Source organism: Amycolatopsis sp. cmx-11-51 (assembly GCF_047608665.1).
In the GTDB taxonomy this organism is placed as follows: Bacteria; Actinomycetota; Actinomycetes; order Mycobacteriales; family Pseudonocardiaceae; genus Amycolatopsis.
In genome coordinates, this window is record NZ_JADNQO010000001.1 from 170,409 (window position 1) to 394,928 (window position 224,520).

General features: G+C 68.3%; 231 protein-coding genes and 3 pseudogenes (2 of these 234 running past the window's edge). 120 read left to right on the plus strand and 114 right to left on the minus strand.

The window, feature by feature from the left end:
• On the plus strand, positions 1-242 hold the final stretch of the coding sequence (locus tag ACM6LU_RS00765) for a hypothetical protein (RefSeq protein WP_414935624.1). The gene continues 403 nt to the left of window position 1, outside the view; the window shows 242 of its 645 coding nt (coding positions 404-645); its start codon lies off the left edge, out of view; it ends in the stop codon at positions 240-242.
• A gap of 9 nt (positions 243-251) precedes the next feature.
• Here the strand turns inward: ACM6LU_RS00765 and ACM6LU_RS00770 are convergent, their stop codons facing one another.
• Together ACM6LU_RS00770 and sigE are read right to left on the minus strand one after the other, a co-directional pair.
• The gene (locus ACM6LU_RS00770; protein WP_414935625.1) at positions 252-929 is read right to left on the minus strand and encodes an anti-sigma factor family protein; all 678 of its coding nucleotides are present in this window, start codon (positions 927-929) and stop codon (positions 252-254) included.
• Positions 926-1,546 carry an RNA polymerase sigma factor SigE gene (gene sigE / locus ACM6LU_RS00775; protein WP_414935626.1) on the minus strand — a complete coding sequence of 207 codons (621 nt, stop codon included), beginning with the start codon at positions 1,544-1,546 and terminating at the stop codon, positions 926-928. The genes ACM6LU_RS00770 and sigE overlap by 4 nt, the downstream gene beginning before the upstream one ends.
• Positions 1,547-1,726: 180 nt before the next feature.
• Between sigE and ACM6LU_RS00780 the strand changes: the two genes are divergently transcribed.
• On the plus strand, positions 1,727-2,377 hold the full coding sequence (locus ACM6LU_RS00780; protein WP_414935627.1) for an O-methyltransferase: 651 nt from the start codon (positions 1,727-1,729) through the stop codon (positions 2,375-2,377).
• A 13-nt stretch (positions 2,378-2,390) separates the two neighbouring features.
• Here the strand turns inward: ACM6LU_RS00780 and ACM6LU_RS00785 are convergent, their stop codons facing one another.
• Positions 2,391-3,650: an MFS transporter gene (locus tag ACM6LU_RS00785; RefSeq protein WP_414937045.1), complete on the minus strand. Its 1,260-nt coding sequence runs from the start codon at positions 3,648-3,650 to the stop codon at positions 2,391-2,393.
• A 105-nt stretch (positions 3,651-3,755) separates the two neighbouring features.
• Here ACM6LU_RS00785 and ACM6LU_RS00790 point away from each other — a divergent pair, with 105 nt between their 5' ends.
• Positions 3,756-4,640, plus strand: coding sequence for a LysR family transcriptional regulator (locus ACM6LU_RS00790; protein WP_414935628.1), 885 nt, complete (start codon positions 3,756-3,758; stop codon positions 4,638-4,640).
• 97 nt (positions 4,641-4,737) lie between these two features.
• Here ACM6LU_RS00790 and ACM6LU_RS00795 read toward each other — a convergent pair whose 3' ends face one another.
• Positions 4,738-6,213 (minus strand): leucyl aminopeptidase family protein, encoded by a 1,476-nt coding sequence (locus tag ACM6LU_RS00795; RefSeq protein ID WP_414935629.1) that lies wholly within the window; start codon positions 6,211-6,213, stop codon positions 4,738-4,740.
• A 90-nt stretch (positions 6,214-6,303) separates the two neighbouring features.
• On the minus strand, positions 6,304-6,471 hold the full coding sequence (locus ACM6LU_RS00800; protein WP_005155393.1) for a DUF3117 domain-containing protein: 168 nt from the start codon (positions 6,469-6,471) through the stop codon (positions 6,304-6,306).
• 195 nt (positions 6,472-6,666) lie between these two features.
• Between ACM6LU_RS00800 and ACM6LU_RS00805 the strand changes: the two genes are divergently transcribed.
• Positions 6,667-7,461 carry an enoyl-CoA hydratase-related protein gene (locus ACM6LU_RS00805; RefSeq protein ID WP_414935630.1) on the plus strand — a complete coding sequence of 265 codons (795 nt, stop codon included), beginning with the start codon at positions 6,667-6,669 and terminating at the stop codon, positions 7,459-7,461.
• A 119-nt stretch (positions 7,462-7,580) separates the two neighbouring features.
• Positions 7,581-8,063, plus strand: coding sequence for a hypothetical protein (locus tag ACM6LU_RS00810; RefSeq protein WP_414935631.1), 483 nt, complete (start codon positions 7,581-7,583; stop codon positions 8,061-8,063).
• A 165-nt stretch (positions 8,064-8,228) separates the two neighbouring features.
• Here the strand turns inward: ACM6LU_RS00810 and ACM6LU_RS00815 are convergent, their stop codons facing one another.
• From ACM6LU_RS00815 to ACM6LU_RS00840, 6 genes are read right to left on the minus strand one after another with little or no spacing between them, the layout of a single operon-like run.
• Positions 8,229-8,798 carry a DNA-3-methyladenine glycosylase I gene (locus ACM6LU_RS00815; protein ID WP_414935632.1) on the minus strand — a complete coding sequence of 190 codons (570 nt, stop codon included), beginning with the start codon at positions 8,796-8,798 and terminating at the stop codon, positions 8,229-8,231.
• Positions 8,791-9,240 carry an SRPBCC family protein gene (locus tag ACM6LU_RS00820; protein WP_414935633.1) on the minus strand — a complete coding sequence of 150 codons (450 nt, stop codon included), beginning with the start codon at positions 9,238-9,240 and terminating at the stop codon, positions 8,791-8,793. The genes ACM6LU_RS00815 and ACM6LU_RS00820 overlap by 8 nt, the downstream gene beginning before the upstream one ends.
• Positions 9,237-9,539, minus strand: coding sequence for a DivIVA domain-containing protein (locus ACM6LU_RS00825; RefSeq protein ID WP_414935634.1), 303 nt, complete (start codon positions 9,537-9,539; stop codon positions 9,237-9,239). The genes ACM6LU_RS00820 and ACM6LU_RS00825 overlap by 4 nt, the downstream gene beginning before the upstream one ends.
• Complete coding sequence (locus ACM6LU_RS00830) at positions 9,536-10,207, minus strand: permease prefix domain 1-containing protein (RefSeq protein ID WP_414935635.1); 672 nt, start codon at positions 10,205-10,207, stop codon at positions 9,536-9,538. The genes ACM6LU_RS00825 and ACM6LU_RS00830 overlap by 4 nt, the downstream gene beginning before the upstream one ends.
• Positions 10,208-10,235: 28 nt before the next feature.
• Positions 10,236-10,910, minus strand: coding sequence for a permease prefix domain 1-containing protein (locus tag ACM6LU_RS00835; RefSeq protein WP_414935636.1), 675 nt, complete (start codon positions 10,908-10,910; stop codon positions 10,236-10,238).
• Positions 10,907-11,233, minus strand: a complete 327-nt coding sequence (locus ACM6LU_RS00840; protein WP_005155407.1) for a helix-turn-helix transcriptional regulator — start codon at positions 11,231-11,233, stop codon at positions 10,907-10,909. The genes ACM6LU_RS00835 and ACM6LU_RS00840 overlap by 4 nt, the downstream gene beginning before the upstream one ends.
• A gap of 140 nt (positions 11,234-11,373) precedes the next feature.
• Between ACM6LU_RS00840 and ACM6LU_RS00845 the strand changes: the two genes are divergently transcribed.
• From ACM6LU_RS00845 to cydC, 4 genes are read left to right on the plus strand one after another with little or no spacing between them, the layout of a single operon-like run.
• Positions 11,374-12,552, plus strand: coding sequence for a cytochrome ubiquinol oxidase subunit I (locus ACM6LU_RS00845; RefSeq protein ID WP_414935637.1), 1,179 nt, complete (start codon positions 11,374-11,376; stop codon positions 12,550-12,552).
• A 2-nt stretch (positions 12,553-12,554) separates the two neighbouring features.
• Entirely contained in the window at positions 12,555-13,547 is a 993-nt protein-coding gene (locus ACM6LU_RS00850; RefSeq protein ID WP_414935638.1) for a cytochrome d ubiquinol oxidase subunit II, read from the plus strand.
• Between the two features lie 9 nt (positions 13,548-13,556).
• Positions 13,557-15,116 carry a thiol reductant ABC exporter subunit CydD gene (gene cydD / locus ACM6LU_RS00855; protein ID WP_414935639.1) on the plus strand — a complete coding sequence of 520 codons (1,560 nt, stop codon included), beginning with the start codon at positions 13,557-13,559 and terminating at the stop codon, positions 15,114-15,116.
• A gap of 38 nt (positions 15,117-15,154) precedes the next feature.
• Positions 15,155-16,666: a thiol reductant ABC exporter subunit CydC gene (cydC, locus tag ACM6LU_RS00860; RefSeq protein WP_414935640.1), complete on the plus strand. Its 1,512-nt coding sequence runs from the start codon at positions 15,155-15,157 to the stop codon at positions 16,664-16,666.
• On the opposite strand, the gene ACM6LU_RS00865 is transcribed toward cydC, so the two are convergent.
• Positions 16,652-17,557, minus strand: coding sequence for a glucosyl-3-phosphoglycerate synthase (locus ACM6LU_RS00865; RefSeq protein ID WP_414935641.1), 906 nt, complete (start codon positions 17,555-17,557; stop codon positions 16,652-16,654). The two genes, cydC and ACM6LU_RS00865, sit on opposite strands and share 15 nt — an antisense overlap.
• Positions 17,558-17,608: 51 nt before the next feature.
• On the opposite strand from ACM6LU_RS00865, the gene ACM6LU_RS00870 reads away from it, so the two are divergent.
• Positions 17,609-18,283, plus strand: coding sequence for a lysophospholipid acyltransferase family protein (locus ACM6LU_RS00870; RefSeq protein WP_414935642.1), 675 nt, complete (start codon positions 17,609-17,611; stop codon positions 18,281-18,283).
• A 405-nt stretch (positions 18,284-18,688) separates the two neighbouring features.
• On the opposite strand, the gene ACM6LU_RS00875 is transcribed toward ACM6LU_RS00870, so the two are convergent.
• The 3 genes from ACM6LU_RS00875 to ACM6LU_RS00885 form a co-directional block, all read right to left on the minus strand.
• The gene (locus ACM6LU_RS00875) at positions 18,689-19,267 is read right to left on the minus strand and encodes a TIGR00730 family Rossman fold protein (RefSeq protein ID WP_414937046.1); all 579 of its coding nucleotides are present in this window, start codon (positions 19,265-19,267) and stop codon (positions 18,689-18,691) included.
• On the minus strand, positions 19,267-20,058 hold the full coding sequence (locus tag ACM6LU_RS00880) for a TIGR00730 family Rossman fold protein (protein WP_414935643.1): 792 nt from the start codon (positions 20,056-20,058) through the stop codon (positions 19,267-19,269). The genes ACM6LU_RS00875 and ACM6LU_RS00880 overlap by 1 nt, the downstream gene beginning before the upstream one ends.
• 111 nt (positions 20,059-20,169) lie before the next feature.
• Positions 20,170-22,032: a glycoside hydrolase family 9 protein gene (locus tag ACM6LU_RS00885; protein ID WP_414935644.1), complete on the minus strand. Its 1,863-nt coding sequence runs from the start codon at positions 22,030-22,032 to the stop codon at positions 20,170-20,172.
• A gap of 276 nt (positions 22,033-22,308) precedes the next feature.
• On the opposite strand from ACM6LU_RS00885, the gene ACM6LU_RS00890 reads away from it, so the two are divergent.
• From ACM6LU_RS00890 to ACM6LU_RS00915, 6 genes are all read left to right on the plus strand, one after another.
• A complete protein-coding gene (locus tag ACM6LU_RS00890; RefSeq protein ID WP_414935645.1) occupies positions 22,309-23,631 on the plus strand; it encodes a tetratricopeptide repeat protein in 1,323 nt (440 codons plus the stop codon).
• A 279-nt stretch (positions 23,632-23,910) separates the two neighbouring features.
• Positions 23,911-26,175, plus strand: a complete 2,265-nt coding sequence (locus tag ACM6LU_RS00895) for a M4 family metallopeptidase (RefSeq protein WP_414935646.1) — start codon at positions 23,911-23,913, stop codon at positions 26,173-26,175.
• A 90-nt stretch (positions 26,176-26,265) separates the two neighbouring features.
• The gene (locus tag ACM6LU_RS00900; protein ID WP_414935648.1) at positions 26,266-27,852 is read left to right on the plus strand and encodes a M20/M25/M40 family metallo-hydrolase; all 1,587 of its coding nucleotides are present in this window, start codon (positions 26,266-26,268) and stop codon (positions 27,850-27,852) included.
• A gap of 205 nt (positions 27,853-28,057) precedes the next feature.
• Entirely contained in the window at positions 28,058-29,113 is a 1,056-nt protein-coding gene (locus ACM6LU_RS00905; RefSeq protein WP_414935649.1) for a chitinase, read from the plus strand.
• A gap of 142 nt (positions 29,114-29,255) precedes the next feature.
• A complete protein-coding gene (locus ACM6LU_RS00910; protein WP_414935650.1) occupies positions 29,256-30,509 on the plus strand; it encodes a helix-turn-helix domain-containing protein in 1,254 nt (417 codons plus the stop codon).
• Positions 30,506-31,396 carry an aminoglycoside phosphotransferase family protein gene (locus tag ACM6LU_RS00915; RefSeq protein WP_414935651.1) on the plus strand — a complete coding sequence of 297 codons (891 nt, stop codon included), beginning with the start codon at positions 30,506-30,508 and terminating at the stop codon, positions 31,394-31,396. The genes ACM6LU_RS00910 and ACM6LU_RS00915 overlap by 4 nt, the downstream gene beginning before the upstream one ends.
• Here the strand turns inward: ACM6LU_RS00915 and dapE are convergent.
• A complete protein-coding gene (gene dapE / locus ACM6LU_RS00920; protein ID WP_414935652.1) occupies positions 31,389-32,462 on the minus strand; it encodes a succinyl-diaminopimelate desuccinylase in 1,074 nt (357 codons plus the stop codon). The genes ACM6LU_RS00915 and dapE overlap by 8 nt on opposite strands.
• A gap of 48 nt (positions 32,463-32,510) precedes the next feature.
• Here dapE and ACM6LU_RS00925 point away from each other — a divergent pair, with 48 nt between their 5' ends.
• From ACM6LU_RS00925 to ACM6LU_RS00935, 3 genes are all read left to right on the plus strand, one after another.
• Positions 32,511-32,900: a hypothetical protein gene (locus tag ACM6LU_RS00925; RefSeq protein ID WP_414935653.1), complete on the plus strand. Its 390-nt coding sequence runs from the start codon at positions 32,511-32,513 to the stop codon at positions 32,898-32,900.
• 28 nt (positions 32,901-32,928) lie between these two features.
• Positions 32,929-33,915 carry a 2,3,4,5-tetrahydropyridine-2,6-dicarboxylate N-succinyltransferase gene (gene dapD, locus ACM6LU_RS00930; protein ID WP_414935654.1) on the plus strand — a complete coding sequence of 329 codons (987 nt, stop codon included), beginning with the start codon at positions 32,929-32,931 and terminating at the stop codon, positions 33,913-33,915.
• Positions 33,916-34,496: 581 nt separating this feature from the next.
• The gene (locus ACM6LU_RS00935) at positions 34,497-35,468 is read left to right on the plus strand and encodes a CHAD domain-containing protein (RefSeq protein WP_414935655.1); all 972 of its coding nucleotides are present in this window, start codon (positions 34,497-34,499) and stop codon (positions 35,466-35,468) included.
• Here the strand turns inward: ACM6LU_RS00935 and ACM6LU_RS00940 are convergent.
• From ACM6LU_RS00940 to ACM6LU_RS00955, 4 genes are all read right to left on the minus strand, one after another.
• Positions 35,444-35,671: a hypothetical protein gene (locus ACM6LU_RS00940; protein WP_414935656.1), complete on the minus strand. Its 228-nt coding sequence runs from the start codon at positions 35,669-35,671 to the stop codon at positions 35,444-35,446. The genes ACM6LU_RS00935 and ACM6LU_RS00940 overlap by 25 nt on opposite strands.
• 260 nt (positions 35,672-35,931) lie before the next feature.
• Positions 35,932-37,023 (minus strand): succinyldiaminopimelate transaminase, encoded by a 1,092-nt coding sequence (dapC, locus tag ACM6LU_RS00945; protein WP_414935657.1) that lies wholly within the window; start codon positions 37,021-37,023, stop codon positions 35,932-35,934.
• On the minus strand, positions 37,020-37,340 hold the full coding sequence (gene fdxA, locus ACM6LU_RS00950) for a ferredoxin (protein ID WP_007031860.1): 321 nt from the start codon (positions 37,338-37,340) through the stop codon (positions 37,020-37,022). Before fdxA ends, dapC begins: the two co-directional genes overlap by 4 nt.
• Positions 37,341-37,451: 111 nt before the next feature.
• Complete coding sequence (locus tag ACM6LU_RS00955; RefSeq protein WP_076163259.1) at positions 37,452-37,646, minus strand: hypothetical protein; 195 nt, start codon at positions 37,644-37,646, stop codon at positions 37,452-37,454.
• Between the two features lie 53 nt (positions 37,647-37,699).
• Between ACM6LU_RS00955 and ACM6LU_RS00960 the strand changes: the two genes are divergently transcribed.
• The 7 genes from ACM6LU_RS00960 to ACM6LU_RS00990 all read left to right on the plus strand — a co-directional run bounded on the left by ACM6LU_RS00960 (position 37,700) and on the right by ACM6LU_RS00990 (position 42,812).
• Entirely contained in the window at positions 37,700-38,434 is a 735-nt protein-coding gene (locus ACM6LU_RS00960; RefSeq protein ID WP_414937047.1) for a GNAT family N-acetyltransferase, read from the plus strand.
• Positions 38,431-39,429: a 2-phospho-L-lactate transferase gene (cofD, locus tag ACM6LU_RS00965; RefSeq protein ID WP_414935658.1), complete on the plus strand. Its 999-nt coding sequence runs from the start codon at positions 38,431-38,433 to the stop codon at positions 39,427-39,429. The genes ACM6LU_RS00960 and cofD overlap by 4 nt, the downstream gene beginning before the upstream one ends.
• Positions 39,365-40,759, plus strand: a complete 1,395-nt coding sequence (locus ACM6LU_RS00970) for a coenzyme F420-0:L-glutamate ligase (RefSeq protein WP_414935659.1) — start codon at positions 39,365-39,367, stop codon at positions 40,757-40,759. Before cofD ends, ACM6LU_RS00970 begins: the two co-directional genes overlap by 65 nt.
• Entirely contained in the window at positions 40,756-41,301 is a 546-nt protein-coding gene (locus ACM6LU_RS00975) for an NUDIX hydrolase (RefSeq protein WP_414935660.1), read from the plus strand. The genes ACM6LU_RS00970 and ACM6LU_RS00975 overlap by 4 nt, the downstream gene beginning before the upstream one ends.
• A gap of 28 nt (positions 41,302-41,329) precedes the next feature.
• Entirely contained in the window at positions 41,330-42,025 is a 696-nt protein-coding gene (locus ACM6LU_RS00980; RefSeq protein WP_414935661.1) for a hypothetical protein, read from the plus strand.
• A gap of 136 nt (positions 42,026-42,161) precedes the next feature.
• A complete protein-coding gene (locus ACM6LU_RS00985; protein ID WP_414935662.1) occupies positions 42,162-42,512 on the plus strand; it encodes a GntR family transcriptional regulator in 351 nt (116 codons plus the stop codon).
• A gap of 123 nt (positions 42,513-42,635) precedes the next feature.
• The gene (locus tag ACM6LU_RS00990) at positions 42,636-42,812 is read left to right on the plus strand and encodes a hypothetical protein (protein ID WP_414935663.1); all 177 of its coding nucleotides are present in this window, start codon (positions 42,636-42,638) and stop codon (positions 42,810-42,812) included.
• Between the two features lie 101 nt (positions 42,813-42,913).
• On the opposite strand, the gene ACM6LU_RS00995 is transcribed toward ACM6LU_RS00990, so the two are convergent.
• Positions 42,914-43,810 (minus strand): DNA-3-methyladenine glycosylase family protein, encoded by an 897-nt coding sequence (locus tag ACM6LU_RS00995; protein ID WP_414935664.1) that lies wholly within the window; start codon positions 43,808-43,810, stop codon positions 42,914-42,916.
• A gap of 74 nt (positions 43,811-43,884) precedes the next feature.
• On the opposite strand from ACM6LU_RS00995, the gene ACM6LU_RS01000 reads away from it, so the two are divergent.
• Together ACM6LU_RS01000 and ACM6LU_RS01005 are read left to right on the plus strand one after the other, a co-directional pair.
• Positions 43,885-44,337 carry an adenylyltransferase/cytidyltransferase family protein gene (locus ACM6LU_RS01000; RefSeq protein WP_414935665.1) on the plus strand — a complete coding sequence of 151 codons (453 nt, stop codon included), beginning with the start codon at positions 43,885-43,887 and terminating at the stop codon, positions 44,335-44,337.
• Between the two features lie 211 nt (positions 44,338-44,548).
• Complete coding sequence (locus ACM6LU_RS01005; RefSeq protein ID WP_414935666.1) at positions 44,549-44,983, plus strand: hypothetical protein; 435 nt, start codon at positions 44,549-44,551, stop codon at positions 44,981-44,983.
• Here ACM6LU_RS01005 and ACM6LU_RS01010 read toward each other — a convergent pair.
• Both ACM6LU_RS01010 and ACM6LU_RS01015 read right to left on the minus strand, forming a co-directional pair.
• Positions 44,980-45,210, minus strand: coding sequence for a hypothetical protein (locus tag ACM6LU_RS01010; RefSeq protein ID WP_414935667.1), 231 nt, complete (start codon positions 45,208-45,210; stop codon positions 44,980-44,982). The two genes, ACM6LU_RS01005 and ACM6LU_RS01010, sit on opposite strands and share 4 nt — an antisense overlap.
• 138 nt (positions 45,211-45,348) lie before the next feature.
• On the minus strand, positions 45,349-46,212 hold the full coding sequence (locus tag ACM6LU_RS01015) for a glycosyltransferase family 2 protein (protein WP_414935668.1): 864 nt from the start codon (positions 46,210-46,212) through the stop codon (positions 45,349-45,351).
• Positions 46,213-46,345: 133 nt separating this feature from the next.
• On the opposite strand from ACM6LU_RS01015, the gene ACM6LU_RS01020 reads away from it, so the two are divergent.
• Positions 46,346-46,600 carry a hypothetical protein gene (locus ACM6LU_RS01020; protein ID WP_414935669.1) on the plus strand — a complete coding sequence of 85 codons (255 nt, stop codon included), beginning with the start codon at positions 46,346-46,348 and terminating at the stop codon, positions 46,598-46,600.
• Between the two features lie 86 nt (positions 46,601-46,686).
• Here ACM6LU_RS01020 and ACM6LU_RS01025 read toward each other — a convergent pair whose 3' ends face one another.
• Together ACM6LU_RS01025 and ACM6LU_RS01030 are read right to left on the minus strand one after the other, a co-directional pair.
• The gene (locus ACM6LU_RS01025; RefSeq protein ID WP_414937048.1) at positions 46,687-47,823 is read right to left on the minus strand and encodes a glycosyltransferase family 4 protein; all 1,137 of its coding nucleotides are present in this window, start codon (positions 47,821-47,823) and stop codon (positions 46,687-46,689) included.
• Between the two features lie 67 nt (positions 47,824-47,890).
• Positions 47,891-48,949: a glycosyltransferase family 4 protein gene (locus ACM6LU_RS01030; protein WP_414935670.1), complete on the minus strand. Its 1,059-nt coding sequence runs from the start codon at positions 48,947-48,949 to the stop codon at positions 47,891-47,893.
• Positions 48,950-48,968: 19 nt separating this feature from the next.
• Between ACM6LU_RS01030 and ACM6LU_RS01035 the strand changes: the two genes are divergently transcribed.
• The 3 genes from ACM6LU_RS01035 to ACM6LU_RS01045 all read left to right on the plus strand — a co-directional run bounded on the left by ACM6LU_RS01035 (position 48,969) and on the right by ACM6LU_RS01045 (position 53,651).
• On the plus strand, positions 48,969-49,907 hold the full coding sequence (locus ACM6LU_RS01035) for a glycosyltransferase family 2 protein (RefSeq protein ID WP_414935671.1): 939 nt from the start codon (positions 48,969-48,971) through the stop codon (positions 49,905-49,907).
• 149 nt (positions 49,908-50,056) lie between these two features.
• Positions 50,057-52,570 (plus strand): glycosyltransferase, encoded by a 2,514-nt coding sequence (locus ACM6LU_RS01040; protein WP_414935672.1) that lies wholly within the window; start codon positions 50,057-50,059, stop codon positions 52,568-52,570.
• Positions 52,563-53,651: a glycosyltransferase family 4 protein gene (locus ACM6LU_RS01045; RefSeq protein ID WP_414935673.1), complete on the plus strand. Its 1,089-nt coding sequence runs from the start codon at positions 52,563-52,565 to the stop codon at positions 53,649-53,651. Before ACM6LU_RS01040 ends, ACM6LU_RS01045 begins: the two co-directional genes overlap by 8 nt.
• Positions 53,652-53,726: 75 nt before the next feature.
• Here the strand turns inward: ACM6LU_RS01045 and rfbD are convergent, their stop codons facing one another.
• A complete protein-coding gene (gene rfbD / locus ACM6LU_RS01050; RefSeq protein WP_414935674.1) occupies positions 53,727-54,617 on the minus strand; it encodes a dTDP-4-dehydrorhamnose reductase in 891 nt (296 codons plus the stop codon).
• A complete protein-coding gene (gene rfbB, locus ACM6LU_RS01055) occupies positions 54,604-55,587 on the minus strand; it encodes a dTDP-glucose 4,6-dehydratase (RefSeq protein WP_414935675.1) in 984 nt (327 codons plus the stop codon). Before rfbB ends, rfbD begins: the two co-directional genes overlap by 14 nt.
• Before the next feature lie 149 nt (positions 55,588-55,736).
• Here rfbB and ACM6LU_RS01060 point away from each other — a divergent pair, with 149 nt between their 5' ends.
• The 3 genes from ACM6LU_RS01060 to ACM6LU_RS01070 all read left to right on the plus strand — a co-directional run bounded on the left by ACM6LU_RS01060 (position 55,737) and on the right by ACM6LU_RS01070 (position 59,401).
• Positions 55,737-57,278, plus strand: coding sequence for an LCP family protein (locus ACM6LU_RS01060; RefSeq protein ID WP_414935676.1), 1,542 nt, complete (start codon positions 55,737-55,739; stop codon positions 57,276-57,278).
• A gap of 89 nt (positions 57,279-57,367) precedes the next feature.
• On the plus strand, positions 57,368-58,684 hold the full coding sequence (locus ACM6LU_RS01065) for an LCP family protein (RefSeq protein WP_414935677.1): 1,317 nt from the start codon (positions 57,368-57,370) through the stop codon (positions 58,682-58,684).
• A gap of 9 nt (positions 58,685-58,693) precedes the next feature.
• Complete coding sequence (locus ACM6LU_RS01070; RefSeq protein ID WP_414935678.1) at positions 58,694-59,401, plus strand: TIGR03089 family protein; 708 nt, start codon at positions 58,694-58,696, stop codon at positions 59,399-59,401.
• A 72-nt stretch (positions 59,402-59,473) separates the two neighbouring features.
• Here the strand turns inward: ACM6LU_RS01070 and ACM6LU_RS01075 are convergent, their stop codons facing one another.
• The gene (locus tag ACM6LU_RS01075) at positions 59,474-59,899 is read right to left on the minus strand and encodes a DoxX family protein (RefSeq protein ID WP_414935679.1); all 426 of its coding nucleotides are present in this window, start codon (positions 59,897-59,899) and stop codon (positions 59,474-59,476) included.
• Between the two features lie 569 nt (positions 59,900-60,468).
• On the minus strand, positions 60,469-61,641 hold the full coding sequence (locus tag ACM6LU_RS01080) for an acyl-CoA dehydrogenase family protein (protein ID WP_414935680.1): 1,173 nt from the start codon (positions 61,639-61,641) through the stop codon (positions 60,469-60,471).
• A 104-nt stretch (positions 61,642-61,745) separates the two neighbouring features.
• On the opposite strand from ACM6LU_RS01080, the gene ACM6LU_RS01085 reads away from it, so the two are divergent.
• On the plus strand, positions 61,746-63,395 hold the full coding sequence (locus ACM6LU_RS01085; protein WP_414935681.1) for a class I adenylate-forming enzyme family protein: 1,650 nt from the start codon (positions 61,746-61,748) through the stop codon (positions 63,393-63,395).
• A 72-nt stretch (positions 63,396-63,467) separates the two neighbouring features.
• Here ACM6LU_RS01085 and purE read toward each other — a convergent pair whose 3' ends face one another.
• The 5 genes from purE to ACM6LU_RS01110 all read right to left on the minus strand — a co-directional run bounded on the left by purE (position 63,468) and on the right by ACM6LU_RS01110 (position 68,680).
• Positions 63,468-63,965: a 5-(carboxyamino)imidazole ribonucleotide mutase gene (gene purE, locus ACM6LU_RS01090; RefSeq protein ID WP_414935682.1), complete on the minus strand. Its 498-nt coding sequence runs from the start codon at positions 63,963-63,965 to the stop codon at positions 63,468-63,470.
• A 9-nt stretch (positions 63,966-63,974) separates the two neighbouring features.
• On the minus strand, positions 63,975-65,159 hold the full coding sequence (locus ACM6LU_RS01095) for a 5-(carboxyamino)imidazole ribonucleotide synthase (RefSeq protein ID WP_414935683.1): 1,185 nt from the start codon (positions 65,157-65,159) through the stop codon (positions 63,975-63,977).
• Positions 65,160-65,172: 13 nt separating this feature from the next.
• Positions 65,173-66,393, minus strand: a complete 1,221-nt coding sequence (locus tag ACM6LU_RS01100; protein WP_414935684.1) for a glycosyltransferase 87 family protein — start codon at positions 66,391-66,393, stop codon at positions 65,173-65,175.
• Positions 66,368-67,726 carry a glycosyltransferase 87 family protein gene (locus ACM6LU_RS01105; RefSeq protein ID WP_414935685.1) on the minus strand — a complete coding sequence of 453 codons (1,359 nt, stop codon included), beginning with the start codon at positions 67,724-67,726 and terminating at the stop codon, positions 66,368-66,370. The genes ACM6LU_RS01100 and ACM6LU_RS01105 overlap by 26 nt, the downstream gene beginning before the upstream one ends.
• An 81-nt stretch (positions 67,727-67,807) precedes the next feature.
• The gene (locus tag ACM6LU_RS01110; RefSeq protein ID WP_414935686.1) at positions 67,808-68,680 is read right to left on the minus strand and encodes a GGDEF domain-containing protein; all 873 of its coding nucleotides are present in this window, start codon (positions 68,678-68,680) and stop codon (positions 67,808-67,810) included.
• 308 nt (positions 68,681-68,988) lie between these two features.
• On the opposite strand from ACM6LU_RS01110, the gene ACM6LU_RS01115 reads away from it, so the two are divergent.
• The 8 genes from ACM6LU_RS01115 to ACM6LU_RS01150 all read left to right on the plus strand — a co-directional run bounded on the left by ACM6LU_RS01115 (position 68,989) and on the right by ACM6LU_RS01150 (position 77,254).
• Positions 68,989-71,265: a sigma-70 family RNA polymerase sigma factor gene (locus ACM6LU_RS01115; protein WP_414935687.1), complete on the plus strand. Its 2,277-nt coding sequence runs from the start codon at positions 68,989-68,991 to the stop codon at positions 71,263-71,265.
• A gap of 10 nt (positions 71,266-71,275) precedes the next feature.
• Positions 71,276-71,776: a GtrA family protein gene (locus ACM6LU_RS01120; RefSeq protein ID WP_414935688.1), complete on the plus strand. Its 501-nt coding sequence runs from the start codon at positions 71,276-71,278 to the stop codon at positions 71,774-71,776.
• A 200-nt stretch (positions 71,777-71,976) separates the two neighbouring features.
• The gene (locus ACM6LU_RS01125; RefSeq protein ID WP_414935689.1) at positions 71,977-72,513 is read left to right on the plus strand and encodes a GtrA family protein; all 537 of its coding nucleotides are present in this window, start codon (positions 71,977-71,979) and stop codon (positions 72,511-72,513) included.
• Positions 72,514-72,750: 237 nt separating this feature from the next.
• Positions 72,751-74,109 carry an MDR family MFS transporter gene (locus tag ACM6LU_RS01130; RefSeq protein ID WP_414935690.1) on the plus strand — a complete coding sequence of 453 codons (1,359 nt, stop codon included), beginning with the start codon at positions 72,751-72,753 and terminating at the stop codon, positions 74,107-74,109.
• Positions 74,110-74,120: 11 nt separating this feature from the next.
• Entirely contained in the window at positions 74,121-74,957 is an 837-nt protein-coding gene (locus tag ACM6LU_RS01135; RefSeq protein ID WP_414935691.1) for an NAD(P)H-binding protein, read from the plus strand.
• Between the two features lie 469 nt (positions 74,958-75,426).
• Complete coding sequence (locus ACM6LU_RS01140) at positions 75,427-76,074, plus strand: response regulator (protein WP_414935692.1); 648 nt, start codon at positions 75,427-75,429, stop codon at positions 76,072-76,074.
• A gap of 130 nt (positions 76,075-76,204) precedes the next feature.
• Positions 76,205-76,837: a response regulator transcription factor gene (locus tag ACM6LU_RS01145; protein WP_414935693.1), complete on the plus strand. Its 633-nt coding sequence runs from the start codon at positions 76,205-76,207 to the stop codon at positions 76,835-76,837.
• Positions 76,838-76,840: 3 nt separating this feature from the next.
• Positions 76,841-77,254 (plus strand): hypothetical protein, encoded by a 414-nt coding sequence (locus ACM6LU_RS01150; RefSeq protein WP_414935694.1) that lies wholly within the window; start codon positions 76,841-76,843, stop codon positions 77,252-77,254.
• On the opposite strand, the gene ACM6LU_RS01155 is transcribed toward ACM6LU_RS01150, so the two are convergent.
• From ACM6LU_RS01155 to ACM6LU_RS01165, 3 genes are all read right to left on the minus strand, one after another.
• On the minus strand, positions 77,232-77,744 hold the full coding sequence (locus ACM6LU_RS01155) for a hypothetical protein (protein WP_414935695.1): 513 nt from the start codon (positions 77,742-77,744) through the stop codon (positions 77,232-77,234). The two genes, ACM6LU_RS01150 and ACM6LU_RS01155, sit on opposite strands and share 23 nt — an antisense overlap.
• Before the next feature lie 63 nt (positions 77,745-77,807).
• Positions 77,808-79,091 carry an ATP-binding protein gene (locus tag ACM6LU_RS01160; protein ID WP_414935696.1) on the minus strand — a complete coding sequence of 428 codons (1,284 nt, stop codon included), beginning with the start codon at positions 79,089-79,091 and terminating at the stop codon, positions 77,808-77,810.
• A gap of 1 nt (position 79,092) precedes the next feature.
• Complete coding sequence (locus tag ACM6LU_RS01165; protein WP_414937049.1) at positions 79,093-79,797, minus strand: response regulator transcription factor; 705 nt, start codon at positions 79,795-79,797, stop codon at positions 79,093-79,095.
• A gap of 42 nt (positions 79,798-79,839) precedes the next feature.
• Here ACM6LU_RS01165 and hisN point away from each other — a divergent pair, with 42 nt between their 5' ends.
• A complete protein-coding gene (hisN, locus tag ACM6LU_RS01170) occupies positions 79,840-80,625 on the plus strand; it encodes a histidinol-phosphatase (RefSeq protein WP_414935697.1) in 786 nt (261 codons plus the stop codon).
• A 1-nt stretch (position 80,626) separates the two neighbouring features.
• On the opposite strand, the gene ACM6LU_RS01175 is transcribed toward hisN, so the two are convergent.
• The 5 genes from ACM6LU_RS01175 to ACM6LU_RS01195 form a co-directional block, all read right to left on the minus strand.
• Positions 80,627-80,911 (minus strand): hypothetical protein, encoded by a 285-nt coding sequence (locus ACM6LU_RS01175; protein WP_414935698.1) that lies wholly within the window; start codon positions 80,909-80,911, stop codon positions 80,627-80,629.
• Positions 80,908-81,738 (minus strand): TNT domain-containing protein, encoded by an 831-nt coding sequence (locus tag ACM6LU_RS01180; protein ID WP_414935699.1) that lies wholly within the window; start codon positions 81,736-81,738, stop codon positions 80,908-80,910. Before ACM6LU_RS01180 ends, ACM6LU_RS01175 begins: the two co-directional genes overlap by 4 nt.
• A 159-nt stretch (positions 81,739-81,897) precedes the next feature.
• The gene (locus ACM6LU_RS01185; protein WP_414935700.1) at positions 81,898-82,830 is read right to left on the minus strand and encodes a hydroxymethylglutaryl-CoA lyase; all 933 of its coding nucleotides are present in this window, start codon (positions 82,828-82,830) and stop codon (positions 81,898-81,900) included.
• Complete coding sequence (locus ACM6LU_RS01190; RefSeq protein WP_414935701.1) at positions 82,830-83,414, minus strand: PH domain-containing protein; 585 nt, start codon at positions 83,412-83,414, stop codon at positions 82,830-82,832. Before ACM6LU_RS01190 ends, ACM6LU_RS01185 begins: the two co-directional genes overlap by 1 nt.
• A gap of 97 nt (positions 83,415-83,511) precedes the next feature.
• On the minus strand, positions 83,512-84,336 hold the full coding sequence (locus ACM6LU_RS01195) for a biotin--[acetyl-CoA-carboxylase] ligase (RefSeq protein WP_414935702.1): 825 nt from the start codon (positions 84,334-84,336) through the stop codon (positions 83,512-83,514).
• An 80-nt stretch (positions 84,337-84,416) separates the two neighbouring features.
• On the opposite strand from ACM6LU_RS01195, the gene ACM6LU_RS01200 reads away from it, so the two are divergent.
• Positions 84,417-85,541 carry a C40 family peptidase gene (locus ACM6LU_RS01200; RefSeq protein ID WP_414935703.1) on the plus strand — a complete coding sequence of 375 codons (1,125 nt, stop codon included), beginning with the start codon at positions 84,417-84,419 and terminating at the stop codon, positions 85,539-85,541.
• Here the strand turns inward: ACM6LU_RS01200 and ACM6LU_RS01205 are convergent.
• From ACM6LU_RS01205 to ACM6LU_RS01220, 4 genes are read right to left on the minus strand one after another with little or no spacing between them, the layout of a single operon-like run.
• Positions 85,538-86,104, minus strand: coding sequence for a histidine phosphatase family protein (locus ACM6LU_RS01205; protein ID WP_414935704.1), 567 nt, complete (start codon positions 86,102-86,104; stop codon positions 85,538-85,540). The genes ACM6LU_RS01200 and ACM6LU_RS01205 overlap by 4 nt on opposite strands.
• Positions 86,083-86,409, minus strand: a complete 327-nt coding sequence (locus ACM6LU_RS01210; RefSeq protein ID WP_414937134.1) for an alpha/beta fold hydrolase — start codon at positions 86,407-86,409, stop codon at positions 86,083-86,085. Before ACM6LU_RS01210 ends, ACM6LU_RS01205 begins: the two co-directional genes overlap by 22 nt.
• Positions 86,313-86,750, minus strand: coding sequence for an alpha/beta fold hydrolase (locus ACM6LU_RS01215; protein ID WP_414935705.1), 438 nt, complete (start codon positions 86,748-86,750; stop codon positions 86,313-86,315). Before ACM6LU_RS01215 ends, ACM6LU_RS01210 begins: the two co-directional genes overlap by 97 nt.
• Positions 86,751-86,755: 5 nt before the next feature.
• Positions 86,756-86,911 (minus strand): hypothetical protein, encoded by a 156-nt coding sequence (locus ACM6LU_RS01220; protein WP_414935706.1) that lies wholly within the window; start codon positions 86,909-86,911, stop codon positions 86,756-86,758.
• Between the two features lie 60 nt (positions 86,912-86,971).
• Between ACM6LU_RS01220 and ACM6LU_RS01225 the strand changes: the two genes are divergently transcribed.
• The 6 genes from ACM6LU_RS01225 (at position 86,972) to ACM6LU_RS01250 (ending at position 90,870) form a co-directional block, all read left to right on the plus strand.
• Positions 86,972-87,622: a class I SAM-dependent methyltransferase gene (locus ACM6LU_RS01225; protein WP_414935707.1), complete on the plus strand. Its 651-nt coding sequence runs from the start codon at positions 86,972-86,974 to the stop codon at positions 87,620-87,622.
• 27 nt (positions 87,623-87,649) lie between these two features.
• Complete coding sequence (locus ACM6LU_RS01230) at positions 87,650-88,045, plus strand: nitroreductase/quinone reductase family protein (protein ID WP_414935708.1); 396 nt, start codon at positions 87,650-87,652, stop codon at positions 88,043-88,045.
• Between the two features lie 87 nt (positions 88,046-88,132).
• Positions 88,133-88,528: a MerR family transcriptional regulator gene (locus ACM6LU_RS01235; RefSeq protein ID WP_414935709.1), complete on the plus strand. Its 396-nt coding sequence runs from the start codon at positions 88,133-88,135 to the stop codon at positions 88,526-88,528.
• Positions 88,529-88,867, plus strand: coding sequence for a thioredoxin (trxA, locus tag ACM6LU_RS01240; protein WP_414935710.1), 339 nt, complete (start codon positions 88,529-88,531; stop codon positions 88,865-88,867).
• An 878-nt stretch (positions 88,868-89,745) separates the two neighbouring features.
• A complete protein-coding gene (locus ACM6LU_RS01245; RefSeq protein ID WP_414935711.1) occupies positions 89,746-90,369 on the plus strand; it encodes a LysE/ArgO family amino acid transporter in 624 nt (207 codons plus the stop codon).
• 66 nt (positions 90,370-90,435) lie between these two features.
• Entirely contained in the window at positions 90,436-90,870 is a 435-nt protein-coding gene (locus ACM6LU_RS01250) for a VOC family protein (RefSeq protein WP_414935712.1), read from the plus strand.
• Here ACM6LU_RS01250 and ACM6LU_RS01255 read toward each other — a convergent pair.
• The 5 genes from ACM6LU_RS01255 to ACM6LU_RS01275 form a co-directional block, all read right to left on the minus strand.
• Entirely contained in the window at positions 90,867-92,621 is a 1,755-nt protein-coding gene (locus tag ACM6LU_RS01255) for a prolyl oligopeptidase family serine peptidase (RefSeq protein ID WP_414935713.1), read from the minus strand. The genes ACM6LU_RS01250 and ACM6LU_RS01255 overlap by 4 nt on opposite strands.
• A gap of 19 nt (positions 92,622-92,640) precedes the next feature.
• Positions 92,641-93,078, minus strand: a complete 438-nt coding sequence (locus tag ACM6LU_RS01260; protein WP_414935714.1) for an SRPBCC family protein — start codon at positions 93,076-93,078, stop codon at positions 92,641-92,643.
• Positions 93,075-93,392, minus strand: a complete 318-nt coding sequence (locus ACM6LU_RS01265; protein ID WP_414937050.1) for an ArsR/SmtB family transcription factor — start codon at positions 93,390-93,392, stop codon at positions 93,075-93,077. Before ACM6LU_RS01265 ends, ACM6LU_RS01260 begins: the two co-directional genes overlap by 4 nt.
• 66 nt (positions 93,393-93,458) lie before the next feature.
• Positions 93,459-94,157 (minus strand): lysoplasmalogenase family protein, encoded by a 699-nt coding sequence (locus ACM6LU_RS01270; protein ID WP_414935715.1) that lies wholly within the window; start codon positions 94,155-94,157, stop codon positions 93,459-93,461.
• A 60-nt stretch (positions 94,158-94,217) separates the two neighbouring features.
• Entirely contained in the window at positions 94,218-95,228 is a 1,011-nt protein-coding gene (locus tag ACM6LU_RS01275) for a GlxA family transcriptional regulator (RefSeq protein WP_414937051.1), read from the minus strand.
• Between the two features lie 43 nt (positions 95,229-95,271).
• Between ACM6LU_RS01275 and ACM6LU_RS01280 the strand changes: the two genes are divergently transcribed.
• A complete protein-coding gene (locus ACM6LU_RS01280) occupies positions 95,272-96,051 on the plus strand; it encodes an NAD(P)H-dependent oxidoreductase (RefSeq protein WP_414935716.1) in 780 nt (259 codons plus the stop codon).
• Positions 96,052-96,054: 3 nt separating this feature from the next.
• Here ACM6LU_RS01280 and ACM6LU_RS01285 read toward each other — a convergent pair whose 3' ends face one another.
• Positions 96,055-96,624, minus strand: coding sequence for a flavodoxin family protein (locus ACM6LU_RS01285; RefSeq protein ID WP_414935717.1), 570 nt, complete (start codon positions 96,622-96,624; stop codon positions 96,055-96,057).
• A 97-nt stretch (positions 96,625-96,721) separates the two neighbouring features.
• Here ACM6LU_RS01285 and ACM6LU_RS01290 point away from each other — a divergent pair, with 97 nt between their 5' ends.
• The 9 genes from ACM6LU_RS01290 to ACM6LU_RS01330 all read left to right on the plus strand — a co-directional run bounded on the left by ACM6LU_RS01290 (position 96,722) and on the right by ACM6LU_RS01330 (position 103,489).
• Positions 96,722-97,138, plus strand: coding sequence for a MarR family winged helix-turn-helix transcriptional regulator (locus ACM6LU_RS01290; RefSeq protein ID WP_414935718.1), 417 nt, complete (start codon positions 96,722-96,724; stop codon positions 97,136-97,138).
• Between the two features lie 52 nt (positions 97,139-97,190).
• Positions 97,191-98,018: an SRPBCC family protein gene (locus tag ACM6LU_RS01295; RefSeq protein ID WP_414935719.1), complete on the plus strand. Its 828-nt coding sequence runs from the start codon at positions 97,191-97,193 to the stop codon at positions 98,016-98,018.
• Positions 98,019-98,086: 68 nt separating this feature from the next.
• A complete protein-coding gene (locus tag ACM6LU_RS01300) occupies positions 98,087-99,238 on the plus strand; it encodes a sensor histidine kinase (RefSeq protein ID WP_414935720.1) in 1,152 nt (383 codons plus the stop codon).
• Positions 99,235-99,897, plus strand: a complete 663-nt coding sequence (locus ACM6LU_RS01305; RefSeq protein ID WP_414935721.1) for a response regulator — start codon at positions 99,235-99,237, stop codon at positions 99,895-99,897. The genes ACM6LU_RS01300 and ACM6LU_RS01305 overlap by 4 nt, the downstream gene beginning before the upstream one ends.
• Positions 99,898-99,955: 58 nt before the next feature.
• A complete protein-coding gene (locus ACM6LU_RS01310; protein WP_414935722.1) occupies positions 99,956-101,593 on the plus strand; it encodes an acyl-CoA carboxylase subunit beta in 1,638 nt (545 codons plus the stop codon).
• Complete coding sequence (locus ACM6LU_RS01315; protein WP_414935723.1) at positions 101,590-101,808, plus strand: acyl-CoA carboxylase subunit epsilon; 219 nt, start codon at positions 101,590-101,592, stop codon at positions 101,806-101,808. Before ACM6LU_RS01310 ends, ACM6LU_RS01315 begins: the two co-directional genes overlap by 4 nt.
• A gap of 114 nt (positions 101,809-101,922) precedes the next feature.
• On the plus strand, positions 101,923-102,756 hold the full coding sequence (locus ACM6LU_RS01320; protein ID WP_414935724.1) for a helix-turn-helix domain-containing protein: 834 nt from the start codon (positions 101,923-101,925) through the stop codon (positions 102,754-102,756).
• Positions 102,757-102,965: 209 nt separating this feature from the next.
• Positions 102,966-103,172: a DUF397 domain-containing protein gene (locus ACM6LU_RS01325; protein WP_414935725.1), complete on the plus strand. Its 207-nt coding sequence runs from the start codon at positions 102,966-102,968 to the stop codon at positions 103,170-103,172.
• On the plus strand, positions 103,169-103,489 hold the full coding sequence (locus ACM6LU_RS01330) for a hypothetical protein (RefSeq protein WP_414935726.1): 321 nt from the start codon (positions 103,169-103,171) through the stop codon (positions 103,487-103,489). The genes ACM6LU_RS01325 and ACM6LU_RS01330 overlap by 4 nt, the downstream gene beginning before the upstream one ends.
• 6 nt (positions 103,490-103,495) lie before the next feature.
• On the opposite strand, the gene ACM6LU_RS01335 is transcribed toward ACM6LU_RS01330, so the two are convergent.
• Positions 103,496-104,875: a serine hydrolase domain-containing protein gene (locus ACM6LU_RS01335; RefSeq protein WP_414935727.1), complete on the minus strand. Its 1,380-nt coding sequence runs from the start codon at positions 104,873-104,875 to the stop codon at positions 103,496-103,498.
• Between the two features lie 160 nt (positions 104,876-105,035).
• Here ACM6LU_RS01335 and ACM6LU_RS01340 point away from each other — a divergent pair, with 160 nt between their 5' ends.
• Both ACM6LU_RS01340 and ACM6LU_RS01345 read left to right on the plus strand, forming a co-directional pair.
• Positions 105,036-105,662: a PadR family transcriptional regulator gene (locus ACM6LU_RS01340; protein ID WP_414935728.1), complete on the plus strand. Its 627-nt coding sequence runs from the start codon at positions 105,036-105,038 to the stop codon at positions 105,660-105,662.
• A complete protein-coding gene (locus ACM6LU_RS01345) occupies positions 105,643-107,274 on the plus strand; it encodes a DHA2 family efflux MFS transporter permease subunit (protein WP_414935729.1) in 1,632 nt (543 codons plus the stop codon). The genes ACM6LU_RS01340 and ACM6LU_RS01345 overlap by 20 nt, the downstream gene beginning before the upstream one ends.
• A gap of 152 nt (positions 107,275-107,426) precedes the next feature.
• Here the strand turns inward: ACM6LU_RS01345 and ACM6LU_RS01350 are convergent.
• Positions 107,427-107,840, minus strand: a pseudogene (locus ACM6LU_RS01350) (glycoside hydrolase family 3 C-terminal domain-containing protein); the annotation flags it as partial.
• Between the two features lie 199 nt (positions 107,841-108,039).
• On the opposite strand from ACM6LU_RS01350, the gene ACM6LU_RS01355 reads away from it, so the two are divergent.
• Together ACM6LU_RS01355 and ACM6LU_RS01360 are read left to right on the plus strand one after the other, a co-directional pair.
• On the plus strand, positions 108,040-108,678 hold the full coding sequence (locus ACM6LU_RS01355) for a Maf family protein (protein ID WP_414935730.1): 639 nt from the start codon (positions 108,040-108,042) through the stop codon (positions 108,676-108,678).
• Positions 108,679-108,778: 100 nt separating this feature from the next.
• Positions 108,779-110,143 carry a dicarboxylate/amino acid:cation symporter gene (locus ACM6LU_RS01360; RefSeq protein WP_414935731.1) on the plus strand — a complete coding sequence of 455 codons (1,365 nt, stop codon included), beginning with the start codon at positions 108,779-108,781 and terminating at the stop codon, positions 110,141-110,143.
• 266 nt (positions 110,144-110,409) lie between these two features.
• Here the strand turns inward: ACM6LU_RS01360 and ACM6LU_RS01365 are convergent, their stop codons facing one another.
• On the minus strand, positions 110,410-111,126 hold the full coding sequence (locus ACM6LU_RS01365) for a hypothetical protein (protein ID WP_414935733.1): 717 nt from the start codon (positions 111,124-111,126) through the stop codon (positions 110,410-110,412).
• A 50-nt stretch (positions 111,127-111,176) separates the two neighbouring features.
• Between ACM6LU_RS01365 and ACM6LU_RS01370 the strand changes: the two genes are divergently transcribed.
• The 5 genes from ACM6LU_RS01370 to ACM6LU_RS01390 all read left to right on the plus strand — a co-directional run bounded on the left by ACM6LU_RS01370 (position 111,177) and on the right by ACM6LU_RS01390 (position 114,923).
• Positions 111,177-111,461: an SAV_915 family protein gene (locus ACM6LU_RS01370; protein ID WP_414935734.1), complete on the plus strand. Its 285-nt coding sequence runs from the start codon at positions 111,177-111,179 to the stop codon at positions 111,459-111,461.
• 192 nt (positions 111,462-111,653) lie between these two features.
• A complete protein-coding gene (locus tag ACM6LU_RS01375; protein WP_414935735.1) occupies positions 111,654-113,444 on the plus strand; it encodes an acetyl/propionyl/methylcrotonyl-CoA carboxylase subunit alpha in 1,791 nt (596 codons plus the stop codon).
• A 46-nt stretch (positions 113,445-113,490) separates the two neighbouring features.
• Complete coding sequence (locus ACM6LU_RS01380; protein ID WP_414935736.1) at positions 113,491-113,955, plus strand: DUF1707 SHOCT-like domain-containing protein; 465 nt, start codon at positions 113,491-113,493, stop codon at positions 113,953-113,955.
• Between the two features lie 41 nt (positions 113,956-113,996).
• The gene (locus ACM6LU_RS01385) at positions 113,997-114,371 is read left to right on the plus strand and encodes a DUF1707 SHOCT-like domain-containing protein (RefSeq protein ID WP_414937052.1); all 375 of its coding nucleotides are present in this window, start codon (positions 113,997-113,999) and stop codon (positions 114,369-114,371) included.
• A gap of 21 nt (positions 114,372-114,392) precedes the next feature.
• Positions 114,393-114,923, plus strand: coding sequence for a GNAT family N-acetyltransferase (locus ACM6LU_RS01390; protein WP_414935737.1), 531 nt, complete (start codon positions 114,393-114,395; stop codon positions 114,921-114,923).
• Between the two features lie 76 nt (positions 114,924-114,999).
• On the opposite strand, the gene ACM6LU_RS01395 is transcribed toward ACM6LU_RS01390, so the two are convergent.
• Both ACM6LU_RS01395 and ACM6LU_RS01400 read right to left on the minus strand, forming a co-directional pair.
• A complete protein-coding gene (locus tag ACM6LU_RS01395; RefSeq protein WP_414935738.1) occupies positions 115,000-116,463 on the minus strand; it encodes a benzaldehyde dehydrogenase in 1,464 nt (487 codons plus the stop codon).
• Positions 116,464-116,530: 67 nt separating this feature from the next.
• A complete protein-coding gene (locus tag ACM6LU_RS01400; protein WP_414935740.1) occupies positions 116,531-118,270 on the minus strand; it encodes a glycerol-3-phosphate dehydrogenase/oxidase in 1,740 nt (579 codons plus the stop codon).
• A gap of 249 nt (positions 118,271-118,519) precedes the next feature.
• Between ACM6LU_RS01400 and ACM6LU_RS01405 the strand changes: the two genes are divergently transcribed.
• Complete coding sequence (locus ACM6LU_RS01405) at positions 118,520-119,275, plus strand: MIP/aquaporin family protein (protein WP_414935741.1); 756 nt, start codon at positions 118,520-118,522, stop codon at positions 119,273-119,275.
• Between the two features lie 13 nt (positions 119,276-119,288).
• On the plus strand, positions 119,289-120,803 hold the full coding sequence (gene glpK / locus ACM6LU_RS01410; RefSeq protein ID WP_414935742.1) for a glycerol kinase GlpK: 1,515 nt from the start codon (positions 119,289-119,291) through the stop codon (positions 120,801-120,803).
• 60 nt (positions 120,804-120,863) lie between these two features.
• Here the strand turns inward: glpK and ACM6LU_RS01415 are convergent, their stop codons facing one another.
• From ACM6LU_RS01415 to ACM6LU_RS01430, 4 genes are all read right to left on the minus strand, one after another.
• A complete protein-coding gene (locus ACM6LU_RS01415; protein ID WP_414935743.1) occupies positions 120,864-121,280 on the minus strand; it encodes a hypothetical protein in 417 nt (138 codons plus the stop codon).
• Positions 121,281-121,404: 124 nt separating this feature from the next.
• Positions 121,405-122,058: a class F sortase gene (locus ACM6LU_RS01420; protein ID WP_414935744.1), complete on the minus strand. Its 654-nt coding sequence runs from the start codon at positions 122,056-122,058 to the stop codon at positions 121,405-121,407.
• 442 nt (positions 122,059-122,500) lie between these two features.
• Positions 122,501-122,965: a hypothetical protein gene (locus tag ACM6LU_RS01425; RefSeq protein ID WP_414935745.1), complete on the minus strand. Its 465-nt coding sequence runs from the start codon at positions 122,963-122,965 to the stop codon at positions 122,501-122,503.
• 81 nt (positions 122,966-123,046) lie between these two features.
• Entirely contained in the window at positions 123,047-124,450 is a 1,404-nt protein-coding gene (locus tag ACM6LU_RS01430) for an NAD(P)H-quinone dehydrogenase (RefSeq protein ID WP_414935746.1), read from the minus strand.
• Between the two features lie 127 nt (positions 124,451-124,577).
• Here ACM6LU_RS01430 and ACM6LU_RS01435 point away from each other — a divergent pair, with 127 nt between their 5' ends.
• Entirely contained in the window at positions 124,578-125,030 is a 453-nt protein-coding gene (locus ACM6LU_RS01435) for a gamma-glutamylcyclotransferase (protein ID WP_414935747.1), read from the plus strand.
• A 42-nt stretch (positions 125,031-125,072) separates the two neighbouring features.
• Here the strand turns inward: ACM6LU_RS01435 and ACM6LU_RS01440 are convergent, their stop codons facing one another.
• The 6 genes from ACM6LU_RS01440 to ACM6LU_RS01465 form a co-directional block, all read right to left on the minus strand.
• Positions 125,073-125,897 carry an endonuclease domain-containing protein gene (locus ACM6LU_RS01440; protein WP_414935748.1) on the minus strand — a complete coding sequence of 275 codons (825 nt, stop codon included), beginning with the start codon at positions 125,895-125,897 and terminating at the stop codon, positions 125,073-125,075.
• A gap of 247 nt (positions 125,898-126,144) precedes the next feature.
• Positions 126,145-127,443, minus strand: a complete 1,299-nt coding sequence (locus ACM6LU_RS01445; protein WP_414935749.1) for an amidohydrolase — start codon at positions 127,441-127,443, stop codon at positions 126,145-126,147.
• Between the two features lie 239 nt (positions 127,444-127,682).
• Positions 127,683-127,982 carry a hypothetical protein gene (locus ACM6LU_RS01450; protein ID WP_414935750.1) on the minus strand — a complete coding sequence of 100 codons (300 nt, stop codon included), beginning with the start codon at positions 127,980-127,982 and terminating at the stop codon, positions 127,683-127,685.
• An 87-nt stretch (positions 127,983-128,069) separates the two neighbouring features.
• Positions 128,070-129,068: a methylmalonyl Co-A mutase-associated GTPase MeaB gene (gene meaB, locus ACM6LU_RS01455; protein WP_414935751.1), complete on the minus strand. Its 999-nt coding sequence runs from the start codon at positions 129,066-129,068 to the stop codon at positions 128,070-128,072.
• Between the two features lie 3 nt (positions 129,069-129,071).
• Positions 129,072-131,240, minus strand: coding sequence for a methylmalonyl-CoA mutase (gene scpA / locus ACM6LU_RS01460; protein ID WP_414935752.1), 2,169 nt, complete (start codon positions 131,238-131,240; stop codon positions 129,072-129,074).
• Positions 131,240-133,120 carry a methylmalonyl-CoA mutase family protein gene (locus ACM6LU_RS01465; RefSeq protein WP_414935753.1) on the minus strand — a complete coding sequence of 627 codons (1,881 nt, stop codon included), beginning with the start codon at positions 133,118-133,120 and terminating at the stop codon, positions 131,240-131,242. Before ACM6LU_RS01465 ends, scpA begins: the two co-directional genes overlap by 1 nt.
• Before the next feature lie 127 nt (positions 133,121-133,247).
• On the opposite strand from ACM6LU_RS01465, the gene ACM6LU_RS01470 reads away from it, so the two are divergent.
• Positions 133,248-135,095, plus strand: coding sequence for a serine/threonine-protein kinase (locus ACM6LU_RS01470; RefSeq protein WP_414935754.1), 1,848 nt, complete (start codon positions 133,248-133,250; stop codon positions 135,093-135,095).
• 98 nt (positions 135,096-135,193) lie between these two features.
• Here the strand turns inward: ACM6LU_RS01470 and ACM6LU_RS01475 are convergent, their stop codons facing one another.
• Positions 135,194-135,835: a MerR family transcriptional regulator gene (locus tag ACM6LU_RS01475; protein WP_414935755.1), complete on the minus strand. Its 642-nt coding sequence runs from the start codon at positions 135,833-135,835 to the stop codon at positions 135,194-135,196.
• 120 nt (positions 135,836-135,955) lie between these two features.
• Here ACM6LU_RS01475 and ACM6LU_RS01480 point away from each other — a divergent pair, with 120 nt between their 5' ends.
• The 11 genes from ACM6LU_RS01480 (at position 135,956) to hisS (ending at position 146,132) form a co-directional block, all read left to right on the plus strand.
• On the plus strand, positions 135,956-136,930 hold the full coding sequence (locus ACM6LU_RS01480) for a hypothetical protein (RefSeq protein ID WP_414935756.1): 975 nt from the start codon (positions 135,956-135,958) through the stop codon (positions 136,928-136,930).
• Positions 136,927-137,358 carry an ABA4-like family protein gene (locus ACM6LU_RS01485; RefSeq protein WP_414935757.1) on the plus strand — a complete coding sequence of 144 codons (432 nt, stop codon included), beginning with the start codon at positions 136,927-136,929 and terminating at the stop codon, positions 137,356-137,358. The genes ACM6LU_RS01480 and ACM6LU_RS01485 overlap by 4 nt, the downstream gene beginning before the upstream one ends.
• Positions 137,351-138,136: a purine-nucleoside phosphorylase gene (locus ACM6LU_RS01490; RefSeq protein ID WP_414935758.1), complete on the plus strand. Its 786-nt coding sequence runs from the start codon at positions 137,351-137,353 to the stop codon at positions 138,134-138,136. Before ACM6LU_RS01485 ends, ACM6LU_RS01490 begins: the two co-directional genes overlap by 8 nt.
• 491 nt (positions 138,137-138,627) lie before the next feature.
• A complete protein-coding gene (locus tag ACM6LU_RS01495; protein ID WP_414935759.1) occupies positions 138,628-140,265 on the plus strand; it encodes a phospho-sugar mutase in 1,638 nt (545 codons plus the stop codon).
• A 4-nt stretch (positions 140,266-140,269) separates the two neighbouring features.
• Positions 140,270-140,722, plus strand: coding sequence for a flavodoxin family protein (locus ACM6LU_RS01500; protein WP_414935760.1), 453 nt, complete (start codon positions 140,270-140,272; stop codon positions 140,720-140,722).
• Positions 140,723-141,113: 391 nt separating this feature from the next.
• Entirely contained in the window at positions 141,114-141,506 is a 393-nt protein-coding gene (locus tag ACM6LU_RS01505) for a helix-turn-helix domain-containing protein (protein WP_414935761.1), read from the plus strand.
• Positions 141,503-142,024: a hypothetical protein gene (locus tag ACM6LU_RS01510; RefSeq protein WP_414935762.1), complete on the plus strand. Its 522-nt coding sequence runs from the start codon at positions 141,503-141,505 to the stop codon at positions 142,022-142,024. Before ACM6LU_RS01505 ends, ACM6LU_RS01510 begins: the two co-directional genes overlap by 4 nt.
• On the plus strand, positions 142,021-143,154 hold the full coding sequence (locus ACM6LU_RS01515) for an MAB_1171c family putative transporter (RefSeq protein ID WP_414937053.1): 1,134 nt from the start codon (positions 142,021-142,023) through the stop codon (positions 143,152-143,154). Before ACM6LU_RS01510 ends, ACM6LU_RS01515 begins: the two co-directional genes overlap by 4 nt.
• Positions 143,151-144,335, plus strand: a complete 1,185-nt coding sequence (locus ACM6LU_RS01520; RefSeq protein WP_414935763.1) for an amidohydrolase family protein — start codon at positions 143,151-143,153, stop codon at positions 144,333-144,335. Before ACM6LU_RS01515 ends, ACM6LU_RS01520 begins: the two co-directional genes overlap by 4 nt.
• Positions 144,336-144,419: 84 nt before the next feature.
• Complete coding sequence (locus tag ACM6LU_RS01525) at positions 144,420-144,809, plus strand: hypothetical protein (protein ID WP_414935764.1); 390 nt, start codon at positions 144,420-144,422, stop codon at positions 144,807-144,809.
• Between the two features lie 36 nt (positions 144,810-144,845).
• Positions 144,846-146,132, plus strand: a complete 1,287-nt coding sequence (gene hisS / locus ACM6LU_RS01530; protein ID WP_414935765.1) for a histidine--tRNA ligase — start codon at positions 144,846-144,848, stop codon at positions 146,130-146,132.
• Between the two features lie 48 nt (positions 146,133-146,180).
• Here the strand turns inward: hisS and ACM6LU_RS01535 are convergent, their stop codons facing one another.
• The 3 genes from ACM6LU_RS01535 to ACM6LU_RS01545 are packed head-to-tail and all read right to left on the minus strand — an operon-like array spanning position 146,181 to position 148,589.
• Positions 146,181-147,182: an aldo/keto reductase gene (locus tag ACM6LU_RS01535; RefSeq protein ID WP_414935766.1), complete on the minus strand. Its 1,002-nt coding sequence runs from the start codon at positions 147,180-147,182 to the stop codon at positions 146,181-146,183.
• A gap of 25 nt (positions 147,183-147,207) precedes the next feature.
• Positions 147,208-148,191, minus strand: coding sequence for an aldo/keto reductase (locus ACM6LU_RS01540; RefSeq protein WP_414935767.1), 984 nt, complete (start codon positions 148,189-148,191; stop codon positions 147,208-147,210).
• Positions 148,188-148,589 (minus strand): MerR family transcriptional regulator, encoded by a 402-nt coding sequence (locus tag ACM6LU_RS01545; RefSeq protein WP_414935768.1) that lies wholly within the window; start codon positions 148,587-148,589, stop codon positions 148,188-148,190. The genes ACM6LU_RS01540 and ACM6LU_RS01545 overlap by 4 nt, the downstream gene beginning before the upstream one ends.
• An 84-nt stretch (positions 148,590-148,673) precedes the next feature.
• Between ACM6LU_RS01545 and ACM6LU_RS01550 the strand changes: the two genes are divergently transcribed.
• Positions 148,674-149,267, plus strand: coding sequence for a TetR/AcrR family transcriptional regulator (locus tag ACM6LU_RS01550; protein WP_414935769.1), 594 nt, complete (start codon positions 148,674-148,676; stop codon positions 149,265-149,267).
• A gap of 395 nt (positions 149,268-149,662) precedes the next feature.
• Here ACM6LU_RS01550 and upp read toward each other — a convergent pair whose 3' ends face one another.
• Entirely contained in the window at positions 149,663-150,286 is a 624-nt protein-coding gene (upp, locus tag ACM6LU_RS01555; RefSeq protein WP_414935770.1) for a uracil phosphoribosyltransferase, read from the minus strand.
• Between the two features lie 18 nt (positions 150,287-150,304).
• Entirely contained in the window at positions 150,305-150,748 is a 444-nt protein-coding gene (locus ACM6LU_RS01560; protein WP_414935771.1) for a protein tyrosine phosphatase, read from the minus strand.
• Between the two features lie 105 nt (positions 150,749-150,853).
• Here ACM6LU_RS01560 and ACM6LU_RS01565 point away from each other — a divergent pair, with 105 nt between their 5' ends.
• Genes ACM6LU_RS01565 through ACM6LU_RS01585 form a run of 5 tightly spaced genes read left to right on the plus strand, consistent with a single transcriptional unit; the run spans position 150,854 to position 155,932 of the window.
• Positions 150,854-151,462 carry a DUF1707 SHOCT-like domain-containing protein gene (locus tag ACM6LU_RS01565; RefSeq protein ID WP_414937054.1) on the plus strand — a complete coding sequence of 203 codons (609 nt, stop codon included), beginning with the start codon at positions 150,854-150,856 and terminating at the stop codon, positions 151,460-151,462.
• 22 nt (positions 151,463-151,484) lie between these two features.
• Positions 151,485-152,642: a serine hydrolase domain-containing protein gene (locus ACM6LU_RS01570; protein ID WP_414935772.1), complete on the plus strand. Its 1,158-nt coding sequence runs from the start codon at positions 151,485-151,487 to the stop codon at positions 152,640-152,642.
• Positions 152,643-152,661: 19 nt separating this feature from the next.
• Positions 152,662-153,636, plus strand: a complete 975-nt coding sequence (deoC, locus tag ACM6LU_RS01575) for a deoxyribose-phosphate aldolase (RefSeq protein WP_414935773.1) — start codon at positions 152,662-152,664, stop codon at positions 153,634-153,636.
• Between the two features lie 3 nt (positions 153,637-153,639).
• Positions 153,640-155,073 (plus strand): aldehyde dehydrogenase family protein, encoded by a 1,434-nt coding sequence (locus ACM6LU_RS01580; protein ID WP_414935774.1) that lies wholly within the window; start codon positions 153,640-153,642, stop codon positions 155,071-155,073.
• Positions 155,066-155,932, plus strand: coding sequence for an aldehyde dehydrogenase family protein (locus ACM6LU_RS01585; protein ID WP_414935775.1), 867 nt, complete (start codon positions 155,066-155,068; stop codon positions 155,930-155,932). The genes ACM6LU_RS01580 and ACM6LU_RS01585 overlap by 8 nt, the downstream gene beginning before the upstream one ends.
• Before the next feature lie 113 nt (positions 155,933-156,045).
• Here the strand turns inward: ACM6LU_RS01585 and ACM6LU_RS01590 are convergent, their stop codons facing one another.
• Positions 156,046-156,684, minus strand: a complete 639-nt coding sequence (locus tag ACM6LU_RS01590; RefSeq protein ID WP_414935776.1) for a TetR/AcrR family transcriptional regulator — start codon at positions 156,682-156,684, stop codon at positions 156,046-156,048.
• Between the two features lie 218 nt (positions 156,685-156,902).
• On the opposite strand from ACM6LU_RS01590, the gene ACM6LU_RS01595 reads away from it, so the two are divergent.
• Both ACM6LU_RS01595 and ACM6LU_RS01600 read left to right on the plus strand, forming a co-directional pair.
• The gene (locus ACM6LU_RS01595; RefSeq protein ID WP_414935777.1) at positions 156,903-158,117 is read left to right on the plus strand and encodes a cytochrome P450; all 1,215 of its coding nucleotides are present in this window, start codon (positions 156,903-156,905) and stop codon (positions 158,115-158,117) included.
• 8 nt (positions 158,118-158,125) lie between these two features.
• A complete protein-coding gene (locus ACM6LU_RS01600) occupies positions 158,126-158,317 on the plus strand; it encodes a ferredoxin (protein ID WP_414935778.1) in 192 nt (63 codons plus the stop codon).
• Positions 158,318-158,408: 91 nt separating this feature from the next.
• On the opposite strand, the gene ACM6LU_RS01605 is transcribed toward ACM6LU_RS01600, so the two are convergent.
• From ACM6LU_RS01605 to ACM6LU_RS01620, 4 genes are read right to left on the minus strand one after another with little or no spacing between them, the layout of a single operon-like run.
• Positions 158,409-159,224 carry a carbohydrate ABC transporter permease gene (locus tag ACM6LU_RS01605; RefSeq protein ID WP_414935779.1) on the minus strand — a complete coding sequence of 272 codons (816 nt, stop codon included), beginning with the start codon at positions 159,222-159,224 and terminating at the stop codon, positions 158,409-158,411.
• Positions 159,221-160,156, minus strand: coding sequence for a carbohydrate ABC transporter permease (locus ACM6LU_RS01610; protein WP_414935780.1), 936 nt, complete (start codon positions 160,154-160,156; stop codon positions 159,221-159,223). The genes ACM6LU_RS01605 and ACM6LU_RS01610 overlap by 4 nt, the downstream gene beginning before the upstream one ends.
• Positions 160,156-161,496: an ABC transporter substrate-binding protein gene (locus tag ACM6LU_RS01615; RefSeq protein WP_414935781.1), complete on the minus strand. Its 1,341-nt coding sequence runs from the start codon at positions 161,494-161,496 to the stop codon at positions 160,156-160,158. The genes ACM6LU_RS01610 and ACM6LU_RS01615 overlap by 1 nt, the downstream gene beginning before the upstream one ends.
• A complete protein-coding gene (locus tag ACM6LU_RS01620) occupies positions 161,489-162,493 on the minus strand; it encodes a zinc-dependent alcohol dehydrogenase family protein (RefSeq protein WP_414935782.1) in 1,005 nt (334 codons plus the stop codon). The genes ACM6LU_RS01615 and ACM6LU_RS01620 overlap by 8 nt, the downstream gene beginning before the upstream one ends.
• Before the next feature lie 129 nt (positions 162,494-162,622).
• Here ACM6LU_RS01620 and ACM6LU_RS01625 point away from each other — a divergent pair, with 129 nt between their 5' ends.
• Complete coding sequence (locus ACM6LU_RS01625) at positions 162,623-163,609, plus strand: sugar-binding transcriptional regulator (RefSeq protein ID WP_414935783.1); 987 nt, start codon at positions 162,623-162,625, stop codon at positions 163,607-163,609.
• A 32-nt stretch (positions 163,610-163,641) separates the two neighbouring features.
• Here ACM6LU_RS01625 and ACM6LU_RS01630 read toward each other — a convergent pair whose 3' ends face one another.
• Positions 163,642-164,001: a winged helix-turn-helix transcriptional regulator gene (locus ACM6LU_RS01630; protein WP_414935784.1), complete on the minus strand. Its 360-nt coding sequence runs from the start codon at positions 163,999-164,001 to the stop codon at positions 163,642-163,644.
• Between the two features lie 59 nt (positions 164,002-164,060).
• Here ACM6LU_RS01630 and ACM6LU_RS01635 point away from each other — a divergent pair, with 59 nt between their 5' ends.
• Both ACM6LU_RS01635 and ACM6LU_RS01640 read left to right on the plus strand, forming a co-directional pair.
• On the plus strand, positions 164,061-164,669 hold the full coding sequence (locus ACM6LU_RS01635; RefSeq protein WP_414937055.1) for an NADPH-dependent F420 reductase: 609 nt from the start codon (positions 164,061-164,063) through the stop codon (positions 164,667-164,669).
• Positions 164,670-164,723: 54 nt separating this feature from the next.
• Entirely contained in the window at positions 164,724-165,377 is a 654-nt protein-coding gene (locus ACM6LU_RS01640) for a DUF2269 family protein (RefSeq protein WP_414935785.1), read from the plus strand.
• A gap of 74 nt (positions 165,378-165,451) precedes the next feature.
• Here the strand turns inward: ACM6LU_RS01640 and ACM6LU_RS01645 are convergent, their stop codons facing one another.
• Positions 165,452-167,956: a DEAD/DEAH box helicase gene (locus tag ACM6LU_RS01645; RefSeq protein ID WP_414935786.1), complete on the minus strand. Its 2,505-nt coding sequence runs from the start codon at positions 167,954-167,956 to the stop codon at positions 165,452-165,454.
• Between the two features lie 153 nt (positions 167,957-168,109).
• Here ACM6LU_RS01645 and ACM6LU_RS01650 point away from each other — a divergent pair, with 153 nt between their 5' ends.
• Positions 168,110-169,366 carry a primosomal protein gene (locus ACM6LU_RS01650; RefSeq protein ID WP_414935787.1) on the plus strand — a complete coding sequence of 419 codons (1,257 nt, stop codon included), beginning with the start codon at positions 168,110-168,112 and terminating at the stop codon, positions 169,364-169,366.
• 85 nt (positions 169,367-169,451) lie between these two features.
• Here ACM6LU_RS01650 and ACM6LU_RS01655 read toward each other — a convergent pair whose 3' ends face one another.
• Complete coding sequence (locus ACM6LU_RS01655; RefSeq protein WP_414935788.1) at positions 169,452-170,660, minus strand: MFS transporter; 1,209 nt, start codon at positions 170,658-170,660, stop codon at positions 169,452-169,454.
• Between the two features lie 56 nt (positions 170,661-170,716).
• Entirely contained in the window at positions 170,717-171,826 is a 1,110-nt protein-coding gene (locus ACM6LU_RS01660; RefSeq protein WP_414935789.1) for an adenosine deaminase, read from the minus strand.
• A 210-nt stretch (positions 171,827-172,036) separates the two neighbouring features.
• Between ACM6LU_RS01660 and ACM6LU_RS01665 the strand changes: the two genes are divergently transcribed.
• Positions 172,037-173,125 carry a PA containing protein gene (locus ACM6LU_RS01665; protein ID WP_414935790.1) on the plus strand — a complete coding sequence of 363 codons (1,089 nt, stop codon included), beginning with the start codon at positions 172,037-172,039 and terminating at the stop codon, positions 173,123-173,125.
• Positions 173,126-173,319: 194 nt separating this feature from the next.
• Here ACM6LU_RS01665 and ACM6LU_RS01670 read toward each other — a convergent pair whose 3' ends face one another.
• From ACM6LU_RS01670 to ACM6LU_RS01700, 7 genes are all read right to left on the minus strand, one after another.
• The gene (locus ACM6LU_RS01670) at positions 173,320-174,603 is read right to left on the minus strand and encodes a thymidine phosphorylase (protein WP_414935791.1); all 1,284 of its coding nucleotides are present in this window, start codon (positions 174,601-174,603) and stop codon (positions 173,320-173,322) included.
• Positions 174,600-174,998 (minus strand): cytidine deaminase, encoded by a 399-nt coding sequence (locus tag ACM6LU_RS01675; protein ID WP_414935792.1) that lies wholly within the window; start codon positions 174,996-174,998, stop codon positions 174,600-174,602. The genes ACM6LU_RS01670 and ACM6LU_RS01675 overlap by 4 nt, the downstream gene beginning before the upstream one ends.
• A gap of 1 nt (position 174,999) precedes the next feature.
• A complete protein-coding gene (locus ACM6LU_RS01680) occupies positions 175,000-176,274 on the minus strand; it encodes an ABC transporter permease (protein WP_414935793.1) in 1,275 nt (424 codons plus the stop codon).
• On the minus strand, positions 176,271-177,359 hold the full coding sequence (locus ACM6LU_RS01685; protein WP_414935794.1) for an ABC transporter permease: 1,089 nt from the start codon (positions 177,357-177,359) through the stop codon (positions 176,271-176,273). The genes ACM6LU_RS01680 and ACM6LU_RS01685 overlap by 4 nt, the downstream gene beginning before the upstream one ends.
• 166 nt (positions 177,360-177,525) lie before the next feature.
• On the minus strand, positions 177,526-179,100 hold the full coding sequence (locus ACM6LU_RS01690; RefSeq protein WP_414935795.1) for an ABC transporter ATP-binding protein: 1,575 nt from the start codon (positions 179,098-179,100) through the stop codon (positions 177,526-177,528).
• A gap of 80 nt (positions 179,101-179,180) precedes the next feature.
• Complete coding sequence (locus ACM6LU_RS01695) at positions 179,181-180,317, minus strand: BMP family lipoprotein (protein WP_414935796.1); 1,137 nt, start codon at positions 180,315-180,317, stop codon at positions 179,181-179,183.
• Between the two features lie 474 nt (positions 180,318-180,791).
• Positions 180,792-181,550 (minus strand): Tat pathway signal sequence domain protein, encoded by a 759-nt coding sequence (locus ACM6LU_RS01700; protein WP_414935797.1) that lies wholly within the window; start codon positions 181,548-181,550, stop codon positions 180,792-180,794.
• Positions 181,551-181,771: 221 nt separating this feature from the next.
• Here ACM6LU_RS01700 and ACM6LU_RS01705 point away from each other — a divergent pair, with 221 nt between their 5' ends.
• From ACM6LU_RS01705 to ACM6LU_RS01730, 6 genes are all read left to right on the plus strand, one after another.
• Positions 181,772-182,026, plus strand: coding sequence for a hypothetical protein (locus ACM6LU_RS01705; RefSeq protein WP_414935798.1), 255 nt, complete (start codon positions 181,772-181,774; stop codon positions 182,024-182,026).
• Positions 182,027-182,800: 774 nt separating this feature from the next.
• Positions 182,801-183,244 carry a succinate dehydrogenase, cytochrome b556 subunit gene (gene sdhC, locus ACM6LU_RS01710; RefSeq protein ID WP_414935799.1) on the plus strand — a complete coding sequence of 148 codons (444 nt, stop codon included), beginning with the start codon at positions 182,801-182,803 and terminating at the stop codon, positions 183,242-183,244.
• A 2-nt stretch (positions 183,245-183,246) separates the two neighbouring features.
• A complete protein-coding gene (locus ACM6LU_RS01715; protein WP_005165555.1) occupies positions 183,247-183,660 on the plus strand; it encodes a succinate dehydrogenase hydrophobic membrane anchor subunit in 414 nt (137 codons plus the stop codon).
• 29 nt (positions 183,661-183,689) lie between these two features.
• Entirely contained in the window at positions 183,690-185,444 is a 1,755-nt protein-coding gene (sdhA, locus tag ACM6LU_RS01720; protein WP_414935800.1) for a succinate dehydrogenase flavoprotein subunit, read from the plus strand.
• Entirely contained in the window at positions 185,444-186,214 is a 771-nt protein-coding gene (locus ACM6LU_RS01725; protein WP_414935801.1) for a succinate dehydrogenase iron-sulfur subunit, read from the plus strand. The genes sdhA and ACM6LU_RS01725 overlap by 1 nt, the downstream gene beginning before the upstream one ends.
• Positions 186,215-186,388: 174 nt before the next feature.
• The gene (locus ACM6LU_RS01730) at positions 186,389-187,357 is read left to right on the plus strand and encodes a hypothetical protein (protein ID WP_414935802.1); all 969 of its coding nucleotides are present in this window, start codon (positions 186,389-186,391) and stop codon (positions 187,355-187,357) included.
• A gap of 49 nt (positions 187,358-187,406) precedes the next feature.
• Here the strand turns inward: ACM6LU_RS01730 and ACM6LU_RS01735 are convergent, their stop codons facing one another.
• The 3 genes from ACM6LU_RS01735 to ACM6LU_RS01745 form a co-directional block, all read right to left on the minus strand.
• Positions 187,407-188,153, minus strand: a complete 747-nt coding sequence (locus ACM6LU_RS01735) for a M14 family zinc carboxypeptidase (RefSeq protein ID WP_414935803.1) — start codon at positions 188,151-188,153, stop codon at positions 187,407-187,409.
• Positions 188,154-188,268: 115 nt separating this feature from the next.
• Positions 188,269-189,681 carry a S8 family peptidase gene (locus ACM6LU_RS01740; RefSeq protein WP_414935804.1) on the minus strand — a complete coding sequence of 471 codons (1,413 nt, stop codon included), beginning with the start codon at positions 189,679-189,681 and terminating at the stop codon, positions 188,269-188,271.
• 83 nt (positions 189,682-189,764) lie between these two features.
• Positions 189,765-190,019, minus strand: coding sequence for an SCO4848 family membrane protein (locus tag ACM6LU_RS01745; RefSeq protein WP_414935805.1), 255 nt, complete (start codon positions 190,017-190,019; stop codon positions 189,765-189,767).
• A 43-nt stretch (positions 190,020-190,062) separates the two neighbouring features.
• On the opposite strand from ACM6LU_RS01745, the gene ACM6LU_RS01750 reads away from it, so the two are divergent.
• Positions 190,063-191,301 (plus strand): D-alanyl-D-alanine carboxypeptidase family protein, encoded by a 1,239-nt coding sequence (locus ACM6LU_RS01750; protein ID WP_414935806.1) that lies wholly within the window; start codon positions 190,063-190,065, stop codon positions 191,299-191,301.
• 124 nt (positions 191,302-191,425) lie between these two features.
• On the opposite strand, the gene ACM6LU_RS01755 is transcribed toward ACM6LU_RS01750, so the two are convergent.
• Together ACM6LU_RS01755 and trpS are read right to left on the minus strand one after the other, a co-directional pair.
• Entirely contained in the window at positions 191,426-192,448 is a 1,023-nt protein-coding gene (locus tag ACM6LU_RS01755; protein ID WP_414935807.1) for a YhjD/YihY/BrkB family envelope integrity protein, read from the minus strand.
• Between the two features lie 41 nt (positions 192,449-192,489).
• Positions 192,490-193,509 carry a tryptophan--tRNA ligase gene (gene trpS, locus ACM6LU_RS01760; protein WP_414935808.1) on the minus strand — a complete coding sequence of 340 codons (1,020 nt, stop codon included), beginning with the start codon at positions 193,507-193,509 and terminating at the stop codon, positions 192,490-192,492.
• A 163-nt stretch (positions 193,510-193,672) separates the two neighbouring features.
• Here trpS and ACM6LU_RS01765 point away from each other — a divergent pair, with 163 nt between their 5' ends.
• Positions 193,673-194,419 carry a S1 family peptidase gene (locus tag ACM6LU_RS01765; protein ID WP_414935809.1) on the plus strand — a complete coding sequence of 249 codons (747 nt, stop codon included), beginning with the start codon at positions 193,673-193,675 and terminating at the stop codon, positions 194,417-194,419.
• Between the two features lie 607 nt (positions 194,420-195,026).
• Here ACM6LU_RS01765 and ACM6LU_RS01770 read toward each other — a convergent pair.
• Positions 195,027-195,359 (minus strand): hypothetical protein, encoded by a 333-nt coding sequence (locus tag ACM6LU_RS01770; protein ID WP_414937056.1) that lies wholly within the window; start codon positions 195,357-195,359, stop codon positions 195,027-195,029.
• A gap of 397 nt (positions 195,360-195,756) precedes the next feature.
• On the opposite strand from ACM6LU_RS01770, the gene ACM6LU_RS01775 reads away from it, so the two are divergent.
• Positions 195,757-196,635, plus strand: a complete 879-nt coding sequence (locus tag ACM6LU_RS01775) for a glycoside hydrolase family 19 protein (protein ID WP_414935810.1) — start codon at positions 195,757-195,759, stop codon at positions 196,633-196,635.
• Between the two features lie 58 nt (positions 196,636-196,693).
• Here the strand turns inward: ACM6LU_RS01775 and ACM6LU_RS01780 are convergent, their stop codons facing one another.
• Entirely contained in the window at positions 196,694-197,191 is a 498-nt protein-coding gene (locus tag ACM6LU_RS01780; protein ID WP_414935811.1) for a MarR family winged helix-turn-helix transcriptional regulator, read from the minus strand.
• A 96-nt stretch (positions 197,192-197,287) separates the two neighbouring features.
• On the opposite strand from ACM6LU_RS01780, the pseudogene ACM6LU_RS01785 reads away from it, so the two are divergent.
• Positions 197,288-197,626, plus strand: a pseudogene (locus tag ACM6LU_RS01785) (cupin domain-containing protein); the annotation flags it as partial.
• On the opposite strand, the gene ACM6LU_RS01790 reads toward ACM6LU_RS01785, so the two are convergent.
• The 4 genes from ACM6LU_RS01790 to ACM6LU_RS01805 form a co-directional block, all read right to left on the minus strand.
• Complete coding sequence (locus ACM6LU_RS01790) at positions 197,620-198,462, minus strand: hypothetical protein (RefSeq protein ID WP_414935812.1); 843 nt, start codon at positions 198,460-198,462, stop codon at positions 197,620-197,622. The pseudogene ACM6LU_RS01785 and the gene ACM6LU_RS01790 overlap by 7 nt on opposite strands.
• 11 nt (positions 198,463-198,473) lie before the next feature.
• Entirely contained in the window at positions 198,474-199,271 is a 798-nt protein-coding gene (locus ACM6LU_RS01795; RefSeq protein ID WP_414935813.1) for an exodeoxyribonuclease III, read from the minus strand.
• 146 nt (positions 199,272-199,417) lie between these two features.
• Positions 199,418-199,723: an SH3 domain-containing protein gene (locus ACM6LU_RS01800; RefSeq protein WP_414935814.1), complete on the minus strand. Its 306-nt coding sequence runs from the start codon at positions 199,721-199,723 to the stop codon at positions 199,418-199,420.
• A gap of 205 nt (positions 199,724-199,928) precedes the next feature.
• Positions 199,929-201,152 carry an NADP-dependent isocitrate dehydrogenase gene (locus ACM6LU_RS01805; protein WP_414935815.1) on the minus strand — a complete coding sequence of 408 codons (1,224 nt, stop codon included), beginning with the start codon at positions 201,150-201,152 and terminating at the stop codon, positions 199,929-199,931.
• A 327-nt stretch (positions 201,153-201,479) separates the two neighbouring features.
• Here ACM6LU_RS01805 and ACM6LU_RS01810 point away from each other — a divergent pair, with 327 nt between their 5' ends.
• The 3 genes from ACM6LU_RS01810 to ACM6LU_RS01820 all read left to right on the plus strand — a co-directional run bounded on the left by ACM6LU_RS01810 (position 201,480) and on the right by ACM6LU_RS01820 (position 203,594).
• Positions 201,480-201,911: a hypothetical protein gene (locus tag ACM6LU_RS01810; protein ID WP_414935816.1), complete on the plus strand. Its 432-nt coding sequence runs from the start codon at positions 201,480-201,482 to the stop codon at positions 201,909-201,911.
• A gap of 75 nt (positions 201,912-201,986) precedes the next feature.
• Positions 201,987-202,577, plus strand: coding sequence for a hypothetical protein (locus ACM6LU_RS01815; protein WP_414935817.1), 591 nt, complete (start codon positions 201,987-201,989; stop codon positions 202,575-202,577).
• 21 nt (positions 202,578-202,598) lie between these two features.
• Entirely contained in the window at positions 202,599-203,594 is a 996-nt protein-coding gene (locus ACM6LU_RS01820) for a DUF2203 family protein (RefSeq protein ID WP_414935818.1), read from the plus strand.
• An 88-nt stretch (positions 203,595-203,682) separates the two neighbouring features.
• Here ACM6LU_RS01820 and ACM6LU_RS01825 read toward each other — a convergent pair whose 3' ends face one another.
• Entirely contained in the window at positions 203,683-204,117 is a 435-nt protein-coding gene (locus tag ACM6LU_RS01825; RefSeq protein ID WP_414935819.1) for an Lrp/AsnC family transcriptional regulator, read from the minus strand.
• A gap of 115 nt (positions 204,118-204,232) precedes the next feature.
• Here ACM6LU_RS01825 and ACM6LU_RS01830 point away from each other — a divergent pair, with 115 nt between their 5' ends.
• Entirely contained in the window at positions 204,233-205,096 is an 864-nt protein-coding gene (locus ACM6LU_RS01830; RefSeq protein WP_414935820.1) for a reductase, read from the plus strand.
• Between the two features lie 2 nt (positions 205,097-205,098).
• Positions 205,099-205,926: an aldo/keto reductase gene (locus tag ACM6LU_RS01835; protein ID WP_414935821.1), complete on the plus strand. Its 828-nt coding sequence runs from the start codon at positions 205,099-205,101 to the stop codon at positions 205,924-205,926.
• Here the strand turns inward: ACM6LU_RS01835 and ACM6LU_RS01840 are convergent, their stop codons facing one another.
• Complete coding sequence (locus tag ACM6LU_RS01840; RefSeq protein WP_414935822.1) at positions 205,927-206,541, minus strand: LysE/ArgO family amino acid transporter; 615 nt, start codon at positions 206,539-206,541, stop codon at positions 205,927-205,929.
• 66 nt (positions 206,542-206,607) lie between these two features.
• Here ACM6LU_RS01840 and ACM6LU_RS01845 point away from each other — a divergent pair, with 66 nt between their 5' ends.
• Together ACM6LU_RS01845 and ACM6LU_RS01850 are read left to right on the plus strand one after the other, a co-directional pair.
• The gene (locus tag ACM6LU_RS01845; protein ID WP_414935823.1) at positions 206,608-207,486 is read left to right on the plus strand and encodes a LysR family transcriptional regulator ArgP; all 879 of its coding nucleotides are present in this window, start codon (positions 206,608-206,610) and stop codon (positions 207,484-207,486) included.
• Positions 207,487-207,524: 38 nt separating this feature from the next.
• Positions 207,525-208,112, plus strand: coding sequence for an HhH-GPD-type base excision DNA repair protein (locus tag ACM6LU_RS01850; protein ID WP_414935824.1), 588 nt, complete (start codon positions 207,525-207,527; stop codon positions 208,110-208,112).
• Here ACM6LU_RS01850 and ACM6LU_RS01855 read toward each other — a convergent pair whose 3' ends face one another.
• Together ACM6LU_RS01855 and ACM6LU_RS01860 are read right to left on the minus strand one after the other, a co-directional pair.
• Entirely contained in the window at positions 208,113-208,679 is a 567-nt protein-coding gene (locus ACM6LU_RS01855; protein WP_414935825.1) for a GNAT family N-acetyltransferase, read from the minus strand.
• A 71-nt stretch (positions 208,680-208,750) separates the two neighbouring features.
• The gene (locus ACM6LU_RS01860) at positions 208,751-209,395 is read right to left on the minus strand and encodes a spermidine synthase (RefSeq protein WP_414935826.1); all 645 of its coding nucleotides are present in this window, start codon (positions 209,393-209,395) and stop codon (positions 208,751-208,753) included.
• Positions 209,396-209,510: 115 nt separating this feature from the next.
• Between ACM6LU_RS01860 and ACM6LU_RS01865 the strand changes: the two genes are divergently transcribed.
• From ACM6LU_RS01865 to ACM6LU_RS01875, 3 genes and pseudogenes are all read left to right on the plus strand, one after another.
• On the plus strand, positions 209,511-209,699 hold the full coding sequence (locus ACM6LU_RS01865) for a DUF1918 domain-containing protein (protein ID WP_414935827.1): 189 nt from the start codon (positions 209,511-209,513) through the stop codon (positions 209,697-209,699).
• A 219-nt stretch (positions 209,700-209,918) separates the two neighbouring features.
• Positions 209,919-210,241 (plus strand): annotated as a pseudogene (locus ACM6LU_RS01870) (helix-turn-helix domain-containing protein).
• A gap of 195 nt (positions 210,242-210,436) precedes the next feature.
• Positions 210,437-211,609: an MFS transporter gene (locus ACM6LU_RS01875; RefSeq protein WP_414935828.1), complete on the plus strand. Its 1,173-nt coding sequence runs from the start codon at positions 210,437-210,439 to the stop codon at positions 211,607-211,609.
• A 3-nt stretch (positions 211,610-211,612) separates the two neighbouring features.
• On the opposite strand, the gene ACM6LU_RS01880 is transcribed toward ACM6LU_RS01875, so the two are convergent.
• A complete protein-coding gene (locus ACM6LU_RS01880; protein WP_414935829.1) occupies positions 211,613-211,912 on the minus strand; it encodes a DUF3017 domain-containing protein in 300 nt (99 codons plus the stop codon).
• A 153-nt stretch (positions 211,913-212,065) separates the two neighbouring features.
• Here ACM6LU_RS01880 and ACM6LU_RS01885 point away from each other — a divergent pair, with 153 nt between their 5' ends.
• Entirely contained in the window at positions 212,066-214,750 is a 2,685-nt protein-coding gene (locus ACM6LU_RS01885) for a TNT domain-containing protein (protein WP_414935830.1), read from the plus strand.
• A 247-nt stretch (positions 214,751-214,997) separates the two neighbouring features.
• Here the strand turns inward: ACM6LU_RS01885 and ACM6LU_RS01890 are convergent, their stop codons facing one another.
• From ACM6LU_RS01890 to ACM6LU_RS01930, 9 genes are all read right to left on the minus strand, one after another.
• Complete coding sequence (locus ACM6LU_RS01890) at positions 214,998-215,585, minus strand: pentapeptide repeat-containing protein (RefSeq protein WP_414935831.1); 588 nt, start codon at positions 215,583-215,585, stop codon at positions 214,998-215,000.
• Between the two features lie 22 nt (positions 215,586-215,607).
• Entirely contained in the window at positions 215,608-216,675 is a 1,068-nt protein-coding gene (locus tag ACM6LU_RS01895; protein ID WP_414935832.1) for a reverse transcriptase family protein, read from the minus strand.
• Positions 216,676-216,814: 139 nt separating this feature from the next.
• The gene (locus ACM6LU_RS01900) at positions 216,815-217,297 is read right to left on the minus strand and encodes a VOC family protein (protein WP_414935833.1); all 483 of its coding nucleotides are present in this window, start codon (positions 217,295-217,297) and stop codon (positions 216,815-216,817) included.
• A gap of 68 nt (positions 217,298-217,365) precedes the next feature.
• Positions 217,366-217,815, minus strand: coding sequence for a hemerythrin domain-containing protein (locus ACM6LU_RS01905; protein WP_414935834.1), 450 nt, complete (start codon positions 217,813-217,815; stop codon positions 217,366-217,368).
• A gap of 167 nt (positions 217,816-217,982) precedes the next feature.
• Positions 217,983-221,336, minus strand: coding sequence for an error-prone DNA polymerase (locus ACM6LU_RS01910; RefSeq protein ID WP_414935835.1), 3,354 nt, complete (start codon positions 221,334-221,336; stop codon positions 217,983-217,985).
• Positions 221,337-221,339: 3 nt separating this feature from the next.
• Positions 221,340-221,492, minus strand: a complete 153-nt coding sequence (locus ACM6LU_RS01915; RefSeq protein ID WP_414935836.1) for a hypothetical protein — start codon at positions 221,490-221,492, stop codon at positions 221,340-221,342.
• Between the two features lie 2 nt (positions 221,493-221,494).
• Positions 221,495-223,096 carry a DNA polymerase Y family protein gene (locus ACM6LU_RS01920; protein ID WP_414937057.1) on the minus strand — a complete coding sequence of 534 codons (1,602 nt, stop codon included), beginning with the start codon at positions 223,094-223,096 and terminating at the stop codon, positions 221,495-221,497.
• Between the two features lie 14 nt (positions 223,097-223,110).
• Complete coding sequence (locus ACM6LU_RS01925) at positions 223,111-223,815, minus strand: hypothetical protein (protein ID WP_414935837.1); 705 nt, start codon at positions 223,813-223,815, stop codon at positions 223,111-223,113.
• A gap of 607 nt (positions 223,816-224,422) precedes the next feature.
• A protein-coding gene (locus ACM6LU_RS01930) for a VOC family protein (protein WP_414935838.1) crosses the window boundary here: on the minus strand, positions 224,423-224,520 show its 3' portion. 352 nt of this gene lie beyond the right edge of the window; 98 of the gene's 450 nt are visible here — the last part of the coding sequence; the start codon falls outside the window, past its right edge — the gene reads right to left on this strand; its stop codon occupies positions 224,423-224,425.

A 224,520-nucleotide genomic window follows, 5' to 3' on the forward strand; every position in this document is an offset into this window, starting at 1 on the left:
ACGGCGTCGCCTTGTGCCTGGCGATCAACGCCAAGATCGGGTTGTGTTTCGACGACATCGAGACCAAGACCCCGCCGCCGCTGAAGGACTGCGGCTCGGCGCGGCTGCGGATCAGCGAGGTCTTCCCGCGGATGAGCGTGGTGAACAGCCCGTGCGCCGAGGGCACGGCGGAGGTCATTTCCTACGCCAGCTACGGGACTTCGAACTTCAAGAGCGCGACGATCTGCTTCGTCAAACCCTGACGAAGCAAATCAGCGAGCCGACACGGGCATGGGCGCGGTCGACGTGCTCGGGCTCGGCGTGGGGCTGCGCGGCGGTTCCGGCTTGGCACCGCCGCCCAGCTGCGCGGGCAGCAGACCGGCGTTGACACCCTGCGGGGGTACGAGAGCGGGGCTCGGCTGGTCATCCACGCCCTCACCCGAGGTCGCGACCAGGGCCAGGGCGCTCAGCACTAGACCCGAAACGACGACGCCGGCGCCCTGCGCGTACTTCCGCCGGGCGAGTCCGAACTTTCCACCACCCAAAACATTCGGGGACTGACCCAGTGGCGCCGATGAGCCCAACGGGGCTGTCCCGCCCAGCACTCCGGTGTCTCGAAGGCCGGCGACCCTGTCGGGTCGCTGGATGGCCACCAGCTGACCGTCGGCGGTCATCGCCAGGTTGTCCGGCGCGCCGGGGAGTTCGGTGTTCTGCGGGATGGAGCACAGGCTGGCCAGGAAACCCGCCGACATCGACGGGGCGCCCGCCTGCTTCACGGCGGTGACGGCCTGCCGTTGCGCCGCGACCTCGGCCGCGCACGACTGGCAATGGGCGATATGCGCCGATGCCCTGTCCTGGGCGCCGAGACTCAGCTCGCCGTCCACGAAGGCGACGATGGCGTCCGGAAGCAGATGCGACTCGGGGAGTCCCCAGCCTCGCGGTGCGGTCATACCCCCACCTTCGCAGACTCCTGCGCCGCGGCGCGACGACGCTCCAAAGAAGCGCGCAGCGCCTGGCGACCGCGGTGTATCCGGCTGCGCACGGTGCCGAGCTTGACACCGAGGGTGGCGCCGATCTCCTCGTACGAGAGGCCTTCGACGTCGCACAGCACGACCGCGGCACGGAACTCGGGCGGCAACTCGTCGAGCGCGGCCTGCAGGTCCGGGTCGAGATGGGTGTCCGAGTAGACCTGCTCGGGGCTCGGGTCGTCACCGACGATGCGGTCGGTGTCCTCGGGCAGGCCTTCCATCCGCACGCGTGAGCGGCGGCGGGCCATGTCGAGGAAGAGGTTCGTGGTGATGCGGTGCAGCCAGCCTTCGAAGGTGCCGGGCTTGTAGGACGCGAGGGAGCGGAAGACCCGGATGAAGGTCTCCTGCGTCAGGTCCTCGGCGTCGTGGGCGTTACCGGTCAGACGGTACGCCAGCCGGTACACGCGGTCGGCGTGTTCGCGCACGACCTCGTCCCAAGACGGCGGCGTCCACGCGGCCTCGTCCACGGTCACCGGTGTGACCTGGTCCACGTGCTGATCCTGCATCGTTTCCTGCATCGGGGAAGTAGGCACCTCCATCAGCGTCTTCTCCCTAACTACTCCACCCAACGCGGGCGATGTGCACGGTGTTCCCGTTGTCGAGACCCAGTCTCTCCGGCCTGCTTATGTTTCTAGTGAGACTGGACTGAGAGGAGGCTGAGAAGTTCGGTAGCAGGGAGTCTTCGCTGTTTTGTCCACAGGCAGCGCTAACCTCCGCGTGTGAATTCCGGGACGCATGCGGGCTCGCCGGCCGCGGCCGCCGACGCCGACCTCGTCGACGGGTACCTCCCCGACGACGAGGTACTGGCCACGGCGCGGGCGCGGTCGGCCGATCTGGGGTGCGGTCCGCTGAGCGCGGGCGCCGGCGCGACGCTGCGTTTCCTGGCCACGACGCTGCGCGCGAAGGCCGTCGTCGAGGTCGGGACCGGAGCGGGCGTGAGCGGGTTGTGCCTGCTCAGGGGCATGGTCGACGACGGGATCCTGACCTCGATCGACATCGAACCCGAGTACCACCGGGCGGCGAGGTCGGCGTTCCGGGAGGCGGGTTATCCGCCGGGACGGACCCGGCTGATCATGGGCCGCGCGCTCGACGTCCTGCCCCGGCTCACCCCCGGTGGCTACGATCTGGTGTTCGTCGATTCGGCGCCGATCGAGTACCCGAGTTGCTACGAGAAGGCCGTCGCGCTGCTCCGGCCCGGCGGGATACTGGCGTTTCACAACGTCTCGGGGGCCAGGGTGACCGATCCCTCACGGCGCGATCCGGACACCCTCGCGCTGCGCGAGGTCGCGCGGGCCTTCCGCGAGGACGAACGGCTGGTCCCGGCCCTGTTGCCCGTCGGCGGCGGGCTGCTGGTCGCCGCCATCGCGTAGCAAGGGACCTTTGCTATCGCCGGGAGCTGATGGGGACTTTCCCCGCATCTGACGCGGTGAAGGACGCTTTCCCTGCATGCGACGCAGGGAAAGTCCCCTTCGGCCGCGTTGGCACGGCCACTGCCGCCGCCGCGAGGGCGAGCCAGGCGGCGGTGAGCGCGATCAGCCAGGTCCAGCCCGCGTGCCCGTAGACGGTCGCACCGACGGCGCCGCCGATACTGCTGCCGAGGTAGTACGAAAGCGTGTACAGCCCGCCCACCTGGCCCCGGGCGTTCTCGGGCGCCTCCGCGGCGGCCCAGCCGTTGGCGACGGCGTGGGCGGCGAAGAACGCGCCCGTCAGCACGACGAACCCGACGATGACCAGCGGAAGCGAATCGGGCAGCGTCAGCGCGGCCCCGGCGATCGTGAGCAGCAACGCGCCGGAGAGCGATCGGCGACGTCCGAACCGGCCGACGAGTTTGCCCGCGGTCGCCGACGAGACCGAGCCCATCGCGTAGGCGAGGAAGACCAGCGACGCGATCGCGGGCGAGAGGTCCAGCGGCTCGCCGGTCAGGCGGAATCCGGCGGCGTTGTACAGCGCGACGAACGAGCCCATCGCCAGCAGCGCGACCGCGTACTGAACCAGGAGGATCGGCTTCCGAACGGCGGCGCCGAGGCCCGCGAGGACCGCCCGCCCCTGTTCACGCAGCCCCTCTGAACTGCGACGATCCGCCGAAGTGGTAGCAAAGGTCCCTTGCTCCCCCGGCGGCAGGGTCAGCACCGTGACCACCGCGCAGACCAGCCCCATCACCGCGACGACGAGCAGCGCACCGTGGTAGCCGAACGGACCGGCGGTGAACCCGGCCGCGAGCCTGCCGACCATGCCGCCGACGGTGTTCCCGGCGATCATCGCGCCCACCGCCGCCGCGAGCCCGGCCTTGCCGAGCCGTTCCGCGAGGTAGGCCGCGGCCACTCCGGGGAACCCCGCGATGGCGACGCCCTGCAACGCCCGCAGCACGAGCAGCGCCGGATAGCTGGGCGCCAGCGGCAGCAGGAAACCGAACACGACCGCCGAGACCACCGAAGCGATGATCACCGGGCGCCGTCCCACGACCTCGGAGAGCGCCGCGATCGGCAGCACGGCGATCGCGAGCGCGCCGGTCGCGACACTCACCGCGAGCGAGGCGCCGCCCGGGTCGAGGTGGTACTGCTCGGCCAGCTGCGGCAGCACCGGCTGCGGCGCGTAGAGCAGGGCGAACGAGGAGATCCCGGCCGCGGCGACGGCGATCGTCACGCGGCGGTGGTTCCGGTGGGCAGGCACGGTCTCGAAGCTAAGCCTGGCTAAACGATACGTCTAATACGTTCATCTGCGACAATCGATGCTGTGCTGAATGAAAGGATGACCGCCCAGCTAGCCCCCCAGCTCGCGCTGCTCTCCGCACTGCGCCGCACGACGAACGTCACACGCGCGGCCGAACTCCTCGGTGTCCCGCAGCCGACGGTGAGCCGCCGGATCGCCGCGCTCGGCGAAGCCCTCGGCGCCCCGTTGACCGTCCCCGACGGCCGCGGCATCCGCCTCACCCGGGCAGCCGAACTGCTGGCCGACGCCGCCGAACGCGCCCTCGCCGCCGTCGACACCGGAGTCCGCCAAGCCCGCGAAGAGGTCGACCCCGAATCCGGGCACATCGTCCTCGGCTTCCTGCACCTGCTCGGCCGGTCGCTGGTCCCCACCCTGCTCCGCGGCTACCGCGCGGAGCATCCGCACATGCGCTTCACGCTGGTCCAAGGCTCACGTCAGGACATGGTCGACAGGCTGACCAGCGGCGAACTCGACCTCGCGCTGCTCGCACCCGCGCCCGTCGGAGACCCGCTGCTCGACACCGCCGTGCTCGCCGAACAGGAGATCTTCCTGTCCGTCCCGACATCGCACCACCTCGCCGACCGGCCGAACGCCGCCATCGAAGACCTCAAGGACGAGGAATTCGTGCTCCTCGAGACCGGCTACGGCCTCCGCACCATCACCGACGATTTGTGCGCCGAGGCCGGCTTCGACCCGAAGATCGCCTTCGAGGGCCAGGAGTCCGACACCGTCCGAGGACTCGTCGCGGCCGGGCTCGGGGTGGCGCTGCTCCCCCGGTTCGAACCCGGCAGCCCGGCGGGCGTCGCCGAAGTCCCGCTCGTGCCGCCGGTCGGGCGGACCATCGGGCTGGCGTGGCGCAAGGACGTCGTCCTGCCACCGGCGGTCCTGCGGTTCCGGGAGCAGATCCGCGCCGAGCGGGTGTGAGGCGACATAGGTCCGTGAAGCCCACCACGCTTCCTGTACTCGAGATCCGAACCTCGGGACAGGCGGTAGCAAAGGTCCCTTGCTACCGCCCCGCTGGTCAGACGTAGGAAGCGACCAGTTCGACCAGCGTCCGCGCGGCGAAACCGGTGGCTCCCGGCACGACGTCGGCGTAGGTCTTGTCGGCCCGCGCGGGGCCGGCGATGTCGAGGTGCGCCCACGGCACGTCGCCGACGAACTCCCGCAGGAACAGCGCCGCGACGATGCCGCCGGGACCACCGGGCGCCTGCCGGACGTCGCCGAGCGAACCCTGCACGGTCTCGGCCAGGTCCTCCAGCAGCGGCATCCGCCACCACGCCTCGCCGACCCGCTCGCCCGCCTTCGTGACCCGCTCCGCGAGCGCGTCGTCGGTGGCGAAAACGCCGCCGGTCCGGACGCCGAGCGAGACCTTCATGGCGCCGGTCAGCGTCGCCGCGTCGATCACGGCGTCCGGTTTGTGCTTCCTGATGCCGTAGACGAGCGCGTCGGCGAGGACCATGCGGCCTTCGGCGTCGGTGTTGCCCACCTCGGTCGTCTTGCCGCCGTAGTGGCGGACGATGTCGCCTGGCCGGTACGACGAACCGGACACGTGGTTCTCGGCGGCGGGCACCAGCCCGGTCACCTTGACCGGCAGGCCGAGTGCGGCGATCGCACGGACCGCGGCGATGATCGCCGCACCGCCAGCCATGTCGGTGCGCATGAGGTGCATGCCGTCGGCCGGTTTGATCGAAAGGCCGCCGGTGTCGAAGGTGATGCCCTTGCCGACCAGCAGCAGATGCGTCGCCGCCCCGCGCGGCCGGTACTCCAGCTCGATCAGCCTCGGCGGCGCGGACGAACCGCCACCGACGGCCAGGACGCCGCCGAAGCCCTGCTCCGCCAGCCACTTCTCGTCCCGGACCGAGACGGTCAGGTTCGGGATGCCGCCGGCGACGCGCGCTGCGGTGTCGGCGAGCCAGGCGGGGGTCTTGATGTTCGAAGGCGCGTTCGCCAGGTCGCGGGCGAACGAGGCGGCCGCGGCGAGTTCGCGAACCCGCTCCAGTGCCTTCTCGTACGCGGGCACGGCGCGCTCGTAGCGGGTCAGGAGGCGCACGGTCCGCAGGCTCGGCCTCGGCTCCTCGGCCGTCACCGTGAACCGGTAGCCACCCAGCAACAGACCGAACGCCAGTTCCTCGACGTGCTCGGCGCCCGCGTCCTCGGGCAGTTCGACGGCGAAGGCGCGGAACGCCTTCTGACCCGCCTTCACGTCCTCGTCCAGTGCCGACGAGACGGCGCGGATCAGCGCGGCACCGGCTTTGCGGTACTGACGCGGTTCACCGTCGCCGACGCCCGCGAGCCAGCGGGTGCCCCCTGTCGGCACGGTCTGCACGTCGCCGGCCTTGCCGGTCGGCCGCACGCCGCCGATCTCCTCGAGTCCGGTGTCACCGTCCTCTTCGGACGGCGCCGCGATCAGCGTGGCCAGCGGTGTGCCGCGCCGCAGGTCGTCCGAGACCTCGATTTCGAGCAGCTTCCCCGGAACGGGGGGTAGCGGGTTACGCACAGTGAGCGACCTCCGGGCACAGATGAACCGCGACCCCGGCCTCCGAACGGAGACCGGGGTGCGGGTGGTTGAACGTTGGTGCGGTCCGGCTCAGCCGGTGACCTCCTGCAAGGCCGCGCCGAGATCCTTCGCTTCTTCCGCGGAGAGTTCGACGACGAGGCGCCCACCACCCTCGAGTGGTACGCGCATCACGAGGCCCCGCCCCTCCTTAGTCACTTCGAGGGGACCATCTCCGGTCCGGGGCTTCATGGCCGCCATAGCGTGCTCCCTCCGTCTCAACCGGCGCGCCCGGGTCGCGCTCGTCAAAGCCAGCCGGGTCTACTGTCCATTGTCCCTCATCAGCGGCCGGGCGCGAACGCGGACCGATCTTTTGCCGTCGTATCGGTGCTGGTATGCGGCTCGCGAGGCTGAAAGACTCCACTCAGACCGCAGTTTCGCCGACTAGGAGATCCCGTGACCACATCCGACGTTCTGCTGACCGCCGACGCCGATGGCGTGCGCACTTTCACGCTGAACCGGCCGCAGGCGTACAACTCGCTGACCGTCGAACTCAAGGAACTGCTGCTGGCGGGGTTGCGGGAGGCCGCGGCCGACGAAAGCGTCCGGGCCGTCGTGCTGACCGGCTCCGGCAAGGCGTTCTGCGCCGGGCAGGATTTGAAGGAGCATGTCGGACTGCTACAGGCGGGTGACCCGGCTCCGCTACACACCGTCAAGGAGCATTACAACCCGATCGTCAAGGCCATCGTGGGGATGCCGAAGCCGGTCATCGCCGCGGTGAACGGCCCCGCGGCGGGCGCGGGCGCCGCCTTCGCCTACGCGAGCGACCTCCGGATCGCGACGACGTCGGCGAACTTCCTGATGGCGTTCGCGAACGTCGGCCTCGGCCCGGACTCGGGCGCGTCGTGGACGCTGCAGCGGCTGATCGGCCTCGGCCGCGCGGCCGAACTGATGCTGCTGGCCCGCACTGTCGACGCGGCCGAAGCGCTGACGCTCGGGCTCGTCAGCGAGGTCGTCTCGGACGAGGAACTGGCGGGCCGCGCGCAGAAGGTCGCCGCGAAGCTCGCGGCCGGCCCGACGGTCGCCTACGCGAAGATCAAGAACGTCCTGTCCGTCGCCGCCGAGTCCTCACTCGAAGAGGCACTGGACGCCGAGGACGCCGCGCAGTCCGCGTTGGGCGCGACCTCCGACCACACAGAGGCTGTCGAGGCCTTCGTGGGGAAGCGCAAGCCGAACTTCCAGGGCAAGTAGCCCCTCGGGACGTGCCATGAACGGTCCGTTACTTGCAAATCTTGCAAGTAACGGACCGTTCATGGCATCGGCGCCCCGCTTCGGGACCGGTACCAAGCGGTGGCGGTTAGCGTTCCGCCGTGCTCCCGATCCCAGCCCACCTCCAGGCGAAAGCCGCGGAACACGGCCTCGGCGAATGCCTCCGTCGCTATCGCCGCAGGCCAGGGCTCGTCGGCACCTTCTTCGCCTTCGCGCCGCTAGCGGGCGCTCTGGCGCTCGGGATCCGCGAAGGCGACCTGACCGGAGCGCTGGCCGTAGTGCTGTTCCTGTGGCCGCCGCTGTTCCTCCCGTGGTGCCACTTCACGAGGAAACGCCTCGCCGGTGGCGTCTACGTCTTCACCGGCGGCTTCGCGGAGGTCTACGGACGCAAGATCCCGCACGCGATCACTTGGGCCGAAGTCCACGAAGTGCGCTACAAGGGCGTCGAGCACTGGGTGAACTTCTTCCCCGTCGCCTACGTCGCGTTGTGCACGATCGGCCTGCGCGACGGGCGCGAGATCGAGTTCGACGGCACTTACCGGCCGCTGGAACGACTGGCGAGCGACCTCCGAAGCAGTGCCTAGGCGTGTCTCCCGAACTGGGGTTGGCAGGTTGGGCGAGGACACACGCGTGCGTCTTTCGGCCGGAGGCCGCGGATTCGCGGAGGCGGGCCGCTGATACGGCTGGGTGAAGGACCAGCTGATGCCGCGGCCCGGCTGCGGAAACCTGAAGACACGCTTCGAGAGGGCCTAACCGGCCCGGAAGCAGTCCTTCACGTGGTCGTCGACCATCCCGGTCGCCTGCATCAGCGCGTAACAGGTCGTCGGCCCCAGGAACACGAACCCGCGCTTCTTGAGGTCCTTCGCCATCGCCTTCGACTCGTCGGTGATCGCCGGGACGTCCGCCATCGTGCGGGGCCGCTTCTGCCGCGCGGGCGCGAACGACCACAGCAGGTCGTCCAGTGCACCGTCCAGCTCCGCGATCACGCGCGCGTTGTTGATCGCTGCCAGGATCTTCGCCCGGTTCCGCACGATCGACGCGTCCTGCATCAGCCGTTCGACGTCGTCGTCGGTGAAGACGGCGACCTTCTTCGGCTTGAACTTCTTGAACGCCTTCCGGAACGACTCCCGCTTGCGCAGGATCGTGATCCACGAGAGCCCGGACTGGAACGACTCAAGGCACAAGCGCTCGTACAACTCTTCGTCCCCGTGAAGCGGCACGCCCCATTCGGTGTCGTGGTACTCGACGTAGTCCGGGGCCGAGTTACCCCATGAGCACCGCTTGATCCCGTCCGTGCCCAGCAAACCCGCCTCAGCCAACCCGGTACCCCTCCGCGTACTTCACGAACTTCTGCAGGCACAGCCGCAGCCCCAGCTCGAACCCCGGTTTCGCGACCGGCCAGCCGAGCCGCCCGACGACGCCGAACGGCGGCCGCAGCTGCTCCGCCCAGACGAACGTCGACGAATGCGGCCCCTTTTCGATCACCTGGAACACCCCGGTGCCCTGCACGATCTTGCCGAGGTGCCGGACGACGCAGCGCAGCGGTGGCTCCCAGCTGGTGATCTCCATGGTGTCGGTGAACCCGATCCCGGCGACGCCGGTGAAGGCCGACAGCTTCGAGCCCACGCTGCGCCCGTTGCCCTCGACGACCTTGACCTCGGTGCCGAGCATCCATTCGCCCTGGCGTTCCCAGTCGGTCAGGGCGAGCCAAGCCGTCCCGGCCGGTACCGCGACGTCGACGGAGACGACGACATCGGTCACCTGGCGCCCTCGCGCTCGGCCTCCAGCTCGGCCACCTTGGACCGCAGTTCGTCGATCTCGACGCCGAGACGCCGCATCACCCAGTCCACTTCGGACATCTTGTAGCCGCGCACCACCATCTGGTAGCGGACGGCGTAGACGTCCTCGGCGGTAATGTCCTCGGCGGGCAGTCTGGTCGGCGAACTGCCGGGGGACAGCGGGGCCAGTTCCTCACCCCGGCCGAACACCACGGCGGCCAGCAGAAACACCACTGCGGCCACCAGCAGCATGACTACGAGGTAGATCAGGGCGGTCGTCACGCGACGATCGTGGCACACGAACGCCACGATCGTCGCGCCAGCAACGCGAGTCGCACGCTGAGCACCACCCAGATGACCATCAGGATCCCGCACGGCACGGACAGGAACAGCCGTGACGCGTCGATGAGCCCGGTGGCGATCACCAGCAGCGCCACCGAAAGCAGGTTCAGCCCGACGGCCTCGCCGATCAGCACGCCGATGGTCCTGACCAGCTTGACCCCGTCCATCCGCCGGGAGAGCCAGCGCATGCAGAGGAGGGCGAACACCCCCAGCACCGGCACGATGAACACCGAACCGTGGGTGAACTGGGCGATGTACTTGTACCAAGCCGGGGTGGCCTCGAGCTGCGACCAGTCGCCGAAAGTCCATTTGCGGGCGAATTCCCAGGCGAGCTGCATCATCGGCACGCCGAGGATCAGCTTCCAGAGGGTGCGCGTGCCGCTGTGCATGCCCAGTTCGGCCTGATAGTCCCGCGCGATCAGGTACGCCGGCCCGAAGTCGTCGACGGCGCGCCGCTGCGCCTCGTGCTCGCTCCAGCCGCCCTCGCGGTAGGCGTCGGCGGCGTCGTTGAGCCCGTCCCGCGCCTCGCGGAGCAGGTCCCGTTTGGCCGACGCCGGACCGTCCAGCCGCGCGCGCAGGTCACCGAGATAGGCCTCGATCACAGTCATGCCGTAGTTCTCCCGATGCTCCGCGCGGTCAGGCCGCGATCGCCATAGCCGGCCGCCGGTGACGGCGCGCGGCGACCGTGAGCCGCATGCTGAACAGGATCCACGCGCCGGACAGGACCGCGCACGGCACGCTGACGATCAGCCGCGCGGGCTCCAGCAGCCCGGTCGCGCCGCCGTACAACGCGACCGCGATGAGGTTCAGCCCCACCGCCGCGGCCACGGACAGCGAAATAAAGCGCGCGGCACGCGGGCCGTCCGTCCGCCGCGAAAGCAGCCGTGCCGCGATCACGCCGGCGACCGCGACCACCGGGGACAGCGCCGCCACGGTGTCGGCCGCGCCGATCGCGCGGTGGTACCAGGACGGCGGCGGGTCACCGAACCGCGACCAGTCGCCAAAGCTCAGCACCCGCAGGAGGTCCCAGCCGACGAGCAGCACGGGGACACCGACGATCAGCTCCCACAGGACACGGATGTCACGCCGCAGTCCCAGTTCCGCCTGGTAGTCACGGGCGATCAGGTCGGCGGGGCCGAAATCGGCGACGGCCCGCCGCTCGGCGTCCGCCTCGCCGGCACCGCCGGCACGGTAGGCCTCGGCCGCGTCGGTCAGGCCGTCCCTCGCCTCGGTGAGCAGATCGGCCTTGGCCTCCGCCGACCCGCTCAACCGTCTGTCCAGTTCCGAGATGTAGGCCTCGATCGCGCTCATGCCGTGCTCCCCCCGAGGACACCACCTATGACCGTGGTGAACTCCTGCCACTCCGCCCGTTCCGCCGCCAGCGCCTTCTGCCCGGAGCGGGTGAGCTTGTACGTACGACGTTTGCGGCCGGATACGACGTCCCATTCGCTGGCGAGGAAACCGGCGCGCTCCAACCGGCGAAGCGCCGGGTAGACGGTGCCCGTCGGCAGGTCGAGCGCACCGTCACTGCGGAGCTGGAGCGCCTCGATGATGGCGTACCCGTGCAGCTTCCGGCCGTCGAGGACGGCTAGGAGCAACGCGTCGAGGTGCCCGCGCAGGCTGTCGGCCTTCATAGATAGACAGTCTACACATCGCCGCCGACCAGGGTAGCCGGATCTTTCCCGGACCCGCCTCAGGGAATGTCCCCGAGATCACCCCTGATTCATAGATTTGGTGGCTACATGTAGCCAGCCTACGTATACAGTGCCTCGGCATGGACGCACTCCCGATCGCGAGACTCCAGTTCGCGACGACGACCTCGTTCCACTTCCTGTTCGTGCTGCTCACACTGGGGCTCGTGACACTCGTCGCGGTGATGCAGACACGTTCCGCGCTCGGCGGCAAGCCGGAGCTCATGCGGATGACCCGTTTCTGGGGCAAGCTTTACCTGATCAATTACGCGCTGGGAATCGTCACCGGAATCGTGATGGAATTCCAGTTCGGGCTGACCTGGACCGGCTTGTCCACGGTCGCGGGCGACGTCTTCGGCGCACCGCTGGCCATCGAGACACTGGTGGCGTTCTTCGCCGAATCGACCTTCCTCGGACTGTGGATCTTCGGCTGGGGGCGGCTGAACAAAGGGGTCCACCTGACCCTGATCTGGCTGATCACGCTGACCGCGTACGCCTCGGCACTGTTCATCATGGTGGCCAACTCGTTCCTGCAGAACCCGGTCGGCACGCACGCCGAGAACGGCGTGCTGAAACTCGACGACTTCGGTGCGCTGTTCACCAACCCGGCGCTGACGATGTCGCTGCCCCATGTACTGAGCGCGGCGTTGATGACCGGCGGTTTCTTCGTGGTCGGCGTCAGCGCGTACCACTTCATCAAGCGCACCAAGGAGATCGAGTTCTTCCGGTCCTCGATGCGGATCGGCGTGCTCACCTCGCTGGTGGGCAGCGCGATGGTGATCGGCTTCGGTTTCGCCCAGTTCGGCCCGCTCGGGGAATACCACGCCAGGAAGCTCGAATCACCGGAACCGCTGGTCGGCGCCCCACTGGGGTTCATGATCCAGCTCGGCTTCATCGCCTTCCTCGCCTCGATCCTCGGCACGCTGCTGCTGTTCCGAAACTGGATCACCAAGGTGCGGCCGCTGCTGTACGTGATGGTGCTGGCCATCCCGCTGCCGTTCTTCGCCGCGATCTCCGGCTGGCTCGTGCGGGAGATCGGCAGGCAGCCATGGCTGATTCGCGGTCAGTTGACCACCGCGGACGCCGTCGCGTCGATCCCGGCGGGCCAGATCCTGTTCTCCTTCATCGCTTTCACGCTGTTGTTCGCGGTACTCACGGTCGCCGACTGGGTGCTGATGTCGCGGGTCGCCAAACGCGGCCCGGAACCCGAAGGCGAGGCGAAGATGCCTCAAGCTGAAAATCTAGTCCTGAGCGGAGTCTGACCATGGTGATCCTGTGGTGGTGTGTGCTCGGTTTCCTGACCGGCGGCTATTTCGCGCTGGCGGGCTACGACTACGGCGTCGGGATGCTGCTCGGCAGGCTCAGCCGTGACGAGGAAGGACGACGGCGCGTGCTCGGCGCTTTCGGCCCGTTCTTTCTCGCCAACGAGGTCTGGCTGGTGGCCGCGGTCGGCGTCCTGTTCGGCGCCTTCCCACACCTGGAAGGAAAAGTGTTCTCTGGGGCGTACCTCCCGGTCGTCACCCTGCTGCTCGGGCTGGTCACGTTCACCGCGGCGGTGCAGTTGCGCAGCAGGCGGCCGGACGCCGGACGTGGCACCTGGACGCTCGCGATCACCGTCGGCGCCTGGGTGACGGCGGTGTCCTGGGGCGTGTTCCTCGGCAACCTCGTCCTCGGGCTCCCGCTCGACGCCAAGGGGCTGCCGACAGGCGGTGTCCTCGCCGTGTTCGAACCGTACGCGCTGCTCTGGGGCGCCGGGTTCGTCGCGCTGTTCGCCTTACAGGGAGCGGCTTTCCTCGCTGTCCGAGCGCCTGTCGAATTCACCGACGGCGCGAACCGGATCGCCAGGGCCCTGCTCGCGCCCGCGCTCGCGTTCCTGGTCGTGGCGGTCGCCTGGGGCGCGATCGAGACCACCGCGTCGTGGACCGTACTGCCCGCGATCGGGCTGGCGTTCGGAGCGCTGGGTGTCGCGTTCACGGCACTGCGGGCGGGACGGCACAAGGCGGCACTGGTCGCCACGATGGTTCTGTCCGCGTCACCGGTGCTGGCCGTCGGAACGCTGCGCCTGCCGGACACGCTCGTGTCCTCTGTGGACGGCGGGTTTTCGCTGAGCCTGACGGAAGCGGCCGCCAGCTCCGAGACGCTCGGTCTGCTCACTTTTGTCCTGCCGCCCGCGCTGGTGGTGATCGCCGCCGTGCAGTGGGTGACCTGGCGTGGGCACGGCGACCGCGTCGACCAGCGCTCGTTGCTGCACTTCTAGGAGCTGATGATGCCTCCCCTTCCCGGACTGCGACGCCATTTCGGTGTGCTGGCCGTGCTCGGCACGCTGACCGCCGTGGCGATCCTCGTCCAGGCGGACGGCCTCGCGACGCTGCTCACCGGCGGCGGCGTGACCTGGACGCTCGCGGCGGCGATCGCGGCGCGGGTGCTGCTCACGGGTGTTCAAGGTTCGCTCGGCGGCCGGTTCGCGGCGACGGTCAAAGCCGGACTGCGCAAGCGGCTTCTCGGCGCGGAAGCGGAAAATCCCGGTGAGGTCGCGACTTTGGTGACCAAAGGGATCGACGCCGGTGACGCCTACCTGACCGGCTACCTGCCGACGCTGGTGCTGTCGGCGATCGTGCCGGTCGCCGTGCTCGTCCGGTTGTTCACCGCGGATCTCGCGTCGGCGCTGATCATCACCGCGACACTGCCGTTGATCCCGGTGTTCGCGATCCTGGTCGGCCAGCTCGCGATGGCCAAGACGGCGAAGCAGTGGCAACTGCTTTCGAAGCTGGGCGGGCATTTTTTCGACGTCGTACGCGGGCTCGGCACGCTGAAGGTGTTCGGCCGCGCCGCCGCGCAGGCGAAGACGGTACGGGCGATGGCGGACGCGCATACGGACGCGACGATGCGCACGCTGCGGGTCGCGTTCCTGTCCGCGCTGGTGCTGGAATTGGTGGCGACGCTTTCGGTGGCGCTCGTCGCGGTGCCGATCGGTTTCCGGCTGCTGGAAGGCGGGATGGTGGTGCACACGGCCGTACTGGTGCTGTTGCTCGCCCCCGAGGCCTACCTGCCGTTGCGGGCGGCCGGGGCGAAGTTCCACGCCAGCGAGGAAGGGCTCGCCACCCTGCGGGAGGCGCTGGCCGTCCCCGCGGACGAGACCGTCCGGGGTTCTCAGGTGGCAGGCCGTGGTGCGCCGCGGATCGTGCTGGAGAAGGTGAGCGTCGCGTACGGCGACGAGATCGTTCTGTCCGAAGTGGACTTGGCGATCGAGGCGGGCGAGCACGTCGCGCTCATCGGCCCCAGTGGTTCCGGGAAGAGCACGCTGCTGGCTGTCCTGCTGGGCTTTGTCACGCCGACGTCCGGCCGGGTCCTCGTCGACGGCGTCGACCTGCGTGAACTGGATCCGATGCCGTGGCGGGCCAGGACGGCCTGGGTGCCGCAACGGCCGACGTTGTTCACCGGGACCGTCGAGGAGAACATCGCCATGGGCCGGGTGCCGGACGTCCAGGCGGCGGCCCGCGCGGCGGCGTTCGACGAGGTCGTGCGGGGGCTGCCCGGCGGCTACCGGACGCGGATCGGGGAACTGGGCGCGCCGCTTTCGGCCGGGCAGCGGCAACGGCTCGGGCTCGCCAGGGCGCTTGCCCGCACGGAGGCGGGCCTGGTGCTGCTCGACGAACCGACCGCCCGGCTCGACGCGGAGACCGAAGCGGCCGTGCTCGGCGCGACCCGCGAACTGCTCACCGGCCGGACCGCGGTGCTCGTGGCCCACCGGCCAGCCATGGCCGAGCTGGCCGTCCGCGTCTTCGAAGTCCGCAATGGCGCACTGAGAGAACGGGAACTCGTGTGAACGTCTGGGGTGTGTCCGCAAAGGACACTGTCCGATTGGTGCGCGCCGGGCTGATCGCGGCCGGTGCCGAACTGGCCGGACTGGCGCTGATGGCCACCGCGGCGTGGCTGCTGCTGAAGGCGGCCGAGCAGCCGCCACTGGCTTCGCTCACGGTGGCGATCGTCGCCGTCCGGACACTGGCGTTGCTGCGCGGCGGACTGCGTTACGCGGAACGGCTCGCCGGGCACGAAGTCGTCCTGCGCTATCTCGGCGCCTTGCGGACCCGCGTGTACACGTCGCTGGTGCCGCACCGGGTTTCCCGGCATTCCGGCGGCGACCTCGTCACGCGCCTGGTGTCCGATGTGGACGCCGTGCAGGACGCGATCCTCCGCTGCCTGCTGCCCGCCGGGGTCGCCGCCTTCGTGGGCCTTGTGTCGACCACGGTCGCGTTGATCGTCAGCCCGATGGCCGGTCTGGTGCTGGCGCTCGGCCTCGCCATCGCCGGGATCGGGTTGCCATGGCTTTGCGTGCGGATCACTCGCGCGGCGGCGGAGCAGAGCGCTCCAGCGCGGGCGGATCTGGCCGAACGGTCGGTCGAACTGATCAGCGGACGACGGGAGCTGATCGCCTACGGCGTGCACGAGTCCACTGTGGACGCCGCGCACACCGCTGTCGACGCCCTCGCCTCCCGGGACCGGGCGACGGCGAACCGGACCAGTCTGCTGACCGCGGCCGGGCTGCTCGTCCAGCTGCTGACCTGCGTCACGATCGCGCTGACCGCCGGGGTTTCACCGCCGCTGACGGCGGCGCTGGCCCTGGGCGCGCTGGCCGTGTTCGAGCTGGTCCTTCCGCTGACCGCGGCCGCCCAGCGCTGGGTCGAGGTCCGCGCGTCGGCGGGGCGGGTGCGCACGCTGCTGGCCGAGCCCGCTCCCGCGCGTGGAACGCTGGTGCCTGAATCTGGACACCTGCGGCTCGAAGGCGTCGGCGTGCGTTTCGAGGGCAGGGCTCCGACGCTGGACGGCGTCGACCTCGACCTCCCGCCGGGCAAGCGGCTCGGGATCCTGGGGCCGAGCGGTGCCGGGAAGACGACGTTGCTGAACGTGCTGCTGGGTTCCGTGGCGCCGACGTCCGGGCGCGCGCTGCTGAACGGAAGGCCGCTGGACGTGTACGACCCGGCGCTGCTGCCGTCGGTGGTTTCGGGCGCACTCGCGGACGCGCACGTCTTCCACACGACAGTCCGGGAGAACCTGCTGCTCGCGAAGCCCGGCGCGACCGACCCGGAGCTGCTCTCGGCGTGTGAAACGGCGGACTTCGCTCTGCCACTCGACCGCGAGGTCGGCTCCGATGGCGACGCTCTGTCTGGCGGGCAGCGCCAGCGGCTCGTGCTCGCGCGGGCGGTGCTGGCCGCCCCGCCGGTCCTGGTGCTGGACGAGCCGGTCGAAGGGCTGGACCCGGAACACGGCGACGCCGTCCTGGCAGACGTCCTCGCGGCCGCGCGCGGCACCGTCGTCCTCGTGACGCATCGCGAAGCGCACGTGGCCGGGTTCGACGAAGTACTACGGGTGGGTTAAACCGCGCACGTCCCGCATCGGCGGCCGGTCCCTCACCGATATCTCGGCCACCTCCGGCAGCCACTCGTCCTCTACTTGCGCGAACTGGGTGAGCTGAGCCGGGTCGTCCGACTTGATGCCGCAGCGCGCGAGCGCCGTCCCGAGGATCTGCCGCGCCATCACACCCAGCTGAAGCAGCGAGCGGTTGCGGTGCTTGCGTACGCCGAGGTTGACCTGTGCGAGTCCTTCGAGGCCGTAGCGCGCTTCGGCGTCGAGGATGAGCCCGATCTCGACGCCGTACCCGGCCGCGAAGGGCACTGACTCGAGGAACTCGCGCGTCGCGGCGTACTCGCCGCCCAGGGGCTGGATGAGCCCCGAGAGCGACGGGCGCAGCGCCGAGAGGACCGGTCGCGCCAGCAGCTCGGTGACCCGGCCGCCACCGCTGCTCTCCAGCCGCAGCGGTCGCCGGTAAAAACCTTTGACCAGGTGGACGCCGTCTTCGCAGAGCAGGGGCCCGAGCAGGGTCGGCACGAACGCCGGATCCGGGTCGACCAGGTCGGAGTCGAGGAACACGACGACGTCGCCGGTCGTCGCGGCCAGCGACCGCCACAGCACTTCGCCCTTGCCCGGCACCGGCGGCAGTCCGGGGAGCACGTCCTCGCGGTGCACCACCCGCGCGCCGGCCCGTTCGGCGAGCTCGGCGGTGGCGTCGGTGGACCCGGAATCCATCACGACCAACTCGTCGACGACCGTGCCCAGCAGCGGCCGCACCGTGCCGACGACTTCGGCGACGGTGTCCTCTTCGTCGAGTGCCGGTAGCACGACCGAAACCGTCCGGTCACCCTTCGCGGCGACGATGTCGTCGAGCGTCCAACCGGGGTTCTGCCACGTGCGCCGCTCGAACCAACTCATGAGTAGTGATCGTGCCATGCTGGAGTCCGACACCCCGTCGATGGAGGAACCTTGCTACCGTTACTCGTCCGATTCGTGCTGGGCCCGCTGGTCAGGGCGCTGTACCGCCCCGAGATCCGCGGCGTGGAGAACATCCCCGCCGCCGGGCCCGTGCTGCTGGCGCCCAACCACCGGGCGGCCCTGGACACCGGCGTGATCACTTTCACGGCGATGCGGCCGGTCAAGTTCCTCGGCAAGGCGGAGTACTTCACCGGCCGCGGGCTCAGGGGCAAACTGATGGCGGGTTTCCTGGGCGGCCTCGGCTACGTCCCCGTCCAACGCGGCAACGCGCAGGCCGGTCTCGCCGCACTGGAGGCGGCGCGGAAGGTGCTCGACGCGGGCGGCGCGTTCGCGATCTACCCCGAGGGCACCCGCTCGCTGGACGGACGACTGCACCGCGGCCACACCGGCGTCGCGGCCCTCGCGCTGGCGACCGGCGCGAAGGTCGTCCCCGTCGCTCTTTCCGGCACCGAGGACCTGCAGCCTCCCGGAAAGCGGATCCCCCGACGGGCGAAGATCACGGTCACCTACGGCTCGCCCTTGGACTTCTCGCGGTATGAAGGACAGGACTCGTCACCGGCGATCCGGCGCTCGGTGACCGACGAGATCATGTACACGATCCTGGAGCTTTCGGGGCAGGAGTACGTCGACTCGTATCACAAACGCCCTGATCAGAGCGCCGCCTGACGCTCCGGCGATAGCAAAGGTCCCTTGCTTCCCCGACGACGCTCGGTGGAGGTTCCGCTGGCCGGGGTAGGTGACTGGGTGGATCTTGGGGCGTTAGCTGACCCAAACACAGCCACCCATCCCGGCGACCTTCACGAACTTCTGAGTCCCTCAAGGAGTCCTTCACGGACCCTGGGTCCCTCAAGGAGTCCTTCACGGACCCTGGGTCCCTCAAGGGGGCCTTCACGGACCGGCACTTCGCGGCCCCAGCGGCTCCAGCGGCTCCAGGCGTCACCGCAGCGGCACGTGAAGGCCTCCTTACCGCCTAAGCGAAGAAAGCTCGCCCCTCACAACCCTCCAAGTACAGAAAGGCCCCCTTCCTGTACCTAGGCGCAAGCAAAGGGGCCTTCATGCACTAAAAGAGCCCTACTTAACCCACTTAGGACGCGGCGGAGGCACGTAGCCCGCGAAGCCGTCCAGAAGCACCGAAGCGTCCGAATCGATCGAAAGCATGTCCCGGTACCCAGCCGACAGGAAACCCTCCGACACCATGTGGTCGGCGAACTTCAGCAGCGGCGCGTAGTACCCGCCGACGTCGACCAGCCCGATCGGCTTCTCGTGCAGCCCGAGCTGCGCCCACGTCCAGACCTCGAACAGCTCCTCCAGCGTCCCGGCCCCGCCCGGCAGCGCGAGGAACCCGTCGGACAGCGCGGCCATTTTCGCCTTGCGCTGGTGCATGTCGGCGACGGCGTGCAGTTCGGTCAGGCCGGCGTGTGCGATTTCGACGCTGCCCAGCGCCTCCGGGATCACGCCGATCACCTCTCCGCCCGCGGCCAGCGCGGCGTCCGCGATGACGCCCATGGTCCCGACCGAGGCACCGCCGTAGACGAGCCCGATCCCCCGCGAAGCCAGCAGTGTCCCCAGCGCGCGTGCCTCATCGGCGTAGCGCGGATCGAAGCCCATCGACGAACCGCAGAAGACGCACACCCGGCGCGGAGCCGCCATCAGTGGGTGTCGTCCCATGCCTGGTACGAGTCCTGCACGACCCGCACGGCGTCGTCGATGTCGTCGGTGACGTGCAGCAGGTCGAGGTCCTTCTCGCCGATTTTGCCCTCGGCGAGCAGCGTCTTGGCGATCCAGTCGTACAGGCCGCCCCAGTAGTCGCTACCGAACAGCACGACCGGGAACTTCGTGACCTTCTTCGTCTGCACCAGGGTGAGCGCCTCGAACAGCTCGTCGAGCGTGCCGAAGCCACCGGGCAGGCAGATGAACGCCTGCGAGTACTTGATGAACATCGTCTTGCGGGCGAAGAAGTACCGGAAGTTGACGCCGAGGTCGACCCACGGGTTCAGGCCCTGCTCGAACGGCAGCTCGATGCCGAGGCCGACGGAGAACCCGCCCGCTTCGTTGGCGCCGCGGTTCACCGCTTCCATCGCGCCGGGGCCGCCGCCGGTCATCACCGCGAAGCCGGCGTCGGCGAGCGCGCCGCCGATCTTGCGGCCGAGTTCGTATTCCGGGTGGTCCCGTTTGGTCCGCGCCGAGCCGAACACGGTCACCGCGCGCGGCACCTCGGCCAGCGCGCCGAAGCCCTCGACGAACTCCGCCTGGATCCGCAGCACGCGCCACGGGTCGGTGTGCACCCAGTCGCTCGGCCCCCGTGAGTCCAGCAGGCGCTGGTCGGTGGTGCTGCTGCCCTGGTCACGGCGATCCCGCCGCAGCACGACCGGGCCCTTGTGGCGCTCGATCGGACGTTCCGGGTACTGGCCGTCGGGGAACTCGCTGTTTGTCTCACTCACCCAACCAAGACTACGACGTCGTCACCGTCTGGAGCGGCAGCATCGCCGCGAACAGGAGTTGTCGGATTCGCGAACGTGGGGCCCGCCGGAGAGCGGGCCCCACGAACGCGTCTAGGAACGTCCTGCCAGCGAGAACGCGAGCATCGCCGTCGAGGTGAAGTCGATGGCGGGCTCGTTGCTCGGCCATGAGGCGAGGTCGTCGGTGTAACGGGACTCGGCCGTGTCGAAGGCGTCGTACGGCTTCGTGCACTCCTTCGCCCCGGCAGGGAACGGAAGGTCCGCGAAGTGTTCGGCCCCGTTCGGTCCGTTCACGACAGCGCCGTAGAGCACCTTGTCCTCACCCGCGAGGTTGGCCGCCTGGTGGTGCGGGCATTTCGGGGACGTCGTGCCGACCCCGACGACCAGCGAGATGCCCCAAGCGTTCGCGCCCAGGGTGAAGTTCCGTTGCTGCGAACCGAACGCCGCGTACCGCCGGTCACCGGTCACGTCGGCGTACAACCGCTCGGTCGCGGCGAAGCCGAAGCTCTTGCTGGCGGCGTCGAAGTCGGTGACGGACACAGCGGTCCGGAAAGGACTCTTCGCCGCGTTCGCGACACCTTCGTCGAGCTGACGCCGCAGGTCGCCGATCAGCTCCTTCGGGCCGAGCGCGGCACCCGGGACGCCGTGCCGCAGGAGCTTCGCCAGTTCGGCGTGTGCCAGCGCGCTGGTGTCGTACAGGTTGAGCGTGCTCTTCTCTTCGAGGTCGATGTAAGCCTTCGCCCAATGCGACGCCTGCCGCGTCCATTCGACCGATCGCGGGTCCCGCAAGGCCTTGCCCGCCAAAGCGAGCTGTGTCGCGCCGAGTTCCATGTCGTCCCGCCAGGACGATTCCGGGTAGTACGCGTGCGGGAACGCGGTGACGAGCTCGCCGACGTCCTTGGTCTTGGCCTGCGCGAAGACCGAGGCGGCCTCGGCGAGGTACTTCTTCGCCAGAGCGGGGTTCCGCTTCGCCTCGACCTGCGCGCCGAGCGCGAACGCGGAGGCCACGCGGCCGGCGAGGTTCGGGCTGAGCGCGGAACCGCCGGGGTTGGCGGGGAAGACCGGCCGGTGTTTGACGAAGTACTTGGGGTCACCGGATTTCACGTCGAGCGGGTCGTCGTCGTGCGGGTTCCGCCAGACGTCGTGATCGCCGAGGAACCCGAATTCGTCGCTGCCCGTCCCGATCCCGACCTGGGCGTAGAGCGTCTTGTTCCGCTGGTCCCACATCTTGTCGAGCCAGTCGAGGCCGAGCGTGACCTCCTTGGCCAGCACCGGGTCGTAGCCCTCGCGGAGCACATAACCCATCTCCGCCAGTGAATACGCCGTGTTCGAGGTGAACTTGACGAAGTCGCCCGCGTCGACCCAGCCGCCTTCGACGTCGATCGGCCCACCGACCGGCTTCAGCGGTTCGGCGATCTCGTCGCCGCCCTCGCCGACGAACACCGGCCAGTCGTAGACCGTGGCCTCCTTGTCCGCCAGGTGTGAAGGCTTCCTGCCGAGACGCCCGGGGATGATGTCGTCACCGTCGCGCTGCGCCTGGAAGAACTCGTTGGTGGCGCGGACGAGCGGCGTGAAGAGCCGCTGCCTCGTGTCCACCCGGAACGTCGGCGAGGTCGCCTTGGTCTCGCCGCTGACCTCGATCCGGTACTTGCCCGGCAGCCAGACCTTCGACAGGTCGAGCTGGTACACCGCCGGGTACTTCGCGTTCCACGCACCGAACGAGGGCCCGGTCCGTCCACGATGGACGGTCCAGCCTCGTTCGTCGACCACCGAGAACGACCCCGGCGCGCTGGACAGCAGATAGGCGTACTTGGTCTCGGTGATGCCGTAGCCGACCTGATCGACCCGGACCTCTCCTCGCACCGCCGCCGCGGCCGAAACCGCCGGAACCGTCAAACCCCCGAGGACCAGTGCCGACACCGCGGCCACCGCCCTGGACCAGGAACTCACCATCATCGGCGCCCCGCTCGAATTAGTTAAGAAAGTTTCCTTTTTATGGCGCATGACGCTAGCGCCAGGAGCACCCCCAGTCAATATGTCCGATTCGCCGGGTGAAAGTCACCGGAACGGGACCACTGTCAGCGGGTATCCCACAGATTGAGCCCCTGGAAGAGAACGTTGCCTCAAAGTCGGCACCGACTGTCTACACGTCGGCATCCGCGACGACACAGATCAGCGCGAACTCTCGTCCGAGGTCAGTCCGGTACTCGGGAAATCGTCTACCGTGGACTGATGCCCTCCCTGCGAACCGAGGCCGAATCGCTCGGCGCGCGGATCCGGCGGTTGCGCAAGGCGCGCGGGCTGACCCAGCGTGAGCTCGCCGAGCCCCGGTACGACCGCGGTTTCCTCGCCAAAGTCGAGTCCGGCAGCCGCGTGCCCTCGGACGACGTCCTGACCCATCTCGCGCGACGGCTCGGGCTGACCGCGGACGAACTCCGCTTCGGCAGGCCGCCGGGCGCCGCCGCGGAACTCACCGACGCGCTGGAAAGTGCATATCGGGAATTGCAACAAGGCGGACTCGGGGCCGCCGAGCGCGAATTCGCGCGGATAGAACAGCGAGCTGCCGCGTACCGCCTGCCCGACGTCCAGTGCCACGCGCGGTTCTATCTCGGCGAGGTCGACTGGCAGCGCTACGACATCCCGTTGGCGGACAAAGGGTTCGCCTACGCCATGGAACTCGCCGACGCCGCGTCACCTCGGTTGCGCGCGATGATCGTCAACCGCGTCGCCGCCTGCCGCGCGCTGTCGGGCGACCTGGGCGCGGCGGTCGCACTGGCCGAAACCGCGCTCGCCGGGCTCCGCGCCGCCGGCCCCGTCGACCCCGACGCCGAACTCGCGCTGGTGACCGCGCTGATCCACCCGCTCATCGAAATGGGTGCGCTCCGCCGTGCGCGGCGGGCCGCCGAAGAAGGGCGTCGGGCGCTGGCTTCCGCACACCGCAAGGACATCTCCGCGCGGTACCACCGGCAAGCCGCGCAGCTGTGGCAGGCGATCGGCCTGGCCGACCGCGCCGAAAAGGACCTTTCGCGGGCGTTGCGGCTGTTCACCTCCATCGGCTACGACCGTGACGCCGCCCGGAGCCGCTGGGCCCGTGGCTTCCTGTGGCGACGGCTGGGCAAACTCGACGACGCGCACGCCGAACTGCTGCTCGCCCGCGACCTCCTCGCCAAAGCCGGTTCGCGTGAAGGCGTCCTCGGCGCGACCATCGAACTCGCCGACGTCCGCCGCCGCCAAGGGGCACTCGACGAGGCCGCCGAACTCGCCGAGGGGATCCGGCCGCTTCTGGATCGATCCCCCGACGTCGAGGCCAAGGCGGAGGTTCTCCGCTTGCTGGGACTCATCGCCCGTGCCCGCGGCGATCTGCCCAAGGCGACCGCGTTGCTCGAAGAAGCCGCCACCGCACAGGAAAAGTCCGAACTGCGCGGCGCACTCGTCGCCACTTCGCTGCATCTGGGCGATACTTTGCGCGCCCGCGGATTAATCGACAAAGCCGCGGAGGCCTATCGGCGCGGCGTCCGCGCGGCCGCTATGTCCGATTCCGGGCCAACGGACTGAAAACCATACGAAAGTCGCTATATATCGCGACTGGCGACAAAAGCCTTACTACACAGGGATTTTATTCCTCGCATAGTGATCTTCACCCGTCCCGCTAGGCCATCCGGCCCATTGACGCCTCCCGTGACCGGCTCCTTTACTCGGACGTGTCCATCGAGATAACTCCAGTTATCCGAATGGACACGCTCCCCGTCCCCCGCCGTGCTCCCCGACTCGGTCGAATCCCCCGTCGCGCCTGTGGCCGTCCGGGTTCACGGTCCTGCCCATGGAAGGTTCCCCATGACCGTTCAGCGAGGGCTCAGAACAGGGTTGGCGGCCATCGCCGGCCTTGCCCTGAGCATGACGTTCCCGGTGACCCCGGCGAACGCGACCACCGCGACCGTCCAACCCGCGAGCCCCGACTCCGTGGCCGCGAGCGCGGCCGACCGGGCCGCCGCGACCGGTGTGGACCAGTTGCGCAAGGGTGCCGACGAAGGCTTCCGCCGCGTCGGACTGACCTCTGGTGGTGGAGGACTCTTCTACGCCGCTTACGAACGGACCTACCGTGGCCTGCCGGTCGTCGGCGGGGACGCGGTGGTGGTCGCCGACGGCGCCGGGCGCGTCCGCGGCACCAGCGCCGCGGAGACCGCGGCGATCTCGGTCGGCACCAAGGCCAAGATCACCGCGGCGAAGGCGGCCGAGGTCGCCCGCGCACAGCTGTCCGAAGTAGACAGTGTCACCGCGCCGAATCTCGTCGTGCTGGCCGGGAACTCCCCCAAGCTCGCTTACGAGGTCGTCGTCGCGGGCACCAAGGCGGCGACGCCGAGCAACCTGCACGTGTTCGTGGACGGCGCCACCGGCGCTGTCCTCCAGACGCGTGACGACGTCAAGATGTCAAACTTCTCCACCGCCGCCAAGGCGACGTCGAACGAAGCCAGTGTGCTGGGCGCCGGGAACAGTTACTACGTCGGCAACGTCACCATCGACACGACGAACTCCGGCGGCACCTACACCATGCGCGACCCGCAGCGCAGCAACATCAGCTGTGCCCGCCAGAACGGTTCGCCGTTCTCCGGGCCGGACGACAACTGGGGCAACGGTTCCGGCACCGACCTGGAAACCGCTTGTGTCGACGCGCTCTTCGGCGTCCAGACCGAGTGGAAGATGCTGAGCGAATGGCTCGGCCGCAACGGCATCAACGGCAACGGCGGCGGCTTCCCCGCCTACGTCGGCCTGAACCAGGCCAACGCCTACTGGAACGGCTCCTCGACCACCTACGGCCGCTCCTCCGACAGCCAGCGCCAGGCCACCCCGATGGACGTCGTCGCGCACGAGTACGGCCACGCCATCTTCCAGACCACGCCGGGCGGCGCGGGCAGCGGCAACGAGAACGGCGGCCTCAACGAGTCCACCGGTGACATCTTCGGTGCCCTCACCGAGCACTACGCGAACAACGCCAAGGACCGCCCCGACTATGACGTCGGCGAGGGCGTGAACCTGGTCGGACAGGGCCCGATCCGCTACATGAACCAGCCGAGCAGGATCTCGGGCAACCCGAACTGCTACTCGTCGTCCATCCCGAACACCGAGGTGCACGCCGCGGCGGGCCCGCAGAACCACTGGTTCTACCTGCTGGCCGAAGGAACCGCCCCGGTCGGCAAGCCTGCCAGCCCGACCTGCAACAACACCTCGATCACCGGCATCGGCATCCAGAAGGCGGGGAAGATCTTCTACAACGGCCTGTTGAAGAAGACCTCCAGCTGGAACCACCGGGCGGCCCGCAAGGCCACCCTGGAAGCGGCGCTCGCGCTGTACCCGGGTTCCTGCACCGAGTTCAACACCACCAAGGCGGCGTGGGAGGCCATCAGTGTCCCCGCGGCGACCGGTGAACCGACCTCGTGCACCCCGAGCGGCTCCGACTTCTCGGTCGGCGTCACCCCGGCGTCCGGCACGGTCAAGCCCGGCGAATCGGCGACCGCCACGGTGAACACCGCGACCGTCAACGGTGCGGCACAGTCGGTGGCGCTGAGCGCCAGTGGTCTCCCGGCCGGGGCGACCGCGACGTTCAACCCCGCTTCGGTCCAGTCCGGTGCCTCCTCGACGCTCACCATCGCGACGTCGGCGAGCACCCCTGAAGGCACCAGCACCATCACGGTGACCGGCACCGCGGCCAGCGGCGCGCACACCGCGCAGTACACGCTGACCGTCGGCACCGGCGGCAACATCCGGTCGTTCAGCAACGACACCGACTTCCCGCTGAACGACTACGCCACGGTGAACAGCTCGATCACCTCGACCGCGACCGGCAACGCCGTGTCGCCGGTGAAGGTGACGGTCACCGGGACGCACACCTGCTCCGAGGACCTTCGCATCAGCCTGAAGGCCCCCGATGGCAGCACGTACTCGGTGAAGGCGACCGGTTCCCTGCCCTGCACCGATCTGGGCACCCGGAACTACTCGGTCCCGGTGACCAACGAAGTCGCGGCAGGCACCTGGACCCTCGTGGTCTACGACGCCTACGCACAGGACACCGGCACGCTCAGCAGCTGGTCGATCACCGTCTAGCTCTCCCTCGCGCGTGAAGGACTCCTTCCCTCGACTCGGTCGAGGGAAGGAGTCCTTCACGCAAACCCGATCCAGGAAGGAAACCCCGGCATGAAGTGGGGAAAACGATTAGGAGTGGCCGTCATCGGCATGGCCGCCGTATTGGGCGTCGTCACGGCGCCCGCGCAGGCGGCAGGCAACGCCGCGCCGGACATCTCGCTGGCCAACGTCAAGGCGCACCTGAGCGCACTGCAGACGATCGCCAACCAGAACGGCGGCAACCGCGCCTCGGGACGGCCGGGCTATCCGGCGTCGGTGTCCTATGTGGCGCAGAAGCTGCGCGGCGCCGGCTACAACGTCACGCTGCAGACCTGCACGAGCTGCGCGGGTCAGAACCAGAACATCATCGCGGAATGGCCGCAGGGTGACGCCAACCAGGTCATCATGCTGGGTGCGCACCTCGACAGCGTCGCCGCAGGCCCCGGCATCAACGACAACGGTTCGGGCTCGGCCTCGATCCTCGAAGTCGCGCTGACGCTGGCCCGTGAGAACCCGACGATGGCCAAGCGGGTCCGCTTCGGCTGGTGGGCCGACGAGGAGTCCGGCCTGCGCGGGTCCAAGCACTACGTCGCCAACCTGCCCGCCGCCGAGCGCACGAAGATCAAGACCTACCTGAACTTCGACATGATCGGCTCCGACAACTGGGGCTACTTCGTCTACGACGACGTGGCTTCGGTCAAGGCCGTGTTCGACGAGTACTTCACGTCGATCGGCATCCGGACCGAAGGCGACACCGAAGGCGACGGCCGCTCGGACCACGCGTCGTTCAAGAGCGCGGGCATCCCGGTCGGCGGTCTCGCGACCGGCGCCGGCTACACCAAGAGCGCCGCACAGCAACAGAAATGGGGCGGCACCGCCGGAAGGGCGTTCGACAGCTGCTACCACCGCGCCTGCGACACGCTGTCCAACATCCCGGACACCCCGCTGGAGAAGAACAGCGACGCGATCGCCTACGCGGTCTGGAAGCTGGCCGTCGGCGCCTCCACGAGTCCCGACTTCTCGCTCGGCCTCTCCCCGGCCTCCGGCACCGTCCAACCAGGACAGTCGGCGACCGTCACGGTCAACACCGCGACCACTTCCGGTGCGGCACAAACGGTTTCACTGAGCGCCAGCGGTCTACCCGCCGGAGCCACCGCGACGTTCAACCCGGCTTCTGTGCAGTCGGGCGGATCCTCGACGCTCACCATCGCGACGTCGGCGAGCACCCCTGAAGGCACCAGCACGATCACGGTGACCGGTGACGGGACCTCGGTGGACCGCACGGCGCAGTACACGCTCACCGTCGGCAACGCCGGCGTGCGCACGTTCACCAACGGCGCCGACTTCGCGCTGAACGACTACGCCACGGTGAACAGCCCGATCACCTCCACCGCAACGGGTTCGGCGACATCGCCGGTCAAGGTGACCGTCACCGGGACGCACACCTGCTCCGAGGACCTTCGCATCAGTCTGAAGGCACCCGACGGCAGTACTTACTCGGTCAAGGCCACCGGATCCCTTCCGTGCACCGACCTCGGTACCCGGGACTACTCGGTCCCGGTGACCAACGAGGCCGCTTCCGGCACTTGGACGCTCGTGCTCTACGACGCCTACGCCCAGGACACCGGCACCCTCGACAGCTGGACCATCACCGTCTGACCCGCTGAATCGACAGGGCCATCTCACGGGGACACCCGGCTTCGTGAGATGGCCCTGTCCTTTCGCGGGGAAGAATCCGGCAACTCTTCGATATCTGGTCTAGACCACCCGATCGTCGGTAGCGCCACTCATGCACGGCGACCTATGTTGAGCCGAACGGCCGCTTCCTGTTCGTTCACAATCGCTTTCGAGATGGGAGCTGGGTATGTTCGGTCGCGTCTCACGGCTGCTCGCAATCACCGGCGCGGCGGCACTCGCCGTCACCACCTTGGTCGTCCTGACCCCGGCGCAGGCGTCGGTGGACGCCGAGGTCTGCGCGGTCAAATCGAAGCCGGCGGGCAAGGTCCTGCAGGGCTACTGGGAGAACTGGGACGGGGCCTCGAACGGCGTCCATCCGCCGATGGGCTGGATCCCGATCACCGACGCGCGGATCAAGGCCAACGGGTACAACGTGATCAACGCGGCCTTTCCGGTCATCCTGTCCGACGGAACGGCAAAATGGGAGGATGGGATGGACGCGACTGTGAAGGTCGCGACTCCGTCCGAAATGTGCGCCGCCAAGGACGCGGGCGCGACGATCCTGATGTCGATCGGCGGTGCCACCGCGGGCATCGACCTGAACTCGGCCACCGTGGCGGACAGGTTCGTCGCGACCATCGTGCCGATCCTGAAGAAGTACAACTTCGACGGGATCGACATCGACATCGAGACCGGCCTCGTCGGCAACGGGAACATCAACACGCTTTCCGCGTCCCAGAAGAACCTCATCCGCATCATCGACGGCGTACTCGCGGCGATGCCGTCGAACTTCGGGCTCACCATGGCGCCCGAGACCGCGTACGTCACCGGTGGCAGCGTCGTCTACGGCTCGATCTGGGGCGCGTACCTGCCGGTCATCAAGAAGTACGCGGACAACGGCAGGCTGTGGTGGCTGAACATGCAGTACTACAACGGAAGCATGTACGGCTGCTCCGGCGATTCGTACCAGGCCGGGACGGTGCAGGGCTTCGTCGCGCAGACGAATTGCCTCGACAAGGGCCTGGTGATCCAGGGCCAGACGATCCGGGTTCCCTATGACAAGCAGGCGCCGGGTCTGCCCGCACAGGCCGGAGCCGGTGGAGGCTACATGGCGCCGAGCCTGGTTTCCCAGGCGTACCGGAGCATTCCGGCGCTCAAGGGTCTCATGACCTGGTCGATCAACTGGGACGGTTCGCGGAACTGGACCTTCGGGAAAAACGTGAAGTCACTCCAGGGCCGCTGAGCATCTCGCGCGATACCTGGCGCATTTAGTCCTCTAGTTGCGGTAGTTGCGTGTGCAAGGACCGCAACTAGAGGACTAAATGCGGTCGGTCGGTGGGATACGCGCGCAACCTTCGGCGCGGTCGGCCGTATCGTTCCCGGGTATGGGCGAGGAGGTCGGCGGACGGCTACGGCGGTTGCGCGCCGAACGCGGCCTGACGCAGCGCGAACTCGCCGAACCGCACTACACCGCCGCGTACGTCTCGTCCGTCGAGACGGGTGCCCGGACCCCGTCCGGTGACGCGCTGCGCCACTTCGCCGCGCGGCTCGGGGTGGACACCGGCGAACTGCTCGGCGTGACCTCGCCCCGCGACGACGTCCGGCTCGAGCTGGACATCGCGGCCGCCGCGGCGGACTTCCTCGCGGGAAACGGCTCGGCGCCGAAGATGCGGCGGCTGGCGCGGCACGCGAAGGGGATCGGCAGGACCCGCCAGGCCGGGCTCGCCTGGCTGTGGCTCGCACGGTACGCCGAAGGCGAAGCTCGGCCGCGACTGGTGGCCGCCGCCGAAACCGCTCTCGACGACGACATCCCGCCGTACCGGGAACTGGCCATGGCGCTGCGGGCGAACACGCTGATCGACCGCGGCGAGCCACACCACGCCATGCACCTGCTCCGGACCGCGCTCGACGCGAGCCTCGACCGTCATCCGCATCCGGTGCTCCTGTTGACGCTGCACGCGTACCTCGCCGACGGGCAGCTCCGCCTCGGCGAGACCACCCATGCCGCGCACCACGCCGGCGAGGCGCTCCGGCTGGTCCGCGGCGGCGAGGAGATCCTGGCCGAGCTCACCGAGAACCAGCGTCGGCTGGCCGAGGCCTATCTCGGCGAAGGACGGGTAGCCGACGCCGTCGCCGCCGTGTCGGCGCTGCACGACCTGCTCCACGAACGCGCGCTGCGGCCGGTGCTGGCCCGGTGCTTGTTCGCGCGGGCGCTGGTCCGGCGAACCGACGATCTCGATGGCGCTCTCGCGGACCTTCGCGCGTCACGAGCGGCCGTGTCCGATCCTGCCGTCACCCTGGAACTCGCCGATCTCTGCCGCGAACTCGGCCGTCTCGACGACGCCGCCGTGCTGCTCGCCGAAGCGGCCGAAGCCATCCCGGAGGACTCGCCACACTCCGCGTCCCTTACGTTCCAGCAGGGCTTACTCGCTCTGGCACGCGGAGACCTCGAAGCAGCCGAAACTAACTTCGCGCACGCCATCGACATCGCCGCCCTCCGCGAGGCTCGCGGCGTACTGGCCGCTTCGGTGGACAAAGCGGGAGAGCTGCTTCGCGACCAGGGGCGAACCGAAGAGGCCGTGGATCTGTTGCGGCGCGGACTGCTCCTACTAGGCGCCGAGGAGGACATTCCGAAATGACCGAAGTGGACAGGGAAGACATCCGTACCCGGCTGGTGAGCCGATTCGGTCCTGAGGCCGAAGAATGGCTCGCCGGGGTTCCGTCTCTCGCCGCGCGGCTAGCCTCCCGGTGGGGCTTCGTGCTCGGCGAGTTGTTCGAGAGCGGCGCCTCGTCCGTCGTCCTGCGTTGCCGCTGGTCCGACGGGACCCCGGCGGTACTCAAACTCAGTCCGGACCGGGCGCTGCCGGCCAAGCAGATCGAGATGCTGCGGGTGTTCGCCTCATCGGGCCGCGTGCCCGCCGTGCTGGCCGCCGACGCGGACGCCGGAGCGATGGTGCTGGAGGAGATCCTGCCGGGCACCGAGGCCGAGGACCTGCCCTCGCCGTCGTTGCCACAGCGGTGGGGAGAGCTGCTCGCCGCGCTGCACTCCGTGGACACGCCCGCGCACTGGCCGTGGAGCCTGCGCGGCCGGTGCGAGGAGGCCTTCGACCGGATCGGCCGGAGGCTGACCGATCCGGCCATCGACGCCCGGATCGGCAAGGAAACCTGGCGGCGGGCGATAAAGCGCTGTGAGACATTGCTGGACACGCAGGACAGGGTCGTGTTGCTCCACGGCGATCTGCACCTCGGCAACGTCCTGGACGGCGGCCCGTCGCGCGGGCTGATCGCGATCGATCCGAAGGCATGCGTGGGCGATCCGTGTTACGACGCCGTCGACTACGTGGTGTCCGGCGCCGGACACGAGGGTGTCGGGGCCCGGTGCCAGGTGGTGGCGAGCGCGTGCGGGCTCGACGGAGACAGGTTGTACGCCTGGAGCCGGGTCATCGCGCCCATGTTCGCCATCGCGTACCTCACTCATGGCGGTCCAGAGGGGGCGATCGAGGAACTGCTCGCCCTGGCTAGCTGAGGAACTCGCGCAGCACCGCGGCGACCTGCCGGATCTGACCGGCCCGCACGTTCTCCTGCCGCGTGTGCGCCAGCGTCGGGTCGCCTGGCCCGAAGTTCACCGCCGGAATTCCGAGAGCCGCGAAGCGCGCGACATCGGTCCAGCCCAGCTTCGCGACCGCCTTGCCGCCTGCCGCCGCGACCAATTCAGCCGCCGCGGGGGCGCTCAGACCAGGCAGCGCACCCGGCGACAAGTCGACGATCTTGACGTCGTAGCCCTCGAAGACCTCGCGAAGGTGTGCCTCCGCCTCCTCGGCGCCGCGGTCGGGGGCGAACCGGTGGTTGATCGTGAGCACGGCCTCGTCCGGCACGACGTTGCCCGCGACACCGCCGCCGATCTTCGTGGCCTGCAGGCCTTCGCGGTAGGTCAGGCCGTCGATGTCGACCACCCGCGGCGTGTACTCGGCCAGCCTGCGCAGCGGTTCGGCGAGGCCGTGGATCGCGTTGACGCCCATCCAACCGCGCGCGGTGTGCGCTCGGACGCCTTCGACGCGGATCTCGATCCGCATCGTGCCCTGGCAACCACCCTCGATACCACCGTTCGACGGTTCGCCGAGAATCGCGAGGTCCGCCCGCAGCCACTCGGGCAGCTCGCGCTCGATACGGCCGAGGCCGTTCTTCGTCGCTTCGATCTCTTCACAGTCGTAGAACACGAAGGTCAGGTCGTGCCTCGGCTCGCGCAGAGCGGCGGCGAGGTGCAGGAAGACGGCGTCGCCGCTCTTCATGTCGACAGTGCCCAGGCCGTGCAGGACCTCGTCGTCGCCGGTCCCCTCACGACGTACCGGCAGGTTCTCGTTGACCGGAACGGTGTCGAGATGCCCGGCCAGCATCACCCGCGAAGAGCGGCCGAGATTCGTGCGGGCGAGGACGGCGTCGCCGTTGCGGATCACCTCGAGGTGCGGTGCCTGCGTCTCCAGCGCGGCCTGCACGGTGTCCGCGATGACCTTCTCCTCTTCCGAGACGCTGAAGATGTCCACCAGCGCGGCGGTGAGGTCGACGGGGTCCGCGTGCAGATCGAGCGAAGGCATGCCCGCACCGTACCCGCGTGGTCGCCGGGCTACCGTGAAGGAGTGCGCATGCGAGCGATCTTGGCCTGCCTTCTCCTGCTGCTCGGCGGCTGCGGATCGGGCGAGGTCCCGGTGACGGTGAAGCCCACCCAGAGCACGGCGCCGGACGTGCTGCCGATCAAGCTCAAGGCGCTGACCACCGACCAGTGCTATCTGGCGCCGGGGACCGAGTCGCCCAAGGGCTGCCAGAAGTACGTCACCGAACTCTCCGGCGCCGCGGGCGGCATCCGCAAGCGCCGCCCGGACCTGTCGTCGCACGCCGACGCCCTCGATCGCCCGATCTCGGCGTTCCGCACCACGAACTGCCAGGACCAGCCTGCCCCCGGCGGCCCGTGCGGACAGGCCCTCGGTGCCATGTCGGCGGCACTGACCTCGGTGAAGAGCCTCGTCGGCGGCTGACGTCGGTCACTGGGTTACCGTTCAGGGCGTGAGCGAGCAGACCCCTGATCCCGAAACGACCGGCGCCACCGGCGTCGGACTGGCCACCGTCACGACCGACGGCACGGTGCTGGACACCTGGTTCCCGCTGCCCAAGCTGACCGAGCGTGCCGAGGGCAAGCCCGGCACGGTGCGGCTGACCGCCGAAGAGGCCACCGAGGCCCTCGGCGAGGCGGCCGCCGCCCAGCTCGGGCCGGACACCGACCGCGGTGTCGAGGTCGTCGCGGTCCGCACGACCATCGCCGGCCTCGCCGACGCCCCCGGTGACACACACGACGTCTACCTGCGCCTTCACTTGCTGTCGCACCGCCTGGTCCAGCCACACGGCGCGAGCCTGGACGGCGTCTTCGGCCTGCTGGCGAACGTCGTGTGGACCAACCACGGGCCGTGCCCCGTCGAGGGCTTCGAGGCGACCCGGCTGCGGCTGCGGGCGCGCGGCAACGTCACCGTCTACAGCGTGGACAAGTTCCCGCGGATGGTGGACTACGTCGTGCCCACCGGCGTCCGCATCGCCGACGCCGACCGCGCCCGCCTCGGCGCGCATCTGGCCAACGGCACCACGGTCATGCACGAGGGCTTCGTCAATTTCAACGCCGGCACGCTCGGCGCCTCCATGGTCGAAGGCCGGATCTCGGCGGGCGTCGTGGTCGGTGACGGCTCCGACGTCGGCGGCGGCGCGTCGATCATGGGCACGCTGTCCGGTGGCGGCAGGGAGACCATTTCGATCGGCGAGCGCTGCCTGATCGGCGCGAACGGCGGCGTCGGCATCTCGCTCGGCGACGACTCGGTCGTCGAAGCCGGCCTGTACGTCACGGCGGGCACGAAGGTGAACTTCGAGGGCAAGGTCGTTAAGGCGCTGGAGCTGTCGGGCATCTCGGGCGCGGTCTTCCGGCGGAATTCCGGGACCGGCACCGTCGAGGTCGTCGCGCGCACCGGCGTCGGGATCGAGCTGAACGCGGCCCTGCACGCCAACTGACCTGCCGCGAGGCGTGACCAGGCGGATGACAGGAGGGTGTGTGGAAATAGAGACGTTGAGTGTCCCTATTTCCACACACCCCTCACCCCGCGTAGCGGACGCTAACTGATCGCGTGGATTTTGGACGTTAGATGTCCCGAAACCCACACAGTCACCTGAGGTGGCCCAGGGCCGCTTCGGCGCGGGAGCAGGGGACCTTTGCTGCCGCTTTTGGTCTCCCGGGTGTCGCGAAAGCCACTTTCGCGACGTCTGATGTCTCGGAAAGTGGCTTTCGCGACACCCTCGGCAGCACGAAAAGAGAGCAAGGGACCTTTGCTGTCACTCTCCCCCAGAGAGCGATAGCAAAGGTCCCTTGCTTCTGTCACGGTCTGGGGGTGTCTCCCGGGTTTGAAGTGGACTGGTTGGGTGAGGGGCACGCGCGCGCGTTTCTTTTGGCCGGAGGCCTCGGGTTTGCGGGGGCGGGCCGCTGACACGGCTGGGTGAGTGATCCGCCATTTCCGTAGCCCGGCCGCGGAAATCCGGAAGCGCGCTCTGAGCGACACAGCCTGGACCACCTTGCCAGTTCACCTAGAATTCATCTTGTGACAGCCGAGACCCTGCCGCGCAAAAACGCCCCTTCGACCACTCCTGCCGCGCTCGGACTCGGCGACCGTCCCGCGAAAGCCGGGCCGGACGATCCGGCGGCCGCCCACGTCCGGGTCAAACTCGACGTCGAGATCCGCGCGCTCCTCGCGCACGAACCCGGCACCAAATCCGGCGCCGACCCCGAGGACCTGCACCAGATGCGGGTCTCGCTGCGCCGGATGCGCAGTGTCCTCAAGCTGTCGGGCCGCCTTGTCGGCCCGGACGCCGAACCGGTGCGCGCGGAACTCGGCTGGCTCGGCCAGTCGCTCGGCGACGTCCGCGACTACGACGTCCTGATCGGGCATCTCCGCGAGGTCGTCGCCGAGTTCGAGGTGCGCGACCAGCCCGCGGCGCGCCGTCTGGTCTCGATGTTCGTCACCGAACGCGGTGTCGCGAAACGGCGGCTCACCCGCGCGCTCGCCAGCCCCCGGTACGCCTCGATGTTGCGGGACATCGGCCGTCTCGCCCGGCCGCCCGCGGCCGAAGAGTCCGCCTCCGAAGCCCCTCTCACCTCGGCCGGCCTCATCGCCGGGCTGGCGAAGCCGCACCGCAAGCTCGCGAAGGCGGTGAAGGCGCTTCCCTCGAATCCCCCGGATGACGACCTTCACGCGCTCCGCATCTACGGCAAGAAACTGCGCTATGCCGCCGAGATGGCCAAGCCTGCCGCGAAGAAGAAGCAGGCGGCGAGAATCCAGAGGCTGATCAAGGCGACGAAGGACCTTCAGACCGTTCTCGGGGACCACCAGGACGCCTGTGTCGCCGCCGATCGCATGCGGGGAACCTTGGACTCCAGCGACGTCGAGGTCGCCTTCATCGCGGGCCGGGTCGCGGAGAAGGAACTGCTGCGCCGCGCCGAGGTCCGTGCTGTGTGGCGCGACGTCTGGGCAGAGGTCGACGCGGCCGCTCAGGCGGTGAGCCCGCGAATGTAGCCGTCCGGGCGGATCTGCACCTGTCGCCCGTTCTCGGCCTCGTACGCGGCGAAGGCGCGCCCGCCGACGTCTTCGAAGTCCCCATCGGACAGTGCGCTGCCCTCGGGCAGGATCCGGCGGGCGCCTTCGAGAGTCGGACCGTCGCCGAACACCAGCACCGTCGCCTGCGGACCGTGCGGCAACGCCTCGGGCGAGCGGTCCACCGCGGTACCCGATGTCGAACTGGCGGGTGTTCTCGCCGCGCTCGTGGGCGTCGTCCGCGCCCTCGGTGTACTTCTCGAGCAGCTCGGTACTGATCTTCAGCACCCGCGCGGCGACTCCTCGCCGACCCGGACCCGCTCACCGGGCTGCGATGTGAGCTGAAGGGGCCCATGGCCGCATGTGATGCGGCGAAGGGCGCTTTCACCGCGTCGGATGCGGGGAAAGTCCCCTTCAGCTCACGGCGCCAGGTACTTGCCCAGCCTCAGGAAGCGAGCCGCTCCGCGGCCGCCTCGATCCGCTCGTCCGTGGCCGTCAGAGCGATGCGCACGTGCCGGCCACCCGTCGGCCCATAGAACGTCCCCGGCGCGGCGAGGATGCCGCGCTCGGCCAGCCAGTCGACCGTGTCGAGCGCGGTTTCCCCGCGCGTGGACCACAGATACAGCCCCGCCTCGGAGTACGAGATCTCAAAATTGCTGTCCAGCAACGCCTTCCGCAGCACCAGTCGGCGGCGCGCGTAACGCTCCCTTTGCGCGGCAAGCGCTTCGTCGTCCTTCAGCGCGGCGACCATGGCCTCCTGCACCGGCCGCGGCATGATCAACCCGGAGTGCTTGCGAATCTCCAGCAGCGCGTCGACGAGCTTCGGGTCACCGGTGACGAACCCGGCCCGGTAGCTCGCGAGGTTCGCGGACTTCGACAGTGAGTGGACCGCGAGCAGGCCGTCGAGGGAGCCGCCGTGCACGGACGGGTGCAGGATCGACACGGGCTCGCTTTCCCAGCCCAGCGCCAGATAACACTCGTCGGAGACCACGACGACGTCGCGTTCCCGCGCCCATTCGACGACTTTGCGCAGGTGGTCGGCACCGAGCACGCGACCGGTCGGGTTGGACGGCGAGTTCAACCACAGCATCGACGGCCGCTGCGGACCGAGCGCGAAAGTGCTGTCCGCGCGTAGCAGCGAAGCACCCGCCAGCAGCACACCGACCTCGTAGGTCGGGTACGCCACTTCGGGAATGACGATGAGGTCACCAGGGCCGAAGCCAAGCTGACGCGGCAGCGAGGCGACCAGTTCCTTCGAACCGATCGTCGGCAGGACGGCCGCTTCGGGAACGCCCTCGACACCGTGACGCCGTGAAAGCGCGTCTATCGCGGCCGCCCTCAGCTCAGGTGTCCCGTGCGTGGTCGGGTACCCCGGGACCTCCGACACGGACGCGAGCGCCGCGCGGATGCTTTCGGGGACCGGATCCACCGGCGTGCCGATCGACAGGTCGACGATTCCACCGGGATGCGCCTGGGCCTTCGCCTTGGCTTCGACGAGGGAGTCCCAGGGAAAATCAGGAAGGGCGATCCGGCTCATTCGCCCTGCGGGGGAAGAGCCTTGATGAAGGCGGGGTCGTGGCTGGTCTTGCCGACCTTCGAGGCGCCGCCGGGCGAGCCCAGCTCGTCGAAGAAGTCGACGTTGGCCTTGGTGTAGGCGTTCCACTCGTCGGGGACGTCGTCCTCGTAGTAGATCGCCTCGACGGGACAGACCGGCTCGCAGGCACCACAGTCGACGCATTCGTCCGGGTGGATGTACAGCATCCGGTCACCCTCGTAGATGCAGTCCACGGGGCACTCGTCGATACACGCCTTGTCGAGCACGTCGACGCAGGGTTCGGCGATCACGTAGGTCACTGCGCACTCCTGCTTTATCTCTGCTTCACCAGTCTGCAACGGACATTACGCGCCCACGGGCGCGACCAGCCCGCTTAGGCCACCCTTATCCGTACCCCGGGTATGGGCCCCTCAGCGGTCCTTTCGGCGAGGCGGCGGAGTGGCCCTGCTGTCCCCGGTGATGACGAACTTCGGCGCGGCGGGTTTCGCCTTTTCGGCGTCCGCCTCTTCGACGGCCTTCTCCGAGCCCAAAGCCCGGTTGAAGCCGTCGGAGATCTCGCGGACCAGGTCTTCGTTGTGCCGGTCGTCCTTGCGCGCGATGCTCATCGGGTTCCTCCCACTGCCTTCCTTGGCACAATCTAACCGTGAACACTGCGGAATTGCTCGAGCTCACCTGCAGTCAGGCCTGGATGCCCCTGCTGGAGAGCCGGATCGGCGACTGGAGGCTTCGCTGGGCCGGCGGGTTCACCGCCCGGGCGAACAGTGCCCTGGCGATCGGCGACCCGGGAAAACCGCTGCCAGACGCCTTGAAACAGGTCTGTGACTTCGCCCACGATCATTCCATCCCGCCGACCGTTCAGGTGATCCAGAACACGTCGACCGAAGACGCCATCGAGGCCCAGGGCTGGGTCCACTATGTGGAACACCGTCCGGCACACGAGGTGCGTTTGCTGACCGGGCCGCTCTCGCGCGGGACCTCGGGGGGAGCGGTGATCCTCGACGAGCCGACGTCCGGATGGTGGGAGATGACGGCGGGCAGTGCGACGCCCGCGGAGGCACCGCGGCACGTTCTCGGCACCGGCAAGGTCGGTTTCGGGTTCGTCGAGCTGGACGGCGTCACGGCCGGGGCGGTGCGCGGTGCGGTCGTCGGCGAGTGGCTGCACATCGCCCGGCTGGAGGTCCGGCCGGAGTTCCGTCGGCGGGGGCTGGCGCGCGGGCTGATGAACGCGGTGGGCGCTTGGGGCGCCGCTCAGGGGGCGACGGGCATGCTCTTGCAGGTCGCGGTGGCGAACTCCGGCGCGCTCGCGCTATACGAGGACCTGGGCTGTACGGAGCACCACAGGTACCGCTACTGGGCCCCCGGTCCGGACACGTGCGAGGATCGCCTGTCGTGAAGGTCGTCATTTTGGTCGGCGGAGTGGGCGGGGCCCGCTTCCTGCTGGGGGTCAAGCAAGCACTGGGTCTGCCCGCGGTCGGTTCCGCGCCGGAATCACCACACGAGGTGACCGCGCTGGTGAACACCGGGGACGACGTGTGGATGCACGGTCTGCGCATCTGCCCGGACCTGGACACCTGCATGTACACCCTCGGCGGGGGGATCGACTCCGAACGCGGCTGGGGGCACTCGGGCGAGACCTGGACGGTCAAGGAGGAACTCGCCGAGTACGGCGCCGAGCCGACCTGGTTCGGTCTTGGCGACAAGGACATCGCGACGCACCTGATCCGTTCGCGGATGCTGCGCGCGGGCTATCCGCTCTCGCAGGTCACCGAGGCGCTGTGCGACCGCTGGCAGCCGGGCGTGCGCCTGCTGCCGATGTCGGACGACCGCGTCGAAACGCATGTCGTGATCGACGATCCCGAAGATCCGGACCAGCGCAAGGCGATCCACTTCCAGGAGTGGTGGGTGCGGTATCGCGCCGAGCCGAAGGCGCATTCGATCATCGCCGTCGGCGCCGACGAGGCCAAACCGGCGCCGGGAGTGCTGGAGGCGATCGCGGCCGCCGACCTCGTGCTGTTCGCGCCGTCCAATCCGGTGGTGTCGGTGGGCACGACCCTCGGCGTCCCCGGGATCCGCGCCGCGCTGCGGAAGACGCGCGCCAAGGTCGTCGGGATCTCGCCGATCATCGGCGGGAAGGCGTTGCGCGGCATGGCCGACGCGTGCCTGAGCGCGATCGGCGTGGAGACGTCGGCCGAGGCCGTCGGACGGCATTACGGTTCCCGCGAGGGATCCGCGGAGGGGGTGCTCGACGGCTGGCTGGTCGCCGAGGGCGAGACCGTCGACGTGCCGGGTGTCGCCGTCCGCGACGTCCCCCTGCTGATGTCCGATGTGGACAAGACCGCGGCGATGGCGCTCGCGGCCTTCGACCTGGCCGGAGTTTCTGTTGAGTGACCACGCTTCCACGAAAATCGAGATCCTGCCGGTCGAAGGTCTGCCCGAGTTCCGTCCCGGTGACGACCTGACCGGCGCGATCGTCAAGGCGGTCCCCTGGCTGCGTTCGGGCGACGTCCTGGTCGTGACGAGCAAGATCGTCTCCAAGGCCGAAGGCATGCTGATCCGCGTCCCCGCCGATCCCGAAGAGCGTGACGCCGCCCGGCGCAAACTCGTCGAGGACGAGTCCGTCCGCGTGATCGCGCGGATCAACCGGACGGTGATCACCGAGAACAAGCTCGGCATCGTGCAGGCGGCGTCCGGTGTGGACGCGTCGAACGTGGCCTCCGGTGAGGTCGCGCTGCTGCCGACGGATCCGGACGCCTCCGCGCTCGCGCTGCGGAACGGGCTGCGCGAGCGGATGGGCGTCGAGGTCGCGGTCGTGGTCACCGACACCATGGGCCGCGCGTGGCGGGTCGGGCAGACCGACGCCGCGATCGGCTCGTCCGGGCTGCGGGTGCTGCATTCGTACGAGGGTGAGATCGACAGCCAGGGCAACGAACTCGCGGTCACCGAGGTGGCGATCGCCGACGAACTCGCCGCCGCGGCGGATCTGGTCAAGGGCAAGCTCGGCGGGACACCCGCCGCCGTCGTGCGCGGACTGCGGCTGACCGACGACGGGTCCACCGCGCGCAAGCTGATCCGGCCGATCGAAGAAGACCTGTTCCGGCTCGGCACCAACGAAGCCATCGCGCAGGGCCGCCGGGAAGCGGTGCTCGCGCGGCGTTCGATCCGGTCGTTCACCGGCGAACCGGTCGATCCCGAGGTGCTGCGCCGCGCCGTCGGGACCGCGCTGACAGCGCCCGCGCCGCACCACACGAAGCCGGTCCGATTCGTATGGCTGCGTGAGGAAGGCCTGCGCCGTAAGCTTCTCGACGCGATGAAGGCATCGTGGCAGGCCGATCTCGAAGGCGACGACTTCACCGCCGAGCAGGTCGCGAAACGCCTCAGCCGCGGCGACATCCTGTACGACGCCCCTGAGGTCGTGGTGCCGTTCCTCGTCGCCGAGGGCGCGCACACCTACCGCGACGAGCGGCGGAATGCCTGCGAGCACACGATGTTCACGGTCGCCGGTGGCGCGGCGGTGCAGGGTCTGCTGGTCGCTCTCGCCGCCGAAGACCTCGGCTCGTGCTGGATCGGGTCGACCATCTTCGCCGCGGACATCGTGCGCGAAGTACTCGGCCTGGACGCGCGCTGGGAGCCGCTCGGCGCGGTCGCGATCGGACATCCCGCCGCCCTGCCGCCCGCTCGCGGCGCGAGCGAACCCGGAGAAGGACTTCTCGAACTGTGACCCTGCACAGCGATGTCGTGTCGACTTTGTCCGGTTGGCGGCCGGTGGACACGGCCCAGGAATCCTTGCGCCAGGCCTATCTCGGCTTCCTGGCCGCCCGTGACGACGTCTGCCGCCGCGAATGCGCGGCCGGGCACGTCACCGCGTCGGCCGTGCTTCTGGACGCCGAAGCGGAAAACGTCCTCCTCACCCTGCATCCGCGAGTCGGACGCTGGCTGCAGCTCGGCGGGCATTGCGAACTGGGCGACGCGACGCTCGCGGACGCGGCTCTGCGTGAGGCACGGGAGGAATCGGGCATCGAGGAGCTGGTGATCGACCCGGTTCCGGTGCATCTCGACGTCCATCCGATCACCTGCTCGCTCGGCGTGCCGACCCGGCATTTCGACGTGCGTTTCGTCGTGCGCGCACCCCGGGGCGCGCGGCCGGTACAAAGCGACGAATCGGACGATCTTCGCTGGTGGCCGGTGAATTTTCTCCCTCAGGGCTCGGAAGACCTCGCCGAACTGGTGGAAGCAGCCCTCCCCGCGCCCCTCGGCCGTTAGGGTGTCGGCTGACGTTCAAGGGGGAATGATGCTGACGACGCTGACGCCATACCTGGGCCGGGTCCGGGTCCACAGCGACGGAGACGGTGACGGCGCCGGCTGGGTACTGCTGATCCTGGCGATCATCATTGTCATCATCGTGATCGTGGTGATCATCGTGAAGGTCAACCAGGCGAAGAAGCCGCCGATGGCCTTCCCGCAGAACCCGAACTTCGGCGGTGGCGGCCCGGCTCCGGGCTTCCCGCCGCCCCCGCCCGCCGGTGGCCCCGCCCCGCAGGGCAACTGGCAGCAGCAGCCCGGTTTTCCGCCGCCTCAACCCGGTTATGGCCAGGCGCCCGGTTACCCGCCGCCTCCGGCTCCGGTTCCGGCGGGTTTCGCGCCGCCGCCCAGCCCGTTCGGCGCGCCCGGGATGTCCCAGCCGCCGATGCTCCAGCCGCCGATGCTCCAGCCGCCGATGCCGCAGCCCGGTTTCCCGCCTCCTCCTCCGCAGGCCGGGCCGCCGATCCACGGCAGCGCCGACCGCACGCAGGTCCTGTCCCGGCAGCAGCAAATGGACGCGGGCGCCGATCGCACCCAGGTCGTCTCGCCCGCCGGCGCCGATCGCACCCAGGTCGTCTCGCCCGCCGGCGGTGACCGGACGCAGGTGGTGCCCGGTAGCGCGGGTGACGCCACTCAGGTCGTCCCCGGCGGCGACCGGACCCAGGTGGTCCCGCCCCGCCAGTAGCCCGACATTCCGTGAAGGCCTCCTTCCCTACTCCATCCATGCCCCACCGCCGCCCACAACGGACGCGCTGCGCGCGCAGGTCGATTCAGAGTGGTGAAGGGAGGCCTTCACGGCATTTCCAGCAGGGAGAAACCGCATGGTCAGTGTCGACCCGAACTCCTCGGTCCCACCCTTCGAGCAGGTGCGCACCGCCTACGCGGCGCGGATCAACGACGGCTCACTGCCCGTCGGGGCGAAACTCCCGACCGTGCGGAAACTGGCCGAGGACCTAGGCATCGCCCCCAACACGGTCGCGAAGGCCTACCGTGAGCTCGAAGAGGCTGGCTTGATCGAGACCCGCGGCCGGGCGGGCACTTTCGTCGGCGCCGTCGGCGACGAAACCCGCGAACGGGTGAGGCAAGCAGCTGCCGACTACGCCGCGCTGACCAGGAAACTGGGCCTCGACCGCGACGAGGCGAAGGCGATCGTCGACGCCGCCCTGGGCTGATCTACCGTCCGCTGGAACGAACGAAGGGGTCTGCCGTGGCCGGGATCATCTTCTCGATCAAGGCGCTCAACAAGCCGAAGCAGCCGCCCGGCTGGTGACGGGGCGTCCGGTTAACCTCTTGGCATGGTCTTCCTTCTGGTGCTGGTGCTCATCCTCGTGGTCTTGGCGGCGGTCGGGATCGGCGTCTTCTTCCTCGTGAAGTCGAACAACAAGCCGCAGCCGCCCGCGCTCCCTCATCACCAGTACCCGCAGCACCCGAGCCAGCAGCAGCCGTACCCGCCGCGGGGCTGGGGCAGCTAGGCGCGGCTCGCACCTCGGGCCTGATGTCCCCAATGCCACATTGGGGACATCGACCAAGGCGCCGCAGGTGTTGGACGTCGGCCTCGCGAGACTCGCGGTAGTCACATCGCGCGGTAATCGCGCAGTTCGATCTTCGGCCCGAATCGCGGGCGCCGGAATCCCGCCGTCGACAGGTAGCGCACCGCGCGCTGCCGCTGCGGTGAATACGGCGCCAGCACCTCGGACATCCCGGCGTCGTCGAGTTTCGTGCCGACGAGCGCGTGCCCGACCATCGACGGGATGTTGTAGTCGCCGAAGCTCACCGCGTCCGGGTCGCCCCAGGCGCGCTGCGCGATCTCCGCGGCGGTCCACACGCCGATGCCGGGTACCTTCCGCAGCCAAGCCCGGCCTTCGACGCCCTTCAGCTCGACGGCCTTCTCCAGCCGGGGCGCGACGCGGGCCGCTGTGATCAGCGTCGTTCGCCGTTTCAGGTCCACTCCTGCGCGATGCCATTCCCAGTCCACAATGGACCGGATGGCGACGGGCGACGGCGGCACGCGCAGCCGTGACGGCCCGGGCCCAGGCGCGGATTCCCCGAACCAGCGGCACAGTTCGCCCCACGACCGCAGCGCCTCCACGCTGGTCACCTTCTGTTCCAGCACGGCGAGCACCAGCGCGTCCCACACCCGGCCGGTAGCCCCGAGGCGCAGTCCCGGATTCCGGCGCCGCGCCGACGCGATGACGTCGTGGTGCGCCACGAATTCGGAGTCGTCGTCGTGCGCGCCCAGCATCGCCGGGACGCCGTCGAGCAGCCTGTCCGCGCCGGGCCCCCAGGCCTCCGCCTCGATCTCGCCGTCCGCGCGCCGCAGCAGCGCGAGCGTGCCCGCGCCGTCCGCGGTGTTGGCGGCCAGCCAGGTGACCCCGCCCTCGGTGCGGACGACGTTGGGCGACCGCGACCCACGGCTCAGCGGACCCAGGACGGTGTCCAGGTCGAGTTCGAAGCCGGGGCGGAACAGCACACGGTGAAACTACCCGGCACTCGGCTAGGGTTGTCCGAGCCACCCGACCCGTAAGCCGATGGAGGACACCGACGATGACCGAGCGACCGGCGAAGGCCTCGATCGTCAGCGGGTACTTCAACCCGCTCCACCAGGGCCACCTCGACCTGTTCGAGGACGCGCAAGCGCGGTCCGGCTACCTGATCGTCATCGTCAACAACGATCACCAGCAAGTGCTCAAAAAGGGCAAAGTGATCCAGACCGAGGACATCCGGGCCAGGATCGTCCGCGCGCTGCGCATCGTCGACGACGTGTACATCGCCGTCGAGCAGGGGCCGGGCATCAACGAATCGTTCGACCTGATCCGGGCGGCGTATCCGGACACGGAACTCGAGTTCTGCAACGGCGGCGATCGGCGCAGCGTCGACGAGCTTCCGGCCGACGAGATCGAGGCGGGGGCCCGCAACGACATCACGTTGCTCTACGGCATCGGGGGCACCGACAAGGCCGACTCCAGCACCCGGATCCTGTCGGACATGGAAGCCTGAGTTCCTTGAGGCCGGCCAGGTGCCTGCCGAGAATTGTCCGAAGACGTTTGCGGGTCTGCTGACGGCAGCCGCTCCTAGGGCCTACCCTAGACGTCACACAGTCGGCCCTGAACCCAGAGGGCCCCAGGTCAGTCGGGAGGCCTAGGGGATGGACCCCCGTGCTCGGGCGGACGCCTTGCTCGCACGCGCCAGTGCGCGTGGAGCCTTCGTCGTGACACCGGACAACGCGACGTCGCCGATGGACTCCGCGAACACCCAGCAGATCCCCCGATCGGTGGTCGCCGAGATCGACCGTTCGTCGGACCCGGACACGACCACGCAGCTACCGGCCTCGCTGATCGCGGAGAACGACCACCCGCTGGCGGGGCCCGAACCGACCACCCGGCTGGACCTGCCGCCGGTGCGGGGCGAAGGTTCGACACAGCCGCAGCCGTACCCGCGCCGTCGCGGTATGCAGCCGACCAGGCCCCTGCCGCAGGCGACGACCCCGCTCAACCGGCGGCCACCCGCCGCGCCGGTGCAGAGCCCCCTGATCGAGCAGCCGGAGCCGGACACCGTCGAGAACGAGATCGGTGGCTTGGTGCCGACGGTGAAGCAGAACCCTTCGGGGCGTTCGAACCTTTCGCGGCGGCTGGACGGCATCTAGCCCCTACTCGCGGGCAGCTCCGTCAGAAAGCCTGGATCACCCGATCGCAGCCCCTTGCCCGGATAGTGCCGCGCGAGCGAGCAGACACCGGCGTTGCCGCCGTCCTTGTAGTAGTTCCACACCGAGCCGAACTGCTCCAAGACGAATACGAGACTGAAGCCGTACCAAACGCCTTTGCCGTGGAGCACCTGCGGCGTGTGGAACTCCTTCGTGCGTTCCGGCGACAAGAACCGTTCTCCGCGGATCGCACGCAAAGACAGGACGAGGTCGCCGACAGTGCAGTACGCACCCCCATCGGGTGAACCGATCGGCGAGATGCGGCGGGGTGAGAAGCCGAGTCGCGCGAGTTCCGGTGGCCGGAACGGCTACTTCTTGCGGGTCTCCAGCTTGAGCCGCAGCGCGAGACCGGCCTTCACCGCGAGCATGACCGGCTTCCACAGAAGGCCGCGGTGACGGTCCGCGAGATAGCGGTAGGCGCTGTCGTGGTGCGCGCGCAGCATCTTTTCCGAAGCCTGCGAAGTCGAGTGCCCGCCGATGTGCATGACGCTGGACGAAGGCGCGTACACGTTCAGCCAGCCCGCGCGGGACAGTCGCTCACCGAGGTCGACGTCCTCGAAGTACATGAAGTAGCGCGTGTCGAATCCGTCGACCGAGTCGAACGCCTCGCGGCGGAACAGCTGGCAGGACCCGGAAAGCCAGCCCGCCGTCCGCTCGACCGGGGTACCGGTCTCCTGGCGGTACTGGCGCGTCCACGGGTTGCCCGGCCAGAACTTGCCGAATGCCGCGTGCCCGATCCCCCTGCCGAAGGACGGCAGCAGGCGAGCCGACGGGTAGACGGTCCCGTCTAGGTCGTGGATCAGCGGACCGAAGGCGCCACCACGCGGCCAGCGTCCGGCGACCTCCAGCAGCGCGTCGAGCGAACCGGGTTCCCATTCGAGGTCCGGGTTCACCACGACGATCCAGCCGTAGCTGTCGTCCAGCGCCGCGACACCGCGGTTGGCGGCCGTGCCGTAACCGACGTTCTCACCGATGCTGACCAGCTTGACGTTGTCCCGCCGGGCGGCCTTCTCGGGCGCGCCGTCCGTGGAGTCGTTGTCGGCGACGACGACCTGGACGTCCCGATCCGTCGCCTTCTCGAGGGTGTCGAGGAACTTCTCGAGGGTTTCGCCGGGGAAGTACGTCACGGTCACGACGGCGAGCCCGTCGCCGTAGCTGGGGTGCTCAGTCACGCGGCCATTGTCCACCCGTCACCGAACGCGATTTCGGCCCCCACCCCGGTCCGGCACCATTTGCCCCAAAGCAACTATGGGTAGTCGCCCGAACTCATTCCGCGATCGAGGTCGGGCAGAATGGATCCATGCCGTGCACGCCTTCATCGACGGGTCGGTGCGTGATCAGCGCCATCTCCTGTGCATGACCCTGGTCGCTCCGGCACAACTCTCGCGCTCACGACGAGAGCTGAACACCCTACTGTTGCCCGGCGCGCGGGAGCCGCACTTCAAGAAGGAGAAGGAAACCCCGCCGCAGGCAGCTGATCGGCCGGATCGCACTCTCGAAGCGGCTACCACGATTACGTGGGGACATGACCGGCTCATCGAAGCGGTCATCGACCTGTAGAAAGCGAAAAGCTTGTGAGACGACCGTCCGGACGCGTCACGAGCTTTCATACGGATACGTGTCCGCCAGAGGGACCGGTGTGCCCCTCAGCCGGCCCGCCGCTGCGCATGCCGGTGCCAAGCCTTCGCGTAGGCCTCCCGGTGACGCTCCGCGGTCGTCGCCCACGAGAACTCCTTCGCGCGCCGCTGCGCGGCTTCGGCCAGCTCCGCCCGCCGCGACGGATCGTCGAGCAGTTCCGAGATGGCCGCGGCGACGTCTCCGGCGCCGACACCGCAATAAGCGACCGCGTCCCCGCCGACCTCCGGCAGGGAAAGCCGCCGTGTCGTGAGCACGCTCGCGCCGCACGCCATCGCCTCCAGCACCGGCAGCCCGAAACCTTCACCGAGGCTCGGGTAGGCGACCAGTTCGGAGCCGCCGAGGAAGCCGGCGAGAGTGTCGAACGGCAGATAGCCGGCGCGGATCACCCGCAACCGGTGCGGTACGGCGTCCAGTGCGCGCTCGACCTGCGAATCCCAGCCCGGCTGACCGGCCAGCACCAGCGCGGGCGGGTTCGGCCTGCTGATCACGGCGTGCGCGAAGCCGCGGATCAGCGCCGGCACGTTCTTGCGCGGTTCCAGCGCGCCGAGGAAGGCGACGTACGGCGTCTTCCCGAGTCCGACGGCCTTTCGCGCGGCTTCGATCTCGGCGGGCGAGGGCGGATGGAATCGATCCGGTTCGACGCCGTGGTGGATGATCTCCAGCTCGGCCGTCCGCACCTGGCCGACGCGCTCCAGTTCGGCCGCCGTCGCGATGCTCGGCACGACGCACAGCGTCGCGCGGCGAAGCGCCGTCGCGGTCCAAGCGCGAAAGAAGCGCGCCTTCACCGACGAGTGCAGGATCGCGTCGGTGAAGAAAGTCGCATCGTGCAGTGTCACCACCGAAGCGGCCGGGCTGGCCAGCGGCATCGTGTAGTGCGGCGAGTGGACGACGTCGGCGGCGAGCCGCCGGACCAGCCGGGGCAGTGTCGCCTGCTCCCAGGTCAGCCGCGCGGTCCTGGTCGAAGTCGACGGCGAGGTGGGCACGATCCGCGCCCCCGGCGCCAGCCGGTCGTACAGCACCGCGTCCCGCGGCTGGCAGACGACGGTGATCCGCGCACCGTCCGTGTCCAGCGCCGCGACCAGCGAGTCCACGTAGCGACCGACGCCACCCCTGTCCGCCGGGACGGCTGTCGCGTCGATCAGCACGCGAGGGTCATCGGTCACCCCCGCAGAGTACGACGGCGCCCTGCCCCCGTGGCGGGGAACCGACAAACTAACGATGCAGGTGAAGAGCCCAAACGGCGGAAGCGGCACGCTGCCAGGTGAACTCACTCGAACGGTCGAGACCGCTGTCACGCAGCGCTGCCGCCTGCTCCGAATGGTCGAGTACGTCTCGCAGGGCACCAGCAAGCGCTTGCGCGTCACCCACCGGTACGACGATGCCCGCTCCCCCGGTGACCTCGACCAGGGCCGGGACGGCCGAGTGCACCACCGGCACCCCAGCCGCCATCGCCTCGATCAGCGGCAGCCCGAACCCCTCCGCCCGGCTCGGCATCGCCAGCACGGACGCGCCCCGCAACACGAACGCCAGTTCCGCGTCGCTCACCTTCCCCAGCAGCCGGACGTCCGCGCCGTACTCACGCGCCAGCGCCCCCGGATCGATCCCGCCCCAGCCCGGCTGCCCGGCCAGCACCAGCGGCACCCCGATCCGGCCGACTGCGTCGATCAGCACGTCGATGCCCTTACGCGGCTCGATCGTCCCGATCGCCAGCACGTAGCGCTCGGGCAGCGCGACCTCGGCGAACTCGGTATGCGGCCGCACCCCGTGCGGAATCACGCTCACCGGGACCGAGACCGGCACCAGCCCGGCGAGCTCGTCCGCAACCGCTTGCGTCGGCACGGTCAGCGCTGTCGCCCGCGACGCGGCCCGCGCGATCACCGCCTTGTGCCACGAGACCCCGCGCGGCGTCAGCGTCTCGGGATGCGTCCACGGCACGGTGTCGTGCACCGCGACCGACAGCGTCCGCCCCCTCGGCACCCGTGCGGGCGCGAGCGGTGTCGGCGCGTGGACCGCGTCGCCGCCCGGCCACCACGGCAGGCCCAGTTGCCAGGCCGCGATCAGCACCCGGGGCGGGACCGGCAGCACTCGCGGTCCGTCGACCCCTTCTACGACCGCGGCCTCGATATTCGCATGCCGTGCGACCACGCTCGACACCGTCCAGCCCGGCGGCGCGGTCTCGGCGAGCGCCCGCAGCAGCTCGCCGGTGTAGCGGCCGGTTCCGCCGGGGACGGGCGCCAGCAGCTGCTCGGCGAGCACGACCAGTTCGGGCATGGTCTCTATTCTCTCTGGCATGACCGCCGCCGAGCCCAGCACCACCGTCGTCGTGGTCACCTGGCGCGGCGCCGCGCATGTCACCGCCTGCCTCGACGCCCTCGCCGGGCAGTCCCGCCCGCACCGCACCCTGGTCGTCGACAACGCCTCCGACGACGGCACGGCCGCGCTGCTCGCCACCCACCCGTCGCGGCCCGAGGTGCTCCGGTTGCGGCGCAACACCGGCTACGCGGGCGCCATGGCCGCCGCACTGGACAAAGTGGACACTCCGCTGATGGCCTGGCTGAACGACGACGCCGCGCCCGCCCCGGAATGGCTCGCGAACTGCGAAGACACCCTCGCGAAAGCCCCGCTCGCCGCGGCTGTGAGCGCCCGACTGACGCTGGCCGACGGAACCGTCCAGTCCACCGGCGTCCGCCTGACCGCCGACGGCCACGGCGCCGACCTGCCGGAGCCCGCCGACGAGGTCTTCGGCTTCTGCGGCGGCGCGGCCGTGCTGAACGTCGAGGCACTGCGCTCCGTCGGTGGAGTCCCGGCCGCCTACTTCTGTTACTACGAGGACACCGACACCGCGTGGCGCCTGCGGCTCGCGGGCTGGGACGTCGTCAGCGCCGACGCCGAGGTCATCCACCAGCATGGCGCGAGCACTCGACCCGGTTCGGCCCAGTTCCACCTGTGGAATGAACGCAATCGCCTGCTGACCCTCCTCCGGTGTGCTCCGGGACAGGTGGCGATCCGGCAACTGGTGAAGTTCATCGTCCTGACGGCGATACTCCCCCTTCGAGGGCTCCGTCGTACCAAGAAACCAGCGGCCCCGAACTTCCGTCTCAGCCTCCGGTGCCGGGTCCTGGGTGCCGTCGTCGCCCGCCTTCCGCGCACGCTGTTCGAGCGGCGGGCCATCGGACGGCGGGCGGCGCTCGGCCGAGGCGCGGTCTGGGACGCGTGGGCCGGGCTTTAAGCTCTGGCAGAAGACGGAGATGAAGGCTGAGTCCGAGAAGGGCCTCGCCGGCACCAGTAGTGAGGGGCAGGCGAACGAGCGCCCTGGCGACGCGAAGCGGTCGCGGGCTCTTCATCGACGCCGTCCAATCGAGTGCAGGGAGTACTGCTTTGACGCAGGGGGAAACGCAACCGGTCGTCTCGGTGATCGTGGTGAACTATCGCGGGGCCGCCGACACCGTCACCTGCCTGCGCGCACTGGCCGGACACGATTACCCGAACCTCGAGGTCATCTGCGTCGACAATGCTTCCGGCGGCACCGACGTGGCCGAGATCAAGGCGGCGGCCCCGGGTGTCAAGCTCGTCGAGTCCCCGGTGAACTCCGGCTTCGCCGGAGGCTGCAACCTCGGCGCGAGGCACGCCACCGGTACCGTCCTCGCTTTTCTCAACAACGACGCCCGCCCCGCGCCCGGCTGGGTGGGCACGGCCGTCGCCGAACTGCGCGCGCAGCCGACGGTCGCCGCGGTGGCCAGCAAGGTCCTCGACTGGGACGGCACCGGCACCGACTTCGTCGACGCGGGCCTGACCTGGTTCGGCATGGGCTACAAGCGCCACGCGGGCAGCCTGCTGGCCGACGTCCCGGCCGCCGAGCACGAGATCGCCAAGGACGTCCTGTTCGCGACAGGTTCGGCGATGTTCGTCCGCGCCGGGGTGTTCGCCGAACTCGGCGGGTTCGACGAGCGGTTCTTCATGTTCTATGAGGACGTCGACCTCGGCTGGCGACTGAACCTGCGCGGCTGGCGCGTCCGGTACGTGCCGGAATCGCTGACCTACCACAAGCACCACGCCACGATGTCCACAGTGGACGCCCCCGACTCCGGCCGTGAGACGTTTCTGCTGGAGCGCAACGCTTTGGCCGCACTGTACAAGAACCTCTCCGACGAGACACTGTCACGCGCGTTGCCCGCCGCGCTGGCGCTCGCCGTCCGCCGGGCGACCGCGCGCGGCGATCTCGACGCCACTCGGTTCGATCTCGCCAAGGGCGTCGGCCCGGCCGAAACCGGTCCGGTCGAGGTGCCGCGGACGACACTGGCCGGCGTGCTGGCGATCGACCAGTTCGTCGAACTGCTGCCGTCGCTCGCCGAGTCCCGCGCCGCCGAACAGGCCGTCCGTGTCCGCACCGACGCCGACCTGCTTCCCTTGCTGCGCAAGGCCTTGGAGCCCGCGTACCCACTGCCGCGCTACCTCGCGGCGCACGACATCCTGGTCGAGACGTTCGGCATCGACGCGCTCTTCGGGCAGCGCCGCAAGGTACTGGTGATCACCGGCGACGCGATCACCGAGCGGATGGCCGGCCCCGCGATCCGCGCGTGGAACATGTCCGCGACCCTGGCCACCGAACACGACGTCCACCTGGTGACGATCAACCCCCTCGCCGACCCGCCACCCGCTGCGTTCCAGGTCAGCGCGGCGACCCGGCGCGACCTGGAAGCCCCGATCGCCTGGGCCGACATCATCGTCCTGCAGGGCCACGTGCTGGAACTCGCGCCCTCGCTCAAGAAGCAGTACGCGCACAAGATCGTGGTCGCGGACCTGTACGACCCGATGCACCTGGAACTGCTCGAACAGGGCAAGGGCGTCCCCGACGACAAACGCGCCCTCGACCTCATCGGCGTCACCAAGGTCCTCGACGCGCAACTGGAACGCGGCGACTTCTTCCTGTGCGCGTCGGATCGTCAGCGCCACTTCTGGCTCGGCCACCTCGCCGCGATGGGCAGGCTCTCGCCGCGGCTCTACGACGCCGACCCGACCACCCAGTCGCTGCTCTCGATCGTCCCGTTCGGCCTGCCGCCGCAGGCACCGGTTCGCACCGGCCCCGGCCTCCGGTCCACTTTGGACGGAATTGGCGAGACCGATCACGTCGTGCTGTGGGCGGGCGGGGTCTACAGCTGGTTCGACCCGCTCACCCTGGTCCGCGCGATCGAGCGGCTGCGGCAACGCCGCGGCGATGTCCGCCTGGTGTTCCTCGGGATGAAGCATCCCAACCCCGAAGTCACCGAGATGGACATCGGCGCGCGCACGATGCTGCTTTCCGACACGCTCGGGCTCACCGGCAAACACGTGTTCTTCAACCAGAACTGGGTGCCGTACGAGGAGCGCCAGAACTGGCTGCTGGACGCGAATTGCGGCGTCACCACGCACTACGAGCACATCGAGACGACGTTCGCCTTCCGCACCCGGGTGCTGGACTACCTCTGGGCGGGCCTCCCGATCGTCACCACCGACGGTGACTCGTTCGCCGACCTGGTCCGTGAGGAACGGCTCGGCGTCGTCGTCCCGGCCGAGGACGTGGACGCGCTGGCCGACGCGCTGGAAAAGGCGTTGTACGACGAAGAGTTCGCGGCGGGCTGCGTCGAGCGGATGGCCGCCGTCGCCCGGCGTTACGCCTGGCCGGAAGCGCTGAAACCGCTGGTGGAGTTCTGCCGGAACCCGCGCCCCGCCGCGGACAGACTACCCGGTTCGGCGGACCTCGTACTCACCGAACCGGTGCGGGGCAAGGAAATACTGCGTCGCGACGTCGACTTGATCCGCGAGTACCTCGCCGACGGCGGCCCGAAGGAACTCGTGCGGCGCGTCGGCGGCCGGGTGGTCAAGGTCGCCAGGCAAAGGCTCGGCCGTGGCTGACCGCCCCTTGCGCGTCCTGCTCGACGGGACCCCGCTTCTCGGTGCCAGGACGGGTATCGGCCGGTACACGGTCGCGCTGTCCGAAGAGCTCGCGTCGATGTCCGAAGTGGACACTCGCGCGGTCGCGTTCACGTTGCGCGGCTGGCGGCGCCTGCGGAAGGTGCTGCCGCACGGCGTCCAGGCCCGCGGCATGCCGGTGGCCGCACGGTTGCTGCGCAAGGCGTGGCTGCATTCCCAGCTGCCGCCGGTGGAACTGTTCGCCGGCCCGACGGACGTCGTGCACGGCACCAACTTCGTCCTGCCCGGACGGCTCCGCGCGGCCGGTGTGGTGACGATCCACGATCTGGCCTTTTTGGACGCTCCTGGGGAGCTCTCGCCGAGCGATCACGAACTCCCTCGGCTGGTCCGCCGGGGCGCCCGGCTCTCCGACGTGATCTGCACGCCCACCAACGCCGTCGCCGACCGCATCGCCGAACGGCTCGACGTCGACCGCAGCAAGATCGTGGTCACCCCACTCGGGGTGAACCCGGCCTGGTTCACCGCGCGCCCACCGGACAAGGAACGCCGCGAGGAACTCGGCCTTCCGGACAAGTACCTGCTCTTCGCCGGTGCCCCCGGGCCGCGCAAGGGCCTGCACTGGCTCCGGCAAGCACACGAGGCCGCGCCGGATCTGCCGGAACTGGTGTTTGTCGGCCCCGGCTCGTTTCCCGTGGGCCCACGTTCGCGGCATGTCGGCTACCTGTCGGACGTGAACCTCCGGAGGGTCGTCGCCGGGGCGAGCGCGCTGGTGCTGCCGTCGCGCGACGAGGGCTTCGGGCTCCCGGTGCTGGAAGCGATGGCGTCGGACGTACCCGTGGTGTGCACGGACATCCCGGCGCTGCGCGAGGTCGCCGGGAACTGCGCGAGCCTGGTCCCCTACGAGGACGTCGACGGTCTCGTGGAGGCCCTGCGGATCGCCGTCAGCGACCCGCACGCCGTCGCCACCTCGGCCGTGCGCCGCGCTCACGTCGCGAACTTCACGTGGCGCACGTGCGCCGAACTCACCGTCGCCGCCTACCGCCAGGCCAGCACCCAGCACTGACCGCCCGCAATTCGTCCTCTAGTTGCGGTACTTGCATGCGCAACTACCGCAACTAGAGGACGAAACGCGAGGGGATCAAGAACCGAAGTAGGCCTTCAGCGCATCGGACCAGTCCTGAAGCGGCGTGAGGCCCGCCTCGCGCCACGAAGCGTTCGACAGCACCCCGTACACCGGACGCACCGCCGGACGCGGGAACTCCGACGTCGCACAAGGCTTCACCCGCGCCGGATCCGCGCCGAGTTCCGCGAAGATCGCCTGCGCGAACCCGCACCACGTCGTCGACCCACCACCCGTGCAGTGCAGCACCCGTTGCGACGGCCCCTGCCCGGAAGCGACCTTCCCGGCCAGTTCCAGCAGCCCGGCGGCGAGATCGCGGGACCACGTCGGCGAACCGGTCTGATCGTCCACAACGGACAGTTCTTCGCGTTCCTTCTCCAGCCGTGCCATGGTCTTCACGAAGTTCGATCCGGTCTTGCCGTACACCCAGGACGTCCGCACGATCCAGGACCGAGCCCCCGAGCCGAGGACCGCGTCCTCACCGGCCGCCTTCGTCCGGCCGTACGCGTTGAGCGGCCCCAGCAGATCACCGGTCTCGTACGGCGAAGTCGCGTCGCCAGGGAAAACGTAGTCCGTCGACACGTGGATGAGCGGCACTCCTCGCGACGAGCACGCCGCGGCGAGCACCCGGGGGCCGTCGGCGTTCACCGCGAACGCCCGCTCCTCATCGGCTTCCGCCGCGTCCACCGCGGTGTAGGCCGCCGCGTTGATCACCACCGGCGACGTTCCGGCCGCGCGTGCCCGGTCCGCCAGTTCGGTCACCGCGGCGACGATCTGACCGGTGTCGCGCACGTTCAGCTCCGCCGACGACGGTGTCGCGGCGTCCGGCGCCAAGGCCGCGATGTCCTGTCCCAGCTGGCCGGAGCCGCCCGGCACGAGAATGCTCGGCAACTCCTCACGCCCCCGCACGGTTCTTCAGCGGCTCCCACCAGGACCGGTTTTCCTGGTACCAGGCGACAGTGTCGGCCAGACCGTCCTCAAAGGACCGCTGCGGCGTGTAGCCGAGCTCCTGCGAGATCTTGCCGATGTCGACCGAGTACCGGCGATCGTGCCCCTTGCGGTCCTCGACCGGCTCGACACTCTCCCAGTCGGCGCCGACGGCGCCGAGCAGCAGCTCGGTCAGTTCGCGATTGGTCAATTCCGTGCCACCGCCGATGTTGTAGACCTCGCCCGGCCTGCCGCCGTCGGCGACGAACTGGATACCGCGACAGTGATCGTCCACGTGCAGCCAGTCACGCACGTTGAGCCCGTCGCCGTACAGCGGGACCTTCTTGCCGTCGAGCAGGTTGGTCACGAAGAGGGGAATGACCTTCTCCGGGAACTGGTACGGACCGTAGTTGTTCGAGCACCTGGTGACACAGACGGGCAGACCGTGAGTACGGAAGAAGGAGCGTGCCAACAGATCCGAGGACGCCTTCGACGCGGAGTACGGCGAATTCGGCTCCAGCGCGTGGCTTTCAGTCCAGGATCCCTCGTCGATCGAGCCGTAGACCTCGTCGGTGGACACGTGGACGAACTTCCCGACCTCGGCTTCGAGCGCGCCCTGCAACAGGGTCTGCGTGCCGAGCACGTTGGTCAGCACGAAGTCGGCCGCCCCGGTGATCGAACGGTCCACATGGGACTCGGCGGCGAAGTGGACGACCAGGTCGATACCCCGCATCAGCTCACCGACCAGGGCGGCGTCGCAGATGTCGCCTTTTTCGAACCGGTAGCGCGGGTTCTTGCTCACCGGCTCCAGATTCGCCTCATTGCCCGCGTAGGTCAGTTTGTCGAGTACGACCACCTCGGCGTCGGCAAGACTCGGGTACGCCCCGCTCAGCACCTGACGGACGTAGTGCGAACCGATGAACCCGGCACCTCCGGTGACCAGCACGCGCATCCCGGGATCCTCCCTTTACGACTTCCGGCCCAGCCGAGTGTGCACGACCGGGGCAACCTCCCACCAGCCTACGGACGTCTAACACCAGGGTCAGTAGAGTCGTGGACGAGGCACGCGTGTGCCCTGGGGAGATTCGTGGAGGACCGCACGTGACCGAGTGGCCCGGGCCACCCCGTCCGGCACGCCGGAACGGCGGCGTCGTGGTGTTCGCCCGCCGTGGGGTGAAGGTCGTGTTCAGCCTGGTCTCGATCACGATCCTGGCGCTGACCTGGTGGGGCTGGCAGTTCATCGGCGACCCGACGAAGGGCTTCGCGACCACGAACATCTTCGAGGACAACGGTCACCCGCCGGCGAAACCGCTGGACGGCGCGATCGACATCCTGCTCGTCGGCCAGGACAGCCGCACCGACGCGCAGGGCAACCCCCTGCCGCGCGAGGTCCTCGACATGCTGCATGCCGGGGTTTCCGACGGCGAGCGCCAGACCGACACGATGATCCTGGTGCACATCCCGCAGAACGGCAAAAAGGCGGTCGCGTTCTCCTTCCCCCGTGACTCGTGGGTCGAGATCACCGGCGGCTTCGGCAAGCACAAGCTCAACAGCGCGTACGTGTACGCCTACAACGACACGTCGAAGACACTGCAGCAGCAGGGCAACTCGGACCTCAAGGACGTCGACGCCAAGGCCAAGGACGCCGGCCGCAAGAACCTGATCGCGACACTGGAAAAGTTCATCGGCAAGCCGAAGATGATCGACCGGTACGCCGAGGTGAACCTGTCGAGCTTCTACGAGATCACCAAGGCGATCGGCGGCGTCGAGGTCTGCCTGAACGGGCCGGTCAAGGAACGGAAGTCCGGCGTCGACCTGCCCGCCGGACGGCAGACCGTCGAAGGCGTCCAGGCACTCGCGTTCGTCCGCCAGCGATACGACCTGCAAAACGGCGACCTCGACCGGATCGCGCGCCAGCAGGCCTTCCTGTCCGGGCTGGCCAACAAGGTCCTGTCCTCCGACGTCCTGGTCAACCCGGCGAAGATCGCGAACCTCATCGACGCGGTGAAGAAGTCGGTCGTGCTGTCGGCGGGCTGGGACCTGCCGGAGTTCGCCGCGCAGATGCGTGGCCTGACCAGCGGAAACGTCGAATTCCACACGATCCCGACCCAGGGCGACGCGACGATCGGTGGCGCCGCCGTGCTCCGGGTGGACCCGGCGCAGGTGCAGGCCGAGATCACCCGCCTGACCTCCGACGGGCAGACCACGCCCACCGAGACCTCGGCCAAGCTGCCGGGCGCGGAAGCGGTGACGGTGGAGATCTTCGACGGTTCAGGCTCCCCCACCCTGGCCACCGAGACCCGGAACCTTCTGCAGAGCAAGGGTTTCAAGCTCGCGGCCGACGCCAAGCTCAGCACCCGCAACTCCACGGTCGTCCGGTACGCGCCGGGCGACGAGGACGCGCTCGCCCTGATCAAGCAGGTCTTCGGCACCGCGGTCCAGACCGAAGCCGATCGCGACGTCGCCCCGGGCAAGGTCCGGGTCCTGCTCGGCAAGGACTTCAAGGGCGCTGCCGCCGGCGGCGCGACCACGACCCCGCCGAAGACGTCGACCCCCTCAAAGCCTGCTCAGCCCCCCTCCAGCGCTCCGGCGGTACCCAGCACGACGCCGATCGTCGCGGGCAATGTGCCCTGCGTCAATTAATGAGCGGGTACTCAGCGTGGCCGACCTCGCGGTGGCCTAGCCTTCTCCTACGATCGGATCAGTGGGTACGCCAGGGGAGGTGAACAGGGATGGACAGCGAAGACAAAGACGCGGATGAGCGTTCTGAGCAGTTGGACGCCGAAGACCCGGAACCGGAAGAAGACGCCACTTCGGACACCGAGAGTGACGAAGAGTCTCGGTTCGTCCCGACGCCGTACCCGCGGAATCCCCTCCCCCAGCCATCCACCCCGCCCGAAGACGAAGCGGTCTCGGGCGTACTCGCCTTGCCGGAGCGCCCGCTGCGCCGCGCCGGCCGGGTCACCCGCCGGATCGCGCTCGGTCTCGTGTCCCTGCTCGCCCTCGGCACGACGGGCTACGCGTACGTCACCAAGGACCAGCTGCAGAGCAACGTCCCCACGACGAACGCCCTGAGCAAGGCGGACGATCCCGCCGCACCGCCCGCCGACGACGGCGCGATCGACATCCTCCTGGTCGGCAGCGACGCGCGCACCGACGCGCAGGGCAACCCGCTGCCGCTCAAGGTCCTCAAGCAGTTGCGCACCGAGGAGAAGGCGGGCGTCAACACCGACACCATCATCATCTTGCGCATCCCGAAGAACGGCGGGAAGCCGTCCGGGGTCTCGATTCCGCGCGACACCTGGACCGACATCCCCGGCCGCGGCCCGAACAAGATCAATTCGGCGTATGGCGTCGCGAAGACCGACTACGCGAACGCGCACCGCGGCGAGCCCGACCAGGCGAGACTCGAACGCGATTCCGACCAGGAGGGCCGCAAGGCACTGGTCCAGACCGTTCAGGACCTGACCCAGCTCCGCGTCGACCACTACGCCGAGGTCAGCCTGCTCGGGTTCTACCTGCTGACCGAGGCGCTGGGCGGGGTCAAGGTCTGCCTGAACCACTCCACCGAGGACAAGGACTCCGGCGCGAACTTCCGGCGCGGCGAGCAGACCGTCTCGGGCGGCGAAGCGCTTTCCTTCGTGCGCCAGCGGAAGAACCTGCCGCGCGGCGACCTCGACCGCATCGTGCGACAGCAGACCTTCCTGTCCTCGGCGCTGAACCAGGTGCTCTCGGCGGGCACGCTCACCAGCCCGTCGACGATGAGCGGCCTGATGGACGTCGTTCGCCGGTCGATCGTCCTGGACGAGGATCTGGACCTGCTGGAGTTCGCGCAGCAGGCGAAGGGGATCGCGTCGGGTGACCTGACGTTCACGACCATCCCGGTGGTGAACGTCAACGGCCGCAGCGCGGACGGCCAGAGCATCGTCGAGATCGACCCCGCCGCCGTGCGGACCTTCGTTTCCGGCCTGGTGGGCCGGGGCGGGGGCGGCGGGTCCTCCGGCGCGGCTCCGCTGCTCGCCGCGTCGAGCGTTCCCTGCGTGAACTAGCGTGAGGGCGTGAGCCTCACCGAACTGCTGCTGCGGCCCCTGCTCGGGTCGCCCGCGAAACCGCTGATCACGCACTACGACGACAAGCAGGGCAGCCGGGTCGAACTGTCCGTGACGACCACGGTGAACTGGGCCGCCAAGACGGCGAACTGGCTGGTCGACGAGTTCGACGTCGAACCAGGCGACGAGGTCGCCGTGGTGCTGCCGTCGCATTGGCAGACCGCCGGCGTCCTGCTGGGCGCGTGGTGGTGCGGCGCCAGGGTGGTGACGGAGACCGCGGGCGCACGGGTGGCGTTCATCGCGCCGGACGGCGTTTCCGGCGCGGCCGCGACGGCCGTCGTCTCGCTGCACCCGATGGGCCTCGGACTGCCCGCCGGTTCCGTGCCCGACGGGGCCTTGGACTACCTGACCGAAGCCCGGCTTTCGGGCGACCAGTTCCGCCCGCTCTCGCCCATTCCCGGCGACACCCCGGCACTGGGTTCGTCCACTGTGGACGAGGTGCTGGCCGAAGCCCGTTCGCGGGCTTCCTCGGCGGGCTTGTCCGCGGCGGATCGCGTTCTGTCCACTGTGGAATGGGCGAGCGAGGAAGGGATTCTCTCGGGGTTCCTGACGCCGCTCGCGGCCGGTGCGCATCTGGTCCAGGTCACCGACGCGGATCCGGCCAAACTGGCTTCTCGGCGCGAAGCCGAACGGACGACCGCGGATCTCCCCGCCTGACGTGCGATGAACGGGACTTTCATTGCAAATTTTGCAATGAAAGTCCCGTTCATCACCTTTGCCGAGGTGAACTCAGGCGTCCTGAAGCTGCTTCGCTTCACGCTTGCGTCCGAAGAGCACGTGGTCGAGCGACAGCTTTCCGGCGTTGAACCCGAGCGCGAGCCCGGTCACCGCCAGGACGAGGACGAATTCGTAACCGCCCTGACCGGTCAGGCCGTTGTCGAGGTGCACCGAGAGCAGCGCGCCGACGGAGACCACGACAAAGCCGAGGCCCACCAGCGGCGTCAAGAAACCGACGATGAACAAGATGGCTCCCACGATCTCCACCGCGATCGCGAAGATCGCCGCGAGCGTCGGCAGCGGGATGCCTGTCTGCTCGAAGAACTTCGCGGTGCCGTCGATCCCGTTTTCCCACTTCTGCAGGCCGTGTGCGAGGAAGACCACACCGACACCGATCCGGCCCAGCAGGAGGGCGACATCCTTGAAACGAGCGAACATCGGGTATCAGCTTTCTGGTCGGTGAATATTCAACTTACCCGGATCACGGTAGGGCACCGGGCGCTTCCGGCGGCACCTCCGGAGCGTGATCGACAGGTACCCGACAGGAACCAAGCCCGATCGGCGGCATGTCCGCTGCGGAAGGTCGTGGATGTTATTCCCCCGGTACGGCGACCTGCGGGCAGAATCTCCTGCTTGAGTGATGAAGGTCTGATCGGACCGCATGCTGTACCCGAGCGACAACTGGCCTTCTGCTGCGACGGCTCCCGATGGCTCCACTGGTCCAGCTGGAGCACCGAGTTCACGGTGTCGCGCTACACGTGGATGGCGTTCACCCCTGGGCGAACTGGCCCTGAAATTCCACCACACCCTCGGCGGCACGTGGTCGATCGACAACGGCGTCACGCGGCACGACGTCGACTCCGACGAGAAGGAAGAATCCGTGGTCGAGGTCGGCCACCCCCAAGGTGCGATCTCACCCGCAATTAGTCCTCTAGTTGCGGTACTTGCACGTGCAAGTACCGCAACTAGAGGACGAAACGCGGAGTTCCCAAGCGCGTCGCGAGAAATCAGCCCTTGAGCAGGGCGCGTGCCATGACCATGCGCTGGATCTGGTTGGTGCCTTCGTAGATCTGCGTGATCTTCGCGTCGCGCATCATGCGCTCCACCGGGAAGTCGCGCGTGTAGCCCGCGCCGCCGAAGAGCTGCACGGCGTCCGTCGTCACCGACATCGCGATGTCCGACGCGTACGCCTTCGCGGCCGCGGCCATGTAGCCGCCGCGCTTGTCGCCACGCTCGGTCGCCGCGGCGGAGGCGTAGACGAGGTTCCGGGCGGCCTCGATCTTGATGCCCATGTCGGCCAGCATGAACTGGACGCCCTGGAACTCCGCGATCGCCTTGCCGAACTGCTTACGCTCCTTGACGTACGCGATGGACGCGTCGAGCGCACCCTGCGCGATGCCCAGCGCCTGCGCGCCGATGGTCGGGCGAGTGTGGTCGAGGGTGCGCAGCGCGGTCTTCAGGCCGGTGCCGGGCTCCCCGATGATGCGGTCGGCCGGGATGGTGCAGTTCTCGAAGTGGATCTCGCGGGTCGGCGAGCCTTTGATGCCGAGCTTCCGCTCCTTCGAGCCGACGGTGAAGCCAGGGTCGTCCTTGTGCACGGCGAACGCGGAGATTCCGTTGGCCTTCTTTTCGGCGTTGGGTTCGGTCACCGCCATTACCGTGTACCAGGAGGATTCCCCCGCGTTGGTGATCCAGCACTTGGTGCCGTTCAGCACCCAGTGGTCACCGTCGAGCTTCGCGCGGGTGCGCATCGACGCGGTGTCCGAGCCTGCTTCGCGCTCCGAAAGGGCGTATGACGCCGAGGCCTCGCCGGAGGCGATCGACGGCAGCACCAGCTTCTTGAGGTCTTCCGACGCCGAAAGGATGATCGGGACCGTGCCCAGCTTGTTGACCGCCGGGATCAGCGACGCCGACGCGTCGACACGCGCGACCTCTTCGATCACGATGCAGGCGGCGATGGCGTCCGCGCCCTGGCCGTCGTAGGCCTCGCCGATGTGGACGGCGTTGAAACCCGACTTGACCAGCGCGTTGTACGCCTCGAGCGGGTAGCGCTCGTTCTCGTCGACCTCGGCCGCGTACGGCTCGATTTCCTTTTCCGCCAAGGCACGGACCGCGGCCCGCAGCTCTTCGTGCTCCTCGGCAAGCTGGTAGAGACCCGGGCCGTCAGACACCTTTGTCACCTCTTCTAACGCGAATGGGAGTTCGACCGATGTTAGCGCTCGTTCACATTCCGCGACATCGCGAGCGCTTGTGTCCTTGACCGCAAAGTCCGTACGTTCGAGTGATGCAGCTCACTCCGTTCCCCCGATCGCTCGACTATCCCGAGGTCCCGGTCGGCTCGGTGCTGGCCGGCGCCGCTGCTCGCTGGGGCTCCCGCACGGCCTTCGCCCACCGAGACCAGAGCCTCACCTTCGCCGAGACGTACAGCGCGGCCTGCCGGTTCGCGAACGCGCTGCGTGCCGAGGGCATCGGGCGGGGCGACGTCGTCGCGCTCCACCTGCCGAACTGCCTCGCGTACCCGGTCGCGTATTACGGGACGCTGCTCGCGGGCGCCACTTTCAGCCCGGCGAACCCCCTGCTTCCGCCGGAGGACCTCGCCTTCCAGCTGGCCGACGCGGGGGCGGTCGCCGCCGTCACGGCCGGCCCGGTCGCGCGCGTGCTCGCTTCGATCCGTGACCGGACCTCGATCCGCCTGAGCATCGTCGTTCACCCGCCCGAGGCACTGAACGAAGGCGAAGTCGAGTTCACCGAGTTCCACTCCGGTCACCCCGACGAGCGGCCGGACGTGGAGATCGACATCTACCGCGATCTCGCCCATCTGGCGTACACCGGCGGCACCACCGGTCGCTCGAAAGGTGTCTGCCTGCCGCATCGGAACGTGGTGGTCAACAGTCTGCAGAGTTCCTGCTGGCGGCTGGGCGCGGTGCCCGCCCTCGACGCGTCAGGCGAGGTGATCGTCGAGCAGCTCGGCGGCCAGGACGAATGGCCGTCCCGGATCGGCACCGGGATCGCCCTCAACCTGACGCCGTGGTTCCACGCCATGGGCACCATCGCCGCGCTCAACGTCCCACTGCTCGACGGCGGCACCATCGTCCTCCACGACCGCTTCGACCCGGCCGCGTACGTGGCCGACGCCGAGATGCTGCGCGTCACCACCATCGGCGGGGCGCCCGCGCTGTTCGCCGCTCTGCTCGCGTGCCCCGAGTTCCACACGGCCGATCTGTCTTCGGTGTTGACCATCGGCTCCGGCGCCGCGCCGATGAACCACGAAATGATCCGCGCCCTGCAGAACCGCTTCTCCGGCGTGCTCGTCATCGAGGGCTACGGCCTCACCGAGGTCACCATGGGTGCGGTCATCGCGCCGTCCTCTCGCTCCGCCACCCGCAAGGTCGGCTCGGTCGGCCTGCCGTTACCCGACACCGAGATCAAGATCGTCCCGGCAGAAGGCGGTGAGAATCCCCTGCCGTCCGGCGAACGCGGCGAAGTGTGCCTCCGCGGGCCGCAGGTGATGACCGGCTATCGCAACCGCCCCGAAGAAACCGCGGCCGCGCTCGTCGACGGCTGGCTGCACACCGGCGACATCGGCGTTCTCGACGAGGACGGCTACTTGTCCATTGTGGACCGCAAAAAGGACATGCTGCTGTACAAGGGATACAACGTGTTCCCCCGCGAACTGGAAGAGCTGCTGATCACCCTGCCCGGCGTATCCGCGGCGGCCGTCGTCGGCAAGCCGGACACCGAGGTCGGCGAACTGCCGGTCGCGTTCGTGGTCCGCAGCGACGAGAACGTCACCGCGGACCAGCTCATGGACGCGGTCAGCGGGCGCGTGCTGCCGTACAAACGACTGCGGGCGATCCACTTCGTCGACCAGATCCCGGTTTCGGCCGCCGGGAAGGTACTGAAGCGAGAGCTGCGGAAGCAACTCGCCGAGTGACCCCCACCGCAATTAGTCCTCTAGTTGCGGTGGTTCGACGACGAACTACCGCAACTAGAGGACTAATTGCGGTCAGCCTTCGACGCGTTTGCGCAGTGCGGCGTCCTTGTCGAGCACGAGCTGCTCGAGGTCCGCCTGGAACCGAGCCATCTTCGCCTGGAGTCCTTCGTCGGACGCGGCGAGGATCCGCACCGCGAGCAGGCCCGCGTTCCGTGCCCCGCCAACGGAAACCGTCGCGACCGGGACACCGGCAGGCATTTGCACGATCGAGAGCAGCGAGTCCATGCCGTCGAGGTACTTCAGCGGGACGGGCACACCGATCACCGGCAGCACGGTCGCCGACGCGACCATGCCCGGCAGGTGCGCGGCGCCGCCGGCGCCGGCGATGATCACGCGCACACCGCGCGAAGCGGCCGACGTCGCGTAGTCGAGCATCCGTTGCGGAGTGCGGTGCGCCGAGTAGACGCCGACCTCGTATTCGATGCCGAACTCGTCCAGCGCCTGGCCTGCCGCTTCCATCGTCGGCCAGTCCGAATCGCTGCCCATGATCAGGCCAACCTGCGGCGACATCTTCAACTCCTAGTGAATCTCGTAGCCGTCGAGCCAGACGGCGTGGGAAAGCCAGTGCGCGGAGAGCAGCGCGCGATCACGCAGTTCCTCCATGCGTTCGCCAACAAGATTGACGTGGCCGAGTTTGCGACCGGGGCGCTCTCCCTTGCCGTACAGGTGAACGCGAATGTCCGGGTACCGCGCGAACAGATGATGCAGCCGCTCGTCCGGCCCCATTTCGGGCGCCTCGGAGGCGCCGAGGACGTTCGCCATCACGCAGGCGGGAGCGATCAGGTCGGTCGCTCCGAGGGGGTAGTCGAGCACCGCGCGCAGGTGCTGCTCGAACTGCGAGGTCCGCGAGCCGTCCTGCGTCCAGTGTCCCGAGTTGTGCGGACGCATGGCGAGTTCGTTGACCAGCAGGCCTTCGTCGGTCTCGAACAGCTCGACGGCGAGCAGCCCGGTCACGTCCAGCGTCGCGGCGATCCGCAGCGCGAGGTCCTGCGCCTCCTGCGTGCGCGCGTAACTCAGGCCCGGTGCGGGCGCGAGCACCTCGGTGTTGATCCCGCCGGACTGCACGGTCTCCACCACCGGCCACGCCGCGCCCTGTCCGAACGGCGAACGGGCCACCAGCGCGGAGAGTTCGCGCCGCATGACGACCTTTTCCTCGACCAGCAAAGGAGTTCCGGCTTCGAGCAGCTCAGGAACGGTTTCGCGCGCTTGCTGCGCGGTGTCGAGCATCCAGACGCCGCGGCCGTCGTAACCGCCCTGGGCCGCCTTGAGCACCACCGGCCACGAGTGCTTGTCACCGAAGGCGATCACGTCGTCCACAGAGGACACTTCGGCGAACTCGGGGCCGGGGATCTCGAGTCCGGCCATCATCTCGCGCATGACGAGTTTGTTCTGCGCCATCGACAACGCGGCCGGATCGGGCCGGATGGTGACGCCTTCCATCGCCAGCGTCAGCAGGTGCTCGCCGGGAACGTGCTCGTGGTCGAAGGTCAGCACGTCGACCCCGGCGGCGAACGAGCGCAGCGCTTCGAGGTCGGTGTGGTGCCCGTGCACGACCTCGCCCGCGACGAGGCCGGCGGATTCGTTCTCCCCGGCGGCCAGCACGCGCAGGGACTGGCCGAGGGAGATCGCCGCCTGGTGGGTCATCCTGGCCAGCTGTCCGCCGCCCACCATGCCCACGATCGGAAGACCGGTTCGTTTGTCCATAACGAGGGAGAGATTACTTGGCCGCCACCGCCGCGACCTGGGCGGACCCGCGTCGCAGCTCCCGCACGGCCAGGCCTGTGATGGCGGTCGCAGCCGTGAGCACGTAGACGTTGCCGAGCAGCGACCAGCCCAGCCCCCAGCCGAACTCGGTCTCCCCGCCGTTGGGCACGAACATGATCACGCCGCTCGCGAACAGCACCGCGACGCCCGCGGCCGGAACCCACGATCGGCGGATGACGAGCAGGACGAGCAGCGGCGCCGTCCACACCCAGTGGTGTGACCAGGACACCGGCGAGACCAACAGCCCGTAGAACGCGGTCACCAGCAGCGCGCCGACCGGGTCACCGCGGCGGTGCAGGCGCACGACCAGCCAGACGGCGGGTACGGCCAGGACGGCGGCGATCGCGATGGCCACCGTCAGCGACCACGGCGCGTGTTCCGAAGCGCGGTTCACCAGCCCGTTGAGCGATTGGTTGAAGATCCAGTGCACGGAACCGACCCGGCTGGGGTCGGTCGCCGATTCCGTCCAGAACCGGAAGGCGTCGCCGGGGATCACCGCGAACATCACCGCTTCGAGCGCGAAGAACGTGCCGAGCGCTCGCAGCGCGTCCTTCCAGCGGCCGGTGAACAGCAGGTGCGGCACGAAGATCAGCGGCGTCAGCTTGATCGCGGCCGAGATCCCGATCAGCACCCCGGCCCATCTTGATCCAGCGCAGTGCGAACCGCGCGCCGAAAGCACCAGGACGTCGAGGACGATCAGCGCCATCAGGATGAGATTGATCTGGCCGAGGAAGATCGTCTTCCAGACCGGCTCCAGCGCCAGCGCGCCCGCCGTTGCCAGCGGCAGTACCCACCATCGGGTGGTGGGAGCACCGCAGGCCCGGGCGACCACGGAGATCACGACGCTCAGGCAGACCAGCGAGAGCGCGCCGACGACTCCCCAGGTCAGCCCGGCCGGGACGATCGCGAGCGGCAGGAACAACGGCGCCGCGGCCGGGGTGTAGGTGAACGGCAGCAGTACCCACGGCGGCAAGGTCGTCAGCGCCTCGCGGGTGTAGAGCGGTTCACCCTTCAGCAGGGTGAGGGCACCGGCGCGGTAGACGGCGCTGTCCGCGCCGAGGTGCCATTCGCCGAGCCAGGCCGCGATGCCCAGCACGAGCATCGCCAGGGCGAGCACGCCCGCCAGCGTGACCCCGACGAGCCGTGGCTCAGCCGCCGGTCGCGATTTCAGCATGCTCGCCGTCGTCCCCAGCTCCGGTAAGCCGCTTCCGGCGCAGATACCACCAGCGCCCGGCGAGCGCGAGCGCCAGCACCAGCGGCATGAAGATGTACGCGCTGCCGAGGATGTTCTGCCACACCTGCCAGTGCAGCTCGACGTTGCGGCCGTTCGGCAGGATCAGCAGCACGCAGCTGATGAAGACGAAGAACACCGCGAACGTGCCCAGCCACCGTTTCCACGCCGTGGCGGGCGTGGTCTTCGGCAGCCGCGAGACCAGCAGCACGACCAGCGGCGCCACCCAGACCCAGTGATGCGTCCAGGAGATCGGCGAGATCAGCAGGATCCAGAACGCCGTCACCAGCATCGCCGCGAGCGGCTGGCCCTTGCGGTGGAAGCGCAGCACCAGCCAGATCGCCGGGATCGCGAGCAGCGCGCCGATCCCCAGCGCCGCGTTCGACGCCCAAGGCGCGAGCTCGGTGAAGCGGTTCAACAGCCCGCTCAGTGACTGGTTGCCCGCCCAGTGCACCGGGCCGATGCGGCCCGTGTTGAACACGGTGTAGGTCCAGTAACGCACCGTGTCATGCGGGATGATCAGGAACATCAGGCCCTGCATCAGGACGAACGTGATGAACCCGCGGATGGCGTCCATGCGGCGGCCGGTGATGAACAGATGCCCCAGGAAGACGATCGGGGTGATCTTCACCGCGGCGGCGACACCGACCAGTACCCCGCCCCAGCGGCTGCCCCTCGCCCCGACGACCAGGATGTCGAGCATCACGAGCGCCATCAGGATGATGTTGATCTGGCCGAGGAAGGTCGTGCGCCACACCGGCTCGAGGCCGAGGAAGACCAGGAAGAACGCGATCGTCGACCGTGCGGGCGAGGCCCACCAGCGGGGGCCGTCGGTCGACGGTTTCGGCAGCGCGCCGATCGCGATCCGGACGCACAGCGCCAGCGCCAGCAGCGAAACCGCGGTCAGGAGCCCCCAGGCGACCTGCGTCGGAACCAGTGCGAGCGGGATGAAGAGCAGTGCGGCCGTCGGTGGGTAGGTGAACGGCAGCAACGCCCACCAAGGCTCCACCGCGAGCGTGTTGGAGTCGTACAGCGGGTCGCCGTTCAGCAGCGTCTCGGCGCCGGCGCGGTACACCGCGCTGTCGACGCCAAGCACCCATTCGTGCTGCCAACCCCAGATGCCGAAACCGATCGCGACCAGCGGGATCACCGAGAGGATCAAGATCGATCTCGGCCGGACGGACAAGCGAGCGAGCGAGCGGCGCAACGAGAGGCGATGCTGCGGGCGGCTCGCCGATACGTCGCCGTTCGCGTCGGCGGGAACAGTCCGGGTCACGCAAACAGGAAATCATGAACCGGGTCGTCGCACCTCGACTGGGTCGCCCGCGACCTGGAGAACGTCTTGCGCTATCCCGGTTCAGGACCGGGCGAGGGAGCCGAGGAGATCGCACGCCTGGTCGTAGGTCGCCGGGAGCCGGACGGCCGAGATCTGCGGACGGCCGGTGTCACGCAACTGGGCGTCCACCGAAAGCCGCTCGTTGAGCGCCCGCCGCAGCGCGACGCCGGACGAAGCGAGCCTCACGTCCTTCGGCACCAGCGCGCCCGCGACCGACGGGCCGAGCGAGGCGACGCTCTCGCCGCCGTCGAAGACCTGCTTCAGCGCGTCCGCGACCAGGATCATCCCGGTCAGCCGCGGCCAGCCCGCGACCGAACCGAAGTCCATCGAGACCACGAGCAGGGTGTGCGCCTCCGCGACCGGCCGCCCTTCGCGGCGGGCCTGGCGGTACAGCTCACTCAACCGGGTCCTGAGGTACGCGGCCGTGGGCAGTCCGGTGAGCGGTTCGGTGACTTCGGTGTGCACGAGCTGATCGGTCGCCACGTCCGCCCACGCCAAAGCCGTCACCCGGAGTAGCCGGGAAGGCGTGGAGTCGACATCCGGTGTGAGGAAACCGTCCACCGCGTCCGGGCCGGCGAGCACCGCGTGCAACGCCGCGAGATCCGCGAGCGTCTCAGCCAGTCCGGCACCCGCCGCGGCGCGTGCCCGGCCCAGTCCCGCGAGGGCGGTTTCCGCCACGTCGACGGGGACGGACCGGCCGTTCTTGATCACCGCCGCGCAGACGGCGTCGACCTCGGGGAGGCCCCAGTCACTGGGGAATCGCCAGCCCGCGGCCAGGCTGGCGGTCCGCCAGCGAGCCCGCAGGGCGCGGAGGGAGCGATCTCGTTCGAACCGGTTCCAGGCGGCTTGCCCGTCGGGTCCCCCGGACGGCGCACCGGTCGCCGGTACGTCCACTGGCCACCGCCCCTTCCGTCCCGATCTTTTCGATCTTGCGATCGCTTCACGGTGGGGACGCCGGTCCATGCCGGGCGTGACGGCGTTTCCCAAGGATCTTTCCGAACCCTCCATCCATGCCCCCGCCACCGCCCTCGACGGACGCGCTACGCGCGCAGCTCGAAATCCGACCCAGGCCGGGTGAAGGTGTTGCGCCCTCCGGGTCATCGACGGGGCCGCGAGGTGACGTGCGTCGCCCAGTCCGTCACACTGAGCGCGTTCGGGCGTTTAAAGAGTAGATGCGCCGAACCCGCTGATGAAGGAGTCCCGTGTCCACCGTTCCCGCCGATCTCTCCGGTAAGAGTGACGCCGAGCTGATCGCCGAGGTGCGTGACGGGAAGATCGCGTCCTACGGAACGCTCTACGAACGTCACGCCGGCGCGGCGCACAACCTCGCCCGCCAGCTCGCCAAGTCGAGTTCCGAAGCCGACGACCTCGTTTCGGAAGCCTTCGCGAAGGTGCTGGACACGCTGCGCGTCGGCAAGGGCCCCGACACCGCGTTCCGGGCGTACCTGCTGACGGCGCTCCGGCACACCGCCTACGACAAGACGCGCAAGGACAAGCGCGTCGACCTCAACGAAGACATGTCCGATGTCGGCGGTGCCGTCGGCGAAGCGCTGACAGTCCCCTTCTCCGACACCGCCGTCGCCGGGCTCGAGCGCACGCTCGCCGCGAAGGCCTTCACCCGGCTGCCCGAGCGGTGGCAGGCGGTGCTGTGGCATACCGAGATCGAGGAGCAGAGCCCCGCCGAGGTCGCGCCGCTGCTGGGACTGACCGCGAACGGGGTGTCCGCGCTCGCCTATCGGGCCCGTGAAGGCCTGCGGCAGGCGTATCTGCAGGTGCACCTGGCCGAGAACTCCGGCGAACGCTGTCGCGCGAGTGCGGACAAGCTCGGCGCGTGGACCCGCGACGGATTGTCCAAACGTGAACGGGCCCAGGTGGAGAACCACCTGGACGAATGTGAGAACTGCCGCGCGCTGGCCGCGGAACTGGCCGACATCAACGGCGGTCTGCGCGGGATCATCGCGCCGATCGTGCTCGGTGGCGCGGCTCTCGGTTACCTGGCCACCGCCGGGGCGGGCAAGGCGAGTGCGGTCACCGCGGTCGCGACGGCCGCCGCCGCGGGTTCGAGTTCGGGCGGGGCGGCCGGTGCCGCCGCGGCCGGACCACGCCAGTTCGCCGGAGTGGCCGGATCGAGCGCGGCCATCGTCGCCGCCGTCGCGGTGGCACTCGCCGCCGGTGGCGGCACCCAGGAGATCCCGGCCGCCGCGGCCGTCCCGCCGCCCGCCGTGGCTCCCGCTCCCGCGGTCCCCCCTGCCGTGCCTCCGGCGGTCCCGCCCGCCGTGCCTCCGGCGCAAGACGTGCCTCCCGCTCGGCAGCCGCCCCCGGTGGTACCTCCTCCGGTCGTGCCGCCGCCCACGACGCCTCCCGCTGAGGAGCCTCCGCCCGCCGAGGAGCCCCCGCCCGCGTCGTCGCCGGTGATCCCGTCGCCGCCGGTGATGACGGCGTCGGCCCCGATCGGCGGCGTCCAGCTCAAGCCCGGCGAGGACACCAACCTGCCGATCACCGTGCGCAACGACGGTGGATCGAAGTCCGAGCCGGTCGCGGTCTCGCTGAAACTGCCGAAGGGTGTCACGGCCGTTCCCGCCGGCGGCGGTGGCGGGATGGGCGTCAGCGGTTTCCGGCAGCAGGCGGGGCCGGCCCCGATCGCGGTGAGCTGCCCCGGCGGCACCGGCACGGTGACCTGCGAGACCGGCACCGGCCTGGAACCGGGACAGGCCGCGGTGTTGACGTTCCGGTTACGTGCCGACGAAACCGCCGAAGCGGGCGGCATGGTGACCGGTTCGGTGACGGCGGGCGCGCTGATCAAGGTGTCGGTTTCGGTGAGGGTCACCGTGAAGCCGCCGCCGGACGACCTCGCGCTCCGTGCCGAGAGCGACGGGCTGTCGGCGTTCCCCTGGAACCGCAACCCGCTGGTGATGATCCGGGTCAAGAACACGGGCAAGACCACGAAGCCGGTGACGATCACTCTCGATCACCGCGTGCTGAGCTCCTGGAGCGTGTCCGGCATCCGGTGCAGCCCGACCGGCGAAGGCGCGTCGTGCACTTCGCGTGACTCGCTGACTCCGGGACGTCAGGCGAGCCTGTGGGTCCGGTTGAAGGGCCGCCCGGCGGCCAATCTCCCGGTGACGGTGAACGCCACCCTCGGCGTCGCGAAGGCGAAACCGGTGGAGGTCCACTTCGGCTGCTGGCACCACTGGTGTGACGACTCCGCGCTGCTTCCACCGTCCACGCCTCCTTCGCTGCCTTCGGTCACTTCGAAGCCTCCGGCCACTTCGAAGCCTCCGGCCACTTCGGAGACAACGAAGCCGGGGCGGCCTGTGTGGCCTTCTCCATCGAAGAAGCCCGCGCCGTCCGCGACACATTCAGAGCCCGCGAAACAGGAGCCCGCCCCACCGGCCGCGACCACGAGCGCGCCGCCGCGGCCGGGCAAGTCGAAGCCGACCACGGAGCCCAATGGGGTAGGCGACCGTATTTTCCAGTAACGTGCCCCTCATGCTGGGGAAGCATCGCGAGATGCTGCGTTTCGCCGTGGTCGGGAGTGCGAGTTTCGTCATCACGATGACGGTGACGTACGGGCTGAAGTTCACGGTGCTGACCGATAAACCGGTGACAGCGCTGGTGATCGGTGTCCTGGTGGCGACCGTTTTCTCGTACGTGGCGAATCGTGAATGGTCCTTCCGGACCCGTGGTGGCCGTGAGCGGCCTCACGAGGCGACGCTCTTCTTCCTGCTCAGTGCGATCGCGCTCGGCCTCAACGCGCTTCCGCAACTGGTGTCGCGACAGGTACTCGGGCTGCAACAGCCGCGGGTCGGCCTGCTGACACAGGAGATCGCGGACTTCGTGAGCGGAATGGTCATCGGAACACTGCTCGGCACGGCGTTCCGCTGGTGGTCGTTCAAGAAATGGGTGTTCCCGGAGGCCGGGGCGCGACCGCGGCTGCTGCGGGGCGGCGGACGGAGTTCTTCCGCCGACCGGGACGACTCAGCGGCCTGACCCGCGTCGGCGATAGCAAAGGTCCCTTGCTACCGGCTTCACGGCCAGCGAAGTATCAGCACATACAGGTGGTACGGCTGGGACACGTGTGACGTCGTGGAAGTCCGGTCCACCGCCGAAGAATCGCCCAAAGTGTCCTATAACGCTCCGACAGTGCCCTGCCGGCCCGTTGGACGGCCCGCGCGAATTAGAATGGTCGGGTGACCGTGGTCGAATCCGTCCTTTCCCGGACGCCCGAGCCGCTCCGATCCGTGCTGATCAAGCACCGCGAGCTGCTGAAGTTCGCGATCGTCGGCGGCACGACGTTCCTGGTCGACAACGGGGTCTGGTACCTGCTGAAGCTCAGCGTGCTGGAGCCGAAGCCGACCACGGCGAAGGCGATCGCGATCATCGTCGCGACGATCGTGTCCTACATCCTCAACCGCGAGTGGTCCTTCCGGACCCGCGGCGGCCGCGAGCGGCATCATGAGGCCGCGCTTTTCTTCGTGATCAGCGGGATAGCCGTGGTGGTCAACCTGATCCCGCTCTACACGTCGCGGTACATCTTCGATCTCGAAGTGCCGCACGTGACGCGGTTCGTCCAGGAGTTCGCGGACTTCACGAGCGGGTCGATCATCGGCATGCTGTTGGCGATGTTCTTCCGCTTCTGGGGTTTCAAGAAGTGGGTCTTCCCGGACGAGCTGGGCAAACGCCGCCGGGACAGCGACGAGGACGACGACGTCGTTCCTCTCCGATAGATACTTGTCAAAAGACATGTGATTGTTTAGGGTCATCCATGTCAACGTTCCTTCACTGCTGACGCCGGCCGGGTTCGCACGGGTCGAGCGGGACGAATCCGAGGTGATCGCCAAGCGCGAAGAGGACCGCATCCGGTTCGGATGACGGTTGAGCCTTTTCCCGTCTTGGCGGGGATTCGGAGCACTGCTCCGCGTCCTTCGCGTGCCCTCGTTCGTTCCAGTGAATGGATCTCTTTCTTGAGTACCGCTCCCGGGGCGCCTCCGCGCGCCCAAAACACCCTTGCCCTCGTCGGGCTCTTCGCCGCCGTGTTCCTGGCGATGCTCGACGCCCAGGTCGTCGCGACCGCCCTGCCTCGCATGGTCGGCGAACTCGGCGGCGCCACGTCGTTCGCCTGGGTCACCACCGCCTACCTGCTGGCGGGCAGTGTCAGCGCGCCCGTCCATGGAAAACTCGGTGACCTGTTCGGCCGTGAACGTGTCGTTCTCGTCGCGATCGCGCTGTTCGTCCTCGGCTCTCTCGCCTGCGCGTTCGCGCCGACGATGCCGCTGCTGATCGCCGCCCGCGTCCTGCAGGGTGTCGGCTCCGGCGGCCTGTTCGTCGCGGTCGCCGCGATCATCGGCGAACTGTTTCCCGGCCGCGAAGGCGCGCGTTATTTCGCCTGGTTCTCGATCTGTTTCGCCGGGTCCTCGCTGGCGGGTCCGGTCGTCGGCGGCGTGCTGACCGACCTCGCGGGCTGGCGGTCCATCTTCGGAGTCAACGTGCCGATCGGGCTGGCCGCCTTCGTCATCGTCGCGCGATGCCTGCGGCTCGAACGGCGCCGGACGACCGCCCCGTTCGACTTCGCCGGCATCGTCGCCCTGTCCGGCGCGATCGTCGGACTGACGCTGGCGACACCGCTGTCCGCGTCGATCGGCGTCGTGCTGCTCGTCGCCTTCCTGATCATCGAACGGCGGGCGGCCGAGCCGATCATCCCGCTTCGGCTGTTCCGCGCCAGGATGTTCAGCCTCAGCGTGCTGGCCAGTGCCGCCGCCGGGTTCGTCTTCTTGGGTTCGGTCAACTACCTGGCGCTGTTCCTGCAGACCGCGGGCGGCGCCGGGCCGTCGGAAGCCGGGCTTCTCCTGCTGCCCATGACGCTCGCCGTCGCCGTGTCGTCGATGGTCGCGGGCCGGGTCATCGCCAAGACCGGCGCCTATCGCTGGGCGCCGATCCTCAGCATGACGCTCGGCCTCACCGCCGCCCTCGCGATGTCCACAATGGACGAAATGACGCCCTTGCCGCTCGTCGTCGCCTACCTCGTCGTGTTCGGTGCGGCGGCCGGTCTCACCATGCAGGTGCTTTCCATGGCCGCCCAGCAGAACGTGCCCCGCACCGATCTCGGCGCGGTTTCGGCGACCGTCGGCTTTCTTCGTTCCCTCGGCACCACGGCCGGGCTGACCGTTTTCGGCGTGGTGTTCACGAGTTCGTTCAGCACCGAAAGTCCCAGTGGCTACGCCTCCGCGCTCAACGGGGTGTTCTGGGTGATGGTTCCCGCCCTGGCGATCGGCCTCGCCGCCTCCCTCTTCCTGCCGCGCGTTTCCCTGCGGCGCCACCACTAAGGAGTTCTTCGATGATTCTCGTTCTCGGTTCCACCGGCAAAATCGGCCGCGAACTCGTTCCCTCACTGCTCAGCAAAGGCGCTCGCGTACGCGCTCTGACGCGTGACCCCGCCCGCGCCCGGATCGATCCGCGTGCCGAAGTGGTCGCCGGCGATCTCGACGCTTTCGACCCCGCGCTGCTCGACGGCGTCGATCGCGTCTTCATCTTGACCTCCGGGCACGGTTCGGATCCGCTCGCACAGGAACGAACGGTGCTCAAAGCGGCCGCCGATGTCGCGCACGTCGTCAAACTCTCCACCACCGGCGTCCACTTCGGACAGACCGATCCGATCTCCCTTGTGCACACCGCGGCCGAACAGGCCGTGCGCGAGGCCGGGCCGGACTGGACGATCCTGCGTCCGGGCACGTTCATGGACAACCGGTTCGCTTGGCTGCACGCCGTGCGCGGGGACGGCGTCATCCGCGTCCCCGAAGGCGATCCGGCATCCGCACTGGTGCACGTCCGCGACATCGCCGAGGTCGCCGCGACGGTGCTGACCACCGGCGGGCACGCGGGCGAGACGTATCCGATCACCGGTGGCGAGGCCCTCACGACGCGGCGGCAAGTCGAGATCCTGGGCGACGCCCTCGGTCGACAGCTGACCTACGCCGAAGAGCCCGAAGCCGACGCCCGCGCCCGGATGCTCGGGTTCGGCTGGCCCGCTTCGGCCGTCGACGGGATCTTCGAGCTCAAACGGCAGTCCGCCGGGAACGAGGGGATCGTGTTCGGCACCGTTCGCGAACTCCTCGGCCGGGCGCCACTGACGTTCGCCGACTGGGCCCGCGAGCACGCTCCCGCCTTCGCCTGACCTGCGAAAAGAGAGCGAGGGACCTTTGCTATCACTCGCTTAGCATTCCTAAGTAAGCGAGAGCAAAGGTCCCTTGCTCCCCCGGCCTGAACCGAAGGTCAATGACTTGCGCTACGCGACACGGTGTTGTTGATCGTCGCCACCAGGCCGTGCCCCGTGCCGGGCACCGTCACCAGGTGACTGTCCCCGTTCGCATACGTCACGACTCGCCCGGCACCTCAGTCAGCGTCCTCACCAAGGCGGTGGCGTGCCGTTGATCGTTCGCGCCTTCGACCATGAAGACGTGCGGGCTGAACTAGTTCCTCGCTCTCCCAAGGCTGGACCGAAAGGGTTAAAGACTTGGGCTGGTTCCCGCGATACGCGACACTCATCAGGCGTTTAATTCTCGCCGGGTCCACTGTCCGGACCGCGCATTGTTCCCGGCCGGTCCTCTCGCTAGCGTGCCGCCTCGGGGATACAGGGGGACTACATGGACAGACACCTTCGCGTACTCGTGGTCGACGACCATCCACTGTTCCGGTTCGGGGTGTGCACCTTGCTCTCCAACGAGCCGAAGATCGGCGTGGTCGGCGAGGCCGCGAGCGGGGCGCACGCGATCAGCGCGGCGAGCGCCCTCAGACCCGACGTCGTGGTCATGGACCTGCACTTGCCCGATCTCAGCGGTGCCGAAGCGACTCGGCACATCGTCGCCGAACAACCCGGCGTCGGCGTGCTGATGCTGACCATGGCGGACGAAAGTGAATCGGTATTCTCCGCGATGCGGGCGGGCGCCCGCGGATATCTGCTGAAAGACGCGGAACCGGACGAGATCATCCGTGCCGTTCACGCCGTCGCAAGGCGCGAAGCGATCTTCGGGCCCGACATCGCGACGCGCGTTCTCGGCTTCTTCAACCACTCTCAGCCGAGCGCGGACACGGTGTTCCCGGAACTGACCGTCCGCGAACGAGAGGTCCTTTCGCTCATCGCCGGCGGGCACAGCAACACCGCCATCGCCAGCACCCTGTGCCTCAGCCCGAAAACCGTGCGGAACCACATTTCCAACGTGTTCAGCAAACTTCATGTCGCAGACCGCGCCGAAGCGATCGTCCTCGCCCGTGAAGCGGGACTCGGTCGTTGAACACCCCGGATAGGGCGGCTTTTCGGGCAAGGTCGGGACCGGAGTCCCATGCGCCCGGGACACCGCACCCGGCAGGGTGAGCAGTGCGAAGGGTGGGGCCCTCGCACCGTTCGAGGGGAATGGGAGTCACATGTTCGAACCGAACAGGACACCGGTGATCGTCCGCGCCACCGATCCGATCCTGCACAACGGCGTCTGTATGACGCTTCGCTCCCGTGACGACGTCTGGCTGGTGGACGGGGAGACCGCCGACCCGACCATGGTGGCCCTCCTGGTCACCGACCGCCTCGACGAGGCGATGACGCGATTGCTGTCCGCGCTGCACCACCAGGGGTTCACCCGCATCGTGCTCGTCGCGGGTGAAGTCGACGACAACGAGATCCTCAGCGCCATCGAGCACGGCGTCTGCGCGGTCGCTCGCCGCTCGGAGGCGGGCGCCGATGTCCTGGTCCGGCTGATCAAGGCGGCCGCGGCCGGGGAAGGCGCGCTCCCGCCCGACCTGCTCGGCAGGCTTCTGCACCGGGTCTCCCGGCTGCAGCGTCAGGTCCTGCAGCCGCGTGGCCTGCACCTCGGCGGCATGAGCAGCCGGGAAACCGAGGTGCTCAAGCTGGTCGCGTCGGGGTTCTCGACACAGGAGATCGCCGACCAGCTCTGCTACTCGCAGCGCACGGTGAAGAGCATCCTGCACGACGTGACCAATCGCTTCCAGCTACGGAACCGCTCGCACGCGGTGGCTTACGCACTGCGTGAGGGATTGATCTGACTCGTGATCACTCAGGTCGACGAGGCTTTGTGCCAGCTCATCGCACCGCATCTGCCGGAGGGGACGGTGGTCCGGCTGGATCCGCCGAAACCCACCTGGCAGACCGAGACGCGGGTGTCGAGCGTCGACTTGTTCCTCTTCGCCCTGCACGGTGCCGGCCCGGGAACCGGCACCGTGCGGGCGAAGCGGTGTGAGCTGTCGTATCTGGTCGCGGCGCGGGCGGGCAAGGTCCGGGACGAGCACACCCTGCTCGACCGGTCGCTGCGAGCCTTGATCTGGACCGAAAGCTTGATGGTCGACGAGCAGCCGGTGCGGCTGGCTCTCGGAGAAACCGACCCGACCGGGCTGTGGGTCAGCCTCGGCCTGCCCGCCAGGGCGGCGTTCGTCGTCACGGTCACGGCGGAGTACCGGGACTGAGCACCGAGGCCCGCCGCAGGACCACCCCTCCGATGGACGCCAGCTGCGCACCGAAGAACTCGCACCATTCGGCCGCCGTCGCGGGCGGGCCGCATTCACCGGCCCGTCGAGCCCAGCCGCCACGGACTTCGAGACGGTAGCCGAGCACACCGGTCAAGGTCAGCCCGTTCCGGCTGGCACCGACCCCGCAGCTGCCCCGGTAGATCCAGCGGTCCGGGGGCTGGAACACGGCGTTCTCCTGGACGAACCGATGACCCGCCGCTCCGGTGACGGTCGCGATCGGGGTGTCGATCCCGCTGACGAACAGGCCCTTCGAGAGCAGATCCAGGGCTTCGGCTTCCCTCCGCTCCACCCCACCGGCCGGACAGCGGTACGCGGACGGGTCGCCGTCGAAGGACAACCGCACGGAAACCGTCACCTTGCCGATCTCCACGGTCGCCGCGGCCACCGGATTCCCCGGTGGGCTGTATCGGAACGCCGACGCGTGCACCCCTCGACGTTAGGTCTGCGCGCTTCCCCGGCGTTGCCCGATCGGGAGATCCTTCGGGAGGTCCTAGCGAGGGACCCGCTCGGCGGGCCAGCGCACTTCGGCCACATCGCCAGGACGGGGGACCTTCAAAAAGAGGCTGAACACCGCGGGCTGCTTGCTCGACAACTCCAGCCGCCCGCCGTCAGCCTCGATGAGGGCACGGGCGAGGGCGAGCCCGACGCCGGTCGACCCGCCGCCGGAGAATCCGCGTTCGAAGATGTGCGGCGCCAGCTCGTCGGGCACGCCCGACCCGGTGTCGGCGACCTCGATGACCACGGTGCCGTCCGTGTCGCCACGCCGAGCCGCGAGCGTGACGGTCCCCGCGCCGTGACGCAACGCGTTGTCGAGCAGGACGCCGACAACCTCGCGCAACCGGCCAGGGGTGGCCCTCGCTCTTAACCCGTCACCGACACGGAGCCGCAGATGCCTGCCTTCGGCGCGAAGCAGCTGTCGCCATTCTTCCGACACGATCGGGAGCACCTCCGGCAGATTCACCGGTTCCGCGCCGACCTCGCGCGCCGCCCGCGCGGCGGCCAGCAGTTCGTCGAGTGCCCCGGCCAGCCGATCCGCCTGTTCCTGCGCGGCCTTCGCCTCGTCGACGACGTCCTGATCGGGATGGACGGTGAGCGGTTCGAGCCGCAGCTGCAACGCGGTCAGCCGGCTCCGCAGCTGATGGGAAACGTCGCCGACGAGCTGGCGTTCTCGCTGGACGAGCTGCGCCAGCGCCGAGCCGGACGCGTCGAGCGCTTCGGCGACCATGTCGAGTTCGCCGACGCCGTAGCGCTTCGGATCCGGCCGGAAATCACCGCCACCGAGTTTGACCGCGCGATCGGCGACGTGTCTCAGCGGTTTCGCGAGCCGTCGCGCCGTCACGGTCGCGACCACCGTGCCGGTGCCCACCGACAGCACGACCAGCAACACCACGAGCAACGTCACCTGGGTCTGCCGGGTACGCATCGGCCCGGCGGGAATGGCCAGCTCGACCTCGCCGTGCAACGCGATCGGCGCTCGCTCGGACACCACATCGGTACCGGGGTCGGAGCCATACCGCTTCTCGATCTGCCCCTGCGCGCGGACGGTCAGCAGCCCGCCCTGCGGCACGCCCACCCGGAGCAGGTCGAGGTTGATCGGCTGGCCGACGGCGATCTCGTTGTCCAGCGTCGCCGCGATCCCGCGCGCCGAGGAAGCCAGGTTCTCGCGGTTGAGGTTCTCGACCAGCTGCCAGGCGGTGATTCCCAGCGGGATGCCCAGCACCGCCGCCGTGACCGCGACGGCGAGAAGGATCGCCAGGAGGATGCGACGGCGCATGCTATTCCGCGTTGAAGCGGAAGCCGACGCCGCGGACCGTGGCGATCCGCCGTTCGCCGTCGCCGTTGCCGCCGGGCTTCGCCGTCCGGCCCGCGGCCTCGTCCGCGGCGATCGCGAGCTTCCGGCGCAGCCACGACATGTGCATGTCGAGTGTCTTCGAAGTCTTCGATTCGAGGTCGTTCCACACCTCGGCGAGGATCTCGTCGCGGCTGACCACCTGGCCGGCGCGGCTCATCAGCACCCGCAGCAGCTCGAACTCCTTGTTCGCCAGCTGCACCTCGTGCAGATCCACGGTGACCATCCGGGCACCGAGGTCCATCCGCACTCCCCCGGCGTCGAGCACCTCGGGTGCCCGGCGGCGGAGCAGTGCCCGGATGCGGGCCAGCAGTTCGGCGAGCCGGAACGGCTTGGCGACGTAGTCGTCGGCGCCCGCGTCGAGCCCGACCACGAAGTCGACCTCGTCCGTGCGCGCGGTGAGCATCAGCACCGGCACCTCGGTGCCGCTCGCGCGCAGGCGGCGGCAGACCTCGAGCCCGTCCATCCCCGGCAGACCGAGATCGAGGACCAGGAGGTCCACTCGATCACTCTCGGTCGCGTCGAGGGCGGCGGGTCCGTCGCCGACGACACGCACGTCGTATCCCTCCCGCTGCAGCGCGCGGGAAAGCGGATCGGCGATGGCCGGGTCGTCCTCGGCGAGTAACACCATGCTCACCTGGCCAACTCTACGACTGCCGGGCGTGAAAGCATCGTGACCGTGCCTGGCTACGAGAATGATCTGGAACTCGCCACCCGGCTGGCCGACGCCGCCGACGCCATCACCACCGACCGCTTCCGCGCGCTGGACCTGGCCGTGGAGCGCAAACCCGACCGGACTCCGGTCACCGACGCGGACACCGCCGTCGAAGACGCGATCCGCGCGATCCTCGCCACACAACGTCCGGAAGACACCGTCCTCGGCGAAGAACGCGGCGGTTCGGCCACGACCGGCCGGGCCTGGGTGCTCGACCCGATCGACGGGACCAAGAACTTCCTGCGCGGCGTACCGGTCTGGGCGACGCTGATCGCGCTGGTCGAAGACGGCACCCCGGTGGTGGGCATGATCAGCGCGCCGCTGCTCGGCCGCCGCTGGTGGGCGGCCGCCGGGGACGGCGCCTGGATGCGCGACTCCGCCGGCGAACGACGTCTTTCGGTGTCGAAGGTCGCGTCGCTCGAAGACGCGTACCTGTCGACGACCGACCTGAACTCGTGGGTCGAGTACCACTCGCGGGAGAAATACCTCGACCTCGTCAACGCGTGCTGGGAAAGCCGCGCTTTCGGCGACTTCTGGCACCACTGCCTGGTGGCCGAGGGCGCGCTCGACGTCACCGCGGAATGCGTCGTCAATCCGTGGGACGTCGCCGCGGCCCAGGTGCTGATCACCGAGGCGGGTGGACGGTTCACCGACCTTTCCGGCGTGGCGCGCTACGACAACGGCTCAGCGCTTTCGACGAACGGCCTGCTCCACGACGAGGTCCTCGCCATTTTGAAGCGCTGAATCACTGCGCGCCGGGGAGGAGGCCGACGGCGCCGCGCGCGACCTGTGACCAGGCCAGACGGCCGAAAAGGTAGTGGCAGGCGACCTGTTCACTGGTGAACCGCGCCCAGTCGTACCGGTTGCCCTGCTCACGCCAGAAGACTTCCCAGGCGGGCTCGGCGCCGTCTGTGCCTTCTGCGTCCGAGCGCATGAGACACCAGGCGTTGTCCGCCTCCGCGCCGACCGAGACCACCTCGGGCGGCACCCCCAGCGCGGCCAGCCATCGCAGGATCGTCCCCGTGTTCACCGAACCTCCCCCGTGACGTCCGCCAGAAAGCCCAGCGTGACGAGTTCATCGGCGCCCAGCACCGCCCGAAAACGGACTCCGCCGCCCGGCTGGCCGAACCACTCGGCGGTCACCGAACGCCAGACCGGCAACGGCCGGACGACGCGGTAACGCCGATACGCGGTGACCTGGCCGGGCGGCAACGAACGCATCGAATACAAGGTCGCGTCCTCGGCGAAGACCCGGCCGTGCCGGTCACCGAAGCGGTCGAGATGGGTACCGACCTCGAGCATCACCGGCTTCGCCGGATCGATACCGCCCTCGGGGAAGAGTTCGCCGGGCGGCCACAGATAGCCGGTTTCACCGAGGAAACGCTTTCGCCAGTCCTCTTGGGACCCTTCGCCCCAGGGGTCGTGTCCCCTGGTCAACGCCGGCGGGGGAACGACGGCCGGAGTCGTCGGCGATCGCCGGAAACCGCTGCTGACGTGCGACAACGCGTCCAGGTCGTCCAGCACGTCCGCCTCGGGGTGATCCAGCGGGCCGGAACCGCCGTCGGGGAGCGGCAACTGGCGCGCTGGTCTGCTCATCGCCACCGGAAGATGCCCGATGGGGAACATGTGCACGAGGAACAGCGCGATCACGCTCTCCCGTTCGGTCCGCAGGGCGCCCATGGGCGGCGGGGCGGCGGGCGGCGGAGGGAACGGAACTCGCAACGGCGCCACCGCGAGCGGCCACGGCGAAGGCGCGTATGGAGCGCGCGCACCGTGAGGCGGCGTCGGTGCGTCAGCGCCTTTGTACTGGACGGGCAGCCGAATCGGGCCCGTGCCGGCCTCGCTCGGATCGGTCACCGCACCTCCCCCAAGGAATCGGTCCCACCGGTGAAGGGGGAGGCAGCGGACAGGACGCGCTAAGACCTTAGCGCCGAACGGTGATCTCGTCGGCGGATACCCGGAAGCGCGTCAAGGCCCGCGCGGGCCGGCAGTCGCCACGGTTTCCCGGCGACGGTCTCATCCCGCGAGCGCGTTGACCACCCGTGACGGACTCGGTCGGCCCAGCTTCCCCGCCATCCACTTGCTCGTCGACACCAGCGCGTCGAGGTCGACACCGGTTTCGACGCCGAGACCGTCGAGCATCCACACCAGATCCTCGGTCGCGAGGTTCCCGGTCGCCGACTCGGCGTACGGGCAGCCGCCGAGACCACCGGCGGAGGAGTCCACAGTGGACACACCGCAGCGGAGCGCCGCCAACGTGTTCGCGAGCGCCTGGCCGTAGGTGTCGTGGAAGTGGACGGCCAGCGCGTCGACGTCGGAGAACTGCCCGATCAGCGCCTCGACCTGGCCCGCGGTGGCGACACCGATGGTGTCCCCGAGCGAAAGCTGCGAACAGCCGAGGTCCAGGAGACGTTTGCCCACTCCGGCGACCTGCGTGGCCGGGACGGCGCCCTCCCACGGGTCGCCGAAGCACATCGACACGTATCCGCGGACGTCGAGACCTTCGGCCCGCGCACGGGTGACGACCGGCTCGAACATCGCGAACTGGTCGTCCACCGTCGCGTTGAGGTTCTTCTTGGCGAAGGTCTCGGTGGCGCTGGCGAAGATCGCGATATGCGAGACCCCGGCCTCCAGCGCCCTGTCCAATCCGCGCTCGTTCGGGACGAGCACCGGATAACGGACACCTTCACGCCGATCGAGCCCTGACAGGAGTTGCTCGGCGTCGGCCAGCTGCGGCACCCATTTCGGGCTCACGAAACTGGTCGCTTCGAGCGTGGTCAACCCGGCGTCGGCGAGCTTGTCCAGGAACTCGAGCTTGACCTCGACCGGAACGATCGACTTCTCGTTCTGCAGGCCGTCCCGCGGGCCGACCTCCCAGATCGTCACCCGCTCCGGCAGCGCGGCGGCGGACGGGACGCGATCGGGCAGCCCCAGCTCTCGCGTGCCCATCAGCGACGCCGGTTTCCGCGCGGCTGGTGTCCCTGCGGCGGCAGGGGTTCGGTCTGCTGCGGCCCGCCCGCGGCGGGCGGCGCGAAGTCGTCGTACGGGTTGTCGTTGACCTCGCGGTAGATGACCGTGTGCACCCGCTCGACCTTGGGGATGTCGTCGAATTTGAGCGGTTCGTCCGAAGCCGACTCGATGACCAGCGTGCCGCAGCCGAAGACGCGGTCCAGCAGCCCGTGCTCGAACTGGACACTGTTGATCCGCGACAGCGGGATGTCGATCCCGGTGCGCTTGAGCACGCCCTCCCGGGCGATCAGGCGGTCCGTGGTCACGATGAAGTGCGTCGTGCGCCAGCGGACGAACGGCGCCAGGAAGAGCCACACGACGAGACCGAGCCCGATCGCGCCGACCGCGATCAGCGAGATCAGGTCCCACGGGGCCGCCGCGTCCTTCGCCAGGATGCCCAGCCAGACGCCGACGCCGAGCGTGACGATCAGCGCGACGAAGGGGAAGATCAGCATTTTGAAATGCGGGTGACTGTGCACCACGACGTGCTCGTTTTCGCTGAGCAAATCGTCCGGATAGGCCACGAGGGACGCTCCCAAAGTGTGTTCGGCGCTGGTGGGCTCACCGTACCGGCGAACGGTCTCGGCGGACGAGGAGGCGCCGAAAATCGAGACCTCCGGATCAAGCCTTGGCGGGCCTTACGTGGACGACGTCCCCGGCGAACACCGTGTACCGCTCACCACCGGGAACGTCGACCTGGAGCTGGCCGGCGGGATCGATGTCGGCGGCGCGGCCGGTCAGCGCCGAACCGTCGGGCAGCTGGACCTCGACGTCCTGGCCCAGCGTGGCGCAATGCCGCCGGTAGTCCCCGAGCAGGCCCGCCTCGGCCAATGACCCACGGGCGAGCCGCCAGCGGTGTTCGAGTTCGTCGAAACCGGTGAGCAGCCGCGCGGCGATCTCGGCGCGATCGGTCTTCGTCGCCCCCTGCTCGGCCAGCGAGGTCGCGGGCAGGCCACCGGGCCCGGCGGGGACGTTCTCGCCCAACGGCAGCACGTTCAGGCCGATGCCGAGCACCACGGTGGCCTCCTCTCCGGCGACCGCCTCCGCCAGGATGCCCGCGCATTTGGCGTGCTCCGGCCCGGCGAGGACGTCATTCGGCCACTTGAGGACGGCGTCGACGCCGAGGTTCGCGGCGACCTCCCGCACCGCGAGGCCGGCGACCACGGAAAGTGAACCCAAGGTGGCGAACGGGACCCCACGCGGACGCAGCAGAACGCTGACGTAGAGGCCCGCTCCCTTCGGCGAGGACCACCGCCGGGCGCGGCGGCCGACACCTGCCGTCTGCTCTTCGGCGATCAGCACGGTGCGGTCCTCGGCCCCCCTCGCGGCGGCTTCCCGCAGGTCGGCGTTGGTGGACCCGGTGGTTGCCACGACCTGGATCGCGGCATACCGGCCGGACAGCGCGGCACTCAGACGCTCGGCGTCGAGCGCTCCCGTCTCACTCATTTGTCCAGAATATGAGAGTCCCCCTAACGTGCAAGACGTTCGCTCGTTACGCAGAGGTGGTCTCCAATAACCTGGACGGCGTGACCGAGCCCGAGTCCGCCACGAGCGTGCCCGAAACCGGCCCGAAGAAGAAGTCGTGGGCCCATGGTGTGGCGATGCGCAGCCTGGTCGCCCTCCCGCTGGTCGCGGGGCTCGCGACGGCGGGCTGGCTGCTCGCGGGCGGCGACGATCCGGCGCCTGCCGGCGGGATCCAGCAGGCCCCGCTCCCCGCCGCCAACCAGGACCCGGCCACCGTCGGCGGCGGCGCGGGCCCGTCGGTCCTCGAAGTCAGCGCGCCGGTCAAGGCCCAGGAGACGCCGAAGGGCGCCCGGCCGCTCGAAGAGTGGGCCAACAAGCTCGCCGGGTCGCTCGACATCCCGGCGAAGTCGCTGATCGGCTATGCGAACGGCGAGCTCGCGCTGCGCGGCGAGCAGCCGAACTGTCATCTGTCCTGGGTCACCCTTGCCGGAGTCGGCGCGGCGAGCTCGAACCACGGACGTGGCGGCGACAACCCCCTCGGCCTGTCGGCACAGCAGTGGAAGAAGCACGGCACGTCGATTCCCGGGATCGCGAAACCCGCGCTCGCCGACCCCGATTCCGCCGCTGTCGCCGCCGGTCGCGCGCTGTGCGCCTCCGGGGCCGACCTCGGCGGCGGCAACGGCTGGTGGAAGGCGATCGCCGGCTACCAGGGCGGCAAGGGCAATGAAGCCGAACTGTTCCGCCAGCGCGTTCTGGGCAACGCCCAGCTGTACGCGACCCTGTCCCTCGACCCGGCGCGAGCCTCCAGCCCCGCGGTGAAGGCGGCCAGGTTCGCCCTCGGCCAGCTGGGGCTCCCGTACGTGTGGGGCGGCAACGGGCCGGAGGCGGGCGCGGCGGGCTTCGACTGCTCCGGGCTGACCAAGGCGTCCTACGACGAAGCCGGAGTCGGGCTTCCGCGGACCGCGGACAGCCAGTTCCGGGCCCTGCCGCAGGTCCCCGGTGGACAGGAACCGAAACTCGGCGATCTCGTGTTCTACGGGAACCCGGCGACGCGGATCCATCACGTCGGGCTTTATCTGGGAAACGGCCTGATGATCAACGCGCCCACCCAGGGCCAGGCGATCCAGATCCACACGTATCACTCGAAGGGCGACGACTACACCGGCGCGGGACGGCCGTCGGCCTAAAGAACGGGGCCGTCTCGGCGCCAACGCAGCCGGTGGACGGCGGGCATCGGCATGTCCCGCGAGAACGGCCAGCCGATTCCCGGGGTGAGCCCGGCCAGCAGGCGGGACACGAACGTACCGTGACTGCCCACCAGGACGACGCCGCCGAAGTGCTGATCCGCGATCTCCCCGACAGCGGCCATCGCCCGTGTCGTCAGTTGCCGCAGGCTTTCACCGCCCGGCCGAGCGAAGTCCGGATCGGCCCAGCTGCGCTCGTGGTGCACGGCGTAGTCCGCCGTCGGCTCCAGTCCCGAGTCCCATTCACGCAGCTTCCAGCGCATGGTGACTTCGAGCCCTGCCTTCCTGGCCGCGGGTGCGACCGTCGAGACCGCTCTCCGGTACGGACTCGACACCACCGCCGTCGGGTTCATCGCGACGAGTTCGTGCGCGAGGAGTTCCGAGGCCGCCACACCCGCCGCCGTCAGGGGCCGATCCGGGTCGTCGGGTTCCCCCGGCGAGGGCGGAACGGACTCGGCGTGCCGGACGAGAACGATGTCGCAGGTCAAGCGTGCTCTGCCAGCCATTCGAGCACGGACTCTCCGTGGCGGAGGATCGAGATGTGCCCGTCCTCGGGATACGCGCGCAACTCGGCCGTGGCGATCCGCCGAGCGAGCCACTCGCCATGTCCGAACGGCGCGATCCGGTCCGCGCCACCGTGCGGAAGCAGAACCGGCGCCTTGACGTCGGACGGCTGGAACCCCCACGGCGCGACGTACGCGAGATCGTCATCGATCAACCCACCCGGCCCGCCTTCGAGCGCCGGGCCGACGACATCGAGGAACCACTGCCAGTCGCCCGACAGGGTCGCGTGATCCGACGCGGTGAACATCTCGGGGTCGTACTCCGCCGATGCCTCGTATGCCTCCTTTCCGTTCGTCCGGCCAAGGCCGCGGTCAACGATTCGACACCCACCCTGCCCATTCCCTCGAACCAGTCGAGCCCTTCCCCGTCGCGCGGAGCCATACTCGCGACGCCGACCGCCGCCGAAACGCGTTCCGGGAGCAGAGCCGCGCAGGCGAGCGCGTGCGGGCCGCCACCGGAATGATCGAAGACCGCGAACCTCTCGATCTTCAGGGCATCGGCGATCTGCGCGACATCGCCCGCCACCGAGGCGGCGTTCCTTCCCCGCCGGGGCGTCGAGCCGCCATAGCCGGGCCGGTCGTAGGACACCCACCTCAGCCCGAGCAGTTCGGCGGCGGGAACAGCGGCGCCGGCTGAGCACCGATGTTCGGGGTTCCGTAGCGCCAGGAGACCACCGGGCCGGTCCCGCCCGTGTCGTACGTGTGCACTGTGGTCCCATCCCCCAAGTCCACGTCGGACTCGTTCACCATGAGCCGAGCGTACTGACGCGGCCGACGAAAACCGGGTGAGTTCCAGTACCGTCGACGATCATGACCGACCAGACGCGCCGGAGCTACGACCTGGTGGCCGACCGGTACGCCGAGGAACTCGGTGACGAACTCCGGCACAAGCCCCTGGACCGCGCCCTGCTCGACGCTTTCGCCGAACTGGTCCGCGAAGGAACGGTCGCCGACATCGGCTGCGGCCCTGGACAGGTCGCCGCTTATCTGGCCTCCCGAGGCTCGCGAGTCGTCGGCCTGGATCTCTCGACCGCGATGTGCGCGGCCGTCCGGCGCCGCACCTCGCTACCGGCCTGTGCCGCGGACATGACGGCGTTACCCCTGCGAGTCGCGGCACTGGACGGACTGGTCTGCCTCTACGCGACCATCCATCTCGACGACGACCACCGGGCGGCGGCCTATCACGAATTCGCCCGGGTTCTGCGGCCCGGCGCGTACGCCCTGCTCTCCTTTCATGTCCAAGATCCCGACTTCCCGTCCGGCGGGGTGAAGACCCTTGGCACCTGGTGGGGTCGCGATGTCGACCTGAGTTTCCGGTTCCTCGATCCGGACGCCGAGGTGTCGGCGTCGCGCACCGCGGGCTTCGACCTCGTCGCCCGCCTCGACCGCGGACCGCACGCCGGCTTCGAACATCCCAGCGAGCGGTGCACGCTGCTGTTGCGCCGGGCAACCTTGACCTAGACCTCCTCTTCGAGCCTCTGGAGCAGCATGTCGCGCTTTCACGAGATCAAGCACCGGGTGGCCACGACGTTTCAGCGGAACGTCGCGAACCCGCTCCTCGTCCGGCTGCCGAATCAGTCGATCCTCGAGACCACCGGCCGCAAGTCCGGGGTACCCCGGCAAACGCCGCTCGATGGCCGCCGGGTGGGCCGCGAGTTCTGGATCGTCTCGGAGTTCGGCGAGAAGTCGCAGTACGTCCGCAACATCCAGGCCGATCCACGTGTCCGGGTCCGGCTCAAAGGCCAGTGGCACACCGGCACGGCACATCTGCTCCCAGACGACGATCCCCGCGCCCGGTTGAAGGCCCTGCCCAGGTTCAACAGCGCCGCCGTGCGGGCGATCGGCACGAACCTCCTCACCATCCGAGTCGATCTCGACGAGTGATCTATCCGGACACAACCGTGGTCAGCCGTGGCGATCCGGACAAGGATTCTTGCCTTGACGCCAAGGACAAGGTTTACGCTCGGAACCATGCGGATCGGCGAACTCGCCGCGCGTACCGGAACCACCACCCGCGCGCTGCGTTTCTATGAGTCACAAGGACTTCTCGACGCACGGCGCGCGTCGAACGGGTACCGGGAATACGACGAGGACGACTACCGTCTGGTCAACGAGATCCTGACCCTGCAAGCGGTCGGGCTCAGCCTCGAAGACACCCGGCCTTTCGTCGAGTGCCTGCGCGCCGGTCACGAGACCGGCGACTCGTGCGCCGATTCGATCGAGGTCTACCAACGCAAACTCGCCGAGGTGGACGCCTGCCTGTCCAGGCTCAACGACGTGCGGGGCAGCCTGCTGGCCAAGTTGGCGGGCGCGCTGAAAACGCCGCCGGGTCCGTGTGTCGTCGTGCCGGAATACGAGGAGACCTGAATGTCATCCCTTTCTGTCGTCACCGATGAAACCTTCCGAGAACTCGTCCTGGAACAGGACAAGCCCGTCCTGGTGGACTTCTGGGCGCAGTGGTGCCCGCCTTGTCACATGATCGCGCCGGTGCTCGCCGAGATCGCCGATGAGCGCGCCGACGCGCTGATCATCCGCAAGCTGAACTCCGACGAAAACCCGCTTTTGGCAAGGAACTACCAGGTCATGTCCCTGCCGACCTTGATTCTTTTCCACGACGGGAGTCCGGTGTGGACGACCGTCGGCGCCAAGCCGAAAGCCCGGCTGCTGGCGGACCTGGATTCCGTTCTGCAGACGACCGGCGTCTGATCACCTCCTTTCACCCGGTCTTGCTGCTCTCTTTCGACATTAGCGCCAGTCGAACATATGCGCTGGTACCAATTCCGTGATGTGCGAACTTGTCAGGTTCACCCGATGGGCGCCTTTGGCCAGATACGGCCGCAACAGTGCGCTGTCAAACCTGACGAACATCTGTAATCACAGGTCGCTTGAGAGCGCGAAGTGTTCTGAAAGGACCTATGACGACAGGTCCGGGAATTGACTCACGATGCTTCGGCGGGCGATCTACGCAAAGTACCTTCGCCCACTTCGCGCACTGGCGCGTCCTGATTCTGTGCGCGGAACCCCTTCCTTGCGCTAGACACAAGAAAGGGCCCCTTCCTGTACTTAAGACGACATGCCGGGGTCGCGAACGATCTGCGCGGAAATCCCTCAGTGGCAACGAAGCCGCCCGTGGCGACCGCTTCGCACGAAGGTTAAGTTGCCGTATCAGGTGGCGGGTCCGTGAAGGCCTCCTTGAGGGACTCTGGGTCCTTTAAGGAGGCCTTCACGGACTTCGAGACGGGGCACTGGCGTCACGACTATCCCAGCATCATCAGGGCAGTGAAGGAGTCCTTCACGGCCTGGCGAGCGCGCGGGGTGACCACACGCCACGTTGCACCCGAGTCACCACTCACGACTTTGTCGGACCCTTGGTGCATAGTGGCCGGCAGAGCGAGGAAGACAGCGGGCAGAAGGGAGGAGCAAGGATCGACTGATGCCATAATTGTGTTGCGCGCGGAGCGATCCGTTCGCATCCTTCAGCACATGACTTCGACCCTCACCTTCCTGCCGCCGTCCTCCGCCGTCCGACGGGTGCGGGTGTGGCAGCAGGCCGTGACCGGTGGGAAGCCGACAGAAGTTCGACCATGAGCGCCGCGTTCGTCGCGGGCCTGCTCGCCGGCTATGGCATCGCCATACCGGTGGGCGCGGTCGCGACTTATCTGGTGGTGCTGACGGCCAGGACAGGACTCAGGATCGGCGTGTACGCCGCGTTGGGCGTCGCCACGGCCGATGGTCTCTACGCCTTGATCGCGGTGCTCGGCGGCAGCAGGCTCGTCCCGGTCATCCAGCCGATCGCCTTACCCCTGCGCTGGATTTCGGTGGCGGTACTGCTCGGGCTGGCCCTCCACATCGGCTTCACCGGGATCCGGAATTATCGCGACTCCGCGAAGGCCGAGGTGACCCAGCCGGTGGCGATCGGCCCGTTGAAGGCCTACGTGAGTCTGCTCGGGATCACGCTGCTGAACCCGACGACGGTGGTCTACTTCGCGGCACTCGTCCTCGGCAGCGAGGACATGACCGCCGCGAGCGGGGCGGAACACGTGGTCTTCGTGATCGCGGCGTTCGCGGCCTCCGCCAGCTGGCAGTTGTTCCTCGCGGGCGGCGGCGCGGTACTGGGCAAGGCACTTACCGGACGACGCGGGCGGTTGATCACCGCGCTCGCGTCCAGCGTGATGATCACGGTGCTTGGCGTTCACCTGCTCTGGTGATCCTCCGGAAAAGATCGCCGATGACCGAGGACCATAGTTGTCCGCATTAATTGCGAGGCTGTGCCCATGACCGAAACCGCTGAACGCCCGGCCTCCCTCCACTTCTACCTCGCCTACCGCGACGCTCCGAAGGCACTTCGCTGGCTCGAAAGCGCCTTCGGCTTCGAGACCCTTATGGAGTACCCCGACGACAAGGGCCTGATCCAGCATTCAGAACTGCGGCTTGGCGGAGCCTCCATCATCGTGTTCAGCGCCGAGGACGACTACGACCGCGCGACCCGCAAGGGCGAGACCGTCGGCCACGGCCTCTACGTCAGCCTTGCGACGCGAGAGGCCGTGGACGCCGTCTTCGCTTCCGCCATCGAAGCCGGCGCGACGCAGGTCTGGGAACCGGCGAACACCGAATGGGGCAACTACCGCTGCCGAGTCGACGACCTTGAAGGGTACGAATGGACCTTCGGCACGCACATTCCCGGACAGCCGCAAGCCGACTGGAGCTAGAGCAGGCGCGCGAACCACTCGCGAGTGCGGCGGAGCAGGTCCAGCTGGTGTTCCCGCCCGCTGATCCGATGCCCTTCGCCGGGATACACGACGAGGTCGTGTTCGACACCGAAATGACGTAGCGCGCGGTGGAAGAATTCCGCCTGGGACAACGGGACGTTCGTGTCTTCCGCACCGTGCACGATCAGCACGGGGGTCTCGACCTTCGAAGCGAAGGAGATCGGGCTGAGCTGATCGTGCCGGTGCGGGCCTGTCCCTTCCCAGCCGGTACTTCCACCGTGCCCGGTTTCCAGCGGGCCGAGTTCTCCGGTCGCGGCGAGCATTCCCCAGTCACAGATCCCGGCACCCATCAGCGCCGCCTTGAACCGGTCAGTCTGCCCGACGACCCAGGCCGCCATGAATCCGCCGTGGCTCCAGCCCGCGATCCCGAGCCGCTCCGGATCGGCAACTCCTTCGGCGATGAGGAGATCGATCCCGGTTTCGAGATCGCTCCATTCCTCCAGGCCTACCCGTCCCGCGACGGAAGCGGCGAATTCATGCCCATGGCCTTGTCCCCCACGGGGATTCGGCAGGAAGACGGCGTGCCCCGCCAAGGCCAGCCACTGCGCCGACGGGAACCAGCCGAGCCTGAAGCCGTCCGCGTACCGGTCGTACGGACCGCCGTGAGCCACGGTCACCAGCGAGAAAGGTCCGTCGGCCCGGGTCTTTCCCGGCGGCAAGACGAGCAGGCCGTCCAACTCGAGACCGTCGGACGCCTTGTAGGACAACCGTTCCTGCGAGCCCAACGAAAGTCCGGAGAACTCCGGCGCCGTATCGCTGACTCGCGTCAACGTTCCGCCCAAAGGTCCACAGTGGACATCTTTCGGCCGATACGCGGTACTCAGCACGGTGACCACGATCTCGCCGTTCGAGGCCAGCGCGTCGGCTTGCCCGCGCCAGAACGACACTTCGCCGGACCCGAGCCGATGGAGGGCCGTGTCGAGTCCGTCGGCGACGAGCACCAGCGGAGCACCGGAATCGACCTGCGCGAGCTTGACCGGGCAGGTCGATTCCTCGGTCAGGTTCCGATGTTCCCCTGTTTCCACGGAAACGTCGAAGACCGCCCAGCCACCCACCAGTTCCGGAGTCCCGAGATACGCGATGTGCCACCCGGCCTCGTCCTGCCACCACACGGGGCTGGTGGCTTCGACCGCGACCTGACCGAGGTCACGCCGTACACCGGTTTCCAGGTCCAGCACGGAAAGCCGGGGTTCGAGTCCGCCGGGGTCGAGTTCGGGCGTCGGCCAGGTGACGACAGCGAGCGCCTTGTCGTCCGGACGGCGGGCGACGACGTGGTCTTCGACCAGCGTCCTGATCTCGCCGGTCCGCGGGTCGAAACTCCGCAGCCGCGCCGGGCGAAGGCTCTCACTCCAGACCCAGACGGCCGGTGCGGGCGTCTCGTCCTCGGCGATGAACACGATCCGGTCGTGCAGCGGAAGGAACCCGGAGATCTCACTCTGCCAAGCGAACAGCTCCTCGTCCCGCGAACAGACACGGCCGTCCTTCAGGAAATAGAGGGCGTCCGTGGACCACTGGGGCGAGGACCCTTCAGTCAGCTTCCGCGGCTTTTCGCTGCCGTCCACAGCGGCGAGCCAGATCTCGGGGACGCCTTTCGTGATGGTCGAGACCTGGTAGGCGACCCACTTCCCGTCGGGGGAGAGCGCGGGTTGCGAGGGGAAGTGGCTGTCGACGATCAGCTCAGCGGTCAGCATGTCTCCATACTGCCGGAAGTTACCGCGCCACCGCTTTGCCCAGCTTGTCGAGCCAGTCGCCCGTTCCCTGCTCCCGCCAGCTCGGTTCTTCGTGCCCGTCGAGGAACGTGCCTTGTTCGATCAGCGTCAGCCGGGTGCCACCCGCCTCGGCTTCGAACAAGATCGTCGTTACGGACACTGTCGCCAAGACGTCGTTCGCGGAGAGTGCTGACGTGTAGACGATCCGCTCGTTTTCGACGATGTCCTTGTAATGCGACGTGAAGGCCATCCGTTTTCCGTCATCGGGCGGGCCGGTGGTGACTTCGCGGCCGCCGACGCGGAAGTCCAGGGAATGGCCGCCGCCGGGCACGGTGAACCAGCCTGCTTTCGCGGCGGGATCGGACCAAGCGGCGAAAACGCGCTCGGGCGGAGCGGAGTAGACGCGTTCGAGAGTGAAGGTGGCGTGTTTGACGGTCATGACTCGTTCCCTTCAGCGGAGTTCAGAAAGTCACCAAGGCGATCGAGCCGGTGTTCCCAGCCGGTGCGCTGCCCGCCGAGCCAGTCCTCGGCCATCCGCAGGCCGTCCGGTTCGAGGTGGCAGGTGCGAACGCGACCCGCCTTCTCCGACCGGACCAGCCCGCAGGCTTCGAGCACCTGGAGGTGCTGCATCACGGCGGGCAACGACATCGACAACGGCTGGGCGAGCTCCCCCACCGAGGCTGGTCCCCGGGTGAGGCGCTCGATCATTTCGCGGCGCGTCCCATCGGACAGCGCCTTGAACACCTGATCCATCCGTTGGTTAGGCACATGCTTAACCATTTGCCCACACCGAGCAATAGTCAAGTAGATGCTTAACTTTTACTTCTCCGCGGTCATGCCCTCGATGAGCAACCACTGGGCGGCCAGGTACGAGGTCAGCACGAAGGTCTCGAGGTTGGCCCGCACCCGCTCACTGGTGACGAAGTTGCGTCGGAGCAGAATCGCCAGGTCCGACACGGAGAACAGCAGCGCGCCGGCGGCGAGCCAGGTCCGGCGATCGTCCGACGGGACCGCCATCCCGCCCGATACGCGAGCCTTCGGCGCCAATGCCGGATCGGCCGCGAGGGTCGACGTCGCGCTCAGCAGGCCTCCGTAGACCGAAAGCACCGAAGAGACCGGAGACGGCTTCGGGAGCGTCATCGCGACAGCGGCCGCGGCCCACGCACCGAGCCGAGGTGTCGCGGTCGCCACACGCGGACGTGCGCCGCGTCGCCACAGGAACGCGGAGTACAGCACCTGCATCACACCGAACGACGTCGCACCCTTGATCAGTTCGCGGTCCTCGTGAGACCTGCCCATGAAGTGGTCGCCCGCACCAGCTGCGACCAAGGCGGCGACGAGCAGGCCCTTCTCCCCTGGGGCAAGCGTTTGCGCACGGGCGACACGAGCGGCGAGCACGGGGACGGCGGCCGGTTTCGTCACCAGCTGCAACCGCCGGTTGCCGATTCTGGCGGAGTACACCGTGCCGATCGCGGCGGCACCGAACAGCACCCGCTCGGCGAACTTGAGGACTTTCACTGGCGACCTCCGGAACTTATTTCCAGGTAAGTTACCAGCAGGTCAGCTCTCGGTCGTCCCCTAAACCGCCTCGCGGAAGGTGTTCCGGTACGCGCTCGGTGAGACACCCAACGCGGCCTGCAGATGCTGGCGCAGCGACGCGGCCGTGCCGAACCCCGCCTCGGCCGCGATCTTGTCCACCGGCAGATCGGTCTCTTCCAGCAGCTGACGGGCCCGTTCGACCCGCTGCCGGGTCAACCACTGCAACGCCGAAACCCCGACCTCGTCCCGGAAACGCCGCGTGAACGTCCGCGTGCTCATCGACTCCTTCGCCGCGAGTTCGCGCAAGGTCAGCGGCCGGTCGAGGTTCTCCAGCGCCCAGGCCCGCGCCGCCGCCGTCGACGAGGACTGCGGTTCCGGCACCGGACGCCGGATGAACTGCGCCTGCCCGCCCTCCCGATGCGGCGAGACGACCGTGCCGCGCGCGACCTCGTTCGCGACCGCGGCACCGTGATCGCGGCGGATCATGTGCAGGCAGAGATCAATGCCGGACGCGACCCCCGCCGCGGTCAGGACCTTGCCGTCGTCGGTGTAGAGCACATTGGGGTCGAGGTCGACCTTCGGGAATTTCGCCTGGAAGTCCAGCGCCGAGCGCCAGTGCGTGGTCGCCTTCCGGCCGTCGAGCAGGCCCGCGGCGGCGAGCACGAAGGCGCCCGTGCAGATCGACGCGATCCTGGCGTCCGGCCGGATCAGCTCCAGTGCCCGCGCGAGCGGTTCGGTGAGGTCCTGCCCGGTCGGCTCGTATTCGGTGGACGACGCCGGGATGACGACGGTGTCGGCCTCGGCCAGCACCTCCGGCCCGAGCGGGACCGAGACGGTGACGTCGGCGTCGGTGCGGATCTGCCCGGGTTCCGGCGTGCAGGTGACGACCTCGTACAGCGCTTCGCCGTCCGCCGCCTTTGCCGTGCCGAACAGCCGGACGACGATGCCCAGCTCCATCACCAGCATTCCGTGCCGGACCAGGACGGCGACCCGATGGCGGCCCGGACGCGTGAAAAAGCCCATGGCTCGATTCTTGCACATGTTGGCCATCGAGCCACTCGCATCGATGGACGGGCCGAGAGACCTTGAGGACATGAACGTGTTGTGGATCTTCGCCCATCCGGAACCCCGTTCCCTCGGCGGCGCGCTGCGCGACGAAGGATTGCGCACGCTCCGCGAACAGGGCGCGAACGTCCGGGAATCCGACCTGTACGCGATGAAGTGGAACCCGGTGGTCGACGCCGAAGACTTCGGCTCCGCCGCACAGGGCGACCGAGAGGGCGACCGGCTGATCGTCGGCGCGACCTCGAAGAAGGCCTTCGGCTCCGGAGAACTGAGTGAAGACATCCGCGCCGAGCACGACAAACTGGCGTGGGCGGACACGGTGATCGTCCAGTTCCCGCTGTGGTGGTACGGGATGCCCGCGATCCTCAAGGGCTGGTTCGACCGCGTCTTCGTCAAGGGTTTCGCTTACGGCGTGCAGCGTTCCGATGGCCGGACGTCGCGCTACGGCGAAGGGGCGTTGGCCGGAAAACGCGCCATGGTCCTGCTGACCGCGGGCGCGCCGGAGGCCACGATCGGACCGCGTGGCGTGAACGGTGAGATCAACGAGGTGTTGTTCCCCCTGCAGCATGGAACCCTTTGGTACGCCGGGATGTCCGTGCTTCCCCCGCTGACGGTCTGCGGCGCCGACCGGGTTTCTCCCGAGCAGTACGCCGCCACCACCGAAGCACTGCGAGGCAGGCTGCGCGCACTGTCCACAAGCGACCCGATCCAGTTCCGCTCTCAGAACGGCGGCGACTACGACGAGAACCTCGTGCTGCGCGACGACCTCGCCCCCGGCCGGAGCGGAATCGGCGTCCACACGTCTTGAAGCTCAGGCACGCACGAGATCCGCCCCGGCGAAGAAGGTCTCGGCCGCCTTGAGCGCACCCTCGTCCAGCAGGACGTCGCCAGGACGGCTCCCGTTGCCGAGCAACTGCCCGCCCCAGTGCATTCCGAGATATTCGGCGGTTTTACGCAGGGTTCCGATCAGCGGTTCCGCCTGCTCCGGCTGCTCGGCGAGCGCGCTCACCCCCCACAGGGTCTTACCCCGCATCTGCTCCTTGAAGCGGAGTTCCGGCTGGTCCATCCAGCCCGCCCAGTGGTCGAAGTAAAGCTTCACCGATGCCGACACGCTGTACCAATAGACCGGCGACGCGATCACCAGATCCGTGGCAGCCATGGTCGCGTCGAACAGTGATCGCTCGTTCCCGGCGGGCGGGACGAACTCCTCACCGTCGTGTTTCCGGTCGACGAACGGCGCCAACGGCAACTCGGACGTCCGGATCCATCGCTGCTTCACAGCGCGAGGCAACTCCTTCGCCGCCCGCCTCGCCAGGATCTCCGTGTTGCCGCCCGCACGGGCGCTCCCGAGCAGGAACAGGAAGCTTCGATCGTCGGTCATCGCGATCCCCTCCGAAGTGATTTCAAAGTACATGTATGTGCAAGCAGATGCTGTCACTGCATGTAACCTGGTGTCAAGCAAATCCAGGGAGGTCGCCGTGACCGCCGACGAACAGGCATGGGGCCGTGTCCTCACGCTGCACGGGCGCATCGAGCAAGAACTCGCGAAGGCACTGCAACGACGGCACGGACTCGGACTCTCCGAGTTCCGCGCGCTCGGCAAGCTGGCCGCCACCGAGAAGGGTGTCCTGCGCATGCAGGAACTCGCCGAGGCGATCGGGCTCAACCAGAGTTCCGTGAGCCGGATGGTCGTCCGCCTCGAAGACGCCGGCCTGACGGAACGCGACCCCTGCGAGAACGATCGCCGCGGGGTGTACTCGTGCATCACCAAGGAAGGCAGGAAACGGTACGCCGAAACCGAACCGACCTATCACGAGGTCTTGGCGGCGGCCCTCGACAAGGCTCACGCCGACCCCGAACTGAAGAGCGCGGTAGCCGCCCTGCGCGGCGTTTGACCTAATATTCCCTTGCGGTTATATTCCCCTAACGGCACTTTAGGAGGTAACCGTGACCGATCGCGCCCGGCTGGAGACCGTCGGAGAACGTCCCGCGCTCCGCCTCGAACGGCGGCTCGCACACAGTCCCGAGCGTGTCTGGCGGGCGGTGACCGAGCCTTCGGAGCTCGCGAAATGGTTCCCCGCCGCGGTCACCGTCGACCTGCGCCCCGGCGGAACCATCGAGTTCACCTTCGAGGGTGAAGAGACCCCGACAGTGGGCAAAGTCCTCGAAGCCGACGAGCCTCGCGTCTTCGCGTTCAGCTGGAACGAAGACGTCCTCCGCTGGGAGATCACCCCGGAGGATGAAGGCAGCAGGCTGCTTTTCACGCATACGTTCGGCCGGGGTGAACCCGCCATCGCCAGGATCGCGGCCGGCCGCACGGCCGCCGGCTGGGACAGCTGCCTCGTCGCACTCATCGCGCTGCTCGACGGCGAAGAGTACGAACAGCCCGAGGACTGGGTCGGCCCCATCGAGGCCTACGTCGAGGAATTCGGGCTCGCGGACGGCGAAGTCCTGGAAACCGATGACGGCAAGGTGATCCGCTTCCGCCGCGACCTGATCTGGAAGCCACTCGACGACGTCTGGGCACTGCTCACCCCGGAACGGGCGGCGATCGGCCCCGGCACGGTCACACGCGAGGAACCGCCACGGCTGCTGGAGTTCTCCGTGCCGCGAGGGGGCGTCGTCCGCTGGGAATTCACCCACTCCGAACTCGAAGGGACCATGGTCGAGGTGACCCAAACGGTCCCCGGCGGACAAGACGACGTCGTAGCCGAGGCGCTGCGAAGCTGGCGCGAGAAGCTGAAGCAGTTCTTCGCGGCGGCGCACGGGAGCTGATCTCCACCCTGGGGATGACCTCCGCCGGACGGACGCGCGCAAGTCGTCCGCCCGGCTAGGTTCGCCGTATGAAACCGCCGTCCACGCTCCCCGGCCGGGTGCCGCACGTCCTCGACGTGATCGTCGCGCTGGTGCTGGTGGTGTCCGTCGGCGGGAACCTCGCCGCGAAGACGTGGACGTTCGCCGTCGCCATCCCGATGTGGCTCGCCTGGGCGACGGTCGCCGCGTGCGCGATCGCGATCGTGGTGCGAAGGCACTGGCCCGTGGCGGCCTACGGCGTCGGCCTGCTCAGTCTGACCCCGGCCGTCCTCGCCGGCAACGGGCTGGGCCCGGCCGCGATCCTGGCCATGGCTTGCGCCCTGTACACCCTGGCACTGGAATACCCGCGAGCCCGCTCGCTGATCGCCTTGGGCCTCGGCCTGCTCGTCGTCGCGGTCCTCGAAGTCGTGCGGCTCGGGCCCTCCACGTTCGCGTCGATCGCGTTCGCGGGCGGCGGGGTGGTCGGCTCGTGGGCGCTGGGCTGGACGGCGCGCCAACGACAGGCGAACCTCGCCCTGCTCACCGAGGCCCACGCCGATCAGGCGGTCTCCGACGAACGGCTGCGCATCGCCCGCGAGATGCACGACGTCGTCGCACACAGCATGAGCCTGATCGCCGTCAAAGCGGCCGTCGGCAACCACGTCGCGAAGGAACAACCCGAAGAAGCACGCGAAGCGTTGCGGGTCATCGAACTCACCAGCCGCGAAACCCTCGTCGAACTCCGGCGGATGCTCGGCGTCCTCCGCTCCGGCGACGGTACGCCCGAGGCCGCGCTCGGCCCCGCGCCGAAACTCGCCGATCTGCGGACCCTCGCCGAACGCGCCGGGCAGGCCGGAGTACGGGTCGAGCTGACCGGCGAGGTGGTGGACGAGCTTCCCGAAGGCGTCGCGCTTTCCGTCTACCGCATCACGCAGGAGGCGGTGACCAACGTCGTGAAGCACGCGGGGCCGTCGACCTGCCGGGTCACGATCACCGAGGGCCCCGGCGAAATCAGCGTCGAGATCGTCGACGACGGACGCGGCGAGGGCTCGGCCACGACCGTCGGCGGGCACGGTTTGATCGGCATGCGCGAGCGCGTCGCGGTCTACGGTGGTGACTTCGAAGCGGGGCCACTGCCCGCTGGGGGATTCCGGGTGTTCGCGCGGCTGCCGTACGCCACCGAGGAAATGGGGACACGATGATCCGCGTACTGATCGCCGACGACCAGGCGTTGCTGCGCGGCAGTTTCCGCGTGCTCGTCGACAGCGCTCCGGACTTCGAGGTCGTCGGTGAGGCGGAAAACGGCGTGGAGGCCGCTGAACTGGCCGAGAAGGAACGCCCCGACGTCGTGCTGATGGACGTCCGCATGCCGGAACTGGACGGGATCGAAGCGACCCGGCGGATCTGCGCGTCGACCGCCACCGAAGGCGTCCACGTGCTGATGCTGACGACTTTCGACCTCGACGCCTACGTCTATTCGGCACTGCGCGCGGGTGCGAGCGGCTTCCTGTTGAAGGACACCCCGCCCGCCGAGCTGCTGACCGCGATCCGGGTCGTCGCGGCGGGCGAAGGACTGCTCGCGCCTTCGATCACGCGAAGGCTCATCGCCGAGTTCGCCCGGCTGCCCGACCCCGGCCAGCGCGTCGCGGCCTCGCTCGACAACATCACCACGCGCGAATGCGAGGTCCTGAGCCTGATCGCGCGTGGCCTGTCGAACGACGAGATCGCCGGCACGCTGCATCTCGGACTGGCGACGGTGAAGACGCATATCGGCCATCTCCTGCACAAACTCGCGGCACGGGACCGGGCGCAGCTGGTGATCGCGGCCTACGAATCCGGTCTGGTGCGGGCCGCGCTGTAGTCCGGACGTTGCCTACGCCACACGCGAAGTGACCGCTGAGTAGCTAGGCTGCGGATTCATGAGCAGTGCGACGGAGCCGCTCGGGACGCCGCCCGAGGACGAACCGGACATCCACACCACGGCCGGCAAGCTGGCCGACCTGTACCGCCGATACGACGAGGCGGTGCACGCGGGTTCCGCGAGGGCGGTGGAGAAACAGCACGCCAAGGGCAAGAAGACCGCTCGCGAGCGGATCGACCTGCTGCTGGACGAAGGCTCGTTCGTCGAACTCGACGAGCTGGCGAAGCACCGCTCGGTCAACTTCGGCCAGGAGAAGAACCGGCCCTACGGCGACGGCGTCGTCACCGGCTACGGCACCGTCGACGGCCGCCCGGTGTGCGTGTTCAGCCAGGACGTCACCGTCTTCGGCGGTTCGCTCGGCGAGGTGTACGGCGAAAAGATCGTCAAGGTGATGGACCTGGCGATCAAGACCGGCCGCCCGATCGTCGGCATCAACGAGGGCGGTGGCGCGCGCATCCAGGAAGGTGTCGTCTCGCTCGGGCTGTACGGCGAGATCTTCAACCGCAACGTCAAGGCTTCCGGCGTCATCCCGCAGATCTCGCTGATCATGGGCGCCAACGCGGGCGGGCACGTCTACTCCCCCGCGCTGACCGACTTCGTGGTGATGGTCGACAAGACCTCGCACATGTTCATCACCGGCCCGGACGTCGTGAAGACCGTGACCGGCGAAGAGGTCACCTTCGAGGAACTCGGCGGCGGGCGCACGCACAACACCCGTTCGGGCGTCGCGCACTACCTCGGCTCCGACGACGAGGACGCGATCGCGTACGTCAAGGAACTGCTCTCGTTCCTCCCCGCGAACAACCTGTCCGAAGCGCCGCTCTTCGAGACCGACACGCGTGCCGGTGGCTTCTTCGACGATGTCACCGAGTCCGATCGCGAGCTGGACACGCTCATCCCGGACTCGCCGAACCAGCCGTACGACATGCACGAGGTCATCAACCGCATCGTCGACGACGGTGACTTCCTCGAGGTGCACGAACTGTTCGCGCCCAACATCCTGGTCGGCTTCGGCCGGGTGGACGGGCGCAGCGTCGGCATCGTGGCGAACCAGCCGACCCAGTTCGCCGGTTGCCTCGACATCGACGCCTCCGAGAAGGCCGCGCGGTTCGTGCGCACCTGCGACGCGTTCAACATCCCGGTCCTGACCTTCGTCGACGTCCCCGGCTTCCTGCCCGGCACCGACCAGGAGTGGAACGGCATCATCCGGCGCGGTGCCAAGCTGATCTACGCCTACGCCGAAGCGACCGTCCCGCTGGTCACCGTCATCACCCGCAAGGCGTACGGCGGCGCGTACGACGTCATGGGTTCGAAGCACCTCGGCGCGGACGTCAACCTGGCCTGGCCGACCGCGCAGGTCGCGGTCATGGGCGCGCAGGGCGCGGCGAACATCGTCCACCGCAAGACGCTCGCCGCGGCCGCCGCCGACGGCAAGGACGTCGACGCGCTGCGGGCCGAGCTGATCCAGGAGTACGAGGACACCCTCCTGAACCCGTACGCGGCGGCCGAGCGCGGTTACGTCGATTCGGTGATCGTGCCCGCCCATACCCGTGGTCACATCACGAAGGCGCTCGCGCTGCTCCAGGGCAAACGAGAGACGCTACCGCCCAAGAAGCACGGGAACATCCCGCTGTGACCGCGCCCGAAACCCCGCTGTTGCGGGTCGTCCGCGGCAATCCGAGCGACGCCGAACTCGCCGCGTTGACCGCCGTCGTCGCGGTGGCGGCGAGCGCGCGGGCACCGGAGCCGTCGCCGAAACGGGATTCGTGGTGGGCGGACAAGGCCTCTCTCGTCCGGGCCCCGCTTTCCCCCAGCGAAGGGGCCTGGCGGGCTTCGGCGCTCCCTCGCTGACGCGACCCCGTCGAACAGCGCGGATCCGATTCCGCGGGCTATCGTGACAGGCCTGGCAGACCGGCTCGTCTGGTTTGCCGGGCCTTCGAGCCGATACGCCCCAGAAAGCCGTGCGTGACGAACCAGGACCATCTTTCCACCGAACTGCGCCGTCTGCGCAAAGCCGCCGGGCTGTCCGGTACCGAGGCGGCGAGCCTGACCGGCCTCAGCCAGTCCAAGGTCTCGCGGGTCGAAACCGGCGCGTTCATGCCGACCGAGGATCAGGTCGTCGCACTGTGCCGGGCCTACGGCGCGCCCGCGAAAGTCCGGCGGGCACTGGTCGCGATCACCCGCGACCTCCGCGAAGAAGCGTCGCCTGCCCGCGTCGTCTTCCAGCGGGGCGCCTGGCGGATGCAGCAGCGGATCGGCAAGATCGAGTCGGCGTCCGCCCGGATCCGGAGCTTCCAGCCGACGATCGTGTTCGGCCTGCTGCAGACCCGCGACTACATCACCGCGCTGTTCGGTGATTCCCTGCCGGACGGCGAACGCGATCAGACGGTCGAGGCCCGGCTGGAGCGCCAGCGGATCCTCCATTCGAACCGTGAATTCCACTTCGTGCTGACTGAAGGCGCCCTGCGCTGGAACATGGGCGGGGCGGCGACCATGCTGGCCCAGCTCGGCCATCTCATCGACCTGTCCCGCCGAGGGCGGGTGCGGCTGGGCGTGATCCCGTGGACCGCGCCGGTGTCGGTCCCCGTTCTCCACGGTTTCGACATCTACGACTCGCGCGCGGTGCTCCTCGGCACGCAGACGGCGACGGCGCTCGTCACGGACGAACGCGAAGTCGCCGACTACGAGAAGAACTTCGCCGAAGTCGAGCGCTACGCCACTTACGACGGTGTCGCGTGCTCGCATCTGGCCCGGATCGCGGATGACTACCGACGGCTCGCGACTGAATCACTCCAGTGACCAAGGACTCTTGGCGCTATGCACCCTGAGAGTGCATCTTGAGTAAAGCAGCTGTCGGTGAAGGTCCCCTTTTCTGCGCCGAGCGCGATCTCGGGGGCCTTCCAGGACCGTTCGCAGACCAGCAGCGGTAGATCACTCGAAATTGACAACTTTGCCTCCGCGCAACCCGTCTACTTGCCGAAACAGTCACTCGGGAAAGGGCGACTCCGATGACCACCTGGCACGAACGCATGACCGACTGGCACAAGTCGACCTACACGCACTGGGAAGAGAACGCCTGCGTGGAGGTCGGCGGACTGCCCGGTCTGGTCGGCATCCGAGACACCAAACAGTGGGCACTGCCGGACGAGACCCGGCCGATCCTGGTGCTCCCGGCCGCGTCCTTCGCCGCCTTGCTCGATCACTTGGGTCGATGAACGACGTCGCCGAGCCGTACATGGTCCATGATCCGCGGGAGATGGCGGGCCAGCTGATCAACGGCAACTGGATCGTCGCGCGGTGGGAGCATCTCGGCGAGGACGAGGACCTGGAGCACTGGACGGCCGTGCTTCGCGAGCACTGCGAAGAACTCGGTGTCGATCCGTACGTCATCAACATCCCGCGAAAGAGCCTGACGATCGTCTTCAACGGCGCGCTCCCCGCCCCGACGTTCGAACAGCTGGAGGATTCGATCGCGGCCATCGAATACCACCGCTTCCTCGAACGCGAAATCGGGCCGAGACGACTCAACTAGCTCGAACTAGGCGACCTTGGGGGCCGCGCGCATCCCGATGTAGACGCATTCCGTGCCGCTCGAAAGCGTCGAGAACACCACGGGCATCCAGTCCTCACTGAACGACGGGCCGGCGCCTGAGGCGGCGAACACCGTCTCCGTGACGGGGACCAGGTCCATGTCCAGCGCCGGCGAGAAGTCCTTCATCCCGTCGACGAACTCGTACGTCAGTTTCCGGTCTTCGGTCACCGTGATGACCACACCTTCGCGCCGATAGACACCCGCGAACCGCGCCAGATCCACGACCGGCGGTTCGGCGGGCGGCGCGAAGGCGCCGGGAATCCGGACATCGGCGAACTCGTCGAGCAGCTCACGGAACAGGGCCGCGTAAAGCTGCCTGGCGCCGCCGCCGTTGGTCACCAGTGCGACGGCCACGCCCGCCGACGGGACCACCCGCAGATACGCGTACTGCCCGATGGCCGCGCCGTCATGGCCGAAGCCGGCCGTGCCGTCCCAGTCGTAGAGCGTCCAGCCGAGCCCCCAGCCGTCCGCACTGACCGTCCACTTGTCGGGGACATCGGTCTCGCGGCGCTGCATCGCCCCCACCGTTTCCGGCGCCAGGACACGGGTCCCGTCGGGCGCGAGACCACCGTCGAGATGCATTCGCGCGAGCCGGACGACGTCACCGGCGGAGGCGATGACCCGCGCGCCCGGTCCCGACGACCGCGGCATCAGATCCCAGGCGGGTGCGGGCTCCGGGTCCCGCCCCGGCTCGCCGAGATGACTCATCGCCGCGCGGAAACTCAGGGCTTCCTCGGGCAAGGTCATCGACTGCTTCAGCCCGAGCGGCGTGAAAATCAGCTCCTTCAACGCCTGATCCCAGGTCAACCCGGTCAGGACCTCGACGATGCGGCCGAGCACCTGGAAACCGACGCTGCTGTAGGACACCGCGGTCCCCGGTGGGCAGTCCATCGCGATGCCCTTGCTCGCCTCGACGAAGCGGGCGATGCAGTCGTCACCCCGTCCGGTGTCGAGGTGGAAGTCGCAGGTGAGGCCGCTGGTGTGGCTCAGCAACTGCCGGACGGTGATCGTTTTGGTCGCCTCGGGATCGATCGTCTCGAACTCCGGCAGCACCCCGGCGACCGGTGCGTCGAGGTCCAGTTCGCCGGTTTCGGCCAGCCGCATGACCAGGGTGGCGGTGTAGATCTTGGCGATCGAACCGAGCTGGAACACCGAATCGGTCGTCGTCTCGACACCGGTTCCGCGGTGCAGGACGCCACTCGCGAGTTCGTGGATCTCGCCGTCCACCAGGATCGCGAGGACCGCGCCCGGAACGTGATGGGCCGCGCGGAGCTCGTCCAGCCTGGCCTGCCAGCGTCCGGCGTCCCAGTTCACGGTGTTCGTCATGATCTTCCTCTCGGTCGTGCGTACGTCGCTCTCGCCTTGCGCACACTGTACGCCTAAGCGATCGGCGTGCGCAACCAGGGAAGTTCACTTGCCGGTGGCCGAGTCCCGTCATATAGTCCACGCGGAATAATCGACACGGAATCTTCCGAGAGGACCATGGATGGCCGCGAAGCTCACCCCGCTCGCCATGGCGGTGCTGGAACTCCTCCACGAGCGGCCCATGCATCCGTACGAGATGGCACAGCTGATGAAGGAGCGCTACGTCAGCACCCGTGTCAAAGTGAAGGCCGGATCGCTCTACCATGCGGTGGATCGCCTACAGCAGAACGGTTTCGTCGAGATCGTCGAGACACAACGGGACGGGAAACGCCCCGAACGCACCGTCTACGCGATGACAGACGCGGGTCGCGACGAGTTCGTCGACCGCGCGCAGGACATGCTGAGCACTCCGGCCGAGGAGTTCCCCGAGTACCTCAGCGCGCTCGCCATCATCGACGAACTGGGCCCGGAGATGTCGATCACCCAGCTCAAGCACCGGGTGCTGCGACTCCAGGCCTCCGCCGCCGCCGACAAGGTCGTGCTCCAAAGCCTGGTCGAAGAGCACGAACTCCCCGAGGTCTACTGGCTCGACTGGTCCTATGCCACCGCGCGCCGGGCCTTCGAACTCGAGTGGACCCAAAAACTGATCGACGACCTGGAATCCGGCCGCATCCGATTCCAGGACCACTGCATGCCGAACTTGAACCTGGTCACCGAGGAAGCCACCGATGAACGCAAGACAAGCTAACCCCTGGGCCGCGCTTTCCGCACTGTGCCTGGGTTTCTTCATGATCCTGCTGGACACCACGATTGTTTCGACCGCGATTCCCGCCATGCTGCGCGAACTCGACGCCGGGCTGAACGCGATCGTCTGGGTGATCAGCGTCTACCTGCTCGCCTACGCGGTGCCGATGCTGTTCGCCAGCCGACTCGGCGACCGGTTCGGCCCGAAACGGGTCTACCTGGTGGGCCTCGTGGTGTTCACGCTCGCCTCGTTGTGGTGCGGCCTTTCCGGATCGGTCGAGATGCTCATCGCGGCCCGCGCGGTGCAGGGACTCGGCGCTGCCTTGATGACGCCACAGACCTTGGCGTTCATCAGCCACCTGTTCCCGCCGTCGAAACGCGGTCCCGCCATGGGACTCTGGAGCGGTGTCGCCGGGATCGCGGCGATCGTCGGGCCACTGCTCGGCGGTGTGCTCGTCGACCACCTCGGCTGGGAATGGATCTTCTTCGTCAACCTGCCGGTCGGCGTGGTCGCGTTCGCGCTGGCACTGCTCAAGGTGCCGGACTGGCAGCCGAAACACTCGCATTCCTTCGACGTGCCAGGAATCCTGCTCTCCGGCGCGGGGTTGTTCCTCGTGGTGTACGGAGTCCAAAATGGACAGCACTACGACTGGGGACGCGCACTCGGCCCGATCACCGTATTCGAGATCATCGGCGCCGGACTCGCCCTGCTGATCGCTTTCGTGGTGTGGCAACGATTCAACCGCGACGAACCATTGCTGCCGCTGAGTGTCTTCGCGAATCGCAACTTCTCGGCCGGCGCGCTGACGTCGGCCACCGTCGGCTTCGCGATGACCGGCCTGTTCCTGCCGCTGGTGATCTACTTCCAGGCCGTCCTCGGCGAATCGCCGACGATGTCCGGCCTGTTGTTCGCGCCGATGTCGTTGCTGGCCGGCCTGATCGGCCCGTTCGTGGGGCGCGCTTCGGACAAGGTCAGCGGCAAGGTCCTGCTCATCATCGGGCTGACCGCGCTCGCCACCGGGATGGCTCTCGTCGCGCTGATCGCGCGGGCCGACACGAACGCGTGGGCGCTCACCCCGGCGCTGCTGGTGGCGGGTGCCGGGATCGGGTTCATCTTCGCGCCGATGGGCAACCTGGCGATGAGTTCGGTGGAGCCGCGGCTCGTCGGGACCGCGTCGGGCATCTTCAACACCGCCCGGCAGGTCGGCGGCGTGCTCGGCAGTGCCGCCGTTGGCGTGCTGTTACAGGCACGGATCAGCGCGTCGATCGCCGACGAGGCGGCGACGGCGGCGGCGACGACCGCTTTGCCGGAGCAGTACCGCGCGCCGTTCGTGGAAGGAATCGCGAAGGCCGCGGAATCGACCGGGGAGTTCGGCTCGTCCGGACAGGCGTCCATTCCGGGGCTTCCCGCCGAGGTGGCGAAGCAGGCTCAGCGGCTCGCGCTCGAAGCCGTCCACAATGGACTGACCGATGCCGCCAGGGTGACTCTGCTGCTGCCGGCGGCCGTGCTGCTGCTGGGCGTGCTGGCGGCACTGACGATGCGGCGCCCGGTGCCGCGGATTCCCGCACCGGCCCCGGCTGCGGCGACCGCCACCACCGCCACCACCGCCGCCTGACCCTCCTTCGCAATTAGTCGACTACTTGCGTGCCACGTGCTTTCGCAAGTAGTCGACTAATTGCGTTGCCACCGGCGCGGTGAAGGGGCCTTTCGTCGCGGATTTCGCGACGAAAGGCCCCTTCATCTCATCCGCGGGAGGGCGGAAGCTTCCTATCGGCGGTACCGCAGGCCGAAGCCGTACGGGAACAGCGCCCTCTTGCCGTCGCCGACGTTCACCGGTTCCTGAGCCGCACTGGTCAGCCAGCCGAACGTCAGTTTCCCGGTCGGGTTGTAGTCGCCGTAGAGGACATCGGCGACACCGGCGCCTTCACTGCCCGGCAGCCAGGCCGCGACGAGACCGCTGAAGCCCGTCAGTTGCGGAGCGATGTCGAGCGGACGCCCGGACACGGTCACCACGACGACCGGGACCCCGGAACTCTTCGATTTGGCGATCGCGGCGAGGTCTTCCGCGTCGAGCCCGAAGCCGTTCGGGCGGTCTCCCTGCCCTTCGGCGTACGGCGTTTCCCCTACCACTGCGACCGCGACCCGGTAGCTGCGGACGCCATCGGGGCCAGCGCCGAACCGGCAAGGAGCAGGCCTGCGAGCACAGTGGTTTGCGTCGTGCGAAGTGATCCTCTGACGCGGAGGTGAGACGGCATTGTTTCCTCTGTAGCTCGAACAATCCATATGTTGCGCGCCACAACAAACTAGCTCCAGAGGCGAGTGTCCCAGGTCACAATCGGGCGACAGGCTCCTCGGAGGTCGATCGAGTACCTTCCTGCAGGTGCGTTTCGTCCTCGCTTCCCAGTCCCCCGCCCGCCTCGGCGTCCTGCGTTCCGCCGGTTTCGACCCGAGCGTCGTCGTCTCCGGCGTCGACGAGGACGCGGTGGCCGCGTCCCTGACCGACCCGGCTCCAGTCGAGCTGGTCCGTGCGCTCGCCGTCGCGAAGGCCGAGGCGGTTTTCGAGACGCTCGTCGGATCTCACGACGGAAGCGCCGACATGGTCATCGTGGGCTGCGATTCGATGTTGTCGATCAACGGCGAAATGGTCGGGAAGCCGATCACGCCGGAGGCCGCGCGCGAGCGCTGGGCGTCGATGGCGGGCAAATCCGGTGAACTTCTGACCGGGCACGCGATCATCCGCGTCGAGAACGGCGAGAAGACGAAGGAAACGTCAGGAACCGAAGGAACCACTGTTCGCTTCGGCACACCGTCACAGGAAGAAATCGACGCCTATATCGCGTCCGGAGAACCACTTCAGGTGGCGGGCGGTTTCACGCTGGACGGCCGGGGCGGCTGGTTCATCGAGGGCATCGACGGCGACTTCTCCAGCGTCATCGGGATCAGCCTGCCGCTGACCCGGCGGCTGCTGGCCGAGGTCGGCGTGAGCGTCATCGATCTCTGGACGCGTCCCGCATCCTGAGACAGCTCCCACGCGATCGGGTGATCCGGAAGAGTCCTGCCTCGCCGAACGTTCTTCACGTTCGGCCAATCAGGAAACTTTCACGCACCGGAGTCGCCCCGTGTCTTTCATTCGGACCTACACCAGGCCAAAAGTCTTCGCGGTGGCAGTCCTCGGCTCGCTCGTCGTGGGTGCCCTCCTCGGCGTCCTCGCCAGGAGCACCGAAGCGAGCTGGCTGACCGAACTGCTTGCCCAGATCGGCACGATCTTCACGACACTGCTGCAGATCGCGGTGATCCCGCTGGTCTTCACGGCGATCGTGGTCGGCATCAGCAGCCTGCGCAACCTCGGCGGTGGCAAGAAGGCCGCCCGGCTGGGTGGCAAGACCGTCCTGTGGTTCGCGATCACCTCGTTCATCGCGTCCTTGATCGGCATCGCCGTCGCGAAGCTGTTCAACCCGGGCAGCGGCGGTCTCGGCGAAGGCGTCGCCGCGACCGCGAAGAACACGGACAAGGCCGCCAAGGCCACTTGGGGATCGTGGAGCGACTTCATCAACGGGTTGCTGCCGAAGAACTTCTTCACCGCCTTCACCGAGGGCGAGACGCTTCAGGTGCTGTTCCTCGCCGTTCTGATCGGTGCGGCCGCCTACAGCCTCGGCGACAAGGCGAAGCCGTTCGTCGACTTCACGACCAGCGTTTTCGAGATCATCCAGCGCTACCTCGGCTGGATCGTGCGCCTGGCCCCGATCGGCATCATCGGCCTGATCGGCAAGGCCGTGTCGACCTACGGTGACTCGCTGTTCAAGCCGCTGCTCGCCGCCACTCTCGCGGTGTACGTCGGCTGCTTCCTGGTGCTTCTGGTGGTGTACCCGATCCTGCTGCAGTTCGTGGCGAAGGTCAGCCCGCTGCAGTTCTTCTCCAAAGCCGGCACGGCGATCCAGTTCGCGTTCGCGTCGTCGTCCTCGGGCGCCACGCTGCCGCTGACCCGCCAGGCCGCGGTGAACCTGGGTGTCCAGCCCGGGTACGCCGGCTTCGCGACTCCGCTGGCGAGCGCCACGAAGATGGACGGCTGCGCGGCGGTGTTCCCCGCGATCGGCGCGATCTTCATCGCGAACCTGTCCGGCGTTTCGCTGAACTTCTGGCAGTACCTCGGAATTGTCGCGGCCGCGGTGTTCGGGGCGCTGGCGACCGCGGGTGTCACCGGCTGGCTGGCCGCGCTGACCCTGACCGCGTCGGTCATCGGGCTCGACCCGGCGCAGGTCGCGCTCGGGATCGCGCTGATCTACTCGGTGAACCCGATCATGGACATGATCCGGACCGCGACCAACGTCGCGGGCCAGATCGTCGTGCCGGTCGTCGTCGCCCGCAGCGAAGGCTTGCTGGACGACGAAGTCCTCAACTCGCCGACAGACCCTTCGCCCACCGACAACGGCGAAGCGGCCACCACCTCCTTCGAAAAGGAACCCGCCGCGACTGGTGCCAAGTAGTTCTCAGTACATGAAGGTCCCCAGTCCTTGCCCCTAGCTCCAGGGTCCCGGCAAAGTCGACGTCTTGCAGGCCAGGGGGCTATTGGTCGCCGTGTGCGGTTGACGATGAAGGAATTGGGACGTTGATTGTCCCAATTCCTTCATTGACGCGGGGTCACTAGCGGTATTGAGTCCGGATTACCAACGGCCGCGCTGACCAGCGGCACTTCCAGCCTGGTTACTTAGCCATGCTCAGCAAGCGATAGCAAAGGTCCCTTGCTACCGCCTCAGGGACAGGTCCGCAGGTCGGCGCGGGTCAGCCGGACATCCGGCCAGCCTCTCAGTTCCGAGGGCGCGGTGTACCGGCGCGTGCAGCCCACCGAGCCGCTGGCGACGTCGTAGACCTCCGCGAGCACCGGCGCCGCCTGGCACCGGGCCGATCCGGACTGCGCGTCGGGGCACTCGTGCCGGACGACGATGACGTCCGCGATCCCGTCGGCGGTCACGTCGTTCAGGGCGATCGTCCCGGCGTCGGAGAAGTACGGCTTCCCGGGGTCCCGCCAGATCCCGCCGCGTGAGACGAACAACTCAGCCGCCGAGCCGTCGGCGGTCTTACCGCGCACCAGGCAGACCGGCGTGGCGCCGTCGACACAGCGCAAAGAATCGCCCGTGAGGGTGACCCCCATGTCGTTGATGATCAACGGGAACACCGAGTCCGCCCCGATCCGGACCACGCCCTGCTTCCCCGTTTCGTCGGCCAGCAGGACGACGGGCACCCCTCCGACGGTCATCGCGCCGACCTCCCGGCAGGCCGAGTAGCCGCAGCTGGCCCCCGGCGCGGTCGGGACGCCATCAGGCAGCGGAGGCACCCCGGCCTCACCGTCGGGCACCGGAGCGGGCTGGCGAAGCAGGATCACGGCCACGATGACCCCCGCCGTCACCACGACGGCCAGCATCGCGGTGACCAGCACGGATCGCGGCGTCCGCACTACCTGAGTCCGCATATCCGAGAGCGTAAGTGATCTAGCGGAGAGTGCACGTCTATGTTGTTCCGGTGACGAACCCCGGATTGCCCAACGCCCTGTTCCTCCCCGCGGCGAAAAGGCCGAAGGACTTCACGAGTGCGGAGATCGAGCTTCGCGAGACCAAGGACGGCCGGATGGCGTTGATCGCCTTCAGCACGGTGCGGCGCCTGGTCGAATGTTGCGGCCCGCACCAGCCGTGGGCGCTGGTCAAGGCCGAGCACCTCGGCCGGGTCTACCAGGCCCAGCCGTACGACCTGATCGTGCTCGATTCCGACCTTCCGGAAGAACTGCGGCACCGCGACGCGCTGGTGTAAGCCGTTCCAAGAGAACTGAGACACGGAGAGGCACTGATGTAAGCCGTTCCAAGAGAACTGAGACACGGGGAGGTACTGATATAAACAATGTCACCGGGTGGCCTTGCTCTCACTCAACCAGAGCCGGAACTTCCGTAAACTGCTGCGGAGCCGCATCGGGGCGGCCCGACGTGCGAACGCAGGAGGTACGGCGTGACCGAGCAGGCCGGCACAGGTGGTCCGGTGACCAAGATCCTGATCGCGAACCGCGGCGAAATCGCGGTACGGGTGATCAGGGCGGCGAAGGACGCCGGGCTGACCAGCGTGGCCGTCTACGCCGATCCGGATCGTGACGCACCCCACGTCCGTCTCGCCGACGAAGCCTTCGCTCTCGGCGGCACCACCGCGGCGGAGAGCTATCTCGTCTTCGACAAGCTCCTCGACGCCGCCAAGCGGTCGGGCGCGGACTCGGTCCACCCCGGCTACGGGTTCCTCTCCGAGAACGCGGACTTCGCGCAGGCCGTGATCGACGCCGGGCTGACCTGGATCGGGCCGAGCCCGCAGGCCATCCGCGACCTCGGTGACAAGGTCACCGCGCGCCATATCGCGCTGCGGGCCGGCGCCCCCCTCGTGCCCGGTACGAAGGATCCCGCCAAGAACGCCGACGAGATCGTCGCTTTCGCCGACGAGCACGGCCTGCCGGTCGCGATCAAGGCGGCGTTCGGCGGTGGCGGCCGCGGTCTCAAGGTCGCCCGCACCCGCGAGGAGATCCCGGAGCTGTTCGAGTCCGCGACCCGTGAGGCGATCTCCGCCTTCGGCCGCGGCGAATGCTTCGTCGAGCGTTACCTGGACAAGCCGCGCCACGTCGAGGCGCAGGTGCTCGCCGACCAGCACGGCAACGCCATCGTCGTCGGCACCCGCGACTGTTCGTTGCAGCGCCGCCACCAAAAACTGGTCGAGGAGGCGCCCGCGCCGTACCTGACCGATGAGCAGCGCAAGCGCATCCACGAATCCGCGAAGGCGATCTGCAAGGAGGCCGGCTACTACGGCGCAGGGACCGTCGAGTACCTCGTCGCCGTCGACGGCACGATCTCGTTCCTCGAGGTCAACACGCGGCTGCAGGTCGAGCACCCGGTATCCGAGGAGACCACGGGCCTCGACCTCGTACGCGAGATGTTCCGCATCGCGCGCGGCGAGAAACTGCGCATCACCGAGGACCCGGAACCGCGCGGGCACTCGATCGAATTCCGCATCAACGGTGAGGACGCGGGCCGCGGCTTCCTGCCGGCGCCCGGCACCGTGACGAAGTTCGTCGCGCCGAGCGGCCCCGGCGTCCGCGTCGACTCGGGGGTCGAGTCCGGCAGCGTCATCGGCGGCCAGTTCGACTCGATGCTCGCGAAGCTGATCGTCACCGGCTCGGACCGGCAGAACGCGCTCGAGCGCAGCCGCCGGGCGCTGGCCGAAATGGTCGCCGACGGTATGGCGACGGTTTTGCCGTTCCACCGCGTGATCGTGGACGACCCGGCCTTCATCGGTGACGAGAACGGCTTCAGCGTGCACACCCGCTGGATCGAGACCGAGTTCGAGAACAAGATCGAGCCGTTCGTCGCCCCGGAAGCCGCCGAGGCCGAAGAAGAGCAGCCCCGCCAGAACGTCGTCGTCGAGGTCGGCGGCCGTCGTCTCGAGGTGTCGCTTCCCGGCGGGTTCTCGCTCGACGCCGGTGGCGGTGGCACGGCCGTCAAGGCCAAGCCGCGCAAGCGCGCGGGCGGCACCAAGGCCGCGGTGAGCGGCGACGCGGTCACCGCGCCGATGCAGGGCACCATCGTCAAGGTCGCCGTCGAAGAGGGCCAGCAGGTCGAAGCGGGCGAACTGGTCGTCGTGCTCGAGGCGATGAAGATGGAGAACCCGGTCACCGCGCACAAAGCGGGCACCGTGACCGGCCTCTCGATCGAGGTCGGCGCCGCGGTGACGCAGGGAACCCAGCTGTTCGAGCTGAAAGACTGACGAATGTCGTGGTAGACGGCGCCTTGCTCGGCCTACCATCGAAAGGGTGAGCGAAGCGCCGTCTCCGCAGCTGCGGATCAGTGACCAGGATCGAGAGTCCGCGCTGACCGCGCTCGGCGAGCACCTGAGCGTGGGCCGGATCGACATCGACGAGTTCGGCGAGCGGTCCGCTCAGGTCACTGCCGCCAAGACACGTGGAGAGCTGTCCGCGTTCTTCCTCGATCTGCCCGAACCGCACCCCGTCTTCGACGCACCCAAGACGGCCGTGAGCGAACCGGAGAAACCGGCGTCGCCGTCGGCGGGCATCTCCCCGATGCAACGGGTCATGGGCGCGCTCCTGCCGATCCTCTTCATCGCCTCCATCGCACTCATCGTCACCACCGGCGTCACCTGGTGGTTCATCCTCGTCCCGATCGGGATCAGCGCCGTCGGCGAAGGCATCTGGGGCAAGGGCTGGGACAACGCCCACAAGAAGCTCGGGAAGCAGCGCCGCCGGGAACTGGACGGCTGATCCGCCCGTAGACTCGGGACGTGAGCGCCGAGAGACCGGACATGCGGCTGAGCGACGCCGAACGCCAAGACGCGCTCGACGCGCTGGAAGAGCATGTCCGCACCGGCAGACTCGACCTCGACGAGTTCGGCACGCGCTCGGCCAAGGTCAGCGCCGCGAGGATGGCTAGCGATCTCGAACCCCTGTTCACGGACCTGCCCTCGCCCCGGCCGAGCGCGCTACTGCCCCTGCCCCCGATGCCCGGCGTCGCGCGGGCGAGCGCGAAGAACGAGGCCCAGCCGTCGAAATGGCTGACCGCCAGCGCCGTGCCGATCGCCGCCGCGGTCGCGATCGCGTTGTTCTTCTTCACCCGAGGGACGTTCCTGGTGTTCCTGCTGCCGTTGGCGGTCGCGCTGATCATGAGCCGCCGTCACTGAAGATCCGGTTACCCTCGAAGGGTGGAACCGGTGGAGATCAACGCGGGCGAGTACTACCTGCGGCAGCTGCGGGCGGACAAGGCCCTCGACGACCGTCCGGCGCTGGTCGCGGCCTTCGCCGATCCGACACACCGCAAGTACGTCCTGAACTACCGCTTGCGAGACCTCGACGAGGCGACCGAGTACGTCGCGCTGCGCGCCGCCCAGTGGGCCGGTGACGAACGTTGTTCCTGGGCCGTGGCCGCGCCGACGACCGGGGATCTGCTGGGCGAGGTCGGCCTGCGGGATCTCGATTTCGACCTCGGCTACGCGGAGGCGTCGGTCTGGGTGCGCGCGGCGTCGCGGGGCGAAGGTGTCGCGAGCACCGCGCTCAACGCGGCCCTGCGGTTCGGTTTCGGCGGACTCGGCCTTCGTGAGGTCAGCTACCGCTACGAAGAGACCAACGAGGTTTCGGCCTCGGTCGCCCGCAAATGCGGATTCACCCTGATCGGGCCCGAACTGGACCCGGCCCCGACCGGGGAACGCCTCATCCGCTGGCGCCGCACCGCCTGACTCCCCCCGCGTTTCGTCCTCTAGTTGCGGTAGTTCGCACTACGTACTACCGCAACTAGAGGACTACTTGCGGTGGTCAGAAGGGGTAGGTGGGGGGTGCGGCGCGGACGGTGACCCAGCGGGTTTCGGTGAAGGCCTCGACGTTCGCCGCCGCCCCACCGAAACGGCTTCCGGTGCCCGAAGCAGCGACGCCGCCGAAGGGACTGTTCGCCTCGTCGCTGACGGTCTGGTCGTTGATGTGCACGATCCCGGTCGGGACGCGGTCGGCCAGGTCCAGTCCTTTGAGGACGTCACGGGTGACGATCCCCAGCGAGAGCCCGTATTCGCTCGCCGTGGCGAGCCGGACGGCCTCCTCCGCGTCGGAGAACCGCACGACCGGCGCGACCGGGCCGAAGATCTCCTCGGCGACCGCGGGCGCCGTCGGCGGCACGTCGGAGAGCACCGTCGCGGAGTAGAACAGCCGGTCGAAGTCGGCACCGGCGGCGACCCGCGCCCCCGCCGCCACGCTGGCCGTGACCAGCGCGTGGATCTTGTCCCGCTGCCCGGCGTCGATGATCGGTCCGAGCGCGACCTCGTCCCGTGCCGGGTCGCCCACCCGGATCGCGGCCGCCTTCGCCGCCAGCCGCTCGACGAAGTCGTCGTAGATCCGCTCGTGCACCAGGTGCCGCCCGGTGGTCATGCAGATCTGGCCCTGGTGGAAGAAGGAGCCGAACGCGGCGACTCCGGCGGCTTCCTCCACGTCCGCGTCGTCGAGCACGATGAGCGCGGAGTTCCCGCCCAGCTCCAGATGTGCCCGCTTCAGATGTTTTCCGGCGAGTTCGCCGACCTTGCGCCCGGCGCCGGTCGACCCGGTGAAGGAGATGACCCGGACCGCCGGATGCGTCACCAGCGTCTCGCCGACGTCCGCGCCACCCGGCAGCATCTGCAGCACTCCCGGCGGCAGCCCCGCTTCCTCGAAGATCCGCGCGAGGACCACGCCGCCGGTGACCGCGGTGCGCGGGTCCGGCTTCAGGATGACGGCGTTGCCCAACGCGAGCGCCGGGGCGACCGAACGGATGCCCAGGATGATCGGCATGTTGAACGGTGAGATCACCGCGACGACGCCCGCCGGGACACGGCGTGCCATCGAAAGACGCGGTTCTTCACTCGGCAGGAGTTCGCCGTACGGGCGGCCGGGCAGGGCCGCCGCCTCGTAGCACTCCTGTTCCGCCACGTGCAGCGAGAAGCCGGCCACCCCCGGCACCGCGCCGACCTCACGCACGTTCCACCAGCGGATCTCGTCGGCGTGCTCGGCCCACAACCGGGCAGCGGTGCGCAAGATCGCGGCACGCCGGACGTGCGGCGTCGCCGCCCAGGACCGTTGCGCCTCGGCCGCGGTTTCCGCCGCTTTCGCGGCATCCGCGGCCGAAGCGATCCCGACGCTGCCCAAGACCGCACCGGTCGCGGGCTCTGTGACGTCACGGGTGCCACCGCTACTGGGCACCCACGAGCCCCCGGCGAAGATCCGGTCCGTCCACGTCGACGAGTCGAGAAACACCACAAGTCCGCCTTCCGCCTCAGGGACGGTCGACGCTATTTCAAATTCACCCGATCAGGCAATGACCGAATCAACTCACCGGTTCGATGATGCCGGAGCGTGCTTCCGGCGCGGACGACCGCAACGCGTCGGCGGCCTCGTCGCTCGGCTGCGACTGGGACTCCCGTTCCGCGTCCACCCGCGCCTTGTAGACCTCAACCTCGCGTCGGATCTGGTCCTCGGACCAGCCGAGCACCTCGCCCACCAGGATGCCGACCTGCTCGGCGCAGTCGACGCCGCGATGCGCGTACTCGATCGAGATCCGCGTCCGGCGCGCGAGGACGTCTTCCAGGTGAAGCGCGCCTTCGTGACTGGCCGCGTAGACGACCTCGACGCCGAGGTAGTCCGGCGCGTGCTCCAGCGGCTTGAGCAGTTCCGGCCGTCCTTCGCCGAGCGCGAGGACCTCGTGCACCATCGAGCCGTACCTGTCGAGCAGATGACGGACGCGGTACGGGTGCAGCCCGTGCTCGCCGGCCAGATGGTCGGCCTGGTTCACCAGCGCGTGGTAGCCGTCGGCGCCCAGCAGCGGCACCTTGTCCGTGATGGACGGCTGCGGCCTGCCGGGCAGGTCGACGGCCGCCGCGTCGACGGCGTCGGCCGCCATCACCCGATAGGTGGTGTATTTGCCGCCCGCGATCGCGACCAGTCCCGGAGCGACCCGGGCGACCGCGTGCTCACGCGAAAGCTTCGACGTCTCTTCGCTTTCCCCGGCGAGCAAAGGCCGGAGTCCCGCGTAGACACCTTCGATGTCGTCGTGCGTCAGCGGTGTCGCGAGCACGGTGTTGACGTGCTCCAGGAGGTAGTCGATGTCGTGCTTCGTCGCGGCGGGATGCGCAAGGTCGAGGTTCCAGTCGGTGTCGGTGGTTCCCACGATCCAGTGATTGCGCCACGGGATGACGAACAGCACGGACTTCTCGGTACGCAGGATCATGCCCGCTTCCGACACGATCCTGTCGCGCGGGACGACGATGTGCACGCCCTTGCTCGCCCGTACCCGGAACCGGCCGCGGCCACCGGAAAGCCGCTGCAGTTCGTCGGTCCAGACGCCGGTGCAGTTGACCACCGCGGAAGCGTGGATCTCGGTCTCGCGGCCGTCTTCGACGTCGCGTACGCGGACGCCGGAAATACGGTCCGCCTCACGGAGGAAACCGACCACCTGGGTGGAGGTGCGCACCACGGCGCCGTAATGCGCGGCGGTGCGGGCGACAGTCATCGTGTGGCGCGCGTCGTCGGATTGCGCGTCGTAGTAACGGATCCCGCCGATCAGCGCGGACCGCTTCAGCGCCGGAACCATGCGCAGCGCGCCCGCGCGGCTCAGGTGTTTCTGGCCGGGAACCGACTGCGCGCCGCCCATCGTGTCGTACATCAGCAGGCCGGCCGCGGTGTATGGGCGCTCCCAGATCCGGTGCGTCAGCGGGTACAGGAAGCTGACCGGCTTCACCAGATGCGGCGCGATCGTCGTCAGCATCAACTCGCGTTCACGCAGGGCTTCTCGTACCAGACCGAATTCCAGCTGTTCGAGGTAACGGAGCCCGCCGTGGAAGAGCTTGCTGGAGCGGCTCGACGTCCCCGAGGCGAGGTCGCGTGCTTCGACCAGCGCGACCCGCAGTCCGCGTGTCGCGGCATCGAGCGCCGTACCGGCACCGACCACTCCGCCGCCGATCACGACGAGGTCGAATTTGTCCTCACCCAGCCGCTGCCACGACTCTTCCCGCTTGAGCGGTCCCAGCCTGGCGGGGCTGTTTTCGGCTTCGCGCTGAAAGCTTGCCACGTGACATTCCTCCTTGGTGCCGCTGTCACACCAGCATCGCACGATCGGCCGCGACCGGTCCGTTATGCGGGTGACACATGTGGCGTAACCCTCGCCGATCTTGGAAGAATTCGTGCTCGCGGCGCCTGGAAGGAACAAATACGCGACGGTAACGTGCCTCGAACGTGGGTCGGCAAGGGCGCCGTGGCACACCGTGTACGACCCTGCGCGGAATGTCCCACGCAGTATGTCCACAGTGGAGGTCGAGCGGTGAGCGCAGGAGCCATATTCGTCTGGGAACTGCTGGGAACGGCGGTCCTGATCCTGTTGGGTAACGGCGTGGTCGCCAACCACGTGTTGCGGAAGAACAACGGCCACAACGGTGGCATCGTGATGATCACCCTCGGGTGGGCGTTCGCGGTCTTCACCGGTGCGAGCCTCGCCGCGCCGAGCGGCGCGCACCTCAACCCGGCGGTGACACTGGGCCTCGCCATCGCCGACAAGACTAAGTGGGCGGACGTCCCGATCTACTTCGCCGGGCAGCTGGTCGGCGCGATCCTCGGCGCCGTGCTCTGCTGGGCCACCTACAAACTGCAGTTCGACGACCATCCGAACCGCGACGAGACGCTCGGCATCTTCTCGACCGCGCCGCAGATCCCGAACAAGGCCTGGAACCTCGTCACCGAGGTCATCGGCACCTTCGTGCTGGTCGCGTGGATCCTGCTCAGCCCGATCTACGCCAACCCGACGAGCGACAGCGGAACGCCGAATTTCGGCAACTCCGCGCTCGGCTACGCGGGTGTAGCGTTCGTCGTGCTGGTCATCGGCCAGTCCCTCGGTGGCCCGACCGGTTACGCCATCAACCCGGCCCGAGACCTCGGCCCGCGCATCGCGTACGCGTTCCTGCTGCCCATCAAGAACAAGGCCAACCCGAACTGGGGTTACTCCTGGATCCCGGTCGTCGGCCCCCTGGTCGGCGGTGCCCTGGCCGCCCTGCTTTTCCTCGCCGTCCACAACCTGACCTGAGACTGGAGCTTCGATGACTTCGTACGTAGCCGCGATCGACCAGGGCACCACGTCGACCCGCTGCATGATCTTCGACCACTCCGGCCGTGTGGTCGCCGTCGACCAGCGGGAGCACGAGCAGATCTTCCCGAAGGCGGGCTGGGTCGAGCACAACGCCGAAGAGATCTGGGAGAACACCCGCGCCGTCGCGGCGGGCGCGCTCGCCAAAGGGGACCTGGTCGCGGGCGACATCGTCGCGGTCGGCATTACCAACCAGCGCGAGACCACGCTGGTCTGGGACCGCAGCACCGGGAAGCCGGTGTACAACGCGATCGTGTGGCAGGACACCCGCACCGACAGGATCGTCAGCGACCTGGGCGCGCTCGGTGGCGGGCAGGAGCGCTACCGCGAGAAGGTGGGCCTGCCGCTGGCGACCTACTTCTCCGGCCCGAAGATCAAGTGGATCCTCGACAACGTTGACGGTGCCCGCGCCAAGGCCGAAGCGGGTGACCTGATCTTCGGCAACATGGACACCTGGGTGCTGTGGAACATGACCGGCGGGGTCGACGGCGGCGTGCACGTCACCGACCCGACCAACGCCTCGCGGACCATGCTGATGGACCTCGACACCCTGGCCTGGGACGCCGGGATCGCCGAGGAGATGACGATCCCGCTGTCGATGCTCCCGGAGATCCGGTCGTCTTCGGAGACCTACGGCAAGGTCCGGGAGAAGGGAGCGCTGGCCGGTGTCCCGATCTCGGGCATCCTCGGCGACCAGCAGGCGGCGACCTTCGGGCAGGCGTGCCTCTCGCCGGGTGAGGCCAAAAACACCTACGGCACCGGCAACTTCATGCTGCTCAACACCGGCACCGAGAAGGTCATGTCGGACAACGGGCTGCTCACCACGGTCTGCTACAAGATCGGCTCGAACGACACGGTGTACGCGCTCGAAGGTTCGATCGCGGTCACCGGATCGCTCGTGCAGTGGCTGCGGGACAACCTCGGCCTGATCGGCTCCGCGGCCGAAGTCGAGCAGCACGCCCGCAGCGTCGAGGACAACGGTGGCGCGTACTTCGTGCCGGCGTTCTCGGGCCTCTTCGCGCCGTACTGGCGCTCCGACGCCCGTGGCGCGATCGTCGGCCTCACCCGGTACGTCAACAAGGGGCACATTTCGCGGGCGGTCCTGGAGGCGACCGCGTTCCAGTCGCGCGAGGTGATCGACGCGATGAACGCCGACTCCGGTGTCCCGCTGAAGTCGCTGAAAGTCGACGGCGGCATGGTCGTCAACGAACTGCTCATGCAGTTCCAGGCCGACATCCTCGGCGTGCCCGTGATCCGCCCGGTGGTCAACGAGACCACCGCGCTCGGCGCGGCCTACGCGGCCGGTCTCGCGGTGGGCTTCTGGAAGAGCGAAGACGACATCCGCAACAACTGGGCGCAGGACAAGCAGTGGGACCCGTCGATGGACGAGGCCCGCCGCGAGTCCGAGTACCGCAACTGGAAGAAGGCCGTCACGAAGACCTTCGACTGGGTCGAGGGCGAAGACTGAGAAAGCTCGTGAAGGCCTCCTTTTCTACCTTGCGAGCAGGGAAGGAGGCCTCCACGGGCTTCAGCCGAAAGCGCCGCCGCCGGTCTGCGGAGCTCCCACCGGAATCTTCGAAACCTGACGTCCGGCCGCCGGTTTCACCGACGGAACCGTCTTCGGCGGCGTCTGCTTCGGCGGTTTCGTCGTCGGAGGCGGGGTCAGGGTCGGGGTCTTGCCCGGCGCGACTTCGAGGTTGATCGTCACCGTCGCCGTCTTGCAGGTCGCCTTGACCGCGTAGAAGCCCGGCTTCGCCTTGTCGCTGATGTGCGCGACCGCGCCGAGGATCACCGGGTCCTCCGAGGTCACCTCGAATTTCCCGATCCGGTCCAGCACCATCGACGTCACCTCGACGAAGTCGGCCACCGGGCAGCCGACCGAGACCAGGACGTCCTCCCCCGCCGTCGACTTCGACGGGGAGACGCCGATGAACGGGTATTGCATGGGCGGCGGGGTGAACGTCGTCGGCGGGGTGCCTGGACGCCGTCCTGCGCGAACGCGACGGCAGGGGCGGCCAGGGCCACCCCGCACGCCACCACCAGGGCGGACCGGTACCTGATCATGGAACTCACCTCACGAGCAGCCGAGCGAAAACGATGATGTTGTCGAGATAGTTGTGCGACGCCTTGTCGAAGACCCCGCCACAGGTGATGAGCCGCAGTTCCGGCTCGGTGGTGTCGCCGTAGACCGCGTCGGTGGGGAACTTGTCCTTCGCCACCCGCTCGACCTTCGTGACCGCGAACTCGGCCGTCGTGCCGTCCTTGCGGGCGATCGAGACCTTGTCGCCGGGCGCCAGTTCCTTCAGCCGGAAGAAGATGCCCTTCTGCTTGTTCCCGTCCACGTGGCCGAGGATCACCGAAGGCCCGACCTCCCCCGGGGTCGGCCCGTTCACGTACCAGCCCGCCTGCATCGGCTGAGTCACCGGCGGCACCTCGACGGTGTTGTCCGCGTTGAGCCCGAGCGGGACCAGGCTGGACTTCGCCTCGATCTTCGGCACGTCGATCGAGACCGGATCGGCTTTCGGCATCCCGTCGGCCGCCTCACCTTGCGGCTCGGCACTCGGCGCCATCGGTGCCGCGGCCTGCTGCGTGACCTGCGGCGAAGCGGCCTGCCCGGTCTCCCCCGGACCGGACAGGACGACCACCACCGTCGCCAAGACGGCCACCAAGACGACGACGAGTACCAGCGGTGCCCGTCGTCCTCGCCACCACGTCGACTTCATGTTCACCCCCGAGGAAGCGGTGCGAGAGCGACGGAGCCGGTCACCCCCACGCCTGCCAGACGCCAGGCGCGACCGGACGGTTGCCCGCCCAGGTCACGAAATGATCGCGATCAGTTCCGCACCGCGCGACGACGGTACGCGGACGCGCCGAACTCGTCGGCCCCGTCGCGCACCTGAAGTCGATCTTGACCTGACCACCCGCGCGGCCCTTGGCGGGCGAGACGCTCGGCTCCCCGAGGATCCCGATCGGGGACGCGTACGGGCCGAGGCCTCGGTGGGGGAAGCCGGAGAAAAGGGCGAAGAAGATAAAAGTGAATCGATAGAGGAAAGAAAGGAATCCCGCGCCCCTGTTCACCCAGTGGCGGTTCTCCGTTTCCCAATCCCCGCATGACGCCTCGACCGGGGCCGGGCTGCCTGCCTTCATCACGAAAGGTCGCGAAAGTCAGGGTGCCATACTGCCGTCACCCGCGCGGGCGGCGCCGGAAGGTACCGCGCTCACCTGCCGGGGAGGAACGGAAAACGTTGCCGTGTGGTTCTTTCCGTTGCAGTTGACGGTCAGCGGGTAGGTGCCCGGTGCTGTGCCATCCTTGAGGTCGACCTCCGCGCTGACGTTCGCGGGGACCCCGACGAGCGGGCCGTAGTCGTACTTGCCCACGCTCAGCACCGGCGAGCTGAACGTCGTCGACTTCGGCGCTTTCAGTCCATCGCCGGGGCACTGCGCCAGCGCCACATTGGACTCACCGTGCACGTACTTGTCGACGAGCCCCAGTTCGTAGGCCGTGTCGTCGTTGAGCTGCACCGTGACGCCTGGTGTATCGGGCTGGGGCTGCTGGGCGAGACCGGTCGCCGAACCCGCCAGCACCGCCGCACCGATCGCCACCACTCCGAAGAGAACCCTGCGCACCACGAAAAACCCCTAGCTGCCAACGAAACATCCGACACGCGCTAGACGCGGGCACCCTCGCGAGGGTTGCTTCCCCGGAGAAGATCAGTCCAAGTCGTCGTGGCGCATCAGCTGGCGGCCCGCTTCGGTGATCGATCCCGAGAGCGACGGGTACACCGAAAAGGTCAGTGCCAGGTGCTCCACTGTGAGCTGGTTCTGGACGGCGAGCGCGATGGGAAGGATGAGCTCGCTCGCGTTCGGGGCCACGACCACCCCGCCGACGACCACACCGGTGGCGGGGCGGCAGAACAGCTTCACGAAACCGCGTCGCAGGCCTTCCATCTTCGCGCGGGCGTTCGTCGCGAGCGGGAGCATGATGGTGCGGGCGGGCACCTCACCCGAGTCGATCGCCTGCTGGCTGATGCCGACGGTCGCGATCTCGGGGTGGGTGAACACGTTGGCGGCGACGGTCTTGAGCTTGATCGGCGCGACGCCTTCGCCGAGCGCGTGCCACATCGCGATGCGGCCCTGCATGCTGGCCACCGAAGCGAGCATGAGCACGCCGGTGCAGTCGCCCGCGGCGTAGATGCCGGGCGCGTTGGTGCGGGAAACGCGGTCGACACCGATGAAGCCGCCGGGGCCGGGCTCGATGCCGACCTTCTCCAGGCCGATGTCGACGGTGTTGGGCACGGAACCGACGGTCATCAGCGCGTGGCTGGCTTCGATCACGCGACCGTCGGCGAGGTGGATCGCGACGCCCTTTTCGGTGCGCTCGACCTTGTCGGCGCGGGCCTGCTTGGCGACGGTGGTGCCGCGCTGGGAGAAGACCTCTTCGAGTACGGCGGCGGCGTCGGCGTCCTCGTGCGGGAGCACGCGGTCGCGGCTGGACACGACGGTGACCTTGACGCCCATTTCGGTGTAGGCCGACGCGAACTCGGCGCCGGTGACGCCCGAACCGATGACGGCCAGGTGCTCGGGCAGCTCACGCAGGTCGTAGAGCTGACGCCAGTCGAGGATGCGCTCGCCGTCCGGCACCGCACCGGGCAGCACACGCGGGGTGGCGCCGGTCGAGATGAGGACGACGTCGGCGTCGAGGACCTCGACGGTGCCGTCGTGGGTGGTGACGGCGACCTTGTGCGTGGCGAGACCGGTCTCTTCGTCGTCGAAACGGCCCTGTCCGATGAGGACGCGGACGCCTTCGCGCTGGACGCGGGCGCGGATGTCGGCGGACTGCGCGAGCGCGAGACCCTTCACGCGACCGTGGACGGTCGGCAGGTCGACACTGGTGTCGGCCATGTCGGTGTTGATGCCGAGTTCGCGGAGGTCGTGCATGTTCGCGAGCGCGCCGGAAGAGGCGATGAACGTCTTCGACGGAACGCAGTCGTAGAGCACGCACGCACCGCCGAGACCGTCGCGTTCGACGATGGTGACGTCGGCCCCGTGCTGGGCCGCGACCAGTGCCGCTTCGTAACCGGCGGGGCCTCCGCCCATGATCACGATCTTGGTCACTGGTCTCCTCCTCTTAGCGCTGTCTGTGACTGCGTTTACCGTACGCGGGCGACCGCTGGGCGGATTGAGTGGCCGGACACGGCATGTACGTCCGGCCGGGCGACCGCCGGGTCGCTAGGCTGTCGCCGTGCCGTTGTATGCCGCGTATGGATCCAATATGGAGCCCGCCCAGATGTTGGAGCGCGCTCCGCACTCGCCCATGGCCGGCACCGGCTGGCTGGAAGGCTGGAGGTTGACCTTCGGCGGCGAGGACATGGGCTGGGAAGGTGCCCTGGCCACCATCGTCGAAGACCCGGGCTCCCGGGTCTTCGTGGTGCTGTACGACGTCACGCCGCTGGACGAGGACGGCCTCGACCGCTGGGAAGGCGGCGAGCTCGGCATGCACAGCAAGCTCCGGCTGCGCGTGCAGACCATGGACGGCTCGGTCCTGCCCTGGCTGTACGTCCTGGACGCCTACGAGGGCGGACTCCCGTCCGCGCGTTACCTCGGCGTTCTCGCCGATGCCGCCGAGGCCGCGGGCGCCCCCGCCGACTACGTCGACGCGCTCCGCACCCGCCCGTGCCGGGGCATCTCCGGCTGATCACGCGAGTTCTCCGCCCAATCACGCGTGACGTCCGCCTGATCACGCGACCGCGCGCATCTCGAACGCCCTGGCCAGCTCGGCCAAGACACGCTGGGGATCACGCAGGTCCGCCGCCGACACCCGGATCGTGATCCACCCTCGTCCAGCCATCCGTGCGTCTCGCTCGGAGTCATAGTCGTGGCGCCCCTCGTGAGATGCGAAGCCGTCATACTCCAGCGCGATCCGCCGCGACGGCCACGCCATGTCGAGTACGTACAGCTTGCGACCCTCGATCGTGGTGATCTCGTACTGCACCTCCGGTATCGGGAATCCTGCCTCGACGACGATCAGCCGAAGGATGCTCTCCGGCGGGGATTCCGCCTTGCCGGTCGCCAGGTCGAGCAGCAGGAGAGCCCTGTGGATACCTCGCCGGTCGCGGCGATCCATGATTCGGTCCCGGACGTTCTCACGCAGGGCCCGGACATGGTCCGGCGCAAGCCCGTGCATCGCCTCGTCCAGCGCGGCGATCGCGGTTCGCTTGTCACCGTCGCAGAGAAAATCGGCCAGCGCCAGATCCAAGGAGAACGTCGTGAGCCCGTCGAGTTCGACGACGTCCGAAGGCCGGAAATCGGCGTGGTGGATGACCAAACCTGGCTTCGGCTTGTTCCGTCGCGCGTAGGGCACCGTCACGTGGATGCTCGTGTCGTCCACGGCCGAGATCCCATGTAGCGCAAGGGATGTAGCTCCTGACAAAGCAGCAGGTTGCGCCACCACGAGCAGAGCGGCCTGCGCCCGCGTGGTCAGTTCGAGCGAATCGGCGGCATGGATGACGACTCCCCGCCATGGCTGTGCGAGGACACCCGCGGCCAGTCCTTCAAGGACCATCCGGCGCCCCAGAACTCTGTCAGCCTCACTACGCGAGACCGCCCCATGTCGTCCTCCCCAGTCGATCATGACCTCGAGAGTCGTGGGTTCCGGAGCCTCTGGAAAGCCCCTTTCCACAACCTGTGGATAGCTCCATAGGTTGTGGATAACCCTGTGGACAGTTGTTCGACACCGGAAGTGGCGAACAACTGTGACCAGGTGGAGATCACGCGTGACCAGAGGGAGAACACGCGTGATTGGGTGGAGATCAGGCCAGGGTGGCGAGGGCGGTGTGGACCAGGGTGCGGACACCGCACAGCAGGGCGCGTTCGTCGAGGGTGAACGTCGGGCGGTGGATGTCGGCCATGGGGCCTTCGCCGGGCCACACGCCGAGCCGCGCGAAGGCGCCCTGGACGTGCTCCAGGTACCACCCGAAGTCCTCGCCGCCGGACGACTGCTCAGTCCCGGCCACGCCGGCCTCCCCCAGCGCGGCTTCGACACCGGCCCGCATCAGCGCGGTCGACTCCGGGTCGGAGACGACCGGCGGGACCCCGCGGCGGTAGTCGAGCGAGAACCCGACGCCGGTCGGCGCGAGCAGCGACTCCACCGAAGACGCGACGAGCGGCTCCAGCATCGTCCAGACCTCGTGGTCAGCGGTCCGGAGCGTGCCGCGCAGCACCCCGTCCTGCGGGACGGCGTTGGCCGCCTGCCCGGCGTGCACCGCGCCCCAGACCAGCACGGTCCCGGAACGCGGGTCGACGCGCCGCGACAGGACCGCGGGCAGCGACGTGATCACCGTGCCGAGGGCGTGCACCAGGTCCGCGGTCAGATGCGGCCGCGAAGTGTGCCCGCCCGGCGAGGTGAGGCGCAGCTCGATGAGGTCCGCGGCGGACGTCAGCGCGCCCTCGCGCAGGCCGACCTTGCCGACCTCGAGCCGGGGGTCGCAGTGCAGCCCGTAGATCCGCTCGACGCCTTCCATCGCGCCGGCGGCGATCATGTCCAGCGCGCCACCGGGCATGACCTCCTCGGCGGGCTGGAAGATCAGTCGCACGCGTCCCGGCAGCTCCGGCGCTCCCGCCAGCGCCCGCGCCGCGCCCAGCAGGATCGCGGTATGCGCGTCGTGCCCGCACATATGCGCTGCGCCGTCGGTCTTGGAGGCGTACGGGAGCCCGGTGGCCTCGGTCAGCGGCAGGGCGTCCATGTCGGCGCGCAGCGCGACGCAGCGGTCGCCGCTTCCGATGTCACAGACGACGCCGGTGCCCACCGGGAGCACCCATGGCTTGAGCCCGACCGAGCGGAGCAGGGACATGACCATTTCGGTGGTCGCGAACTCGTGGCGGGAGAGTTCCGGGTGCGCGTGGATGTGCCGGCGCCACGCGAGGACGTCGGTGGCGTTCGCGCGAAGCCAGTCGTCGAGCCAGAAGGGGCCACGCCCGGCACCCAGATCATCCACAGGTGTCATGCTGACGCCGGCCTCGGAGATCAGCGCGGTGGGCGCCTCTTTAGGGGCAACGACGCGACCCTCGGGGTCGCCTGGAATGTCCGGACGTGAATCGAGCACCGTCACGCCGCACCTCCTCCCGCAACACGGTTGCCTTCGTCTACCACCGTACGAGTGGTCACTGAAGACACGCTGGGTGCCGTTCGATCTGTGATACGCATTTGCGATAGATCGTGCACCATGCAGATGACAAGCCGCTCGTCGAGTGATCGAGCCCTAGACGGCCGGTAGTGGATCTGCGTTGAACGGCTCGGAGGAGTTCAGCCCGGGCTAAGCGGAGAGTCCTTCTACTTCCCGGGAGCGGTTCAGGACTTCTTCTTCTTGGAACGGGCGCGACGGCCGAAAACCACCAAACCCAGCAGTACCACCGCGATGACGCCCGCGATGATCTTGTTCTTGGTCTCCTGGCTGTTGGCCTTGTCGGTCTCGGCGGGGTCGAGGACCGGGCCCGGCGGCGCCTGCGATGGCACCTCGTGCACCGTCCCTGCCTGCATGATCACCGGCGAAGCGGCCGGGACCGCCGAAGACGGCGCGGCCGGCGCACAGACGACCAGTCCGGCGGCGATCAGCCCGGCCAGCTGCCCGAGGCGAGACCTTTTCGGCATGACTCCCTTTCGTCGGCACTCGGTTCGTTGACAGAGTGTTCGTCGACAGAGTGCGAACCCGATTCTGCACTCTGCCGCGTCCCCACGTCAGCCGCCACGCGGAGGACCGGAAAACGCCGACAGGATCTGTTGAGCGGCCAGCGTCGGCGTCAGTTCCCCGTCCCGGACCGCCCGTTCGACGTCCGGAACGACCGCTCGCACGTCCGGGTGCGCGGCGAGCCGCCCGAGCAGCTGTTCGCGGACCATCGACCAGGTCCACTCGACCTGCTGCCGCCGTCGCCGTCCGTCCAGTTCGCCGGACTCGGTCAACACGTCCCGGTGACGGCCGATCTCGGCCCACACCTCGTCCAGCCCGACGTCGGTGAGCGCACTGCACGTCAGCACCGGCGGGGTCCACTCGGCGTCTCGCCCGTAGATCATCCGCAGGGCGCCGGAGAGTTCGCGGGCCGCGCGTTTCGCGTCGCGTTCGTGGTCGCCGTCGGCCTTGTTGACCGCGATGACGTCGGCCAGTTCGAGGACGCCCTTCTTGATGCCCTGCAGCTGGTCGCCGGTCCGGGCCAGGGTCAGGAACAGGAAGCAGTCGACCATGTTCGCCACGGTCACCTCGGACTGCCCGACGCCGACGGTCTCGACCAGCACGATGTCGTACCCGGCCGCCTCCATCAGCACGATCGTTTCGCGGGTCGCCCGCGCGACACCCCCGAGAGTCCCCGAAGTCGGCGAAGGACGGATGAACGCCTTCGGGTCCACCGCGAGCCGCGCCATCCGGGTCTTGTCGCCCAGGATCGAGCCGCCGGTCTTGGTCGACGACGGGTCGACGGCCAGGACGGCGACCTTGTGGCCGGCTTCGGTCAGGTCCGTGCCGAGCTGGTCGATGAAGGTCGACTTGCCGACACCGGGGACGCCGGTGATGCCGACCCGTCGCGCGCCGCCCGCGTGCGGGAGCAGCTCGACCAGCAGTTCCTGCGCTTGCGCCCGGTGGTCTTCCCGGTTGGACTCGACGAGCGTGATCGCCCGCGACAGCAGGCCGCGGTCACCCGCGAGGACGCCCTTGGCCAGCGCTCCGACGTCGATCTTGCGCGGCAAGGTTCAGGACTCCTGGGCGGTCAGCTGTCCGATGAGGTCGATCGCCGCGTCGGCGATGACCGTGCCGGGACCGAAGATCGCCGCCGCGCCCGCCGCGCGCAGTTCCTCGTAGTCCTGCGGCGGGATGACGCCGCCGACCACGACGATGATGTCCTCGCGGCCCTGTTCGGCGAGTTCGGCGCGCAGGGCGGGGACCAGCGAGAGGTGCCCGGCCGCCAGCGACGAAACGCCGATGACGTGCACATCCGCCTCGATCGCCTGCCGCGCGACCTCGCCGGGAGTGGAGAACAGCGGACCGACGTCGACATCGAAACCGATGTCGGCGAAGCCCGTCGCGATCACCTTCTGGCCGCGGTCGTGACCGTCCTGGCCCATCTTCGCGACCAAGATCCGGGGACGACGGCCCTCGTCCTCGGCGAAACTCTCGACCAGTTCACGAGCCCTTTCGACATTCTCGGCCTTGCCGACCTCCTCGCGGTACACACCGGAGATGGTACGAATCTGACCGGAGTGGCGCCCCCAGATCTTCTCCAGCGAGTCGGAGATCTCGCCGACCGTCGCCTTCGCCCTGGCGGCGTCGATGGCCAGCGCGAGCAGGTTGCCGTCGGACTGGGCGCCCGCCGTGAGCCTCCGGAGCGCGTCCTGCGTGGCGTCTTCGTCTCGTTCTTCGCGCAGCCGCCGCAGTTTCTCCAGCTGTTGCGTGCGGACGCCGGCGTTGTCGACCTTGAGCACGTCGATCTGCTCGTCGTCGGTGACCTTGTACTTGTTGATGCCGATCACCGGCTGACGGCCGGAATCGATCCGTGCCTGGGTGCGCGCCGCGGCCTCCTCGATGCGCAGCTTCGGAATGCCCGCGTCGATGGCCTTCGCCATCCCGCCCGCCTGCTCGACCTCGGTGATGTGGCCCCACGCCTTGCGGGCGAGGTCGTACGTCAGCTTCTCGACGAACGCGCTGCCGCCCCACGGGTCGATGACCCGCGTGGTGCCGGATTCCTGCTGCAGCAGCAACTGCGTGTTCCGCGCGATGCGGGCGGAGAAGTCGGTCGGCAGCGCGAGGGCCTCGTCGAGGGCGTTGGTGTGCAGCGACTGCGTGTGTCCCTGGGTCGCCGCCATCGCCTCGACGCAGGTGCGGACGACGTTGTTGTAGACGTCCTGCGCGGTCAGCGACCAGCCGGAGGTCTGCGAATGCGTGCGCAGACTCAAAGACTTATCGTTCGTGGGCTGGAACTTTTTGACTAGTTTCGCCCACAGCAGCCGTGCCGCGCGGAGCTTGGCGACCTCCATGAAGAAGTTCATCCCGATCGCCCAGAAGAAGGACAGGCGTGGTGCGAACTTGTCGACGTCCAGCCCGGCCTCGGTGCCCGCGCGGAGGTACTCGACGCCGTCCGCGAGCGTGTAAGCCAGCTCCAGATCGGCGGTCGCCCCGGCTTCCTGCATGTGATAGCCGGAGATGGAGATCGAGTTGTACTTCGGCATGTTCCGCGAGGTGAACGAGAAGATGTCCGAGATGATCCGCATCGACGGCTGCGGCGGGTAGATGTAGGTGTTGCGGACCATGAACTCCTTGAGGATGTCGTTCTGGATGGTCCCGGCCAGTTTGTCCGGCGTGACACCCTGTTCCTCGGCCGCGACGACGTACAGCGCGAGCACCGGCAGTACGGCGCCGTTCATGGTCATCGAAACGCTCATCTTGTCGAGCGGGATGCCGTCGAAGAGCTGGCGCATGTCGTAGATCGAGTCGATCGCGACGCCCGCCATGCCGACGTCACCGGCGACGCGCGGGTGGTCCGAGTCGTAGCCGCGGTGCGTCGCGAGGTCGAAGGCGACCGAAAGGCCCTTCTGCCCGGCTGCGAGGTTGCGGCGGTAGAAAGCGTTCGACTCCTCGGCGGTGGAGAACCCCGCGTACTGCCGGATCGTCCACGGCTGGTTGACGTACATCGTCGGGTACGGGCCGCGCAGATAAGGCGCGACACCGGGATACGTGCCGAGGAAGTCCACTCCGGACAGATCGTCGGCGGTGTAGACCGGTTTGACTCCGATCCCTTCCGGCGTCTCCCACGCGAGCGCGTCGGGGCCCTTGCCGGTGGCGGCATGCAGGGCTTCGGTCCACTGAGGACGGTCGACCGGGTCAGGGGTGCCGAGGTCGACGCCTGCGAAGTTCGGGATGGTCATCACTGCACTCCGAGCTCGTTCAACGTGCCGGTCAGGACTTCGAGGGCGTCGCAGCCCGTGAAGAGATAACCCGAGACGTTCTCGTGATCGCCGGGTTTACCGGCGAGAAGCACTGACGTGGCGCCTGCTTCCTTCAACGCCTTCGCGACGCTGTCGCCTTCCTCCGCGTAGGAAGTGTTGCTTCCGCAGAGGCAGGCGATCTTCGTTCCGCTGGCCCGGAATTCCGCGATGAGGTCCTCCGGGGCGCCGGGGTTCACGGCTTCGATCCCGCCCGCTTGGAAGAGGTTCGCCGCGAAACTCGCCCGTCCGGTGTGCGCCGCGACGGGTCCGAGAGTGGCGAGGAAGACGCGGGGACGGCTGGGGTGCGCGTCCGCCCGGTCTCGCAGGGCTTCGAAGGCCTCGGCGTACCGATGCCGGGGCAGGCCGCCGTCCGGTAGGTCTTCGAAGGGATCGCGAGCGACCGTTTTCTCGGCCAGGTTGGGGAATTCGCTGACGCCGGTGATCGGGTCACGACGGGTCGAGAGCCGCTTCGACCGCTTTTTCCAGGTTTCGGCGAGTCGCCCGGCGAGCGCGCCGGAGGCCAGTTCGGCCTCGATCCCGCCCGCCGCCTCGATGGCGGTGAACTCGCGCCACGCGGCCTTGGCCAGATCGTCGGTGAGGTTCTCGACGTACCAGGAGCCGCCTGCCGGGTCGATGACGCCGGCGAGTTTGGACTCCTCCAGCAGGACGGCGTGCGTGTTGCGCGCGATCCGCGCGGAGAACGCGTCCGGCTGGCCGATCGCGGCGTCGAAGGGGAGCACGGTGATCGCCTCCGCGCCGCCGACCCCGGCACCGAAGCAGGCGAGCGTGGTCCGCAGCATGTTCACCCACGGGTCACGCTGGGTCAGCATCGCGGGCGAGGTGACGGCGTGCTGCCGCATACCCGCCCCCTTACCACCGGATACCTCGGTGACCCTTGCCCAAAGCCGCCGCGCGGCACGGAACTTGGCGATCGTGAGGAACTGGTCGGCCGTGGCGGCGAGCCGGAACTCGAGCTGCCCGGCCGCGGTGTCGATGTCCAGCCCCGCTTCGGTGAGCACCCGCAGATAGGCGACGCCCGCCGCGATGGTCGCGCCGAGTTCCTGCGCGTCCGAACCGCCCGCCTCGTGGAACGGCAGGCCGTCGGCCACGATCGTTCGCACCTTCGGGTGACTGGAAGCGACGCGCGCCGCCAGTTCCGCGGCGGGGACGAGCGGATACGCCGAACCGGTGCGCGCGATCAGGCCGATCGGGTCGGCGCCGAGCGTCGCGGTGACCGCGCTCGCCGGGATCTCGCGTTCGGCGAAGAGGCCGAACAACTCGTTCGCCGCGGCTTCGTACTCTTCCCCCGCGTCGAGGGTGACAGGCGCGAGGTCGATGTAGACCTCGTTCAGCGCGTCGGCCAGGTCGGCGACGGGGACCCCGGTCGCGCCCACACGCAGCCAGATCGAGCTGACGCCGCCTTCGAGGTCGGCGAGGATCGCGGTGTTCGTGACTTTGGCGTCGCGTCGCGCGTACCTGGCACGGATGTCCCAGCCCGTAGTCACCGAACCCTCGGGCCGGGCGCTTCTCACGAACGGCGGAAGACCGGGGAAGCCCGTTCCCTCGACCGCGTCATCGGCGGTGTAGAGCGGCTGGATTTCCAAGCCGTCATACGTCCGGGTGACCAGTTTGCTTTCGGGCAGGCCATCGAACCCCTCAGCGATCGCGCCGCTCTTGCGCAGCACTCCGGCGACGAGTTCCCGCCACTGCTCGCGGCTCGCTTCCGGGAACTCCGCCGCGAGAGCCAGCGCATGGGGCTCGGCTGGTGCAGCGTGTCCATCGGGGGTCGGCACTGACTCCGTCTCGGCCACTTCCGTCATAACCAACGATGTTAACGGCCCTTAACAAGACTCACTTGTGACGCTAGTCGCGCCGGGAGGGGACCGTTCACTCCTCCAGGGCACGGCGCATCGGCCCGCCAGGTGGGCATACGACACAATTGGGGCCGTGCCGCCCGACACCACCGAGTCCAGCGAGAGCCCCGGCGACGAGAAGCGTGTCGTCGCCGGGCGATATCGGTTGCGCTCGGTCATCGGATCGGGGTCGATGGGCACCGTCTGGTCGGCCTACGACGAGTTCCTGCACCGTCCGGTCGCGGTCAAAGAGGTCCGCCTCCCGCCCGGCGTCCCGACCGCGCAGGCCGACGAACTGCGCGAACGGACCCTGCGCGAAGCCCGCGCGATCGCCGTCCTGAGTCACCCGAACGTGATCATCCTGCACGACGTCGCGCGCGAGAACGACGAACCCTTCGTGGTCATGGAGCTGCTGCCGTCACGCAGCCTCGCGCACATCCTGCGCGACCACGGGCCGCTGACGGTCGAGCAGACGGCGGCGGTCGGCATCGCGGTCGCGTCCGCGCTCGAAGCCGCGCACGCCGCCGGGATCACTCACCGTGACGTCAAACCGGGGAACGTCCTGGTCGCGGGCGACGGCCGCATCAAGCTCACCGACTTCGGCATCGCCAGGAACGTCTCCGAAGCCACCATGACCCGCACCGGGATGATGCTGGGCTCCCCCGCCTACATCGCGCCCGAAGTCGCCTCCGGGGGCGCGGTCGTCCCCGCCGCCGACCTGTGGGGCCTCGGCGCGACGCTGTTCGCCGCCATCGAGGGCTCTCCGCCCTACGACGCCGACGGCGACCCGCTCGAAACGGTCGGCAAGGTCGTCAACGGCAAGGTGCCGAAGCCCGGCCCCGGCCCGCTGTCCGACGTCATCGGCGCGCTCATGAAGAAGGAGCCGTCGAAGCGGGTCACTCTGCGTGAGGTGCGGCGACGCCTGTATCCGTTGCAGGCCAAGACACTGATCGACCTCTTCCCCGCCGAGCTGTTCCACACGCCCGACGGGAAGAAGACCACCGCGCACCTTGACGCGACCGACACCCAGGTGATCAAGCCGGTCGTCCCCGACAAGCCGGGCGAAGGCACGAGTTCCGAACTCGCCGCCGACCCCGGGCCGCTGCCGTTCCTGAACCCGCCCGCGGCGGCTCCGGAACCCCGGTCTCCGGAACCCCGGTCTCTGGAAGTCCGGTCTCTGGAACAACGGTCTCCGGAACACCATTCTTTGGAACACCCAGCCGAACCCGCGCCGATGCCGACGGTCACGCCGGCCGCGCCGCGTCCGCTGAGCCGGTCGACGGTGGCCACGGTGGCCTTGGCGCTCGCGTCGGTCGTCGTCTTCCTCCTGGCAGCGGGAGGCGGGTTCGTCCTGGCCAGGACGGTCGGCGGGCAGCAGCTGCGGCCACCGGAAGGGACGCCGCAGGGCGGCACGATCGCCACTCAGCCCCCGCCGGTGCTCGTCACACAGCAAGGTGACGCGAGCACGGTGAACGGTGTCAAAGGCGGCCGGTTCAGCATCGGCGTGCCGGAGGACTGGAAGAAGTTCGTCGCGCCGCACGTCACCAGGGGTGTGCCCAGCACGGTGGTCCAGTACGTCGCGCCCGACGGCGGCCAGGTGATCCGGATCGAGCGGCTGACCGGCTTCCTCTCCGACAATTCGCCTCCGGCCTACTTCAGCTGGCTGAAGTCGCAGCATCCGGAGGTCTCCCTCATCGGGGAGCCCACCCCCGTGCCAGGGCGGGGCGACGACAGCATGCGGTACGTCTACCGGACGACCGAGCGCTCCGCCGCGGCCAGGGACTCCGCGAACGAGAGCATCACGCGCACGACGTTCATGGACCTGTTCAGCGGGGGCGTCGACCTGTGGATCCTCTCGGTGACCTCGCCGATCGAGCAGGAGACGTCGGCGAAGACCGCGGTCTTCGAGCCGGTCGCGCGGTCACTCGTCGTGGACGGCTAGCCAGGGGCTGAAGGGGACTTTCCCCGCATGCGATGCGGGGAAAGCGCCCTTCGCCGCGTGAGACGAGGGGAAAGTCCCCTTCAGCCCCCGCCGCGCAGTCACTCTTCGTCGACGGTGGGCCGCGCGAAGTGCGCCTTCGAAGCCCGCTGCTGCGCCAGCCTCCGCAGCACCGAAAGCAGCCTGTCGCCGAGAACGGTCTCCACGACGGCGATCTCGACGATGCGCTCCAGCGACTCGACCCCGGCGATGCCTTCGAGGTCCAGGTCGGCGATCCGGTCGGCGATCTCGGCGTAGCCGTCGAGTTTGTCGAGGTACCAGCCATGCCCGACCTCCCGGATCGCGCACAGGACGCCGACCAGGGCCTGGATGACCGGATCGTCGTCGTCCTTGCAGGGCCAGTTCCGGCGCTCCGCCAGCTCCCGGACCGTGGTGAGCGCCCAGTTCCGGGCTTCGTCGTCGACGATCTGCTTGGCGGTCGTGATGCCCTGCTGCGCGATGCCGAGGACGCGGTGGGGATCGGCTCCCCCGGCGTCGACCGCGGCGAGCACCTCGCCGACCGTCGTGAGCGCGAGCCCGCCGACGTCCATCAGCGCCCTGATCAGCTTGATCCGCTGGATGTGCCCGTCGCCGTACTTCGCCTGATTGGGGCTGGTCCGCTCACCCGGCGGGAGCAGCCCTTCCCGCAGGTAGTACTTGATCGTGGCGACCGGGACCCCGGCTTTTTCGCTCAGTTCCGCCATCCGCACGCGTTGTCACTCCGATCTCGGGGCCGGTTCCAGGGTCGTCCCTGAAGACTTCTCAGGATGGATAGTTTAACTTCCCATAACGGAGAGCATGACTATCCATTCTGGGAGGGACCCATGACCATCTTGACCGATCTCCGCGAGAGAACCCGCACCTGGCACCGGGGTTCGTATCGCCTGGCCCAGGCGTTCGCCGTGATCACCGTGCTGTGCGTGCTGGCCATGCTGATCGACCAGCGGACACTGAACGGCGCGCCGCTCTGGGCGAAACCGTTCAAATTCGCCGTCTCCGCCGCGCTCTACTTCTTCACCTGGAGCTGGCTCGTCTCACTGCTGCCCAAGTTCCGGCGGACCACGAACTGGCTGGTGAACGTCCTCGTCGTGATCTTCGCGGCCGAGTACGCGCTGGTGGTGTTCCAGGCCGTCCGCGTCCGCGCGAGCCACTTCAACAACGCGACCCCGCTGGACAACACGATCTTCCAGGTCATGGGCGGGATGATCGCCGTGCTGTGGGTGGTGAACCTCGTACTGACGATCGCCGTCATGTTCACGCGGCTCCCCGACCGCGCGACGACGTGGGCCGCCCGGATCGGCGCGGTTCTCGGCATGATCGGGATCTCGCTGGCGACGCTGATGAGCAGCCCCACCCCGGACCAGCAGGCCGTGCTCGACGCGACCGGCCAGTCCGCGATGATCGGCGCGCATACCGTCGGCCTCCCCGACGGCGGTCCCGGCCTGCCGATCCTCGGCTGGAGCACGGTCGGCGGCGACCTCCGGATCCCGCATTTCCTCGGCCTGCACGGACTTCAGGCGCTTCCGCTGCTCGCGCTCGCCCTTGGCGTCCTGGCCGCGCGGTACCCGCGGCTTCGCGACGACGTCGTCCGGCTGCGGCTGGTCGTGGTCGCCGGCATCGGCTACGCGGGGCTTCTCGCCCTGCTCACCTGGCAGGCGCTGCGCGGCCAGTCCATCGTCGCCCCCGACGGCCAGACCCTGACGGCCCTCGCCCTGCTCATCGCCGGCGTCGCCGTTAGCGGGCTAATCGCGGTCGGGCGGCAGGCGAAGGACCGAGAGCTGGAGTACTCCCTTCGATGACCGCCGAGACCCTGTTCACCTGGACCTTCCCGTCGGCCGCGCCGTTCTGGCTGCTGATGATCTTCCTGCCGGGCTGGTCGTGGACCCGCCGGATCATGTCCTCACCGTGGGTGCCGCTGCTGCCGCTGATCCCGTACTTCGCGCTCGCCATCCCGCATCTCGGCGAGCTGTGGACGGCGGTGAGCAGGCCCGATCTGGACGTGCTCAGCGCGTTCACCGGTTCGCCGTACGGGGCGGCCGCGATCTGGGCCCACCTGATCGCCTTCGACCTGTTCATCGCGCGGTGGATGTACCTCGAATCCCGCGAGCACCGCATCCACCCGCTGGTGACGGGCCCGATCCTGGCGCTCACGATCTTCCTGTCCCCGTTCGGGCTGGTGGCGTTCCTGCTCGTGCGAAGTGTCCGGATACGCTCGTCGCATGAGTGAGAACGAGGTCGCGGCGGCCGCCGCCATCGCCGAACGCACCGGCGTCGAGAAGCACGACATCGCCGTCGTGCTCGGTTCGGGCTGGCGCCCCGCGGCGGACGTCATCGGGGAGCCGGCGGCGGAGATCCCGCTGGGCGAACTGCCCGGCTTCGTCGCGCCGGGCGCGGTCGGGCACGGGGGGACCGCCCGGTCGGTCCGCGTCGGCGAAAAGCGCGCGCTGATCATGCTGGGCCGCACACACTTCTACGAGGGCAAGGGCATCGACCCGGTCGTGCACAACGTGCGCACCGCCGCGGCCGCGGGCGCCAAGACGGTGCTGCTGACCAACGCGGCGGGCGGTCTGCGCGAGGGTTTCCGCGTCGGGCAACCGGTGCTGATCTCCGACCACCTGAACCTGACCGCGCGCTCGCCGATCGTCGGCGCGAACTTCGTCGACCTGACGGATCTCTACTCGAAGCGGCTGCGCGACATCGCGCGCGAAATCGACCCCTCGCTGGAAGAGGGTGTTTACGCGGGACTGACCGGGCCGCATTTCGAGACTCCGGCGGAGATCCACATGCTGCGGACGCTCGGCGCCGACCTCGTCGGCATGTCGACGGTGCTGGAGGCCATCGCCGCCCGCGCCGCCGGGATCGAGGTCTTCGGGCTCTCGCTGGTGACCAACCTGGCGGCCGGGATGACCGGGGAACCGCTGAACCACGAAGAGGTGCTCGAAGCGGGCCGCCAGTCGGCGACGCGGATGGGCACCCTGCTGAAGGAACTCGTCGCCCGCGCCTGACATACCCATGCGAAAGGCCTCGGCTCACCTGAGCCGGGGGCCTTTCCGTACTTCTCGACCTGCGAACCCGGGAAGCCGCTGCGCGACCTCGACGGCGAGCAGCTTTCGCGACTGCTCGAAAAGGGCGTCCTCAGCGCCGGTCAGCTGTGCACCCACCCCGGCCACGACGACGGCTTCGGCGTTCGTGGACGAACCACCGCGGCAGGACGTTTCCGAACACTTGCCCGATGACGGGATAGAACGACTCGGGTGGGGCATCGATGGCACGGGGTTGAGCATCGGGCCCGAAGAACGAGGCGAACGCCTCGCGCATTCCGAAACCGGCGCTTTCCGTGGCCACACCCGCCTTTTCGACGACCGGGCGTATGTCCTCACCGGTGGCGAATCAGGACGTCGCGCGCGGCGACGGCGAGCGGTAGCAGATGATCATGACCGACCCAGGGAAGTGAAGATCAATCGCACCTTCTCCAACGTACCCGTAGGCTGACTCGGTGACGACTTCCTTGACCCCGGAGCTCCGGGATCGGGCGTTCCGCTGGATCGCCGACGATCCGGACGACGATTCCCGTGTGGAGCTGCAGAACATCCTCGCCCGCGCGATGGGCGGGGAAGCCGGTGCGGCGGACGAACTCGCGGATCGGATGGCGGGCCCGCTCGAGTTCGGCACCGCCGGGCTGCGCGGCCCGGTGCGCGCGGGACCCCAGGGGATGAACGTCGCGGTCGTCACCCGAACGACGGCCGGAGTCGCGGCCTGGCTGACCGCGCAAGGACATCCGGGCGGGGTCGTGGTGGTCGGCCGCGACGCGCGACACGGTTCGGAAGCGTTCGCCAGGGCCGCCGCCGAGGTGCTCTCAGCCGCCGGATTCGCGGTGAAGGTGCTGCCAGGGCCGCTGCCGACGCCGGTGCTCGCGTTCGCCGTGCTGGAACTCGGCGCCGTCGCGGGCATCCAGATCACCGCGTCGCACAATCCCCCCGCCGACAACGGCTACAAGCTTTACGACGCGACGGGCGGCCAGATCGTCCCGCCTTCGGACGGCCAGATCGAACGCGCCATCGAAGCCGCTCCCCCGGCCATCAGCGTCCCGCGCGAGCCGGGCGCCGAGGTGCTGGGCGACGAACTCCGGGACGCCTATCTCGCCAAGGTCGCCGTTCTGCCACGCGGCCCGGAACGCGGGGTCAAGGTCGCCGCGACAGCGTTGCACGGCGTCGGCGCGGAAACCCTGCGTGCCGCCTTCGACCGCGCCGGTTTCACCGAGCTGAGCTTGGTGGCCGAGCAGTCCACGCCGGATCCCGACTTCCCGACGGTCGCCTTCCCGAACCCGGAGGAACCGGGCGCGACGGACCTTTTGCTCGCGCTGGCGTCCGAAGTGGACGCCGATCTGGCGATCGCGCTCGACCCCGACGCCGACCGGTGCGCGCTGGGCGTGCGCGAACGGGACGGTTCGTGGCGGATGCTGCGGGGCGACGAAACCGGCGTCCTCCTCGGCTGGCACATTCTGTCCACTGTGGACTCCATTGATCCGCTCGTGGCGACCACGATCGTGTCGTCGTCGATGCTCGGCGAAGTCGCGAAGGATTTCGGAGCGCGCTACGCGGAGACGTTGACCGGGTTCAAATGGCTGGTTCGCGCGGGCGATGGGCTCGTGTTCGCCTACGAAGAGGCGCTCGGTCTCTGCGTCAATCCCGGTTTCGTGCGTGACAAGGACGGCATCGCCGCCGCCGTGTTCGCCGCGGGACTGACCGCTTCGCTGCGCGCGTCGGGCCGCGGCCCACTGGACGTCCTCGACGAACTGGCCGTGAAACACGGGGTACACGTGACGGATCAGGTCTCGCTGCGGGTCACCGACCTGTCGGTACGGGAGAAGCTGATGGCGGGCCTGCGCGCCGCTCCCCCGGCGTCGCTGGGCGGCATCGACGTCACGATGGAGGATCTCCTGCCCGACGCCGACGTGCTGCGGCTGACCGGAGAGGGCCTGCGCGTCGTGATCAGACCGTCCGGAACCGAGCCGAAGCTGAAGGCGTACCTGCAGGTGAAGCAGCCGGTTTCCGGAGACCTCGCCGAGGCGCGCGTCGCCGCGGACACCAAGCTGGCCGCGCTCCGGGCCGACCTCGAGTCCCGTCTGGCCTGACGCCATGGCCAAGTTGCTGATCGTCCACCACACGCCCTCGCCCTCGACGCAGGAGATGTTCGAAGCCGTCCTCTCCGGCGCGAAACATCCGGATATCGAGGGCGTCGAGGTCGTACGCCGTCCGGCGCTGGGCGCGACCGTGCCCGACGTCCTCGACGCGGACGGCTACCTGCTCGGCACCCCGGCGAATCTCGGCTACATGTCCGGGGCGCTGAAGCATTTCTTCGACACCGTCTATTACCCGTGCCTGGATTCCACGCGAGGGCGGCCGTTCGGTTTCTTCGTGCACGGCGGCGGCGACACCACCGGGACCGTGCGCGGAATCGAGGGCATCACCACCGGTCTCGGCTGGGAGCGCGCGGCTTCCCCGGTCCTCGTCACCGGAAAACCGGGCAAAGAGGAACTGGAGGCTTGTTTCGAACTGGGTGGCACCCTCGCGGCCACCCTCATGGCCTGACCCACCGCCGCAATTAGTCCTCTAGTTGCGGTAGTTGGCGACACGAACCAGCCGCCGAAAGTGGAAAAGTAAAGGGGCCTGTTACCGGAAGCCCTGGGGGTCGACCTCCGGCAACAGGCCTAGACCAAGGGTTCGCCGTGATGGCGATCAACCTTGGCTACCCAAGCGTACTACATCAAGCACGATCTTGTGCACCCGCCTGGAAAAACGCCTCTCACTCCGTTCTCCGTACACCCCCAGGGCACGGATTCCGGAGCAAGAGGCCCGGACACGGTACGAAACCGCTTGACAACTGTAAACCACTGCATACATAGGCTGTCAACAGCTGCGGACAGACAGAATCGCGTTACACTTCAACTACAGAACGGGACCATGGAACGAACGGGGGGCCATGTCGCCGCACCAGACCTTCGCCCAAAAACTGAGCGCGTTGATCGACTCGGTGCGCGCGGACGAAGGTGCACCGCACAGCTATCGCGAACTGTCCGCGGCGATCGATCGCGCCGGCGGGCCCGCCATGTCACCCGCGTACCTGCAGCAGCTCGCCACCGGCAAACGGATCAATCCGAAGATCCACTACGTCGAAGCGCTCGCGAGACTTTTCGGGGTCCCGATCACCTACTTCTTCGAAGACCAGGAACCGCACCCCATCGGAGAGGCGAAGCTCATGGCCATGCGCGCGCAGGAGCTTTCCCCGCAGGGCCGTCGTCAGGTCATGGATCTGCTGGAACTCGTCGAACGGTACGAACGGGCCGAACGCGAGCAGCCGGGTGAAAACCGATGAAGGAACGCGAACTCCGCAAACGCTGCCGAAAGATGTTGAACAGCCTCGACATCGAACCGCCGCTCGACGTCGGCGTGCTCTGCGAGCGGCTCGGCGAGCGGCGTGGCAGGCCGATCCGGTTGATGCCGTATCCGCTGGAGGTGCCCGGCCCGTTCGGCTGCTGGATCGCCACCTCGTCGGCGGACTACATCTTCTTCCAGCAGGAGACCACGAAGTCCCACCAGGATCACATCGTCCTGCACGAACTCGGGCATATGCTCGCCGACCACCATCCCGGCGGCGACGCCGAACCGGCCGACTTCCTGCGCGGCCCCGCACCCGGGCTCGACGGCGACGCCGTACACCGCGCTTTACGCCGCACCTCCTACGATGAGGCGCACGAATGGGAAGCCGAGACCGTGGCGACGATCATCCTCGAATGGGCGTCGGTCTTGAACTACACGATTCCCCGTCGCGCCGACGACGATGACGTCCGCCGTGTCCAAGGCGCGCTGGGCGACCATCAAGGGTGGCTGTGAACTCGCTGTTCTCCCCTCTCAACCTCGTGGCGATGACACTGTTCGCGACAGCGCTCGCCTGGCGGATCTATCAGACGTACCGGGCGCCGCGGGTGCTGTCCAACTGGGCGATCACCATCACGATCGTCTGCGTCGCCGGTTCCTTCCTCGCCCAGCAGAAAGTCATCTCCGGCTGGCTCGACGGCCTGACCGGCAGGGGCACCGGCCGCCTCGTCAACAACGTCATGCTCGCCTTCGGGGTCTGCGCGCTGTTGATCGTCTTCCTCGGCTCCGCGCTCGGCCCGCGCCGGCCACGACGGGTCCTCTTCGAACTGATTCCGCTGGCAGGCGCGATCGCGCTGATGCTGGTGGCCATGGCCATCACTCCGCCGGAAGCACGCGGGCTCGCGCTGAGCCCGAAGATCGTGCACGTGTCCGGGGTGGCACTGTTCTACCTCGGGGCCGGGCTGTACCTGATCTACGGCCTGTCCGCCTGCGCCTGGTGGATCTTCCGATACATCCGCACGGCGGACCGTCACCTGCGGACCGGGTTGAAACTCAGCGCCGCCGGACTGATCTGCCTTGCCGCAGGCAGCGTCATCCGCGCGCTCTACATCGTGATCGCCTGGGCGTTGGGGCCGTCGATGCCGCTTCTGCTCACCGTCGCCGTCCCGCTGGTGCTACTCGGGATCTTGCTCTTCCTCGCGGGGATCACCTATCCCGGTGTCCGCGCGCGGCTCGCCGCGCTGCGCCGCCGTCGCCAGCACCGCTTGCACCACGAACGGCTCACCCCCTTGTGGACCGCCCTCGCCGAGGTCTACCCGAACATCGTGCTCCGGACCACCCCGCAGGGATCGTGGGAGCGGTGGCGTCCGCGCACGATCCATCGCCATTACTACCGCCGTGTGATCGAGATCCGGGACGGGCTCGTGCAGTTGAGCCCCTACCTGGAAACCGATCTCACCTCGCTCGCCGTCGACGACCCCAGCGCGGCGGCGGAGGCACTGAAGACGGCGATCGCCAGGCAAACCGCGGGCGAGAAGACCGACGGGCGGGCGAAACTCGTGCTTCCCGGCGGTGGCGCGGACATCGAATCCGACGTGCGGCCGTTGCTCGCGCTTTCGGCCGCGGTATCCCGGAACGGGGCATGACCTTGCAGCTTCTCCTTACCGCCAGCCGGATCCTGCCACGCCCGAGCACACCCGTCGAGGACGGCGCCGTGCTCGTCGAGGGCGACCGGATCCTCGCGGCGGGCCCGCGCGCCGAAGTCACCGCGCAGGCGTCGCCGGACGCTGAAAGACTCGACTTCCCCGGCGCGACGCTGATGCCCGGCCTCTTCAACGCCCATGTGCACCTGGCTTTCGACGCCACCCGCGAGATGCTCCCGAATTTCCTGGCGAGTGACGACGTCGCTCTCCGCGCCGGGGCCAAAGACCGCTTGGGGCAGTTGCTGCGCAGCGGTGTCACGACGGTGCGAGACCTCGGCGACCGCGACGCCCTCGGCGCACGGGTCCGGGTGGAACTGGCGGCTGAAAGGATCGCCGCTCCCCGTCTGCTGACCGCGGGCACGCCGCTGACCGTGCCCAGGGGACACTGCCATTTCTTCGGCGGTGAGGTCACCGGCGACGGCGTGATCCGCACGCTCATCGACGCCAACGCGGCCGACGGCGCGGACGTGATCAAGGTGATGGCCAGCGGCGGCCAGATCACCGAAGGCGGCGCGGACATGTGGGAGTCGCAGTTCGACGTCCGGCAACTGCAGTTGATCGTCGAACACGCGGCGAGCCACGGGCTTCCCGTCGCGGCGCACGCTCACGGCGCCGACGCGATCGAGGCGTCGGTCGAGGCCGGCGTCCGCACCATCGAACACTGCACGTGGATGACCGGGCCACAACAGCAGGACCGGCGTGACGGCGTCGCCAAACGGATGGCCGACGAGGGCATCGCGGCGTGCTCGACGAGCAGCCGCAACTGGCGCGTACTGGCCGAGCGCATGGGTGAGGAACTCGCGAAGAACGTCTACGGCCGGCTGTCCTGGCTGGAGGAACTGGACGTCCCGCTCCTGTCGGGGACGGACGCCGGGCTTCCCGGTTCGGTCTTCGACGACCCCGTCGGCGCCCTCGAACTCTACGAATGGCTTGGCTTCGGCAAGCGCCGGATCCTGGAGATCGCGACCGAGGACAGTGCCACCGGACTCGGCTTCGGCGACGTCACCGGACGGCTCGCCCCCGGACTGAGCGCCGACGTCCTGGTGGTCGACGGCGACCCGCTCACCGACCTTTCCGCACTCCGGAACCTTCGTCTCGTCCTCGCGCGCGGCTCCCAGGTCTGACCCGAGAGTGGGGCCGCCTGTTTGGTGACACCGTTTTAAAACGGTGTTATTGTCGCCTTCGCCACCACAGCGAAGGGAAAAACCATGGAAGGCCCGATCAGACTGTTCACGGTCATCGCGCTCGTGTCGCTGCCGACGGTGATGTACGGCGGATACGCCTTGATGGGCGTCCTGCGCGACCGGAAACTGACCGAACACCAGCGGACCATGTTCCGCGCCGGCCACGCCCACGCCGGTGTCCTGCTGGTCTTGGCGCTGGTCGCGCTGCAGATCCTCGGGCAGACCGGGCTCACGGACACCGCGTCGTGGATCGTGTGCTTTCTCCTGTTGTTCGGTGTGCTCGCCCAGTCGGGTGGCTTCTTCCTGCACCTGGCACCGGGCAAGGGCAAGCTCGGCGGCCGGGTCACCAGCGCCGGGGCCGTCCTGCTCGGGGCGGCGATCCTGACCACCGCGTACGGCGTGGCCTTCCCCTGACAAAAGCGTTGACGGCCGCTCGTTAAGCTTGCTGACGTGCCTGAATACCTGCCGACAGCCCCCGCCAAGGGGACCCGCGACTTCCTGCCCGCCGAGATGTCCGTCCGGACGCAGGTGTTCGGCCATCTCTACGACGTGCTCGAACTGCGGGGATTCCTCCGCTACGACGGCCCGATCCTCGAACCCGCCGAGATCTACGAGCGCAAGTCCGGTCAGGAGATCGCGGACCAGCAGCTGTACACGCTGACCACCAAGGGTGGCGAGCGGCTGGCGCTGCGCCCGGAGATGACACCGTCGGTCGCCAGGATGATCGCGGGCAACGCCAAAGCGCTGCAGTTCCCGGTGCGCTGGTACAGCCACCCGAACTGCCACCGCTACGAGCGGCCGCAGCGTGGGCGGGTCCGCGAGCACTGGCAGATCAACGCGGACATCTTCGGTTCGGACAGCGCGAACTGCGAGATCGAGATCTTCGAGCTGATCCACGACATGATGGGCGCGCTCGGCGCGACCCCGGACATGTTCCAGGTGCGCGCCAACGACCGGAACCTGCTCTCTTCGGCGCTCACCGACATCGTCGGCGTGACCGCGGAGCAGTTGCCGCAGGTGTTCACCCTGGTGGACCGCTGGGAGAAGTCGGACCGCACGAAGCTGAGCGACGTCGCGGCCGAGATCGGGCTGACCGGCAAGCAGTTCGAGAAGCTGACGGAGACCCTGTCGTCCGGCGCGGCCCTGCTCGACGAGCTGCCCGAGCAGGTCAAGGAGAACTCCAACCTGGTGAAGGTGCTGAACAGCGGCGCCGCGAACCTGATCACGTTCGATCCGATGATCGTGCGCGGGCTCGCGTACTACACGTCGACCGTGTTCGAGGTCTTCGACACCTCTCCGGAGAACCGCCGGGCCCTCTTCGGCGGCGGCCGGTACAGCGACCTGGCGTCGTTGTTCACGTCGCAGCAGATCCCCGGGATCGGCTTCGGCATGGGCGACGTCACGCTGATCGACTTCCTCGACACCCACGAGCTGACGCCGAAGCCGCGCAGCGAGGCCGATGTCGTGGTGATCCCGGTGGTCGAAGAGCTCACCGACGCCGCACGTGAGGTCGCGGGACGGCTCCGGAAAGCCGGTCTGCGCACGCTCACGCCCGTCGAACTCCGCAAGCTGGGCAAGGAACTCACCCGGGCCGACAAGGCCGGAGCGCGGGCCGTGGTGATCGTCGGCCAGGAGGACTGGGACGCCGGAAACGTGACGGTCCGCGGTCTCGCGACCCGCGAGCAGCAGACCGTCGCCCTCGACGCCGTGGTCTCGACCGTCGCTTCTTTGCTCTGACGCGGAAATCCGGCGCCGGGTTGATCCCGGCGCCGGACCTCGTCTCACTCAGCGCGAAAGCGTTCGCATGGACGCTTCGGGGTAGCGCTCCCCCGCGACCGCGTCAGCGGGTACCGCCGCCTCGATCGCGGCCACGTCCTCGGCGGTCAGCTTCAGCCCGACGGCCGCGACGTTCTCTTCGAGGTACTTGCGCCGCTTCGTCCCCGGAATCGGCACGACGTCCTCACCCTGGGCCTGCACCCACGCCAACGCCAGCTGGCCCGCGGTCACACCCTTCTGCTCGGCCAGCGCCCGCAGCGCCTCGACGATCGCCAGGTTCCGCTCCAGGTTGCCATCGGCGAACCGCGGCTGGGTCGTCTGCCGGAAGTCGCCGTCCGCGAAGTCCTCTTTGGACTTGAAGCGGCCGGTGAGGAAACCGCGTCCCAGCGGGGAATACGGCACCAATCCGATGCCGAGCTCCCGGCAGACCGGGACGACCTCGTCCTCGATGTCGCGCGACCACAACGACCATTCCGTCTGCACGGCCGTCACCGGATGCACGGCGTGCGCCCGCCGGATCGTCTCCGGACCGGCCTCCGACAACCCGATGTGCCGGACCTTCCCCTGCTCGACCAGTGAGGACAGCGCGGCGACGGTCTCCTCGATCGGCACGTCCGGGTCGACACGGTGCTGGTAGTACAGATCGATGTGGTCGACGTTCAGCCGCCGCAGCGACGCTTCGACCTGTTGCCGCACATAGAATTCGTCGCCGCGGATCCCGCGCTTGCCGGGATCCGCCTCGTCGCGGACGATGCCGAACTTGGTGGCCAGCACGACCTTGTCCCGCTTGCCTGTCAGCGCGCGGCCGACGAGTTCCTCGTTGCGGCCGAAGCCGTACATGTCCGCCGTGTCGATCAGGGTCACACCCAGCTCGATCGCGCGATGGATCGTCGCGACCGATTCGGTGTCGTCACCTTGGCCGTAGAACTCGCTCATGCCCATACAGCCGAGCCCCTGCGCGCCGACTTCCAGCGCGCCGAGACCGCGGGTGGGCAGGGTTGAACCCGTCATGTTTTCTCTCGCATTCTTCGGAGACTTATTTGCCGGCGGCGCGAGCGAGCCGCTCCGGGTAACGCTCACCGGCGATCGCCTCGACGGGCGCCGCCTTTTCGATGGCCGCGATGTCCACTTCGGACAGTTCCAGTTCCGCCGCGGCGGCGTTCTCTTCGAGGTACTTACGGCGTTTGGTGCCCGGGATCGGCACGACGTCGCCACCCCGCGACTGCACCCACGCGAGCGCCAGCTGTCCGGCGGTGACGCCCTTCTCCGCCGCCAAAGCACGCAGCGCCTCGACGATCGCCATGTTGCGCTCGACGTTGCCCTCGGCGAACCGCGGCAGTCCGCGGCGCATGTCGTCCGCGGGCAGGTCCTTCACCGACGTCACGCTGCCGGTGAGGAAACCGCGGCCGAGCGGCGAGAAAGGCACGACGCCGATCCCCAGTTCACGAACGGTCGAGAGGATCTCGCCCTCGATGCCGCGAGTCCACAGCGACCATTCGCTCTGCAGCGCCGTCACCGGGTGCACGGCGTGCGCGCGACGGATCGTCTCGGCGCCGGCTTCGGAGATCCCGGCGAACCGGATCTTCCCCTCCTCCACCAGCTCCGCGAGCGCGCCCCAGGTCTCCTCGACCGGCGTGTCCGGGTCGACGCGGTGCTGGTAGTAGAGGTCGATGTGGTCGACGTTCAGCCGTCGCAAGGACTCTTCGCAGCTCTGCTTGACGTACGCCGCGTCGCCGCGAGCGGTCATCCCGCCGTCTTCGGTCCAGATGATGCCGAACTTGGTCGCCAGCACGACCTGGTCCCGTTTGCCTGCGATCGCCCGGCCGACCAGTTCCTCGTTCTCGCCGCCGCCGTAGACGTTCGCCGTGTCGAGCAGGGTCACACCCAGTTCGAGGGCGCGGTGGACGGTCGCGATCGACTCCGTGTCGTCGTTCCGGACACCGTAGGCGTCGCTCATTCCCATGCAGCCGAGCCCCTGCGCCCCGACTTCCAGACCGCCGAGCTTCCTGGTGCTGATCACGCTGAAATTCCCTCCATGGTGACACCGGTGCCGAGCACCTTGCGTTCCACCTGGTCGTAGTGGTCGATCTTGTAGTCGAGGATGTCGAGGCAGGCCTGCAACTCGGCGATCCGGTCGGCGACCGAGGTGCGCTGGTCGACGAGGATCGACTTGCGCCGTCCCGCGCTCGCCGCTCCGTGGTGGCGCAGCGACGCGTACTCCCGCATGCGCTTGATGGGCATGCCGGTCAAGCGCAGCTTGGTCAGGAACCCCAGCCATCCGAGGTCGTCGTCGCTGTAGGCGCGACGCCCCGCGGCGTCCCGCGCCGGAGGCTCGACGAGTTTGATGCGCTCGTAGTACCTGAGGGTGTCGATGGACAACCCGCTACGTCGCGCGGCTTCCGCTATCGAGTAGCTCATGTGAACGACAGTACGACCTGGAGTGCACTCCAGGTCAAATCCGAATCCGAGCGATTGATAACAGCGTTGCGATACGCTCTGCTCATGCCCCGCCCCAGGACGCACGACGAGAACCTCCGGCTGAAACTGCTGGACCGCGCCGGTGAGCTCATCTCGGCCGACGGCCCGAAGGCCCTCAGCCTCCGCAAACTGGCCGCCGACGTCGGCACGTCCACCACCGCGGTCTATTCACTCTTCGGCGGGAAAACAGACCTTGTCAGCGCGCTTTTCTCGGAGGGCTTCCGGCGCTTCGGCGTCCGGATGTCCGGGGTCTCGCTGAGCGGCGACCCGGTCGAGGACCTGGTGCGCCTCGGCGTCGCGTACCGGGAAAGCGCGCTGGCCGATCCGCACCTCTACGCGATCATGTTCACGAAGTCGGTGCCGGGTTTCGAACCGGCCGAGGAGACGTCCGAGCAGGCTCGCGCCACGATGGCGCCGCTGGAGGAGACGATCCGCACCGCTGTCGCGGACGGCGTTTTCCTCGGCGCGCCGCCCGAGGTCATCGTCGTGAGCTGCTGGGGCACCGTGCACGGCCTCGTGTCGCTGGAACTGAACGGGAACCTGCCGGACGCGTACACCGTGAGCACCGCTTACGAGACGGCCCTGCGGGCGAACGCCTCCGGCTGGCTGCGCCGCTGACAGCTCGCGTTTAGCCCGCTAAACGCGACGCCGCGCGCTTGCTCAAGTACATGAAGGCCCCCATCCTTGCGCCTAGCTCCAGGGTCCCGGCAAAGTCGCAGCGACGCTGGTGGTAGTCCGGGCTTGACGTTTCTGGTGCCTGCAAGAGCCGAGTGGGAAGATTCGGGACGGTGAACGTCCGAAACCTTCCCCGCTCGGGCGTGTGCCGGAGGGAGACTCCGCGACCAGTGTGACCGCAGCGACGACTAACCGCCTAACCCGCAAGACCTCGACTTTGCCGGGACCTTGCGCCAAGTTCCGTGAAGGCCCCCTTCATGTACTCCCTGAAGTGGCGGGAAAGGGCCCTCACGCGCACCCGGATCGCGTTCAGCGGGCTAAACGCGATCGGAGTCCGCTCAAACGGCCCCGTACTGCCGGTCCCCCGCGTCCCCGAGACCCGGCACGATGAACCCGGAGTCGTTGAGCCGCTCGTCGACGCTCGCGGTCACCACCCGCACCGGCAGCCCGGTCTTCCCGAGGTGCTCGATTCCCTCGGGAGCGGCCAGCGCGCAGATCGCGGTGACGTCGGTGGCGCCGCGATCGGTGAGCAGCCGGATCGTGTACTCCATCGAGCCGCCGGTCGCCAGCATCGGGTCGAGCACCAGCACCGGCCGGTCGGCGAGCGATTCGGGCAGCGACTCCAGGTACGGCGTCGGCTTGAGCGTCTCCTCGTCGCGGGCGAGCCCGACGAAGCCCATCTGGGCGTCGGGGATCAGCTTGTGCGCCTGGTCCGCCATCCCCAGCCCGGCCCGCAGGACCGGCACCAGCAGCGGCGGGCTCGCCAGCGCGTAGCCGTCGGTGCGCGCCACCGGCGTGTGGATCCGGTCGACGCGCACGGGCATGTCGCGGGTGGCTTCGTAGACCAGCATGACGGTCAGTTCGTGCAGCGCCGCGCGGAAGGCGGCGCTGTCGGTGCGCGCGTCGCGCATGGTGGAGAGCCTGGCCTTGGCCAGCGGGTGATCAACGACGTGCACATCCATGCCGGTCAATTTAACGTCTCACGCCTGCCGCGCGAACCAGCCGACCCAGCGGCGCTGCCAGGGTGTCTCCACCGAACGCTCGTGGTGGTTCGCCCGTGCCCACGCCACGGCCTCGTCGGCGCTCAGCCCGCCGAGCGTCGCCAGGCAGGACAGCACCGTGCCGGTCCGCCCGACCCCGCCGTAACAGGCGACCTCGACGTTCTCTCCCGCCGCGGCCCGCCCGTGCGCGGCCACGATCTGCTGCCGGGCCTCCTCCCGGTCCATCGGGAGCAGGAAGTCGGGCCAGCGGATCCACTCGTGGTCCCAGTCCAGCTTGTGGTCGTGCTTCCGGCGCAGCTTCGCGCCACCCAGATATAGCCCGAAGTCCGGCGAAGGCCCCTCTGGCCAGGGACGACCCAGGCCTCGTCCTCGAATCTCGACACCGTCCGGCAGCGTGATCGCGCCGGGTAATGAGTTCCCCATCACGGCAGAATCCCATTGTCGGCCGGAAGGTGGACGCCCGGCCCTCCCGGCGGCGCTAGGCTCCTGCGCGTGAGCGAAGAGTCCGCCCTGCCGGGACCCGAACAGATGCGCATCTCCGACGCCGACCGCGAGCAGGTCGCGCAGGTGCTGCACGCGGCGATGTCCGAGGGCCGCATCACCATCAACGAGCTGGAAGAACGGCTCACCATCGTCTACGCGGCCAAGACCGTCGGCGACCTCGAACCGGTCACCGCGGACCTGCCGCGGAACCGCTCGGCGATCCAGCCGGCGACGTCGCGCGCGCTCGGTTTGCCCGACGACCGCATCGGCGGGCATCCGGGCTCCGGCGCCTCGATCGCCGTCATGTCCGGCGCGTCCCGCAAGGGCAGCTGGGTCGTCCCGCCGCAGCACAACAGTTTCGCGTTCTGGGGCGGGACCGACATCGACCTGCGGCACGCGCGCTTCGCCGAGAAGAACACGACGATCACCGCGGTCGCGATCATGGGCGGGATCGACATCGTCGTGCCCGACGACATCAACGTGGACGTCACCGGAATCGGCTTCATGGGGGCCTTCGAACTGGAGGACCGCGCCGGTACGCCCGCCGCGCCGCCGACCGCCCCGACGGTGAAGATCACCGGACTGGCGTTCTGGGGCGCCGTCATCGTCAAGCGAAAGCCACGCAACAGAGATGTACCTGAACTCGAAGGCTGAACCGAACCGGGGGGACCGTCTGATGCGCCGAAGTTTCGTCGCCATCGCTTGTGCCGCACTGCTTTCCGTCACCGCCTTCCCGGCGGCGGCGGTCGGGAAGACCGATCCGCGCCAGACCGCGATGGACGCGGCGGTCGCCGCCGGCATCCCGGGGATGGTCGCGGTCGCCGACGATTTCCGAGGCGTCAGCGGCGTCGCGAGCATCGAGCGGCCCGGCAAACCCGACGCCTCCGGGCGCTGGCGGGTCGCGAGCGTGTCCAAGGTCTTCGTCGCGACGCTGGTCCTGCAGCTGGCGGCCGAGAAGCGCGTCGGACTCGACGAACCTGTCCAGCGCCACCTGCCAGGGCTGCTGCCGTATCCGGAACCGATCACCGTCCGCCAGCTGCTGCAGCACACCAGTGGCCTCCCCCGCGACCTGCTTCCCGAGGACTCCTGGGCGACCGGGCCGGAGGTCGACACCGAACGCTTCCAGCACTTCGACAGCGACGACCAGATCCGCCTCAGCACGAAGAAGCAGCCGCTGGTGTTCAAGCCGGGGACGAACTGGGCGTACTCCAACACCGGCTACAACGTCCTCGGCCTGCTGGTCGAGAAGCTCACCCGCAAGCCGCTCGAACGGGTGCTGGACGAGCGCATCGCCCGCCCGCTGCACCTGCGCGACACCTCGCTCCCCCGCGACTTCCCGTTCCTGATCGGCCCGGCCGCCCGCGGCTACGAGCAGCTGTACGACGCCCCGCGCGGCCTCACCGACGTCACCACTTACAACTACTCACGCTACTTCGGCGCGGGCGGCGTGGTGTCCTCGGGCGCCGACCTCAACCGCTTCTTCGAGGCGCTGCTCGGCGGCCGCCTGCTGCCGGCCGATCTCCTCGCGCAGATGAAGAAGACGGTCCCGGCGGGTGGGATGGAGTACGGCCTCGGCCTGATGAAGCTGAACCTCAAGAGCGCGGGCATCTGCGCGGAGGACATCACCATCTGGGGCCACGGCGGCGACCTGCCCGGCTTCAACACCCTCAGCTTCCGTGACGACGCGGGCAAGAACATCTCGACGCTGGCCACCGTGGACCTCACCGCGTCACCGGACGCCTCGCTCAAACGCCAGCTGCCGATGATCAGCGAGTTCTGCGCGCCGGTGCTGCCCGCGCCGGCCACCGCCCAGGCCCCGGTGCCCAGCCTGTAGGCCGCCTACACTCACCGGTATGACAGCTACGACCAGCTCGTCGGCGGTGACGGCCACCCCGGCGCCGCTGACGGACGCGACTCGCGACGAGGCGAGCCTGCGCCGGTTCCTGCACGGGCTGCCCGGTGTCGACCAGGTCGGCGTCGAGCAGCGGGCCGCGGGCCTCGGCACACGCAGCATCAAGAAGTCCGCCAAGCTCTGGGCGATCGACACCGCCATCTCGATGGTCGACCTGACGACCCTCGAAGGCGCCGACACGCGGGGCAAGGTCCGCGCGCTCGCGGCGAAGGCCAAGCGGCCGGACCCGGACCGCCCGGACACCCCGCGGGTGGCGGCCGTGTGCGTGTACCCGGACATGGTCGAGACGGCTGTCGAGGCGCTGCGCGGCACCGGCATTCACGTCGCGAGTGTGGCCACCGGCTTCCCGGCGGGCCGCACGAGCCGCGAGATCAAGCTGGCCGACACCAAGATCGCCGTCGACGCCGGCGCCGCCGAGATCGACATGGTGATCGACAGGGGCGCGTTCCTTCAGGGCCGCTACCTGGCGGTCTTCGAGGAGATCCAGGCGATCAAGGCCGCCTGTGGCAGCGCCCACCTCAAGGTCATCCTCGAGACCGGTGAACTGGCCACCTACGACAACGTGCGCCGCGCGTCCTGGCTCGCGCTGCTGGCGGGCGGCGACTTCATCAAGACCTCCACCGGCAAGGTCTCGCCGGCCGCGACGCTGCCGGTCACCCACGTGATGCTGCAGGCCGTCCGCGACTGGTTCGTCCAGACCGGTGACCTGCGTGGCGTCAAACCCGCCGGTGGCATCCGGACGACCAAGGACGCGATCAAGTACCTGGTCGCGGTGCACGAGGTCGCCGGTGAGCAGTGGCTGACGCCGGACCTCTTCCGGTTCGGGGCGTCCAGCCTGCTCAACGACCTCCTGCTGCAGCGCCGCACCCAGGCCGACGGCCACTACAGCGGTCCCGACTACGTGACGGTGGACTGATCCATGGGCATCTTCGAGTACGCGCCCGCGCCCGAATCGCGCGACCTCGCGAACCTCAAACCGCACTACCGGCCGTTCGTCAACGGCGAGTTCGTGGACGGCTCCGGCGAGCCGCTCAAGACAATCAACCCGGCCACCGAAGAGGTGCTCGCCGAGGTCGGCACCGCGTCGGTGTCCGATGTGGACAAAGCGGTCAAGGCCGCACGCAAGGCGTACACCGGCGTCTGGTCCAAGATGCCGGGCTCGGAACGCGCCAAGTACCTGTTCCGCATCGCACGCCTGATCCAGGAGCGGTCGCGGGAGCTGGCCGTGCTGGAAAGCCTCGACAACGGCAAGCCGATCAAGGAATCGCGCGACTCCGACGTGCCGACGGCCGCCGCGCACTTCTTCTACCACGCGGGTTGGGCCGACAAGCTCGACTACGCGGGCTACGGCCCGAACCCGAAGCCGCTCGGTGTCGCGGGCCAGGTCATCCCGTGGAACTTCCCGCTGCTGATGCTGGCTTGGAAGATCGCACCCGCGCTGGCCACCGGCAACACCGTGGTGCTCAAACCGGCGGAGACCACGCCGTTGACCGCGCTCGTGTTCGCGGAGATCTGTCAGCAGGCGGAACTCCCGCCCGGGGTGGTCAACATCCTGCCCGGCGCCGGTGACATCGGCGCCGCGCTGGTGGGCCACGACGACGTCGACAAGGTCGCCTTCACCGGATCCACCGACGTCGGCAAGGCCATTCAGCGTCAGGTCGCCGGCACGTCGAAGAAGCTCACGCTGGAACTGGGCGGCAAGGCCGCGAACATCGTCTTCGACGACGCCGCGCTGGACCAAGCCGTCGAGGGGATCGTCAACGGGATCTTCTTCAACCAGGGCCACGTCTGTTGCGCGGGTTCGCGTCTGCTGGTGCAGGAGTCGATCGCCGACGAGGTGCTCGAAAAGCTCCGCTACCGCGTCTCGACCCTGCGGCTGGGCGACCCGCTCGACAAGAACACCGACATCGGCGCGATCAACTCCGCCGAGCAGCTCGCGAAGATCAAGGGACTGGTGGAATCCGGCGACGCCGAAGGCGCGGAGCGCTGGACCAGCCCGTGCCCGGTGCCGGAACGCGGTTTTTTCTTCGCTCCCACGGTGTTCTCGGATGTCCAGCAGTCGATGCGCATCGCCCGCGAGGAGATCTTCGGGCCGGTGCTGTCGGTGCTGACGTTCCGCACGCCGGACGAGGCCGTGACCAAGGCGAACAACACGCCGTATGGGCTCTCCGCCGGTATCTGGACCGAGAAGGGCTCGCGCATCCTGTGGATGGCGAACCAGCTCCGCGCCGGTGTCGTCTGGGCCAACACGTTCAACCGCTTCGATCCCGCCGCGCCGTTCGGCGGCTACCAGGAGTCGGGTTTCGGCCGCGAAGGCGGACGCACCGGACTGGAGGCCTACCTCGATGTCTGACCGTATTTCGGTGGCGAAGACCTACAAGCTCTACGTCGGCGGCAAGTTCCCGCGCTCGGAGTCGGGCCGGGTGTACCCGGTCACCGACGCCAAGGGCAAGTTCCTGGCCAACGCCTCGCACGCGTCCCGCAAGGACGTCCGCGACGCGGTTTCCGCCGCCCGCAAAGCATTCGGCGGCTGGTCAGCGGCGACGGCCTACAACCGTGGCCAGGTGCTGTACCGGGTGGCGGAGATGCTGGAAGGCCGTCGCGAGCAGTTCGTCGCGGAGGTTTCGGCGTCCGAAGGCGTGGCGGCGAAGAAGGCTCAGTCCCTTGTGGACGCTTCGATCGATCGCTGGGTCTGGTACGCGGGCTGGACGGACAAGATCGTGACCGTCCTCGGCGCGGCCAATCCCGTCGCGGGCCCGTACTTCTCCTTCACGGTCCCCGAACCGACCGGTGTCGTCGGCGTGCTCGCGCCGCAGCAGTCGTCGCTGCTGGGCCTGGTGAGTGTGCTGGCCCCGGTGCTGGCGACGGGCTCGACCGCCGTGGTCGTCTCCAGTGCGGAGCGACCGCTGCCCGCGATCACCCTGTCGGAGGTCCTGGCGACGTCCGACCTGCCCGGTGGCGTGGCGAACATCCTGACCGGACGGGCGTCGGAGCTGGGCCCGTGGCTGGCGTCGCACGCGGACGTCAACGCCCTCGACCCGACCGGCGCCGAGCCTTCGGCCCGTGCCGACCTGGCGCGAGACGCCGCGGGCACCGTGAAGCGCGTCCTGTCCGTCTCGGACGCCGAGCCGGACTGGACGGCCGACGCCGACATCGCGCGACTGCGGCGGTACCTGGAAGCGAAGACCGTCTGGCACCCGCTGGGCGTCTGACCCCCTGGCGCAATTAGTCCTCTAGTTGCGGTCCGTGTGGATCGCAACCAGAGGACTAAACGCGTTCCGGCGCCAGGCACCTCGTCGCGTTTAGTCCTCTGGTTGCGGCCGCTTTACGGGTGCAGGTCGGCGCCGGTCAGGGCCCGGCCCGGAAGCGGCTCGTTCGAGCCCGCGGCCCGCAGGCCGTCGATCATGATCCCGATGCACCGCCGGGTCGCCATCCGCGCGACCTCCTCGCCCTTGCCCGGCATCTGCCGCAGCACGGTCGCGAACAGGATCGCCACGTCACCGGTCGCGACGTCCGTGCGGAGCCGTCCCTCCGCCTGCGCTCCCCGCACGAAGGCGTCCATCACCAGCAGCAACTCGTCGCGCAGGGCCTTGATCGCGGGGTCGCCGGTGAGGATCGCCAGCGCGCGAGGCGACACCATCGCGAGCTGAATGCTCAGCTGCAGCTCCATCGACTGGTGCAAGAGCCGGATCAGGGCGTCCCAGTCGGAGGACTCCTGGTCCTTCGCGGCCTTCGCGTCCCTGAGAACCCGATCGAAGTTGTCGACGGCGACCGCCCGGATCAACGCGTCCCGGTCCGGGAAGCGCCGGTAGAGGGTGCCAACGCCGACGCCCGCCGAGCGCGCGATCTCCTCCATCGGGACCTCGGGGCCCTGAGCGGCGAAGATGACTCTCGCGGCGGCCAGGATCTGATCCCGGTTCCGGCGCGCGTCGGCACGCAAGCGGGTCTCGGGGTCGGCTGTCATGATCCTCGCCTCTCAAGGGTGCTTCGGCGCCGTGATTCTCGCACGTACGCGCGCGCCCTTCACGCTTCCCGGAGAACCACCCCTTCGCGAGTGGACGACCTGCCTCCACTTGAGTACCTTGGATGACATAAGCGGAATAAAACCATCCGCATACATTTTGGGGCCCACTTTCCGATATCGCCCGAACCCACCCGACATGCTGGGGAAGGACAAACCCGATGACCGACGTCGAGGAAACCACCGCCACCTTGCCGCTGGAACGCACTTGCCCGTTTTCACCGCCGCCGGAATACAAGAAACTTCGCGAGGAAAGCCCGATTTCCCGGGTCGGTCTGCCTTCCGGGCAGACGGCTTGGGCACTCACCCGGCTCGAAGACATCCGCGAAATGCTGAGCAGCCCGCATTTCAGCTCCGACCGGCTGAATCCGTCGTTCCCGTTGATGGTCACACGGCAGATCCGGCGTGAAGACAAGCCGTTCCGCCCGTCTCTCATCTCGATGGACCCGCCGGAGCACAGCCGAGCCCGGCGTGACGTCGTCGGGGAATTCACGGTCAAACGCATGAAGGCGCTGCAGCCGCGCATCCAGCAGATCGTCGACGAGCATATCGACGCCCTGCTCGCGGGCCCCAAACCCGCCGATCTGGTACAGGCGCTTTCCCTGCCGGTTCCGTCGCTGGTGATCTGCGAACTGCTCGGCGTCCCCTATTCGGACCACGATTTCTTCCAGGCCCGCAGTTCCAAGATGCTGAACCGTGAGGTCTCCCCCGAGGAAAGGCAGTCGGCGTTCGAGCAGCTCGAGAGCTATCTCGACGAACTCGTAACCAAGAAAGAAGCGAACCCCACCGAAGACGACCTCATCGGCCGCCAGATCCTGAAGCAGCGGGAATCGGGCGAGGAAGACCACGGCGAACTCGTCAGCTTGGCGTTTCTGCTGCTCATCGCCGGCCACGAGACGACGGCGAACATGATCTCGCTCGGCACGGTGACCCTGCTGGAGAACCCCGATCAGCTGGCGAAGATCAAGGCGGACCCGGACAAGACCCTCCCCGCGATCGAGGAGCTGCTGAGGGTCTTTACCATCGCGGAGATAGCGACCTCACGCTTCGCCACGACCGACGTCGAGATCGGCGGCACGCTCATCCGCGCCGGTGACGGGGTCGTCGGCCTGAGCAACGCCGGCAACCACGATCCGGACGGGTTCGAGAACCCCGACGACTTCGACATCGAGCGTGGCGCACGGCACCACGTCGCGTTCGGGTTCGGGGTGCACCAGTGCCTCGGCCAGAACCTCGCGCGGATGGAACTCCAGATCGTTTTCGATACGCTGTTCAAGCGTATTCCGGGCATCCGGATCGCCGTTCCGGTCGACGAACTGCAGTTCAAGCACGACTCGTCGATCTACGGCCTCCACGCCCTTCCGGTCACCTGGTAGGAGGATCCATGAAGATCATCGCGGACACCGGGAGGTGTGTGGGCGCGGGCCAGTGCGTGCTCACCGACCCCGATCTGTTCGATCAGAGCGAGGACGACGGGACGGTCATCGTGCTGAACGCGGAGCCCGAAGGCGACGCACAGGAGAACGCGCGCACGGCCGTGCATATCTGCCCTGGTCAGGCGCTCTCGCTCGCTTAAGTGAGTGGCTGTTCCGAGTCCGTGAAGGCCACCTTGAGGGACTCTGGGTCCCTCAAGGTGGCCTTCACGGACCGCAGTCCGGCCCCAAGACCTACTTGACCGCGCCCATCGACAGGCCGCGGACGAGGTGGTTCTGCGCGATCCAGCCGACGATCATCACCGGCGACGACGCGAGCAGCGCGGCCGCGGACAGCTGCGCCCAGTACAGGCCCTCGCTGGTGATGAACCCGACCAGGAACACCGGCACGGTCCCGGCCCGCGCGGCGGTGAGGTTGACCGAGTAGAAGAACTCGGTCCACGAGAAGATCACGCAGATCAGCGCGGTCGCGGCCACCCCTGGCGCGACGACCGGCATGATGATCTTCCGCAGCAGCACCGGCAGGGTCGCGCCGTCGATCCGGGCCGCTTCGATCATCTCGTGCGGCACTTCGAGGAAGAACGACCGCATCATCCAGATGGCCAGCGGCAGGTTCATCGAGGTGTACAGGATGATCAGCGCCCACACGTTGTCCAGCAGCTGGGTGTTCTGCGAGATCACGTACAGCGGGATGATCGCCGCCACGATCGGCAGCATTTTCGTCGACAGGAAGAAGCCGAGCGCGTTGCTCGTCCCCTTCACCGGCGCCAGCGACAGCGCGTACGCCGCCGGGATTCCCAGCAGCAGCACGAAAATCGTCGAGACGATGGTGACGAACGCGGAATTCGACAGGTACGGCAGGAACCCGCGTTCGAGTACACCGGCGAACTGGTCGAGGGTCGGGGAGAAGAACAGCCGCGGCGGATCGGTGTAGGCGTCGGCCTCCTGTTTGAAGGCCGTGAGGATCATCCACAGCAGCGGGAACACGAACAGAATCGCGATCACCCAGGTCGCGACCGTCAGCGCGCCCGCGCCGAACCGGCCTCTCATTTCGCGCCTCCCTGGACCGAGAACGTGCGGAACATCAGTCGCAGCGCGAAAGTCGCGACGATCATCGTCAGGATCACGACGATGACGCCCATCGCGGACGACTGCCCGATGTCAAAACCTTGGAACGCCCGCTGGTAGATGTAGAACGGCAGGTTCGTGCTGGCCGTACCCGGGCCTCCTTGTGTCATCAGGAAGATCGCGTCGAAGCTGTTCACGATGTAGATCGCGCCCAGCAGCGTCGCCAGCTGCAGGAACCGGCTCAGATGCGGCAGGGTGATCAAGGTGAACGTCCGCCAGCGGCCGGCGCCGTCGACCGACGCGGCCTCCAGCACGTCCTTGGGCTGGCTCTGCAGCCCGGCCAGGATCAGCAGCATCATGAACGGCGTCCACTGCCAGACGACCTGGGCCATCACCGCCGCGAGCGGGAACTCCGAAAGCCAGTCGACGTCCGTGCCGAAGACGAAGTGCAGCAACCCGTAGGTCGGGTCGAACATCGTCGTCTTCCACAGCAGCGCGCCCGCCGCGGGCAGGATCAGGAACGGCGTGATCAGCAGCGTCCGGACCACGCCGCGGCCGAGGAACTCGCGGTCCAGCAGGATCGCGAGTCCCAGGCCGAGCAGCAGGGAGAAGAGGACGCAGACGACCGTGAGCACGACGGTGTTCAGCAGTGCGCCGAGGAACGTCGAGTCGGCGAAGACGTCGATGTAGTTCTGTAGCCCCACGAAATGCCGCGAGCCCGGCCGCACCAGGTTCCACGACTGGAACGAGTAGAACACCGTCAGCACGAACGGCAACTGCGTCACCGCGACGACGAACAGCAAAGCGGGCAACAACGGGAGCCGTCGTTTGAACGGCGTGTCGGTGCCGCGCTTCGGAGCCGCCTTCTTCGCGCGGGCGGGCTCGGTGCGGGCGGGAGCGGAGAGCGTGGCCATCACTGCACCTCCTGATACGACTTGCCGACGGTCTGCGCGTACTCCTGTGACTGCTCCAGTGCTTCGTCCACGGTGATCTGGCCCGCGATCGCCGCCGAAAGCTGCTGGCTCACGCGCGTGCCGAGATCCTGGAACTCGGGGATGCCGACGAACTGGATGCCGGGGTAGGGCACCGGATTCGCCATCGCCTTTCGCTGGTTGGCGTCCGCGATCCCGTCCAGCGTCGGCTGTGCGTAGGCCTTGGCGGCCTCGCGGTACTGGGGAATGTCGTAGGTCGACTTGCGCACGCCCGGCGGGACGCGGTTCCAGTCGCCATATTCCTGGGCGACCCGCCGCACGTAGGCCTTGTCGGTCATCCAGGACATGAACTTGAAGGCGGCGTGCTTGTCCTTGGCCAACTTCGGGATCGCCAGCGCCCAGGTGTAGAGCCAGCCGCTCGCCCGCGTCTTCTCCACCGGTGCCGGGGCATACCCGGACTTCCCGACGACCTTGCTGGCCGACGGGTCCTCGTTCGTGCCCGCCATGACGGTGGCGTCATACCACATCGCGGCCTGACCCTGCGTGTACCGCGTGCCGCATTCGGAGAAGCCCGCGCTCGACGCGCCGACCTCGCCGTGGTCGCGCACGAGGTTGACGTAGAACTCGGCGGCCGCCTTGAACTCGGGGCTGGTCAGCTTGGCGTTCCAGTCCTTGTCGAACCACTGGGCGCCGAAGGTGTTGGCGACCGTGGTGAACGGCGCGAGGCTCTCGCCCCAGCCCGGCTTGCCGCGCAGGCAGATCCCGGCCAGGCCCTTCGCCTTGTCGTCGAGTTTCGCGGCGTACTCGGCGATCTGCGACCAGGTCGGCTTGGCGGGCATGGTGATCCCGGCCTGCTCGAACAGGTCCTTCCGGTAGGCCAGGAACGAAGACTCGCCGTAGAACGGCACCGCGTACATCGATCCGTTGTGCGACAAGGATTCCTTGATGCTCGGAATGAAGTCGGCCGAGTCGTACGAAGGATTCGCCGCGATATGCGGTTCGAGGTTTTCGAGCCAGCCGTTCGCGGCCCACTGCGGCGCCTCGTAGTTGCTGATCATGACGACGTCGAACTCGCCGCCCTCGGTGGCCGTCGACGCGGTGATCTTGGCGCGCGCCTGGTTCTCGGGCAGGGAAACGAACTTGAGAGTGACACCGGGATTCGCCTTCTCGAACTCGCCGGAAAGCTCGATGGCGTCCTTCATCTGCGGGTTCGCGACGATCGCGACGACGAGCGTCCGGTCGCCGGTCCCGAGCGCGCCCGCACCGGCGCAACCGGTCAGGGTCAGCAAGAGAACCGTGAGCAGAGCGACCGTTTCACGCACTTTCGCCTCCCGGTAAGACCTGCACCTTCAGGCCGGCGCCGCTGCGCATGAGGGCGAGCGCGTCGGGGTACTGCTCCAGCGGCAGCGTGTCGGTGAGCAGGGCGCCGGTGTCGATGGCGCCGTCGGCGACCAGGTCGAGCGCGGCACCGAAGCTGTTCATGACGGCCATCGAGCCGACGACGGTGATCTCGTCGTTGTAGATCCGGAACGGCGAAAGCGCGACGCGTGCTTCAGCGGGCGCGACGCCGAAGACCAGCAAGCGGCCTCCGCGCTGAAGCGAGTCGAAGGCGGCTTCGATGGCCGGCGCGGCGCCGGTGCAGTCCGCGGCGGCGTCGAACTTCTCGTCGTCCAGGTCCTTCACGTCACCCGCGACCGCGACCGCGCCGAGGTCCTTCGCGCGACCGAGGCGGGAGGTGTTGCGGTCGACCATCGTGACGTGGGCGCCCGCACGCTGCAGCAACTGCTGCATGATCAGGCCCATCGTGCCCGCGCCCACGACGAGGAACCGCTCCCCCGCCTCGACGCCGATCCGGCGCACGCCGTGGACAGCGCAGGAAACCGGCTCGACGAGCGCGCCCTGTTCCCAGGTCATCGTGTCCGGCATCCGGTAGCAGTTCGCCGACGGAACGGCGACGTACTCGGCGAAAGCGCCGTTCACGGTGTCCCCGGTCGCGTTCCAGTTCTCGCAGAGGTTGCCGCGGCCGGACCGGCAAGGCTTGCAGTAGCCGCAGAACAGCGACGGGTCGACGGCCACGCGGTCGCCGATCCGCCAGCCACCCGGCACGTCGGCGCCGAGTTCGACGATCTCGCCGGCGAACTCGTGGCCGGGGACGATCGGATAGGGCGTCGGCGGGAAATGCCCGTCGGCGATGTGGAGATCGGTCCCGCAGATCCCACAGGCACCGACCTCGAGGACGACCTGGCGATCCCCCGGTCGAGGATCGGGCACCTCGCCGACCCTGATCTCCCCGGGCTTGTCCACGATCGCGGCACGCATGCCAGCTCCTCTTCTCTCCGCTCAAATGAGCGAGGTGGGCTTATGCTTTTGACTGCATGTCCAGGCATGGTGGGACTTTCCCTGTTGTTACGTCAACCTTTCGCACAGATTTCGCGCTACAGTGCTCATATGAGCGGGAAGAAACAGATTCCCGGCCTGGTGGAGTCGTTGCGCCTGGCCGCGGTCGCCCGGCGTTTCTACGAACAGGGCGCCTCGAAACTCGAAATCGCCGACGAGTTCGGGATCAGCCGGTTCAAGGTCGCCCGAATGCTGGACACGGCCAGGGAAAGCGGCATCGTCCGGGTCGGGTTCCACCTGCCGGCGCCGGTCGACCTCGTGCTGTCCGAGGAGATTCGCGCCGCGTACCGGCTGGACCGGGTCCTCGTGCTCGAACGAGCGCCGGAACCGGAATCCCGTGAAGTGGCCCGGCGGAAGATCGGCACGCTCGCGGCTCAACTCCTGGCCGAGATCGTCACTCCCGGCGACGTCCTCGGCCTGTCATGGGCACGTTCCGTGAACGCGATGACCGACGCGATCCAGTCGTTGCCGAAATGCCCGGTCGTGCAACTGTGCGGAGTGCAGGCGGGCATGGACATGCGGGACCGTTCGGTGGAGACGGTCGGCCGGGTCGCCTCCGTCTCCGGCGGACAGGCGTACCCGATCTTCGGCCCGCTCGTCCTCCCCGACCGCCGCACCACCGAGACGCTGCGACGGCAGCCCGGGATCGCGGAAACCTTCGGGCAGTTCAAGAACCTGACCAAGGCGGTCGTCAGCATCGGCGCGTGGAAACCCGAGGAATCGACGGTTTTCGACGCGCTCGACGAAACGGAACGAGGCGCGATAGCGAAACGCGGTGCCAAAGCGGAGGTTTCCGCGCGCCTGTTCGACGCCGACGGGACACCGATGTCCACCGGACTGGCCCATCACGTGCTGGCCATCAGCGCCGAGGAACTACTGGCGGTCCCCGAGGTGATCGCGCTGGGCTACACGGAACCGAAGGCAGAGGCGATCGACGCCGTCCTGCGCTCCGGCATGGTTTCGACGCTGATCACCGACGCGGCCGCGGCCGTCCCGCTCCTCAAGCTGGCCGAGGCCCGCCCGCACTCACTCACGTGATCCGCCTCCAAACACGCGAGATCGCCGGGCAATCACGCGAGATCGCGTGACTGGGTCGCCTTGTCCTGCGCGGACATCACGTCGTCACCGTGTCGATGGGCCCACTCCCCGAAGGCCTCGATGGGCCCCAGGAGGCTGACCCCGAGGTCTGTCAGCGAGTACTCGACCTTCGCCGTGCGACCGCAGTCACGCCTGCTGACCAGACCATTGAACTCCAGCCGCCGGACCGTCTCCGTGAGCACCTTCGTGCTGATCCCGCCGAGCCGTCGCCGCAGTTCGGCGGGCCGGAGCGCGCCGTCGCGCAGGGCCCACAGGACGACCGGGTTCCACGTGTTCGCCATCAGGTCGAAGGCCAGCCGGGCGCGGCAATCGGCGAGGAAGACGTCGTTCATGGGGACCTCCGGTAACCACTTGGTACCCGCGCGGCTTTCTACCGTCGTGCTGTAACTCGATCTTAGGGAGCAGCACAATGCGTATCGGCATTTTCGGCGCGGGCGGGATGGCGGAGGCGCTCGGGGGCCAGTGGGCCAAGGCCGGGCACGAGGTGATGGTCTCCGCCCGCGACCGGACCAAGGCCGCCAAGATCTCCCCACGAGTGGGGACCTGGGAGGAAACCGCCAGGGCAAGTGAGGTGATCCTGCTCGCCGTTCCCGCCGCCTCGGTGACGGAAGTCCTTGCCGCGGCGGGAAATCTCACCGGGAAGGTCCTGGTCGACTGCACCAACGCGGTCGGCCCCGGCGCCGTGCTCACGGTGCCCGATCAGGCGGCCCGGATCGCCGCCGCCGCGCCGGACGCGCACGTGGTCAAGGCGTTCAACCTGTGCCACGTGGACGTCTGGCGGATGACTCCGCCGGTGTTCGGCGTGCGTCCGCTGGCGGTGCCGATCTGCGGCGACAAGGTCGGCGAAGTGAGTGAACTGGTCCGCGACCTCGGGTGCGTTCCCCTGGTCGCGGGCGGTCTCGACCGCGCGGCGCTCATGGAGGCGACGATGGCGTTCACGGTCGGGCTGTGGTTCGACGGCCACGACGCCCGGGCCTGCTTCCCGCCCCTTCCGGCCTGATTTCCGGGTCGTCCCCGATGTGCCGGGCGGGGCGGTCACGCGAACCTGTGCGGCGTGAAGACCAAGACCTGGCGACAGCTGACCGTGTGGCTGCATGTCATCACCTCGGTGGCCTGGATGGGCGAAGCCCTGGCGTTGTTCACCCTCCTGGCGATCAGCCGTACCACCGAGGACGGCGCGACCCGCGTCGCGGCGACCTCCATGGCGCATGAGATCGACTCGCTCCTGCTGGCACCGCTCGCCAACGCCTCGGCCTTCACCGGTTTCATGCTCGCGGCGACGACGGCCTGGGGTTTCACCCGGCATTGGTGGGTACTGGCGAAGTTCGCGATCACGCTCGTGCAGCTCTACGCCGGGATCTTCCTGCTGTCCGGCGCTCTACAGGACTCCGTCGAAGCGGCGCGGGCGGGCGAGCCGGAGCCCGCGCCGCCGGCGTTGGTCGTCGGCACCGCGCTGATGGCGAGCGCACTCGCGTTCCAGGCGTGGCTTTCGGTGGCGAAGCCGTGGGGCAAGGCCCGGACCGGTGTGAAGCTGCCGACGGCGCCGACGTGGGTGTTCGCCGTCGCCGTCGGCGCGCCGCTCGCCGATATCACGGTGGGCCTGATGCTGGGCTATCCACTGCCCGCGCTCTCACTGGTCGTGCTGATCACGCGGTTGGTCCAACGCAGACGAGAGCTTCGGCCTCAGGTCGCGATGGCCGGGAGCTGAAGGGGACTTTCCCCGCATGTCACGCGACGAAGGACACTTTCCCCACGTGACATGCGGCGAAAGCGTCCTTCAGCTCAGGGCCGGTCCACCGCCGTGACCCGGATGATCGCCGACCCCGCCTCGTCCGAAGCCGCCAGGTCGACCTCCGCACTGATGCCCCAGTCGTGATCACCCGCCGGGTCGTCGAAGATCTGCCGCAGCCGCCAAATCCCCGTCTCCTTCTCGATGATCAGCAGCTGAGGCCCGCGCGCGTCCGGCCCGATGCCGAGGGTTTCGTGTTCGTCGAAGTAGTCCTCGATGGCGTCTTCCCACGCGTCCGCGTCCCAGCCCGACGCGGCGTCCAGTTCGCCGAGCGTCCCGTAGGAACGCCGGGAAGCGAGTTCGACGCGGCGGAACAACTCGTTCCGCACCAGGACCCGGAAGGCCCGCTCGTTGCGGGTGACCGCGGGCGGCTCGGACGGCGGCCGCGTCGAGACCGGACCCTCGTCTTCGGGGTGCCGCAAGGCCTCCCACTCGTCGAGGAGGCTGGAGTCGACTTGCCGCACCAGTTCGCCGAGCCATTCGATGAGGTCCTGCAACCCTTCGGTCTTGGCCTCGTCGGGAACCGTGTGCCGGAGCGAGTCGTAGGTGTCGGTGAGATACCGCAGCACCAGCCCTTCCGACCGGGCGAGCTGGTAGAAACCGATGTACTCGACGAAGTTCATCGCACGCTCGTACATGTCGCGCACGACGGACTTCGGCTTGAGCTCGTAATCGTCGACCCACGGATGCCCTTGCCGGTAGCGGGAATACGCCGCCTCCAGCAGTTCTTCCAGCGGCTTCGGATAGGTGACGTTTTCGAGCAGTTCCATCCGCTCGTCGTACTCGATGCCTTCGGCCTTCATCGCCTGCACGGCCTCGCCACGCGCCTTGAACTGCTGCTGTGAAAGCACCGGACGCGGATTGTCCACAGTGGATTCCACAATGGACACGACATCGAGCGGATACGACGGCGAATCGACGTCGAGGAGTTCGATCGCGGCCAGCGCGAACGGCGAAAGCGGCTGGTTCAAAGCGAAATCGAACTGCAGGTCCACGGTGAGCCGGACGATCCGGCCCTGCTCGTCCGGTTCGTCGAGCCGCTCGACGACGCCCGCCGCGAGCAGCGCGCGGTAGATCGCGATCGCGCGCAGGATCAGCTTCCGCTGGGCCGGACGGTCGGAGTGGTTGTCCTCCAGCAGATGCCGCATCGAGTCGAACGCGTTGCCCGGCCGGGAAACGACGTTCAGCAGCATCGAGTGGCTGACGTGGAAGCTGGACGTGAGCGGTTCCGGATCGGCGGCGATCAGCCGGTCGAAGGTGCTCTCCGTCCAGTTGACGAACCCTTCCGGCGCCTTCTTGCGGACGATCTTCTTTTTCTTCTTGGGATCGTCGCCCGCCTTCTCCAGCGCCTTGGCGTTGTCGACCACGTGATCCGGCGCCTGCACGACGACGTAGCCGTCGGTGTCGTAACCCGCCCGGCCCGCGCGTCCGGCGATCTGGTGGAACTCGCGCGCCTTGAGATGCCGTTGCCGCACACCGTCGTACTTCGTCAGCGCGGAGAAGACCACCGTGCGGATTGGTACGTTGATGCCGACGCCCAGGGTGTCGGTCCCGCAGATCACCTTCAGCAGCCCCGCTTGCGCGAGCTGTTCGACCAGGCGCCGGTACTTCGGCAGCATGCCGGCGTGGTGCACGCCGATACCGTGCCGGACCAGCCGCGAGAGGGTCTTCCCGAACCCGGCGGCGAAGCGGAAGTCGCCGAGCATCTCGGCGATGGCCTCCTTCTCCGCCTTGGTGGTGACGTTGATGCTCATCAGCGTCTGCGCGCGCTCGATCGCCGCCGCCTGCGAGAAGTGCACGACGTACACCGGCGACTGACCACCGTGGAGCAGCTCGGACATCGTTTCGTGCAGCGGCGTCAGCGCGTAGCGGAAGGTGAGCGGCACCGGCCGCTCGGCCGAGGTGACCACCGCGGTCGGGCGGCCGGTCCGGCGGGTGAGGTCCTTCTCGAAGAACGCGACATCGCCCAGCGTCGCCGACATCAGCACGAACTGCGCCTTCGGTAGTTCCAGCAGCGGCACCTGCCAGGCCCAGCCGCGATCCGGCTCCGAGTAGAAGTGGAACTCGTCGGCGATGACCTGGCCTACCGGCGCGTCGGCACCGAGCCGCAACGCCATGTTCGCCAGGATTTCCGCCGTGCAGCAGATGATCGGCGCGTCGGCGTTGACGCTCGAATCGCCGGTCATCATGCCGACGTTCTCCGCACCGAAGATCTCGATGAGCTGGAAGAACTTCTCCGAGACGAGCGCCTTGATCGGCGCCGTGTAGTAGCTGCGGCGGCCGTGCGCGAGCGCGGTGAAGTGGGCCCCGACGGCGACCAGGCTCTTCCCGGACCCCGTCGGCGTCGACAGGATCAGGTTCGCCCCGGAAACCACTTCGATGATGGCCTCCTCCTGCGCGGGGTACAGCGCTAACCCGCGCTCGACCGTCCAGGTGGAGAAGGCTTCGAACAGCGAGTCGGGGTCGGGATCCGCAGGCAGGAGGTCTGTAAGTGTCATCAGAGGACCTATCGTGCCATCCGTTGGTCGCTTCTTGCCTAGGGGTGATCGCGCCCTTCGATGGAAACCCGTAGGCTTCGCGGTACCGCGCACCCACCGGGCATGCATTTCCCGGCCGCGCGCACACAGGCGGTAATCCGAGAGGGCTAAGGAATGGCACAGGACATCATCCCGATCGAACTCGGCCTGCCACAGGGTGACGTCGTCACTCTCTGGGCGCCGCGCTGGCGGGAAGACGGCGAGGAGTGGGAAGCCTTCCTCGGCGACGAGGAAGACCTGTACGCCTTCCCCGACGCCGCGCACCTCGCCGCGTTCGTCCGGACTTCCGAGCAGCACGACCTGCTCGACCACCCCGCCTGGGAGGTCGTGCCCGCGCTGAACGTGCCCGAGCTGATCCCGGACGAGGACCACACCTACGACCTGGTGGGCGTCCCCGAGCTGGTCGCCGAGAAGCCGGACCAGTGGACGCTCGGCGAGCTGGCCGAGATCATCGGCATCGTGCGTTCGCTCGCGGACGTGTGCGAACTCGAAGACGTGCACGAGGTCCTCGACGCGCACGAGAGCTTCTCGCTGCTGGACCAGGGCACGCTGCCCTTCTCCGGCCGCGACGGCGAACGCCTCTGGGCGGACCTGTCTCAGGCCGTCTCCGAGAAGTGGGACGTCGTGCTCGACGCGATCGACGGTCTGGTGACCGCTCCCGACGTCGACGAGAAGGTGCTGGAGCAGACAGCGGAAGAGCTCGCGACCTTCCTCGCGGAATCCGCCGAAGCCGAGGCCGCTGCCGCCGCCGCTGACGACGACGAGGACCTCGAAGACGTCGACGTGGACGATGACGAAGAAGACGACGAGCCCGTCGGTTTCTGGGGCGAGGTCGGCATCGACCCGATCAAGATCATCACCTCCGGCGCCGAGTACTACACGCTGCGCTGCTACCTCGACGACAAGCCGATCTTCCTCGGCAGCGAAGGCGAGATCGACGTCTTCTCCTCCGAGAAGGCCCTCATCCGCGCGATCGCGGACGGCAAGGAGCTGGCGGACAACGACCTCGCCCAAGTGTCCACTTGGGACGAGGTGGCCATGAAGGCCACCGCGGGCGACCTCGAGGTCGACGTCGACACCGAGAACACCTACGTGCTCAACGGCATCGCCGACGACATCGCCGAGGGCCCCGAGTCGATCGACCCGATCCAGCTGGAGCTGGCCGTCGAGCTGATCACCGACGCCGCCGAGTGGGCCGAGGACGACAGCGTCGATACCGCGCTGGCCACCAACGAAAGCCTCGGCTGGCTGGTGTCGTTCGTGCTGCGGCCGGACCCCTCGCGTCTCGAGCCGAGCGCTCCGTTCGACGCCGAGCAGTCCGAATGGCGCAAGCTCGTCGAGAGCTTCGAGAACCGCCTAACTGTGTTGTAGCTCGCGCGCCACCTCGCCGAACTCGGTCTCCGGGAGGGCGCACGGCGGTGAAGGGGCGCCTGATCTCTCGACGTGAGTCGAAAGATCAACGGTGCCCCTTCGGCGTGTCTTCGTCAGCGCACGGCACCATAAATGCTGCCAGCACCGGGAAGATCGCGGCGACGCAGAAGGCCAGCGCGTAGCGGGAGTCGCCGATCACCAGGCCCAGCATCGGCGGGGTCAGGGCGGCGGCGATGTTCTGGCCGGTGTTCTGCGTGCCCATGGCCCGCCCCGCCCACGCGAGCCCGGCCATCTCCGCCGAAGCGGTGAACCCGAGCCCGTTGTCGGACACGGTGATCACCGCGGCCAGGACGAGCGCCAGCAGCACCAGCCACGGCCCTGTCGCGTCCCCGAGCGCGACCAGCAGCATCACCGCGGCGCTCGAGATCGCCAGCTGCCGCATCGGCCGCAGCCTGCTGCCGACGCGGTCGGACCAGTAGCCCGACACGAGCCTGCCCAGCGCGCCGAGGATCTGGACGGCGCCGACGAACCAGCCCGCCGACGCGGCCGTCCAATGGTGCATGGTCACCAGGTACACCGGCGTGAACGCGGAGACCGTGAACTGCGGGACGACGAGCAGCGCGCTCGCGCCGTGGACCCGCCACAACGCCGGTTTCCGGTACGGCGACGGCGGCTTCTCCCCGGCCGCGGTCCCGGGTTCCGGACGCGGCGGGTCGACCAGGAGCCAGGCGACGAGCAGCGCGACGACGATCGCGGCCACCGCGGGCAGCACGAGCGAGACCTGGAAACCCCAGCGATCCGCGAGCGGGGGGAGACCGAAGGCGGCCACTCCCACGCCGAGTGGCTGGGCCATCTGGCGGATGCCCATGGCGAAGCCGCGTTCGGCCGGACCGAACCAGCCGAGGACGGCCCGGCCGCTCGCGGCGTTCACTGACGCGGTGCTCGCGCCGGCGAGCAAGAACACTCCAAAGAGGATCCCGAGCGAGTGGTCACCGGTAGCCGCGTACACGAGGAGTAACCCTGAGACGCCCAGCCCGATGGCCATTACCAAACGCTCTCCGTAACGGTCCGCCGCCGCGCCCCACAGGATCAAGGTGAACAGCAGGCCAAGACTCGGCGCCGCGACCACCGTTCCCGCTTCGGCGAGCGTGAGACCCTCCGCACGCTGCATCGACGGGACCAGGAACGGGATCCCGTAGAGGAACGAACAGCTCGCGGTCTGCGCGGCGAGGCCGAGCGCGAGGATGCGCCAGCGTCGTTTGCCGCCGACCCCCACGTCCACGACCTGCGTCATCATCGCCACCGTTCCATTATTTGAGAAAGTTCTCCTATATAGTGAAATATAGTTGGCTATGCTAACGAACGCAAGGCTGCGTACCCGGGCTTGATGACCGTGTTGATGATGTCGAGCCGCTGGTCGAAATCGAGGAACGCGGATTTCATCGCATTGATGGTGAACCACTCGAGATCGGGCAACCCGAAGCCGAACGCCTCGGCCAGCGCGGCGAATTCGCTGGTCATCGTGCAGCCGCTCATCAGCCGGTTGTCGGTGTTGACCGTGACCCGGAAGCGCAGCCTGGCCAGCAGGCCGATGGGATGCTCGCCGATCGAGCGCACCGCTCCCGTCTGGACATTGGACGTGGGACAGATCTCCAGCGGGATCCGGCGGTCGCGGACATAGGCGGCCAACCGTCCCAAATGGACCGTGCCGTCACTGTCGGTCTTGATGTCGTCGACGATGCGGACTCCGTGGCCGAGCCGCTCCGCGCCACAATGCTGAATCGCCTCCCAAATAGACGCGAGCCCGAACGCCTCCCCGGCATGAATGGTGAAATGCGCATTATTCGTCCGTAGAAACTCGAATGCGTCGAGATTTCTGGTAGGCGGAAATCCGTCTTCCGGTCCGGCGATGTCGAACCCGACGACGCGGGCGTCGCGGTAGCGGACGGCGAGACCGGCGATTTCGAGGGCGCGGGCGTGCTGGCGCATCGCACAGAGCAACGTCCCGACCCGGATCCGGCCCCCTCCGGCCGCCACTCTCCGTTCACCTTCCGCGAAGCCGGCCTGAATAGCCTCGACCACCGCATCGAGTGACAGTCCGCGTTCGACGAAGAGTTCGGGCGCATAACGCACCTCGGCGTAGACGACCCCGTCGGCCGCGAGGTCTTCCACCGCCTCGGCGGCGACTCTGACCAGCGCTTCCTCGGTCTGCATCACGCCGCAGGTATGTGCGAACGTCTCAAGGTACGAGACGAGAGAGCCGGAATCGGCGGCTTCGCGGAACCATCGGCCGAGTTCCACGGGATCGGTGGCGGGCAAGCCGGTGTACCCGGTCAGGTCGGCGAGTTCGGCGACGGTGCCGGGACGCAGGCCGCCGTCAAGATGGTCGTGCAGGAGAACCTTCGGAGCGCGGGTCAGTACCGCCTCCGGGATGGGGGAACTGGTGCTTTCAGAGGACATACGTAACGGTAACCAGCCTGTCATTCCCCTACATGGCGGTAACTCTCATGCTGGACTTAACCCTCAGCTTTGTCGATCACGGGCTGAATCGGCCATCAGGGGCAGAGCTCGGCATTGTCCGATACCCGGGGGCCATACGCACAGCAATTTCGCAATGGATAAGCTTGCGGTCACGTCCCTCCCATTTCCCCGCCCACGAAGGACACCGCAGTGACCACTGACAACCACATTGCAGCCCCGTCCTTCGACCGGATGCGCAACATGCTGGTGCGCGCGGCCGAAGTGCGTGAGAGCGAACAGCAGCAGATCTTCGACGCGCTCGACGACATCTACGCCCGCCTCGCCCCGGTCGACTCGCTCGGCGCGGTCCGCAAGCGGCTGTCGGAGATGCCCGACCGCACCGAGACCAGTGTGCTCGCCGAACGCCTCGACGAGACCATGTCGCGACTCGAAGCGCAGGACACGGCGATCGCCGCCCTGACGCGCGCCGTCGAAAGCATCGTCGACAAGCTCGCCAAGCCCTTCGCCCAGCTCGACGGCCGCCTCGACGGCATGGCCGCGCGCCTCGAAGGCGTCGGGGGCCGGATGGACGGGCTCGAGGACAAGCTCCAGAACATCCACCGCCGTCTCGACGAGCTCGGCGCGCACCTCGACAAGCAGGACGTGAAAACCGACTCGCTGCCGCAGTCGGTGATCGGCCCGGTGCGCGAGCGCGTCGAGCAGGCCGAGTCGGCCCTGCGCGACCGCGTCGACACCGTCGACCGCGAACTGCGCACCCGCGTCGAGAACCTCGACAAGGCGACCAAAGACAGCCTCGCCGCGAACGCGGAGGCGCTGAAGACCGCGCTGACCGAGACCGGCGAGATGATCGACGCGTCGGAGCGGCTCGACGGCCTCGGCGACCGCCTCGAGAAGGTCACCTCGCGGCTCGACGACCTGGCGGAGCGGCTCGACAAGGTCGAGGACGGCTTCACCGGACGCCTCGGCGACCTCGACGGCTCGATCCGCAGCGGCCTGTCGAAGGTCGAGAGCACGCTGTCGAAGCAGCCGGACACCGACTCGGTGGACACGCTGGTGCGCAAGAGCAACGACGAGTCCGTGCGCCGCATCGGCGGCCAGCTGGACGAGGCGATGGCGACCTTCGCGGAGCTGATGCTCGGCGGTGGCCCGGCCGTGCAGCAGATCTCGCCGCCGGCGCCCGCCCCGCGCCAACCGCGCCGCAGCTCGCGCAACGGCCGGGCGCCCAAGGCGGCCGACGCCAAGACCAAGGCCGACGGCACCGACGAGCCCACCGACTGAGGTCTTCTCCCCTTCCCCGCGTTTAGTCCTCTAGTTGCGGTAGTTCGTACTACGTACTTCCGCAACTAGAGGACTAATCGCGATCCGGCTGTCGGTCGACCAGGCCGAAGGGCCCCATCACCCCACACCGGCCCGCGACCCCGACACGCCACCTCGTGAGCGACCACAGGTCGCGTTCAGCGGGCTAACCGCGATCAGGAGGGGCGCACGGTCTCCAGGACCAAAGGCGTCACCGCAGGGGCCTCCGAGGAGACCGCGTAGGCGTCGATGAGCGCAGCGAGCGCCGAAGGGACGGCATCCGGGGTGTCGGTGTGCAGCTCCAGCAACGGCTGCCCGGCCGCCACCTCGTCGCCCGGCTTCGCCAGGCACAGCACGCCCGCCGCGGCCTGCACCGGATCCTCCTTGCGCGCCCGCCCGGCCCCGAGCCGCCAGGCGGCGACCCCGACCGAATACGCGTCCAGAGACGACAACACGCCATCCGACGGCGCCTCGACGACATGGACGTGCCGAGGCCGCGGCAGAGCGGCCTCCGGATCCCCGCCCTGAGCGGCGATCATCCGGCACCACGTCTCGTACGCCCGGCCCGACGCGAGCACCGAAGCCGGGTCCACATCGGACAGACCCGCCAGCGCCAGCATCTCCCGCGCGAGCGCCACGGTCAGTTCGACGACGTCGGCCGGACCACCACCCCGCAGGACCTCGACCGACTCCGCGACCTCGATCGCGTTCCCGACGGCGTACCCGAGCGGGACGTTCATGTCCGTGATCAGCGCCGTCGTCGCGACACCGTGCGCGGTCCCGATCTCCACCAGGGTCCGCGCGAGTTCCCGGGCCTGCGGAAGCGTCTTCATGAACGCGCCCGAGCCGGTCTTCACGTCGAGGACCAGACCGGCCGAGCCCTCGGCGATCTTCTTGCTCATGATCGAGCTCGCGATCAGCGGGATCGACTCCACCGTCGACGTCACATCCCGCAGCGCGTACAGCTTCTTGTCCGCGGGAGCCAGCCCGGAGGTCGCCGCGCAGACCACCGCGCCGACCTCGTCGAGCTGCCGGATGATCTCCGACGTCGTCAAAGCGGCACGCCAGCCCCGAATCGACTCCAGTTTGTCCAGCGTCCCGCCGGTGTGCCCGAGCCCGCGCCCGGACAGCTGCGGCACGGCCGCACCGCACGCCGCCACGAGCGGCGCCAGTGGAAGCGTGATCTTGTCGCCGACACCGCCCGTCGAGTGCTTGTCGATCGTCGGACGGCTGACCTTCAGGTCCAGCCGCTCCCCCGACTCGATCATCGCGCCGGTCCAGCGCGCGATCTCACCGGAGTCCATCCCGCGCAGGAAGATGGCCATCGCGAGCGCGGCCATCTGTTCCTCGGCGATGTCGCCGCGTGTGTACGCGTCGATGGTCCAGTCGATCTGCTCGTCGGTGAGCCGGCCGCCGTCCCGCTTCGCCCGGATGACGTCGACGGCGGCGAAAGCGCTCACTTGTTCTCCGGCAGGTCGTCGGGGCCGAACGCGTCCGGTAGCACCGCGGACATCGGCAGGATGCCGCTGGGGGTGTCCACCAGGCACTCAGCGCCGCCGTGCTCGAACAGGATCTGGCGGCAGCGCCCGCACGGCATCAGCAGATCACCGGCACCGCTGCGGCAGGCGACGGCGACGAGTTTGCCGCCGCCGGTCAGCCGCAGCTGTCCCGCCATCGTGCATTCCGCGCACATTCCCAAGCCGTACGAAGCGTTTTCGACGTTGCAGCCGACGACGACCCGGCCGTCGTCGACGACACCGGCGACGCCGACGTGCAGCCCTGAGTAGGGCGCGTACGCCGACTTCGCCGCTTCAACAGCTTGAGCCCGCAGCGCTTCCCAAGCGAAGTCCGTCATGTCAGTCCCCGCCTCGCCGGTAGAGTGCGCCGTCCGCCTTGGGCGGCCGCAGCCGCTGCGAAGCCACCGCCAGCACGATCAGCGTCACGAAGTGCGCGGTGTACGGGATGAGGTCGCTGGGCAGGTCGTCGTTGGTCCAGTAGATCGCGTACAGCAGACCCGCGCCGGCGACACCGAGCGCGGAAGCGATCCACTGGCGGCGGAACAACTGCACGACCACGAGCACGGCAAGCAGGATCACCGCGCCGTACAGCAGCGCGAGCACCGCGGTCCCGCCGCCGGCGAGCTGGAGCCCGTCCGCGTAACCGAACAGCGCCGCGCCGCCGAGCAGGCCGCCCGGCCGCCAGTTGCCGAAGATCATCGCCGCGAGGCCGATGTACCCGCGGTTGTTGGTCTGGTTCTCCAGGTAGTCCGCCCCACCGGTGAGCAGCACGAGCGACGCGCCACCCATCCCGGCCAGCCCGCCGGAGATGATCATGGCGACGTACTTGTGCGCGTACACGTTGACGCCGAGGGACTCGGCCGCGACCGGGTTCTCACCGCAGGACCGCAGCCGCAGGCCGAATCGCGTCCGCCACAGCACGAAGTAGCTGATCGGGACGAGCGCGATCGCGATCATCGTCAGCGGCGCGACCTCGGTGATCAGCCCGTTGACGACCCCGGCGAGGTCGGAGAGGAAGACGCGCTGCATCTTCTCCAGATCCGAAAGCCAGTCCGAGAGGAACGTCGCCGAGTAGGTGTCGAACTTCGGGACCGGCGGCGACTGGCGCGGGTTCCCCGAAAGCGGGGTGAACACCAGGTTCGCGAGGTACTTCGCGACGCCGAGACCGAGCAGGTTGATCGCCACACCGGAGACGATGTGATTGACGTTGAAGGTCACCGTCGCGACGGCATGCAGCAGACCACCGAGCGTGCCGAACACGACCGCCGCGAGCAGCCCGGCCCAGACACCGCCGTAGAAGGCGCCCCAAGCGGCACCCCAGGTGCCGAGGATCATCATGCCTTCGAGGCCGATGTTGATCACGCCCGCGCGTTCGGCCCAAAGGCCGCCGAGCGCGCACAGCAGGATCGGCAACGCCAGCCGCAGCGCGGTGTGCGCGGTGTTGGTCGAAGTCAGTGTGTTGACGCCGGTGGCGTACGAAGCGGCCGAGAGCACGCCGATCGCCAGCAGACCCCAAATGGCGCCCTTGGCCCAACCCGGGATACGGCGCTTCGGCCGTTTCACCGGCATGGTGGTCCCGCCCGAGTTGGGCGAAAGAACGTCCGCGGTGGTCACACCGCACCTCCCTCGGACACGCTGGAACCCTTACCCGCCAGCGCGCGACCGACACGTCGCTGTTCGGCGGCCAGGTCCGCGCGGCGCACGATCTCGTACGCGATGACGACCGACAGCACGATCACGCCCTGCATGATCACCGCGATCTCTTTGGACACGTTGATCTGCTCGAGCGAAACGGCGGACCGGTCGAGGAACGCCCACAGCAGGGCGCCCAGCGCGATCCCGGCCGGGTGGTTACGGCCGAGCAGGGCGACCGCGATACCGGTGAAGCCGTACATCTGGGTCGAAGTGATGCCGTAGGTGAAGTCGCGGCCGAGCAGTTCCGGCATCGCGATCAGACCGGCGATGCCACCGGAAAGCAGCATCGCGATCAACGTCATCTTCTTGGCGTTCACGCCACCCGCGGCGGCCGCCGTCGTCGATTCGCCGCTGGCCTTCAGCTCGAAACCGAACCGGGTCCGGTTGAGCATGAACCAGTAGGCGGCGCCGATCAGGATCGCGATGATCACGAACCCGAACAGCTCGCCGGAGCCGATCGGGATGCCGGGGATCCGGCCGGTTTCGGCGATCTCGCGGGTGGCGATGTTGTTGCCGGTCTGCACACCGAACTGGTCGGCGTTGACCAGGAACGCCACGATGCCACCGACGATCGCGTTCAGCATGATCGTCGAGATGACTTCGGAAACACCGCGGGTCACCTTCAGCACGGCCGGGATGGCCGCGTAGAGCATGCCGCTGGCCACCGCGACGACCAGGATCGCCAGCACGTGAATCACCGGCGGCAGCTTCAGCGCCCCGCCGATGATGGCGGTGACGATGGCGGCGAACCGGTACTGACCCTCGACCCCGATGTTGAAGAGGTTCATCTGGAAGCCGATGGCCACGGCGAGACCGGACAGGTAGTAGACCGTCGCGAGGTTGATCGTGTCGACCGCGGTCGAGCCCTTGAACAGCTGGCCGATCATCGTGCCGTACGCCTGAAGCGGGTCGGCGCCCGAGATGATCAGCGCGATCGCGGTCAGGATGACGGCGAAAACGATCGCGAGCAGAGGCGGCAGCAGCCTCGTGCGCCAAGAACTCACGGTGTGCCTCCCGCGGAATTGCGCGCGACCGCGATCATGTCACCAGGGCGCGGCTGATACTTCTTGCCTTCGTGATCGGGGAGTGCGCCCTGCCGCCGCGATAGCGGCGCCTGCCGGCGGGCGCGCGCTCCTCGATCACCAGGGGTGCCGCGAATCTCGAACCTACTCACGCTGCACCTTCTTCGTCTTCGGAAGCCCCGGTCATCGCGGAGCCCAGTTGCTGCGGGGTCACGGTCGCGGGGTCGGCCTCGCCGACCAGCCGCCCGCGGAGCATGACCCGGATGGTGTCGGAAAGCCCGATCAGCTCGTCGAGGTCGGCCGACACCAGCAGCACGGCCAGCCCCGCCGCCCGTGCCCGGCTGATCTGTTCCCAGATCAGTGCCTGCGCGCCGACGTCGACACCGCGCGTCGGATGCGACGCGATCAGCAGCACCGGGTTCCCGGAAAGCTCACGGCCGACGATCAGCTTCTGCTGGTTACCGCCCGAAAGCGCGGCGGCCGGGACGTCGATGCCCGGTGTGCGAACGTCGTACTGCTCGACGATGCGGCGGGTGTCCTGGCGTGCGCCGGGGATGTCGAGAAGCTGGCCTTTCGCGACCGGGTTCCGCGTCTGGTAGCCGAGGATCCGGTTGACCCACAACGGCTGGGTGAGCAGGAGGCTGTGCCGCGTGCGGTCTTCGGCGATGTAGCCGATGCCCGCCTCGCGGCGGGCGAGCGTCCCCAGTTTGTGCAGTTCGACGGCCTTGCCGTCGGTGCCGACGAGTTCGATCCGGCCGCCGCCCTTGCGCATGCCCATGATCGTTTCGACGAGTTCGGTCTGGCCGTTTCCTTCGACACCGGCGATACCGAGCACCTCACCCGCGTGCACGGTGAAGGAGATGTGGTCGAGGACGTTCCGCTCGGAACCCTCGACGTTCAGGCAGACGTCGTCCAGGCGCAGCACGGGCCGGTCGGTCACAGTGGACTCGCGGGTCTCGGGGCTGGGCAGTTCCGAACCGACCATCATCTCGGCCAGCTGGCGCGAGGTGATCGCCTTCGGATCTGCCGTGCCGACGGTGGTGCCGCGGCGGATCACGGTGACCGTGTCGGCGATCGCGCGCACCTCGTCGAGCTTGTGGGAGATGAAGAGGAAGGTGAAGCCTTCGGCCTGCATGCCGCGGACCGTCTCGAACAGCGCGTCGACCTCCTGAGGCACGAGCACCGCCGTCGGCTCGTCCAGGATGATGATCCGTGCGCCGCGATAAAGCACTTTCACGATCTCCACGCGCTGGCGATCGGCGACGCCGAGTTCTTCGAGCAGCGTGTCCGGGCGGACGCGCAGGCCGACCTGCTCGGCCAGTTTCCCGAGCTTCGCCTTGGCGGCGCGGCCGATGCCGTGCAGCCCCTCGGCGCCGAGGAAGACGTTCTCCCCGACGGTCAGGTTGTCGGCCAGCATGAAGTGCTGGTGGACCATCCCGATACCGGCCCTCATGGCGTCCTGCGGGTTGCGCAGTCTCACCGGTGAACCGTTGATCGCGATGCCGCCCTCGTCCGGCTGCTGCATGCCGTAGAGGATCTTCATCAGGGTGGACTTGCCGGCGCCGTTCTCGCCGCAGACGGCGTGTACCTCGCCCTTGGCGACGGTGAGGTTGACGTCGGAGTTGGCCACCACACCCGGGAATCGTTTGGTGATCCCGGTCAGCTGCACGGCCGGTTCACCCCGGTCGGGGGCGTCGGTGACCTCGGCCTGGGGAGCGCTCATGAAAAGCCATCCAGTTCTGGGAGACAAACAGGTGGGGCTCGGAAGGGGTTACCCTCCCGAGCCCCGCTGCGAGACGAACCTTACTTCTGCGGCTTGTCCGAGACGGTGATCGCCCCGGAGACGATCTGCGCCTTGTAGCCGTCGAGGACGTCCTTGATGTCGTCGATCTTGCCGCCGGAGGTGGCGTAGCCGACGCCGTCGACCTTGAGGTCGAAGCGCTTCGGCAGCGACGTCAGGTCACCCTTGGCCAGTGCGCGCAGGTAGTCGAACACCGCCACGTCGACGCGCTTGAGCATCGAGGTGACGATGACGTCCTTCGACGCCTCGACCGTCTTCTGGTTGTACTGGTCGGAGTCGACGCCGATGGCGAGCGCGTTGCCGGTCTTCGCGGCCTCGAAAACGCCCTTACCGGAGGCGCCGGCGGCGTGGTAGACCACGTCCGCGCCCTTGGAGATCTGCGCCGCGGCCTTCACGTTGCCCTTCGCCGGGTCCTGGAACCCGGAGAAGTCACCGGCCGGGGTGAGGTACTCGTCCTCGATGACGGCCTTGGCTGAAGCGGCCTTCACACCCTGCAGGAAGCCGGCCTCGAACTTCTGGATCAGCGGCGTGTTGACGCCACCGACGAAGCCGACGTGACACTTCTTCGACTTGTAGGCGGCGGCGACACCGGCCAGGAACGAGCCCTGCTCCTCGGCGAAGACCAGCGGGGTGACGTTCGGGGCCTTGACGGAGTCGTCGTCGACGATCGCGAACTGGGTGTTCGGGTACTTCGGCGCGATGGCGCCGACGGCCTTGGCGTAGGCGAAGCCGACCGCGATGATCGGGCTGAAGCCCTGCGCGGCGAGCTGGTCGAGACGCTGCGACTTCGCGGCCTCGTCTTCGGACGTCGCCGCGGTGCTCTCGCTGACCGTGGCCACGCCGAGTTCGGCCTTCGCCTTGTCGGTGCCGGCGGCGGCGGAGTCGTTGAACGACGCGTCGCCACGACCGCCGACGTCGAAGGCCAGCGCGACCTTGAGCTTGCTGCCGTCGACCTTCTCACCGCTCTGGGTGCTGCTCGAAGCGGCGGGCGCGGCAGGCGGCTTCGGCGCGGTCACGCAGCCGGCGGCCTGGTCCCCCGTGCTCGCGTTGTTGTTGTTCCCCGCTCCGGAATCCTTCGCGCACCCGGCCAGTGCGAGTGCACCGGCCATGGTGACGGCGGCCAGCGCGGTTCCACGCATGCGACGCAACGTGTGTCTCCCTCCCCGCTGATCCAGCGGATGGTCCGAAGAAACGACCCGGCGACAGTGCCGGGTTCGACCGAGAGACGGTACCTAACGGCCGCTTAGCCGCCATAGGAAAGGCACGCTACGTAACACAAACGTTTACTCATGAGTCGTACGCGCGACGAACAAAGTACTTAGGGTGATCGCAATGGGGTAGTCGCATGAGGCCCCCTTCCCTCGTTTGAGCCGGGTGAAGAGGGCCTTCACGCGCTGTTCAGGGCCAATCCGCAGGTGGTCAGGCCGCCCTGGTCACGTCGGCCGTCTTCGCCACCGTCGGTGAGCACGCACTCCTGCCTCAGACGAGTGCCGCGCGCCGAAGGGGGCTGAAGGGGACTTTCCCCGCATGCGATGCGGGGAAAGCGCTCTTCGCCGCGTGAGATGAGGGGAAGGTCCCCTTCAGCCCCCTTCGGTGAGCAGGCGCCCGGGCTCTCACACGAGCTGGAAGGACTTCAGCCCGCGGATGTTCTGATGGCAGTTCGTCAGGCCGGACGAGTTCAGGCTGCGGTAGACGCCCCCTTTCGGCCGCAGGTAGTGCACGTCCCGCCACAGATCCGCGGCCTTCCGGACGTCGGCGACGGTCTTGGCACCGTCCTTGAGCACGCAACGCAGGTAGCCGCGGTGCGAAGCCTTGAACTCCCAGGACACGTCGATCCACTTGTTCTGCAGCGGCACGGAGTCGGCGAGGTCGGCCTCCGCCCCCGAGTCACCGTCGATGGTCAGCACCCCTTTGCCGCCCTTCTGGCGCGGCGTGAGGGTCCACTGCGGAGGGCCGACGTCGGGAACCTTCATCTGGAACAGGTGGGTGAACGCCGTCGTCGCGGTCAGCTCGGTGGGCCAGAAGGCCTGGTACGACATCCGCCAGGTCTGGTCCCGCAGGATCTTGTACGTCGTGTCGCCGTCACGCATCCCTTTCGCCTCGTTGCGCTGCCGGTCTGTCGATGTGTCGACATCCCGTGTGTGCATGTCGAAGCGCCAGTGGTCGCCGTGGGGGTAGATGTGCTTGACGCCGGGATGCGATCCGGCGCGGTCGTCCTCCAGGCCTTCGAACACGCGCAGACCGTCCTTCGCCGGGTCCGGGCTCCATCGCGGTGTCCAGGTGGCCGCGTGCGCCGTCCCGGTACCGAGCGCGGCCGCGCCGAGCACCCCCGCGCCCAGGATGAGCGCCTTCCGGCGGTCGAGGTTCTCCATGGCTACTTTCCCTTCTCGAGAGTGACCGCGAAGACGTGCGGTCTTGGGGTGGCGGCGGAACACGCTGGTGGAAGATCGCGAGCTTCACGGACTGGATCCCGGCCCGTGCGTGCAGTTGATTCGTGGTGGCGGCCTCGCTCTCGCCGGACGCCGCCGTCGCACGCCATCCGGTGAGCCGCTGGGAACGTCGGCCGATCCATCCACATAGGACACCTTCAGCGGTGTCGGCGGCGCCGAGCAGATGGAGGGCGGCGTACTTCCCGGCGGGCACCGGGATCGTCGCGCCGACGACGTTGTCCGGCGTGCCCTCGCTGCCGTTGGCGAACAGGAATTCCGGCACCGTCGTCGGTGATCCGCCCGGCCCGGCGCACCCGGTACGCCGTCGCGTTCTGCCCGCCGGCGACGAGCGGCTGGACGACCACGGTGGTGTCGCCCCTGGCTGCTCGCGGACGATGCGCGGCTCACCGCGAAAGTGAGACCGAAGCCTCGTTCTCCCGCGCTCGGTGCGACGTCCACCAAGAACAGATCGCGCGAGCTGTGCACGAACGCGCGGGTGTCTTTGCCGGTGGTCACGGTCCCGGTGAGCTCGGCGTTCCAGAGGTCGAGTCGCAGCCAGGCGCAGGTAAGTTCACCCACCGGTGTGAGCAGGACCCTCCCGATCGGGAGTCGCGCGACACCCCATTCGTTGCCGTTGCCCAGGAACGGCCGTTCCCAGCGCGGATCCTGTCCGGCGAGGAACCGAGACCAGTCCGCGCCGGCGCTCCTCCGGTGGCATCCGCCGAGCAGATCGCGGCGTGGGGAACCAGCGGGCTGGCCCATAGTCACCCCATCGTGAACTCGGCTGAGTGGTCGGATGTATGACCGGAGTGAACGTAAGATATGACCTATACCTCGTCAGCGAATTACAGGATTGTCACCTCATTCGGCCGAGCCCGACGGATCCCCTCCGGGTGTATCACTGAGAGAGATCTGATGTTCGGTGGCCTGAGCACTTGAGACCGGAGCGGATGCGACAAACCGGGGCGGATCCGACGGGGTCACCCGCGACGGGGCGTGATGTCTGGTCCATCACACAGACGAACCCGGAGGTGAGCCCACCGTGAGGAGCGGGTCTAGCATCCTTTTATCCACGCTCGATGACCATGATCTCGGCACCGTCGCCGGAGCCGTCCCCAGGTGGGCGTCCCGGCGGCAGGCGCGGAAACCAGCGGTCAGCGGGCCCAAGCCATGACGTTGGAGGCCGTTCACCGATGTCCACCACGGCTAGCACCGCCACCGAGGCGGCCTCGAGCGCCTCCACGGGTGCCTCACGCCGGCAAGGGACTTTCTACCGGGGCGACCCCGGTATGTGGTCCTGGGTGCTCCACCGCATCACCGGCGTGCTGACATTCTTCTTCCTCTTCGTGCACGTGCTCGACACCGCGCTCGTGCGCGTGTCACCCGACACGTACAACGAGGTCATCGAGACCTACAAGACCCCGCTGGTCAACCTCCTCGAAGTCGGCCTCGTCGGCGCGGTGCTGTTCCACGCGCTCAACGGCATCCGGGTCATGCTGGTCGACTTCTGGGAAAAGGGACCGAAGTTCCAGAAGCCGATGCTCTGGACGATCCTGGCCATCTGGGTCGTGGTGATGATTCCCGGTGCCTTCTTCATGATGAAGCGCACCGTCGAGGTTATGTTCGGGGGGCACTGACCATGGCTGAACTCGCACTCGAGCGCCCGCGCGCACCGAAGCGCGCCGCCGCCCGCCGCAGCAACTTCGAGCTCTACAGCTGGCTGTTCATGCGCATCTCGGGCCTCGCCCTGATCGTGCTGGTGCTCGGCCACCTGTTCATCATGAACATCCTCGACGGTGGCGTGCACCGCATCAACTGGGGCTTCGTCGCCGGCCGCTGGGCTTCGCCGTTCTGGCAGTTCTGGGACCTGTCGATGCTGTGGCTCGCCGAGATCCACGGTGGCAACGGGCTGCGCACGATCATCGACGACTACGCCCGCAAGGACAGCACCCGGTTCTGGCTGAAGATCGTCCTCTACGTCTCGATGGTGTTGATCCTCGCCGTCGGCACGATGGTGATCTTCACCTTCGACCCGGGTATCTCGGCCAACTGACGCCCACCACACGTTAAGCGGAGTCCTCAATGCAGTTCCACAAGTACGACGTGGTGATCGTCGGCGCCGGAGGCGCCGGCATGCGCGCGGCCATCGAATCCGGCCAGCGCACGCGCACCGCGGTCCTCACGAAGCTCTACCCCACGCGTTCGCACACCGGCGCGGCGCAGGGCGGCATGTGCGCCGCGCTCGCGAACGTCGAAGAGGACAACTGGGAGTGGCACACCTTCGACACGATCAAGGGCGGCGACTACCTGGTCGACCAGGACGCCGCCGAGATCATGGCGAAGGAAGCCATCGACGCGGTCCTCGACCTCGAGAAGATGGGCCTGCCCTTCAACCGGACACCCGAAGGCAAGATCGACCAGCGCCGCTTCGGCGGGCACACCCGCGACCACGGCAAGGCCGCGGTGCGCCGCGCCTGCTACGCCGCGGACCGCACCGGGCACATGATCCTGCAGACGCTGTACCAGAACTGCGTCAAGCACGGAACCGAGTTCTACAACGAGTTCTACGTGCTCGACCTGGTGCTGACCCCGGACGAGAACGGCAACCCGGTCGCCTCCGGCGTCGTCGCCTACGAGCTGGCCACCGGCGAGCTGCACGTCTTCCAGGCGAAGTCGATCGTGTTCGCCACCGGTGGCGCGGGCAAGATCTTCAAGACGACGTCGAACGCGCACACCCTCACCGGCGACGGCCTCGGCATCATCTTCCGCAAGGGCTTGCCGCTGGAGGACATGGAGTTCTTCCAGTTCCACCCGACAGGTCTGGCCGGGCTCGGCATCCTCATCTCCGAGGCCGTGCGCGGTGAGGGCGGCATCCTCCGCAACGCCGACGGCGAGCGGTTCATGGAGCGCTACGCCCCCACCATCAAGGACCTCGCGCCGCGCGACATCGTCGCCCGGTCGATGGTGCAGGAAGTGCTGCAGGGCCGCGGTTGCGGACCGAACAAGGATTACGTCGTCCTCGACGTCACGCACATCCCGGAAGAGACGCTGAACGCGAAACTCCCGGACATCATGGAGTTCTCCCGGACGTACCTGGGTGTCGACCCGGTCACCGAGCCGGTGCCGGTGTTCCCGACCTGTCACTACGTGATGGGCGGAATCCCGACGAACATCCACGGCGAAGCGTTGCGGGACAACGAGAACGTCATTCCTGGCCTGTACGCCGCGGGCGAGGTCGCGTGTGTTTCGGTGCACGGCTCGAACCGGCTCGGCACCAACTCGCTGCTCGACATCAACGTCTTCGGCCGCCGTGCCGGCATCGCCGCCGCCGAGTACGCGCTGGCGCACGACTTCGTCGAACTGCCGGAGAACCCGACCACCATCGTGGAAGAGCAGCTTTCGGGCCTGCTTTCGGAGCACGGTGACGAGCGCGTCGCCGACATCCGCACCGAACTGCAGAAGACGATGGACTCGCACGCTTCGGTGTACCGCACCGAGGACACGCTGAAGCAGGCGCTGACCGACGTGCAGGCGCTGAAGGACCGGTACGAGCGGATCACCGTGTCGGACAAGGGGAAGCGGTACAACACCGACGTACTCGAGGCCGTCGAACTCGGCTTCCTGCTCGAACTCGCCGAGGTTCTCGTCGTCGGCGCCCTGGCGCGCAAGGAATCCCGCGGCGGACACGCGCGCGAGGACTACCCGAACCGCGACGACACGAACTTCATGCGGCACACCATGGCCTACAAGCAGGGTTCTGGTCTCGCCTCCGATATCCGACTGGACTACAAGCCGGTGACCTTCACCCGCTACGAACCGATGGAGCGGAAGTACTGATGACCACGGCCACCCCCGAGAAGTCGGAGGCCGTGTCCTCCGACCACACGCCGATCACCGTCACGCTGAAGATCCTGCGGTTCAACCCCGAGGTCGACACCGAGCCGCACTGGGAGTCCTACGACGTCCCGGCGCAGCGCACCGACCGGCTGCTGAACCTGCTCTTCTACGTGAAGGACTACATCGACGGGACGTTCTCGTTCCGTCGCTCGTGCGCACACGGCGTCTGCGGTTCCGACGCGATGCAGATCAACGGCATCAACCGCTTGGCGTGCAAGGTCCTGATGAAGGACCTGCTGGAGACCAGTGGCAAGAAGACCACCATCACCATCGCGCCGATCAAGGGCCTGACGACGCTCAAGGACCTTTACGTCGACATGGACCCGTTCTTCGAGGCCTACCGTGCGGTGAAGCCGTACCTGATCGCCTACGGGAACGAGCCCACGCGCGAGCGGATCCAGTCGCAGGCCGACCGCGACCGGTTCGACGACACGACCAAGTGCATCCTGTGCGCCTGCTGCACCTCCTCGTGCCCGGTGTACTGGAACGACGGCTCGTACTTCGGCCCGGCCGCGATCGTCAACGCGCACCGGTTCATCTTCGACTCGCGTGACGAAGGCGCCGAAGAGCGTCTCGACATCCTGAACGACTCCGAAGGCGTCTGGCGCTGCCGGACGACCTTCAACTGCACCGACGCCTGCCCGCGCGGGATCCAGGTGACCAAAGCCATCCAGGAAGTCAAGCGCGCTCTGCTCTTCAAGCGCGTCTAACCCTTCTGCGGCTCGCGGCTCCAGCGGCTGTCCGTGAAGGCCTCCTTGAGAGACCCAGGGTCCCTCAAGGAGGCCTTCACGGACTTCAGGGGAGTTATCCACAAGGGGTGGGTTATCCACAGGTCGGCGAAAGGTGTCTGGTGATCGCGGTGCCGGCAGGCCCACGCTGTGCTCATGAACAAGCGCGGCAGATGGGCTGAGCACCCCGAACTGCTCCAGGAACGAAGCCGGCACGGCGTCATCAAGGCCACGGCCTTGGAATCGCTCGAAATGGGCAGCAAGGTCATTTACCGAAGATGCCTACCCGGCGGCCCATGGCAACGGCTGCTTCCAGGGATCATTCTTCTCCACAACACTGCTCCCACGTCTCTGGAACGTGTGACGGGAGCTTTGCTCCACGCAGGGCCGCGGGCGGTCGTGACCGGAGTGGAAGCCTGCCGCCGGCACGGCCTACGCCCACGCGAGCTACCTCCGGACGAAGACATTCACGTCCTCATCCCCCACGAACACAAAATCCGCAGCGCTGAATTCGTGACCGTCGAGCGAACCCATCGCCTACCGGAACCGCGAATCCGCGACAGCATCCCCTTGGCGCCACTCGTTCGGGCGACCACGGACACCTGCCGACGCCTGCGGACGGCCGAACCTGTCGGCCGTCTCCTCGTCGAGTCGATCCAGCGCGGCCGGTGCTCGCCCGAAGCTCTCGCCCACGAGTTGGACATCGGTTCCAAACGAGGCACAGCAGTCCCCCGTAGGATTCTCGCCGAGTGGAAGGACCTCTGCTCCGTGGCGGAGGCACGGGCGAAGATACTCAGTCGTAGTCTCATGGTCCGGCCGAGCCATTGGAATCCCGAGATCCGTGACAGCCATGGCGGCTACATCGGGCGTCCCGATGCCTGGTGGGACGAGGTGGCGCTCGCGTGGGAGATCGACTCCTTCGACTTCCATTTCTACCGCGACGATTACAAGCGCACGGTTCTGCGGAACACCCGCTACGCCACCGCCGGGATCACTGTCGTGCAGACACTTCCTTCTCAGCTCCTGACGGATCCAGCGGGTGTAGTGGCTGAACTGAATGCGGCCCACCTTGCCGCGTCCTTACGCCCACGCCCTCCCGTCAACCTGGTCTCGCGAGCCGCTTGACGGTCCGTGAAGGCCTCCTTAAGGGACCCTGGGTCTCTCAAGGAGGCCTTCACGGACCACCCAACTCCACGCCTACTCCAGGATCCGCGCCAGCGCGGCCGAGGTACACCGAACGCAGTGCCCGCGCCTCGGGCGTGATGAACCAGCCCGGCCGATCCGGAGCGCCAGGGAAGTCCTCCGCACGCGGGACGTAGGTCAAATCCGGGTTGAAGTCTCGATTGACGTCGAAGCCGGGACGCTTCCGGTAGTCGTCGCCCTGGATGACGTCGCTGAGGTAGTTCCAGGCCGGCGGCCGGTCCTTGAGTCGCGGGAACTTCCGCTGCACTTCGGCCCACGACAGGTCGTTGCCGCGCCGGTCGAGTTCGGCGCCGTCCGGGTTCAGTTTCGGGACGGCGACGAAGGTGACGGTCTTCCGCAGCCGCTCGGCGTCCCGCGACTCCGATGTGCCGAGGTAGTCGAGAATCCGCAGCAGCGCGTCGGTACCCGTCTTCTCGTTGCCGTGGATCTCGCTGGACACGACGAAGACCTTCGGCCCGGTCCCGACGGTCGCTTGGTGGATCACCCGGCCGCGGTGGGAGCGCCCGACCTCTTCGACCGCCAGCCGCCCCTTGCTCACCCGCTCGAGCCTGCCGAGTTCGCGGACCATCTCGCGGTAATCGGTGAACTCGTTGATGGGCAGCTCTCGCGGTTCCTCACTGCAAGCCTGGACAGGCGCCGCCACCGCCGCGGGCGCGCTGACGAGCGGGACCACCACCAGGCCCACCATCACGGGAACCAACCGACCGAACACGGACATCGTGAACTCCCCACTGTCGAAGGTGTGCACAACGTAGCGAGGACGCCGTCGAAAGGGCCAGGAAAACGAAACGGGGCCGGCCCACGAAACGTGGACCGGCCCCGTGACAGCCGAACTACTTCACCGCGTCCAGAGCGTTGACGCGGCCGTGGCCGTAGTACGAGTTGTCCTTCGCCGGGCCTTCACAGACCGGCGCGGCGGTGCCGCAAGCGACCGTGTCGGCCTGGTGCTCCAGCAGCCAGGTCAGCAGCTGCGGCGGAGCGTGGCGGTAGCGGGAGGCGAGCAGCGCGGCGACACCGGCGGCGTGCGGGGACGCCATCGAGGTACCGCACTTGGTGCCGTAGGCGCCGTTGAAGATCGTTGACAGCGGGCAACCGGCGCCCTGGCCGGTCGGCGGCAGCTGGGCGCGGTCGCCGCCGGGAGCGGTGACCGAAACGTCGTTACCGTAGTTGCTGTACGACGACTTCGAGCCCGCGTAGCCGATGGCTGAGACGTTGACGACGCCGTCGATGGCCTTGGGCAGGATGCCGCAGCTCTCGTCGACCGGGTGCGGCCGGTTCGGGTCGACGGTCTGCTTGTCCGGGTCGAAACCGCTGTTGCCGGCGGCGGCGACGTTCAGCACGCCACGGCCGGTCGAGTGGACCACCGCGCGGCGGACGGCCTCGTACGCGGCCGCGTCACCCGGCTCCTTCGAGCAGTAGAACATGCCCGGGTCGATGTAGTAGCTGTTGTTCGTGACCGGGAAACGGTGCTTCGCGGCCCACATGAACCCGCACACGGCGGCTTCGGGAAGGATCATGCCGTCGTCGTTGACGACCTTGACCGACGCCAGCTTGACGCCGGGCGCGACGCCGGTGAAGCCGCGCGCGGCGTCCTTGCCCGCGATCGTGCCGGCGACGTGCGTGCCGTGGTCGGAGTTCGTCGGCGCCCAGGAGGCGGGCGTGGTGTCGGGCGCGCCCGTGTTGCAGCCGGCGGACACCTTCGGGTCCAGTGCGTTCTTCAGCGCGGGGTGGGTGGGCTCGATACCCGAGTCCAGCACGCCGACGGTCACCGAACGGCTGCCACCGGAGACCTTGTTCGCCTCGGGAGCCTGGATCGCCCGCATGTCCCACTGCTGGGCCGACAGGTCCTCGTCGACGGCGACGCTGGTGGTCTCTTCGCTTTCCTTGGTGTCGACCACGGCGGATCGGGTCGACCGGGACGAGGCCGCGGGCGGGAACGCCACGTCCCGGCCGCCCGAGTAGGCACGGTAGACGCCGATCTTCGCCTGGAAGTCGGCGTTGCGCGAGGTCGCCACCGCGACCCCGATCTCCGGGTAGTACGCCACCTTCTCGCCGCACTTCGCGCGCAGCTCGATGTCGACCTTGCGCTCCGGGGTACGCGGGTCGTAAAGCACCACGTAAGTGAACGGCGCGCTCGCGGTGTCGCACTGCGGCGCGGGCGCGGCGCTCGCCGACGGGGCCGCGAACACACTTCCCGCCGCCGCCGCGGCGAGCGCGGGGACGAGCAGGCGTCTGATCCGGGACATTCAACCTCCATGATTCGGTGGAGTGAACGTTAGGGAGCCAGAGCCGGACTCGCCACCGTCAAAAGGACGACAAACCCCATCGATCAGGCGTCAGCCTTTTCCGTGTCCCGTGACTTGGCGCCACGAAGCGTGCGCAGACCGATCAGGCCGATGATGGTGCCGAGCACGAACGAGACGACCGTCAGCACCGCGTGCACGATGAAGTAGGCGGTGGGCGAGCCGTCGGCGGCCCAGGCGCGATCGCTGTCCCAGAGGTTCTTGGCGAACGTGATCCAGATGATCCACGACCACACGCCGAAACCCAGCAGGAACATCGAAGTACCTCGCGAAATGCGCATGCCCCTGAGTATGAACCGAGCCCGGCGACGCTACATTGCTCGGGTGCACAGCGCTATCTCCCGGTCGCTCATGGTCCTCGTTTCCGGTGTGCTCGCCCTCGCGGTGACGCCGGTGGCCACAGCCGCTCCGAAGCCACCAGCCCAGGCGCAGCCGTGCGCGAACAAGACGACGCCTCCCGCGCCGATCGACACCTCCGAGAAGCCGCGCCCCGGCGAGGTCGCGCCAGAGCCGTTGCCGGTCCCGCCGGTGCCGGTGGGCGGCGAACGGATGGCCGAATGCGGGCTCGTGCTCCCGAAGCGCGCGCTGAACCCGCCCGAGGGGTCCACCGCCGCGTCCTGGGTGCTGCAGGACCTCGAAACCGGCGACATCATCGCGGCGAAGGATCCGCACGCCCGTCAGCGGCCGGCGTCGCTGATCAAGACCCTGCTCGGGCTGGTCGTGGTCACCGAACTGCCGCCGGGCAAGGTCATCACCCCGACCAAGGAGGACGCCGAGCAGGAGTGCACCTGTGTCGGCATCGTCGCCGGTGGCCAGTACACAGTGGACCAACTGCTGCACGGGCTGCTGATGCACTCCGGCAACGACGCGGCTCACGCGCTCTCCACCGTGCTCGGCGGCGTCGACGCCGCGGTCACCAAGATGAACGCTTTGGCCGCCCGCGTCGGCGCCACGGACACGCGGGCCGCGACACCGTCCGGGCTCGACGGGCCGGGGATGTCGACCTCGGCCTACGACATGAGCCTGATCTTCCACCACGCGATGAAGCAGCCGGAATTCGCGCGGGTGGTCAAGACCAAGAGCTTCGAAATCCCGCCCACCGGCGGAAAACCGGTCATCACGATCTACAACGACAACAGGCTCCTCGGCGTCTATCCCGGGTTCCTCGGCGGAAAGACCGGCTTCACCGACGACTCGCGCCACACCTACGTCGGCGGCGCGCTCCAGAACGGCCACCGGGTCGCGGTCGTGATGCTTCGCGCCGAGCAGCGCCCGACGCGGGTCACCGAGCAGGCCGCGAAGCTCCTTGATTACGGCATCGCGTTGCGAGAAGCGAAGGCGGAATCGGTCGGGCGGATCGACTACAAACCGGCGGAAACCGTGGAGCCGGGCCCGGCCAAGGCCGCGCCGAACGCCGACGGTACGTCGAACAGTGGCGCCGCCGCCGCGGCCGAAGACCCGTTCGGGACGGTTGGCTGGATCATCACGCTGATCGTCTTCCTGATCATCGTGGCCTGTTTCGTCATCGGTCACCAGCGCAAGAAAGCGATGGCAGACCACTAGGCAAGCCCGGAACCGCGAACCGGCCGACAGTGGCGGCTCCGGCCGCTACTCTGCTGTCTCCGCTTGCGAACCGTTCGGGGGACGGCCGCGGATGTCGTCCGCAAGAGCCGCAGCCGGCCGGTAGTCAGGATTTTCGGCGGCCGAACCAGCCCAACAGCGCACCGGTCGCGAAAGCTCCGCCGACGGCCGCGGTGCCCAGCCCTTGCTGAACGGTCACCCTCGGGTGAATGGACACGGGGGCAGGCGGCTCGATGACCGTCGACATGTTCTCCTTCGCCGTCGCGGTCCACGCGGTGACGAACAGCAGGAAGCGCGAAACGAGATTCGCGAAGACGAGCAGACCGATCACCGGTCCGAACAACGTGAACGCTGGTGATTTCGTGACGCTACCGAGGTAAAGGGTCGCGCCCTGCTGGAGCACGATGAACCCGACAGCGGCGAAGATCGCGCCCTTGACCGCGCTGCGCAGCGCGACGTGCTCACGAGGCAGCCTCGCGATGACCCAGAGGAACACCAGCGTGTTCGCGAGCAGGCCGAGCAGGATCGTCGCGACCTTGAGCAGCAACACCGCCCAGCTCTGGTTTTCCAAGCCGACGAGTTCGAGTAGGAACCGCCCGATCCCGCTGCCCGCGGCGGTGAGGCCGAACGAGATCACCAGCGCGAGGCCCAGCCCGACCAGTGACAACAGGTCCTTGATGGTCGTCGAAACCAGCGGCAGCTGCTGCTTTTCCTGGCCCCATTGGGCGGTCAGCGCGTCGCGCAGGTTCGTCATCCAGCCGACGCCGGAGTACAGCGCGAGCACCAGGCCGAACACCCCGATGCCGCCGCCGGACTTCAGTGCCGCGCCGACGATGCCGCCGACCAGGTCGCGCAGGCCGTCGGGCACCGACTTGTTGATGCCGTCGGTGATCTGGTTGAGCACCGTCTGATCGCCGGCGACCACCATCCCGATGACCGCGAAGGCGACCATCAGGATCGGGATCACCGAAAGCACGCTGAAGTAGGTGATGGCCGCGGCGTAGTGGTTGCCGTAGCGCTCGGTGAAGGCGTCGTTCGCCCGGATGAGGTGATCGAGCCAGCCGTATTTCCGCCTCAAGCGCGGTATCAGCTTGTCCTCGTCCGGCTTCGCGCCGTCATCTTTCGCCACCTGTCGACGCTAACCACGTCTACCGCGGCTCGCAGCGCGAATCAGCCCGCCGGGGGAAGGAAACCGATGTTCTCGTAGACGTTCCGCAAAGTCACCGAGGCGACTTCCCGTGCCCGCTGCGCGCCGAGGGCCAGCGCCTTGTCGAGCTCGGCGACGTCATCCAAATAGGACTGGACGCGCTCCTGCACCGGGGTGACCCAGTCGACGAACGCCTCGGCGACGCCCTTCTTCAGATCGCCGTAACCCTTGCCCTCAAAGGTGGTTTCGAGTTCGGCGACCGGCTGGTCGGTCAGCGCGGAGAGGATCGTCAGCAGGTTGGAGACACCCGGTTTGTTCTCGGTGTCGAAGACGATCTCGCGGCCGGTGTCGGTGACCGCCGAGCGAACCTTCTTCGCCGACTTCTTCGGGTCTTCGAGCAGTTCGATGAGGCCGTTGCCGGTCGACGAGGACTTGCTCATCTTCGCGGTCGGTTCCTGCAGGTCGTAGATCTTCGCCGTGTCCTTGACGATATGCGGCTCCGGCACCGTGAACGTCTTGCCATAGCGGTTGTTGAACCGCTGCGCGAGGTTGCGCGTCAGCTCCAGGTGCTGCCGCTGGTCCTCGCCGACGGGGACCTCGTTCGCCTGGTACAGCAGGATGTCCGCGGCCTGCAGGACCGGGTAGGTGAACAGGCCGACGCTGGCGCGATCCGTGCCCTGCTTCGCGGCCTTGTCCTTGAACTGCGTCATCCGGCTCGCCTCGCCGAACCCCGTCTGGCACTCCAGCACCCAGCCCAGCTGGGCGTGCTCGGGCACCTGGCTCTGGACGAACAGCGCGCTGCGGGCCGGGTCGACGCCGAGCGCGAGCAACTGCGCGGCCGAGCGGCGCGTGCGGTCCCGCAGCACCTTCGGGTCCTGCTCGACGGTGATCGCGTGCAGGTCGACGACCATGTAGAAGGTGTCGTGGGTGTCCTGCAGCCGCACCCATTGCCGCAGCGCACCCAGGTAGTTGCCAAGGTGGAACGAGTCGGCGGTCGGCTGGATCCCGGAGAGCACCCGCGGGCGCTTCAGTTCGTCGGACACGCCCGGATTCTGTCAGGCCACGCCGTGGCGGGTCATCCGAGGTGGCCCCGGCCGAAAGATGTAAACGGTTAACCGCCACATACTTCCGACGGTTCTGGGCGCGGTGTCCGGTTCCTAGCGTTCATGGCACCGGATCTTCCGGCCACACCGAAGGAGAACCCAGATGAAGGCACGATCCCTACTGATGGGCATGGCCATGGCGGCCGCGGCCGTCTTCTCGCTTTCCGGCGTCGCGGCGGCGGCCGAGCCCACCGGAGGCGTCCAGCCGAACATCGTCGGCGGCGGCAACGCGACCCAGGTCTACTCGTTCATGGCGTCCCAGCAGTCGAGCGGCGGCGGGCACCAATGTGGTGGCTCACTGATCAGCTCGACCTGGGTGGTCACCGCGAAGCACTGTGGCACGCCGTACCAGGTGCGCGTCGGCACCACGAACCGCACCAGCGGCGGCACCGTTGCCCGCGTGGCCCAGCGGATCGCCCACCCGAGCGCCGACCTGGCGCTGCTGCGCCTCTCGACGGCGGTGTCGCAGGCGCCGGTCACGATCGCCGACACGTCCGGGGCCGTCGGCACCGCGACGCGGATCATCGGCTGGGGCCAGACCTGCGCCCCGCAGGGCGCCTGTGGTGCCCCGATCACCCTGCAGGAACTGAACACCTCGATCGTCGCCGACAACCGCTGTCTCGGGATCAGCGGCGCGAGCGAGATCTGCACCAACAACCCCGGTGGGAACAAGGGCGCCTGCTACGGCGACTCGGGCGGCCCGCAGGTCAAGCAGGTCAACGGTGTCTGGCAGCTGGTCGGCGCCACCAGCCGCGCCGGGAACAACAGCAGCACCTGTGCGACCGGGCCGTCGATCTACGTGGACGTCCCCTACTTCCGCAACTGGATCCGCACCAACTCCGGAGTCTGATCCGGCCCCCGCGTCGCCCCACCGTCCCCTGGGGCGACGCGGTCCCAGCCTGTTCAGCAAGGAACCGGGTGGAAGTTCGAAGAGCCGCTCCAGCAGCGCGACCGCCTTCAGGGAGTCGCACCGCTCGGGGCGGCTTCTTCCGGTCCGCCAGTAGCTCAAGGTCGCGACACTGACCCGCACGCCCTGCTGGGCGAGCCGGTGCCGGATCCGGTCGAGTCCGAGACCGCTGTCGGTGATCGCCCGGTCCAAAGCACGCGGGAAGGGATCACCGGGCCGGCTGCGACGCCGCGTCACCGTCATGGACCTGAGCGTGGCGATCAGCGGGCGGCTAAACAATCCGGGCCGGACTAGGTGTCCCTACCCAAGAAATCCGACACGTCACGTTTCGCGGGCTAAGTGCGATCTGCCCGGTCCCGCCGCCGACCCGCGTTTAGCGGGCAAACTGCGATCCGGCGCCCAGGGACACCCTCGCGAGCGATGTCGACTTCAGCGGGCAAACTGCGATCCGACCGGGCCGGCGCCAGGGCGACTTCAGCGGGCAAACCGCGATCCCTGGGGCGGGTCGCGTTTAGCGGGCTAAACGCGATCTGGGGAGGGAAGGCGCAGGTCAGGGGAGCCGCGGGCGGGTGAGGGCGTCGCCCTTGGCGAGCACCGCCTCTGCCATCGCGGCGACGTCCGGGGCGGCGGGCTGGATCGGGGTGGCGACAGCGGGGCCGCCCGCGACGACGCGGGCCTTCCGGCGCTGACGCAACACACCCAAGGCCATGCCGACGATGCCGAGCGCGACAGCGATCAGGCCGACCGGGCCCAAGAGACCGAACGCCATCTCCGAACGCGAAGTCGACTCCGCGGCCGAGGCCGGGCCGGCGCCCGCGACGAGCAGGGCGACCGGGATCGCGACGACCGCCGCGGCTCTGGCCGCGGGCAGGGCCGACCGCATCAGGAGATGAACTGGGTTCCGCACCGGAGTGCCTCCCGTGAGGTGACATTGCTGAACCGGAACGCTAACCCGAACGAGTGAGCATTTCCAGGTTGCTGGTCAAAAAACTACCGAGCGTGTCAAGACCTGTGGGTTCTGATCAACTCGACCCGAGAGTAGCCCCTCACAGGGGGGATCTTTCGAGCACCCCTCTTCTCAGAGTTGTCGTGGCCGGAAACGGTTTCTGACCGAACAGGACACGGGTTAGGCCATTCGGATGTCACCACAGAGCCGAACAGGCACGATCCGACTTTCCTCGGTTGGTTTCTTGTCCGCAATGGTCTATACCTATTGGCCATACCTTTAAAAGGTATAGACCAATATCCCTGCATGGTCCCCTCGTACGAAGGAGCCACCGATGTCTCTTCGACGTATTCTCGCGGCGGTCGCCGCCACCTTCGCCGCCACCACGGTCGCCGTGGTCGTCCCGGCCCAGTCCGCCTCCGCGGCGGACTGCGTGGCGCCGTGGAAGGCGAGTTCGGTCTACCGGGGCGGCAACACCGCCTCCCACAACGGGCACAACTGGTCCGCGAAGTGGTGGACGCAGAACGAAACACCCGGCTCGGCGCAGGTCTGGGCCGATCAGGGTGCCTGCGGTGGCGGCTCGCAGAACCCGTCCGATTTCGTGGTCAGCGAAGCCCAGTTCAATCAGATGTTCCCGAACAGGAACCCCTTCTACACCTACAACGGCCTGGTCACCGCCCTCAGCGCATACCCGGCCTTCGCAGGCACCGGCAGTGACATTGTCAAGAAGCAGGAAGCGGCGGCCTTCCTGGCGAACGTCAACCACGAGACCGGCGGCCTGGTCCACATCGTCGAGCAGAACCAGGCCAACTACCCGCACTACTGCGACACGAGCCAGTCTTACGGCTGCCCGGCGGGTAACGCCGCGTACTACGGTCGTGGCCCGATCCAGCTGAGCTGGAACTTCAACTACAAGGCCGCAGGCGACGCGCTGGGCCTGCCGCTGCTGACCAACCCGTGGCTGGTGCAGAACGACGCGGCAGTCGCCTGGAAGACCGGCATCTGGTACTGGATGACCCAGAACGGCCCTGGCACGATGACCCCGCACAACGCGATGGTCAACAGCCGCGGCTTCGGCGAGACCATCCGCAGCATCAACGGCAGTCTCGAGTGCAACGGCGGCAACCCCGGCCAGGTGCAGAGCCGCGTGAGCAAGTACAAGCAGTTCACCGGCATCCTCGGCGTCGACCCCGGGGGCAACCTGTCCTGCTGATCCGTCCAGGGGACTGAAGGGGCCCTTCGCCGCACTTGACGCGGCGAGGGCCCCTTCGTCATTCAAGAGCGCCGAGCAGTCGACGCAGTGAGGCGTCCAGAACGTCAAGGTCGTCACCGAGCGGCGACAGCAGCTTCGCAACATTCGCGGCGTGGTCGGTCATCGCGGCGTCGACGACTTCGAACCCGCGTTCGGTCAGCGTGACCCGAAAGCTGCGCCGGTCCTCCGGGTCGAGGGCGCGCTCGACCAGTCCCGCCGACTCGAGTCTGTCGATCCGGCTGGTCATCCCGGCCCTGGACATCATCAGCGTCGCGGACAGCTCGGACGGGATGAGCGTGTACGGCTTCCCTGACCGCCTGAGCGCCGCGAGAACGTCGAACTCCCCTTGCTTCAAGCCGTGTTTCGCGAACACGGCCTCCACCATCGGCGTCGTCAGCGTCACCACGCGGCCGAGGCGCCCGGCGACCCCGATCGCGGCCAAGTCCAGTTCCGGCCGCTCCTGCCGCCAAGCGCCGACCACCGCGTCGGTCGCGTCGGCGTTTTGCTCGTCATTCACCACGACATCCTATTCGACAGGAGATAGTTTGGCAGCTAACTATCAGCAGTGGAACTATCTTGAGCAGCCGATGCCGAGACCGTCGGCGCGGACGGCGCGGCGCCGCACTACCACACCGGCTCCTCCGAGATGTTCTTCGTACTCGGCGGAAAGCTGGAAGTCCTTGTGGGAGAGGAGATCGTCACCGTTTCCGAAGGCGACCTGCTCGTCGTCCCGCCACTGACCACCCACGCGTTCCGCGCGGCCGTCGGCTCTCCGGCGGATGTGCTGATCGTGTTCATTCCCGGCGCGGAACGGTTCGGCTACTTCCGCCTGCTGGAGAAGGTCGGCCATGGCAAGGCGACTGTTCAGGATCTCTTGGACAGCCAAGAAGAATTCGACAACCACTTCGTCGAGAGTCCAGTGTGGACGGAGACGGCGAAGGCTCGTCAGTAGCCGCGCGGCGGGTATCCCTGCGGTGGGTACTGGGGTGGCGGGTACTGCGGCGGATACGGCTGCTGCGGCGGATACCCGTACTGCGGCGGGGGCGGGTACTGCTGCGGATACCCGGGATTCTGCGGCGGATACGGCTGCGGCGGGTACTGGGGCTGCGGGTACTGGGGCTGTGGCGGGGGTGGCGCGGCAGGCTGCCCGCCACCGAGGTGGAACGGCAACAGCGGCACCAGTTGCGCGAGCCTGCCCAGCGTCGCGAGTATGTCGTCCGGTTTGATCCGGCCGAACGTCGGATTCTCGACGTAGACCAGTTCCGGCCCCACCAACGACCAGGTGTGCAGCTTCAACGACCGCATCGTGGCGGCGACCTGCGGCGTGAGTACCTGGATCGCGACGTTCGGATCCGTGTCGATCAGCTTGTACCAGCGGTTGAACTTCCGGTCCGCGGTGGCGGGCTCCGGGTATCGCTCGACGTCCCAGGCGGATTCGATGCTCGACACGATCTGGAAGTTCGGCATCGACGCGGGCAGGGTGACCACCCAGACCGAGTCGATCGAGAGCGTGTCGAGCTCGTTGACCTTCTTGTTGGTCCACCGCGTGTGGACGCTTGTGACCGTCGGACGGCGGTGGTAGTCGAAGACGCTGAACCGAAGCCCGTTGTACGCGCCGTTCAGCGCGCCGAACGCCATCCGCTTGTCGCCGCGCTGGTTGAACGGCAGCACCGTCCAGCGCTCCAGGAGGTTCGGTGCGTCCGGACTGAACTCCCACCCGTACTGACCGGACATCTGGTAGCGCTCGGCGTTCGTCGCCTCGACGCGCCGGGCCTCGTTCGTCTCCATGATCGCTCGGGCTAACCGGAATACGTCGCCGTCACCGGCGCGTGGTCGGACCAGCGCTGGTCATAGGACTCGGCACGCTCGACCACGACGGAGGTGCACCGCTCGGCAAGACCAGGGGTGGCGATCTGGCAGTCGATGCGCCAGCCCGAGTCGTTGTCGAACGCCTTCCCGCGGTACGACCACCACGTGTACGGGCCGGGGCCTTCCGGGGCGAGTTTGCGCTGCACGTCGACATAACCGGCCTCGGTGAACACGCGGCCGAGCCATTCCCGCTCCTCCGGCAGGAAACCCGAGCTCTTCTGGTTCCCGCGCCAGTTCTTCAGGTCGGTCTTCTCGTAGGCGATGTTCCAGTCGCCCACGACCACGACCTCACGGCCACCGGCCTCGGCCTTGGCGCGCAGGTCGACGAGGTACGGCAGGAACGCCGCCATGAAGCGTTCCTTCTCGTCCTGGCGCGGGGTCCCGACGTCACCGCTGGGCAGGTACAGGCTCGCGACCACGACATTCGGCAAGTGGATCTCGGCGTAACGGCCGCTGTCCTCGAATTCGGGCTCGCCGAAGCCGATGCGGACCTCGTCCGGCTCGGCCCGGCTGAAGAGCATGACGCCGTTGCGCCCCTTCTGCGCGGACGGCGCGTGCACCACGTGCCAGCCTTCGGGCGCGGCGGCACCGGCCGGCAGCTCCTTGAGCTCGGCCCGGACCTCCTGGCAGGCGACGACGTCGGCCTTGGTGGAGCCGAGCCACTCGACGAAGCCCTTTTTCGCGGCGGCACGGAGGCCGTTGACATTCACTGTGGAGACGGTCAGCACTCTTCGAACGCTACCCGGAGGGTCCGACAGAACCGTCAGGGGTTGAGCCGCGCGGAGAGGAGGTGCGGAAGGAGTTCAGCGGCGAGGTGCCGGCGGCCGAGGAAGGCGCCCACTTGCGTTTAGCGGGCTTAACGCGATCCCGCAGGTCATGGGCCACACTGGGAGCCTACGACCGGGGCCGCGTACTGGGCGGAGACCCACTTGCCCTCGGCGATCTTGCGGAAACCGTTCTCGACCACCGGCTGCGCGTCGATCTTCGCGTCCTTGTTGTACTTGCCGACGATCTTCTGCCCGCCGGGGGTGTCGCGCGCGTTGAGCACGTCGGCGGTCACCACGACCTGGCAACCGGTGGGGCTCGAAGCGCTCGACTCCCTGTCTTGTCCCGAGATGGCGACGACGACGATCAGCGCCGCGCCGGCGCCGAGGAACAAGACCGGTTTCGAGATGGCCATGATGGTCACTCCTCGAACAAGGGAATCGTTTTCTGCCTCGACCAGAGTGGCAGAAGCCGGGGCGGTCGCCCAGATCCCGGATTGCCAACCACCCGGAGGCGCCAACCCTGAACGGTGGCGTACTACCCACCGTCACAACGCCGGGCCGAAGAACGTGAAGGCCCCCTCCGCAAGAGAGGGGGCCTTCACGTATTCGAAGCGAAACTCAGCCCTGGGAGATCTTCTTGGCCAGGTTCTCGTCCAGCGTCGCGAGGAACTCCTCGGTGGTCTGGAACGGCTGGTCCTTGCTGATCAGCAGCGCGAGGTCCTTGGTCATCTTGCCGCTCTCGACGGTTTCGACGACGACCTGCTCCAGCTTGTTCGCGAACCCGATCAGCTCCGGGTTCGAGTCCAGCTTGCCGCGGTGCTCGAGGCCACGGGTCCACGCGTAGATGGACGCGATCGGGTTGGTCGAGGTCGGCTTGCCCTGCTGGTGCTGGCGGTAGTGCCGGGTCACCGTGCCGTGCGCGGCCTCGGCCTCGACGGTCTTGCCGTCCGGGGTGCGCAGCACCGAGGTCATCAGACCCAGCGAGCCGAAGCCCTGCGCGACCGTGTCGGACTGCACGTCACCGTCGTAGTTCTTGCAGGCCCAGACGTAGCCGCCCTCCCACTTCATCGCCGCGGCGACCATGTCGTCGATCAGGCGGTGCTCGTAGAAGATGCCCTTGGCATCGAAGTCGGCCTTGAACTCGGCCTGGTAGATCTCCTCGAACACGTCCTTGAACATGCCGTCGTAGGCCTTGAGGATGGTGTTCTTGGTCGACATGTAGACCGGGTACTCACGGTCGAGGCCGTACTGCAGCGAGGCGCGCGCGAAGTCCTCGATGGACTTGCGGTAGTTGTACATCCCCATGGCGACGCCGCCGCCCTCGGGGAACTTCGCGACCTCGAACTCCATCGGCTCGGAGCCGTCGTCCGGGGTGTAGCTGATGGTCAGCGTGCCGGGACCGGGGACCTTGAAGTTGGTCGCCTTGTACTGGTCACCGTGCGCGTGACGGCCGATGATGATCGGTTTGGTCCAGCCCGGCACCAGGCGCGGGATGTTCTGGATGACGATCGGCTCGCGGAAGATCACGCCGCCGAGGATGTTGCGGATCGTGCCGTTGGGCGAGAGCCACATCTTCTTCAGGCCGAACTCTTCGACACGCGCCTCGTCCGGCGTGATCGTGGCGCACTTGACGCCGACGCCGTGCTTCTTGATCGCGTTCGCCGAGTCGACGGTGATCTGGTCGTCGGTGCGGTCCCGCTCCTCGATGCCCAGGTCGTAGTACTCGAGGTTGAGGTCCAGGTAGGGGTGGACCAGTTTGTCCTTGATGAACTGCCAAATGATGCGGGTCATCTCATCGCCGTCGAGCTCGACGACGGTGCCCTGGACCTTGATCTTGGCCATGAGCAGCGGTGCTCCTTCCGCGGATCTTCGCGTTCTTCTTGAGTCTCTCCGGTAGCGGTACAAGCGTACTGCTTAACGGTCCTGGATGGTTCCAGTAGTGGTCGGTATCAAGTCTCCACGAGGCCGATGTGGCCGACGTCACCCGGTCGGACGACGGCCATCCGGCCGTCACGCGACCCGCGGAGACCGCGACATCATCGAACCGCACTCCTCAGCCTGCCACCGGAAAGGGCGGTCCCCATGTCCACCAACCCCTACGCTGTACCGCCACACGAGCAGCCACCCGCACCGGAGCCGTACCTCCAGCCTAAGCAAAGCAGCCGCGCCGTGCCTCGCGTGCTCAGCGGGGTCGGCGGGGTGCTGCTCACGCCGGTCGCGCTCGGCCTGGTGATCTACGGCGGCACGCGGCTGCAACGGTCGCTTTCGCAGGGCTTCACCGTCAGCGGCGACCCTCTCGGCCTGTTCTTGCTGATTCTCGGTGGCGTTCTCCTGCTCGGCGTCGCGCTCCTCGGCGCGCTGTCCGGGCTCGGTCCGGTGATCGGCGGGCTGGTCTGGGGCGTGCTGCCCGGGCTGAGCGTCTTCTTGGGCCCGAGGAGCCTCATGAACGTCATGTACGACATCGGTGGGCGGGAGCTCGGCGTCGGCCTGGTGACCTGGCTGGTCATGGGCGCCCTGATCGGCTGCGGGTTCCTTCTGGTCGGGGCCGGCCTGGTCGGCACCCTGACCCGCCGGCGGCCGGGAGCGCGTTTAGCGGGCTAAACGCGCTCCCGGCGAGATCGATGTGAACCGTCCGGGTCTCCCGTCCGTAGTCCGGTTAAGGGAGGTGGCCCGCCCATGTCATCGCACCGGTACGTCGCGGAGTACGACGACGAGGACTACCAGGAGTACGGCGAGTACGAACAGCAACCGAAAGACCCGCGAAGGCCCTACGAGGACATCGAGTCGTACGAACCGTACGAGCCGCCTTACGAAGACGACCTGGGCGCCGAAGACACCCGCGCGGGCCGAGGCGCGCGTCGCGCCCTCAGCGGAGCGGGCGGGCTGATCCTGACGCCGGTCGCCCTCGGCCTGCTGGCTTGGGGCGGCCTGCGGCAGCAGATGCTCGTCCAGGCGACGCTCAGCACCCAGCGTGACGCTTTCGGCATCGGACTGCTCGTGGGCGGCGGGATCCTGCTGCTGGCGGTCGGGCTGCTCGGCGCGCTCTCGGCCACCGGCCCGATCCTCGGTGGCCTCGTCTGGGGCATCGCACCCGGCGTGGCCGCCGCCGCGGTCCCGGAATGGGGCTTCCGCCTGGTGAAGTACCTGCCGCAGAACGACGTCACCTACGGCGTCACGAGCTGGCTGTTCATCGGCGGGTTGCTCGGCACGGGCTTCCTCCTGGTCGGCGCGGGCCTCGCGTCGAGACTCGCCCGGCGGCGCCGCTGAGGAGGCTGAGACCATCGGCGCATGGGATTGTTCACCGTTCCTGAAGCCCGCGCCGAACTCGCCCGGCTACGCCCCGCGCTCGACGAGCTCGTCCGCCTCCGCGCCGACGCGGCCGAACTCGCCGCGGCCCTGCGCCCGGGAGGCCGGGAGACCGCGCTCGGCGGGATGCCGGAGTGGAAGGCCGCGCAGGCCCGGCTGGACGATCTGATGACCACCGTCCAGCGGACGGGCGCGGAGCTGAAGGGGTTCGCCCCGCTCCTGATCGACTTCCCCGCCGAACTCGATGGCGTCGACGTCCTGCTCTGCTGGCTCGAAGGTGACCCGGAACTGTGCTGGTACCACCGCACCGACCTGGGCTTCGCGGGGCGCCGTCGCCTCCCGGACACCGCCGTGGTCGTGCGCGAGGAGATCGCGGCGGGCCTCTTCGACGGTGTCGCCGCGCACTACGACGAAGACGCCTTTCACGGCCTCGTCGCCGACGCGCTTGTCGACGGCCTCGGCCGCACAGCTCCCGAACGCGTTCTCGACGTCGCGACCGGGACCGGCGTGGCCGCGTTCGCCGCGCTGCGCCTGAAGCCGGGTGAAGTGCTCGCGATCGACATCTCGCCGGGCATGATCGCCCAAGCCGAGACGAAGGCGGCGACACGAGACCCCGGCAGGCTCATCACCTGGCAGGTCGCTTCGGCGGTGCCGTCGCCGGTGGAGGACGAGGGCGCGGATGTCGTGTTGTGCGCGTCCTCGCTGCACTTCCTCGGCGCGGCCGCGCTCCGCGACTGGCTGCGTGCCCTGCGTCCCGGCGGCCGAGTGGGCTTCAGCCTGCCGCTGGCGTCGGCGTTCCGGCCGTCGGAGGCGTTCGCCGCGATCGTCCCCACCGACCTGAAGCTCCCGGAAACCGAGTACGACGCGGCCGGACTCGCCGCCGAAGCGGGCTTCACCGAGGTGACCGTGAAGCGCCTCGAGGTCGAGTCCGAGGACAGAATCCGGTCAGTGTTCGTGGTGCACGCGACCAAACCCTGACCCCTGCACCTGAGCGCAGAGCGGCACGCACGACGGGCTCGGGGTGGTTCGCGAACGACCAGACTTGCGCGCCGCCTCTCGGGTCAGATCACAAGGGCACGAGGACCCGTCGTTCGATCGGGCTGGACATGACGATCGACGTCGTCGTGGTGCCCAGTGTGGACAGGTCTTCGAGAAGATCTTCCAGGTGGGAGGTGTCGCGGACGGCGATCTTGAGGATCCAGCAGTCCTCCCCGACGACGTGGTGCAGTTCGAGGATCTCCGGGCGGTCCATGATCTTCCGCGTGCGCGGATGCCGGACGGTGAACCCGCTGTGCGGTGCCATCCGCACGAACGCCCGCAGCCCGAGGCCGATCCCGGACGGCGAGACGAGTGCCGCGTAGCCGGTGATCGTGCCGTCGGCTTCGAGGCGTTTGACGCGTTCGCCGACGGCGGCCGGGCTCAGTGAGACGCGGCGCCCGAGTTCGCTCAGGGTGATGCGGCCTTCCTCCTGGAGGAGTTCGAGGAGTCGCTTGTCGATCACGTCAAGTGAGCTTTCAGCGAAACCATGCTTTGACCGAGTTTCTTTCCGTGATTCCGCCGAATCGCCCATGTTCTCCCCTTCAAACACCCGTGCTGCCACCGTAACACTGGTCGACATGAAGAAAGTGCTCGTTCTGGGTGGAAGCCGGTACTTCGGCCGCGGGGTGGTCGAGCGGCTGCGCGACGCCAGACTGGACGTCACCGTCGTCAACCGCGGCTCCACCCCGGCGCCGTCCGGCGTCGCTCACCTGATCGCCGACCGCGACGACGAATCGGGCCTGAAGGCCGCGCTGGGTTCCCGTTCCTTCGACGTCGTGCTCGACCAGGTCTGCTACACCCCGGTCCAGGCGGACATCGCGCGCCGCGTCATCCACGCGGGCCGGTACGTGATGACGTCCACGATCGCGGTCTACGACCGGATCCGGACGCACACCCCGATGGCCGAATCGCTGGTCTCGCGTTCCCCCGTCGACTTCGAACTTCCTTGGCACGACGAGGATTTCCTCGAAGCTCACTACGGCGACGGCAAGCGGCAAGCCGAGGCGGTCTTCGAAGCCGGAGACGTGCCGTTCGCTTCCGTGCGGGTCGCGCACGTTCTCGGCGGTGACGATTTCACCGGGCGGCTGCGGCATTACGTCGAACGGCTGGACGCGGGTGAAGCCGTCGCGATCCACGCGGCACCGCGGCCATCGACGTTCATCCACGAGCGGGAGATCGCGGACTTCCTGGCCTTGGCCACGCGAGCGGACTTCACGGGTCCGATCAACGCCGGTTCGCACGGCGAGCTGTCCGCGGTGGGCCTCGCCGCCGCGATCACCGCCGAGCCCCGGTTCCGGATCGTCGAGCGGGACGCGTCGCCGTACTCCTTCGACCGGTACGCCGTCCTGGACACCACCCGCGCGACCGACCTCGGTTTTTCCTTCTCCACCACCACCGATTGGCTCGGCGAAGCCGTCGAAGAAATCCGAAAGGCAGCTTGAGCATGCGCTACCGCAGCATCGGCGACATCGAAGTGAGCGCGATCGGACTGGGCGCGATGCCGTTGTCGATCGAGGGCCGCCCGGACCCCGAACGCGCCATCGCCACCGTCCACGCCGCGCTCGACGCCGGGGTCACGCTGATCGACACGGCGGACTCCTACCACTGGCACGCGGGCGAAACGGGGCACAACGAGATGCTGATCGCCGACGCGCTGGCCACCTACGGCGGTGGCTCGGACGCAGTTCTCGTCGCGACCAAGGGCGGCCGTGGCAGGCCCGGTGACGGCTCGTGGACCGTCACCGGGACGCCCACGCACCTCAAGAACGCCTGCGAGGGCTCACTGAGCCGACTCGGCGTCGAGGCGATCGGGCTCTACCAGTTGCACAAGCCCGACGAGCACGTGCCGTGGGCGGAGTCCGTCGGCGCGATCAAGGAACTGGCCGACGAAGGCAAGATCCGGCTCGCCGGAGTGTCCAATGTGTCCAGTGCGCAGATCCTCGAAGCCAGGGAAATCCTCGGCGAAAAGCTGGTTTCGGTGCAGAACGAACACTCGCCCGCCCACTTGGCGCACGAACCGGAACTGGCACTGTGCACGGAACTCGGGCTCGCCTACCTGCCGTGGGGTCCGCTGAGCGGGATCGGCGGGGAATTCCTTGCCGTGGCCGAAAATCATGGTGTCAGCCCGCAACGGGTGTGCCTGGCCTGGCTGCTCGCGAAGTCACCGTCGATGATCGCGATCCCGGGTTCGACACGGCCGGCGACGATCCGTGATTCGGCGGCCGCCGCCGAACTCGTGCTCACCGCCGAGGACCTGGCTCGCCTGCCGTGATCAGGCGCTGGCCACCAGCGTGACGCCGAGGGCGATCATCGTCGCGGCGACCAGGCCGTCCAGTACCCGCCACGACGACGGCTTGCGGAAGAACCCGCTGAGCAGCCTCGCGCCGAAGCCGAGTACGAGGAACCAGAGCACGCTGGCCGACACCGCACCGACGCCGAACGCCCACCGGCCGCCGCCGTGCCCCGCCGCGATCGCACCGAGCAGAAGCAATGTGTCGAGGTAGACGTGCGGATTCAGCCAGGTGATCGCCAGTGTGGTCAGCACGATGCGGCGCAGCGACCCGCCGGTCTCCGGATTCCCGGTTTCCAGTGCCGCCGGCTTGAACGCGCGACGGGCCGCGAGAGCGCCGTAGCAGAGCAGAAAGGCGCCGCCGACCAGGGCGGCGATGGTCAGCGCTTCGGGCGAGGTCCCTACCAGCGCGCCGACTCCCCCGACGCCGAGACTGACCAGGATGACGTCCGAGACGATGCAGATCAGCACCACCACGGGCACCGCTTCGCGCCGGATGCCCTGACGCAGCACGAAGGCGTTCTGTGCGCCGATCGCGACGATGAGGGCCATGGTGGCGCCGAACCCGGCTGCCGCGCTGAACAGGACGTTTCCCATAGAGAAAACACTACGAAGCCAATCGTCAACAGTACAGCTAAAGATTCTTACGTAAGATTAGCGCTTGTGATGACAGACTTGCCCCTCGACCTGGTCCGCACGCTGCTGGCGGTCGCCGACGAAGGCACGTTCGACGCGGCTGCCTCGGCCCTGCACGTGACGCCGTCGGCGATCAGCCAGCGCGTCAAGGCACTAGAACAGCGCACCGGCCGGGTCCTGCTGATCCGCGCGAAACCGGTGCGCCTGACCGAATCCGGGCAGGCGGTCGTGCGCTTCGGTCGTCAACTGGCCTTGCTGGAGGCCGACGCCCGGGCCGAACTCGGCCTGACCGCGGGCGACGAACCGGTCCGGCTGCCGATCGCGGTGAACGCCGATTCGCTGGCGACGTGGTTTCTGCCGGCACTCACGCGGGTGCCGCCCGAGCAGAAGATCTGCTTCGAACTGCACCGCGAGGATCAGGACCACACCACGACCCTGCTGCGCGAGGGTCTGGCGATGGCGGCCGTGACGTCGTCGCCGGAACCGGTCGCGGGCTGTTCGGTGCACCGGCTCGGGCACATGCGCTACCTGGCCGTCGTGAGCCCTCGCCTCGGGACAGACCTCGATCTCGCCGAAGCGCCTGTCGTCGTCTTCGACCGCCGTGACGACCTTCAGGACCGCTTCGCTCGCGAACGCGGCACGATCGCGAGTCCGCTACGGCACTACGTCCCCTCCTCCGAAGGGTTCTTCGACGCCGTCGCGGCCGGGATGGGCTGGGGCATGGTGCCGCTCGCGCAGATCGGCGACCGCCTGCGCGACGGGCGGTTCACCTGTCTCGATCCGGACCACCCGATCGACGTACCGCTGTTCTGGCAGCAGTGGAAACTCGACTCCCCCGCGCTGGCGGCGGTGTCGGCCGCCGTCACCGCCGCGGCCGCGGATCTGCTGGTCGACCCACACGGATGAGGACGCGCACCGCGGCGCGTTCGTGAGATCCTGGGCGCATGACGCGCGCATTGCACCTGGTCGGGGACGAGGAAGCGGACCGGCTGCTGACCGAAGACCCGTTCGCGCTGCTCGTCGGGATGCTCCTCGACCAGCAGTTCCCGATGGAACACGCGTTCCGGGGCCCGCAGAAGATCGCGGACCGGATGGACGGTTTCGACATCAAGAAGATCCACGCGATGGACGCCGAGACCTTCGTCGAACTCTGTGTCGTCCCGCCCGCGATCCACCGCTACGGCGGTTCGATGGCCCGGCGGGTGAAGGACCTCGCCGAGCACGTCGTCGACCGCTACGACGGCGACGCCGCCGGAATCTGGACCGCCGGGCGGCCCAAGCCGGACGGCCCCGAGGTCCTCAAGCGACTCAAGGCGCTGCCCGGTTTCGGCGACCAGAAGGCCGCGATCTTCCTCGCACTGCTCGGCAAGCAGCTCGGCGTGCAGCCCAAGGGCTGGCGCGCGGCCACCGGCTCGTACGGCGACCGTGGCTCCCGGCGTTCGATCGCCGACGTCGTCGACACGAAGACCCTAGGCGAGGTGCGGGCGTTCAAGAAGGCGGCGAAGGCCGCTGCCAAGGCTCCGGAGAAGTAGCTACTTCTTCGCGGCTCCCGGCCACGGTCCCGGCGTCTCGGCGGGCAGTTCGGCCTGCTCGACTCCGGTCCGGAACAGCCGGAAGCCACGTGCCTGATAGTTCTTGAGCGCGGCCGGGCCGTCCGTGGTGCAGGTGTGGACCGTCACGCGGCCCGTCGCCGCCTTGCCTGGCCAGCGCTCCGCGAGCGCCCACGCCTCCCGCAGCGCGACGGTCAGCAGGTGCCCGCCGATGCCCTTTCCGACGAAGGACGACATCAGGCCGAAGTACGCGAGTTCCACTTCGTTGTCTGCACTGCCGTCGAGTTCGAAGAAGCCACACGGCGTCCCTTGCGCGTACGCGACCCACGTCTCGACGCCCGGCCTGTCCAGCCACTCGACCCACTGAGTCCACGTCCAGCCCAGCCTGTCGATCCAGAACCAGTCGCCGCCGACGGCGGTGTAGAGGTACCGGTTCAGCTCAGGGCTGACCAGCTCGGCGCGGGTGACCGTCACCGGGACGGCGGGCGGTTTCGCCGCGCTCAGGTCGTCCGGCGAGGTCTGTTCGAGGTGCCAGGTCGTGATCTCCATGCGGGGATCATTTCAGTACGATTCCGTCCAGCACGTCCACCGCGGCCGGGTACGGACGCGCACGGCGTCCGCTACACCCGCGCGAACCACAACACGTCCGGTTCGCCTTGCGGCACCGGGATCTTCAGCTCGCGCACTTCACCGAACCGCGCCCGCATCCGCTTCGCGAAAGACGGCGCCGACTCGGCGCTCCACACCCCGAGAACACCGCCGGGCCGCAGCCGGGCGGCGAGCATGTCGAGCCCGTCGTTCTGGTACAGCTTGGCGTTGCCGTCGGTGACCGTCCACTCAGGACCATTGTCGATGTCGAGGCACAGCGCGTCGAACCGCTCTTCCGTCCGGCGCAACCACTTCACCAGATCGGCCTCGACCACGGTGACCCGCTTGTCGGAAAGGGCGTCATCGTGAACGTCCTTGAGCGGCCCTTCGCGGTTCCACCCGATCACGGCGGGTTCGCGCTCCACGACCACGATCTCGCCGACACCGGGGTGGTCCAGCGCGGCACGCAGCGAATAGCCGACACCGAGGCCGCCGATCAGCATCCGCGCCTTGCCCGGCACCAGGTCTGCCGCCACCGAGACGAGCAGCCGTTCGGATTCGCCGTTCCGGGTGTCCATCAGGAAGACGCCATTGGCGATGACCTCGAAATCGTCACCGACCCGGCGAAGCACCAGTTCACCACTTTTCCCGGCCACTAAGTCGAGCACGTCGGTCATCCGGGCAGCCTATCGGCGACGGTCACCACAGGCCCGCGCATTTCGCGGATCATGCAAACGCGGTAGCGGGATCACCTCCGGCGCTCCTACCCTCGAAGTTTCGGAGGTGGTACCCATGTACGCGACCGTCGGAGACGAGATCCACGTGCACGGACGCACGGTGGGCTCGGCTGGGCAACGCGGCGAAATCCTTGAGGTACGCGGCGAACACGGTGCCCCGCCGTACCTCGTCCGGTTCGCCGACGGACACGAAGGGCTGGTCTTCCCCGGCCCTGACTGCGAAGTCCAGTCTCGCGCCGAATAGGCGTCACTCGACCAGCGGGGGTTGCCTTACGCGGCTCCACCAGCCCGGCGACGACCACGGCCGCGCCGAGCGCCAGCACCGCAGTCCTGGGTGGTGCGAAAGTCATGACTCCCCAGCTCCAGCCCCCTTTTGCGGCCACTTCCCGCCCCCGGCCCAGATCGCGATTAGGGGGCGAAAGTCGCTCCGGGCCCCGGTCACCCAGGTGCCGCACGGAGCGCGATTAGCCCGCTAAAGGCGAGGCGGTGCCGCAGGGGCCCAGACGACGCCAGAGCGCACTTAGCCCGCGAAAGTCGCCACGCTCGCCGCCCCGGCGCGGCCGACATCGTCCGCCAGCTGGCCGGACCCGGCACCGGGATCTCGTGCAGCGGTTCGACGTCGCCGTGACCAAGTCCACACTTACCAACCACCTGCGCACCCTGCGCGAAGCGGGCGGCATCATGGGCCGCCAGCAGGGCACCACACGCTACAACTCGTTGCGCCGCAACGATCTCGACGAACCCTTCCCAGGACTGCTCCAGGGAGTGCCCGCCGCCCGCCGCTGAGGGTGGGCAGCCTCACCCGAAACCGGGATGACAAACGCCCCCGTGATCCGTTGAACTGAACGCAGGACAGCTCGTCGACGTCGGGGCCGAACGCGCTGTCCACTTTCATGTCCGAGACCTAAATCGATTCAGTTGTCCATCCGCGACGGTGGGCGAGTAATCGTTTACTCACATACGACCCTCGAAGGGAGAGCCGTGCCCGTCGCGCTGCTCGCGCTCGCCATCGGTGCCTTCGGCATCGGGACCACCGAATTCGTCATGATGGGCGTACTGCCCGAAGCCGCCAGAGATTTCGGCGTGTCGATCCCGTCCGCCGGCTACCTCATCTCCGGCTACGCCCTCGGCGTCGTGGTCGGCGCCCCGCTCCTCACCGCCGCCGCTGTCCGGCTGCCGCGCAAGACCATGCTGCTGGCGATGATGGGGCTGTTCACGCTCGGCAACGTCCTCTTCGCGCTGTCGCCGAACCAAGGTTTTGGCGTCGCCTTCCGCTTCCTCGCCGGCCTCCCGCACGGCGCGTTCTTCGGCGCCGGAGCGGTCGTCGCGTCCAGCCTGGCCAAGCCGGGCGAACGCGCGAAGGCCGTCTCGATGATGTTCATGGGCCTGACCCTGGCCAACGTCGTCGGCGTGCCGCTCGGGACGCTGCTCGGTCAGAAGGTCGGCTGGCGTGCGACCTTCGGCGTCGTCGCGGTGATCGGCCTGGTCGCCATGGCCGCGATCGCGAAACTGGTCCCCCACCAGGGCAAACCGGTCGAACCGTCGCTGCGCGGCGAACTCGGCGCCTTCCGTCGTCCCCAGGTATGGCTCGCGCTCGCGATCGTCACCTTCGGCCTCGGTGGCGTGTTCGCGTGCCTGTCCTACATCGCGCCCATGCTGACCGATGTCACCGGCTACTCGCCGTCCGACGTCACCTTGTTGCTCTCGCTGGCCGGGGTCGGCATGACGATCGGCAACTACCTCGGCGGCAGGCTCGCCGACAAGGCGCTGATGCCGAGCCTCTACGTCTCACTGTTCGGGCTGGCCACGGTGCTGGCGATCTTCACCTTCACCGCGAACGGCAAGGTCGGCGCCGCGGTGACGATCTTCTTCGTCGGCCTCGCCGGTTTCATGATCGGCCCGATGATGCAGGCCCGGATCATGGAGAAGGCGGGCGGGACGCCGTCGCTGGTCTCCGCCGCCGTGCAGTCGGCGTTCAACGTCGCCAACTCGATCGGTGCCTACCTCGGCGGTCTCGTGATCGCAGGCGGACTCGGCCTGGTCGCGCCCAACTGGGTCGGTGCGTCGCTGGCCGTTCTGGGGCTCTCGCTGGCCGTGGTGTCCGGCGGCCTGGACCGCCGCGAAGCCCGGCTCACGCCCGCCGTGGCCTCCTGACCCTCAGGACAGCGGGCCGCCGGTGATCGTGAAGGCGATGAAGAGGATCAAGACGGAAAGCGCGCCATAGGTCAGGACGTCGACCGGCTTGCCCCGGATCGCCAGCAACCCGGCCTTCGCGTCGGGCAGGACCGCCCTCAGCAGGCCCGCGAGCAGCAGCGCGCCGCCGATCAGCACGGCCCCCTGACGCCAGTGGTACTGGCCGATCCGCAGGGCGGCGACGGCCACCACGAGCATCACCAGCAGGAACGGCAGGTGACGGAGCAGTACCCCACGGTCACGCCGCTGTCCGGCCACCGCCATCAGTCCTCGTCCTTCATGGTCTCGCGGGCGAAACGGTTCACGCCGTCAGTATCCCGGGTGAGCAACCGGACAGCAGGTCAGGGCGTCTTCCGAGTTGTCAAGAGCGGCAAAACCCACATGCGGGGTGCACATGGGCGCGGATACGGTCAAAATGTGATCGTGGCACAACCGACGACTCAGCTGAACGCGACCGAGCAGGACACCCTGGTCAAACAGATCGGCCTCGCCCTGCTGCGGGCCGCGCCTCGTGATTGGCGGAAGGTGACCGCCGACTACCGAGCCGTCGGCAGGTACCACGAGATGACCGGCGAGATCATCACCGAGGACGGCACCGCGCACGAATGGGTCGCGACGCACGACATCGCGACGCTGTTCGGCAGGCTCCGTGCCGGGATGTACCGCGACGGCCGCGGCACCTGGTTCAACGCGCGTTACCAGCTCGACCACCCGTCCAGCTACAACCTCGAGTACAACCGCGACGAGCCCCAGTGGCGCCTCGCGCCACCTCCGCAGGCACTCTCCGACGAACTGCGCATGTTCCCCCGCTCCGAGGAGAATGTGCCCGAATGGCTGATCCGGCGCATGTCCGGTCTCGGCCCCGAACAGCCGGGACCGCACTTCCGCATCGCCCGCATCTTCGACACCATCGGCCCGGCCGGGCGTCCGGTGATCAACCGGCCCGACCTGGAGATCGAGGAGCAGGACAGACTGCTCGAGTACCTCGACCACGCGCCGCTGGTGGTCACCGAACGCGGCTACGACATCGACAGGCTCGCCCAGACCCCCGAGGCCACCGTCCCGGTCGCCTTCCACAGCGACGGCCTGTGGATCTGGCCCGCCGCCGTCAACTTCTACCTGCGCGAGTACGGCGTCTCGCCGGAACTCGACCTGATCGACCATGTCCGGCAGAACGGCTTCACCCTGCCCGAGGTCGACGACCCGACGCTGCAGGCCGCGGCGGGGTACCTCACCCGGGGGAACCAGCCTCCTCAGCAGCGCCCCAACGGTCCCGGTGGACCCAACGGCGGCCCCGCCGGTCCGCCTCCGCAGGGCCCGCCGCAGAACGGGCCTGTCCAGCACAGCCCGGGGCCGAACGCGCCCGTGCCGCCGCCGCAGCAGGCCGCGGTCAACCAGGGCCCCGTTCCCGCGGGTCCCGGCCCGAACCAGGCCGCTCACCCCCCCGTCCCGCCGCCGCACCAGCAGCAGGGCCCGGACGCGGCCTCGATGGCCGCCGCTGCCGCCGCACCGGTCGCTGCCGCCGCGGCCGTCCCCGCCGCCGAGGCAGGCGTCCCGGACCAGGCCGAGCAGGCCCAGCGGTACGAAGAGGACTACGACACCCAGGACTACCAGTCGCAGGACCTCCACGGAGCCGCCGCCGAACAGCAGTACGAAGACGGCTACGACGAGCAGTTCGGGCACGGAGCGGCGCAGTTCCACGAGTCCGAACAGGACGCCTACACCGACGAAGCCCGGCAGGACGACGCACCGCACCAGCGCGTCGAGCCCCAGCCACCGGCCGCGGACCCGGAGGCCACCACGTACGCGCGGCCTCCGCAGGTCAACGCTTACGAGCAGCCTCACGAGGAAGAGCAGGACGCGTACGTCCCGCCGGAAGAAGACCAGCCGTACGCGCCCCCCGAGGAAGAGGCGACCACTGGCTACACGCCGGTCGAGCAGGCCGACGCCAGTGCCGAGCCGCCCCTCCTCACACACGACGCGGAGCCGCCGAGTGCGCCCCCGCCGTCGGACTCCGAGATCACCCAGGTCGACGGCCCACCGCAGGAGCGGGGGACCTTTGCTACCGCCCCCGTGTCCCGCCCGGAGCCCGAACCGCGGCGCGCCGAGCACCCCGTCCCGGTGCTGAACGAGCTGCAGGCGAAGTTCGACGACCTCGACGTACCCGGCGACGTCTACCGCATCGGCTCCCCCACCGAGCACGGCTGGAGCGTCGAGCAGGTAGACGGTGGTGGCTGGCGGGTCGGCTGGTACGACGGGAAGCTGACCAACCCGGCGGTGTTCGGCGACGCCGAGGACGCGGCCGCGTTCATGCTCGGCAAGGTCCTCCTCAACCCGAACGGCGCTCCGCCGGTCACCGGGCAGCCCTTCGAAGAGCCGCCCGCTGCCGAGGAGCGGGCGATCGAGGAGCCGCCCCCGGCACCGGCGCCGCCCGTACTGGCGACGCTCTCCCCCGAGATCGCGACCGGTTCGCATCCGATTCCGCCGCGGGAGTCGATCCCGGCACAGGAACAGACGGCGTTCACGACGGCCGAGGAGCTGCTCGGGGACGACTTGGACGACGAGCCCGCCCCCGCACCGGTCCCGCCCCCGGTGCGGCCGAACCCGGTGCTGTCGAGCCCGCCGCCCCCCGTCCCGCCCCGGCGCGAACCGCCGATGGCCCCGGTGGCGCCGCCGCCGCCACCGATGCGGCGCGAGGAACCGGCCCGCCCGCTGGTTTCACCGGCCGGGCCTCCCGACGCCAAGCAGAACTGGCCGATCTCGCCGCTCAACGGTGAGCCGCCGCTGACGCTGTTCCGCGGCAAGGAACTGCGTGAGCTGCCCGCGGGCAGCGAGCTGGACCGCTTCGGTGGCCCGAACGGCAACCTGACCTACGCCGCCGGGACGCCGTTCGAGGAGCGCTCGCTCGTGCCGGAGTGGGTGAACCGGCCGTATCACGTGTACCGCGTGCAGCGTCCGTTCGAGGCGCTCGCCGGTGTCGCGATCCCGTGGTTCAACCAGCCCGGTGGCGGGTCGGCGTACCTGCTGCCGGCGTCCATCGAGGAGTTGCTGGCCGAGGGCGATCTCATCGAACTGGACCCCGGCGAACCGCCGATCGACTAGAGCGTGTCTCCCGAACTGAGGTTGGCAGGTTGGGCGAGGACAGGCGCGCGCGTTTCTTGTCGGCCGGAGGCCTCGGTTTTGCGGAGGTGGGCCGCTGATCTGGCTGAGTGGGTGACCAGCGGATGCCGCGGCCCGGCTGCGGAAATCCGAGAGCGCGCTTTGAGAGACACCGCCTAGTCCGACGTGTTATGGACGGACCTTGCATAACAGAATTCTGTTATGCAAGGTCCGTCCATGACATTCGGGGTCAGTGGATGACGAGGCCGTGCGCGGCGGCGTAGGCCACCGCGGTCTCGGTGTCCACGTGGACACCCGAGAGGTTCGCCTGCACGAGGCCGTTGGCGTCGATTCGCGCGCCGCGCAGGTCGGCGCCTTCGAGTTTCGCGCCAGCCAGCCGGGCGCCGGTGAGGTCGGCGCCGCGCAGATCGGCGCCGGCGAGGTCCGCCTCGATCAGGTTGGCCTCGCGCAGCCGCAGTCCGGACAGGTCCACTTTGGACAGTCGATTGCGGCTCAACGAGACCAGCGACAGGTCGCATTCGGTGAAAGCGACCTTCTGGAATCGGCAGTCCACAAAGGACGAGCCGAGCATGGAGCAGGAACTCCACCGGGTACCGGCGAGCACACTGCGGTCGAAAGTGCACGACCGGAAGGCCGACGCCTCGTGGCGTGAGCCCTCGAAGTCGACCTTGGTGAAGTCGCACTGGTCGAAGGTGCAGCCCTGGGTGCGCAGCCCGCGCAAGTCGGCTTCGGTGAAATCACAGCCGACGAAACTGCGTTTTTCCCACCACTGCTGGGAAAGGACGGCTTCTCGGTAATCCTCGGCGGTCTCGATCACCCGTCCAGGATCGCACACCCGCTCACGGCCAGGTGATCCCACCGAACAATGCCCGCAGCTTCGCCGCCCGCACTGGCGAAGACGCGGCGATCCAGCCGATCCGGCCGAGCAGGTGAGCACGGAAGTCCGGTTTCCCGGCCCGGTTCTGCGCCTCCGGGCCGGTTCGGGCGCAGTTGTGGAGCAAGGCGCGCAGCGCGTCGTAATCGGCGCGCGTCGCCGCCGGTGTGCTGTTCACCACCAGGCCCGCGACGCGTTGCCGCTGGTGCGCGGCGGCGACCGACGTCTTGTCGTCCCGCAGCCGGAAGCCCTCGTCGGTCACGACCCGCCGGACACCGGGCAGCAACCGGTGCAACGGCAGGGAATCCCCGGAGAACGCCAGATCGTCGGCGTACCGCGTGTAGGCCGCGCCCAGTGAACGCGCGAGGCCGTCGAGCCGCCGGTCCAGGTGGTGCGTGACCGCGTTCGCGACCGCGGGCGAGGACGGCGCGCCCTGCGGCAGATGTGTGGCCGCCAGGTTGTTCAGCAGCCGACCGCGCGCCGGATCCCGCCGTCCCTCGGGTGCGGCGGCGAGGACGTCGGGCGGGGCGGCCGTGGTGAGCACGCCCGCGAGCGCTTCCGCCACGGCGGCCGGATATCCCGCGAGCGCGAGCAGAGCCGAGATCCGGCGCGCGGACACCGCCGGGAAGAACCCTTCGAGGTCCATCCTGACCACGGTCTCCCGGCCGGCGTGCGGTGCGGCGCAGGACATCGGCGAACGTCCGCGCCGGAACCCGTGCGCGGCCTCGTGCACCGGCAGCGCCTCGACGACGTGCCGCACGATCCGACGCTGCAGTTCGGCGATCCGCGGTTTCGGCCGCTCGATGAGCCGCACTCCGCCGGACGCCGTGGGGATCCAGCGGTAGCTGTAGTGCCGGACCGGCTCGGCCGCGCGTCGGTTCCAGCCCTTCGCGTCGGCGAACCACGAGAGCTCGCCGGGCGTCAGGTCGAGCGCGGCGGCGCAGTCGTCGAAGGTCACCCACCGGGCCACCTGCCACCGCCAGACCGGCATCGGCCCGAGGAGCGACGCGGAGGTGACTCTTTCTCCTGTCATCCGCGCGGCCTCGTACGCGAAGCATGCCGCGCTCGCGCGGGGCGCCTTGTCTCGCTGTCGTCGTGCTCCCCGGGGTTGCCCCGGAGTGGGTGGTGATCCACCGGCTCACCTCCGCGTCGCTGTCACCACCCTATCGACTTCAGCGGCTCGGGATGATTTTCGAACCCGACACGTACCGCATGGCCTCGATGAACTTCGGGTCGTTCATGCGGCGCTCCATCTCCGGGAAGCCGAGGTCGACGAGCCGGGTCTGGATCCACCACAGGTTGCCGAACGGGTCGCGGACCCGGCCGACGCGGTCGCCGAAGAAGAGTTCGGTCTGCTTCGTGACCTCTACGGCGCCCGCCTCGACGGCCCGGCGCTGCGTCTCGACACTGTCCTCGACGTAGAGCCGCAGGTACGCCGGGGTGTCGACCCAGTCGTCCTGCGCGTCGAACAGCATCACCACCGAGTCGCCGAGCCGGACCTCGGCATGCCCGATCTTCCCGCCCTCGACGTACACCGGTTCGCCCATCGGCTCGGCGTCGAAGACCCGCTCGAGAAAGTCGATCACGCCCGCGCTGTCGCGCGAGATGATCCACGGGGTGACCGAGTGGTAGCCGGCGGGGATCGGGTCGCTCATCAGAGTTCTCCTCAGTCGTCGTGGCGCGTTGAGAAGAACGCTAGAGGGCGTATAGGACAAGTTTTGTCCTAGTGGGATTTCAGCAGGAACGACGGCTTCGCGTCCTGCCACTCCGGCATGTCCAGGGAGTTGAGCACCTCGACGATGCGCTTCTCCTCGTAGCGGAAATGCGTCTCCATGATCGCCGTGAGCCCGTCGAGTTCCCGCTGGACATGCAGGATCTCGGCCGCACTCGACTCCGGTCCGACGCCCGCGACCAGTTCCTCGAGCCGTTCGATGATGCCGGTCATGACGTCGTGGTCGTGCGCGAGTTCTTCGAGCGCCGGGCGCAACTCAGGGAATTTCTCCGACAGCACAAGGAAAGCGCCGCCGTCCTCCCCGGTGTGATGTCTGGTCAGCGCCGAGCAGAAGGTGAGGCAATGCGCCCGTAGATCACGCAGCCGCTCGGCCCGCCCGGCCGCGACCGACCCGAGGTCGTCGTGCAGCCTGGCCAGCTCTTTACGCAGCCAGTTGTGCACCTGAACGAGTTGATTTCCGAACGCCGTCAGCCGGCCGTTCGATGAAGAAGGGGTTTCCATGATTTCCCATGGTCCGACGCCTCCGCGCCCACGACGGTCTCTTTGCCGGGTGCACTGCGACGCTGGATGCACTTCAGCACGACTCCCGGGTGATCGTCAAGAGGGACTCAGTGGAAGTCACGGGACTTGGCGGTGATCCGCAACGGCAAGTGCCGGATCTGTTCGGCGAGAACGTTCACCACCTCTCCGGTGCGTTCGACCACGCCGCGGATCAGCAGCGCGGGGCTGCCGCGGGCGACCCGGTGGTAGCGCTGCCACACCCCCACCGGGCAGATGATGTTGATCATCCCCGTCTCGTCTTCGAGGTTCATGAAGGTGACGCCGCCCGCGGTCGCCGGCCGCTGGCGATGGGTCACCGCGCCACCGGTCAGCACCCGCGTGCCGTGCGGGACCTCGCGCAGGCCCGCCGCCGTGACGACGCCGAGTTCGTCGAGGTCCTCCCGGATGAACTGGGTCGGGAAGCTGTCCGGCGACACCCCGGTGGCCCAGACGTCCGCGGCCGCGACATCGATTTCGTCCATACCCGGCAACATCGGCGCCTTGGCCCCGGTGGTGAGCCCCGGCAGTTTCTCCAGGCTTTCGTCGGCGACGGCGCCCGCCGCCCAGAGCGCGCTCCGCCTGCTCTCGCCGAAACATCCGAACGCGCCGGCCGTGGCCAGCGCCTCGACCTGCGGTTTGGTCAACCGCACGCGCCGGGCGACCTCGGGCAGGTCCGCGAACGGGCCGCCGCGTTCCCGTTCCTCGACGATCTCCTTCGCCAGGTTCTCGCCGATCATCCGCACGGTGGACAGCCCGCCCCGCACAGCGAGGAGTTCTCCCTTGTCCGGCGACGGTTCCAACGTCGCGTGCGGGAGGCTCGCATTGATGTCGGGGCCGAGCACCTTCACGCCGTGCCGCCGCGCGTCGGCGACCAGCGACTGCGGCGAATAGAACCCCATCGGCTGAGCGCGTAGCAGTCCGGCCAGGAACGCGTCGGGGTGGTAGTGCTTGAAGTACGCGCTCGCGAACACCAGCAGGGCGAAACTCAGCGCGTGACTCTCCGGGAAGCCGAAATTCGCGAACGCCTTGAGTTTGCCGAAGATCTTCTCCGCGAGCTCCTCACCGATATCGTGCTTCGCTGCGCCTACGAGGAATCGTCGTTTGAGTCGTTCCATCTTCTGCTCGGACCGTTTGGCCCCCATGGCGTGCCGTAACTGATCGGCCTCCGCCGGGGTGAAATCGGCGACGTCGAGGGCGATCTGCATCATCTGCTCCTGGAACAACGGGACGCCGAGAGTCTTCTTCAGCGCGTTCTCCAGTTTCGGATGGTCGAAATCCCATTTCTCCTGCCCGTTCTTGCGCCGGATGTAGGGATGCACCGAACCGCCCTGGATCGGGCCGGGCCGGATGAGCGCGACCTCGACCGCGAGGTCGTAGAACTTCTTGGGGCGCAAGCGGGGCAGGGTGGCCAGCTGCGCGCGGCTCTCCACCTGGAAGACGCCGATCGCGTCGGCGCGGCAGAGCATTTCGTAGACGTTCTGATCCTTGAGATCCAATTCGGAGATGTCGACCTCTTCCCCTTTGTGGTCGTGAACCAGATCTATCATATAGTGCAGGGCCGACAACATTCCGAGCCCGAGCAGATCGAATTTGACCAATCCCGCGGCGGCGCAGTCGTCCTTCTCCCACTGCACGACACTGCGATCCGCCATCCGGGCCCATTCGATCGGCACGATCTCGCTCACCGGTTGTTCGCAGATCACCATCCCGCCGGAATGGATACCGAGGTGCCGGGGAAAGTCTTCGAGCGCGCAGGCGAGTTCGACGACTTCGCCGGGGATGTCGTGATCGTGGTCCTTCTCCGTGGAACGCAACGCACCCCAGCGGTCGATCTGTTTGCTCCACGCGTCCTGCTGGCCGGGCGAGTACCCCAGTGCCCGCGCCGCGTCCCGGACCGCGGACCGCGCCCGGTAGGTGATCACGTTCGCCACCTGCGCGGTGTTCAGCCGCCCGTATTTCTCGTAGACGTACTGGATCGCCTCCTCGCGGCGATCGGATTCGATGTCGAGATCGATGTCCGGATAGCCGTCGCGATCCGGGGCGAGGAACCGTTCGAAGAGCAGGTTGTAGCGCACCGCGTCGACCTTGGTGATGCCGAGCGCGTAACAGACCGCCGAATTCGCGGCCGAACCCCGGCCCTGGCAGAGGATCTTGTTCTCCCGGCAGAATCGCACGATGTCCCAGACGATCAGGAAGTAACCGGGGAAGCCCAGCTCCTCGATGACTTCCAGTTCGTGCTCGATCAGCTTTCGGGCTTTTTGGCGGTACTTGGCGGTTTTGTTCTTCTCGTGGTCTTCCGCGCCTTTGTAAGTGAGATGCCGCAGGTAGGTCGCCTCAGTGTGGCCTTCGGGCACCTCGAAGGGCGGCAGCTTCGGTTCGATGTGGTGCAGTTCGAACGCGCACTCCCGGCCGAGCAGCGCCGCCCGCTGCACCGCGCCCGGGTACCGCGCGAAGATCTCGGCCATCTCCTCCCCCGACCGCAGGAACGCCGTCCCGGCGGCGGGCAGCCAGCCCTCCATGTCCTCCAGGCCCCGCCGGGCGCGGATCGCACTGAGCGCGTCGGCGAGCGGGGCCCGTTCCGGGCGGGCGTAGTGCGCGGCCGTGGTCGCCACCGTCGGCAGCCCGAACTCTCCGGCCATTTCACTCAGCAGGTCGTTGTGCGTGCTGTCCAACGGAAGACCGTGGTCGGTCAGTTCGACGTAGACGTTGTCCCGGCCGAAACAGTCGATGAGTTCCTTCAGTTTCCCCACCGCCGCGGAAGGCCCCTCGGCGATGAGCGCCTTCCGTACCGCGCCCTTGCGGCAGCCGGTGAGCACGACACATTTCCCGTCGACCTCTTCGGCGACCGCGCGCAGGTCGTAGACCGGCCTGCCCTTCTCCGCCCTTTCCTTGGCGGACAACGACTGCCTGTCGAAACCGTACAGCTGTCCGGCGGTGATCGCCCGGTTCAGGCTCAGGTAGCCACCCTGTTGTTTGGCCAGCAAGAGGAGATGCTCGCCCTCGGGGTCGGCGAACCCGTTCTGCGGTCCGGACAACCCGAAGCTGAGCTCCGTGCCGAAGACGGTGTGCACGCCCAGTTCCCTGGCCGCTTCGGCGAAGCGCACCACGCCGTACATGCCGTCGTGATCGGTGAGCGCGATCGCGTCCAGGCCCAGCCGCGCGGCCTCCTCCACCAGTTCCTCGGGATGGCTCGCCCCGTCCAGGAAGCTGAAGTTCGAATGGCAGTGCAGTTCGGCGTACGGCACCCGGCGCGCGGTGGCTCCGTCGTCTTCACCGATCAGCCCCGAGAGGTCGGCGGGTCGCTGGTAGCCCTCCCGTTTGGCGCTCCAAGCGGGGCTGTCACCGCCGTCGCCGGGCTGGACCTCGCCCGCGAGTTCGCGCGCGAGGTCCTTCCACGGCCGTGGAGGGTTGTCCCAGCCCATCGGTCACCGATTCTCGGTCGAGCGTCTCGGCGGCGGGACGAACACTTCCGCTCGCGGGACGCACGCCGCCCAAGCCGTGTCCAACTCGGCGCGCTGCACCGGGATGGCCGGTTCCTCCAGCCAGCGCCGCACCAGCCGCGTGTACTCCTCGTCCATGTTCAGTCGTACTTCCCTTCCAGTGTCCACATCGGATTCTTGTGGGGTTCGAAGCGGAGCAGCACCGCCTCCTCGGCGTCGTTCCCGTCGGCCAGCAGCACCTGCATCCGGATCCGGGTCCCCGACCGCGCGTGGCCTGCCCCGGCCCGGACGCCGACCGGCCACGGGCCGGCCCACGAAAGAACTTCGCGCGGCTCACCACCCTCGAAGCTCACGAGGAACGGTGCGGCGGTGATCCGGCGCCGCGCGGTGATCTCCACGACGCGCCCGTTCTCGTCCAATACCTTGGCGGGTACCGGCCGCGCGAACACCGTCGCCGGGGAAGGCGACGGGAGCCGCCCGGCCCAGTTCGCGTCCGCCCGCGCCGACTTCTCCCGCTTGTCACCCCACGGCACCAGCCGGACACGCTCGCCGGGATCACGGCCGCCGTCGAGGACCGCGGTGAAGACGCTCTCCGGGCCGAGCAGCCCCTGCACCCGCACCAGGGCGCGGCCGGCGCGCTCACCGGACAGGCCTTCGTCCTCGGTGGAGGGCCGCAGCCCGCCTGCCGAGGACGCCTGCCACAACCCGAGTTGCAGCGACCGGCCTTCGACGGTCTCCTCCGGCTCCAGCCGCAGCCGGACGACGCCGGACCGAGGCCGCGCTGAGGTGTCACGGACCTTCAGCCAGCCTTCGAACTGCCAGCGCACCCTGTCCGCGACGCCGAGCGGGGTCAGCGGTTCGGCGCAGCGCCACACCCGGCCGAGTTGTTCGCCGGTCTCGGTGGTGGCGTAGATGCCGAGGCGGGTGCAGGCCAGCCCGTGTGTGGCGAGCCCGGCGTGGAATCGTTCACCGAGCCCCTTCGCCACGAACGCGGCGGCGTCGACCCGGTCGATCGGCGGGTCGAAAGCCTGCGCGAGCGACAGTTCCGGCGGTGGACGGCGGCGCGACGGCGGCCGTTCGGACCGTCCTCGTGCCAGCCGGTGCGCGAGCACGCCCTCCATCCCGAAGCGCGCGGAGACGTCGCTTTCGTCGAGCGCCGCGAAAGCACCCAACGTGCGAAGGCCGAGTTGCCGGAGCAGGGTGACCAGTTCGGCTCGGCCGGCTTCAGGCTGATCGAGTTCACGGATGGGCAACGGGGCGAGGAATTCCGCCGTCTCGCCCGACCCGACCAGCGCCGACCGGCGGGCGGCGAGCGTCGCGGCGAACAAGCCGTCGGCGACGCCGACCTGGCATTCCACCCCCGCCGCCACGGACACCTCGTCCACCAGCCGTTCGAGGAGGCCGTGCTCACCGCCGAAGTAACCGGCCGCGCCCTCGACCGGGACGGCGACGATCCCCGGACGGACCACCTCGACCCCGACGGCCAATTCCTCCACCGCCTGCGCGACGGACTCGAAGAGCCGGGCGTCACGGCCGTCGTCCTCGCCGAAGACCGCCAGTTCCGGGCAGCAGGACTGGGCCTCACGCCGCAGCATCCCGCGGCGGACGCCGTCCCCTCTGGCCACCGCGGTGCAGGCGACCACGCGGTTCGCCGAGAAGACCGCGGCCGGACGGCCGACGGGCTCACCCGCCGCGGCCGCGGCGGCGACCGCGGGCCAGTCCGGGCACCACAGCACCAGCATGCGCACGGGCGGGTTCACGCCGTCCCCCACCTGGTCGCGGGAAAGTCCGCCCGCTCGACCGCACCCTCGCCGGGAAACCGCAGCAACGCCGACGTCGGCCGGGCGGCCGCACCCCGGCCACCGGCCCGCACCTCGATCTCACGGGCGCGCAGGTAGCCCGCGCCACCGCCTTCGAAGCCCGTCCAGCGCGAACGGCGGCAGCTCAGCTCGACCTCCGCACCGGGCCAGGAACCCAGCGAAAGCAGCACCGAGTCACGGTTGCGAGCGCGCGCGGACAGCCGTCTCGCCACGTCGGGCCGAGCGAGCCCCGGACCGACGACCACGAGATCGAAGCCGTCGAGCAAGGCCGCGGTCACCGCCGGGAACTCGGCACCGGGACGGGGGACCAGCGCGAGCCTGCCCACCTCGACCCCGAGTTCCGCGGCGGCGACCACCCCGAGCGCGGGCAGGCCGACCGCGACCGCCCACGCACCGCCGGCGGTGGCGGCGGCGAGCAGGGTGAGCATCAGTGACGTGGACCCCAGCACCGAAACGGTGCTCCCGCGCCGGAGCCCCGCGGCGGGCAGCAGACCGGACAACGCCGAGGACACCGGGAGCACCCTTCCTGTCGTCCTCGCGTGTTCGGCCGCGGAAGCCACGCCACTGGCCGTGCTCACTCCTGGCAAGGCCGCCAGTCTCGCCAACGGCAAGGCCCGTGCCTCGACCACCTCCGCTGTCACCGGACCTCGCCTCCCCACGACACCTAGACCATCCATCGAGGACGGCGCTGGCATGCCACGGGGAAGGCGGCATCTCGAACAGGTGTTCGATGACTCCAGTAGACCGGGTGTCTCGGTGGTTGTCAAGCGATAAGGGCACGATCACCGCACCTGCCCTGCCCGAAGCCGGGAAACACCCCCGGAGCCGCTCGGATAGCAGCACCGCGTTGAGCCCACCGTCGGAAGCACCCCAGGTGAGCACCTGCCGCGGACAGCCGATGTTGCGGTCGAACCAGGACAACAACGCCGTCTGGTCGTGGACGGCTTCGCGCGCCGAGAACCCGTTCGGCTTGCTGTAGAGCGACGCGGCCAGCTCGATCTCCTCGGGAACACAGCCCGGCGGGTAGATCTCGTGGTCGTACAGCAACAGTCCGCCGTTCCAGTACGGCGGCACTTCGACCCGGTATTGGGCGCCGTCGATCACTCCGGTGTGGACTCGGACGTCGTCCGCGGGCATAGCGGGGCGCCGGTGACGATCAGCGGGGCGGCCACGATTCCTGTCAGCGTCACGTCGGAAATGCCGGCAGCGCAAGGCTTGGCGGGAATCCGTCGAGACGCGGCTCCTCGCCTACGCTTCCGAGCGGACGAGTTCTTCCGCCAGCTCGACGACGACCCCCTCCGGGCCACCGACGTAGCAGAGCCGGTAACTGTCCTCGTATTGCACCA

Coding starts and splice junctions, on each gene's coding strand:
- ACM6LU_RS00895 (WP_414935646.1), top strand. CDS start 23,911: ATGACCGTTCAGCGAGGGCTCAGAACAGGGTTGGCGGCCATCGCCGGC.
- glpK (WP_414935742.1), top strand. CDS start 119,289: ATGACTTCGTACGTAGCCGCGATCGACCAGGGCACCACGTCGACCCGC.
- ACM6LU_RS01000 (WP_414935665.1), top strand. CDS start 43,885: ATGACCGAGCGACCGGCGAAGGCCTCGATCGTCAGCGGGTACTTCAAC.
- ACM6LU_RS01310 (WP_414935722.1), top strand. CDS start 99,956: ATGAGCAGTGCGACGGAGCCGCTCGGGACGCCGCCCGAGGACGAACCG.
- ACM6LU_RS01245 (WP_414935711.1), top strand. CDS start 89,746: ATGAGCGCCGCGTTCGTCGCGGGCCTGCTCGCCGGCTATGGCATCGCC.
- ACM6LU_RS01860 (WP_414935826.1), bottom strand. CDS start 209,395: ATGACCGACGTGCTCGACTTAGTGGCCGGGAAAAGTGGTGAACTGGTG.
- ACM6LU_RS01195 (WP_414935702.1), bottom strand. CDS start 84,336: ATGAGTGAGACGGGAGCGCTCGACGCCGAGCGTCTGAGTGCCGCGCTG.
- ACM6LU_RS00955 (WP_076163259.1), bottom strand. CDS start 37,646: ATGAGCATCGCGCGCAAGGACGACCGGCACAACGAAGACCTGGTCCGC.
- ACM6LU_RS01345 (WP_414935729.1), top strand. CDS start 105,643: ATGAACGCAAGACAAGCTAACCCCTGGGCCGCGCTTTCCGCACTGTGC.
- ACM6LU_RS01100 (WP_414935684.1), bottom strand. CDS start 66,393: ATGCTGAAATCGCGACCGGCGGCTGAGCCACGGCTCGTCGGGGTCACG.
- ACM6LU_RS01210 (WP_414937134.1), bottom strand. CDS start 86,409: ATGTTCACCGCGTCGGATCACGCGACCCTGTCGGGCGACTGGCAGTGG.
- ACM6LU_RS01900 (WP_414935833.1), bottom strand. CDS start 217,297: ATGAGCGACCCGATCCCCGCCGGCTACCACTCGGTCACCCCGTGGATC.
- ACM6LU_RS01800 (WP_414935814.1), bottom strand. CDS start 199,723: ATGGCCATCTCGAAACCGGTCTTGTTCCTCGGCGCCGGCGCGGCGCTG.
- trxA (WP_414935710.1), top strand. CDS start 88,529: ATGTCATCCCTTTCTGTCGTCACCGATGAAACCTTCCGAGAACTCGTC.
- ACM6LU_RS00770 (WP_414935625.1), bottom strand. CDS start 929: ATGACCGCACCGCGAGGCTGGGGACTCCCCGAGTCGCATCTGCTTCCG.
- ACM6LU_RS01910 (WP_414935835.1), bottom strand. CDS start 221,336: ATGGGCTGGGACAACCCTCCACGGCCGTGGAAGGACCTCGCGCGCGAA.
- ACM6LU_RS01805 (WP_414935815.1), bottom strand. CDS start 201,152: ATGGCCAAGATCAAGGTCCAGGGCACCGTCGTCGAGCTCGACGGCGAT.
- ACM6LU_RS01690 (WP_414935795.1), bottom strand. CDS start 179,100: ATGAGCGCTCCCCAGGCCGAGGTCACCGACGCCCCCGACCGGGGTGAA.
- ACM6LU_RS01280 (WP_414935716.1), top strand. CDS start 95,272: ATGAACGTGTTGTGGATCTTCGCCCATCCGGAACCCCGTTCCCTCGGC.
- ACM6LU_RS01775 (WP_414935810.1), top strand. CDS start 195,757: ATGTCTCTTCGACGTATTCTCGCGGCGGTCGCCGCCACCTTCGCCGCC.
- ACM6LU_RS01820 (WP_414935818.1), top strand. CDS start 202,599: ATGGGATTGTTCACCGTTCCTGAAGCCCGCGCCGAACTCGCCCGGCTA.
- ACM6LU_RS01625 (WP_414935783.1), top strand. CDS start 162,623: ATGAGCGGGAAGAAACAGATTCCCGGCCTGGTGGAGTCGTTGCGCCTG.
- ACM6LU_RS01580 (WP_414935774.1), top strand. CDS start 153,640: ATGGGCATCTTCGAGTACGCGCCCGCGCCCGAATCGCGCGACCTCGCG.
- ACM6LU_RS01260 (WP_414935714.1), bottom strand. CDS start 93,078: ATGACCGTCAAACACGCCACCTTCACTCTCGAACGCGTCTACTCCGCT.
- ACM6LU_RS01160 (WP_414935696.1), bottom strand. CDS start 79,091: ATGCGCCGTCGCATCCTCCTGGCGATCCTTCTCGCCGTCGCGGTCACG.
- ACM6LU_RS00925 (WP_414935653.1), top strand. CDS start 32,511: ATGCGAGCGATCTTGGCCTGCCTTCTCCTGCTGCTCGGCGGCTGCGGA.
- ACM6LU_RS01920 (WP_414937057.1), bottom strand. CDS start 223,096: ATGCTGGTGCTGTGGTGCCCGGACTGGCCCGCGGTCGCCGCCGCGGCC.
- ACM6LU_RS01790 (WP_414935812.1), bottom strand. CDS start 198,462: ATGGAGACGAACGAGGCCCGGCGCGTCGAGGCGACGAACGCCGAGCGC.
- ACM6LU_RS01550 (WP_414935769.1), top strand. CDS start 148,674: ATGCCCCGCCCCAGGACGCACGACGAGAACCTCCGGCTGAAACTGCTG.
- ACM6LU_RS01595 (WP_414935777.1), top strand. CDS start 156,903: ATGACCGACGTCGAGGAAACCACCGCCACCTTGCCGCTGGAACGCACT.
- ACM6LU_RS01765 (WP_414935809.1), top strand. CDS start 193,673: ATGAAGGCACGATCCCTACTGATGGGCATGGCCATGGCGGCCGCGGCC.
- ACM6LU_RS01420 (WP_414935744.1), bottom strand. CDS start 122,058: ATGAAGTCGACGTGGTGGCGAGGACGACGGGCACCGCTGGTACTCGTC.
- ACM6LU_RS01835 (WP_414935821.1), top strand. CDS start 205,099: ATGCGCTACCGCAGCATCGGCGACATCGAAGTGAGCGCGATCGGACTG.
- ACM6LU_RS01300 (WP_414935720.1), top strand. CDS start 98,087: ATGAAACCGCCGTCCACGCTCCCCGGCCGGGTGCCGCACGTCCTCGAC.
- ACM6LU_RS01235 (WP_414935709.1), top strand. CDS start 88,133: ATGCGGATCGGCGAACTCGCCGCGCGTACCGGAACCACCACCCGCGCG.
- ACM6LU_RS01880 (WP_414935829.1), bottom strand. CDS start 211,912: ATGGCGGTGGCCGGACAGCGGCGTGACCGTGGGGTACTGCTCCGTCAC.
- ACM6LU_RS01695 (WP_414935796.1), bottom strand. CDS start 180,317: ATGCGTGGAACCGCGCTGGCCGCCGTCACCATGGCCGGTGCACTCGCA.
- ACM6LU_RS01590 (WP_414935776.1), bottom strand. CDS start 156,684: ATGACAGCCGACCCCGAGACCCGCTTGCGTGCCGACGCGCGCCGGAAC.
- deoC (WP_414935773.1), top strand. CDS start 152,662: ATGACAGCTACGACCAGCTCGTCGGCGGTGACGGCCACCCCGGCGCCG.
- ACM6LU_RS01850 (WP_414935824.1), top strand. CDS start 207,525: ATGACGCGCGCATTGCACCTGGTCGGGGACGAGGAAGCGGACCGGCTG.
- ACM6LU_RS01030 (WP_414935670.1), bottom strand. CDS start 48,949: ATGCCCGAACTGGTCGTGCTCGCCGAGCAGCTGCTGGCGCCCGTCCCC.
- sdhA (WP_414935800.1), top strand. CDS start 183,690: ATGCAGTTCCACAAGTACGACGTGGTGATCGTCGGCGCCGGAGGCGCC.
- ACM6LU_RS01135 (WP_414935691.1), top strand. CDS start 74,121: ATGATTCTCGTTCTCGGTTCCACCGGCAAAATCGGCCGCGAACTCGTT.
- ACM6LU_RS01330 (WP_414935726.1), top strand. CDS start 103,169: ATGAACGACGTCGCCGAGCCGTACATGGTCCATGATCCGCGGGAGATG.
- ACM6LU_RS01120 (WP_414935688.1), top strand. CDS start 71,276: ATGCTGGGGAAGCATCGCGAGATGCTGCGTTTCGCCGTGGTCGGGAGT.
- ACM6LU_RS01645 (WP_414935786.1), bottom strand. CDS start 167,956: ATGACACTTACAGACCTCCTGCCTGCGGATCCCGACCCCGACTCGCTG.
- ACM6LU_RS01745 (WP_414935805.1), bottom strand. CDS start 190,019: ATGCGCATTTCGCGAGGTACTTCGATGTTCCTGCTGGGTTTCGGCGTG.
- ACM6LU_RS01305 (WP_414935721.1), top strand. CDS start 99,235: ATGATCCGCGTACTGATCGCCGACGACCAGGCGTTGCTGCGCGGCAGT.
- ACM6LU_RS01450 (WP_414935750.1), bottom strand. CDS start 127,982: ATGCCGAAAAGGTCTCGCCTCGGGCAGCTGGCCGGGCTGATCGCCGCC.
- ACM6LU_RS00845 (WP_414935637.1), top strand. CDS start 11,374: ATGGACGCACTCCCGATCGCGAGACTCCAGTTCGCGACGACGACCTCG.
- ACM6LU_RS00790 (WP_414935628.1), top strand. CDS start 3,756: ATGACCGCCCAGCTAGCCCCCCAGCTCGCGCTGCTCTCCGCACTGCGC.
- ACM6LU_RS01465 (WP_414935753.1), bottom strand. CDS start 133,120: ATGACGGAAGTGGCCGAGACGGAGTCAGTGCCGACCCCCGATGGACAC.
- ACM6LU_RS01275 (WP_414937051.1), bottom strand. CDS start 95,228: ATGGCCAACATGTGCAAGAATCGAGCCATGGGCTTTTTCACGCGTCCG.
- ACM6LU_RS01535 (WP_414935766.1), bottom strand. CDS start 147,182: ATGACGGGTTCAACCCTGCCCACCCGCGGTCTCGGCGCGCTGGAAGTC.
- ACM6LU_RS01525 (WP_414935764.1), top strand. CDS start 144,420: ATGGAAGGCCCGATCAGACTGTTCACGGTCATCGCGCTCGTGTCGCTG.
- ACM6LU_RS01165 (WP_414937049.1), bottom strand. CDS start 79,797: ATGGTGTTACTCGCCGAGGACGACCCGGCCATCGCCGATCCGCTTTCC.
- ACM6LU_RS01095 (WP_414935683.1), bottom strand. CDS start 65,159: ATGGACAAACGAACCGGTCTTCCGATCGTGGGCATGGTGGGCGGCGGA.
- ACM6LU_RS01585 (WP_414935775.1), top strand. CDS start 155,066: ATGTCTGACCGTATTTCGGTGGCGAAGACCTACAAGCTCTACGTCGGC.
- ACM6LU_RS01265 (WP_414937050.1), bottom strand. CDS start 93,392: ATGGATCAGGTGTTCAAGGCGCTGTCCGATGGGACGCGCCGCGAAATG.
- ACM6LU_RS01865 (WP_414935827.1), top strand. CDS start 209,511: ATGTACGCGACCGTCGGAGACGAGATCCACGTGCACGGACGCACGGTG.
- ACM6LU_RS01325 (WP_414935725.1), top strand. CDS start 102,966: ATGACCACCTGGCACGAACGCATGACCGACTGGCACAAGTCGACCTAC.
- ACM6LU_RS01545 (WP_414935768.1), bottom strand. CDS start 148,589: ATGAGCTACTCGATAGCGGAAGCCGCGCGACGTAGCGGGTTGTCCATC.
- ACM6LU_RS01660 (WP_414935789.1), bottom strand. CDS start 171,826: ATGTCCTCTGAAAGCACCAGTTCCCCCATCCCGGAGGCGGTACTGACC.
- ACM6LU_RS01510 (WP_414935762.1), top strand. CDS start 141,503: ATGAAGGAACGCGAACTCCGCAAACGCTGCCGAAAGATGTTGAACAGC.
- ACM6LU_RS01620 (WP_414935782.1), bottom strand. CDS start 162,493: ATGCGTGCCGCGATCGTGGACAAGCCCGGGGAGATCAGGGTCGGCGAG.
- ACM6LU_RS01145 (WP_414935693.1), top strand. CDS start 76,205: ATGTTCGAACCGAACAGGACACCGGTGATCGTCCGCGCCACCGATCCG.
- ACM6LU_RS01560 (WP_414935771.1), bottom strand. CDS start 150,748: ATGGGGAACTCATTACCCGGCGCGATCACGCTGCCGGACGGTGTCGAG.
- ACM6LU_RS01255 (WP_414935713.1), bottom strand. CDS start 92,621: ATGCTGACCGCTGAGCTGATCGTCGACAGCCACTTCCCCTCGCAACCC.
- ACM6LU_RS01605 (WP_414935779.1), bottom strand. CDS start 159,224: ATGAGAGGCCGGTTCGGCGCGGGCGCGCTGACGGTCGCGACCTGGGTG.
- ACM6LU_RS01830 (WP_414935820.1), top strand. CDS start 204,233: ATGAAGAAAGTGCTCGTTCTGGGTGGAAGCCGGTACTTCGGCCGCGGG.
- ACM6LU_RS01855 (WP_414935825.1), bottom strand. CDS start 208,679: ATGGAGATCACGACCTGGCACCTCGAACAGACCTCGCCGGACGACCTG.
- sdhC (WP_414935799.1), top strand. CDS start 182,801: ATGTCCACCACGGCTAGCACCGCCACCGAGGCGGCCTCGAGCGCCTCC.
- dapC (WP_414935657.1), bottom strand. CDS start 37,023: ATGAGCCGGATCGCCCTTCCTGATTTTCCCTGGGACTCCCTCGTCGAA.
- ACM6LU_RS01895 (WP_414935832.1), bottom strand. CDS start 216,675: ATGACAGGAGAAAGAGTCACCTCCGCGTCGCTCCTCGGGCCGATGCCG.
- ACM6LU_RS00850 (WP_414935638.1), top strand. CDS start 12,555: ATGGTGATCCTGTGGTGGTGTGTGCTCGGTTTCCTGACCGGCGGCTAT.
- ACM6LU_RS00910 (WP_414935650.1), top strand. CDS start 29,256: ATGGGCGAGGAGGTCGGCGGACGGCTACGGCGGTTGCGCGCCGAACGC.
- ACM6LU_RS01065 (WP_414935677.1), top strand. CDS start 57,368: ATGGACAGCGAAGACAAAGACGCGGATGAGCGTTCTGAGCAGTTGGAC.
- purE (WP_414935682.1), bottom strand. CDS start 63,965: ATGTCGCCGCAGGTTGGCCTGATCATGGGCAGCGATTCGGACTGGCCG.
- upp (WP_414935770.1), bottom strand. CDS start 150,286: ATGGATGTGCACGTCGTTGATCACCCGCTGGCCAAGGCCAGGCTCTCC.
- ACM6LU_RS01490 (WP_414935758.1), top strand. CDS start 137,351: ATGAGTGAGAACGAGGTCGCGGCGGCCGCCGCCATCGCCGAACGCACC.
- ACM6LU_RS00865 (WP_414935641.1), bottom strand. CDS start 17,557: ATGAGTTGGTTCGAGCGGCGCACGTGGCAGAACCCCGGTTGGACGCTC.
- ACM6LU_RS01085 (WP_414935681.1), top strand. CDS start 61,746: ATGCAGCTCACTCCGTTCCCCCGATCGCTCGACTATCCCGAGGTCCCG.
- ACM6LU_RS01610 (WP_414935780.1), bottom strand. CDS start 160,156: ATGGCCACGCTCTCCGCTCCCGCCCGCACCGAGCCCGCCCGCGCGAAG.
- dapE (WP_414935652.1), bottom strand. CDS start 32,462: ATGCCTTCGCTCGATCTGCACGCGGACCCCGTCGACCTCACCGCCGCG.
- ACM6LU_RS01365 (WP_414935733.1), bottom strand. CDS start 111,126: ATGCGGACTCAGGTAGTGCGGACGCCGCGATCCGTGCTGGTCACCGCG.
- ACM6LU_RS01415 (WP_414935743.1), bottom strand. CDS start 121,280: ATGCAATACCCGTTCATCGGCGTCTCCCCGTCGAAGTCGACGGCGGGG.
- ACM6LU_RS01500 (WP_414935760.1), top strand. CDS start 140,270: ATGGCCAAGTTGCTGATCGTCCACCACACGCCCTCGCCCTCGACGCAG.
- ACM6LU_RS01715 (WP_005165555.1), top strand. CDS start 183,247: ATGGCTGAACTCGCACTCGAGCGCCCGCGCGCACCGAAGCGCGCCGCC.
- ACM6LU_RS01035 (WP_414935671.1), top strand. CDS start 48,969: ATGACCGCCGCCGAGCCCAGCACCACCGTCGTCGTGGTCACCTGGCGC.
- ACM6LU_RS01140 (WP_414935692.1), top strand. CDS start 75,427: ATGGACAGACACCTTCGCGTACTCGTGGTCGACGACCATCCACTGTTC.
- ACM6LU_RS00835 (WP_414935636.1), bottom strand. CDS start 10,910: ATGAGCGCGATCGAGGCCTACATCTCGGAACTGGACAGACGGTTGAGC.
- ACM6LU_RS01565 (WP_414937054.1), top strand. CDS start 150,854: ATGCGCATCTCCGACGCCGACCGCGAGCAGGTCGCGCAGGTGCTGCAC.
- ACM6LU_RS01730 (WP_414935802.1), top strand. CDS start 186,389: ATGAACAAGCGCGGCAGATGGGCTGAGCACCCCGAACTGCTCCAGGAA.
- ACM6LU_RS00900 (WP_414935648.1), top strand. CDS start 26,266: ATGAAGTGGGGAAAACGATTAGGAGTGGCCGTCATCGGCATGGCCGCC.
- ACM6LU_RS01335 (WP_414935727.1), bottom strand. CDS start 104,875: ATGACGAACACCGTGAACTGGGACGCCGGACGCTGGCAGGCCAGGCTG.
- ACM6LU_RS01655 (WP_414935788.1), bottom strand. CDS start 170,660: ATGACGCAGGTCGTGGACGTGGGGGTCGGCGGCAAACGACGCTGGCGC.
- ACM6LU_RS01675 (WP_414935792.1), bottom strand. CDS start 174,998: ATGACGGACTTCGCTTGGGAAGCGCTGCGGGCTCAAGCTGTTGAAGCG.
- ACM6LU_RS01285 (WP_414935717.1), bottom strand. CDS start 96,624: ATGACCGACGATCGAAGCTTCCTGTTCCTGCTCGGGAGCGCCCGTGCG.
- ACM6LU_RS01505 (WP_414935761.1), top strand. CDS start 141,114: ATGTCGCCGCACCAGACCTTCGCCCAAAAACTGAGCGCGTTGATCGAC.
- ACM6LU_RS00985 (WP_414935662.1), top strand. CDS start 42,162: ATGGTCAGTGTCGACCCGAACTCCTCGGTCCCACCCTTCGAGCAGGTG.
- ACM6LU_RS01735 (WP_414935803.1), bottom strand. CDS start 188,153: ATGTCCGTGTTCGGTCGGTTGGTTCCCGTGATGGTGGGCCTGGTGGTG.
- ACM6LU_RS01485 (WP_414935757.1), top strand. CDS start 136,927: ATGACCGCCGAGACCCTGTTCACCTGGACCTTCCCGTCGGCCGCGCCG.
- ACM6LU_RS01915 (WP_414935836.1), bottom strand. CDS start 221,492: ATGGACGAGGAGTACACGCGGCTGGTGCGGCGCTGGCTGGAGGAACCG.
- ACM6LU_RS01340 (WP_414935728.1), top strand. CDS start 105,036: ATGGCCGCGAAGCTCACCCCGCTCGCCATGGCGGTGCTGGAACTCCTC.
- ACM6LU_RS00915 (WP_414935651.1), top strand. CDS start 30,506: ATGACCGAAGTGGACAGGGAAGACATCCGTACCCGGCTGGTGAGCCGA.
- ACM6LU_RS01185 (WP_414935700.1), bottom strand. CDS start 82,830: ATGGGCACGCGAGAGCTGGGGCTGCCCGATCGCGTCCCGTCCGCCGCC.
- ACM6LU_RS01480 (WP_414935756.1), top strand. CDS start 135,956: ATGACCATCTTGACCGATCTCCGCGAGAGAACCCGCACCTGGCACCGG.
- ACM6LU_RS01205 (WP_414935704.1), bottom strand. CDS start 86,104: ATGGCTGGCAGAGCACGCTTGACCTGCGACATCGTTCTCGTCCGGCAC.
- ACM6LU_RS01220 (WP_414935706.1), bottom strand. CDS start 86,911: ATGGTGAACGAGTCCGACGTGGACTTGGGGGATGGGACCACAGTGCAC.
- ACM6LU_RS01630 (WP_414935784.1), bottom strand. CDS start 164,001: ATGAACGACGTCTTCCTCGCCGATTGCCGCGCCCGGCTGGCCTTCGAC.
- ACM6LU_RS00885 (WP_414935644.1), bottom strand. CDS start 22,032: ATGATGGTGAGTTCCTGGTCCAGGGCGGTGGCCGCGGTGTCGGCACTG.
- ACM6LU_RS01725 (WP_414935801.1), top strand. CDS start 185,444: ATGACCACGGCCACCCCCGAGAAGTCGGAGGCCGTGTCCTCCGACCAC.
- ACM6LU_RS01230 (WP_414935708.1), top strand. CDS start 87,650: ATGTCGCGCTTTCACGAGATCAAGCACCGGGTGGCCACGACGTTTCAG.
- ACM6LU_RS00970 (WP_414935659.1), top strand. CDS start 39,365: ATGTGGACAAGACCGCGGCGATGGCGCTCGCGGCCTTCGACCTGGCCG.
- ACM6LU_RS00875 (WP_414937046.1), bottom strand. CDS start 19,267: ATGGCGGCTCCGCGCCGGGTGTGCGTCTTCTGCGGTTCGTCGATGGGC.
- ACM6LU_RS00980 (WP_414935661.1), top strand. CDS start 41,330: ATGCTGACGACGCTGACGCCATACCTGGGCCGGGTCCGGGTCCACAGC.
- ACM6LU_RS01770 (WP_414937056.1), bottom strand. CDS start 195,359: ATGCGGTCGGCCCTGCCCGCGGCCAGAGCCGCGGCGGTCGTCGCGATC.
- ACM6LU_RS01700 (WP_414935797.1), bottom strand. CDS start 181,550: ATGGAGAACCTCGACCGCCGGAAGGCGCTCATCCTGGGCGCGGGGGTG.
- ACM6LU_RS00905 (WP_414935649.1), top strand. CDS start 28,058: ATGTTCGGTCGCGTCTCACGGCTGCTCGCAATCACCGGCGCGGCGGCA.
- ACM6LU_RS00830 (WP_414935635.1), bottom strand. CDS start 10,207: ATGACTGTGATCGAGGCCTATCTCGGTGACCTGCGCGCGCGGCTGGAC.
- scpA (WP_414935752.1), bottom strand. CDS start 131,240: ATGACCATCCCGAACTTCGCAGGCGTCGACCTCGGCACCCCTGACCCG.
- ACM6LU_RS01650 (WP_414935787.1), top strand. CDS start 168,110: ATGGCACAGGACATCATCCCGATCGAACTCGGCCTGCCACAGGGTGAC.
- sigE (WP_414935626.1), bottom strand. CDS start 1,546: ATGGAGGTGCCTACTTCCCCGATGCAGGAAACGATGCAGGATCAGCAC.
- rfbB (WP_414935675.1), bottom strand. CDS start 55,587: ATGCGCGTGCTGGTCACCGGAGGTGCCGGGTTCATCGGTTCGCACTAC.
- ACM6LU_RS00990 (WP_414935663.1), top strand. CDS start 42,636: ATGGTCTTCCTTCTGGTGCTGGTGCTCATCCTCGTGGTCTTGGCGGCG.
- ACM6LU_RS01570 (WP_414935772.1), top strand. CDS start 151,485: ATGCGCCGAAGTTTCGTCGCCATCGCTTGTGCCGCACTGCTTTCCGTC.
- ACM6LU_RS01815 (WP_414935817.1), top strand. CDS start 201,987: ATGTCATCGCACCGGTACGTCGCGGAGTACGACGACGAGGACTACCAG.
- ACM6LU_RS01225 (WP_414935707.1), top strand. CDS start 86,972: ATGACCGACCAGACGCGCCGGAGCTACGACCTGGTGGCCGACCGGTAC.
- ACM6LU_RS01385 (WP_414937052.1), top strand. CDS start 113,997: ATGCGGCTGAGCGACGCCGAACGCCAAGACGCGCTCGACGCGCTGGAA.
- ACM6LU_RS01075 (WP_414935679.1), bottom strand. CDS start 59,899: ATGTTCGCTCGTTTCAAGGATGTCGCCCTCCTGCTGGGCCGGATCGGT.
- ACM6LU_RS01250 (WP_414935712.1), top strand. CDS start 90,436: ATGACCGAAACCGCTGAACGCCCGGCCTCCCTCCACTTCTACCTCGCC.
- ACM6LU_RS01440 (WP_414935748.1), bottom strand. CDS start 125,897: ATGGTCCTTGAAGGACTGGCCGCGGGTGTCCTCGCACAGCCATGGCGG.
- cydD (WP_414935639.1), top strand. CDS start 13,557: ATGCCTCCCCTTCCCGGACTGCGACGCCATTTCGGTGTGCTGGCCGTG.
- ACM6LU_RS01475 (WP_414935755.1), bottom strand. CDS start 135,835: ATGGCGGAACTGAGCGAAAAAGCCGGGGTCCCGGTCGCCACGATCAAG.
- ACM6LU_RS00890 (WP_414935645.1), top strand. CDS start 22,309: ATGCCCTCCCTGCGAACCGAGGCCGAATCGCTCGGCGCGCGGATCCGG.
- ACM6LU_RS00800 (WP_005155393.1), bottom strand. CDS start 6,471: ATGGCGGCCATGAAGCCCCGGACCGGAGATGGTCCCCTCGAAGTGACT.
- ACM6LU_RS01840 (WP_414935822.1), bottom strand. CDS start 206,541: ATGGGAAACGTCCTGTTCAGCGCGGCAGCCGGGTTCGGCGCCACCATG.
- ACM6LU_RS01600 (WP_414935778.1), top strand. CDS start 158,126: ATGAAGATCATCGCGGACACCGGGAGGTGTGTGGGCGCGGGCCAGTGC.
- ACM6LU_RS01740 (WP_414935804.1), bottom strand. CDS start 189,681: ATGTCCCGGATCAGACGCCTGCTCGTCCCCGCGCTCGCCGCGGCGGCG.
- ACM6LU_RS00840 (WP_005155407.1), bottom strand. CDS start 11,233: ATGAAGGCCGACAGCCTGCGCGGGCACCTCGACGCGTTGCTCCTAGCC.
- ACM6LU_RS01520 (WP_414935763.1), top strand. CDS start 143,151: ATGACCTTGCAGCTTCTCCTTACCGCCAGCCGGATCCTGCCACGCCCG.